Genomic DNA, 230,686 nt, shown 5'->3' on the forward strand with positions numbered 1-230,686 from the left:
GTCATTACTCAAAGTTGGTCCTGGTTACCGCAACTCGGGATCGATTTCAGTTTCCGTCTGGACTCACTGGGCCTGCTCTTTTCCCTGTTGATTAGCGGTATTGGTACGCTGATCTACATTTATGCCTACTACTATCTCAGCCCCAAAAATTCGCTCAGTAAACTGTACATCCTGCTCATGCTGTTTATGGCAGCCATGCTTGGTATTTCATTATCTAATAATCTGCTGATTCTGCTGGTGTTCTGGGAAATGACCAGTATTTCCTCCTTCCTGCTGGTGGGTTACTGGAGCAATTACGAGGCGGCACAGCGCGGTTCACGTATGGCGCTGACCATTACCGGTATGGGGGGTCTGGCCATGCTCGGTGGCTTTATCCTACTGGGTCAGATGACGGGAACTTATCAGATCGACCAGATTCTGACCATGACTGAGCAGATTCAGGCCCATCATTTATTCGTTCCCACCTTGTTGCTGATTCTGCTCGGCGCTTTTACCAAAAGTGCCCAGTTTCCATTTCATTTCTGGTTACCGAATGCTATGGCCGCGCCTACACCGGTGTCTGCCTATCTGCATTCAGCGACGATGGTCAAAGCCGGGCTCTTTTTAATAGCACGTTTGTTGCCAATTTTTGCCGGAGCCGCGTTATTTCATAATATCGTGACCTTCGTTGGCCTGTTCACTTTGTTGATAGCGGCCTTCTTTGCCATTTTTAAAGAGGACCTGAAAGGTCTGCTTGCCTATTCGACCATCAGTCATTTGGGCCTGATCATGTGTCTGCTCGGTATTGGCTCACCGCTGGCAGTGGCCGCCGCGATTTTCCATATTATCAACCATGCCACCTTTAAAGCAGCGCTGTTCATGATTGCCGGTATTATTGACCATGAGTCAGGCACGCGTGATTTGCGTAAACTATCCGGTTTATGGCAGCTGCTTCCCTTTAGCGCCACCCTGACAATGATCACGGCCGCTTCGATGGCAGGTATGCCTTTGACCAATGGTTTCCTGTCCAAGGAAATGTTCTTTACCGAACTGGTTTCGACCTTAAGTGGTCCGGTAATGGTGGTGTCAGCCATTGCTGCAACTCTGGCTGGTATTTTTGCAGTTGCTTATTCTATTCGTCTGGTACATGGCGTGTTCTTTGATGGGCCGCTCGGCCAGCAAGTACCGAATAAAACAGCGCATGAGCCACCTTTCGGTATGCGTGCACCAGCCACCTTACTGGCCATCTTATGTATTCTGGTCGGGTTGCTGCCTGCTTTACTGGTTGAAAACATCGTCAATAGTACAGCGCGGGCTGCCACCCAGAACTTTGCATTTGAAGGAACCCATCTGGCCTTATGGCATGGTATTAACCTGCCGCTGTTCATGAGTCTAGTTGCCCTGATTGGTGGGGTAATCTTTTATTTTGCGCTGGCCAAAGGCGGTACCATTCGTGAAATTGATCTGGACCCGAAACTCGGCAGATTACAGGGCCGCATTCTCTTTGACCTGTTTCTGAAAAGCCTGTTATTAAATTCGCGCCGTTTCCGTCGCGCCACTGAAAATGGCAAGCTGCAAAGCTATCTCTTATGGATTATGCTGTTTACCACAACTCTGGTTGCCCTGCCCCTGATCGGCAATGGCATCACTGCCGGTACGCGTGAACTGACGCATGCGCCTACCCTGGCGATTGTGTTGTGGCTATTACTCTTCTCGGCCTGCTGGATGATGCTGTGGTTTCATCATGAGCGGATCAAGGCGGTACTGATTAGTGGTGCGGTGGGTCTGGTTGTCACGATGGTCTTTATCGGCTTTTCGGCACCAGATTTAGCGCTCACCCAGATCACGGTCGATGTGGTCACTACGGTACTGCTACTCATGAGCCTGTCTTTATTACCTCAATTAACGCCGTATGAGTCCAGCATGTCTCGCCGCTGGCGCGATGCCATTATCGCCATTACAGGCGGTGTCGGCATTGCTGTCATTGCCTGGCTGATCTTAACCCGCGATCATAATTCATTGTCCTGGTTCTTCCTGCAACAATCCATTCCTCTGGGCGGCGGTACTAATGTGGTCAATGTGATTCTGGTCGATTTCCGTGGGTTTGATACTTTCGGCGAAATTACCGTACTGGGTATTGCCGCCATTGGAGTGCTCAGCTTGATGGATGGCATGCGCGCGCATGGCGCTACCATGACCCAAGGCCTGACCTATCGCTTTAATCCGTCGCCTCTCATGCTACGGATCACTGCATCCTGGATTTTACCGGTCGCACTGGTGATCAGCCTGTATATCTTCCTCAGAGGCCATAACCTGCCAGGGGGGGGATTTATTGCCGGTCTGGTAACCTCATTGGCCTTGATTATTCAGTATATTGCAATCGGTCAGGATCAGGCTGAAAAACTGCTGGGGGCTAAATCTGGACGTCTCTATGAAATCTGGATTGGTGTAGGCTTAACCATCGCCGGCCTCACCGGTGTGGCGGCCTGGTTCTGGTCACGCCCCTTCCTGACCAGTGCACATATTTATGTCTCGCCACCCATCTTGGGAGAAATGCATCTGGCTTCGGCGGCCCTGTTTGATGCCGGCGTATATATTACGGTGGTAGGTGCCACCATGCTGATGATCTCAGTTCTGGGCGACTCCCGCCACTCCAGCATGACCGGTCCGGTACCAAGAGGATAATAAAATGATTAGCTTAGAACTTTTATTAGCTTCTGCGATCGGTCTGCTCACCGCTACCGGTATTTACTTAATTCTGCGGGCACGTACTTTTCCGGTGGTACTGGGACTGGCCATGATCGGCTATGCCGTGAATATGTTCCTGTTTGCGATGGGACGGATCCAAATGAATTCTCCCGCCGTCCTAACCACTGCCACGGAAGTGACCGACCCTCTGCCTCAGGCACTGGTATTAACGGCCATTGTCATCGGTTTTGCCACGACCGCCTTTATTGTTCAGCTCGCCCTGCGTAGCCGCTACGAATCAGGAACAGACCACGTTGATTCAAAAGAAGAAAGCTTGCAAGTTGATCCACGTGAGGATGAGCCATAATGACTGAATTCCTCAATTTCTGGACTCAACATACCCCGATTTTCAGTATCCTTCTGCCGGCATTTACGGCATTTACTCTACTGCTTTTGGGCAACCCCGGTGCTGGTGCTCTGGCCACCGACTGGCGCCAGCCTTGGCGTCGCGGCATCAGCCATGTTTCCAGCCTGCTCGGCCTGGGGATTGCGATCAGCTATCTGATCAGTAGCAGTCAGGGGGAAATCAGTGTTTATGCCTTAAGTGAATGGTCCGCACCTTTCGGTATTGTTCTTGTGCTGGATCAACTGTCTGCATTGATGCTGGTCATGACCTATGCCCTGGCCGTACCCATAGTCTGGTATGCCAGTCGCGGCTGGGATGCACGCGGACGCTATTTCCATACCATGGTGCACTTTTTGTTAATGGGCCTGAGTGGTGCATTTCTGACAGGTGACCTGTTTAACCTGTTTGTATTCTTTGAAATTCTGCTTATGGCCTCTTATGTCCTGTTGTTACATGGACAAGGTAAGGCACGTTTCCAGCTGGGCGTACATTATGTCGTCATTAACTTGCTGGCTTCGGCCATGTTCCTGATTGGACTGGGCATGATTTATGGCAGTGTGGGCAGCCTGAATATGGCAGATGTTGCCCGCCTGATTCCCACCTTGGCAGAGGATGAGCATCAACTGGCTGTTGCCGGAGGATTGATGCTGTTCGTGGTCTTCGGCATCAAGGCAGCCATGCTTCCACTTGGCTTCTGGCTGCCCAAAACCTATGCGGTTGCCACCACGCCTGTGGCCGCTTTATTCACCATCATGACCAAAGTCGGGATTTATGCGATTTTGCGTATTAATGGCACCGTTTTTGATGATGAATATAGCCATCAGATTTTAATGAACTGCCTGCTGGTGATCGGTCTGATTACCTCAGTCTATGGGGTGATCTGCGCGATTGGCACAGAACGCTTACGCCGCTTTGTCGGCTTTATGGTGCTCTCTTCAATCGGCACGATTCTGGTGGCAATTGCCATCAACACCACCGATGCCTGGGCAGGTGCGCTGTATTATACAGTGCACAGCACCTTGATCGGCGCAGCCTTTTATCTGTTGAGTGGCTGGATTACCTCGCAACGGGGCGAATTTAAAGATCATTTTAACATTGCCCCCAAGATGAAACAGCACAAGACTGTCTCTTTGACGTATTTCATTATTGCTCTGATGATGGCAGGCTTACCGCCTTTTAGCGGCTTCTTTGGCAAAGTGTTTATCTTGCAGGCCTCTGCGGATTCACCTTATCAGATGATTATCCTCTTTACTATTTTACTGGTGAGCTTGCTGAGCATTCTGGCCTTTACCCGCGTAGGCTTTATTTTGTTCTGGCGTTCCATCCGCCCGGAAGATGATCCGGATTCGCTGGATTTCAGTAAGTATGAGGCCCTGCCAAGCAAGGCACCACCACGTAATGATACAGTTATTTATCTGCTTCTGGCTGGCCTGATGGCTTATGTGGTTTTTGCTGCTCCCGTCTATCAATACAACTATCAGACTGCCGTACAGATCAAAAACAATCCTCTGTATGAGACAGCGCTACTGAAACGTGATGCTGAAGGCCAGTTTATCAGTGTACAGCCATACCGTTCAGATAATCTGCCAGAAACCAAATATGGGGGAGAAACCGCAGATCCGAATGCGCATTTGATTCCGTATGTGATTTCAGAAGCGACTCTCGAAGGCGAACATATTTCCAAATTTAAGCAACAGCAGATTAATCAGCAGTATATTGAACAGTACAGCCATGATGATAATCAACTCAAACCGGCGGAGGGACCCTAGTGGCTAAATCATTTTCGCAACGCTGGTTCCCCCACCCACTGGTTTCAGTGATTGTCGGGGTCAGCTGGATATTACTGGCACATAATTTCGAAGCAGCAACCCTGCTGAGCGCACTGGTTCTGGGGATCTTTATTCCACGCCTGATTGAACCTTTTATTGACCGTACCCCGAATATTCAGTGGATGCCGGCCATACGCCTGTTTTGGGTGGTAGTCTGGGACATTATTGTGGCCAATATTACTGTCGCCAAACTGGTGCTTGGCCCCACCAAAAACCTGCATCCCAAATGGTTTCGTGTACCTTTGGATACTGAACATGAAGAAGTCAATGCCCTGCTGGCCATGATTATTACCACAACGCCAGGTACGGTAACGGCCGGGATTGATCAGGATCGTGGTGATATTCTGGTACATGCACTCAGTACCCAAGATGAGGCGGCCGAAATTGAAACAATCAAGCAGCGTTATGAACAGCCGCTGATTCAAATTTTTAGTGCGCGCACAGGAGATAAAGCATGACCATTTTGCCCTATGCACTTGCGATCTGCCTCGGTGCAATCACCATTTCGATGTTACTCTGCCTGTTCCGACTGATTATCGGACCTTCTATTGTCGATCGCCTGTTAGCACTGGATACGCTGTTCCTGAACGCGACCTGTCTGGTGGTGATCCTGGGCATTTATTGGAGCAGCACCTTCCTGTTTGAAGGTGCCCTGCTGGTTGCCATGTTGGGCTTTGTTTCCACCGCCGCTCTGGCCAGCTATTTCACCACAGGCCATGTGATCGACTAGGAGTTTGGTTATGAATCTGTTTCTCGAAATTCTGCTGTCAATTTTCTTGCTGATTGGTGCCTTCTTTATGCTGGTTGGCGGCATTGGTCTGGTCCGGCTGCCCGATTTGTTTATGCGCTTACATGCACCCACCAAATCCAGCACCTTGGGACTTGGCAGCTTTCTGATCGGCGCAATTATTTTTTCTGCCATTCATAGCCGTTTTGGTTTTGCAGAAGTTCTGATCACCCTGTTTGCGTTTATCACTGCGCCAGTGTCAGCCAACCTGATGGCTCAGGCCGCATTGCATTTACGTTTACGCTCTATGAGTGGTGAGGTTCCTGAAACACTGGAACGTCCCCTGCCTTGGCAGCGTAGCCGTCGGCGTAGCTTTTATCACAAGAATCAAAATAAGCAGGATGAGTTTTAAGCTGTGCTCTTCCTTCCACCATCATCATAATTTTGCAATAAAAAAGCCACCCGAAGGTGGCTTTTTTGATCTGCTCAATTGAGCTTATTCATCATCTTTCTTGTCTTCGGCTGGAGGAAGATCCTTCACAGCTTCAGCAATCAGACCAAACATATAGTTGCCATAAGCATTGGTTTTGTCATAGTGAAAACGCAAACGTGGCGTTATACGGGTCTTGATACGACGGCTCAGTTCATGACGCAGGAAACCTGATGCCTTGTTCAGCACATCCAGAGTTTCCTTATTTGCAGCTTCACTTTGCTCATCGCCTAGTTCACGACCCATCACGGTGACATAAACTTCAGCATATCCTAAGTCTGGGCTCACTTTCACAGCCGAGATGGTCACCAGACCACCTAGGCGTGGATCTTTCAGCTCCTGACGAATTAGCTCAGACAACTCGCGCTGTACTGTATCCGCCATACGCTTCAGACGTTGACTACCCGCCATTAAAGACTCCGTTTAATTAACTGGACATCATACACTTCGATCTTGTCGAGTGGTTTGATGTCTTTATAGCCTTTCACCGCAAGACCACATTCCATACCGGCACGAACTTCTTCAACCACCTCTTTATAACGGCGCAGAGATTCAAGCTCGCCCTGGAAGACCACCACGTCATCACGAAGAACACGAATTGGCTTATTACGGTGCAAGACACCCTCAAGCACCATACAACCTGCGGCTGCACCGAATTTGCTTGAGTGGAATACTTCACGTACTTCAGCCACACCCAGAATCGTTTCACGATGTTCAGGCGCAAGCTTACCGCTCATTGCAGCTTTGACATCATCAATCAACTGGTAGATCACGGAGTAGTAACGAATATCGATACTGTCTGCATCGGCCTTTTGGCGCGCACTTGCATCGGCACGCACATTAAAGCCGAGTAATACAGCTTCTGAAGACTCTGCCAGTGTAACGTCAGACTCAGTAATCGCACCCACACCCGAACCGATGATACGGACTTTCACTTCATCTGTTGCAAGTTCAGCCAGAGCCACATGCAACGCTTCTAAAGTACCGCGTACATCTGTTTTCAATACCACATTGACGATCGGCACATCTTTCTTGCCCATAGACGCCATGATATTTTCAAGACGCATAGCAGACTGACGCTCAAGACGTTTCTGACGTTCACGGTCCATACGCGCATCGGCCACTTCACGTGCTTTCTTCTCATCATTCACGACCAGAACTTCGTCACCTGCCATTGGCGCTTCAGGAAGACCCAGGATTTCGACTGGAATCGACGGACCTGCCGATTTAACACGCTGTCCGTTTTCATCAACCATGGCACGAACGCGACCATAAGATGAGCCTGCCAGAACCAGATCACCAACTTTTAAGGTACCGTTTTGAACCAGAATAGACGTTACTGCACCACGGCCCTTGTCTACACGTGCTTCAATTACTACCCCTTGCGCTGCACCTTCTTCAGATGCTTTCAACTCCAGGATTTCTGCCTGGATTGAAATCAGGTCAAGTAATTCATCGATTCCTGCACCGGTGTGCGCTGAAACCATCGCCACTGGTACGTCACCGCCCCACTGTTCAGGTACGATTTCTTTGGTGGTTAATTCGTTCAGTACGCGGTCCGGATCAGCCGAGTCTTTGTCCATCTTGTTGATGGCAACAATGATTGGCGTACCGGCAGCACGTGCATGATCAATCGCTTCTGCAGTTTGTGGCATAACACCATCATCTGCTGCAACGACCAAGACCACAATATCCGTTGCCTTGGCACCACGTGAACGCATTGCAGTAAATGCTGCGTGTCCAGGAGTATCCAGGAAGGTAATAATGCCTTTATCTGTGGTGACATGGTATGCACCGATATGCTGGGTAATCCCGCCAGCTTCACCCGAAGCTACTTTGGCACGACGAATACGGTCAAGCAGTGAAGTCTTACCATGGTCAACATGACCCATGATGGTAACCACTGGTGGACGCGTAGTTTGTGCACCACGTGCTTCTTCAGCTGCTTCAAGCAGATTATCTTCTGCTTGCGTATCAGATACCAGAACTGGGTGATGCCCCATTTCTTCCACAATCAGCGCGGCAATTTCTTGCTCAATGGCTTGGTTTTGAGTTACCAGCTCACCCATTTTCATGAGTGATTTAATCACTTCGCGTACTTTAACTGCCATTTTTGCAGCCAAGTCAGCAACCACAATCGTTTCGCCAATTTCAACATCATAAATCTGTTTTTTAACTGGTTTTTCAAAGCCATGCTTGTTGGCCTGACTGGTTTTTAAACCACGTTTATGCTGGTTATGGCTGAAAGACTGCTCTTCCTGACCACGACGACCACCTTTTTTCGGCGCACGTGTATTCGTCGTGTTACTACCACGTTTAATTTCACGGTCTTCTTTGGCAAAAGAATCCTCATAGGCCTGACCGACTAAACCGGCAGCAAGCGGAGTGTCATCAATCACCCGAATTGTGGCTGTCGTATCTTCAGCAGAATACTTAGAAGCCATTTGACGCATTTGTTCAAGCGTACGCTGTTGTGCTTCTTCAGCTGCTTTACGACGTGCTGCTTCTTCAGTTGCTTTTAGCTGTGCAGCTTGCGCTTCACGAGCTTTTTTCTGCTCTGCTGTTTCAGACGGTTTAACCACTGCCTTCACAATCGGCTTATTGGTCGATTTGCGTTTGACAACGACAGCTGCTTTAGGTGTTTCCTGTTTCTGATTTTCCTGTTTCTGAGCTGCACGCATTGCTTCCAATGCTTTGCTGGCATTGTTCACACCAGATTTTGCTGCTTCAACAGGTTTCTTCACTTGTGCTGTTTTCTGTTCAGCTTGCGCTTTGGCTTGCTGCTCAGCTTGAGCTTTGGCTAAAGCTTCTGCCTTGATTTGTTCCGGATCCGGCTTGACGAATGTATGCTTCTTGCGAACTTCTACATTAATGGTCTTCGCCTTACCTGAAGTACTTGCTACTTTAGCCGTACTGGTTGTTTTACGTTTCAACGTGATTTGTCCTGCATGGCCCTCTGAACCTTGTGTCTTTTTCACATGATTCATCAGGCTATCTTGTTGTTCGGCGGTAATAATATCGTCAGCTTTACGTTGTGGTAAACCTGCCTCACGAACCTGCTCTAGGAGCTTCTCAACTGGACGACCCACGCTGAGCGCTAACTCTTTAATCGACTTGTTCGTCATATACTACACCTCCTAGTTAAACCATGATTCGCGCGCTTTCATAATAAGTTGACCTGCTTTTTCGGCATCCAGACCGTCGATATCCGCGATATCATCGGTTGCCTGATCTGCAAGATCATCCACGGTTACCACACCACGAGCTGCGAGAGCCTGCGCGATCTCTGCTGTCATGCCTTCCATTGCAACAAGTTCTTCACTTGGCGCTTGTACGTTTTCTTGCTGTTGTAATGCATCAGCAAGTGCAAGTTCTTTCGCACGGCTTTGCAATAACTCAACCAGCTCAGCATCCAGTTCGATTTCATCAAACGTTTCAGCAGGCACGTAAGCAATTTCTTCAAGCGAGGTGAAGCCCATTTCTACCAGCGCCATCGCCAAATCTTCAGCAATATCCAGACGGGTAACAAACATGTCCAGGTATTTTTGTGCTTCGCTTTGTTGACGGGCGTAGTATTCTTCTTCCAGCATCATATCCAGCTTATAGCCAGTCAGTTCCGATGCCAGACGTACGTTTTGACCTTGTGAACCAATCGCACGGGCCAACTGGTCACTGGTTGCAAAAATAATATCGGCAGTATGGGCATCTTCATCGATGACAATACTCGATACATCTGCTGGTTCCAATGCACTTGCGATATATTGCGCAGGATCATCCGACCAAACGACCACATCAATACGCTCGCCATTGAGCTCTTGCTGTACCGCCTGGATACGTGTACCACGCATACCAATACAAGCTCCCACCGGATCAATACGATGGTCATTGGTTTTCACTGCAATTTTAGCACGGACACCCGGCTGGCGGGCTGCGGCCTTAATTTCAATAATTTCTTCCGTGATTTCCGGAATTTCTTTTTTCATCAGTGCGATCAGCATTTCTGGCTTAGCACGTGACAATAAAAGCTGTGCACCACGGCCTTCACGGTTCACATTATAAAGAATCGCATTTACGCGCTGCTTCGGACGCAGAATCTCCTTCGGAATCATTTCTTCACGCGCCAGATAAGCTTCTGCATTGTCACCGAGGTCAATGATAAAGCCATCTTTGGTTTGTTTTTTCACTTCACCATAGATAAGTTCACCGACTTTGGATTCATAGGCATCCGCCACCAATGCGCGTTCTGCTTCACGAATCTTCTGCACAATCACCTGCTTGGCAATCTGCGCGGCAATACGACCGAAATCAATCGATTCAACTTCCAGTTCACGGATGTCACCAATCGACCATTTTGCAGGATCGACATCAGAAATCGCATCCTGGCAAGCCGGCATTTCATGATCTTCATCTGCAACGACTTCCCATTGACGGAAAGTACGATAGTCACCGGTTTTACGGTCAATTTCCACACGAAGACGAGCTTCTTCCGAGTGAGTTCCCTCGTAGAATTTCTTCTTAGTCGCTGCAACCAAAGCTTGTTCTAGCGCTTCAAAAATTGCTTCACGACTTACACCTTTTTCGTTACTAACCGTTTCAACGACGGTAAGAATTTCACGTGCCATAAGTCACCTATTTGTTCAGATTCTTATTGATTTGATTAATCTTGATAAACCAAATTTGCTTTATCGATATTGTGACTGTCGATATCCAAAATCTGCTGTTTTTCTACTTCAACTTGAATCATTTCATTTTCAAGATTGACTGCAACCAGTTTGGCCTGGAATTTACGACGGTTATCGACTGCACTAATCAGACGAAGCGCTACCGTCTGACCGATATAGCCTGACATCTGCTGCAACTCGAAGAAGGGACGATCCCAGCCAGGTGAAGAAACTTCAAGTGAATATTCGCCCGAAATTGGATCATGTACATCCAGTATGGCTCCAACCTGCTGTGTCACACGTACACAATCCTGAACCCCAATACCGCGCCCCTGTTCAACTTCACCATCTTCATTGATCACAGGTTCAGCATTATCCTCAACCGGACGGTCAATATAGATGCGTAATAATGAACGTTTGCCCTGTGGCAGGAACTCAATCCCCCACAGATTTACCTCACAGGCTTCAACTGCGGGTGCAATCAAGTCCTGAAGTGCTTGAGTTTTATTTGATAGCTTCATTTACTCTCGTCATCTGGTGCGAATTTATGATCTATTTGACCACTACAAACCAATACAAACTATAGTAGTAGTGAAACATGGAGATTTGACCAAATAATGTCGACACTACACGATAGCCAATAAAAAAGGGCGTAAATCGCCCCAATTAATGCACAATCCAGATCTTTTTCAAATCCCACTGTGCAAAAAGGCCCACCTTGTTGTGAGCCTCTTTTAAGAAACTTGGTAGCGGGAGCTGGATTTGAACCAACGACCTTCGGGTTATGAGCCCGACGAGCTACCAGACTGCTCCATCCCGCATCAACGTGCAAAAATTATATACAAAAGATGAGAGCTTTTCAATCATAACTGCATCATTCTGCATATTTGTGATCTGTCGCTGAAAAATTGGTAGCGGGAGCTGGATTTGAACCAACGACCTTCGGGTTATGAGCCCGACGAGCTACCAGACTGCTCCATCCCGCATCAGCGTACAAATAACATTCAGCCTAATATAGACTGCTCTTAAAGTTTGCATCTTTAAAAGATTGGTAGCGGGAGCTGGATTTGAACCAACGACCTTCGGGTTATGAGCCCGACGAGCTACCAGACTGCTCCATCCCGCAACAACATGCAAATTATTTTCTCAACTTAAATCAGATTTAAGCTGCCTTTTAAAAGTTTGCCTCTTTCAAAAGGATTGATTGGTAGCGGGAGCTGGATTTGAACCAACGACCTTCGGGTTATGAGCCCGACGAGCTACCAGACTGCTCCATCCCGCATCAACAGAAGTTTTGCTGCACATCACCAACTTATATTCTGGATTCATAAGTTGGTGCGGAGGGGGGGACTTGAACCCCCACGCCCGAAAGCACTACCACCTCAAGGTAGCGTGTCTACCAATTCCACCACCACCGCAGCTGTGACGCATTCTAGTCGCATCACCGGAAAAAAGAAAGGTTTAATTCAGATTATTCGGTTTCTTGGGGTGCAGTTGGTGAAGTTTCAACCGGTTGTGCCGGAGCAGCTGAAACCGATTGCACCGAGGACAAACTGTAAGCATCGGTAGTTTGTTTCTTGGCGAAAATCGCCAAGGTGATGCTGGTAACAAAGAATAGCGCTGTAAAAACAGCAGTTAAACGAGTCAGAAAATTACCAGAACCTGAGGCACCGAAGATCGTCGCTGCACCACCGCCGCCAAACGAGGCACCAGCATCCGCACCTTTACCATGCTGAACCAAAATCAAGACAATCATCAAAATCGCTAAGATAATATGTACTACCAGCACAAAAGTTTGCATGCTGAACTCCTCATTATTGTGTATTTGCAAATGCTTGAGCAATTTGAAGGAATGACTCAGCATTGAGTGATGCACCACCCACCAATGCCCCGTTGATATCCGGGCAGGTTGCTAACTCTACTGCATTTTCCGGTTTTACACTACCACCATATAAGATCGCAATTGTTTCGCCATAACCGGTAATCTGGCTTAAGCCTTGACGGATTTGCGCATGCATGGCCTGTGCATCCTGTGGAGAAGCAGTTTTCCCGGTGCCAATCGCCCAGATCGGCTCATAGGCAATAACGATGCGTTTCCACTGCTCTGCTTCGACCACCGCTGCAATATCACAAATCTGCTGCAATACCACTGCTTCGGCCTGCCCTGCCTCACGTTGTTCCAGACTTTCACCGACACAGTAAATCACGGTAAGCCCAGCATTCAGGGCATTTTTTATTTTGGCCTTTAAAATCTCAACGGTATCTGCAAACAGCTCACGACGCTCAGAATGACCGACCAGTACATACCTGATGTTGCTGTCTGCCAGCAACTCAGCACTGACTTCACCGGTATAAGCCCCAGTACCTGGAATGCGTGATACATCTTGGGCAACTGTATACACTGCACGATTGGCTGTAGACAGTTGTGCCTGAATTTGAGTCAGCGCAATCGAAATCGGTGCTACTCCGAGATGACATTGCGCTTCAGCAATCGGCGCAATTTCCAGTAATTCCGTCATACTACGAACTAGAGCACATGCATCTGCCTGAACCGGGTTCATTTTCCAGTTCCCCACCACCCACGGGATAATCGCCGAAACCGACATAAACAACCTATTTTACTGACATATCTTGAGTTGGGCCCATTCTACACGGAATTGGAAAATTTAAAGAATAGTTTTATTGAGCAGATTTTTCACTTTTGGCGCTTCCAAATGGTTATTTTTTGTTATCAGGTAAAAAAACGCCGGCTTCTTCCGACCAGTTCAAAGTTTTAGTGAATAGTAAGAAGATGACAGCACTCTCAGCTATGGTATTTTTATACAACAAACGTATAATTTCAAAGATAGCAAATTAAAAAAATTGAACTAATAGGCATATTGAAGCATGACAGTATTACAGGGGACCCCGAGATTTACGGGGTTTATTCGTCGCTTAGTCGATGAAGGTGCATTATCGGCTGAAGAGATGCGGACTGCTTTGGACAAGGCCAAGCAGGAAAAAACGGATATCGTGGCGTATTTGATCGGCCACTATAATCTTTCTCCAACGACAATTGCCGAAACAATTTCAGTTGAATTTGCCGAGCCTTTATTTGATCTGGGGGCGTATGATTCTGGACAAATCTTACGTGAAGAAATAGATGAAAAATTAATTACCAAACACCGGGTTCTGCCAATTTTTAAGAGTGCCAATATCCTTTATATTGCCACCAGTAACCCGACCAATATTGAAGCCATTGATGCAATCCGCTTTGCCACCAAACTGAATATTGAAAGTATTATTGTTGAATACAATAAACTGGAAAAACTGATTGAACAGAATTTCACCGAAGAAAGCACGTTTGATTTTGATGACAGTTTTGATCTCGATCTTGATGTCGAAGGCAGTGAAATCTCGGATAAAGAAGACGAGGAAGACCAGGAAAAAGGCGAAGAAGCTCCTATTGTTAAATATATTAATAAATTGCTGATTGATGCAATCCGGATGGGTGCATCGGATCTGCATTTTGAGCCTTATGAAAAGATATACCGGGTTCGTTACCGAGTCGATGGGGTGCTGCGTCAAATTGCCACGCCACCTTTGCAATTAGCTAACCGTTTAGCCTCCCGCTTAAAAGTCATGTCACAAATGGATATTTCTGAAAAGCGTATTCCCCAAGATGGCCGTATCAAATTAAAGCTCTCCAAAAATAAAGCAATCGACTTCCGTGTGAACTCACTGCCTACCCTGTTTGGGGAAAAACTGGTACTGCGTATTCTGGATCCGTCCAGTGCAATGCTGGGAATTGATGCCTTGGGTTATGAGCCTGAACAGAAAGCCCTGTTTATGGCAGCCTTGGAGAAACCTCAAGGCATGCTATTGATTACCGGTCCTACCGGTTCGGGTAAAACCGTTTCCCTGTATACCGGCCTGAATATCTTAAACCGTGAAGATACCAATATTTCAACGGCCGAAGATCCGGTCGAGATTAACCTGCAAGGGATTAACCAGGTCAACGTCAACAACAAGGTCGGCCTGACCTTTTCCGCTGCACTTAAATCCTTCCTGCGTCAGGACCCGGATATTGTCATGGTCGGTGAGATTCGTGATCTGGAAACGGCTGAAATTGCCATCAAGGCGGCACAAACCGGACATATGGTCATGTCCACACTGCACACCAACAGTGCACCGGAAACCCTGACTCGTTTACGCAATATGGGAGTTCCTTCTTTTAATATTGCAACCTCAGTCAACCTAGTCATTGCCCAGCGTCTGGCCCGCCGTCTATGCGCACAATGTAAAAAACCAGCCGATATTCCGAAGCAGAGCCTCTTGGAGATGGGCTTTACCGAAGAAGATCTCCAACACCCGGAATTTCAGATTTATGAACCGGTTGGCTGCAATGAATGTCGAGAAGGCTATAAAGGTCGTGTCGGCATTTATGAAGTTATGAAAGTAACACCAGAAATTTCAAGAATTATTATGGAAGATGGCAATGCAATTGAAATTGCTCAGGCTTCTGCACATGCAGGTTTTAACAACTTACGTCGATCAGGTTTAATGAAGGTTATGCAGGGGGTGACGTCCTTACAGGAAGTCAATCGTGTAACCAGCGAATGATCAGATGCAAATATAAAATAAGGATAAACATATGGCGGCAGTAAAAAAAGGCCAGATGATGCCGGTCTTCAGTTATGAAGGCATTGATCGCAAAGGGGTGAAGATCAAGGGGGAATTACCGGCACGCAATATGGCGCTGGCAAAAGTCAACTTGAGAAAACAAGGCATCAGCATCAAGACTATTCGACAGAAGAGAAAGAATATTCTTGAAGGCTTGATGAAAAAACGGGTCAGCACCCTGGATATCACGATTTTTACCCGGCAGCTGGCGACCATGATGAAAGCGGGTGTACCGTTGGTTCAAGGCTTTGAAATCGTGGCAGAGGGACTAGAAAACCCCGCTATGCGTGAAGTCGTGCTTGGTATTAAAGGAGAGGTCGAAGGCGGTAATACCTTTGCAGGTGCCTTACGTAAATATCCACAGTATTTTGACAATCTGTTCTGTTCGCTGGTGGAATCCGGTGAGCAGTCGGGTGCTCTGGAAACCATGCTCGACCGTGTCGCCATCTATAAAGAAAAGAGCGAGCTGCTAAAGCAGAAGATTAAAAAGGCCATGAAATATCCCATTGCAGTCATCGTTGTTGCTGTAATCGTGACTATTATTCTGATGGTTAAGGTCGTACCGGTCTTCCAGGAGTTGTTCTCCTCCTTCGGCGCCGATTTGCCTGCCTTTACCCAGATGGTGGTGAATATGTCAGAGTGGATGCAGAAGTATTGGTTCCTGATGATTATTGCCATTGCAGTTGCTATTACCGCATTTCTGGAAGCCAAGAAACGCAGTAAAAAATTCCGGGACTTTCTGGATAAAGCTGCACTTAAGGCACCGATTTTTGGTGACCTGGTTTATAAAGCGATTATTGCCCGTTATAGCCGTACCTTGTCGACGACTTTTGCTGCCGGTGTCCCACTGATTGATGCATTAGAATCGACAGCTGGAGCGACTAATAATGTGGTCTATGAAGATGCAGTCATGAAAATTCGCGAAGATGTCGCAACCGGGCAGCAGCTGCAATTTGCCATGCGTGTGACTGACAAGTTTCCTTCTATGGCCGTACAAATGGTCGCAATTGGTGAAGAATCAGGCGCCCTAGATGCCATGCTGGATAAAGTGGCAACCCACTATGAAAATGAAGTCGATAATGCTGTCGATGGTCTTACTTCCATGATGGAGCCTCTGATTATGGCCATTCTGGGTGTGCTGGTCGGTGGTCTGGTGATTGCCATGTATCTTCCAATCTTCCAAATGGGCTCTGTGGTTTAATGCAAGACCTTATTTTTTATTTTTCTCACAATCCGACTGCGCTTTATCTCGCAGTTGGGCTTTTTAGTCTCTGTATCGGCAGTTTTTTAAATGTGGTGATCTATCGCACGCCAAAAATGATGGAACAGGAGTGGCGTACTGACTGTCAGCTGTTCCTGCATCCTGATCAGCCCATCATTGATGAAAGTAAAATCACCCTCAGCAAACCCGCCTCAACCTGTCCAAAATGTCAGACGCCAATTCGCTGGTATCAAAATATTCCAGTGATGAGCTGGATATTATTGCGTGGTAAATGTGGTAACTGCAAACATCCAATCAGTATTCGCTATCCTTTTATAGAACTGTTAACTGCGATTTGTGCACTGATCGTTGTGGCAGTATTTGGTCCTACCCTACAGATGCTCTTTGGCCTGGTATTAACCTATGTGCTGATTACCCTGACTTTTATTGATTTTGATACCCAACTCTTACCCGACCGTTACACCTTGCCACTGGCAGCGCTGGGCCTCGGGATTAATAGTTATGCCATCTATACCTCCGCAAGTTCGGCCATCTGGGGGTATATTCTGGGCTTTTTATGTTTGTGGGTGGTGTATTACCTGTTTAAAGTGGTGACGGGCAAGGAAGGCATGGGCTATGGAGACTTTAAGCTGCTGGCAGCTTTAGGTGCCTGGATGGGCCCCCTGCTTTTACCGCTGATTGTGTTATTGTCTTCTTTGGTCGGGGCAATTATCGGGATTATTCTGCTCAAGATCCGTAAAGAAAATCAGCCCTTTGCTTTTGGTCCTTATATTGCCATTGCTGGCTGGATCGCCTTTTTATGGGGCGAACAGATCATGCACATTTATTTAGGTCAGTAAATTGAAATTTGTACTCGGTTTAACCGGCGGTATAGGCAGCGGAAAATCTGCTGCCAGCCAGTGGTTTGATGTGCAAGGTATTGCTGTTGTGGATGCCGACATTGTGGCCCGTGAAGTTGTCGACATTGGCCAACCGGCACTGTTGCAAATTCAGCAGGCCTTTGGAGACTGGGCCTTGTTTGAAGATGGCTCACTCAATCGCCGTGCTTTACGCGAACACATTTTTCAATCGCCTGAAGCACGAAAAACCCTAGAAAACATTACGCACCCTGCAATTCGCAGCTCGATTATTCAACAGTTACAGGCAGCACAGAGCCCTTATGTGATTCTGGTCTCACCGCTGCTGTTTGAAACCAATCAGCATGAACTGACCCAGCGCAACTTATTGATTGATGCTTCAATTGAGCTGCAGATCGAGCGGGCATCGCAACGTGATGGACAGAATATAGAACAGATTCAAAAGATTATTGCAGCACAAATGTCTCGTGAACAGAAACGTGCCATGGCTGACGATATTGTATTGAATGATGGTGAGCTTGAACATCTGTATGCCCACCTGATGCCATTGCATGAAAAATATCTAAGCATGGCAGCTGAAAACCAGGAGCCTAATCTTTAGATCATACAACTGGCATACAACAGCAGCCTTCCCCGCAGCACACTGCCGCGCTCAGGAACTTAGACCTAAGCTGCTGAATCTCTATAACGTTATCATTCTGTCTTTCGTTATTTATGAAGGATTTAGCCGATATAGCTTAGCTATGGACTCAACCCTAGATTTTAAGTCCAGCTTTAATCTCTTTCATAGTGGAAAGCAGCTTAAGATAAAAACAGATCTCGTTAGGCCTGCTTTTTCTGTTCTGCCAGTTTTTGACTGAGGCTATCTTTGTGGGTGAACCAGCGCCAGGGTTGTAATGCACCTATCGCCATCCCGATCAGGCCACACACCATGGCCAGGCTGAGTGGTTCATTTAATAAGGGTACAGCCAAAATTGCAGCAATAAATGGCGCCAGATTGGTGATACTTCCTGCCTTAAATGCCCCAAGACGCTTAATGGCTTCTACATAGCTTAAGGTGGCAATCATCACCACAAATATCCCATGAAAGATGGTCTGGAACAGCAAATGCTGGGGTTCTGGCACATTTAAATGTTTGGGTAAAAAGAGCAGGTAAACCGGCACATACACCACCGCTGACCAGATCGCGACACCACTCATTGCCTGCCAGGCGGTAAGCTGATATTTACGCAATAACACGGTAAAAATTGCCCAGAGGATGGCGCTGATAAAAAACAGAAAATCCCCTAGCCCGAATGCCACTCCGGTCTCCTGATACATCAAGGTGCTCATCACACACAGCACGATAACCATAATGATCAGACTGGCCCAGGTATGCTTATCAAAAGCTTGCCCCATCAGGAAAAAGGCCATGATTGCCGTACAAATCGGAATACAGCCATTCAAAAAAATTGCCGCATGCGCAGTGGGCGCATAATGAAAGGCACTATAGGCAAACAGGCAGTAAACAACCCCACCGATCATTGCCAGTATAAAAGGCTCTTTTTTTAATAAAAAGCCCGCCTCTTTGCGGTACAACAAGATCGGCATCAGGATCAGAAAAGCCAGAGAAAAGCGCAGTGCAACTATATCCCAGGCACTGATCTGCCAAACTGCATTCAGACGGGCGGTCAAGGTAAAACCGCCCCAGATACACATGGTCGTAATTAAAAAGAAATAACCTTGTGTGCGAGTCGATAGAGCCATGAGTAATTAAGTATTACGCTGACGGCAGGCTTCATACAACGCCATCCCAGTTGCCACACTGACATTCAGACTTTGTAAATTGCCAGCCATCGGGATATAGACCATCTGATCACATTGGCTTTGGGTAATAGGACGCAGGCCGGTATCCTCCGCCCCCATGACGATACATACTGCGGTTCCGGTGAAATCAAAATTCTGGATTGGCAACGCTTTTTCATCCAGCATGGTGCCAACTACACGCACATTAAACTCATCTTTGATTTGACCCAAACTGCGCGCCAGATTGGTGACCTGAATAAATTTCACCTTTTCCGCCCCACCTGCAGCGACTTTACGTGCAGTTGGCGTCAGACTGGCTGAACGGTCACGTGGCACAATCACAGCCGCTACGCCCATTGCAGCCGCAGTACGGATACAGGCACCCAGATTGTGCGGATCTGTAACCTGATCGAGGGCCAGCAGCAAGGCTTGGTTATTTTCCTTGAGCAACTGCTCCAGATCTTTTTCATTCAAGGTCGGATGTGGACGTACCGCTGCCACCACCCCCTGGTGAAAAGGCAGACCTGCCAGTTTTTCCAGCTTGTCACGACTGGCCTGCTGGATACTTACTCCAAACGGCTCAGCCAGCTCCAGCACCCGCTTCAAGCGCTGGTCATCACGACCTTTCAGCGTAAAAAGCGTCAAGACACGTTCAGGCTCCAGCTCCAGCAATGACTCTACTGAATGTACGCCATAATAATACTCAGGTTTAGCCATGAACGACCTCGAAATCAGTGAAGAAAAAGACAAAAAAAGAAAAATCCTGCAAAGCCAACTTCACAGGATTTCCATATCACGCCTAGTTTAACTGATTCAAATGAAAATTTCTTGATCGGTTACAGCTCATCTTGCGGTGTATTTAGCCTTCAAAATGGCAAACATAGTCCAGCACATCATCTGTTTCAATCTTGAAGCGGCTGTTGCCGGCTACATAGAAAGACTGACCCGCGCGAAATAGCTCTTTTTCTTCACTGTCGCCGATCTGCACGCGGCATTCACCTGAAATGATTTCCATACGCTCAGGGACATGCGTTTCAAATGTTAATGCATTTTCTGAAGGTAAAATTACCCCTAACGTTTTTTTGGTGCCATCTTCAAACTGCACCACATGGCTGATGCATAGTCCGCCAAAATACACATTTGATTTTTTAAGTACAGATACATGATCAAACTGCGCTGACATGCGATTTCTCCAGATAAAGCATTTTGTAATATTTTGATTGTTGTAGTTTAAATGTGCCCCTACAACTAATCAATCAAAGTTTGTCGGACTTGAATGAAATTCTTCAGCCCTCGGAGGCTGCCTGTGCCATTGACAATTTTATTGCAGTAAATTCCCGCTCAACCGGTGATTTTTCCTATCATTAAGCAGCCTCTGCATTCACTTCAGGCCTTAAACTAAGTTTTCTTCATGTCAAATATATGAAAAAAATTAATAAGTTTCTGCAGTCAAATCTGAAGATGCAGAACAACACGATCAAATAAGCGTGTATTAATCACTAAAATTTAAGATAGAATGAAAGCGATCTATCCTGATTTATAATAACAGCCGTGTTGCTATAGTAGAGCAACCTACTTGCTATTTCATTCAAACTTTTCGCAGCCCGGATGCGTTTATGCTGACACATTTAACTCTGATCAATTTTGCTTTGGCCGAGCATCTTGCTATTGATATTAAACAAGGTTTTAACGTTCTTACTGGCGAGACCGGCGCAGGAAAATCCTTATTGCTGGATGCCTTGTCGGCTTGCCTGGGTGAGCGAACCGACACCAATTATGTGCGGTATGGCACAGAAAAAGCAGATGTAACCGCCACCTTTAGCTATCAGGAAAACAGCCCAGAGGCAATCTGGTTAAAAGAGCATGAACTAGATGATGAGTCAGGCGAAATCCATTTACGCCGGGTGATTTTTGCCACCGGTCGCAGTAAGGCCTGGATTAATGGCCGTCCCAGCAGCCTGTCTGAGCTCAAAGAAATTGGCCGTTTGCTGGTACAACTTTACAGCCAGCATAGCCAGCAGCAATTACTGGAACCACCTTATCCTAAACACTGGCTAGACCGTTACAGCAATTTCTATGCGCCTGCTCAGGAGGTACGGGATGCCTACAGCAGCTGGCAAAAAAATATCCGGCAACATCAGGCAGCTCTAGATGCCCAGGCAACGCGTAAGCAGCGCATGGAAACGCTGGAGTTACAACTCGAAGAGCTCGAAGAAGTCATCCAGACGGATTATCAGGAAATTGAACAGGAATTTGACCGTCTCTCACACCATGAAGCTATTATGCAGGATTGTGTCTACAGCCTGACTGGCCTGGATGAAGGCGAACAGAATATTTCTCAGGAACTGGCTTCAATTTTACGGCGGATGGAAACCCATGCTGGCCGCAGTGAACAGCTCTCTGACATATATACCTCTTTACTGAATGCGCAAAGTGAACTCGAAGATGCGACGGCGAATTTACGCCAGTTTATGGATCGGCAAAGTTTTGATCCAGCGCGGATGGAAGAATTAAACCTCCAGCTGGAAGTGTTTCACCGTTTAGCACGTAAATACCGCACCCAGCCTGAGCTGCTCAAAGAAGAGTATGAAACCTGGCAGGCCGAGCTGGAACAGTTGCATCAGCTGGAAGATCCGGAAACTCTGGCGGAGCAGGTCGAAGTCTCTTATCAGGAGTTCCTGAACAAAGCCCAGCATCTGGATCAGATTCGCCGTGAGGCGGCTGAACCTCTGGCAAAAAAACTGACCGAGCAGGTCAAGCTGCTGGCTTTGCCGGAGGCACATTTTGAATTTAAGTTTGAGCCTTTAGAGCACCCTTCCAGCGAAGGCCTGAGCTTTATCCAGCTCTTGTTTACTGCCAACAAAGGCATTCCGGCCCAACCTTTGGCACGGGTCGCTTCAGGTGGTGAACTGTCGCGTATTGCCTTGGTCATGCAGGTGATGAATGCCGAAAAAACTGAAGCCGAAGTACTGGTCTTTGATGAAATTGATGTCGGCATTAGCGGTGGAACCGCAGAAGTGGTGGGACGTTTACTGGCGGATCTGGCACAACATGTACAAATTCTGTGTATTACCCATCAGGCACAGGTAGCAGCACAATCTGACCAGCATCTGCTGGTGAAAAAGCGTCAGACCAATCCGGCCAGCAGCACAATCATCGACCTGAAAGAAGATGATATTATTCAAGAACTTGCTAGAATGACTGGCGGTGTAGAAATTAATGAAACCACCTTGCAGCATGCACGGCAGCTACGGCAGTTAAAGTTTCAGCAGGTTTAAGAAATGACGGTCATCACAAAAAACAGTTGGTGAATTGACAAAGCTCTAGTAACGTAATAATGAATATCATAGGATTTCTCTGCAAAGAAATTGATTTCAAGGAGAATTGCTCAGGTGACTAAACAATATCTGGCCCATCGTTGTCTGATTGCTCCCCCCCATGCAAATGACGATTTTTTTGCCCATACCGTAATTTATCTGGCCCGCCATGATGAAGATGGCGCACAGGGGATTATTATTAATCGACCGACGGGTATTCAGATTAAAGAATTGCTGAATGATCTGGATATAGAAGCAGATAACGTCAACCCACATGAAGTACTGCAAGGTGGACCTTTACGCCCTGAAGCCGGTTTTGTGCTGCATACCGGCCAGCCAACCTGGCACTCTTCAATTGCTGTGGGGGAAAATGTCTGCATTACCACCTCCAAAGATATTCTAGATGCCATTGCGCATAATGAAGGCGTAGGCCGTTACCAGATTGCACTCGGTTATGCCAGCTGGGGCAAGCATCAGCTGGAAGAAGAAATTGCGCGTGGTGACTGGCTAATTTGCGATTCCGATATGGATCTGATTTTTGATCTGCCCTATGACGACCGTTGGGATGCAGCTTATAAAAAGATCGGTGTAGATCGCAGCTGGTTTTCTTCCGAGATTGGCCATGCCTGATTTAGCATCTCAAACCATTATGGCCTTTGATTTTGGTACCCAAAAAATGGGCATGGCTGCGGGTCAGGCCCTGATTGAAAGTGCCTATCCCCTGCCTTTATTTCCGATGAAAGACGGCATTCCGGACTGGGCAGCCTTATTAAACATTGTAAAAACCCATCAACCGCATCTTTTTCTGGTGGGTCTACCTTTAAATATGGATGACAGCGAGTCCGAGCTGTCGACACGCGCACGCAAATTTGCCCGCCGTTTACGTCATCAGACCAATATTCAGACTCTGATGGTTGATGAGCGCCTCACCACTCGAGAAGCACGGGATGAACTGGATTATTACCAGGCGCAGGGTCGCGGCAAGAAACTGTCGGCAGACAGCATTGCAGCTGCCTTGCTGATTGAGAGCTGGTATCGTCATCCGGCTGGAATTCAGCCTTAAGTCCTCATCATGGTGTCCGGCAGATAGCTTTATACCGGGCACAGCGCCCAATTATCTACAATAAAATCCTGATCATCTTTAAAGGATTAATCACGTATAAAAATAACGAAACGTCAGGTTAATTCTCGGCTCTAGCACTTTGGTAGTTTTGCGGATGCAGTGCTTCCAGTAACGCTGGGTCATCCCGCGCATCACGATTAATTGACCACTTTGCAATAACAGATCGACTTTGGTCTCACGGGTTTTATGCTTGAAACTCATTTTTCGGGTGGCACCCAAACTCAAAGAAGCAATCACATTTTCCTGCTGATGGGTGCTGTATAAAGCAGCTTCATCATCACTATGCCAGCCCAGCCCCTGAGAACCATCTGCATAGAGATTCGCCAGACAGGAATTAAAGGCATGGCCAGCCAACTCCTCAATGTTTTGTTTTAGCTCCAACAACTGGGGCACCCATGTATATGCCCGTCTGGAAGTACCAGAATAATCATATTGATAGTGTTGATCGCCATACCAGGCCACTTTCCGCCCGGTGATATAATGCTGGCCAAATATAGTAACCTCATCCGCCTGCCAAGCCAGATGCGCTAAAAATTCCTGCAGATACTGCTGGCTCTGGCGCTCATCCAGAATCTGGCCATAGTTCTCCACCACACCATCAAAAGGCAATACATTTGCTTGGGGCACTGCAGAAAATAAATCCTTTGTCATTTCGATGCACCTCTGTCATTGCTTAAAATATTGATACTGCAACGAAAAATTTACAATCCAATGTCACAAATCACTACAACAAGGCCCCTTGTGAGCCTGCAAAATCCTGCCTAGACTAAACCCACTTCCACAATAAAAATAATTGCTTATGAATTTGTGGCAACTATTTCTCAAATTGCGGCCTTTTGTCGGGCCTTATCGTGTGCTAGTGATTGCCACCCTGATCCTGACCCTGATTGGTTCCTTTACGGCACAGGTCAATGCAATTACCTTGCAATATGCAGTCGATAGTATCAACCGCCTTCTGGAAACCGGCCAGGGGCTGGATGAAGGCTGGCACATTCTTATCACTATTTCCATCATTTTGCTTAGCAAGGAGATCATCAATGCCTTTGTTCAGTTTGGCCAGAAATTTTATGGAGAAAAATTAAGGATTTTTGTCTCTCAGGACTTGGCGCAGGGCATTATTGAAAAATTTCTGACCTATCGTCTGGCTTTTTTTAATCAGAACCATAATCAGGCCGGAAAATTACAGACCCGGATTGATCGCGGGATCGGCTCCCTGACCCGTTTGGTACAGATTTTTTTTATTGATATTTTGCCTTTATTTACCAGTGCAATTGTGGCTTTGGGACTGATGTACTATGCCAATTTTTATGTCGGGCTGGTGGCGACTGCGATCGTACCGGTGTATTTCTGGCTGACTTATCAACAGGCACAAAAGCTCGGTGGCTGGCGCCGCAACCTGCGGGATGGCCGGGAGAAAAAGAGCCAGGGGATTCTGAGCATTATCAATTCAATTACGGTCATTAAATCTTTTAACCGCGAAGCGATTGAATCAGACAAGCAGTTAAAATTGCAACGTGAACTGACTGATAACCAAATGAAAACCCGTCAGACCAGCTTTCTGTTTGATGGCTTAAAAACTTTTATCGAACAGATTGGCATTGTGCTGATTATTATTCTGACCTCCTATTTTGTTCTGGATGGGCAGATGAGTATCGGCATGATCATGTTTCATGTGCTGCTCTTTAATAATGTCTCGGCCCCCATTCGTTCCCTGCACCGGATTTATGATGAGGTCAACGATGCCATGATTTATTCAGAAAGTTTTTTTAATATTCTGGAAGCCGATCATGAAATTGAACAGAGTGGCCAGCAAAAACCGCCTATTCAGGGTCATTTTAAACTGCGCGGTGTAAATTTTTATTATCCGAATGGGCACCATGCCCTCAAAGAAATTGAAATGGAAATCCGGCCCAATACCATTACCGCCCTGGTCGGTTTGTCGGGCGCAGGAAAATCGACCTTGATCAGCCTGCTGGACAAATTCTATGAGCCGCAGCAAGGCCAGATCCTACTCGATGGAATTGATTTAAAAGACTATGACACCCAGTATCTGCGTGATCATATTGGGCTGGTTCTGCAAAAAAACCATATTTTTCAAGGCACGATTTTTGACAATATCCGGTATGGAAAAACCGATGCTCGAATGGAAGATGTCATTCAGGCGGCCCAGAAAGCTTCCATTCATGAGCAGATCCTACAATTACCACAAGCCTATGAATCAGATGCTTTACAGCTTTCTGGCGGACAGCAGCAGCGTATTGCACTGGCACGCATGTTCCTGAAAAACCCACCCATTATTTTTCTGGATGAACCCACGGCAAGTCTGGATGCAATTGCAACCGAACAGATCAAACACAGTCTGGATCAGATTAAACAGGGCCGGACGGTGATTATCATTTCACATAGCCTGTCGCAAATTATCGATGCGGACTATACCTATGTCATGAAAGAGGGGATGATTGCTGAACATGGCGAACATGATCAGCTTTATCATCAAAATGGGGTCTATAAAGAGATTTTTGATGCGATGGCAAAAAGCCTGAATATTGAAAAAATTGCCAGAACCTTTGAAGAGGATGCAGAAGAAGAGACGCATAGCTAGAGTGTATAAACTGAGGAACTGTATTCGTTGAAAAATATTTACAAGCTCTACAGCTGATTTAGCTTAAAGCATAATTTTTTATTAATAAGATCAAAATATTGGATTCACAATTTTTAACTCGGCATATCTAGCAAGAGAATCGGGAAGATTTGGACTATATCCAAGCATTCCCAATGTCCTTTAAATAAATAGATTTTTATTAGTTTTTTTCAGAACTGTACGACCCACTCGCCCCTGATATAACGATAATCATAATCTGGTCCATAGAATGAAGCACTGCGGTTGTATCCGGCATTCATACGTAGAAATTGTGCACCATGGACAGGACTTTGCAAATTCAGCTCGAATAACCGGGTGGATTGACTTAAATCCTGATTGATTTTTTCACGTCCAAAACCAGCGGTGAAACCTGCTGACCATCCGGAAAAACGCTGACGCCAACCTAAGGCTAACATCGATTCTTGATAATCCTGAGGGTTGAAATACTCTCTTCCTGCATCCTCTTCACTACTCTGGTAAGTACGGTACCGAGCTTGAAGCGTTAACCCCAAGTCTAGAGAGGGCTGATAGATCAGTCTGATACGACCATGATCACGACGGTTATCGTCTGAAAAAAATTGTGTCCCTGCGACACCTACGACGGTGACATGCTCACCTAAACCTTGATCCAGTGCAGCACCTACAAATGTAAAATTTGTCCCCTGACTCAAAGCTGCTTGCGTTTCAACCCAATCCCGATTGGCAAAAATTTCGAATGCCGTCTTTTCTGCCAGTGGCATACGATAACTGCCATCGAAAGTGAATAAGGCATGATCACCTTGATCAAATATACCTGCTTCCAAAGCCCAACCGTTCGCTGTAGCAGAATCAATACTACGTCCGATAAAAGAGATCTTTTGGCCATCTCGACTCCAGTTATCAGCTTTATACTGATAAGCACTGGCACGTACCCCTAGATAATGATCAGCATGCTCATATTGAGGCAAAAATTCCGCTGATAATTTTCGGGTTTGAAAACCTTCGCTATCATCACTTAAAAAGAACTCTGTACCAAGCGCACGTTCAATTGGAGCGGGATTCACCTTTACTTCATTGGCTAGGCTACTTGTACTCATACTAATGAATACAGGAACAATTACATAGATACCAATTTTTTTATTTTTCATTTTGTTCCCCATGTTTTTCGTGTTCTCAGTACCTCATCCAGATACCCTAAAATACTGGCAGGCTGTAGTAAGAAACTGTATGTAATGACATACAATAAGAAGCCAATGAAGTTTTTACGAACTTTAAGTTCTAGGTCGTTAAACATTCTGCGTTCTATCGAGTAATTTAATAGACCGAGCAGAAATGCCATAGGTAATAATACCAAAGTCATGATACCTACGATCCAATAGTGTCCAAAACACGCCAAAATGAGTCCCGGTATAAAGCCAAAAGTAAAAGCGATATCTAACCAGGGAAAAAATAGATTCCAGTAAATAAAAAATGTGGATAATCTCGGTTTAATTAAAATACTTGGATGTTGAATGAAAGCTTCAATCATGCCACGTGCCCAACGCTGACGCTGTTTAACAAACACCTTCAGTGTGGTCGGGGCATTGGTAAATAGACAGGCATCCTCACAATGTCCGACACGATAGCCTGCGTTTAATAATGCCCAAGTCAGTACAATGTCTTCGCCCACACATTCGGGCCATCCCCCCACTTCAACCAAGGCATTACGATCATAAATAGAGAAGGCACCTTGGGCCACTAAGGTGCCCTGATATAAGGATTGCATACGTTTAGTTGCTGCAATACCGAGAAAATAATCCCACTCCTGGGTTTTGGTTAACACGTTTTCACGAGAGTTGCGTACCAGAATTTTACCCGCAACCGCACGTGTGTTCGGTGGGTCGGCCATATAGCGTTCAACTAGATTGATTAAGGCAATGCGATGTAGATAAGAATCCGCATCAACTGTAATTACTAAATCATGCTGAGTCAGCTTTAGTCCTTCATTTAAAGCATGCGCCTTGCCCGCATTTTGCGGTAAATCCAGTAAAGTAAGCCAAGTAAATTTTAGCTGGGCATTTCTGACAATTTCTGCAGTTTCATCCTGTGAACCATCATTAATGACAATCACCTGCAATTCACCCGGGTAGTTCTGCAGGCCGATACTGACCAAGGTATCCTTGATTGAGGCGGCTTCATTATAGGCAGCAACCAGTATGGTAATACCAGGATAAGAAACCAAAGGTTGCCTCTTGGGTCTTTGATCCATCATTAGACTGAAAGCCGCAAATGAATTCATAAATCCAGGAATAATGGCAATACCATAGATCAGGAAAACAGCCGCAAAATAACCAATATATTCGCTAAGATCATACATCCAGTTCTGGGAAATCCAAATTGAAAAGGCTGTCCAGCAACAAGCGCCAATAAATGCTATGACAAACTTTAAGCGTACAGAAAAATAGATTCGAGAGTCTTCTATTTTGCTTTTATCAATACTCATGAAAATTCTCTTTAATGTGACATTTCATATAAATCGTGCAGGTTTATCTGAAATAAAGAACGCTTGCTGAAACACCTCATCAATTGTTAGATATCCATATCTGTCAATACATACAGTTCACCACTATTTTTAGAAAGGACTTCACTTAATGTAAAAAAACCTGCATTTTTTATAATTATATATTGGTTTTGTATATTTTTTGACAACTGTGTCGCAATTTTTTAAAAAATTCATAACTATTACTTTAAATTGTAATTTATTGTAAAAATATTCTTTATTATTCTTAAAACTATTCAATGGTTTAATTCAATAAAAAATCTTTCTCAAGCCAACAAAAAAGCCCGCAACTTGCAGGCTTTTTGTTTTAATTATTCCAGCAACTACTGCTGAACTCTTTGCTCAACTTCTTCGACACTGGCATGGCGTACGTCAAAGCCTTTGACCATATAAATGACCTGCTCTGAAATATTGCGCGCATGATCACCAATTCGTTCCAGTGAGCGTAATACCCATAAAACATTAATTACCCGACTAATATGTCGCGGATCTTCGATCATATAGGTCATCAGGGTACGCGTTGCGGACTGATATTCACGATCAATATCCCCATCCGCCAGCATCACTCGCAGGGCCTGATCGACATCCAGCCGTGCAAACGCATCTAATGCATCATGAATCATAACACGCACCTGATTACCAATGTGCCGGGTTTCCATATAACCACGTGGTGAGCCGCCTTCTTCACATAAGCTTTGGGCAATACGGGCAATCTTTGCAGCCTCATCTCCAATACGCTCAAGGTCGGTATTGGCCTTGGACATGGCAATCACCATACGCAGGTCAATTGCCGCAGGATGACGGCGTGCCAGAATCAGGGTCAGCGCTTCATCAATTTCACTTTCCAGACGATTGACCACATTGTCCTGAAACTGGACATCAATAGCCATCGCGGCATCTGTATCCAGCAAAGCATGAATCGCATTGGCCACCTGTTGCTCTACCATTCCGCCCATGGTCATGAATTTGGTATTCACATCCTGCAAATCCTCATTAAATTGCGAAGAAATGTGATGACTTAAAACAGGATTATTTGGACTCAAGGATATTTACTCCTGAACAGCACACAACAGTGATCGTTAATGGATCAATATTAAAGCATATCTTTGATGAAAGTTTGATGACAAATCAAAAAGCCAGGTATTTATGCCATATCAACAGAGCCTAAGGATACTCCACCAACCAAGCATTGATTTCTGCCAGTTGTTTTTCTGTCAGTTGCCCGACCGATGCCTGTAATTGCAGGACATGCAGCACATAGTCATATTTAGCATTCAGATAATCGGTTTTGGCCGAGAAAGCATTACGCTGGGCCAGTAAAATATCGACCATGGCTTTTAAGCCTTCCTCATATTGGGCACGGGATGCGCGTGAGACCATTTCCGAGGACTCCATCGCAGCCTGACGGGCCTTGAGTTTGGCCTGATCGGTTTCTACCTGTAAATAAGACTGCTTCACCTCGGTATGGGCCTTACGCATGGCAGCCTCCAGCTGGGAGGCATTTTTCTGTACATTGACACTGGCCTGGCGGATGCTTTTCTGGGTACGGCCACCGCTAAACAGATTCCAGTTTACTTCTATGCCGATCTGGTCAAAATCGCCATTGCTCGACAGCACAGTTTCAGGGGTTTGTTTTAAATAACCATAAGTTCCCACCGCCTCGACTTGCGGATAAAGGGCTGCCTGTTCTACCCGCTTGGCATCTTCAGAATAACGTTTTTGCAGACGCGCTTGCAGAATTCCCAGGTTCTGGTGCTGAGCCAGATCAATCCAGGCATCAATGCTCTCCGGAATGGGCTTCTGGAACTGGAAATCTTCCCGCAACACAGCCAGATTCTCGCGATAAGGCCCAATCAGTTGAGCCAGCTGTTCCTGAGCCAGCACCAGCTGTACCTGGGTTGAAATCCGGTTGGCCTGGGCACTCTGATATTGGGCATTGGCTTCACTGACATCACTGCGGGCCACCAGCCCCTCTTTGAGCTTGGCCGTCATGATGCCCAACTGTTCTAACAGAGCCTGTTCTTCCTGCAAATAGGCCATGGTCAGGGATTGTTGGCGCAGGACATTAAAATAGGCTTCAGCGACCTGTAAAATATGCTGCTGTTTTTGCAGGCGTAAATTGACTTCACTCAGCTCTACCGAGGTTTTGACCTGCTTATAACCCTGCCAGGCATCCCAGCGAAATAAAGGCTGCCGTGCAGTAACTGCAATCTGGCGGCTGGTGGTACTAGCCCCCTGTAACTCGCCAAAATTAGCGGGAAGCCCCTCAATCTGCGAGTGATTAACAGACTGGTTTTTACGGCTGAGATTGCCTGAAAGCGTGACAGTCGGCAGTAAATTCCCGCTAGCAATTCCGAGATTCAGCTGATCGGCCTGATACTGCAAGACATTGGCCTGCCAGTTGGGATCATTGTGCTGGGCGCGCTGATAGGCATCAAGTAAATCCAGTGCCCACAGCTCGAAACTTGCACAGCATAAACAGGCACTCACAATGAGTTTTAATTTCATTTTATTCGTCTTTACCCCTAACCGCCCTTAAAATTATCCAATTCCAGGCCTTTCTGTTCCCCAGAATACTAAAGATTTCTTTTGAATGATTACGTATAACTTTTATTAAGTTTTTAATATAGAACGACGATTTTATTCAAGATTCCTTCAACTTTCAGAATCCTTCACATCCGCTTAACAAAGCCGTTCACAATACTAAACATAGTATTTTAATTTGATCTATACAATAGAATTCCCGCTAAAGCAGTCATTTCTGATTTTCACCGCAAAGAGTACGTAAACATAGTGTTAACGCGATTCCAGTCAATATTCAAATATGGTTTAGTTTTGAGCAGTTTGCTGTTCGTAGGAGCATGTCAGCAGCCTTCAGAACCGCAGCTTGAAATTGAACAGGCGGAGCTTAAAGCCACGCTGAGTCCAGAACATGATTTTACGCTCATGTGCCAGAATATTGAAAAAAATATGGCCCAGATTAATGATCAGCGCACCACCTTTGCGCTGGAGCAGATTAATCAGGACCTGAAAGTGTGTCTGCCACTGATGGAACTGGCCGAGCAGAAACACCTGATGCAACATTCAACCGAGATGTATCAGCGCTTTTTAAATGTTGAACGTAGCGAATTCCAGCAACGGGCCTTTGAGCAATATTCCCTGGAAATGGCTCAACATCCAACCATTCAGCAGAGTCATTTTGAACAGCTGACCTCGCGTGACCAGTACCTGTTAAAACATAAAGGGCAAGCCTATGTAGAATTGCTGGATCTTGGAGATGGTCAGCTGCATTATCGCCGCAGTCCGGAATATCTGGCGCGTATTTTTGCCCCTTATTTACCGGCGCCTGAAAAAACCTTTATTGAGAATCTGGCAGAACAGAATGCCGAACCGGTCCTGATCAACAACCGGCTCCAGATTGAGGCAGCAGATATTGCCGCACGTGGCCTGTTCTGGGAAGACTATCTCCAGACCTACCCGCAGAGCAGCTATACACAGGACGCGAAATACCTCCTTAAACAATATACCTACTTCTTGTTCCGCGGCACTGAAGCCTCTCCAGTGTCTGCAGATTATCGGGACCGTTATAGCGTGGATACCAGTCATCTGGAAACCATTATCGGTTTGTCACGTGGTCAGAAATCGACGCTGTCTACGCAGGCACGATTATTTCTGGAGTTTTTAGACATGAGTCCTGAACAGCGTCAGCAGGCGCTGCCGGAAAACTTTCGTAACCGTTCCGAGGCCGAACAGATTTTATATTATGCCCAGATCAGCCCGCCCTCGCAGAATTATGAAAAAAACTGCTTTCGAGATGCTATTTGTCTTTAGGGTCGGTTGCACAAAAATAGCTTCTGTTGTTCAAAGTTGCAGCCATTGATTTAAAGCTACTTTTTAGACGCCAACTGCGCTAAGATTAAGCTTCGCTTGACGGAGCGCGAGTAGTCCCTCGCTGAGATCATGTAATGCCAATCCTTGACTGGCAGTGAACATGAGTACCGTTGAACCTGATCAGGTTAAAACCTGCGTAGGAATCAAGCCATCTAAAAACCCCAGCCTTTTTTATCCTGCACAGGATAATACCGCCCACGTTTTTGGTCGTGCTTGATTCGTTGATGTCATTCATAAGGATCATGACAATGAACCAGTTAACGAATCTTTCTTCTGAAACTCCCCTAAGCCAGCATGAACAGGAAGCTCGCGACCTGACCCGTATTCTGCCAGCATCACGTAAAGTCTATTTACAAGGTTCACGTCCCGATATTCAAGTTCCCATGCGGGAAATCTCTTTAAGTGAAACCCCAACCCGTACTGGCAATGAAAGTAATCCCCCTTTGATGGTGTATGACACCTCGGGTGTTTACACAGATCCCAATGTGGCGATTGATCTGAATAAAGGCTTGCCAAATGTACGTGAACCATGGATCAAGCAGCGTAATGATACAGAAGTGCTGGATCAGCTCAGTTCTGAATTTGGCCGCCAGCGTTTGCGTGACATCCGCACAGCCGAAATCCGTTTTGCCCATATTCAAAAACCGCGCCGTGCCAAAGCTGGCCAGAACGTGACCCAGATGCATTATGCCAAACAGGGCATCATTACGCCGGAAATGGAATATATCGCGATTCGGGAAAATCTGCGTCAGCTTGAAGGCGTGGATATGCGCCAGCATCCGGGACAAAACTTTGGAGCAAAAAATCTCACCGAAATTACTCCGGAGTTTGTCCGTCAAGAAGTGGCGGAAGGCCGTGCAATCATTCCAGCCAATATTAATCACCCGGAACTCGAGCCGATGATTATCGGACGCAATTTTTTGGTGAAAATCAATGCCAATATCGGTAACTCTGCACTCGGTTCGAGTATTGAAGAAGAAGTCTCGAAAATGACCTGGGCAACACGCTGGGGGGCAGATACGATTATGGACCTGTCCACCGGACAGAATATCCATGAAACCCGCGAGTGGATTATCCGTAACTCTCCGGTGCCGATCGGCACCGTACCAATCTATCAGGCACTGGAAAAAGTCAACGGCGTGGCTGAAGACCTGACTTGGGAGATCTTTAAAGATACCCTGATTGAACAAGCCGAACAGGGTGTGGACTATTTCACCATTCATGCTGGCGTGCTTTTGAGATATGTACCGCTGACGGCGAATCGCTTAACCGGTATCGTATCTCGTGGCGGTTCAATCATGGCGCGGTGGTGTCTGGCCCATCATCAGGAAAACTTCCTATATACCCATTTCGATGAGATCTGTGAAATCATGAAGGCCTATGATGTCTCCTTTAGTCTGGGAGATGGCCTGCGCCCTGGTTGTATTCAAGATGCCAATGACGAAGCTCAATTTGCCGAGCTGAGAACCTTGGGAGAGCTGACTCACCGTGCCTGGAAACATGATGTACAGGTCATGATTGAAGGCCCGGGTCATGTTCCTATGCATATGATCAAGGAGAATATGGACCTGCAGCTCGAAGTCTGTAAAGAAGCGCCTTTTTATACCTTAGGGCCTTTAACCACCGATATTGCGCCAGGCTATGACCATATTACCTCAGCAATTGGCGCGGCCATGATTGGCTGGTACGGTACGGCCATGCTGTGCTATGTGACCCCCAAAGAGCATTTGGGCCTGCCGAACAAGAAAGATGTCAAAGATGGCATTATTACCTACAAGATTGCAGCGCATGCAGCCGATCTGGCCAAAGGTCATCCAGGTGCTCAAGCCCGCGATAATGCCTTGTCCAAGGCACGTTTTGAATTCCGTTGGGAAGATCAGTTTAACCTGAGTCTGGATCCGGATACCGCGCGCAGTATGCATGATGAAACCATGCCCAAACAGGCGCATAAATCAGCGCATTTCTGCTCAATGTGTGGTCCAAAGTTCTGTTCAATGAAAATCACCCAGAATGTTCGTGACTATGCCAGTCAGCAAGCAGCTGGCCAAGCAGAGATTGAGTCTGGAATGACCCAGATGAAAAATGAGTTCCACAGCACTGGTCAAAAACTATACCACAAGCTATAAACTTCAAAAAAAACAGTTGTCTTCATAAAAATCTCAGATAGGATGAAAACGTAAGTATTTCATCTTTTCTGAGCTTATGAATATTATTAAACAGGCTTCTTACAATAAAAACGATTTTAGTATAGAAGCGCGGGAATTTTTATATCGGGGATTTATTCAGGTTGAAAAAGTCAGCCTGCGCCATCGCCTTTTTCATCAAGCAGCCCAGACACCAGTTTTGCAGCGTGAGCTGATTCATCGCCCAGAAGCCGCGGGTGTCCTGATTTATAACGACCAGCAACAAAAATTTGCCCTGATCGAACAGTTTCGTATTGGTGGGCTGGATGATGCCGATTCGCCTTGGCAACTGGAAATCATTGCCGGCGTACTCGATGGTGATGAAGCGCCAGAACAGTGTATTCGCCGTGAAGCACTGGAAGAATCAGGCTGTAGTATTGAGCATTTACAACATATTTTTAGCTTCTATCCTTCTGCCGGGGCCTGTTCTGAGCTGTTTCATTTGTATGTAGCTGAAAGTATGCTGCCTGAAAAGGGCGGTATTTTCGGTATGCCGGATGAAGGAGAAAATATCCAGCTGCACATTCTGGACTATACAGATCTTGCCGAATTGCTCAGCAATGGCCGCTTAAAAAATGCCCCAGTCATTATGGCCTTACAATGGCTGCAAATGCATATCCATACTGCCCAGATATATTTAAGGGGGCAGACATGAAAAATCTAGCCCAATTTGAGAGTGAAAGCGTACAAGACTGGACCCTGATCCAGATTACCGACACCCATTTAATGGACCAGCCAGACCTGAGCTTTGCCCAGATTAATCCGGAGTACAGCTTCCAGCAGGTCATGCAACATATCCAAACCCATTTTCCACAAATGGATGCCTTGATTCATACTGGTGACTTGGCTCAGGTGCCGGTCGCAGACACCTATGCCCGCTATCTTCAGTCGATTCAGGCCCTGAATGTGCCATATTACCAGATTCCAGGCAATCATGATGATGCCCGCTATTTTCCGTTTTACCGTAATACAGATGAGGCCCATGCCATCCGTCTGGGAACATGGTCCCTGATCCTATTAAACAGTGCCGTGGCAGATCAGGTGGATGGCTGGATTGAGCAGGCCCAGCTGGATCAGCTGGATCAACTTCTAACCGAGCATCGGAGGCAACATATTGTAATTGCCTGTCATCATCATCCTTTTGCCATGCAATCGCGCTGGATAGACCAGCACCGTCTGAAAAATGCAGATAGTCTGAAACAGGTGATTGCCCGCCATCAAAATGTCAAACTGGTACTGTTTGGCCATGTGCATCAGGACTCCTGTCATGCGTGGCAAGGCGTAGCTTTTTTATCGGCGCCCTCCACCAGTGTGCAGTTCAAACCCAGAAGTGAAAATTTTGCACTAGATCAGGCCGCACCGGGCTATCGGGTAGTACATTTGTACCAGAATGGCGGGTTTGAGACCCATGTGCAGCGGATTGCCTTCAGTGAGCAAAATATTAATACTGAAATTTCAGGTTATTAACTTTCCAATTTAATTTTTTTGCTTTACCTTAATGCAACCGAAGGAAGTGTGATAGTTATAATCCATACATCAAAGACTATTAAAGCGTATAAAAAGTCTATATGATGACGACCCCCATAGAAGGATAATCCTTCTTCAGGGTGGATAAAAAATTGCATATCACCATATTTTTTGCGTACGTATATACGCATATGATGAGGAATGCCCTAAATGGCGAATGACAACCAAAATCAAGTCTTAGACCAACAAACCGATCTTGTAGAAGGGAAAGCTACCAAGCGAGTACGTAAATCTAAGCCGAAAACGACTGAGGGTGGTTCTACTGCTAGCTTATTTGGTATTGAACCTTATCAACCTAAAAAAAATGAAGAATATATGTCTGAAGGCCAGCTTGGACACTTCCGTCAAATTTTGATGGCATGGAAAGCTGAGCTGATGTCAGAAGTTGACCGTACTTTAAATACCATGCAGGATGAAAATACGGCCCTTCCTGATGTGAATGACCGCGCAACGCAAGAAGAAGAGTTTGCAATCGAGCTGCGTACCCGTGACCGCGAACGTAAGCTGATCCGCAAAATCGAACAGTCGATTGAAGCGATCCAGAACGATGACTACGGTTTCTGCGAAACTTGCGGTATCGAAATCGGTTTACGCCGTCTGGAAGCCCGTCCAACTGCAACTTTATGTATTGACTGCAAAACTCTGGCAGAAATCAAAGAGAAGCAAAACAACGGTTAATGATGCTCTCCAATAATCCTCCCCTAACCCCTCCCTTAAGCAAGGAGGGGGATAACAGGATGGCTTATGTGGGCCGGTTCGCGCCATCGCCAACCGGCCCTTTGCATTTTGGTTCCCTTATTACAGCGGTGGCCAGCTATTGTGATGCCAAAGCCCATCAGGGCCGCTGGCTGGTGCGGATTGAAGATACCGACATTCCGCGTATTTATCCGGGCAGTGAAGCGCATATCCTGCGCGCGCTGGACGCTTTTGAATTTGAGCCAGATAGCGACATCATTTTTCAGAAAGATCGTCTCAAGCTTTATGAAAAAGTCATTCAGCAGCTCCGTCAGCAAGGACAGGTTTATGCCTGCCAATGCACCCGTAAAATGCTCGGCTCCAACCATATCTATCAGGATACCTGTCGTCATTTAAACCTGGCCTTTGAGCATCAGGCAATCCGCCTCAAGGTTGAAGATGTCACCATCTGCTTTGACGACCGTCTACAAGGCCGGCACTGTTCAGAACTAAAAAAGGACCTCGGGGACTTTGTCCTGAAACGCCGTGACGGGATTATCAACTATCAACTGGCTGTGGTGGTGGACGATTATCTGCAAGGCATGACCCATGTGGTGCGTGGTGCTGATCTGTTAGACAACACCGAACGCCAGATTTATCTGGGGCAGTTACTGGGCTATCCGCGCTTGAGCTATCTGCATCTGCCTTTAGCCATGAATGATCAGGGGCAGAAACTGTCCAAGCAAAATCTGGCACAAGCACTGAATCTCCAGCAGGCTCCCCTGCTCTTGAAACAGGCACTTCAAGCCTTGGGTCAGCTGCCGGTTGACATGGACCGCCCTGCACGTATGCTGGAGCAGGCCGTGGCCCAGTGGGATATTGCACAAATTCCTCATACAACACAGCTACAAGGTCACTATGTATAAAAATCAGGTTTGACTTAAGCTAACAACAAGAACAAAGCTCAAAGAGGAAGATCAGGATGTTTTTTATTTTTGGGATAGGACCGAAAACCAAGGTAATTGAGAAAAACCAGTTTCTCTGCCCGGTCTGCCGCACGCGCTCAGCCTATGAACTAAAGCAGCAGCGCAATTATTTTTCTCTGTTTTTTATTCCCCTAATTCCGCTGTCCAAAGCGAAAAGTGCTTTTGTACGCTGTTTGAATTGCGGTACGGTCATGCCGAGCACAGTACTTGACCATGCCCAGCCTGATCCACAGCGTCAGTCCAGTCTAGAAGCTTGATTCTTCGCGGCTTGGATTGACTTGCTGGGTAGTAGCGTCAATTTTCAAAATCAAGCTAATCATCACTGCACAGATAATCAAAGATGAACCACCATAACTGATAAATGGCAGGGTCAAGCCTTTGGTCGGTAACAGCCCCATATTCATCCCGGCATTGACCAGAATTTGCAGCAGGAAAATAATACTGATGCCATAGGCGAGATAACCGGCACGCAAATACTGATGCTGCAAGGCACGATGCCCGATCCGGATGCAACAGACCAGCATGGTAAAGGATAAAAGCAGAATGGTGGCAATGCCCAGAAAACCAAATTCCTCACCCAGAATTGCCAGCATAAAGTCGGTATGTGCTTCAGGCAGATACGACATTTTCTGGATACTATGACCCAGGCCGACGCCTGACCATTCGCCGCGACCAAATGCCATCAGGGCATTCGACAGCTGATAACCTGTGCCGAGCGGATCTTCCCAAGGGTTGGAGAAAGACAGCAAACGCTGTAAACGATACGGCTCCCATGCAATTGCAACGGCAAATACCCCCAACAAGGTCATCAATGCCACCCCAAACTGAATCCAGGGCGCACCCGCCAGAAAGAAGACACCCAGCATAGTCAGGGTAATCACCACCGTTGCCCCAAGATCGGGTTCCAGAATAATTAGACCAACCGTGGCCCCCATGATGGCACTCAAGCGAATCAGCCCTTTAATATTATTCCGAACTTCTTCTGCACGACGTACCACATAGTCGGCTGTAAAAATGGCCATCATGACCTTGGCAACTTCAGAGGCCTGCAAGGTAAAGCCGGCCAGCCTGATCCAGCGTTTGGAACCATTGACTTCAGTCCCGATAAAAAGTACCGCGACCAGCAGCACAATGGTGACTATCCACAAGAAGAAGGTATTGTTAAACCACATCTTTAGCGGGACTTTATAAGCCAGATAGGCAGCCACAAGCGCAGCAACAATCGAAATCCCGTGCCGGATCACATAATGAAAGGCATTTTCATGAATACGCTCGGCATACGGCATCGAGGCGGAAGCCACCATGATCGAGCCAATACATAGCAAGGCCAGCACCGAGAAAATCAGCACATTCCGTGCATTGACATCTACCGGCAGTTTTGGCACCCACTGATCATATAAGCGGTTTAATTTATTGATCGTAGTCTGAGCAAACTCAGCCATAGCACCAATCCTTATTATTCTTAATTGAGTTCATTCACATAGGTTACAAATTTGCGACCACGCTCCGGATAGCCCGAGAACATGTCAAAGCTTGCACATGCAGGAGACAATAACACGACATCATGAGCCTGAGTGTGCTTTTGACAGATTTCAACCGCCTGCTGCAAATTATCAGCATGTCGCAGCTCAGTGGTGCCGGCAATCGCATCTTCAATCAGAGGACGATCTTCTCCAATCAGCACCGCAACCTTGGCATATTGGGATAAAGAATCTCGCAGGGCTTTAAAGTCCTGTCCTTTGCCTTGCCCCCCTAAAATGATGGCTACTTTACCGCCCTGAACTTCAATCGCCGCCCCCAGTCCGTCTAGGGCAGCCTGCGTGGCGCCAATATTGGTGCCTTTAGAGTCATTATAATAACGTACCCCATGCACCTCTTTGACGAACTCACAGCGATGCTCTAAGCCTTTAAAGGTTTTAAGCGTTTCAAGCATGCTCTCCAGCGGCAGACCGATCGCTTCCCCCAAAACCAGACACGCCAAGGCATTGGCAATGTTATGTGTTCCCTGCAGATACATCTGGGAGCTTTTCAGCAAACGTTCACGGCCACGCGCCAGCCAGATGGTGCCATCTGTCTCTTTGAGAATACCGTACTGATTCATATCGGGTGCATTCAGGCCAAAACTTTGCATGGGGGTGGTATCCGGAACCAGCGGACGCGTCAAAGCATCATCGCGGTTAAACACCACTTTTTTTGCCCCTTGAAAAATACGGTGCTTGGCAGCGTGATAGCCCATCATGTCACCATGACGGTCCAGATGATCTTCACTCATATTTAAAACCACCGCCACTTCAGCATTTAAATTGGAGGTAGTTTCAAGCTGGAAGCTGGACAATTCAAGGATATACAGCTCAGGATCATCTTTGATCAGGTCCAATGCCGGACGGCCAAGATTGCCTCCTACGGCCACCTTTTTACCGGCATCGACCGCCATGAGGCCAATCAGCGTGGTAACGGTACTTTTTGCATTGGAGCCGGTAATTGCTACTATAGGCTTGTTAGTTGCACGGCGTAAAATCTGGATTTCACTCACCACCGGAATACCCTGTGCAATTGCAGCCTGGATTTCCGCAAGTTTTGGATCAAGTCCCGGACTGATAATGATTTCTTCAGCCGACAGTAAAAGTTCCTGGTCAAAATGACCAAAGCTGGTCTGTACCTCAGCCGGAATCTGGTCATGCCCAGGCGGAGTCGTTCTCGAATCTGTTACTGCAACGCGGTAGCCTTGGCCATGTAAGAAGTTGACGGCTGCAACACCTGAAATTCCGAGTCCTGCAACGACTTTAAGTCCACCACGTTGTATTAACATTTTTGCCCCATTTTCTGGTCTATTTTAAAACTGACGAAATGGTAGCACTTTGCTGTTTTGAATGCTTTTTCTGTTTTGACTTTCTACGGTATTTTTTGTGTCAGTGCGTAAAAAAACCGTCATGCGCATGACGGTTTTTTGAAATCTACAACAATAGCGGCTTTATTTCCATTTGACCGCCTGGGCATCAGGCTTGTTGTGCTTAGCTTGTTCAGATACCGGGCAGGCACAGTTGCCACAACCACTGGCCATTGCAGGTTGCAGCCACTTGGCCAGACGTTCCCAGCCTTTGGTTGCACAGGCATCCGACAGTTTCTGAAAAAACGAGCGCGACGTATTCGGAAATACTTTCTTAAACACCACCAGCGTGCTCCAGAGCACCAGTACCGCTACAATTAAAATCTCAATCATTTCAGTCTCCCCTTCCCATCATAAGCTCAAACATTTCGAGCATGTGCCCGATCCGGTTTAGCCAAAATAATGTGAAGCGATTTGGTAGGTCAGGAATGACATGAAATATGCCAGACCAAACAGGTAAATAGTCATGATACTGACCGTTTTCCATGAACCGGTTTCACGTTTAACCGTCGCCAAGGTAGCCAGACAGTGTGGTGCATAGATAAACCAGACCAGTAAGGATAAGCCGGTTGCCAATGACCAGCCCAAGTCTCCACCGCTACTGATCAGCGAGGCCAGTCCCTCAGACATCGCATCTTCATCCACTGCCGACAAGGCATAGACTGTCCCCAAGGCGGCAACGACAACTTCACGCGCTGCCATGGCCGGAATCAGGGCAATACAGATCTGCCAGTTAAAGCCCAGTGGCGCAAAAATCGGTTGCAGCACATGCCCCAGCATTCCGGCAAAGGAATAATCAATCGCAGGTAGGGTTGCATCTGCTGGGGGTTGCGGGAAAGTACACAGGAACCAGAGCACCACGGACAGCGCAAAGATGATGCCCCCTACACGTTTCAAGAAGATTTTGCCGCGGTCTACTAAACCGATCCAGACGTTTTTCAGGTCAGGAAAACGGTAGCTGGGCAGCTCCATCAACAGCATGTGCTGAGATTTATCTTTATAGAAAAATTTCAGTACAAAGGATACCGCCAGTGCGCTCACAATCCCCGCCATATACAGGGCAAATAACACCAGCCCTTGCAGGTTCATAAAGCCCCCTACCGTTTGCTCAGGAATAAAAGCCGCAATCAGCAGTGCATATACCGGCAAACGAGCCGAACAGGTCATCAATGGTGCAACAAAGATGGTGGTGAGACGGTCACGCGGATCACTAATGGTGCGTGAAGCCATAATCCCCGGGACGGCGCAGGCAAAGCTAGATAACAAGGGAATAAAAGCACGGCCCGAAAGACCGGCTTTAAACATGAGTTTATCCAGCAGAAAAGCTGCGCGTGGCAGATACCCGGATTCTTCTAGCACCAAAATAAAGAAAAACAGAATCAGAATCTGTGGCAGGAACACGATGACCCCGCCGGCACCCGCAATAATCCCATCCACCACCAGGCTATTCAGTAGCGGATGAGCAATATAGGCGCCCAGAAATTCGCCCAGCCAGCCGAAGAATGCTTCAATTCCATCCATGAAAGGTGCAGCCCAGGCAAAAACCGCCTGAAACACTACAAACATCATGAGGGCCAGGCTGAGCAGGCCCAGAACTGGATGCAGGAAAATCTTGTCCAGAAAGTCGGTGCGCTTATCTTCCTGATCCACATAGTTGACCACATCTTTCAAAATGGTCGCAACCTGTTGATGGCTCTCACCACTTAAACCACTTAGTTCCGTCTGGGGTGCGGAAAACTTGCCCTGCTCCAACGCATTTTTCAGGTTTTCAATTCCTGAATTACGTACGGCAACCGTTTCAACCACCGGCACCCCCAGACGTTCAGACAATTTCTGGGTATTGATCTGCATCCCACGACGGCGTGCTTCATCCATCATGTTCAGCACGACCAACATTGGCCGGCCAAGCGCGATCATTTCCAGAACCAGCCCCAGATGCAGTTTCAGGTTAGTCGCATCTACCACACATAAAAAGGCAGCCTGATGCGCTTCTTCAGCAATTTTTCCCTGTACCACGTTGCGGGTAATTTCTTCATCCGGACTGGTGGCATCCAGACTATAGGTACCAGGTAAATCTAAGACACGTACCGCCTGACCTGAAGCTAGCTGAAAATTTCCAACCTTACGCTCAACTGTTACCCCGGCATAGTTGCCGACTTTTTGACGTGATCCAGTTAAGTGATTGAATAATGAGGTTTTACCACAGTTTGGGTTTCCAACAAGCGCAACACGCAAAGTATCACTCATGCTGAAACTCCCTGCTCAATTTCAATTTTAGCTGCTTCCGATTTACGTAAAGCAAAACGTGTAAAGCCGACCTGAATCAGGATCGGGTCTCCTCCGAAAATACCTTTGGTAATCACTTGAACCTGTGTGCCCGGTATAAAGCCTAAAGTCTCCAAGCGGTTTGCAACCACATCATGAGAGGCTTGCTGACTGTCCATCGTTCGATTGACTTTTCGAATGATGGCAGTCTGTTTTGCTTTTAAATCTGACAAACGCACCGTGAAAATTCCTAAACCCTTTGGCACAGTATACAAACAAATGAGAATAATTAACAAATAAGATTCATTACTTTTCGATTTATTATGCGATGACATCGACACACCAGTAAAATTAAACTACAGTGCAGCATAAGCGTCAGAATTATCAAAGTTTAAACTACGACCCTCGCCATCATGCTGAATAAAAAACCCCGTATTCCTGCGCCTGTGCAGATTCCTGATCAATATAGCTTTTTACAAGGTTTCCGGGATTATCTGATTGCGCAGACCGTCAGTCCACATACGCGTAATGCCTACCTGTCCGATCTGCTACAGTGTGCCGACTGTCTCGCCAAACCTTTACCAGAATGGACACATGACGATATTTCCGAGGTTCTGGTGGCACTCACCAAACAGCAAAAAAGTCCGCGTTCGATTGCGCGCTGCTTATCTGCCTTGCGTTCTTTTTATAAATTTCTACGTGAACAGAAACTCAGAAATGATAATCCGGTTGCTGGCCATAAAACCCCTAAATTAGGTCGAGCCTTGCCCCAAGATCTATCCGAAGCCGATGTTGAAGCCTTAATTCATGCACCCGATATCAATACTGCTTTAGGTCTGCGCGATCGGGCCATGTTTGAGGTTTTGTATGCTTGCGGTTTACGGGTTACCGAACTGATTAACCTGCGTCTTGAGCTGATTAACCTGAAACAGGGCTATTTACGTATTGTCGGCAAAGGCAATAAAGAGCGTCTAGTGCCGATGGGACAAGTGGCCTGTGAATGGGTCGAAACCTATCTGCAAGATGCCCGTCCGCAACTCTATAAGACGGCTACCGATTACCTGTTTCTGACCCAGCATGGCGGGATCATGAGCCGGCAAAACTTCTGGTATGCAATTAAGCGCTATGCTTTGCAGGCCGGAATTCAGGCTGAGCTATCGCCGCATACGTTGCGCCATGCCTTTGCCACCCATTTACTCAATCATGGTGCAGACTTGCGGGTGGTGCAAATGCTGCTGGGGCATAGCGACTTGTCGACCACCCAGATTTATACTCATGTCGCGCAGATCCGTATGCAGCAATTACATGCCACTCACCATCCACGGGCCTAGACACAGCTGTAAACAGAAAAACCAAGAAGTTTGACGTGTTCTGGTCTTTTTTTGTTATGCTACTGCTCTGTTTTTAGACCAAGAAAAAAAAGGGTTATTTATGACATTTGCCCGTACCAAACTTTTTATCGCATGTGTACTTGCTAGCGGTTTAGGACTCAGTGCATGTTCTAATTCCGACAATGAACAAAAAAAGCAGGACAATCTGACCGCAAGTGCACCAGCGACGGGCGAAGCCTCTACCCTGAGTGAGCGTAATGCACAGCAGCGTCTGCTTTCAACGCTTGAAAAGCATTTTAAAACCGCAGGTATCAGTGCCAAGATCACAGATATTAAAGCCACTGAAGTTCCTAATCTGTCCTGGGTCAGTCTAGAAGGGATGGCGCCAGTATATGTAACAAATGACGGCAAATACCTGATTCAGGGCGATGTCATCCGTCTTGGAAGCAAGCAGCTCTACAATGTCAGTGAAAACCTGCAAGCCGGCGTCAATCAAAAAATCCTGGCCGAACTGGAAACCAAAGATCTGCTGGTCTATCCTGCCAAGACCAAAACCAAGCACGTGATTTATGTATTTACCGATGTCAGCTGCCCGTATTGTCATAAATTCCATGAGCAGATGGATGAAATGAACAGCAAAGGCATTGAGGTGCGTTATATTGCCTGGCCACGTGGAGAGCAGCATATGCCAGCCATGGAAGCCATCTGGTGTAGCAAAGACCGTCATGCTGCTTTTGATCAAGCCATTGCAGGCGGACAGATTCCATCGGCATCCTGTCAGAACCCTGTGAAAGACCAATATCAGATGGGTCTGAATATGGGCGTCAATGGCACACCGGGCGTATACAGTGCTGAAGGGGTTTATCTCGGGGGCTATATGAGTACATCCGAGTTATTAAAGCGGCTTAAATAACTAATTATCATGAGTTATTTTACTTTATTTTATAGATAAAGATATTCTGGAATGACCCTAGAGTCAGGCGTTTTTTTTAGCTATGATCTAGAGTCGTAAAAACTGTTTATATTTGGAGTGTGACGTGAAACCAGTTCGTCTGGCAATCCTCGGTCTTGGTACTGTGGGTGGTGGTGCCCTTAAACTATTAAAAGAAAATGCTGCTGAGATTAAACGTCGCACCGGTCGTGAAATTCAAATTACCCATGTCGGTACGCGTCGCCCACGTACTGACCTGGACTTGCCTGAATCAGTCAAGCAGAGTGCTGATTTGCTGGACATTGTCCGTCAAGCTGATGTCGATGTGGTGGTGGAAGTCATGGGCGGTATCCACCCTGCCTATGAAGTCATCATGGAAGCCATGAAACATGGCAAGCATATTGTCACAGCCAACAAAGCCCTCTTGGCTGAACATGGAAATGAACTCTTTAAAGCAGCTGAAGACAATGCCGTACAAATTGCTTATGAGGCTGCGGTTGCTGGTGGCATTCCGATTATCAAAGTGATTCGTGAAGGTCTGGCAGCCAATAAAATTGACTGGTTAGCAGGTATTATTAACGGTACAGGCAACTTCATTTTAAGTGAAATGCGGGAAAAAGGTCGTGCCTTTGCCGACGTACTTAAAGAAGCACAAGAACTCGGTTATGCTGAAGCTGATCCGACCTTTGACGTAGAAGGGATTGATGCGGCACATAAACTGACAATTCTTGCTTCATGTGCATTTGGTATTCCGCTCCAGTTTGACAAGGTTTTTACTGAAGGAATCAGCAAAATCACGGCGCAAGACGTCAAGTATGCTGAAGACCTGGGCTTTCGTATCAAACACCTCGGGATTGCACGTCGTACAGAAGCCGGGGTTGAGCTGCGTGTGCATCCAACCCTGATTCCAAAAGAAGAACTGCTGGCCAATGTCAATGGCGTGAAGAATGCGGTACTGGTACATGCCAATGCAGTAGGCCCAACGCTCTATTATGGTGCTGGTGCGGGCGCAGGCCCAACAGCCTCTGCGGTGATCGCAGACGTTGTTGATATTGTACGGGATATTTCCTATACCGAAGATGGTGCGGGTACCATTCCGCAACTGGCTTTTGAAAATCTGACCGATCTGCCGATTTTAAGCCGTGAAGAAATGACCACTGGCTATTACATCCGGATCAATGCCGAAGACCAGATGGGTGTACTGGCTGATGTCACCACGATTTTAAGTCGTGCTGGAATCAGTATTGATGCCATCTTGCAACAGTCACGCTTAAAAGACCTGATTCCAATCGTGATCCTGACTGATCCAGTCAAGGAAGCAAAAATGGATGACGCCTTAAAACAAATTCAAGCGCTTCCTGCTATTCATGGCGAAATCGTACGAATTCGTTTAGAATCGTTGGATAACTAATCGGGTTGGGAGGAGCCTCTCCTCTCGCCAAGCTCTACACACAATTGGAACATCATCATGTCGAATGCCAATCGTTATACTGGTTTAGTTGACCGCTATCGCGACCGCTTACCAGTGTCTGCAACTACTAAAGCCATTTCTTTGGGTGAAGGTAATACGCCACTGATTAAGCTTGAGAATATTCCACGCATTATTGGCAAAAATGTTGAAATTTATGTGAAGTACGAGGGCTTAAACCCGACTGGTTCATTTAAAGACCGTGGTATGACCATGGCAGTCACAAAAGCTGCTGAAGAAGGTTCAAAAGCCATTATTTGTGCTTCTACAGGGAATACCTCTGCTGCCGCTGCTGCTTATGCAGCCCGTGCTGGCATGAAAGCCTTTGTATTAATCCCGGAAGGCAAAATTGCCATGGGTAAAATGGCGCAAGCCATGATGTATGGTGCGATTACCATGCAAATCCGCGGTAACTTCGATGACGGTATGCGTCTGGTCAAAGAAATTGCCGATAAAGCCCCAGTAACCATCGTTAACTCGATTAACCCGTACCGTTTACAGGGCCAGAAAACGATTGCTTATGAAATTGTCGATGAACTGGGCCGTGCACCTGACTACCACTGCCTGCCAGTCGGTAATGCGGGTAATATTACCGCGCACTGGATGGGCTATACCGAAGCCGTTGCCAACCAGCCTGCAGATCAGTTTGAGCAAGTGATTTATGATGCTGAAACGGATCAGTTCACAGGTCCAAAACCGGCAGGCTTGCCGACTATGGTAGGCTACCAGGCTTCTGGGGCAGCTCCATTCCTGCGTGGTGCACCTGTTGCTGATCCTGAAACGGTTGCAACAGCAATCCGTATCGGTAATCCACAAAGCTGGAACCATGCCAAAGCAGTCGTACGTGATTCTCAGGGCTGGTTCGACGAACTGGAAGATGCAGAAATTCTTGAAGCACAGCGTTTACTTTCTATGTATGAAGGCGTATTTGTAGAGCCTGCTTCTGCTGCGTCTATTGGTGGTGCAATCCGTGACATCAAGGCAGGTAAAATTGCTGAAGGTTCTGTGATTGTCTGCACAGTGACTGGTAATGGCCTGAAAGACCCAGATACCGCAATCAAGCAGTGTGCTGATGCGGTGATGCTGTCGATTGATGCTACATTAGACCAGGTTCGTGATTCGATTCTGTCTAATATGTAATTAAATAAAATAAATAAAAAAACCCTGCACAGGCAGGGTTTTTTATTGCTGGACCGTTTAATCTGAGGTTTAACTTATCACAGGTTCGAGCTTCAGAAATAGCCAAGCTTTAGATCCGTTTTGGTAAACTGCTTACCCAGGTCATCAGACGGGTAGCATCATTGGTACGTGCCTGGGAGCTGTTTGCACCCAACAGGACCACTGCAACCGGACGGTTGTTCAAAGTGGTATGCATTACCACACAGCGTCCTGCTTCATTAATGAAGCCGGTTTTAGAAATATTGATATTCCAGCCACCATTACGCACCAGCGCATTGGTATTGTTTGACTTCAAAACGCGATAACCCAGATTGAAATCATAGCTTGGTGTAGTCGAGAACTGACGGATCAGTCCATATTGTGAAGCGGTATTCACCAGAATGCCGAGGTCACGCGCAGAGGCAATATTTCCAGGATGCAAGCCGGTGGATTCTAAAAAGCGGGTTGAGTACATGCCCAGCTCTTTGGCCTTGCTGTTCATTGCCGCAACAAATGCACTACGACCACCCGGATAGGTACGTGCCAAGGCTGCCGCAGCCGGATTCTCTGACTTCATCAAGGCAAATAGCAAAGCTTCGGCGCGGTTCATGCTGTCCCCCGCTCTTAAAGACGAGCTGGAGCTTTTACAGCCTGAACAGGAAAAGTCAGCTTGCTGCAAGGTAATTTGTTCAGACATATTCAAACGCGCATCTGAAATGACCACAGCAGTCATCAGCTTGGTAATCGAAGCAATTGGAAGAGCCGTATTGGTGTTTTTACTATAAAGCACCTCCCCGGTTTGAGCATCCATGACCAAGGCCGCACGCGCATTCACGCTAGGCTGGCTAATATTATGATTGGTATCCAGAATCCGAGGACTTTTTACAGCCGGCTGAACACTCCCACCCTGACGCAAGGTAGTGGTGATGGTCGCTGAGCCTGCCGGGCTAGGCTCTTCTGCAGCCACACTAAAGTCGTCATTCAGCAGCTGGTTTACTTCATCTGAAGACCAGCTGATACTACTGGCTCCGCCCTCTGCCGTACCGGAACGCATAATGATTTCAGCAAAGCTTATCGAACTTATGCTGAGCAACGTAGAAAGTCCCAATACCTGCATCAAAGACTTGTTTATTTTCTTCACTATTTCTTCACTCAACTAACCAGAGGTAAGATTGATTTGCGTATTACCTCTAATATGCCTTACATTTGAACACAATGCAGAACATTTTTTGTTCTGGACACTATGTGATAAGTTTCAGATTTAATCTTGCAAATAGGATTGCTAATTTTGTAGTTTCATTGCAAGCTTATTTTGCTTTATGTAACAAAAAAATGAGTTTTTTAACAGAGGGAGAGACTAGGTGATCACAGTGTTGGTTGTGGACGATCATGAATTAGTACGTACTGGGATTTGCAGAATGCTGGAAGACCATGCGGATGTCCAGGTCATTGGACAAGCTGAATCAGGTGAAGAAGCAATTACGCTGGTCCGTCAACATCATCCTAATGTCGTTCTGCTGGATGTGAATATGCCCGGGATTGGTGGGGTAGAAACCACACGTCGTTTGCTGCAAACTGCACCTGACACCAAAGTACTGGCAGTCAGTGGTCTGGCAGAAGAACCTTATCCTTCCCTGTTACTTAAAGCTGGGGCCAAAGGCTACATCACCAAAGGTGCTCCTGTACTGGAAATGGTTCGTGCCATCAACAAGGTAATGCAGGGCGGTAAATATTTTAGTGCCGATATTGCCGAGCAGCTGGCCAGCTCATATCTGTCAGATACTCAGCAATCGCCTTTTGATGCGCTCTCTGAACGGGAAATGCAGGTGGCGATGATGGTGGTCAATTGTATTAGCGCGCAGGAAATTGCCGATAAACTCTTTGTCAGCGTTAAAACTGTCAATACTTACCGTTACCGTATTTTTGAAAAGCTCAATATTGACAGTGATGTTAAACTGACCCACTTAGCCATGCGCTATGGCCTGATCAAGCCCTAGTTTTAAAAGTCGGTCCATATGGAACCTTCTCACTATTCACAGCTCAATCAATATCATCTGGGGATCTGGTATGGTGCTTATCGTCTGATTATCAGTACCGGTCTGCTGCTGATTTTTCTGCTGACCTATCCGAACCTGACAGCCGACTATCAGTATCCACAGCTCTATTATTATGCGCTGGGGATTTGGGTGGCGGTGAACGCGGTTCAGCTGTTCACGCTCAAATTTGTCCGGCGCTGGATTCAAGCCCAGTTTATTCTGATCTTTTTTACTGATGTTAGTGTACTCAGCCTGTTAACCCTGGCCACCAATGGTCCGAATCTGCATATCGGGCTATTGTTTGTCATTGCCATCTTTTCAGCTTCACTGCTACTGGATGCCCATAAGGCCTTATTTATCACACTTATTGCTGTAATTAGTGTGATTTATCAGCATTTTATTGGCAGCATTTTTGCCTTTTCTTCCTTAACCAATATCGGGAATAGTGCATTACTCGCTTTCCTGTTTTTTGTGGTCTATGGCAGTGGCCAGATTGCGGTCCGTCGCTTTCAAATTCTGGAGAATCTGAGCTTTTCCCAATCTCTTGAATTGTACCAGTTACAGAATATTAACCGCTATATTCTCGAGCAGATTGAAACCGGTTATCTAGTTCTGGATGAAAATTATCATGTGGTGCTGAGCAATCCAGCTGCCTGTCATCTGCTCGGCATAGAGCCTACCTATAGCCAAGAACGATTTTCACTCTATCATTCACAATATGACCTGTTTGAGTTGGTTCACTTTGAGAATCTGGAAAATGGGGAACAGTTCCAGTTCGAGTCCCAGCAAAGTCGCTATAACATTCATGTACAGGTACAAAAACTGATCGTTCCGCATCAGACCTTGATCCTGCTGGTTTTACAGGATGCGCAAAAGTTAAATCAAAAGGTGCAGCAATTAAAGCTTGCTGCGCTGGGGCAACTCTCGGCCAGCATCGCGCATGAAATCCGGAACCCTCTGGCTGCCATTGTACAGGCCAATGACCTCTATCAGGATTCAGAAAAAGAACAGCAGCATCTCCTGAACCAGATGATCAGCCGGCAGGCCAATCGGATTGACCGGATTATTCAGGACACCTTGAGCATGGTGAAAAACAGGGAAACGCATCCTGTCATGATTCATCTGAATGAATTCATTCCACTGTTTATTCAGGAAGATTTAGCCGATGTGGCTGATCAGATTCAGTTGAATAGCGATACGTCTCTTTATATTCAGTTTGATGAAGCCCAATTCCGTCAGATTCTGATTAACCTGATCCGTAATGCCATCCGGCACAATGCTGCCGATGCCGACCATATTCAATTGAATATTCATCCTTATCAGCATAAAGTATGGATTGATATCCGGGACTTTGGCACCGGTGTCGATGTACCGGATCAGGCGAAGTTATTCAAGCCTTTTTATAGCACCGCAATTAACGGTACCGGACTGGGACTGTATTTATCACATAGTTTTTGTGAAGCAAATCAGGCACAATTAAATTATATACAACAAGAACAAGGCGCATGCTTTCGCATTAGCTGCCAACGAATGATACCGTGAATATATTGAAAGGGGAAAATTGTGGAACAACAACCACTGGTCTTATTGGTGGATGACGAAGAGGATCTCTGTACCCTCATGCAGATGTCCTTGATGCGCATGGGAATACGTACACATATTGCTCACCGGCTGGAGGATGCTAAGCAGCGCCTTACTGATCACCAGTATGATGCCTGTCTGACTGACCTGAATCTACCGGATGGCAATGGCCTGGAATTATTGCACTGGATTCATCAGCGCTGCCCTGATCTGCCTGTGGCTGTACTAACCGCCTATGGCAATATGGAAATCGCCATTGCGGCCCTCAAAGCAGGCGCTTTTGACTTTGTCAGCAAGCCGATTAACCAGAAGCATCTGGAACAGTTACTACAAAAAGCACTTAATAAACCAGTGGAGTATGATCAATATAATGCCAATGATTCACTAGAACATAAGCTACTGATTGGCCAGTCTCTGCCCATTCAGCAGCTACGTGTCACTTTAAAGAAAATTGCTCGTTCTCAGGCGCCGGTTTTTATTACAGGAGAATCCGGTACCGGCAAGGAAGTAATTGCAAATCTGGTGCATCGCCTCAGTAATCGCAGTGAAGGGCCTTTTATCGCCATTAACTGTGGTGCGATTCCAACTGAACTGATGGAAAGTGAGCTGTTCGGACACAAAAAAGGCAGCTTTACCGGTGCCACCCAGGACAAGCAAGGACTGATCCAGTCTGCGCATGGTGGCAGTCTGTTTCTGGATGAAATTGCCGAATTACCTTTGAGCATGCAGGTCAAACTGCTACGCGCCGTTCAGGAAAAACGTATCCGCCCCTTAGGTTCAGATACTGAAATTGATGTCGATTTTCGGGTAATCAGCGCCAGCCATCAGGATCTGGATGCTCTGGTACAACAAGGCAAATTCCGTCAGGACCTGTATTTCCGGATTCATGTCATGGATCTAGTCTTGCCGCCACTACGTGAACGCGGTCAGGATATTCTGATTTTGGCTGAGCACTTTATCCAGAAAATTTGCCAGGAATGGGATATTCCGGTGAAACCACTTTCTGGGCGCAGCAAAGAGTTTTTACTGGGCCAGTATTATCCAGGGAATGTGCGTGAATTACGCAATATTATCGAACGGGCCATTACCTTAAGTGATGAGGACAGGATTGATCTGCAACACCTGCAAAGCGCTCCTCTGCGCCATACAGCGCCTGTCCTGCAAGAGTCGACAAGCCATGCTGAACTTGCTTCTTCAGATCAGATTATTATTCCCAGAAAGCTGCCTGAAGAAGGTCTGGAATTATATTTAGAAAAAATCGAAAAAGAAGTTCTGCTGAATGCACTGAATATGACCCACTGGAACCGCACCTTGGCTGCGAAAAAACTGGGCATGTCCTTCCGCTCTCTGCGTTACCGCCTGAAAAAATTCGGACTGGATATCGAGGAAGAGGAATAATTATTTTTGCAGGAGCAGCAGGTCTGCGACATGATCCAGATAGCTCTCCTCACGTACTTCTGGGCCAAGCGGATAAGTCAGATGCGGCTGGATACCCAGCCCTTCAATCATCCGGCCGCTCGGGCTGAAGTATTGGGAGACGGTCATTTGCAAGGCTGCGCCATTACTGAGTGGAAACAGCTTTTGTACCACCCCTTTGCCATAGCTTTTCTCACCCACCACCCAGGCACGGCCGTGTTCTTTTAGGGCTGCGGTAAAAACTTCTGCAGCAGAAGCAGAGCGGTTATTAATCAGAATACCAACTTTCAGATTCTGAAATTCAAAGCTTGGTAAGGCTTGAAACTGCTGATTTCCTTCCGAACGGCTTTTGGTCGAGACGATAATGCCTTGATTAAGAAACAGGTCTGCGGATTCTACTGCGGCTGAAAGCAGGCCACCCGGATTATTGCGCAGATCAAACAGGACGGCTTTTAGACGGCTTGCCGGATAGCTTTCAATAATCCGCTGGATTTCATTCGCAGTATCCTGCTGGAATACCTTCACTTGCAAGACCAGCACCTGATTATGATGCAGACTGGATTTGATTTCTGTATCTACCTTGATATTCCGGACCAGCCTGATGACCGGACTTTGTGCCGATAGCTGGATGCTTAAGGTAGACCCAATTGCACCACTCAGCAATTGCCGTACCTGTTCACGGTTCAGGCTGCTTAAGGCCTGATCATCAATCTTGTAGACGGTGACACCATTACGCAGGCCCTGTTTGGCAGAATCTGCATCTGGCCTAAGGCCTTGTACGACCCATTGCTTGAGCTGGGAATTAAATTCCAGATCAAAATCAATACTGGCTAAATCACCTTCGGTGTACTGGCGCAGCTGTTGATAATCTTCGGGAGATAAATAACGTGAATAGCGGTCCAGACCACTGACCAGACCCTGAATAGCTTGCTGGAACAGGGCATCATCATTTTTGTCTTCAATATAATTATCTTTGACAATGCCATAGATTTGTACAAATTCTTGAATGGAGGCTACCGGAATTTCCGCATAAGTCTGATGGCCCATTTCCATATCGTCAAAGGCCGGCTCTTGCGGGCCGGCACTCCAGACGGAATGACTCCAACACATTAAGAAGCATGCGAGAATTACAGACTTGCCCTGTGTTTTAATCATTCTTATCCCTGTATATAGACTAAAAATTATGCATGTAGCTCAATCAGGTTACGACCCTGCATTTCAGCCGGAACCGGAAGCTGCATCAGGTTGAGTAAGGTCGGCGCCACATCTGCCAGTACGCCGCCTTCAATAATCGTTGCAGAGGTCGGACCGACATAGATAAACGGAACCAGCTCAGTGGTATGCTGGGTATGTACCTGACCACTGTGATAATCCTGCATTTGCTCTACATTACCATGGTCTGCCGTGATGATCATATGGCCATTTTTTGCCATAACAGCGGCATACACACGCCCCAGACAAGTATCTACGGCTTCAACCGCTTTAACGGCTGCATCAAATACACCCGTATGGCCTACCATGTCACCATTTGCATAGTTCACCACCAGTAAATCATATTCACCGGAGTGAATGGCTGCGACCAGTTCATCAGTCACTTCATAAGCGCTCATTTCTGGTTTTAGGTCATAAGTCGCTACGTTGGGTGATGGAATCAGGATACGTTTTTCACCCGGATATTCATCCTCACGGCCACCGCTAAAGAAGAACGTCACATGGGCATATTTTTCAGTTTCAGCAATACGCAACTGGGTTTTTCCCAGATTTGATAAATACTCACCGATTGAGTTCACCAGCGCTTCCGGCATATAGGCAACCGGTGCATCAATGGTGGCCTGATAACGGGTCAGCATCACGAATTTTGACAGGCTTGGCAGCACTTGACGCTCAAAACCGGCAAAATCTTTTTCGACAAAGGCACGCGTTAATTCACGGGCACGGTCCGCACGGAAGTTCATAAACACCACGCTGTCACCATCTTGAATTTTCACGCTGTCACCAATACGTGTAGCCTTGACGAACTCATCCGACTCCTCTGCGGCATAGGCAAGTTCTAGACCTTCAACGGCAGTCGTAGCAGTACGTATTGCTTCACCTTCGGTCAGCAAACGATAAGCCTGCTCGACTCGATCCCAGCGATTATCACGATCCATGGCAAAATAACGACCAATCAGGCTGACGATACGGCCTTGGCCCGGATATTGAGCAAACAGTGCATCGAGTTTTTCCAAAGAAGGCTGTGCGCTCTTTGGTGGCGTATCACGGCCATCCAGAAAGGCATGCAAATAGACTTGGGCACCACGTTTCAGTGCCAGCTCAGCCATCGCGACGATATGATCTTCGTGAGAATGTACCCCACCTTCAGACAACAGGCCCAGAATATGCACCGCACCCTGGCTTGCTTTGGCCTTTTCCACAGCATCGACCAGTACTTCATGCTCAAAGAAAGCACCTGTCCGGATATCTTTGGTAATACGGGTAAAGTCCTGATACAGCACCCGGCCAGCACCCAGATTCATATGACCGACTTCAGAGTTGCCCATCTGGCCATCCGGCAGACCTACGTCTTCACCAGAACCGGAGATCAAACCATGCGGATGCTTGTCCTGTATAGCAGTTAAATTTGGTCGTTTAGCTGCTAAAAACGCATTGTCTTCGACCGCTTCGCGATGACCCACACCATCCATAATCACCAAAACGTGAGGGATTTTGCCAGCAGTTGCATCCGCCATAATGAAATACTCTTTTCGCCTACGAATTAATCGCCCTAGTTTACAGAATTTTGTAAAAAGAGGCCATGACCGGAGATGGTCCAAGCCGCTTGTTACAATTGATTCGTTCTATTTTCCTGCGTCTTAGCGTGCCCGATGCAGGAGATAGCCGCCGATTCCAAACATGATCAGAATGGGAATAAAGACAAACCATGCCGGAGATGGTGCATAGACCAGACTGGCATAACCCAGAAAGTCCTGCAGATAGAAAAAGCTGAGACCGGCAAACAAGGCAATCACCAGACGAAAGCCCATGGATTGCTGGCGTAGCGGCCCGAAGATAAAGGAACAGGCAATCACCACCAAGGCAATTAGGGCAAACGGTGAACCCAGTTTTTGCCAGAATGCCAGCTGATATGTCTTGGGCACCTGACTATATTCATGCATATAACTCATAAAGCTTACCAGCTGGCTGGGTGCCAGATCTTCAGGGTCAATTGTCACCATATGCACATATTTCGGCTGTAATGCCAAAGCCAATGACTGTTCAGCATTGTTAACCAGTGTCGCATTGCCATTCGCGAGAATGTCCATCTGCTCGGTATTTTTCAGCTCCCAGGCGCCATCTTGTATAAAACGGCCGGTGCTGGCATGCAGGGTTCCGCGCAAACGATAGTTTTCATCGAAATCCAGCATCTGCACATTACTGAGCTGGCCTTGCGAGTTGGCATAATTAATATAGATAAAACGCTGGCCTTCGCGGGTCCAGTAGCCGCGGACTTCCCCCAGCTGCGCTGCTTTCTGTGAATTTTTGACCATTTTGGCCTGTTCGTTGGTATACGGAATCACCCACTCACTTAAGGCAAAAGACAGAATCACCAGCAAAAGTGCCGAACGCATGACCCAGCCCACGATTCGCCACAGGCTGACACCGGCGGCGCGCATCACAATCAGTTCACTATTGGATGCTAATGTCCCCAGGCCCAGTACCGCTCCAATCAGGGCTGAAATTGGCAGAATTTCATAAAGATAATTCGGTGCACCCCATAAGACATAATACAGAGCCTCCTTGGCTCCATACCCTTCTTTTAAGGAACCCAGCTCACCCAGATAGGTAAACAGAACCTGTAGACCGGAAAGTACTGCGGTGGCTCCTAGCATGGCCATAGCGGTGGTATAGGTCACATGTTTGGCCACTATACGACGTGCGAACATTGTTAAGACCTCACTCGCTGAATCTGTTTCTTAATTTTGGGAGCCAGCTTCTGCTTACGCGAGAACAGTGCCCCGCCCACTGCATAGGCCAGTAGAATCAGAGGATAAGCCGCGATACCCATTTCATTTTTACTGATCCGGGTTTTGACCGCCATCAGGGCTACAATCAGACTGGCAAAAATCATCAGTGCCGGAAAGAGTTTGAGATAACGCCCCTGACGCGGACTGACCTCAGACAGGCCCACCGCCAGAATCAATGCAATCACCATCGCAAATGGAACAAAAATCCGCCAGCCGAGTTCGCTGACCACGACCGGATCATCACGCTTCTGCCACAACTGCGATGTTGGTAAAGCCTCGACTTCATCACTGGCCAGTTCTGCCTCTTTATCATTTTCAATCCGCAGACGATAGCTGGCAAATTCGGCATGTGTATATTGCGGAGTCCCCGGGTAGATTTCATAACGGCGCCCCTGCACCAGATCGACCACATTCGCAGAATCATTGGGTATTTCTATTCGGGTTGCTTCCTGGGCCAGAATCATGACATCCGGCTTGCCTTCTTTTTCCGCACGCTGATAGAAAAAAATATCTTTTAAGTTTTTCCGGTCTTCCGATAAATCCCCAGCATAGATGGTATAAGGCCCCGAAGAGATAAATTCTTTGGGTCGCACCAGATCAAAGCCGGTACGTACCGCCTGACTGGTGGTTAAGGCCTCAAACTGGCGAATTCCCCAAGGGGAAGCCCATAACATTAAAAAGCCCTGTGCCATCAGATAGACCAGTGTGAGCGGAATCAGTAAACGCGCCAGCTGATGCCGGCTGATGCCACTGCCATTCAATACTGCCATTTCATGATCGACGTAAAGACGCCCAAAGACCAGAATCAGGCCGATAAAGAACCCCAAGGGAAGAATCAGGGTTAAGAATTCTGGTAAGCGATAGCCAATGATGCTAAACAGGATGCCTGCATCCAGACGGCCCTGAGCAGCTACACCAAAATACTTGATCAGTCGTCCCCCCATCATGATGAGGGTCAATAAGGCAATTACCACCAAAGAGGTCGATACTACTTGCTTGACCAGATAACGCCGAATAATCAAATTAATTCTTCCAAATTGAAGTCCATAAAATGGGTGCTAGTTTACCCGAATAGCAAAAATATAAAACCTGAGCTGTCATTCCCATTGAAAATCTGTTGAGATAAATGGTTCAATGATTGAATGATTCGCAAACCTACACAGGCGTGAAAGCAGGATATGAAACTTACAATTAATACGTCATTCCCAGAGAATGGATCAAGTCAGTCTTTGTTGATTTTAGTCGACGCAGAACAAGTTCAGGAAATAACGTCACATTACCCGATCAGTCAATTCGACACATTAATTGAAGCCGCTCAATTCAAGGCAGGCCTTGCCGAGAGTCTGAGCCTGATCAATCAACTGAGCCAGTGTCACTCTGCTGCGCTAATTGGACTGGGCAAAACTGCTGAATTACAGCCTGCTAAACTGGCGAAGCTTGCACAAACCATTATTCAATCCACGCAGAAAAAATTCAAACAGATTTCTGTTGATTTGACACAACTTCCACAAGAATTGCACTATCTTTTTGCACTGGCCCTGACTCAGGCCAACTATGGCTATGACGAATACAAGTCGAAGAAAAATGAATTTATTCTGGAACAGATTGACCTGATCACCGCACAAAGTGCCTTAGATTCAGCACAGCTGCAGCTGATTCAGGCGGTACAGAGCGGCCAGAATCTGGCACGTGATCTGGGCAACCGCCCAGGAAATATCTGCTTCCCGGAATATCTGGCAGAACAGGCACAGGCCCTGGCAGCGGAATATCCAGACTTGTTGAAAGTCACCGTACTGGATGAGCAGCAAATGGCGGATCTCGGGATGGGTGCCTTTTTGGCAGTCAGTAAAGGTTCGGAACGTCCGGGCCGTATCATCAGTATGGAATATCAGGCCGAACGTAGCGAAGCGCCTGTTGTACTGGTCGGCAAAGGCATTACCTTTGATACTGGCGGCATTTCACTTAAACCGGGCGCAGGCATGGACGAGATGAAATACGACATGTGCGGTGCTGCTTCGGTACTGGGAACCATGCGTGCCCTGTGTGAAGCCCGTTTACCGATTCATGTGGTCGGCACAATTGCTGCGGCTGAAAATATGCCATCCGGCAAAGCGACCCGTCCTGGCGACATTGTCACCACCATGAGTGGCCAAACCGTTGAAATTTTAAATACCGATGCAGAAGGCCGTCTGGTTCTGTGCGATACCCTGACCTATGTCAAACAGTTTAATCCGGCACTGGTAATTGATATTGCAACTTTAACCGGTGCCTGTGTGGTGGCGCTGGGTTCCGTGCTTACAGGCATGTTCACTCCGGATAACGAGCTGGCTGTCGAGCTGGAAACTGCTGGCCAGAACACATTTGACCGCGTATGGCGCATGCCGGTGCTGGATGACTATCAGGAACAGCTCGATTCACCATTTGCCGATATTGCCAATATTGGCGGCCCTAAAGCCGGTTCAGTCACCGCTGCCTGCTTCCTGCAACGCTTTACCCGTGATTATCGCTGGGCGCATCTCGACATTGCCGGGACTGCCTGGAACTCTGGTCCCAATAAAGGCGCGACAGGCCGTCCAGTGCCACTATTAATGCAATTCCTGGCTAATCGTGTTCAAGTGAATGGCTAAGGTCAGCTTCTACTTATTTGAAAAAAGCCCTGAACGACAAGTGGACAGCACTTGTCGTTTATGCCGCAAGATTTTGCGTCAACCCGAACGCATCTGGCTGTATTGTGCCGATCCTGCCCTGCAGCAGGAACTTGATGAGCTGCTCTGGAGCTTTGATCCAGTCAGCTTTATTCCGCATGGTATTGAGCAGCCTGAGGCTGTGGTCTGTATATCGGCACAGCTCCCCAAACAGCCGGGCTGGATTATTTTTAATTTTAGTCCGGAAGCACTTGAACCGAATGCGAAATTTAGTCACATTATTGAGATTATTGAAAACAATGAGCCGGCCAAGCAGCTGGGGCGTGAAAAGTTCAAACAATATCGCCATTTTGGTATTCAACCTCAGACCTATAAACTTTAAACAAGACGATAAACAAGGAGATGCAAGTGGCATTAAATGTAGGTCCAGATTTTAAACAGCGCTGGTTAAATACGCCTGAGGCTGTGCGTCAGACCTTTATCGATGACCTCTCGCGGATCTGTGATGTACTCAAGCCTGAAACCGTTCTGGAAGAATGGCTGCTACATGATCAAAAATCACAACTAGAATCGGAGCGCCGGATTGAAGCGGCCTATGCACAGCGCAAGGCTGAACTGATTGAAGAGGCTCGTATTCGAAGACAGCAGGCACTGGAAAAAGCCCTAAACAAAAAACGTGCTGAAGCACAGGCCTATGCTGAACAGCTGCGCCGGGATGAAGAACTCAAATTTGCCGAACAAAACCGAAAATTAGTCGAAATGCGTCAGCAGCTTGATACTGAGATACAGCACTACACCGCGCGTTATCAGAAAAACCCTGAACAGGTGCTGGATTTTTCCGCAGGTCAATACCGTATCAAGGATTCCCAGATTCGGTCTGAACTCGACAGTGTACGTTTACGTCTGGAACTGGAGGCTGAAAGTGCCATTGAACAAACAGTGAATGCACTACGCGATAAGCTGCGTGCTGCCGCCAAAGAAGAAATTGACTATATTCTTCAAAATTCCAATCTGTCACAATAGGCTGAGCCATACTCACACTGGCCGCTATCTGATTTGATTTTTTTCTTATAGCGCTAGGATTGGTCTGAAAGAACCAAGCATTCAGGGTTCATCAATGAATTTAAGGTAAATCTAAAAGTTTTTATCTATGCGTGGTCGATCGAAGCCTTAAAAATTCAACAAGACAAGGGCTTTGGACGCCCGATCTGCTCCAAGCCGTACAGGCCGAATAAAAAATAATCAAGCTCAGTTCAGCTTTAAAACGTCAAAATTTAAAAAAGGTCAGCCAGCATAAAGGCGGTATTACCAAGAATATAGCCCACCCCCAACAGGCTGCTGATCCAGAGTACTCCGCCAACCACATTATACAAGCCAAAGGTCATCAGGTTCATATGCCCGGAACCGGCGGCAAAAGGCCCGAAGGAACGCACAAAGGGAATAAAACGTGCAATCAGGATAGTCTTGCCGCCATGCTTCATAAAATAATGATTGGTTTTGACTATATATTCCGGCTTGAAAAAGCGTGAATGCTCATTGAAATATTTCAGCCCTAGCGCTCTGCCCGTGTAGTAATTAACGGTATATCCTAGAGTGGAGGCAATGAACAGTAATAAACCGACAGAATGTAAAGTGATCAAGTCCGTCGTCGAGCACAGTGCCCCGATGGCAATTAGCAGGCTATCGCCAGGCAGGAAAAAGAAAAATACTGAGCCGGTTTCTGCGAAAATCACCAGGAACAGAATCGCATAGATCCATACCCCATACTGGTCCAGCAATAAGGGCAAGGATTGTTCAAGATGAAGTAAAAAATCGAGCATTCGATCTGTCCATTGGGGCTAAAATCGCAAGTTATACGCGGTATTATCTCCAAAAACAAAAAAACAGTCTAATTTTTCAACTAGACTGCCGGGAATTCTGGAGTTGGACTTATTTTAAAAAGCCATTTTCAGCCAGAAACTCCATACTGATTTTTGATTGCTGGGTGGTTTCTGCGGCCTTATCTCCCAGCAGCAAACGCTCAATATAACGGGCCAACACATCAACTTCCAGATTTACTTTTGTCCCGACTTTCCAGGTACCGATATTGGTCCGCTCAGCTGTATGCGGAATCAGGTTCAGGCTGATGACACTGCCACGTAAATGGTTAATGGTCAGACTGATGCCATCAACGGTGACTGAGCCCTTCTCTGCCAGATATTTGGCAATTTCAGCGGGTGCCGTCACTTCATAATATACCGAGCGGGCATCTTCACGAACGATGGTAATTTCACCCACAGCATCGACATGCCCAGACACAATATGCCCACCAAAACGGGTGGTTGGCAGCATGGCTTTTTCGACATTCACAGGCTGTCCGACTTTCCATTGTCCCAGTGTGGTCCGGTTCAGGCTTTCACGTGACACATCTGCTGCATACCAGTTCTCGCCCCAGTCAATCACGGTCAGGCAAATACCATTGGTGGCAATCGAGTCACCGAGATGTACATCCGACATATCCAGATCGGTCTGAATACGTAAACGCACATCACCTCCGACACTTTGCAGACTTTCAACTTTGCCCAGACTTTCAATAATACCTGTAAACATCTTTATTTCCTTTTTTATGCGCTTACCACAAGGCCAACTGGGTACTGACCCCGGTTGTATCTACACCGCCCAGCTCTGCATAATGATGCAACTGGCTCAGCAGCTGACGGATGGGTGGGCCTGATTTGGCATGCGTATCGGTAATCACAATAAATTCGAGTACGCGTGCACGTTCTGACTGGCGCTGCTTGCTGACCCGATAACGTGGTACATCTTGGGTTAGCAGAGTCACACGACCGCGTTTCAGGTTGGCCTGCAATAAATCAGTCGCACTGATATTCCCGTCGGTGGAATAACTGGTCAGAATAAAACGTGCATTAATCGTAGCCAGCAAGGTCTCATACGCCTCTTTGGCATACTTGGAAGAGTTGTACTGGCTCGGGCGTTCTTTACGCCAGGCGCGGTCAATACCACTCTTGAAGCCCTTGGTATCTGGTGTCGGCAGATCGACCTGATCCCATAAAGTCAGCGCATTCAGTACATGATAATTACTGCTATAGGCATGCTGGTTATACGGCGGATCCAGATACGCCACATCGACCTCAAAACTGCTCATCTGATTGGCCAGATGTTGGGCATCCACACACCACATTTCAGCGGTCGGCCCTTGATGTTTCTTGTCTTCACAGAAGCGGCTTGGCGTCAGCCAGAGTAAAGATTCAATCCGTTCCAGTGCGGTCTGGGTCTTGCCGCCCCAGCCATGATGGAAACTTTTAAATACGCCGGAAGTATTGCTGACAAAACTGGCTGAATATAATAGTGGTGCCAGCAAAGCACTCATTTCGACATCATCAATTGCACCTTGTGCCTGCCAGGTGGCAATCTGCTGGCGGATCGCATCAATCCGCATCCCGTTACGGCGTTTAAAAAACAAACGGTCACGCGACGGATCATAAATTTCATCATTACGTGGACACAGGTTATGCGTCACCCAGCCTTTGACTTCGGGCAGACGGTTTAGATAATCAATGGCTTTCTGGTAGCCACCCAATTCTTTAAACGCTGGTGCCTCAGTACAGGCCAGCACCGCATGATTCAGCGCATGACTGTAGGGCTCCCAGTCATTGGCAATCACCCGATAACCGTTTTGACGAGCCAAACGTGAGACTACACCAGAGCCGGCAAAGAAGTCGGCAAAAATAGGAGCACGGCCATCAGTACGGTTTAGGGTGCCTGTACTCTCAAGCGCTTCCAGAATTAAATGCAGCAGACGGCGTTTGTTGCCCAGATAAGGAACCAGCTGATGGAAAAGATACTCATCGGTGGTACGCGCCGCATGGCGACGTTTATGATAAACCGTAGACTCTGAACTCATAGTGTCTCTTGAAAAGGAATTAACCTGAAGCGCACATCCTCACCGAAGCGAGTTACATCGCGCAGCTTAAATCGGAGTTGTTCGGCCATACGGCTGAATTCTGCATTAAACATAGTACGTGCAGACCGGCCCAATAGGGTGGGTGCAACGTAACTGATCAATTCATCAACCAATTGTTCTTGTAAAAATGCCGTAGATAAGGTCGCCCCTGCTTCCACCAGCACATCATAAATCTGGTACTGCCCAGCCAGCTGAGCCAATAATTGTTTTAAAGGCTGTACTGCTAATTGTAACACACCCAGATCAGCCAGCTCTTGACGGAATGGCCCCATGACCATCACGCTGTCAGGCTGCGCTAGAATTTTCGCTGTCAATGGCAGACGGCCTTGGCGGTCTAAAATAATCCGTTTTGGCTGAACCACTGTGCTCATGTCATCAATACCATTGAGCTGACGGACATTTAACTGGCAGTCATCTGTAAGTACAGTCTCAATGCCGGTCAGGACCGCACCAGAAATGGCGCGCCAATGCTGCACATCCTGACGCGCCTCGGTTCCGGTAATCCATTTCGATTCACCGGAAGCCATAGCAGTACGGCCATCTAAACTCGAGGCAACTTTAAGGCGCACATAAGGCATACCGCTGGCCATGGCTTTCAGAAAACCTTCATTTAAGGCGTGGGCTTCTTTCTGAGCGATCCCCACTTCCACTTCAATGCCGGCATCTTGCAAGATCTGTACACCCTTACCTGCCACCAGGGGGTTCGGGTCAGGACAGGCCACCACCACCTTGGCCACACCGGCCTCAACCAGCCCTTTGGCACAGGGTGGCGTACGGCCATAATGTGCACAAGGCTCCAGAGTCACATAAGCGGTTGCCCCACGTGCCTGCTCTCCAGCCTCGCGCAGTGCAAAAACCTCTGCATGTGGCTGTCCGGCTTGGGGATGAAAACCCTGACCGACAATCACCCCATCTTTCACAATCACACAGCCAACATTCGGATTCGGTTTGGTGGAATACTGGCCCTGCCGCGCCAGTTCAATAGCACGATGCATCCAGCTCTGTTCCTGCTTGAATTCAGTCATGTCTGGTCTTGATTTTCACGTAGTTGCATCTGTTCAATCTGACGGCGAAAAGCTTCGACATCCTGAAAATCCTGATAAACCGAGGCAAAACGGACATAAGCGACATGATCCAGCGCAAATAACGACTGCATGACAATTTCACCAATCGTTCGCGACTTCACATCACGTTCTCCCAAGCGACGGATCTGCAACTGGATATCACTGAGTACGGTTTCAATCTGTTCCTGTGTCACCGGACGTTTCTGCAAGGCATGCATCAGAGAACGGCGCAATTTGGCTTCATCAAACGGTTCATTTTTACCATCCGATTTGATGACACGTGGCATCACCACTTCATAACTTTCAAAAGTCGTGAAACGTTCATTACAACTGATACATTCGCGGCGGCGGCGAATCTGACAGCCTTCAGCGGCCAAGCGTGAATCAATCACTTTACTGTCGGCAGTATTGCAAAATGGGCAATGCATAGCGGTTTAATTGAACAAATCCTGTTGAGTCCCGAGTGTAGCAAAATTTGCAAACTTTGTAGAGTCTTACGCAATATATAGAAAAAAAACAGCCCATATGAGCTGTTTTGCACTATATATTGATTATAGGGTATTGATTATTATTCGACACGTTCGCCGTGTTGGCTCAAATCCAGTCCTATGCGTTCATCTTCACAGCCGATACGAATACCCATGAGCAAATCGAGCAGTTTCAGGATCACAAAAGTCATAAGGGCAGAATAAGCGATGGTGGCCAGTACCCCTTCAATCTGAATCCAGAGCTGGCTTATTATATGATCAGGTGCCTGTTCCCCCATAATAAATTCACTGGCGAAGAAGGCGGTCAGGATCGCACCAACAATCCCCCCTACACCATGCAGGCCAAAAGCATCTAGAGAGTCATCGGCTTTCAGGGCACGTTTCAATCCGGTAATGCCCCAGAAGCACACCACTCCCCCTATTAGGCCCATAGCCAGTGCACCGCTGACCGTCACAAAACCTGCTGCTGGCGTAATCACCACCAGACCGGCAACTGCACCTGAAACTGCACCCAGTACAGACCCCTTACCACGCACTACTTTTTCTGTGATTAACCACGAGATGGCTGCAGCTGCCGCAGCGACCTGGGTGACCACCAGCGCATAGCCGGCAGCACCATTTGCTCCGAGCGCCGATCCGCCGTTGAAACCGAACCAGCCAACCCAGAGCAGGCTGGCCCCCATTACTGTCAGGGTCAAATTATGCGGTGCCATCGATTCACGGCCCAGTCCCATACGTTTACCCAACATATAAGCCGCCACCAGACCGGCAATACCGGCATTAATATGCACGACAGTACCACCCGCAAAATCCAGCGCCCCATCATTGCCTAGCCAGCCCCCACCCCATACCCAATGGGTAATCGGTGCATACACCACCACACTCCAGAGGGCAATAAAAGCAATGAAGGCACCAAACTTCATACGCTCTGCAATCGAGCCACTAATAATCGCCACCGTAATAATGGCAAAGGTCATTTGAAAAATCACAAACAGGATTTCAGGAAGTGTGCCGATAAGCGTGTCGGGGCGAATACCGGCCAGCATAAATTTATCCAGCCCCCCCATAAAGCCATTGCCTTCACTAAAAGCCAAGCTATAACCCAGAAAAACCCAGCTCAGGCTCACCACGGCGGCGGCAATAAAGCTATGCGCCATCGTAGAGAGCACGTTTTTCTTACGTACCATCCCACCATAAAAGAGGGCCAGACCGGGAATAGTCATGAACAGGACCAAAGCGGTAGACACCAGAATCCAGGCGGTATCACCTGTGTCTAATGTAGATTCTTTTTCTGTTTCTGTTGGAGCAGTGGCAGCAAGCGCGGTGGGCGCTTGTGTAGAGGTAGCAAGATGGGGGTCATGGCGCAATAAATTATCTGATGTGGAGACCGGTACTGTTGCAGGCTGCTCAGCCCAAGCAACAGAACCGCCCAAAAGTGCGCCCGACAAACTGAACGCAAGTAGCATATGTTTCATTTGTATCCCCGACCAAGTTTTTTGTGAGTTATTCGATACTCAGCAAACTTCGTGCCAAATTAGACAGCATCTGCACCTGTTTCACCGGTACGGATACGGATCACCTGCTCCAGATTAGTAACGAAAATTTTACCGTCACCGATCTTGCCTGTACTGGCTACACGCGTAATAGATTCAATTACTGCCTCCACCATTTCATCGCTGATCGCGATTTCAATTTTGACTTTTGGCAGGAAATCTACAACGTATTCAGCACCACGATACAGTTCAGTGTGGCCTTTTTGACGACCGAAGCCTTTAACTTCAGTGACAGTGATACCTTGCACACCAATTTCAGATAACGCTTCACGCACGTCATCCAGTTTGAAAGGTTTTACGATTGCAGTTACGAGTTTCATGTTTGTTTTCCTTCGGCTTATTTCACCAGTAAGGTTTTATGTTCAAATTTCATGCCAAGATTTCTAAGGTCGGGGGAAATTAGAAAAATTAACATGATGTTTCTTTATACCCCATTTTATACTTATAACCAGTTGGATTCTGCAAAAATGAAATATTTTTTATGTAGATTAGGAGGAGTTGCTGACACTTCATCTATATGGGGGAAGACATATATTTTTTAGTTGATATGAGGCCTACCCAGGCCGTTCAGTCATTTTCAATCGGTGACTCACAACGGTAGAATAACCGCTACTACAAGAGTGCTGATCGAATCTGCCTATATTTTATCTGAAATACTAGGGTCTCTATTCTGGCAGTGATACACTGTTGCCTCATTTCCATGAGGATGAATCGGACCATGATTGAAACCCTGTTACAAGCGATTTTGCAACAAGTCGAACAGCCTAAAAAAGACTTGGAACACAACCTGCGTGCCTTATTAAATGAAACCGTGACCAAGATGGATCTGGTCTCTAAAGAAGAGATCGAGCGCCAGCGCACTGCTTTGCAGCATGCCAATCAGCGTTTAAATGAGCTGTTAAAACAGGTTGATGCCCTGGAAGAGAAAATTTCCAACAAAAAATAAGCACCACATCAGTGCACAAAAGACGCCAAACTTATAAAAATAATGCACTCAATTGGAACAACAATATGTCTTTTGCCAAAATTTATACGCGGGGCTTATTCGGCCTACATGCCCCTTTAATTGAAGTCGAAGTTCATGTCAGTTCCGGCATGCCTTCTCTCACCATTGTAGGCCTACCTGAAGCCGCTGTCAGAGAAAGTAAGGATCGGGTACGTTCAGCCATTCTCAATAGTGGTTTTCAGTTCCCGACCAAACGCCTGACCATTAATCTTGCCCCTGCGGATCTGCCCAAGGATGGTTCACGTCTGGACCTGCCGATTGCACTAGGTATTTTAGTGGCTTCGGGCCAGCTTCCTGAAAACTGTACCGATCATCTGGAGTTTATTGGCGAACTGGCACTGGATGGACAATTACGTTCTGTCACGGGCATTTTAAGTATCGCGATTGCCTGTCAGCAGGCACAGCATCAACTGATTTTACCAAGCAGCAATGCTCAGGAAGCCTGTCAGCTGCCCGATATTCAGGTCTTTGCTGCTCATCATCTGAAAGACGTCTGTGAACATCTGGCACAAACCCACCTGCTTCCTCCATTTACCACTCCCCCTCCCGATCAGCATGCTGCTTATAAATTTGATCTGGCGGATGTGAAAGGCCAGTTAAGACCACGTCGGGCGCTGGAAATTGCTGCAGCGGGTGGCCATTCCCTTCTGTTCCGTGGGCCGCCCGGTACTGGTAAGACTTTGCTGGCATCACGGCTAGCCAGTATTTTGCCACCACTCAATAGCCAGGAAAATCTTGAAGTGGCCAGTATCTACTCGATTGCCAATACCAGCCATCCGTTTGGACAACGGCCATTTCGTGCTCCTCATCATACTGCTTCTGCGATTGCCTTGGTTGGCGGAGGTTCACATCCTAAACCGGGGGAAATTACCCTGGCACATTTAGGTATACTATTTCTGGATGAATTACCTGAATTTGACCGCAAAGTCTTAGAAGTATTACGCCAACCACTGGAATCCAAAGAAATCATAATTTCACGGGCTTCCCGGCAAATCACTTTTCCGGCCAATTTTCAGCTCATTGCAGCGATGAATCCGTGCCCATGTGGCTATGCTTTTCATCAGGACAGTCGCTGCCAATGTTCACCGGACAGTATCAAGCGTTATCAGAACCGGATTTCAGGCCCGCTGCTAGACCGTATTGATCTGCATATTGATGTGCCTCCTTTACAGGCACACGAATTACAAAATACGCAAGCCGCGGAAAATTCCGAATCGGTAAGACAGCGGGTGATTGCCGCCTATGAATTACAGATTCAGCGACAAAGTGCCCTGAATATGAGTTTAACTCCTCAGCAACTGGAGCAGTATGCGACTTTGGATCAAACTACCCAAAAGATGCTCGAACTGGCCCAGAAGAAATTAAATCTGTCAGCACGCGGCTATCATCGGGTCTTACGGGTTGCTCGCACTATTGCTGATTTAAATCAAAGTGAAACCATTCAAGGTCAGCACCTGTCAGAAGCGTTATCGTATCGCGGCCAGCATCAGCCCTGAATCAAAAAAGGCGACCGATTGTCGCCTTGATACACCTCTGGCTTTCTGTGCTTTAAAAACTGTAGCCCAGAGTAAATACTACTTTATTCTTCTGTTTTTCATCAAAGCGGTCATAACCGCCCAGTATATAATTCATACTGGCGCTCAGCCCTGTCTTGTCAAACTTTTTACTCAAACCGATGTCAAAATGACGAAAGCCAAAATGTTCAGCTGTACCTTCAAGATCACCTGATTTTTCGTAAGCATACAGCCCCAATGCGGTATCCAGATTAAAATCCTGCGCTAATGGATGGCGATAAGTCGCTTTAACATAGGTATCACCTGCATTGCCCCAGGTCAGGTCCTCAAGCAAGGTTTGCACAGTCAGACCGAAGTCTTGATAAGTCCAACCCAATAAACTTTCAAAACCATTGGCAGCGCTGGTATCAATATCATAGTAGTAATAATAGGTCAGACCAAGTGTATAGCCCCAGTCTTGATTCACTGCACGATTGATCCCAAGATAAAGATTATTTTCAAAAGCATTCGGCAAGTTATCGCCATAATCCAGCGTAGAACCCCACCAGCCTGCATACACACCTGAGGCATGCTGATAATTCAGCCCAGCCTGGAGAGTTGCATTTTTATTTTCAGGTGTATTGGTGATACCGCGCAGGTTGTAGCTGGAAAGTATACTGATATTACCGGAAACCCTATGTTCAGCTGACGGTTCTTCCGCCAGACTCCAGCCAGAAACAGCACTGCCTAATCCAACCACCAATGTTTTTAACATGAATTTCATTCTTACCCCCAAATGCCTCAAGACGTACTTATGCTGATGTAGTGGACTCCAGTTAGGCGATGCAAGAGCTATGCCAATCAGCAGGGTAAAAAGCACAGTCGAATCAAATCAGTTTTTATTTTTTTTAATAATAAATGCAGTTTCAAAACGGATAAGAAGCCAGTAAATCCACACATGCTCTTATTCTGCGAAGATTTTTAAATCGTTTTTTTAAAGTCTATTTGACTTTCACTAGTATTTTTACTGAAGAATAGGCGCACATGGTTGCAGAGTTAAATCTTTATCAATTGTTTACTATTCAAGCAAGCAAAACCTGACATGTAATGACTTTTCAGTCAAAACACGGCCTTATTAAATCATTCCTCTTATCAACAGCCAGCTAAATTAAAATTTAAATTAATGTTTTTATTGAGTTTTATCTAAAAATTCATGTCATTCTAGCGGATCTTATATAATTTTCACTAAAGCTTAAAGTTATAAACTTTAGTAGAAAATATTAAATAAAAATGACACTTTTTTAGCTAATCTTATACAATTCCTAAAATTTCCATTCACTTTGTATAAGGCTCTCTCCCCAAATGCAACAGAAAAAAAAATTAGCATTGGCAGTTTTAATTCAATCTGCCCTAGTCTCAACCGCATTTGCCAGTGAGCAAAGCGAATCTAAAGGTTTTGTTGAAGATGCAGAAGGTTCTGTCCTGTTCCGTACGGGTTATTTAACCCGCGATAAAAAAAATAGGGTGGCAGATACCAGTTCATTTGCGCAAACTGCAATTGTTAAACTGGACTCGGGCTTCACGCAAGGAACTGTCGGTTTCGGTGTGGGCATTATCGGAGATGCCTCTTTCAAACTGGGTGAAAACGGACATACTGGAAATGATATGATCCCTACCCACCCTCAAGCTAATCCGGATGGTACTCAAGATGCTTACGACCACTGGGCTCGTGGCGGCGCATATTTAAAAGCTCGCGTATCGAATACTACAGCAACTTATGGTACTCAAGTTCTGGACTTACCTGTACTTGCAAGCAATACTGCGCGTTTAGTGCCTGAGTACTACACGGGTGTATTGGTAGAAAGTAATGAAATTGAAAATTTAAGCTTAACTGCAGGTAAGTTTACAGAAAACCTGCTTTCAGACCAGATCAATTCTGATGGTGCAGAGCTGGATCGTGCTGTGGTATGGGGTGCGAAATACCAATTCAATAACAATTTAAATGCGTCTTACTACGGTACAGATATTAAAGATCGCCTGGACCGCCATTATATAAATGCCAATTACACCAAGGCCTTAGCGGATAAAAGCTCCTTAACTTATGAAGTCAGTGGCTATCATACGCAGTGGGATCGTGAAGCCAATGACAAGCTTTATTCATATATAGGCTCAGCAGAAGATAAATATAAAAACTCGATCTGGGCAGTTTCCACTACCTACAATACCGGTCCACATAATGTTATGGTGGCTTACCAACAGAACTTTGGTAACACTGGCTATGACTATGGTTTAGGGACAGGTGTAGGCGATGGCAAACAGAGTATTTACCTGCCTAACTCCTACCTGTCAGACTTCATTGGGAATGATGAAAAATCAGTTCAACTACAGTACACCTTTGATTTTGGTGCTGTAAATGTACCTGGCCTGTCTTGGACCTCTGCTTTTGTTTATGGCTGGGATATTAAAGCCAATAAAGCTGAGCATGCAATTCCAGATGATACAAACTCAGCAGTTATTGCACGCACTCTGACTAACAGTAATGCTCACGAGCGCGAATTCTTTAACCAGGTGAAATACACTGTTCAGTCTGGTTTTGCCAAAGATGCAAGCTTACGTCTTCGTCATTCTTACTATCGTGCAAGCGATGCCTATGAGACCACTTACATCGGTGATACCAACGAATGGCGTATCTGGTTAGACATTCCTGTGAAACTATTCTAAGTTGCTCGAATCTCAAGCCATAAAAAAACCTGCACATTGTGCAGGTTTTTTAATTTAAGCTTTAAGATTTAAAGACCTAAACTAACAAGAAAATCTATTATTTATTGGCTTCTGCATAAGCTGCAATTGAATCCAGTACTTCTTGTTTTGCAACATCCGCACCTTCCCAACCGCTCAGTTTTACCCATTTTCCTGGCTCTAAATCTTTATAGTGCTGGAAGAAATGCTCGATTTGGCTAATCAATAGCGGAGGAAGATCGGTATATTCTTGAACATCTTTATAAATTGGAGTCAGTTTGTCATGTGGAACTGCAACCAGTTTCGCATCAATACCGCCATCATCTTCCATATTCAATTTACCGACTGGACGGCAACGAATCACAGAGCCTGGCTCAACCGGATGTGGAGTAACAACCAGCACGTCTAATGGGTCACCATCCAGGGATAATGTATTCGGTACATAACCGTAGTTTGCTGGGTAGAACATTGCTGTACCCATAAAACGGTCAACAAATAACGCGTCAGAATCTTTATCGATTTCATATTTGATCGGTGCTGCATTGGCAGGAATTTCGATAATCACATAGATGTCGTTTGGCGCATCTTTACCTGCTGGGATATTGCTGTAGCTCATAGCGTCACTCTTTAACAAGTTATATCTTTGAAAAAATCGCCACAATTATAACGGTTTTTGCAGATTTTTTTTGGTTTTAGCCGAGGGAACTGCAAATATGTTGACCCATTCCGGATTTAGTTAGACGATCTTGATAATTAATAGCAATAAAGTAATCGGGCACAGGACCGACAGCAGCCAGACGATAGACCTTAAAGTCGCCCAGTTGGCCAAATAGCAGATTCCGTACAATACACGAAACACCAGATAGGCAATGCCGAAAGTCATCACCAGTTTTTGTGAGATGACCATATATTCAGCTAATAAAATTGCAGCAATAAATAAAGGTAAACTTTCAAAGCTGTTTTGCTGGGCAGCATGGGCCCGACTGGCCAGTCCTGTCGCTTTGTCTAAAAATGCTCTTGGATTCTGATTGTCTTTGGCACTAAAACCAGCAGATTTTTTGGCGATAAAGGTAAAAACATAAGGTAAAAGGCAGGCGGCCAAAATGAGATAGATAATCCCACTAATGCTGTACATCGTTTTTTCTCTTACAGGCTTTTATCGCTATCATAACATGGCATTTAGTGAATAAATTTTGTTAAATAGGGTGTTTTTATAAATATTGAAGGCTTCACGATGGTTGCACCTGATCAAAATGAAATGTTTGAGGTTCTCGAGAAACAGCGTCAACATCAACGTCAAGTGGATCGTGTCTTAAAGATTGTCCTGCCGATTGTGGCTTTTTTACTGACGGTCATTTGTGCCAATATGAATGTCTGGTCTACCCTGTTCACTTTTGTTGTGTTATGGGTCGGCTTTTATGCGGTCGGAATCAAGCGCTTACCGCTCTGGCACTGGATCATCGCCCTGCTGGTCTATTGTTTGCTGGATAATATTCTCAGCTATGGTGAATTTCACCAGAAAGGCTTTACCCGTCAGTTTGGGGCCATGTTTATTTTTCTGGGAATTGTCGGTGTAGGCCGGCCCTATTTTGATCGCTGGTTAATGAAATAACTCATCAAAAAAAAGCGCCCTGAGGCGCTTTTTTCTTGTATAACTTAACTTGGCTGAGTTAAGCAGTTTTACGTAGATCTTTGCGCAGGATTTTGCCGACGTTGGATTTCGGTAATTCATCCATAAACTCGACATAACGTGGACGCTTATAACCAGTCAGATTTTCTTTAGCATATGCCAAGATTTCTTCAGTCGTTAAAGACGGATCTTTTTTCACCACAAACAGTTTTGGCACTTCACCCGATTTTTCATCAGGCACACCAATAGCAGCCACTTCCAGAACTTTTGGATGCTTGGCAACCACCTCTTCAATTTCTGAAGGATAGACGTTAAAACCGGATACCAGAATCATGTCTTTCTTACGGTCGACAATCTTCACATAACCACGTGAATCCATCACACCTATATCACCAGTGCGGAAGTAGCCATTCACCATAACTTTGGCTGTTTCATCTGGACGGTTCCAGTAACCTTTCATCACCTGAGGACCACGGATCGAAATCTCACCCTGCTCGCCGATTGGCACTTCGTTGCCGGCATCATCCAGCATGGCTACGTCAGTTGATGGTAATGGAATACCAATCGTGCCGCTAAATTCTTCAGAGGCTGGCGGGTTTGCAGTCGCCACCGGAGACGTCTCCGACAGGCCATATCCTTCAATGATATTGGTACCGGTTACTTTTTTCCATGCTTCTGCCGTTGATGGCAGAACTGCCATACCACCGCCCATGGCCATCTTCAGACGGCTATGATCCAGCTGCTTGAATTCTTCATTATTCACCAGCGCATTAAACAGGGTATTAACTGCCGGGAAGAAAGTTGGCTGGTATTTACGCAATTCTTTCATCACTGCCGGCAGGTCACGCGGGTTTGGAATCAGGACATTCGCCTGACCTTTATACATACCATATAGCGCACAAACCATGAAGGCAAAGATATGATAGAGTGGCAACGCACAGAAAATACGGTCATCTGGCTGACCATCCTGCGCACCAAATTTACTCTGGAAAATTCCATCACACTGCAACATGTTGGCCACCAGGTTGCGATGGGTCAGTTCTGCCCCTTTAGACACCCCTGTGGTACCCCCGGTATATTGCAGCACTGCGGTATCATTGAGAGTCAATTCAGGACGTTTATAATTGTTCGGACTGACCTTGTTGATTGCTGTGTTGAACTTCACATGCCCAGGAATATTCCAGGCTGGAATCTGCTTACGCACCGAACGTAACACAAAGTTGACCAGCGTACCTTTTAAGGTACCCAGCATGTCACCCACAGAAGCAACAACCACATGCTTGACTGGAGTCTTACCAATAATGGCTTGATAAATAGATGCGAAGTTTTCAATAATTACCAGTACTTCAGAACCAGAGTCATTTAACTGATGTTCAAGTTCACGTGAAGTGTAAAGCGGATTCACATTCACCAGTACCAAACCAGCGCGGAATACCCCGAGTGCCACGACTGGATATTGCAGAACGTTTGGCATCATGACTGCCACACGTGTACCTTTTGCCAGCCCCAAGCTTTGTAGATAAGTTGCAAATTTACGGCTAGCTTCTTCCAGTTCATTGAAAGTCATCACTTTATCCATAAAGATAAAGGCATCACGTGAACCAAATTTCTGGAAGTTACGTTCAAAAATATCTATCAATGAAGTATTTTCTGCTGGTAATTCTACAGTTTCCGGAATCCCTGTTTTTTGGTATTCAGCGAACCAAATTTTTTCCATAATCCCAATCTCTCCAATCATAATCCTTAGAATTTCAACTGTTTTTTTCAATTCCGCCTGTCGTTTTTAGACTTGTATGTGTGCGGCCTTGCATCCATCTTGTCGAATCGTTGCTCATATATAACGTATTTTATAAGATGGATGCTAGTATTATCTTTGAATCAACAGTTTATTTGCTTTTTGATATCCACGCGGTAAAAGGTGTCCTTTTGCTCCCCGCTTGCCTATATACTTTTGCAAATCGTCCCCTTTTAATTTTAATTGCTGCTGTCCTGCAAAGACTTGAAGCATTTCATCCAGATTCAATATTGCCATGGATAAAACCTGATCCTTATCCTCGAGTTGTATCAGTTTATTACCTTTACCCTTGTTCAGTACAGGCAATTCTGACAACTCTACCAGCAGCAAACGGCCGGCAGAACTGAGCAGTGCAAGATAGGCTGCACTGTCAACTGACTGTAGGTTCATGATCTGCGCGCCTTCTGACAAATTCAGGAAAGCTTTGCCAGCTTTGGCATTGGTATCCAGCTGCTTGGCCTGGGTTTTAAAGCCATACCCCTTGCTGCTGATTGCCAGAATTTCAGTTTCATCTTCCGCCACCAAGACCTGCTTGAAACCTACTCCACTTGCCGGAGAAAGTTTTGAACTGAGAGGCTCACCCAGTCCGCGTGCTGAGGGCAGACTGTTGATTGGCAAGGCATAGCTGCGTCCCGTTTCATCCAGTACATAGACCCGCTGATTGGATTTGCCTTGTGCATGGCTAAGATACTGGTCTCCGGCGCGATAGTTCAGCTTCTCGGCATCGACTTCATGACCTTTGGCACAGCGAATCCAGCCAGCCTCTGACAACACCACCGTCACTGGATCGGCAGGCAACATCTCCGATTCATCAATGGCGGCAGCTTCAGCCCGCTGTACGATCGGCGAACGGCGATCGTCCCCGAATTTTTTGGCATCCTCTTTCAGTTCAGAAATGATCAGGGTCTTTAAAGACTCCGGATTGGCCAGCTGTTCACGAATAACCGCGGCTTTGGCTTCCAGTTCTTCCTGTTCACGGCGTAGCTCCATTTCTTCAAGTTTGGCCAGATGACGCAATTTAAGCTCAAGAATGGCTTCAGCCTGAATCTCATCTATCTGAAAACGCGCCATCAGTACCGGTTTAGGCTGATCCTCTTCACGAATAATCTGAATCACTTCATCAATATTCAAATAAGCAATGATCAAGCCACCCAGGATATGCAGACGTTTTTCAATCTTGTTCAGATGATATTGTAAACGGCGGGTGACTGTCGTTTTACGGATTTCAATCCATTCCAGTAAAATACGGCGAATCGATTTTACCTGTGGACGGCCATCGGCACCGATCATGTTCATATTGACGCGATAACTGGATTCCAGATCAGTGGTGGCAAATAAATGGCTCATCACCGATTCAGCATCAATACGATTGGAACGTAGCACAATCACCAGACGCGTCGGATTTTCATGATCCGATTCATCACGCACATCGGTCACCAGCGGCAGTTTTTTTGCCTGCATCTGGTCAGCAATCTGGGTAATGATTTTAGAGCCGGATACCTGATAAGGCAGCTCGGTAATTACGATTTCATTTTTATCAATTGTATACACGGCGCGCATCCGGTAACTGCCACGACCGGTGGTCTGGATTTTAAGCAGTTCTGCTGGCGGGGTGATAATTTCCGCTTTGGTCGGCAGGTCAGGAGCAGGAATATATTCTGCAATTTTGACATCGGTCAGATTCGGATTACGAATTAAAGCGATGGTACCTTTTACCACTTCACGCAGGTTATGCGGCGGAATATCGGTGGCCATCCCCACTGCAATCCCGGTGGTGCCGTTAAGCAAAATATTTGGTACACGTGCAGGCAGATTGACCGGCTCTTTCATTGAACCATCAAAGTTGTCCTGCCAGTCACAAGTGCCCTGCCCCAGCTCGGATAACAGCAGCTCACTGTATTGTGACAGCTTGGCTTCAGTATAACGCATCGCAGCGAAAGACTTCGGATCATCCGCTGAACCCCAATTGCCCTGTCCTTCAATGAACGGATAGCGATAACTAAAAGGCTGAGCCATCAATACCATGGCTTCATAACAGGCTAAATCACCATGCGGATGATATTTCCCCAATACATCGCCCACGGTACGTGCAGACTTTTTTGGCTTGCTGGTCCATTTCAGTCCCAGCTCGCTCATAGCATAGACAATACGGCGCTGAACCGGTTTTAAACCATCACTAATATGGGGTAATGCACGGTCCATGATTACGTACATGGCATAGTTAAGATATGCCTGTTCAGTAAACTCTGCTACGGAACGGTTTTCTGTCGCATGATGCGCAAGGCTTGTCATAACAACCTATAGTCCTAAAATTCGTTTTTGTATCAATTAATGTTTCTTATGCTAAATCGCGGCTGTGAGCTGCACAAGGGCATCAGCCTACACAGCGCGACAAATCGTGTCTTATGGGCTAAAAATATCCATTTTGCAGGGTCTGAGCAACCAGAAATTCGTGTTGCTACAATCCCATGGATTCCAGTGTGCGGCCTTTGGTTTCTTCGCCGAGGATTAAAATCACCAAAGCCACCAGAATCAATACCCCGGTAAACATGGTAAATACATAACTGAAACCGCTTGGCATGGTCATTAAATGGGTTACTGCAAAGGGCGCCACAATACCGCCAAGACGGCCAATTGCCCCGGCCCAGCCTGAACCGAAAGCACGGATATTGGTAGGATACTGCTCTGGTGTATAGGTATAGAGCACTCCCCAGGCCCCCAGGTTAAAGAAGGACATCAAACAGCCCCAGACCACAATTTCAGTGACACTGCCGGACTGGCCAAAGAAATAAGCTGAAAGTGCACACATGCCGATAAAGCCCGCCAGCGTCAGTTTGCGCCCCAGTTTCTCCACCAGCCAGGCCGCCACCAGATAGCCGGGTAATTGGGCCAGAATCATGATCAGCACATATTCAAAAGACTGCACGATACTATAGCCTTCTTTGACCAGCAGACTCGGTAACCAGGTAAAAATACCGTAATAGGAAAAAATAATCCCGAACCAGATCAGCCAGAGCATCAGGGTCCGGCGGGCAAATATCCCTGACCACAATTGGCTAAAGGAAATATTCTGTTTTTCTGCCACCGGTTTGACCTCAAAGATTTCAATAACCTCGACCCCACATTGCGCTTCAATCTTTCTCACCAGTGCATGCGCTTCATCCAGACGGCCCCGATTGATCAAAAACGGAATGGACTCTGGTACCATTTTCCAGATCACAATCGCATACAGGGCCGGTATTCCACCAACCAGAAATGCGGTATGCCAGTCAAAAGTTGGAATTACGAAATAGGCAATCAGTGCGGCACACAACCAGCCCAGACCCCAAAAACTTTCCAGCAAGACAATAAACCGGCCACGCACATGCGCCGGAATATATTCACTGACCAAGGTCACGGCCACTGGAAGCTGCCCGCCCAGGCCCAATCCCACCACAAAACGGCAGACCAGCAACCAGGTCAGATTGGGGGCAAAAGCACAGGCCGCAGTTGCCAGACTGTAAACCACCAGAGTCCCGGCAAACACGGTTTTACGGCCCCAGCGATCTGCCAGGCCTCCTGAGCAGATCGCCCCAATTGCCATTCCCACAAAACCGATAGAAACCACCCAGCTTTTTTCATCCGCGCTCATCTGCCAGTCTTCTGCCATTTTGGCCAGAATAAAGGAGATTAGTCCGGTGTCCATAGCATCAAACATCCACCCCAGTCCAATCACCACGAGTAAGGTATAGTGAAATTTACCGATTGGTAGGCGTTGCAAGCGGGAAACTAAGTCCATAATCAATCTCTGTGCAGGTGAACGGAAACCACTGTTTTCCCAATAAAAGTAGGAGCGAGTTTATTTTTATACTCTGCATTAAAGCAGAAGCGAGCCGATCCGGCTCGCTACATCAAGAAAAACCGACAAAATCAAGAAGCGTCTTTGGAAGAAGCAGATTGCTCATCATTATCTTTATAAATGAATTTTGGCATTTCCAGTCCAAAATAAATGGCAATCAGGCGCAGGCTAAAACCAAAAATCAGGGTTGAAATGACGGTAACTTCCAGCGACATGCCGATATGGGTACAAAGCCAGTAGAAAATGACCGATACAAAGGAAATACTGGCATACAGTTCGCGACGGAACACCAGCGGCACATCATTACATAAAATATCGCGTAAAATACCGCCTGAAACTCCGGTCAATACACCGGCCACGGCGCTGACCACAAAGCCATGTCCCATTTCCAAAGCAATTTGACAGCCAATAATGGTAAAGCCAATCAGTCCCAGAGCATCTAAGATCAGGAAAATATTACGCAGATGACGCATCCATTTGGCGATCAGGATGGTCACAAAGGCCGCACAACAGGTCAGCACCAGATATTCAGGATGTTTCACCCAGGTCAGGGGATAATGCCCCAACAGCACATCACGGACTGAACCACCGCCAAGTGCCGTGACACAGGCAATCAGCATCACCCCAAACCAATCCATACTGCGTTGACCAGCGGACAATGCCCCGGTCATCGCTTCTGCGGTAATGGCAATAATATAGATTATGAGCAACAACATCGCCCTGCTTCCACCTGAGGCTTTGAGATGGCAGATATTCTAAGCTAAATCACTCGAAAAGTTATAGAAATTGCTCACAACATTGTTTAAGTTTTTTCCCTGAACCACAAATACAGGGCTGCTTCATGGTCAGCGTCTGCTCTAACGTCGGATCTAGAAAATACCAGCGTCCCGCCTGTTTAACAAAATGTGAAACTTCATGATGAACCTGGACCTGTTTGCCATCATGGAAATGGGCCTTAAATTCGACCAGCGCATGGCTTTTATCCAGTTTTTCATTGGTCTGTACAATGTCCAGCTGTAGCCACTGATTCGAGACACTCCAGTCACGAATGGCGGGAATATCCAAAGCCTGCTGTTGCCCTAAAGCAGTCGTAGACTGAATATAGTCAATCTGCTGTCTGGCAAAAGCACTATAGCGGGAACGCATCAGCTGTTCTGCCGTGATAGCCGCTTGCTGTCCTTTATGCAGCGGCTCACAACAGCTTTCATATTCACCCAATCCGCAAGGACATCCTGACATGTTCATTTCTCATAAAAAATAGCCCATTGAAGCGAGCTATTTTATCAAAGTTTCAATTCCAGATTTGCTGCCGAAGCCATTTAATCTGAACTTGGTACCTGAGGAATAATATGCACCTTCTCGATTTTATGGCCATCCATGGTCACCACCTCAAAGATATGACCATCGGCTGTAAATTTCTCGCCATTTTCTGGTAAACGTCCCATATGGAACAGGATATAACCAGATAAAGTCGAATATTCTTCCAGCTCATTCACCAGGTCACGGTCCAGAAGCAGCGAAACATGACGAATATCAATTGAACCTTCAAGTAACAGGCTGCCATCTTCCAGACTTTCTGCCGAGGCTTCCAGTGCATCTTCATCCGGGAATTCACCAGCAATTGCTTCCAGCACATCAATTGGCGTGGCGATCCCTTCAATAGAACCATACTCATTCAGGACCAGTGCCATTTGTAAGGGTGCCTGACGCAGTTGATCCATTACCATTAAAACCTGCACATTTTCATGCACGATGACTGGCTCTCGCAGATGCTTTTTAAAGTCAAGCAGGCCAGTTTCAATATATTCATTCAAGACTTTATGGGTCAGCACCACACCGGCGATATTGTCCAGCTCGCCATGTGCCACGATCAGACGCGAATGGCTCATGTTCAGCAGCTGGTTCTTGATGCTGTCCTCGCTTTCATTCAGATCGATCCATTCCAGTTCAGGACGTGGAGTCATGACCGACTTGACCGGACGCTCGGATAATCCCAATACGCCCTGCACCATCACGCTGTGATAGACGCTGTTTTCGCTATCAAAAACCTCATCGGCAAATGCACGGGTCGCCAGCACATCTTCAGGCTCAGGATGATCTGTATCTTTGGCCGGTTTTCCGCCCAGCATCCGCATCACGGCTGAAGCCGTACGATAACGCAGGTCAGTCGTTGTCACCATTTTTTCCTGGTTACGTCGCATGGTCTGGTTGACAAATTCCACGATAACCGAGAAGCCAATCGCCGCATACAGATAGCCTTTTGGAATATGGAAACCAAAACCTTCGACCACCAGCGAAAAACCGATCATCATCAGGAAACCCAGACACAGAATGACCACGGTTGGATGTTTATTGACGAAATCCATCAGGGCTTTGGAAGCCCACAACATAATGCCCACCGCGATAACCACCGCAATCATCATAATAGACAGATGATCAACCATGCCGACTGCGGTAATGACACTGTCGAGCGAGAACACGGCATCCAGCACCACAATCTGTACGATGACCATCCAGAAGACTGCATGTACCGGATTTTCTTCTTTCACATGCGGTTTGGATTCAATCCGCTCATGTAACTCCATGGTGCCTTTAAACAGCAGGAACACCCCACCAAACAGTAAGATCAGGTCACGTCCTGAAAATGGATGTTCCAGAATATGGAACAGCGGTTCGGTTAAAGTCACCACCCAGGCAATTGAGGCCAGCAGCACCAGACGCATTAACAAGGCCAGCATCAAGCCGACGATACGGGCGGTATTCCGTTGCTCTGGCGGCAATTTTTCCGCCAGAATGGCAATAAAAACGAGGTTATCAATCCCGAGAACAATCTCAAGAACAACCAGGGTGAGCAAGCCTACCCACGCAGACGGGTCTGACATCCATTCAAAAATCATGGGTGAACCTCCTGAAGATCAGTGAGTCCCTGTGTGCTGATGCCAAACTGCGGTTCAGCTTGATTATTCTGTGTTGTGTTATGGCGATAAATCTGCTTAAAGCGCCAACTTCGACTACCCATGTAAGTTCTATTGTTGTGAAACAGATTTTCAGTATAGCAAGATCAATCTGAATTTCATCAGTTTTCATGCAAGCTACACAGATTCGGAGCGAATCACGCCCAGATCAACCAGCGACTGATGGAATTGTCATATTTTTTTATTAAGTTGCAGCCGCCAGAGAAAAAAATGATAAGGTGAAGAAAATAAATGCAAAGTGTAAAAGAAATGACCGATTATTTTAAAGATAACTCCCCCAAAACAACGCGTCCTCTGGTCGCCCTTTATTGTGGTTCTCGTGCCGGAAATAAACCTATTTATCAGGAAAAAGCCATTCAACTCACCCAAGGACTGGCCGAACACGGTTTTGGCCTGGTATATGGCGGTGCGAGTATTGGCCTAATGGGCCAAGTGGCTGACACCATGATTCAGCATGGCGGAGAGGCAGTGGGAGTCATTCCCGAATTCATGCTGGATTATGAGATTGCCCATCATCAGCTGACCGAACTGCATATTGTGACCAGCATGCACCAGCGCAAAGCCCTTATGGCAGAACGTGCTTGTGCTTTTGTGGCCTTACCCGGCGGTCTGGGCACGTTTGAAGAAATTCTGGAAATTGCCACCTGGGGCCAGCTCAACCAGCACCAGAAGCCGATGATGTTGTATAACGTGAATGGTTTTTATGATCCGCTGATTGCCCAGCTTGATCTTGCAGTACAGGAAGGCTTCTTGCCACCCCAACACCGTGCCAAACTGATTGTGTGTGAACACGCTGACCAGATTTATAACAGCTTGCTGAATCTGGATACGCCAAAACGCTTTGTTGGCTAAGTCTTCCCGCATCAAAAAGCGGGCCTGATGCCCGCTTTTTGATGCCTATATTTTTACAATTTTCAAACCGCTTAACCCGAAATCAGATTATAGAACCACGGCAAGGTCGTCGCCAGAAATATACTGATTGCCAGACCTAACATCAGTTTCATGGCATCTTTGCTGACATTGCGGGAAGTACGGTGCTTGTTGACTTCATTAATTAGCATCGACATGGCAAATTCACGACCGGCCAGCAGTCCCAGGAATACCCAGGTAGTACTCATCGGGATATTGCTCCACTCTTTAAACACCAGCAGAATAAGCGCATACATAAAGTCAATGATGGTGGCAGCACGCACATCGGTCACGCCAGTTTTGGTATCAACAATATTCTGGATGGCGCCACCACGCTGATACAGGATGACACCCAGCAGCAGAACAAAGACAGAAATGGCAAATAGCAGGAATTCAAACGGCACCTGACGCGGCACATACACAAAGATATTGGCCAGATCCTGAATCAGCCACTGGCTCCACAGGAATGCCGTTGACAGCCATTGTAAGGCCACCCACAAACGGGAATGCTGCTGATCACGGGTTTCACTAAAATAAACCGACAGCTTGTTCACCACAAAGCGGTAGATGATGATTGCGGCAAAAAAAGCCACCGCATAGCCCATCATGGACTTGGTCAGCATTGAACCCAGACTGCTTGGGGAGAAAATTGTCAGGACCAGGAATGTGGTACTGACCGGAATACCGTATTTGGTCAGGAGAATCAGGAGCAGAGGTGGCACGACGTAGAGCCAGGTAATACCACCCTCAGGGAAAGGAATCGTTTCCAGACGGCCATAAGAGGCATCCCCGACACCAGAGCTATACCAGCCGTAGATCAGTACCACGACCAAAATAGTGCTGATATAAATCCACAACAGCCACCAGGGACGGTGGGAGTTTGACGAAATAAAAGTACCCAAGGTTTGGGGTACGTCATTCCCGACAATTGAATAGGCAGCTAAACAAAAGCCAATTACCATTAAAATTTCAATAGTCATAAAAAAAGAAGCCTATATCATCTGTGGACATTCACGAACCTATCGCTAACCCACCATAAAATTGTGACAATACTATGGCATCTTTATGACAGTTTAGTGAAAGCATTTAATTCTTTCAGTAAAAAAGAACCGGTTGTTTTAGCGCCTATTTATACTGGAAATTTAATTCTTATTTTAAGGTGATTGAGATAGCTATGATGTTCAATAAGGACTCCTCTGTATAATAACTTCATCCGTTCCAGTTTTACAGGGCTTTTCCATAAACACCTGGCAATACCGCATACAGCCCACTGTCACTCGATTTTATACTTCAGCTTTATTGGAAACATCAACAATCTGCTCTCGGTCACTCCGCTGCACTCACTGTTTATTTACTGTTTTGTGACCACATCGTGTAAGAAATATTGTCTACTTTCCCACCGCCCTGCACTTTGCTTTACACTATAATTCAATTACATATTTAGACTTAATTGCCCAGAATCAATCGAATGAATGCCGCGCCGACTCATCAAGCCCTGCAACCCGAATTCAGACTTTTGGTCTTGCTGGTTTCTATCGGTTTTTTTATGCAGGGTCTGGACACCACCATTATCAATACTGCGTTGCCTGCCATTGCAGCCAACCTGCAGGAAGATCCGCTACGGATGCACAGTGTGGTGGTGGCCTATGTCCTGTCCGTTGCTGCCTGTATCCCGCTGAGTGGCTGGCTGGCTGACCGTTTTGGAGTCAGAAATACATATTTTATAGCGATTATTATCTTCTCTTTGGCCTCACTGGGCTGTGCCTGGTCAGATAACCTGAACGAGTTGCTGGTCTACCGAGTGTTTCAGGGCATCGGTGGTGCCCTACTACTTCCCGTCGGACGACTGGCGATGCTGAAGATTATTCCGCGAACCCAGTTTTTATCAGCCATGAGCCTGATGAGTCTGGCCGGGCTCATTGGCCCCTTGATTGGTCCCACCTTAGGCGGCTGGATGGTTGAATATCTCTCCTGGCACTGGATTTTTCTGATCAACCTCCCTATTGGTTTAATAGGGGTGCTGATTACCTTTAAAGCCATGCCCAATGTAACTGAAGCTGCGGTACAGCCTTTTGATTTTTTTGGTTTTCTCTTACTGCTCATCGCCATGATTGGCCTATGCCTGGGGATTGAGAATTTTGCTAGCCCGCAATATCCGCTCTGGTGGAGTTTGGGGCTGATCGGGGGCGGTTTACTGAGCAGCCTCATGTATGCCTATCATTCGCATACGCATCAAAATGCCCTGTTCCGCAGCAACCTGTTTAAAAACCGGATCTATTCAATTGGCATCTTGGGCAATTTCTTTGCCCGCTTAGGGGGTAATGCAATTCCTTTTTTACTGCCTTTAATGCTGCAGGTGGCTTTTGGCTTTGAACCCTTCATTACAGGCTTGCTGATGATTCCGGTGGTACTCGGATCTTTGGCCTCCAAACCGATTATCCGCAAAATCATCCAGCGCTTGGGGTATCGCCGGGTTCTGCTGGTCAATACCCTGATGGTGGGTCTGTGTATTGCCAGCTTTGCCCTGACGACGGCAGAGACCCCAATCTGGCTCAGAGCCATTCATTTCTTTATTTTTGGGATTCTGAACTCTCTGCAATTTGTCTCGATGAACACCCTGACCTTAAAGGATTTAAGCCAGCAAGATGCAAGTAGCGGCAACAGTTTCCTGTCAATGATCATGATGCTGTCGATGAGTATCGGGGTCGCACTGGCAGGGACACTGGTGAATATGCTAAGTGCCTATTTTGGCCCCGAGCAGCTAGACAGTGCTTTCCATGTGTCTCTCATCTGTCTGGGTGCCATCAATATTATTGCCGCGTATATTTTTTGGCATATCCCCAAAAACACCTTGGTCTAGGGCACAATATGAGTTCAATATTGGCAGCTCCAGACAGGGCATAATTCAGCATGAAAGCAGCTCTCCCTTCCGCGCTCTGGAAAAAACACACCGTGATAGCAACTGGGCTGCTGCTGACGTGCGTGCTAGGCACGGGACTCTATCTTTTCTTCCTTAAACAGCCCCCTGCCCATGCGGCGGACTATCCGGTTCATGGTTTTGATGTATCCCATCATCAAAAAGAAATTGACTGGAACCAGATTCCGAAACAGAAGTATCAGTTTGTCTATCTAAAATCGACCGAAGGCGGTGATTTTAAAGATAGTCGGTTTCAGCACAACTGGCTCACAGCACGTGAACAAGGCTTTTTGGTGGGGGCTTATCATTTTTACCGGCTCTGCCGGGATGGCGCAATTCAAGCACAGAATTTTATCGACACAGTGCCCTATAAAAGCGATGCACTACCACCTGCGATTGATCTGGAATATGACAGCACGTGTATTCAGCACTATTCCAAAGAGCAGCTGCTCAACGAAATCCAGATCATGCATGACAGGTTAAAAAACCATTATGGCAAGCAGCCGATCTTTTATGTGTCTAAGTCATTTTATAATATTGTGCTGGCAGGCTCTTTTGCAGAGGTTCCGCTCTGGGTACGAGAATATCAAGGTTTGCCCGACCTAAAGGATCAACCTCACTGGACTTTCTGGCAGCATAGTAGCCAAGGTAAAATTCCCGGTATTCATACCTCGGTGGACCTGAATGTCTTTTATGGTTCAAAACGAGAATGGAATCAATTTTTAGAACAAAATGGTATTCCTCCTCAGAAGCAGTCCGCACCTTTCATCCAGCAATAGCTTTACTCCGCCCGGTTTAGAGTTTAATCTTGCTCACGGTCCTACATCCGAAAATTATTCATCTGGCCTAAGATTCTGGAAAAGCTTGGATGGCCACAGAGCGCCCTATTGAGTAGAGCCGCACCTTATTTAGCCACACTTGTTCTTTCCAAGCTACACAAAGCCACTTAAGATCTTGGATATGCGCAAAATTATTCATATCGATATGGATGCTTTTTATGCCTCGGTCGAGCTGCGTGAACGTCCAGAATTACACCACTTGCCTGTAGTAATCGCTGCACATCATCCCCGGGCGGTGGTGGTGGCTGCCTCCTATCCTGCTCGGGAGTTTGGCCTGCGCTCTGCCATGTCCATGACTCAGGCCCGTAAGCTTTGTCCTCAGGCGATTGTGATTGAGCCAGATTTTGCCAAATATCGTCAGGTATCTGCAGAAATTCATCAGATTTTACAGTCCTACAGCAAAATTATTGAACCCCTCTCTCTAGATGAAGCCTATCTGGATGTGACCGAAAACCTGCAACAGATACCAAGTGCAACTGAAGTTGCCATGCGTATTCGGGCAGATATTTTTCAAAACACAGGACTGACTGCGTCTGCTGGTGTGGCGCCCAATAAGTTTCTAGCCAAAATTGCCTCTGACTGGCACAAACCCAATGGCATTTGTGTGATTAAACCCTCACAGGTACAGCGTTTTATTTGGGATCTTCCACTCAAGAAAATTCCGGGGGTCGGCAAGGTCACTCAGGAAAAGCTGAAAAACTTAAATCTGAATACTCTGGGCGATTTGCAGCAGGTTGAAGAGACGGTGCTAATTCAGCATTTTGGTAAATATGGACAACGCCTGTTTTTATATGCCCAAGGGATTGATGAGCGGCCGGTAGAAGCAGAACGGGAACGTCAACAAATTTCCAAAGAAATAACTTTTGATGAGGATCTGTATTTATCCGAATGCCAGCCCCATTGGCAGCCCTTAATTGCCCAGCTCTGGTATAGTCTGGACAAAAAGCGGCTCACTGCTCGTGGCGTCACGGTTAAATTAAAAATGAAGAACTTTCAGATCATGCAACACAGCAAGAGCTTCAGGCAGCTGCTGCGTAGTCCGCAAGAACTGGAGCAGGCCTTAACTTTATTGCTGCAAGAGATGCATCTTGATCCCCAGCTCCAGTTCCGGCTGATCGGACTCGGTGTCTATCAGCTTGCCGCCCATGAAATGGAGAGCCAACTCAGCCTGCTTTAAGCCGGTTTTGTACAAGTTTTAGACACTGGTTTAAAAATACCGCAACTTTATTTTCACATTTTGTTTTTTTAGAGTAATCTATCTGCGCAATGCATTATCCATGTATATGCCGAGATGCTGAAAATCACCTTTACTTTCAGCATAATGTCCTGTGATTGGCGTGACGACCAAATCCGAAGATTACAGGGCAACTCTGATATAGCGCATGGAATGCCCTCAATAAATCCTCCCCCTCTATTGTTCAAGAATAACCTGCGCGTAAAGCAGCACTCTCCAATTTCATTGGTCTGTAACCGGCTGCTAGGATTTTCTCGCCTACAGCACTGTTGACCCCCTACATGTTTCAAGACCCGTTTATACACAGTACTGGCGGCGGTTTTATCCCATTTATTGCGTATCCTTAGTGATTTGGGCAGACGGTTCATGGCATGATGTAGCGATCTATCTAACGGCAGGTTGTCTACTCACCCGTCTGGTAGCAGCCTTGATACCCAAAACACAGGATTCACTCATGTCTGTTCAACGTTTGCATGTCTCCCAACGCTTTTCTGAGATTGCCATTGCCGGCAATCTGGTTCATCTGGCTGGTCAATTGGCCACAGACCTGAGTTTAGATATTCGAGGTCAAACCCAGCAGACCCTAGATCTCATTGACCAGTTCCTGGCAGAGGCAGGTACTGATAAAAGCCAGATCATGTCCGTGACTATTTACCTTAAAGATATTGAACAAGATTATGCAGCCTTTAATGAAGTCTGGGATGCCTGGGTCGCAGATATTCAGGCCTTGCCTCGTACCTGTGTAGAAGCCAAACTGTATGATCCACAAGTGTTGGTGGAGCTAACGGTGGTAGCTGTTAAACCCTAAGATATAGAACAGTTAAATCTGGATGGCCTCAAAAAAGCATGCACCCTGCATGCTTTTTCTATTTCTGGCGCTATTCATGCTAACCCACGGCTTTTATCTTGCGTCGTTCCAAATCTGAATAGAGATGATATTTTTTTATATCATTGATGGCGGTATATTTCGGATTTTTTTCAGCCTGCTCCTGCTCTTTCAGGAAGTCATGCCGCAGCTGATAATATTCAGGTACATCTTCATAGCGAATCACCCGATAACCGGCCATATTCAACAAGGCATCCTGAAAATGCGAATTCTGCGGACGTTTGAGCAGCAATGGATCATCCAGAGCCACTACGGCCATCACCTGATATTGCTGATCCAGAATCACAAAATCTGCAATCAGATTACGGTACTTATGCCGTGTACGGTTAAATTTGGTGGTCAAAAGCGAATCATAAGATACATGAGCCAATATCGTATATTCCGGCAAAACTTCTTTGAGCCGGGTCAAGGTCAATTGCTCGTTTAAATTAAAGATAGCTCGCTGTTTGAGAGCACTATCTTGGGGTTGAGGTCTGTCCCTTACACTCTTCCATGCCGCGAGTACGACACACAAGAGCAAGAAACTCCCAATCATAAGGTAGGTAGTCATGACTCTGTCCCTGCATTTTTATAATCATTCTTGTTTTATTGTTGTTCAATATATACCCCAGATTTTATGTTGAGCAGTCTTAAACACATACGAATGCAATAAACATACAACTGTTATCAAATCTAAAGGGGAAATATAATCCAGTACACCACTGCTCAGACCTCCTGTCCGGACAGGTGTAAATCACTGATTGTTAACTTTAAAGCACTTATACCCGACTGTACAATACTCATTCATCACATTGTCAGACAATTCCGACAAAGTGTTATTTCTATAGCATTTTTTCTAGGGCCCGGACCAATATATAAAGGCGCTTTTCTTACAGAAAGTAATCAAAAACTCTATCATTGACCTATTGAATAAAAAAGACACCGAAGTGTCTTTTTTTATAGAGATGGTTTAAGTACGCGATTTTGACTTAGGTTTGGCTTTCGGTTTTGCAGTTCCGAAAGGTTTTTTGGAATCACCGGTTTCACGCGGTGGCAGGCCGGTATGCTGGGTCAATAGCTGGCCTTTCTTTGGACGCGCATTAGAACTCTGGTTGCGATGACCATTCGAATTGCTCCGTTTTTGTGAATCCCCTGCAACCGTCGAGTTTTTCTTGCGTGCTGACTGATATTGTCCTTCCGCATTTTGTGGCTGGTAGGCTGGAATCAGATGCTGTTTTGAATTCCCGATCAGGTCGGCCCGTCCCATTTCTTTCAGTGCATCACGCAGTAAAGGCCAGTTGTTTGGATCATGATAACGCAAGAAAGCTTTATGCAGGCGACGACGCTTTTCCCCTTTCACCACGTCGATATCTTCGGTATAACGAGCCACTTTTGCCAGTGGGTTTTTACCGGTGTAATACATTGTGGTGGCTGTAGCCATCGGTGATGGATAGAAGGTCTGTACCTGATCAGCACGGAAACCGTTCTTTTTCAACCAAATTGCCAGGTTCATCATGTCATAATCGGTTGTACCCGGATGCGCCGCGATGAAATAAGGAATCAGATACTGCTCCTTACCTGCTTCTTTACTGAAGCGCTCAAACATCTGTTTAAAACGGTCATAGGTGCCGATGCCCGGTTTCATCATCTTGGATAATGGACCTTTCTCGGTATGCTCTGGTGCAATCTTCAGATACCCACCGACATGATGCGTGACCAGCTCTCTGACATATTCCGGATTCAGTACCGCAAGGTCATAACGCAGACCAGAACCGATCAGAATCTTTTTAATGCCCGGTAAGGCACGTGCTTTACGGTATAGCTGCGTTAATGGTGCATGGTCAGTATGCAGGTTTTGACACACGCCCGGGAATACACATGACGGCTTACGACAATTCTTCTCAATCTCAGGATCTTTACAGGCCAAACGGTACATGTTGGCCGTCGGACCACCCAAGTCCGAAATAATGCCAGTAAAGCCCGGCGCCGTATCACGAATCTTCTCCACTTCACGCAAGATCGACTCTTCAGAACGGTTCTGAATAATACGGCCTTCATGCTCGGTAATTGAACAGAAAGTACAGCCACCAAAACAGCCACGCATGATATTGACCGAAAACTTGATCATATCAAAAGCCGGAAAGCGTGCCTCTCCATAACATGGATGTGGCAGACGTGCATAAGGCAGGTCAAACACATAATCCATTTCTTCAGTAGTCAGTGGAATCGGTGGTGGATTAATCCACACATCACGTTCACCATGTTTTTGTACCAGCGCACGCGCGTTCCCTGGATTGGTTTCCAAATGCAGAATACGGTTGGCATGTGCATACAGCACCGGGTCATTTGCCACTTCTTCAAAAGAAGGCAAACGAATCACTGCTAATTCGCGTGGCGGTAATTTATGTTTAATCGCTTTAGATGCTGGTTGTAGCTGCACAATTTGCGTATCTGGCTCAAGCTGATCCCCTTCACGCACAATCGGGTTGGCTACCACTTCTTTCTGGAAATTCTGATATTGAGTTAAGCTGTTGCCTTTTTCTTTTTCAACTTCACAGCCGTCAATATCCTCAGTCATTACATAAGGGTTAATAATCGGATCGACACGACCAATGGTATCGACATCATTCGATGAGATTTCTACAAATTGGGCTTTTGCTGCACGGTTATGTTTATTGATAATAAATGCAGTACCACGAACATCCGTAATCTGATGAATCTTTTCACCTTTGGCCAGACGGTGCATGATCTCAATAATCGAACGTTCACCGTTACCATACATCAGCAAGTCTGCTTTAGAGTCCATCAAAATTGAACGACGGACTTTATCTGACCAGTAATCATAATGCGCGATACGACGCAGCGAACCTTCAATCCCACCTAACAATACTGGCACATCCGGGAAGGCTTCACGACAACGCTGACAATAGACGGTTGCAGCACGGTCTGGGCGTTTATTCGGCTGATTATCAGGTGAATAGGCATCATCCGAACGGATTTTACGATCCGCCGTATAACGGTTGATCATCGAGTCCATATTACCGGCAGACACCCCCCAGGCAATATTTGGCTTGCCCAGTACACGGAAGGCTTCTACATTGGTCCAATCCGGCTGGGCAATAATCCCCACGCGGAAACCTTGTGCTTCCAGTACCCGTCCAATAATCCCGGTCACAAATGACGGATGATCAATATACGCATCACCGCAGACAAAAATAAAGTCACAACTGTCCCAACCGAGTTGGTCCATTTCCTCGCGTAACATCGGCAAAAAAGGCGCGGGTTCAAAACATGACGCCCAATATTTGTCGTAATCAAACAACGCTTTAGGCGCGGTCTGAGCGGTATAAGCAGTAGACATGGCTAGCAATTCTCGGCTGGCAGATGGAAGATCAGAAAATAGATCAAAGATGAAAGCCGACTATTTTAGCATGAATTCATTTCGGGTTGCTTGATTATAATTTATACAAAAGGTGATCCTATTATATTTGCAGGAATAGGTCATCGCGATGAGCTTAAATCAGCTACTTGGTTGAATATTCTTTTAAACGAAGAGTCAGTCCTAGCCCGAGCAACAAAAACAAACCAACAAAAATACTCAAACCATTCCAGCCAAACTGCTCCCACACCCATCCACTAGAGCTGCCCAAAAAACTTGAACCCAGATAATAACAAAACAGATATAAAGATGAGCCGACGGCACGATATTGCAGGGAGAGAACCGAGACCCAGCTACTGGCTGTTGAATGTGCAGCAAAAAATGCAAAAGTAAAAATCAGCAGACCCATAAATACTGCCATCACGCTATTCCATAGCATCAGCGCCAGGCCGAGCAACATCACTATTATCATTCCCAGCAAAACCTGTAAACGACCAAATTTCCGACTCCAAGCAGATGCCCGCGGTGAACTGTAAATACCAGTCAGATAAGTGATGGATATCAATCCAATCCAGGCTTGAGACAGGTGAAATGGGCTTTCTAGCAAACGATAGCTGAGATAATTAAAGATGGAAACAAAGCAGCCCATCAAAATAAAACCCTGTAAAAACAAGATACTGAGTTTCGGATCACGCCAGCTATGCTGAAAAGCCGTTTTAAACCGGTGCAACTGTATCGGATACGCTTTGAAGTGGCGGGAATTCGGCAACAGACCAAGGAAAACAAAAGCAATCAGCAGATTAAGCGCACCAATGAGCAGGGTGGCCGACTGCCATGAAATAAAATCTACCAGTACTCCGGCAATCAGGCGACCACTCATTCCGCCAATTGCAGTTCCAGAAATATAAAGGCCCATGGCAAAGCCAATATCTTTTTCAGCAATTTCTTCACCAATATAGGTCATTGCCACTGCTGCAACACCACTGACTGCCAGTCCAATCATGATACGTGTACTTAAAAATACCGGCCAGATCGGTAACACAGCACTAAGTAGCAGTAATAACGAAACAGAAAATAACGACCAGACCATTACTGGTTTACGGCCAAAATGGTCTGAGATGAAGCCAGTGAATAATAGACCGATGGCCAGTGCAATGGTCGAAAATGACAGGGGAAAACTGCTCTGCGCAGGAGAAACCTGAAAATAGTCTGCCAGTATCGGCATCATCGGCTGGATCGCATATAAGGATGAAAATATAGCAAAACCAGCCAGAAATAAAGAAAATAAGACAGCTTTAAAGGTAGTTGAGCCGTATTCGATATGGCTTGAAGATGAATTTAGGGACATATCCGCTCCGTCGATGAGTCCAGTATACGTCATCCTCGCTGTAATCATGACGATGAAGATTGTTGATATTCTACTTTTTATTTCTTTTCTTTTTATAAAAAAGAAATCCCCCTGCTTTTTAGCAGGGGGATTTTTGAATAATGAGCTGGCGATGACTTACTCTCACATGGGTAACCCCACACTACCATCAGCGCAAAGAGGTTTCACTTCTGAGTTCGGGAAGGGATCAGGTGGTTCACTCTTGCTATGGTCGCCAGCACAACTGTTTATGGACTTGTTCGGGTCTTATCTGACTGCTTTTGCAGTGTTTGCCTTACTTGGTACCAAATAGAATACATTAACAGGGATATCTGAGTTGAATATTGTCGTACTAACGAGCTTCTGAATCAAGCTGTTTTGCTGGATATCGAATCAATTGCGCTTTATACAACAACTGTTTGGGTGTTGTATAGTCAAGCCTCACGAGCAATTAGTACTGGTCAGCTTCATGTATCGCTACACTTCCACATCCAGCCTATCAACGTCGTAGTCTTCAACGGCTCTTTAGGAGACATAAAGTCTCGGGGAAATCTTATCTTGAGGTAGGCTTCCCGCTTAGATGCTTTCAGCGGTTATCCCTTCCGAACATAGCTACCCGGCGATGCCACTGGCGTGACAACCGGTACACCAGAGGTTCGTCCACTCTGGTCCTCTCGTACTAGGAGCAGATCCTCTCAAATTTCCAACGCCCACGGTAGATAGGGACCGAACTGTCTCACGACGTTCTAAACCCAGCTCGCGTACCTCTTTAAATGGCGAACAGCCATACCCTTGGGACCTGCTTCAGCCCCAGGATGAGATGAGCCGACATCGAGGTGCCAAACACCGCCGTCGATATGAACTCTTGGGCGGTATCAGCCTGTTATCCCCAGAGTACCTTTTATCCGTTGAGCGATGGCCCTTCCATACAGAACCACCGGATCACTAAGACCTACTTTCGTACCTGCTCGACTTGTTGGTCTCGCAGTTAAGCGCGCTTTTGCCTTTATACTCTACGCGTGATTTCCGACCACGCTGAGCGCACCTTCGTACTCCTCCGTTACTCTTTAGGAGGAGACCGCCCCAGTCAAACTACCCACCAGACATGGTCCTCGTCCCGGATCACGGGACAGAGTTAGAACCTCAATATTACCAGGGTGGTATTTCAAGGATGGCTCCATGGCAACTGGCGTCGCCACTTCAAAGCCTCCCACCTATCCTACACAGGTAAGATCAAAGTTCAATGTCAAGCTGCAGTAAAGGTTCACGGGGTCTTTCCGTCTAGCCGCGGGTACACCGCATCTTCACGGCGAATTCGATTTCACTGAGCCTCTGCTGGAGACAGCGCCGCCATCATTATGCCATTCGTGCAGGTCGGAACTTACCCGACAAGGAATTTCGCTACCTTAGGACCGTTATAGTTACGGCCGCCGTTTACTGGGGCTTCGATCAAGAGCTTCGCTTACGCTAACCCCATCAATTAACCTTCCAGCACCGGGCAGGCATCACACCCTATACGTCCACTTTCGTGTTTGCAGAGTGCTATGTTTTTAATAAACAGTTGCAGCGGCCTGGTTTCTGAGGCTGCCAGCAGCTCAAGGAGCAAGTCCTATCACCACCGGCAGCGTACCTTCTCCCGAAGTTACGGTACCATTTTGCCTAGTTCCTTCAGCAGAGTTCTCTCAAGCGCTTTGGTCTACTCGACCTGACCACCTGTGTCGGTTTCGGGTACGATTCCTGTGTAACTGAAGCTTAGAGACTTTTCCTGGAAGCATAGTATCAGCCACTTCACCAGTAAACTGGCTTGCTATCAGTTCTCAGCATAGAGCACCCCGGATTTGCCTAAGATGCATGCCTACAACCTTTCACCTGGACAACCAACGCCAGGCTGACTTAACTTACTCCGTCCTCTCATCGCATTACACAGAAGTATTGGAATATTAACCAATTTCCCATCGACTACGCCTCTCGGCCTCGCCTTAGGGGTCGACTCACCCAGCCCCGATTAACGTTGGACTGGAACCCTTGGTCTTTCAGCGAACGGGTTTTTCACCCGTTTTATCGTTACTCACGTCAGCATTCGCACTTCTGATACCTCCAGCAGACTTCTCAATCCACCTTCATCGGCTTACAGAACGCTCCCCTACCACTTACGCATAAGCGTAAATCCGCAGCTTCGGTACTATATTTTAGCCCCGTTACATCTTCCGCGCAGGCCGACTCGACTAGTGAGCTATTACGCTTTCTTTAAAGGGTGGCTGCTTCTAAGCCAACCTCCTAGCTGTCTATGCCTTCCCACATCGTTTCCCACTTAATATAGATTTAGGGACCTTAGCTGGCGGTCTGGATTGTTTTCCTCTTGACTACGGACGTTAGCACCCGCAGTCTGTCTCCCGGATAGTACTCATTGGTATTCGGAGTTTGCATCGGTTTGGTAAGTCGGGATGACCCCCTAGCCGAAACAGTGCTCTACCCCCAATGGTATTCGTCCGAGGCGCTACCTAAATAGCTTTCGGGGAGAACCAGCTATCACCGAGTTTGATTAGCCTTTCACCCCTATCCACAAGTCATCCCCCGGCTTTTCAACGACGGTGGGTTCGGTCCTCCAGTTAGTGTTACCCAACCTTCAACCTGCTCATGGATAGATCACCCGGTTTCGGGTCTATACCCAGCAACTAAAACGCCCTATTAAGACTCGATTTCTCTACGGCTCCCCTATTCGGTTAACCTCGCTACTGAATATAAGTCGCTGACCCATTATACAAAAGGTACGCAGTCACCGAACAAGTCGGCTCCCACTGCTTGTATGCATGCGGTTTCAGGATCTATTTCACTCCCCTCACAGGGGTTCTTTTCGCCTTTCCCTCACGGTACTGGTTCACTATCGGTCAGTCAGGAGTATTTAGCCTTGGAGGATGGTCCCCCCATATTCAGACAAGGTTTCACGTGCCTCGCCCTACTCGACATCATTATCTAAGCCCTTTCGTGTACAGGACTATCACCCACTATGGTTGCACTTCCCAGAGCATTCCACTAAAACTTAGATAACTTAATGGGCTCTTCCCCTTTCGCTCGCCGCTACTGAGGGAATCTCAATTGATTTCTTTTCCTACGGGTACTGAGATGTTTCACTTCCCCGCGTTCGCCTCAATAACCTATGTATTCAGTTATTGATACCTACCTTATGGTAAGTGGGTTTCCCCATTCAGACATCTCCGGATCACAGGATATTTGCCGCCTCCCCGGAGCTTTTCGCAGGCTATCACGTCTTTCATCGCCTCTGACTGCCAAGGCATCCACCACATGCACTTAATTACTTGACTATACAACCCCAAACAGTCGTTCATCCCTACAAGCAGGATGAGCAACATGATTAACCAATCTCTCAGTCAATCACACAGTTGGCGTTTGTGCACTTAAGCACTGTACAGCTTCAATTAGATTCATATACCAAAACGCTTGATTCAGTTAATTTCGCTAGTTCTCATTTCAAGTACAGTCATTAACAGGTAATAAATTACTGTTAACTTCCGTTCTATCTATGAGTATGAACAAATTATTTCAACTCAAATATATGCTGTTAATGATTTTTCTAGCCTTCGTCAGGTCTAGAAACTGTGATAAATCACAGAGGTTAACAAGTATAAACTTACTAAGCTCTATAATCTATGGTGGAGACTAGGAGAGTCGAACTCCTGACCTCCTGCGTGCAAAGCAGGCGCTCTACCAACTAAGCTAAGTCCCCAGCTTATCATTTAGATTTAATGTTTCTGATTCTCTGTTTCATGGCAGATGGTGGGTCTGACAAGACTTGAACTTGTGACCCCACGCTTATCAAGCGTGTGCTCTAACCAACTGAGCTACAGACCCTCAGATACATCAATGAAGAACAACTTGTTGTGGATTCTTACCAATCGTCAATCTTTCGTTAAGGAGGTGATCCAGCCGCAGGTTCCCCTACGGCTACCTTGTTACGACTTCACCCCAGTCATTGGCCACACCGTGGTGAACGTCCTCCCGAGGGTTAGACTATCCACTTCTGGTGCAACAAACTCCCATGGTGTGACGGGCGGTGTGTACAAGGCCCGGGAACGTATTCACCGCGGCATTCTGATCCGCGATTACTAGCGATTCCGACTTCATGGAGTCGAGTTGCAGACTCCAATCCGGACTACGATCGGCTTTTTGAGATTAGCATCACATCGCTGTGTAGCAACCCTTTGTACCGACCATTGTAGCACGTGTGTAGCCCTGGCCGTAAGGGCCATGATGACTTGACGTCGTCCCCGCCTTCCTCCAGTTTGTCACTGGCAGTATCCTTAAAGTTCCCACCCGAAGTGCTGGCAAATAAGGAAAAGGGTTGCGCTCGTTGCGGGACTTAACCCAACATCTCACGACACGAGCTGACGACAGCCATGCAGCACCTGTATCAGAGTTCCCGAAGGCACCAATCCATCTCTGGAAAGTTCTCTGTATGTCAAGGCCAGGTAAGGTTCTTCGCGTTGCATCGAATTAAACCACATGCTCCACCGCTTGTGCGGGCCCCCGTCAATTCATTTGAGTTTTAGTCTTGCGACCGTACTCCCCAGGCGGTCTACTTATCGCGTTAGCTGCGCCACTAAAGCCTCAAAGGCCCCAACGGCTAGTAGACATCGTTTACGGCATGGACTACCAGGGTATCTAATCCTGTTTGCTCCCCATGCTTTCGCACCTCAGCGTCAGTATTAGGCCAGATGGCTGCCTTCGCCATCGGTATTCCTCCAGATCTCTACGCATTTCACCGCTACACCTGGAATTCTACCATCCTCTCCTATACTCTAGCCCCCCAGTATCGAATGCAATTCCCAAGTTAAGCTCGGGGATTTCACATCCGACTTAAAGAGCCGCCTACGCGCGCTTTACGCCCAGTAAATCCGATTAACGCTCGCACCCTCTGTATTACCGCGGCTGCTGGCACAGAGTTAGCCGGTGCTTATTCTGCGAGTAACGTCCAGCACTCCTGGGTATTAACCAGGGTACTCTCCTCCTCGCTTAAAGTGCTTTACAACCAAAAGGCCTTCTTCACACACGCGGCATGGCTGGATCAGGGTTCCCCCCATTGTCCAATATTCCCCACTGCTGCCTCCCGTAGGAGTCTGGGCCGTGTCTCAGTCCCAGTGTGACGGATCATCCTCTCAGACCCGTTACAGATCGTCGCCTTGGTAGGCCTTTACCCCACCAACTAGCTAATCTGACTTAGGCTCATCTATTAGCGCAAGGTCACAAGTGATCCCCTGCTTTCCCCCGTAGGGCGTATGCGGTATTAGCGCTCCTTTCGGAACGTTGTCCCCCACTAATAGGCAGATTCCTAAGTATTACTCACCCGTCCGCCGCTAGGTTCCAGTAGCAAGCTACCTTCGCCCCGCTCGACTTGCATGTGTTAAGCCTGCCGCCAGCGTTCAATCTGAGCCATGATCAAACTCTTCAGTTTAAAATCAGTAGTGCCTAAAGGACACCAATCTTGGCTCATCAATTTTCTGAAAAATTCTCTCAAATAAACTTCGAGTAATTTAAACCAATCAATCAATGATAATATTTCGATCAATCAACCAGTAAAAATCCACACAAGTTGTTCTTCATAATCTCTTAATGATCTTCTTACTGCTTCGTCAGCAGCAAGCTAGGTCGGCTATGTTACGCTTTCTTTATAGAAAGTCAACCAGTAAATCCGATTATTTTTAAACTCATTCAAGACAATTAAATTTAACACCTTGTGCTAAACCCTTGTTTCTTAACAAGTTTTAATCTTTATCACTGCCGATGGATGTGCATTCTACAGCATTTCAGGGAGCTTGCAACACCTTTTTTAAAACATTTGAAACGTGTGTTTATTTTATAAACCAATAAATTTATAAGCTACTGTTTTAAATATAAAAAATATCTTAATAAAAATGTTCGTTATTTTCTCTCCAAATACCTATAAATAATAAACAATTGAAAAATATAAAATTTATATCTTTTAAAATAGAAAAAGCAGGATTTTCCTCCTGCTTTTTGTTGAATTTTAAATCAAGTTAGAACTTCATACTGATTCGTGCCCAGTAATTGCGGCCCATATTATTAAATTGCTGATCACTTGCAAATCCATCTCCAAAACCTGCATTACCCATTTTATTTAAATGCTCTGTATAGGTTTTATCTAATACGTTATCAATACCAACCGACAAATCTATATCCTTCGTTAAGTTGTATGAGCCGTTAATAGACAATGTCGTAAACCCAGCACTTTTTTTCAGGTCATAACCAACAATGTTACCTTCGTTTTGACTAATACGATTTTGCCCATCGACTAGGCGCCACAATAATCCAAAATTATATTTGTCTTGCACATAACGTAAATTCACACGCGCTTCTAAAGGTGAAATTTGTGGTAACGGCGTATTGTCTGTAGTGTTTTTACCCCAAGCATACATGGTACTCACATCTGCCTGAATTGCATTTGTAAATTGATAACCAACACCTGCTTCAGCTCCTGCAATAGTTGCATCCACATTTCGAGTATGAGCTTGCAACATTTTCATATGCCCTGTTGATGGCAAATATGTTGTAAGAACATAATCATTAATGAGGCCTGCATATGCAGAAACCCAAGAACTTAAAGCTCCATGTTGATGTTGATATCCCGTATCTAACTGTAAAGTCTTCTCGGTATCAATATTGTTAAAAGTATTTGGATTTCCATTACCAGATTTAGGACTAAATAACTCCCAATAATCTGGCATCCGTTCAACATATCCCAAACCGATATATGTTTTGCCATCCTCATGGTCTGGGTGTGTATTTTCCAAACGAATGAAACCACTTGGCAAGGTTTCTTTACGTTGTTGAGCCGTTTGTACTGCGTCTACTTCGACCTGATCAACACGTACACCTGTGACTAACTTATTTTGATCGTTGAGTTGATAGCTCAATTCACCAAAACCACCATAAGATTGAAATTCCATATCGGTCAGAACAGGCTTAGTCAGATAAGAGCCTTGTTTATCTGTTTTGCGAATACCATGTTCATTATTTTGGGTATCTATACCTGTAATAAACTGTAATTTATCCCACTCATGTGTCACAGCCATACGTGCATTTAAGGTTTTACGCGTTACATTGGTTGCCATTTCCATCATAGGTTTGGCGCGTAAACTATAATTATCCATGACATGATCATTAAAGTTATAGTTCACCTGTGCTTCAACTTTCTTCAAAGTCTCAGTGACATTGTTCTTTTCAACACGTAAGCCCACACTCTCACGTGCAAACTTTGAACCATCCATGCCACGACCTGCATACACGGCTTCACCATTGGCCTTACCACCTGTCAGTTCTACCCAGGTATCTTCATCCGGTATCCAACCGAGTGCGATATCGGTATTCCAGCGCTCCCAGTCTGAAGGGACTGTGTTGCCATCGCCATCTTGATAACTATCCGATACTGAACGGTTAGCATTCAAACGGATATATTTTTTCTCGTCTCCTGCAGCAGCTTCAATATTATGGTCTAGACGGCCAAATGAACCCATTAAGACACTGGCTTGACCACGGTAGTTTTGATCGTCATCAAACTGTTCAGGTGTACGCTCAAAAATCACGGTTGCCGCTGAACCGGTATTGGCATATTGCACCGTTTGCGGTCCTTTAATCACCGAAATACGGTCATAGCTTTCCGGAGAAATATAAGAGGTCGGTGAATCCATTCGACTCGGACAGGCGCCCAGGTTTTCGGTGCCATCGGTCAAGATTTTGATGCGTGAACCAAACATGCCACGGAAGGTCACATCGCCATTGGTCCCGGCTCCACTATTCACTGCACTAAAGCCGACAATGCTTTGCAGATAATCCGCACCATCGGTGGCTGGAATTGGTTGAATGGGCTGTTTAGGATCGGCACTGACTATCAGGCCATTGGCCTCATTACCCGCAGCGGAGGTCACCACAATAGGAGCCAGTGTGTGTAGCACTTTCGCCTCATCTGCAAATACCACACCTGAAGTACACGCAACAGCAATCGCAGCCGCAAGGGGCTGTAAATAAAATTTTGGCTGAGCCATTTTGTTTCTCACTTAAATCATAGATATAACTGTGCCTAAGTCAGTGAAGACCCGGCGTATCAAACAGGCTTTAAGTGAATGCTGGCGGAGCGCGGCCTTGAGGAATAAGAAAAAGTTGTTGAAGGACAAACCAGACATGTTTAAAGGCTTTTTCAAAAGCAATTAAACGGACCAGAATACGATCCAGAACTTCTTGCACTTCCAGCTCAGGCGGCAGGATCAGATTGCCGTAGACCGTACAGTACTGGCATTGATGACTCGGATCGTGGTGATCATGCCCAGCGCTCTGCTCTATCACAGAATGGGATTCAAGATGGGAAGAGTCGGCATGACTAGCAGACGAATGCTGAGTTACCGGCGATAAAAGTGCGCGCGTAATGGTTTCACAGACCGGTGCAACCTGATATTGCTCCGGCAGCAAAGGCTGTAAAAAAACAGCAATCTGTAAAAAAACAGCCACTAGAGAAAGCAGCAGTCCACCACGCAATACCATGATTGGCTAGCCCTACAAAACAGCAGATACTGAAAATTTGCCTGGCAGAGTATAACAAAGCCCAATCGAAATTGGGCTAAATTTATTCAAAAGAGCTGGAACTTTAACGTTTTACCGCAACTTTGGCTTTTTCACGCTGGCGGGCTGCTTTCTCAATTTTTTCACGTGCACGCTGACGTTTTAATGGCGACAAATAGTCCACAAACAGCTTGCCATTTAAGTGATCCATTTCATGTTGAATACACACAGCGAGAAGTCCATCAGCTTCTATCTCAAATGCTTGACCTTCAAGATTAATTGCCTCGATTTTTACACGTGACGGACGCTCAACTTTATCGTATATTTGAGGAACTGACAGACAGCCTTCTTCATAAGGCTGGGTTTCTTCAGTTAGTGGTGTAATTTTGGGGTTAATAAACACCATCGGTTGATCTTTATCTTCAGACAGGTCCATCACAATCAGCTGAATATGACGATCGACTTGAGTCGCAGCAAGTCCAATACCTGGCGCTTCGTACATGGTCTCAAACATATCTGCAGCGAGCTGACGAATCTCATCAGTGACTTCTTCGACTGGTTGTGCAATGGTGCGAAGACGGGGGTCCGGGAAACTTAAAATAGGTAATAAGGCCATACTGCGTCCTCAACTATGCCATTGATCAAAAAACCAAATGAAGGGAATGCTTCATCAAAAAAATGTGTGTAAGATCGTTATTATAACGCAACTACAGACATAATTTTAGGAATTATGATAATGAAAAAGGTTTTGAAGGGCATGCCATTTTTTAGGGCCCCGGGGTTTAAAAAACATGTGCTCGTACTCGCAGTTTGTATGGGCTTGGGGCTAGGAACAATTCACACCGCTGGGGCAGCGCCTACACGTAACGTCAATCCACCGAGCCTAAAAGCCAATGCACCACAAGTCTATGTAGTGAAAAAAGGCGATACGCTGTGGGATATTTCCAAACGATTCCTCAAAAATCCTGTACGTTGGCCGGAAATTTGGGCCAGTAATAAGCATGTGAAAAATCCACACTGGATTTTCCCGGGTGACCGCCTGCTGATGTGTGATTACCAAGGCCGTCCAATTATTGGTAAAGATGAAGGTGATGGCTGTGCAGGCATTATCAGCCGTTATATCGGTAGCACCGCGCTGCAACCACAGGTTCGGGTAGAATCTTTAAATAATACCATTCCGGTGATTCCGCTTGAACATATCAAGCAATGGCTGGAACGTAGCACGATTATTGCCCCGGAATCTCTGACCGGAACCCCTTATATTTTAGGAACAGCAGACCAGCGTGTACTGGCAGGCAAAGGCCAGAAAGTATATAGCCGCGGTAAAGGGATTGTGGCCGGTCAGCGTTATGGGGTGTATCGTGAAGCTGAACCTTATATGCTTACCGATGCCAAAGGGAATAAATACAATGCCGGCCAGGAGCTGATACAGGTCGCGTCAGCGATTGCGGTACGCAATGAAAATGACATCAGTACTCTGGAATTGACCGATACCTATACTGCTGAAGTGCGTCGCGGTGACCGTGTCCTGCCAGAATATGATCCGATGTTACCGACCCTGTTTTATCCAACCAATGCTGAAAATGTAACCTCTGGTGGCCAGATTGTGCGTGTACTGGGTTCAATCGGTACAGCTGCACGACATAGTGTGGTCACGATTGACCGTGGTACCACGCATGGGTTACAGGCCGGCCATGTGCTGAGTGTGAACCAGAAAGGTGAAGTCGTGACCGACCCGAAAACCAAGGAGCGTATTCAGTTACCGGGTGAGCGTATTGGCAATATCATGGTCTTCAAGGCATTTGATCAGCTGAGCTATGCTTATGTACTTGAAAGTGAGCTGCCAATCAAGGTTGGGGCAGCGGTTCAGCCTCCATTGCTGGATGAATAATTTATAGTACTTGAGAGATGCTGCTGAAAACAGCAGTATCTCCCTCCTCCACATTTCATAATAATAAGAAAACAGGTAAAGGTCTCGACATGTTGAAGTCCTTCTCGGCTGCGCAACTGGACATGATCAGTTTATGGTATCTGGTCCAGCATTCTCTGCCCAGTTTCTATAAAATCCGGCAGCACTATTCTCATCTGGGCGATGCCCTGCATCCTGATCAGGCACCCATCTGGCAAGCCTTAGGCATTCATGCCAATCATGTACAGCGGCTGAAAGAGTTTCAGCTCGAAGCTTCACAACAAAAGTTTCAGCAAAGTTTGCAGAGCATTCAACGTGATAGTGACTTCATTCTGTTAGACAGTGATCCTCATTATCCGCAGCAGTTAAGCCCCTATAATGATCGTCCGCCGATTCTATTTGGCCAGGGTCGGCCAGATTGTTTGTTACAGGCACAGATTGCTCTGGTGGGCAGTCGCAAGCCCAGTGCGCATGGCCGTCAGGTCGCTTATGATTTTGCCAGTTATCTGAGCGAACAGGGTTTTTATATTAATAGCGGACTTGCACAAGGGATTGATGAAGCCGCCCATCGCGCCGGACTGCAACAGCAAGGCACCATTGCAGTAATGGGAACCGGCCTGGACCAGACTTATCCGGCCCAGCATCAGCAGCTGCGCCAGCAAATTATTGCTGAGGGTGGAGCTGTCATTAGCGAATTTTTACCCAATACCCCGCCCTTACAACACCATTTCCCACGGCGCAACCGGATTGTCAGTGGGCTGAGTCTCGGCATTATCGTGGCAGAGGCCACCTTAAAAAGTGGCTCGCTCATTACGGCCAAACTGGCTGCGGAGCAAGGCAAAACAGTCTTTGCCATTCCGGGGCATATTTATAGTGAGCATCATCAGGGTTGTCATCAACTGATTCGTGAAGGAGCCATTTTAGTTGATCATCCCGAGCAGGTGATTGAAGATCTGGCCCTGCCGACCCAATGGCAAGCCCTGCAAAACTCCATCAAAAATGAAACAGCAGCACATGAGCCGTCTTACATTCCGCAACATCTGATCTCCCTGTATAACCAGCTGGACTGGGTTGGACAAGATCTGGATCATTTAAGCAGTCAGCTCAGGCAAGATGTCGCTACTCTTACCAGCCAGCTGATGGAACTTGAGCTTTTGGGCTTTAGTACCCAGCAAGCCGGCATGTATCTGCGTTGTCGTGTACTTAAATAAGGTTCACAATAGGCCTTTGTCGTTTTTAGTAAGGTACTCACATGATCACCACCTCTGTTTCCGAAGCAGCGACCTGTCTAAAAGCTGGACAAGTTCTGGCATATCCTACAGAGGCTGTTTGGGGGCTGGGTTGCGACCCTTATAATGAACAGGCATTTCACCAGATTTTAAAGCTGAAACAGCGCCCGGTTGAAAAAGGCGTTATTTTGTTGGCGGCGCATATTGCTCAGGTGGAACATCTGTTGGGGGAGTTGAGCGAGGAAATGCGTGAAAAGGTGATTGAATCCTGGAGTAATAACCGACCAGCAGAACGTGCAATTACCTGGTTATTACCCGCCCATGATGACATTCCTACCTGGATTAAAGGCCAGCATCCCAAAGTAGCAGTACGGGTCACCAGTCATTCACTATGTGTCGCCCTCTGTCAGGCTTTTGGCGGCTTTATTGTCTCCACCAGTGCCAACCCTGCGGGTCTGGAACCCGCGCGTTCCCTACAAGATGCGATTGGCTATTTTCAGCAGGATTTAAATTATTTAAATGGTGACTTGGGCTTGAGTCAGGAACCAAGCCGGATCATTGATGCCGTTACCGGAGAAATCATTCGAGACTAAAGTCATACCCAAGCTTTAAACTTCATCAAGACCGACTAAAGTTTTAAGACAAAAAAAAGCTCAACCATATAGGGATGGCTGAGCATAAAAAAGGATGTGTATAAATCACATCCAGAGGGTACAAAAAATCTCTGGGAGTCTGATAAAACAAGGATTTTTTTGCTTCATCATTCTCGATGGGCGTATTATGAGAGAAATGCTTCAGAACAACAAGTATATAAAAAATATCATCTAAGACATTTTAACTATTAATAAATAAAAAATTTTAACTTATATTAAAAATATCTTACTCTTTCTATTCTGTTTTTAAAATAAAGCTATATTTTTATTATTGATATAACCCTTCAAAATTACCCATTTAGCAACCAATTTCAATAAAAATCTACTTTTCGTTTGATTGAATTTCAACCAAACGATCTTTTGAGCCACACAAAACAGCTTAGGCCCACCTGATTTTAGGCTGATATTGCGCCAGTAAAATCCCCAGGAGAATAATAGCCCCGCCTATACTATGATAGATGGTCCAGCTTTCAGCCAGCCAGATACTGGCAATAATCGCGGTAAAAACGGGCATCAGGTTCATGAAAATACTGGTCCGGTTGGGACCAATCTGCTGTACAGCCAGCATCCAGACCAGAGGCGCAATCAGCGAAGGAAAAATACCCGCATACAGCACACTGCTCAAGTTGGCAGTATTCAAACTGTCCAGCCCCAACCAGGCAATAAAGGGTAAATGATAGATCAGCGCGAAACCGATCTGGATATACAGACTGATCAATAAAGGGATCTGTAATTGCCACTTCTTCAAAAACACCCCATAAAAGGCGTAGAAAAATACTGCAATCACCATTAGCAGGTCACCCCAATGGGCGCCATTTTGCCACAATGCAGTCAGGTCCCCCTGAGCCATCACATACATCAGACCACAAAACGATAAAATACTGCCGATAATGGCAAAATAATTCGGTATATCTTTTAGAATAAAAAAAGAGACCAGAATGGTAAATATCGGAATAAACGCATTAATTAGCCCCATATTGGTGGCTGTGGTGTAATGTGCCGCGGTATAGGCCAAACCCTGATAAAGCACCATTCCAAATGCGCTCAATACCGCCAACTGTAACCAGTGTTGTCTAACAAGCTGACGTTGCTGCCAGACCTTACTTAACATAAATGGAGTCAGAATGAGAAAGGCAATCAGCCAGCGATAAAAACTGATACTGGCCGGAGAAATCAGGTCAGCTGCATAGCGTGTCACCACAATATTTAATGACCAGATCATGACAGCCAGCACCGGCAAGGCAAATGCCCATGTCGGATTACGCAGATCGCTTGACATTTTTCTCACCTCAACTTATTCAAGCTCTTATTGTTATAGAAGTCTGAAATAATTGAAATACTGAATTTCAGACATCTATACTGTATAGAGGACATCTCGACGGATATTCAGAATAATGCAAAAACCGGACTCTCCTACGCTTGATAGGCTGATTGAGATCAATCAGTTTTTTTATAAAAAAGATGAAGAGGTGGAACCCCACTCTTCCCTGTGGGGGGATTTTAATTTTAGTCTGGATGGTATTTTGGAGCTTCGTACTGAAAAACAGACCTTTCTGGCTCCTCCCAATTATGCCCTGTGGCTACCTCCCCAGACGGAGCATTGTTCTGTTGCGCTGGACCACGGCATCACCCATTTTATCTGCATCAGGATTCATCCCAGCTTATGTGAGCATCTTCCTCAGGACGTTACAACCTTCAGTATCCGGCCTTTTCTGTCTGTCTTGGTCAGGGAAATTCTGGAACACCCTCCTGCTACCGATAAGATGTATGTGCATCTTTTGCAGGTGCTGTTCGACCAAATACTCCAAGCCGAAAGGTATGATGATTATTTACCGCAAAGCCAGCATCCGGTATTGCTTCCCGTCTTGCAGCAGCTTGCAGATCCTATGTTGTTTCAATATGGCTTACATAGCCTGCTCAAGCGATTCAGCCTGAGCGAACGGCAGATTTTACGTTTAAGCCAGCAGGAACTTGGCCTGCCTATTTCTGAATGGCGTAACCGTGCCAAAATTATTTATGCCATTGGACAAATTCGCCAAGGTACTTCCATCAAACGGCTTGCCTATGAGCTGGGTTATCAGCATAGCTCTAGCTTTATCGCCTTTTTCAAACGCTATACCAACCAGACTCCCTCACAAATGCGCTCCTTAAATTAAATATATATCAAATATTTATAATAAAATCTCAGTTCTGCTGTTTTTATCACGTATGATTTTTAAGTATAAAAAGTAAAGCGGTGTCTTGCTGTCTTTAAAGCGTGTTTAAATAAAAAATTGGTTTTTATAAAAACGCTCATCTGCGAAATTTAATCTTACTTTTATACAGGGTACGCTTTGCATGAAAAAATTACTTCTCACCACTGCCTGTATGGTAGGCCTGACACTTGCAGGCTGTAGTAAACCGACTGAGCCAGCTAAATCAGACCACACTCAAAGTACTACAGCGACTGCCTCTTCTACGCCTGCTCCCGCTACTTCAGGCAATATGACAACCAATCAGCATGAAGATATCCGCAATGACTTGAATCATCTGCAAACCCTGACCAACTCCAAGGCAGAAACTGCCATGAATTTTCAAGACCGGATGATGAAAGCCGTACAGGCCAATAACCGTGATCAGATTCAAACTGTCATGAAGGATATGCAGGGCTTCATGACAGAATTTAATCGTGACCTAAAAACACTGTCACTGAAAAGCCAGGAAGTGCATGAACTTCGCAACAAGTTTATTCATTCAAATCAACTAGGACTAGAACTGACACGCCTGAGCACCGAAGCCAAACCAGATGAAGTTAAAATTAAGCAGCTTCAACAACAGGTTATGAATGTACAAAACGATATTATGCGTGATGTACAAGCATTACAGGCCAAAATAAATCCACAACCAGCTCAACCAGCTCAACCAGCTCAACCAGCTCAACCAGCTCAATAATAAACCGGGCAGGTAGCTTCGGCCTGGCCTGCCCTAATCACAACCCCATCTAAAATCACTTGCTGCCTAGCGAGATTCCAGTTAAAAAGAACAGCCTAAAACTTTAATTTATATGCGATAAGGATGCATGCATGACCTCGATTTCCCATATTTCCATTAAAACCATTCAAGGTGAAGAGATAAAGTTAGATCAATTCGCCGGAAAAGTTTTACTGATCGTCAATACCGCTTCCAAGTGCGGCCTGACCCCGCAGTATGAAGGTTTAGAAAAACTCTACCGTGAGAAAAAAGATCAAGGCCTCGAAATATTAGGTTTTCCAGCCAATAATTTTTTAGAACAGGAACCGGGCTCGAATGAAGAAATCCAGCAGTTCTGTTCACTGAACTATGATGTTTCTTTTCCGTTATTTGCTAAAATTTCTGTGGCTGGTCCAGATAAACATCCACTGTATCAAACATTGACAACTGCACAGCCAGAACGTATCGGTGAAGGTCCATGGTGGAAAGACTTGGTGGATTATGGCCTGACCCCAAATGAACCGCCTGAAGTCCTCTGGAACTTTGAAAAGTTTCTGGTCAATAAACAGGGGCAAGTCGTCGCGCGTTTCGCTCCCGACATTACAGCGGATGATCCGCGTATCGTAGATGCGGTGAATGCTGAACTCGCCAAATAACTGCTTACTGATTTTATAAGTATCTATGAGCCTTATAGATACTTATTTTTGAAATCCTTCTCCCCCCTACTCTAGCTTGCCTGATCAAAGCGGCATGTAGCTGAAGATCTGCATAATTCATTCAGCAGGTAAAGCCCCCGTCATCTGTACACTGTATTGTACGACTTAGCTAAATCCTCCCCTGATTTCAGAGTGATCTCTGAGAGCACTTAAAAAAGATTTGTTATGACTTTGCAACAATCTTTTTTATCTCCATAGTTTGTCTCTATATTAACCCCAAGAAATATATCCAGATTGAGATCCTGATTTTATGGCCAAGATACTTGCCAATGCCTTGCTTCCTTTTGCTTTATTTAGTTCGGCTATGGTCTTGTTAGGCTGCGAGCAAGCGGTAGAGCCGCCTGTTCAACCCGATGAGATTACCGCTTCCAAACCAGAGTTAAATTCTGAGCAGCCAGTATCTTCGGAAACAGCAGCTGAACGGAAAAGCGGTAACATGTTTTATATCGTTCGTGATGTGGCAGATATGCAGCTTAAAGCCGGTGATTATGTTGAGCAACTTAAACAGACACAATCTGAGTTACAAACCGCCCTCAATGACCAAGATCAGCTCAAGCTTCAGGCCACTGCCAACGTATTGAAACAACAGCTAAATGGCTTGAATCAAACGCTCAACAGCCTGAATTTAAAGAGCCAAGAGATTGATTCTATTCGCCAAAATATGATACAGGCCAATCAGCAAGTATTGGCTACTCCTTTATTCAAGGGCGACATTGACCTCACCCAGGTCGACTTCAAGAAAATTGAACAGCAGCTAAATAGCGTCCAGCTTGAAATGATTAAACTGGCGGGCATGCTGATTCCGGACAATCAGAAGCAGTCCACTCAGGAAGGTTAATGTCCAGATCGCCTAGCTCCATTCACCTCTAGCAAATGGGGCTGGGCGATTGACTGGCTAAAGCCGCATATCCACCACAATACGACCATCAATTTTGCCATGTGCCATCCGGTCAAAAATATCATTGATATTTTCAAGAGGTTCCACATGAATATGGGCCTTGACCTTACCGTGTGCCGCAATGTCCAGGGCTTCTTTTAAATCCAACCGGGTTCCCACAATAGAACCGCGTACGGTAATACCTTCAAGCACCATATCAAAGATTGACAAGTCAAATGTTCCTGGCGGCAAACCATTTAATACCATGGTTCCACCACGACGAATGATGGCAATCGCCTGTGCAAATGCCTTTGGTGATACAGCAGTGACCAGTACACCATGACAACCTTCTCCGGTCGCTTTCATCACTTCTTCTTTCACATCCACTTTCAGGGCATTAATGGCAACATCTGCACCTAAACTTTTAGCCAGTTCCAGTTTGCTGTCATCTATATCAATGGCTACGATATTAAAACCCATGGCTTTGGCATATTGAACTGCGACATGACCCAAACCGCCAATACCGGAAATGGCCACCCAGTCCCCAGTTTTGGCTTCGGTCATTTTCAGGCCTTTATAAACCGTCACCCCCGCACATAGAATCGGGGCTATTTCCAGCAGGTCGACTCCTTCAGGAATCACTCCCACATAATTGCCATCGGCCAAACAGTATTCAGCAAAACTACCATTCACTGAATAGCCTGAGTTTTGCTGTTGCTTACATAAGGTTTCCCAGCCAGCATAGCAATGATCACAGTGCCCACAGGCAGAATACAGCCACGGAACACCCACAATATCACCCACCTTTAAGTGCTCAATACCTGCACCCACTTCAACCACTTCACCCACGCCTTCATGCCCGGGAATAAAGGGTAAAGTCGGTTTGACCGGCCAATCACCGTGTACCGCATGCAAATCGGTATGACAAACACCCGTGGCGATAATTTTCATTAATACCTTACCGGGCGCAATTTTCGGAATTTCCACCTCTTGGATTTGCAGCGGCTGATTAAATTCAGTGACTACCGCCGCTTTCATTGTCGTTTTCATATTTATTTTCTCCCAATTACTCATATCAAGGAGCCAACATTTTTAAGCGCTCTTTCTTCACTATATCGAATAATAAATAGCCAATAGTTAGAGATTTGTAGAAAATTTGCGCACTTCCAAATATGATTATCAGAAAGAAAAATACCGGGAGAGGACTGAAAAACTTAAAGCAGCGGGAGAACACGCCTCTACTGCAAAACACTGGATTGCCAAGATTAAGACTAAAAAATGTTGTGGTTTAATATTTTAAATGGATTCTAAAATTTAATACCAACTGAATTGTTAAGAGGACTATCAAGCCCAGCTTTCTACGCCAAGTATTCCCTCAGCTGTCAAAAATTACAGGTATCTAACCAGAATCAAGCTTTGGATCAAACTTTAAGGTCAATATTGTCAGAAATAGACAATGGCCTCGTGAGCTTATTGCTCGATAAAATTTTATTCTGCTTTTTGAGTGTTACGCCAGGCTTTAAATGCCGCCTGCATGGCATGCTGTTGATAAGGCTTGACCACACGACTTTCGAGAGTTGAAAAATCGCCTTTATAGACCAGATCCACCACCGATTTTGCCAGTTCCCGAATGCTGACACTACCTCGATGTTCATATTGCAAGATTTCTTGTGGTGTCAACGCCACATCCCAGCAAGACAGTGCGGAACCCAGATCTACCGCGATACTGAGGTAATAATGAGCATCATCCTGATAGAGTTCCCAAAAGTGGGGTTCATGAGCAATAAGGTTCATATCAATTCATTAAGCAAATGATGGACTTAATATATTACATGAGCTGAATGAGAAGCTATGCAACTTTAGAGAGTATTTCTAGCCTTGCTTTCTAGGGGGAAGGCATAAAAAAACCACCCTTTCGGGTGGTCTTTTCAATCTCAAACCGACAATTACATTGCGCGGTTTTTGATTTTGCGGATCGTTTCCAGCTGAGCAGCAGTTTCTGCAAGAGCAGCCAAAGCAGCAGCAGCATCCAAATCGCTCTTTTGATTGGCCAGCAATTGTTCAGCGTGTTTACGCGCTTCAATAATTGCCGCTTCATCCAAGTTTTCTGCACGGACTGCTGTATCAGCAAGAACCGTAACAACATGCGGTTGAACTTCTAGAATACCACCAGATACATAGATCAACTCTTCTGTACCATTTTCCAAAATAACGCGGATCGCGCCAGGTTGGAGCAAAGTTACTAGCGGTGCATGACCAGGCATAATACCCAGCTCACCACCAGCACCTTTTGCAATTAGCATCGTCACAGTGCCTGAGTACAAAGACTCCTGAACACTTACAACATCACATTGCATAGTCGCCATGAGAATCTCCTAAATTAGAGTAGCTAATTAAAGTTTCTCGGCTTTAGCAATCACTTCGTCAATACCACCAACCATATAGAACGCTTGTTCTGGAATGTGATCGTATTCACCAGCTAGAAGACCTTTAAAGCCACGAATCGTTTCTTTAAGCGGTACAAGTTTACCAGGCGCGCCAGTAAATACTTCAGCTACGTGGAACGGTTGCGAGAAGAAACGCTGGATCTTACGTGCACGGTATACAGTAAGTTTGTCTTCTTCTGACAATTCGTCCATACCAAGAATCGCGATGATGTCTTTCAATTCTTTATAACGTTGTAAAACGTTTTGAACTGAACGAGCAATCTCGTAGTGCTCTTGACCAACGACCAGTGGATCTAACTGACGTGAAGTTGAGTCTAGTGGATCGATCGCTGGATAAATACCAGAAGATGCGATGTCACGGCTCAATACAACAGTTGCGTCCAAGTGAGCAAACGTTGTCGCAGGCGACGGGTCAGTCAAGTCATCGGCAGGTACGTATACCGCTTGGATTGACGTAATCGAACCAGACTTAGTCGATGTAATACGTTCCTGAAGAACACCCATCTCTTCTGCAAGAGTAGGCTGATAACCTACTGCAGATGGCATACGGCCTAGAAGTGCTGATACTTCAGTACCCGCTAGTGTATAACGATAGATGTTATCTACGAACAAGAGTACGTCACGACCTTTACCGTTTTCGTCTTTCTCGTCACGGAAATATTCAGCCATGGTCAAACCAGTCAACGCTACGCGTAAACGGTTACCTGGTGGCTCGTTCATCTGACCGTAGACCATTGCTACTTTGTCTAGAACGTTAGAATCTTTCATTTCGTGATAGAAGTCGTTACCTTCACGAGTACGCTCACCAACACCAGCAAACACAGATAAACCTGAGTGTGCTTTCGCGATGTTGTTGATCAGTTCCATCATGTTTACAGTTTTACCAACACCGGCACCACCGAACAGACCAACTTTACCACCTTTCGCGAACGGGCATAGCAAGTCGATGACTTTAATACCAGTTTCTAAAAGGTCAGTAGAAGCTGCTTGTTCTGCATAAGAAGGCGCTTGACGGTGAATTGGTAAACGCTCTTCAGTCGCAACCGGACCAGCTTCGTCGATTGGGCGACCAAGAACGTCCATGATACGGCCTAGAGTTGCTGTACCTACTGGTACAGAAATCGGCGCGTTAGTATTCGTTACGTTCAAACCACGCTTAAGGCCTTCAGTAGAACCCATTGCAATAGTACGAACTACGCCATCACCAAGCTGTTGCTGAACTTCTAAAGTAGTTTCAGTACCATCTACTTGGAGAGCGTCATAGATCTTAGGAACGCTGTTGCGTTCAAACTCGACGTCGATAACCGCGCCGATGATCTGAATGATACGACCGCTATTCATTGCTGTCTCCTCAATTCAAAATAATGTTAAACGGCAGCGGCACCACCAACGATCTCAGAAATTTCCTGAGTAATCGCGGCTTGACGCAGCTTGTTATAAATAAGTTGCAGGCTCTTAATGATCTCGCCTGCGTTGTCTGTCGCTGCTTTCATAGCGACCATACGTGCAGACTGCTCACATGCGATGTTTTCAATCACACCTTGATACACCACAGACTCGATATAGCGAACCAACAAACCATTTAAAAGCTCTTCAGCTTCAGGTTCGTAGATATAGTCCCAACCGTATTGACGGTTAAGATTCTTGTCTTCTTCAGCAGCTGCCAAAGGAACAAGTTGTTCGATCTTTTGATTTTGAGTCATGGCATTGACAAAGCCGTTTGATACCAGATAAATACGATCTAACTCGCCTTTATCATAAGCATCCAACATCACCTGTACAGAACCAGATAACTGCTCAAGACTCGGTGTATCGCCTACGTTTGTAGTCGCACCCAGCACTTTACCGCCGTAGTTTTTAAAAAAAGAAACCGCTTTTTGACCAATTAAAGCAAATTGAACTTCAATTGACTGCTCTTGTTGCTGCTGGACGTGTTTAACCACTTTCTTGAACAGGTTAATGTTCAAACCACCAGCCAGGCCACGATCTGAAGACACAATGATATAGCCAACGCGCTTAACCGGGCGGTCTACCATATAACGGTGTTTGTATTCAGGATTCGCTTGAACCAAGTGAGCAATTACACGGTGCATATTTTCGGCATACGGACGGCCTTGAGCCATGCGCTCTTGCGCACGACGCATCTTAGAAGCTGCTACCATTTGCATCGCGCGAGTAATTTTCTGCGTGCTCTTGATACTAGCTACTTTGGCGCGAATTTCTTTTAAATTTGCCATACGCTTAACCTAGTATTCGAAAGCCCTTGCGAGCTTCCGAAGGTTGATTCCGTGAACCAAACCAATACTAAATTCAACAAGGTTGAAAATTAGTAAGTTTGAGTCGCTTTAAAGCTTTCAATACCTGCTTTGATTGCAGCTTCGATGTCTTTGTTATAATCACCAGTGTCATCGATTTTTTGCATTAACGCAGCATGCTCTGAACGGAAGTAAGAAATTAACGCAGCATCAAAGTCTACGATTTTCTTCACTTCAACATCAGCCATGTAGCCTTCGTTAGAGGCATAAATTGAAACAGCCTGGTCAGCAATTGAGTATGGAGCATATTGTTTTTGCTTCATTAACTCAGTTACACGTTGACCATGTTCAAGTTGCTTACGAGTTGCTTCGTCAAGGTCAGAAGCGAACTGAGCAAACGCTGCCAATTCACGGTATTGTGCTAAAGCGGTACGGATACCACCAGACAATTTCTTGATGATCTTAGTTTGCGCTGAACCACCTACACGAGATACAGAGATACCCGCGTTCACAGCAGGACGGATACCTGAGTTGAACAGAGATGTTTCAAGGAAGATCTGACCATCAGTAATCGAAATTACGTTTGTCGGTACGAATGCAGATACGTCACCTGCTTGAGTTTCAATAATTGGCAATGCAGTTAGAGAACCAGTCTGGCCTTTAACTTCACCATTAGTGAATTTCTCAACATAGTCAGCAGATACACGAGAAGCACGTTCAAGTAGACGCGAGTGTAGATAGAACACGTCACCTGGATATGCTTCACGACCTGGCGGACGACGAAGAAGCAATGAGATTTGACGGTAAGCCACTGCTTGCTTAGACAAGTCATCATAGATGATCAGTGCATCTTCACCGCGGTCACGGAAGTATTCACCCATTGTACAGCCAGAGTACGGAGCCAGATACAGCATTGCTGCTGGATCAGCTGCAGCAGCTGCTACAACAGTGGTATACGCCATCGCGCCAGTTTCTTCCAGCTTGCGTACTACGTTGGCAATCGTCGATTGTTTCTGACCGATTGCTACATAGATACATTTAATGCCAGAGTTTTTCTGAGCGATGATCGCATCGATCGCCATAGCTGTTTTACCAGTCTGACGGTCACCAATGATCAACTCACGCTGACCACGGCCGATTGGAATCATTGTATCTACTGATTTATAACCAGTTTGTACAGGCTGATCCACTGATTGACGCCAAATTACGCCTGGTGCAACTTTTTCTACTGCATCAGTTAATTTCGCATCGATCGGGCCTTTACCATCAATCGGGTTACCCAAAGCATCGACAACACGGCCTAGAAGTTCAGGACCAACCGGAACTTCTAATACGCGACCTGTACAACGCGCTTTTTGGCCTTCTTGAAGGCTTAAGTAGTTACCTAAAACAACGACGCCCACTGAATCCTGTTCTAGGTTCAGTGCCATACCGTATAAGCCGCCGTCGAATTCGATCATTTCACCGTACATTGCATCAGCAAGGCCGTGAATACGCACAATACCGTCGGAAACCATAACAATGGTTCCTTCGTTCTTAGCGGTCGCGCTGGTGTCCAGATCGCCGATACGCTGTTTAATGAGCGCACTGATCTCGGATGGATTCAGTTGTTGCATTGCGCTATACCTCAATCTTTTTAAAGTTCAGTCTTCTTATATGCAATTAAGCCAGAAGACGAGTACGCATTTTTTCAAGCTTGTTAAGCGCAGAATCATCTATCACTTGGTCGCCTGCACGAATAACTACACCAGCAATAAGCTCTGGTTTTACTTCTACAGAAACATTTACCGCAGCTTCGAATTTTTTCTCGAGCGCTTGCGCTAACGTTTGTTCTTGTACAGAAGTTAATGGGAATGCTGATTCAATTACAACATCCACAGTATTGTTATTCTGTGATTTGAGCTGTTCATATTCTGCAGCAATTTCAGGAAGCAGAGTCAGACGGTCATTTTCTGCAAGCAATGTCAAAAAGTTAGACACTGCTGCGGTCTGATCTTCACCTAAAATTTTAGCAAAAAGAGCCACCTGCTCGGCAGGTGTAAGCTCAGGGCGATTTAGATAAGCTGAAAATGCTTCGTCTTGCACCGCAGCACTGAGCACTTCAAGTACAGTTGACCATGAGTCAGTTGCACTCTGCTCAGAAGCATAAGCAAATGCTGCCTTAGCGTAAGGGCGTGCCAACGTCAAGAGTTCAGCCATAATCCGCCTCTCTTAAAGTTTAGCAGCCAGCTGAGTCAGCATGGCATTGTGAGCTTCTGCATCAACTTGTTGGCTCAGAATTTTCTCTGCACCCGTCACTGCAAGAGCAGCAACTTGTTGACGTAATTCTTCGCGAGCAGAATTGATTTCTGTATCAACAGCTTCTTTTGCTTGTTGACGAATACGCTCACCTTCCGCAGATGCTTGGGTACGAGCTTCTTCTACCAATTGCGCTGCACGACGGTTCGCTTGTTCGATCAATTGAGCCGCTTGTGCCTTTGCTGCATCTAACTCAGCTTTCACTTGTGCTTGCGCGTCTGCAAGGTCAGCTTTCGCTTTTTCAGCAGCATTTAAGCCATCAGCAATTTTACGCTGACGTTCACTAATCGCATTGATTAGTGGTGGCCAAACGAATTTCATGCAGAATGCGACAAAAATCGCAAACGCAATCGCTTGGCCAAACAATGTGAGGTTGATATTCATTGCAAATTCCTCAAATAGTGAATTTCGGAATTAAGCTGATTAACCTACAAATGGATTAGCGAAGATGAAGAACAAGCCAATACCAACACCGATCATAGGTACAGCATCAAGAAGACCCGCGATTAAGAACATACGAGTTTGAAGCTGTGGAGCCAATTCTGGTTGACGAGCTACTGCTTCAAGGAAGCGGCCGCCTAGAAGACCAAAACCAATCGCAGTACCTAAAGCACCGAAAGCGATCAAAATAGCAGATGCAATTGCAACTAGACCTAAAGTGAGTTCCATGATAATTCCTCAGAGGTTAGGTTTATACCCAATTAAATTAAAAATTGTACCTAACCATCTTATGACAGTTAGGCAATTAACATTAATGCTTTTCGCTTGCCATGCTTAGATAAACAATGGTTAGCATCATAAAGATAAATGCTTGCAGGGTGATAATCAGAATATGGAAAATCGCCCAAGGCACAGACAATGCCCACTGGATCCAGAACGGTAATAATGCGATCAAGATGAAGATCAACTCACCCGCATACATGTTACCGAACAGTCGTAGAGCCAATGAAACTGGTCTCGCCAAGAAAGTGGTTAATTCCAGCAACAAGTTGAATGGAATTAAAAGCACTTTAGCAACTGGATTCTTTGGATTGAACGGATTCAGTGCCAACTCACCAACAAAGCCTCCAATACCCTTTTCGCGGATACTGTAGAATAAGATCAGGAAGAATACAGAAATTGACATACCTAAGGTAACGTTTGGATCTGTAGTCGGAACAATCTTAAAGTAAACTTGATGAGGATCTACACCAAGCATCGAACCAATCAACTGCTGAGCTGTATAAGGAATAAAGTCAACAGGGATTAAGTCCATCAAGTTCATGAGGAAAATCCACACGAAAATAGTTAATGCCAATGGTGCAATCAGACGTGACTTACCGTGGAAGGTGTCACGTACACTTGAATCTACAAACTCGATAATCATTTCAATTGCAGACTGGAACTTGGTCGGAACACCAGAGTTTGCAGCTTTCGCCACGACCCAGAACAGCAAACAGAAAATCAGACCCAGCCCGATAGACCAACCCATTGAATCCAAGTGAATAGCAGTGAACCCCATCTGTTGAGCTTCAGCACCGCTCTCGGCCAACTTCCATGTACCGTCCGGCATTTTGCCGTAGGTCATATTGGTCAAGTGATGCTTGATATACTCGGTCGAAGTAAGGGCATGTTCTTCAGCAGCCATAAATCACACCTGGTCAATGTCAAAAAACTAATAGAACAAGCGAACATCGCGTGCTGCTTGATATCTCGCCTGCTCAAAAAAAACTTTTCAATTTTTTGTTGTGCTTAAACTCGTTTTTGTAGACGTGACACCCAAAACGGAGCGACCCACGACATGGCCTGAACGAGCATAAAACCACAAAACAACGCCACCGCTGACAACGGCTTAACATTGCCTAAAATTAAAATGAAGCCAACAATCACGATTGCAAACTTGCCCATCATACCTTTATACATGTTCGAAAGAACCTGTTTAGAGGCACGAGCTCCCGCTGTCCGAAACGATTGCCATGAAAAATAACAGGTCGCAAGCCAACAGACGAACGCCCCTAAAGCGGCACTCAAGGCTGCGGTTGAGTCTTTCACGACCCAGCCGATCAAGGCTGAAACAGGGATCATACACGCTTGTAAGAGGACTAAAGCTTTCGCTAATCGTCGGTCAATCAAGCGACTAGTTCGGCTCATTATTTATTCACTCACTGCAAGCATGCTTGACAAGTTTAGCTGATGATTATTTTTAATCGCAGGCATTATAGAGTTACACCCCTGAACATGCAATCTTTTCCCGACCTTAGTCGTGTTTTTTTCCACAGGCCAAATGCTGGCAAACTAATCAAAACTTGTCTATTTTTTAAATCATTAGCGCGCACTTAACACGCAGTTCTGGGTTTGTCCAGCCAATTTCTGCCAGCCCTGTATAAAGTCCCCTACCCCATTCATGCTTTCATCCACCGTCTGAAAGACAATTGGCTGGAGTTTACGGTACTGACTTTTTCCGGCATGTGCTTCGGCCAGCAGGCACATTTTGGGTTGTGGACGGTGATCATGCAGGAACTTGATCTGTGCCATGGTCGGTGCCACATGCGGATCATCGGTCATGGCGCCCATGAACTTGAGGTTCAGCGGACGTTCCAGATACTGATAGGCATCGTGATAGGCCCAATAAGGACGGGCTTTGCTGACAGAGTGGTAACGCTGGGCTGTGGCCAACATGTTTTGCGCAAAGTCACGTGCATTGTTCCAGTAAATTTCACGATATTGCGGTAATTGCTGGGAACGCAAGGCCGCAATAAAGAAACCGATACGGACTGCATTATTCGGATCCAGCCAGACATGGGTATCGACCGTCTCCTTTAAGGCAGCACCTTTAGGATTACGCATCGGCAAGATACTCAGGATCCCTGATTCCAAAAGAGCGATACTTTTTTTATTGTCCAGCACTTTGGACAGCGGCGCTTCATGGGCCTGTCCCAGCCAGATCACCAGTCCGGCATCTTGAATGGTTTTACGGTGTGCCGGAGTCAGACTGACATCATGACCACTTTGATTGGCCAGTAATAAGGTTGGCTGCTCCGCCCCCTGGGTAATTTTCTTGGCAATCAGATAAATGGGCTGCGTCGAAACCACCAGACTTTGTGACCAGCTGAATGTGCTGAATAAAGCCAGACTACACAGGGCAAGGAAACGGAACATGAGTAGAACTCACCTAAAAACGAGGAAATTGTTAAGTGTTATAATATAACAAAATAGCAAAAATACCTATGCCTGATCGAAACTCCAGGTACTTCATGCTAAGATTTGAAATCTTTTTAATTTTCAGTTTCGCACTTGAGGTGAACTATGGGTTCATGTTCGCACGAGCACCACAACGCATTGCATGGCGTGCACGATCATTCAAATGTCGAGCGCCGTCTTGCAGAAGCGGAAAGTATTTGTGCAGCAACTGGAGCACGACTGACGCCGCTGCGCAAAGAAGTGCTGGAACTCATCCTGAAGGCGAGCGGCCCTATGGGCGCCTATGATCTACTGGCACAAATGAAAAATGCCAGTGACCGTCCTGCTGCACCGCCTACCGTCTATCGTACCCTCGACTTTCTATTAGAAAAAGGCTTTATTCATCGCCTGACTTCTATTAATGCCTATATTCCCTGCTGTCATCCGCGTGAAGGTCACCAGGCTGCCTTTTTAATTTGTACGGCGTGTAAGGCCGTCAAAGAAGCTTCTGCACAGGATCTGCTGAATCAGCTAGATGCTCTGGCCGCCTCTGATGGTTTTAGCTCACACCACAGTATTATCGAGATTTCAGGAACCTGTCAGCAGTGCCAGAACAAAGCATGAGCTCCGATCCTCTGATCCAACTTTCGAATATTTGGGTCAATATTGATGAGCGCGACATTTTAAAAGCCGTAGACTTTTCTTTACAAGAGAGAGAAATTGTCACGCTGATTGGTCCGAATGGTGCAGGTAAATCTACCTTAATTAAAGTCATGCTCGGAATTGTAAAACCACAATCCGGTAAGGTACTGAGCAGCCGGAGCTTAAAATTTGCCTATGTACCACAAAAATTCAATCCATCGCACAGTCTGCCTTTACGTGTCAAAGATTTACTGGCTCTAGAAAAATGTCCAGCCAAAGTTAAAGCAGAAATTATTCGTGATACAGGCATCAGCAAGCTGGAAAATTCCAAGGTGCAGCAATTGTCAGGTGGGGAACGGCAACGTGTATTACTGGCACGCGCCCTGCTGCGCCAACCGGATATTCTGGTTTTAGATGAACCGATGCAAGGTTTGGACATTCAGTCTGAAGCAGAACTGTATGACTATGTACGCAGTCTGCCAGAAAAATATGGCTGTGCCATTTTGATGGTGTCGCATGACTTACAATGGGTGATGCAAGGGACCACGCGTGTCGTCTGTTTAAATAAACATATTTGCTGTAGCGGCTCTCCAGACACGGTACAGCAGCACCCTGAATACCAGGCCATTTTTGGTAGTAACCGGGTATTCTATCAACACCATCACGAGCACTGCGCGCATGGTGATTCGGCCATCCCCTGCCAACAGGACCCTCGTCCACATATTCACCCCGAGCCGGAAGCTTAAACCATGATGGACTGGCTAGACCTCCTTTTACCTGCCTGGATCATGGGAACGCTCCTCGTGTTCCTCACAGCCCCACTTGGCTGCCTGATGTTGTGGCGCCGTATGTCCTTTTTCGCTGATACCATGGCACATGGGACTTTGCTCGGTGTGGCGATCGCGGGGGCCTTAAGCTTACCGCTCTGGATCGGTGTAACCTTTCTGGCTTTACTGCTGGTGGCTATTCTCTGGATATTGCATGACCCACGCCTGCCGAATGATGCTTTGCTGGCCCTGTGTTCGGCGACTTTGCTCTGTTCAGGTCTGCTGTTTATCCAGCATTTACCCAGTTTAAGACCGGAACTACTCAGCTATTTATTTGGTGATCTACTTACCATTTCATGGGCTGATTTACCGACCTTTGCAGCGGTCATTATTCTGGCCCTGGCGGTGCTCTATAAAAACTGGCAGGCACAGATCCAGATCGCGATTGATCCGGATATGGCAGTCAGTGAAGGGGTGAATGCCAAATGGCAGCGCCTGATCTTTATGCTGCTCTTGGCTTTATTTACCGTACTCGCGCTGCGTGCAGTAGGCTCCTTACTGATGGGTGCATTGCTGGTCATTCCAGCCTTAACTGCCCGACTGTTAGCTCATTCTCCCAAACAGATGGTGATCTGGGCTTTTGTGATTGCACAGATTGGCGTGACGGTTGGGCTGTGGTCAAGTGCCGGCTTAAATACTTCGACCGGCTTAACCATTGTCCTGACCATGGCCATGTTATTTGCCCTTATATTTACCCTACAAAAAGTTAGAAAATCAAACTAGGCTGCCATGACGAAGCGTTACTTTATCAGTGCCTGTCTGCTTGGCCAGAAAGTTCGTTATGATGGACAAGACTGTCTAATCAAAGAAATCGTTGAGCAGCTCCTTGCTCAGCAATATGTCAGCTTATGCCCAGAAGTTCATGGCGGCTTGGCCATTCCACGCCCGCCCGCTGAAATTCAACAGGGTTCTGGACTGGATGTACTTCATCAGCAGGCATCGGTCTTGGATAGAGAGGGAGAAGATGTATCACAGGCCTTTATACAGGGTGCTTATGCGGCCTTAAAAGTTGCGCAGGATTTTCAGGTTACAGACGCGATTTTAAAAGCCAACAGCCCTTCATGTGGTAGCCATCTGATTTATGATGGTTCGTTTACGGGAAATAAAATTCAGGGAGATGGGGTTACCGCAGCCTTATTTAAGCAGCATGGTATAAAGGTCATCACAGAGGAAGAGTTTCTAGCAAATTTATCCAGTTTGAATTCTTGAATTTTTTGATCGCTGTCCGAGAAGCCCTATACTCAGCCATTCTAAAAACAACAGCTTATTGATGAATATCCAGACCATTGATCTTTTGACACGCTACCATATTTAGGCGACTCAACGTCTGACGGCAGCACTTGAACCTCTCTCTGATGAGGACTTCTGTAAGGACTGCGGTCTATTTTTTCAAAGCATTTCCGGTACTTTCAATCATTTATTGCTGGCTGACCACTTATGGTTTTCCCGTTTCTATCACGGGTTTTCACCGATACTACCTTTAAATCATATTCTTGAACCAGATCGTACGGCCTTGCTCAAACGACTCAATCAAAGCTGTCTGCAATGGCAAAGCTTAGGCACTGCTTTAAATCAAGACCTTTTAAATAGCTTAATCAGCTATCGAAGCTCGCGTGGCCAAGCTCTGCAACTTCCTTATGCTGCCACATTAATACACGTTTTTAATCATGCCACCCATCACCGTGGGCAAATCACTGCTGCCCTCATAATGCTAGACTACGCCTCGCCTGAACTGGACATGATATATATGCTTCTAGATAAGCAAAACTCCTCAACTCATTGATGTACCAGACTTAATAAAAATGCCGCGCCCGCAAATAAGACCGCAAAACTCCGATTCATCACCTTTTGCTGTTTCGCTGAACTAAGTAAGCGTAAAACTTTGGCAGCAAGTCCGGTATAACCGGCCATCACAATCAGATCAATGATAATCATGGTTGCGGCCATAATTACATACTGAATCCATTGCGGTTTGGACAGATCCAGAAACTGCGGCAATACAGCCAGCAAAAATACAATCGCTTTGGGATTACTCAGATTGACCAAGAAACCGTTTAACAGCAATTTTCCGGCTGATTTACGGGCCAGTTCATGCTGAATCTGGATAGATTGCACTGGTGCTTTCCATTGTAAAAAAGCCAGATAAAGTAAATAGATAACTCCAAACCATTTCACCAGCAAAAATGCCCAAGGTGTTGTGGCAAAAAGCACTCCTGCCCCGGCTGCTACAATTGCAATTTGTACCAGCAAGGCCAGCTGTAGGCCCAGCGCATTCCAGTATCCCTGACGAAAGCCATAATTCAAGCCACTCGACATGGACGCAATTGCACCCGCACCCGGTGAAATACTAATCACCCAGCAGGCCAACATATAGGCAAACCAAACTTGATAGGACATGACATAGCTCAGTAGCAGTTTTGCCGAGTATTATATGACTTTTCCAATATCTTCAGGTCAAAATCCTGGTGAAATTCAAGTCGAATACTATTCACTCTGTAGCGATTCAGGCACAATAGTTTGATTGAAAAACAGAAATTTATTACAGGATTCATGAATGTCTGCCCAATCTGTAATTTTGCCATTACCCTCAGATCATGCTCGTTTTATTGTGCTACGTCTGCAAGATTTAAGCCTTGAAGAACTTAAACAACAATTAGAACTGTTATTTAGTACCCGTGACCGTTTGATTACCCAGCATCCTCAAGCACAAATTAAAACCGCAGTCGCTTTTGGCCCTGAGCTTTGGTCACGACTTTATTCACAAAGCCCTGCCGGCTTTCAACAGCTTGAGCCGATTCAGGGTTCATTTGACATGCCAGTCGTACCTGCAGATGTTCTGATTCATATCGCCAGTGCACGCGCAGATATCTGTTTCGCTTTAAGCCAGGCTTTTTTTGAAGGCATCCGTGACAAAGTTCATGTTCTGGATGAGCGTGTCTGCTTCCGTTATTTTGATGGCCGTGATATTACCGGTTTTATTGATGGGACAGAGAACCCGCAATTTCCTGATGACCGTGCTGAGGTCGCTTTACTCGGTGAAGATGCAGGCATTTTCCAGGACGGTTCATTCATTTTCGCACAGCGTTATGCACATGATCTGGAAAAATGGAAAAAGTTAAAAGTTGATGCCCAAGAACAAGTGATGGGTCGTAGTAAACTGGAATCCATCGAACTGGAGGATGAGGTAAAACCTGAAAATGCGCACGTTGCACGTACTGTAGTGGAAGATGAGGAAGGTGAGGAAATGGAAATTCTGCGTCATTCTCTACCTTATGGTGATGGCCGTGGTGACCAAGGTCTATTCTTTATTGCCTATACCAAAGACTTAACCATTATTGATGCCATGTTAGAGCGCATGTTCGGTACCTCTGGCGATGGAATCCATGACCGCTTGCTACATTTTGTAACTCCAATGGATGGCGCCTATTACTTTGCACCGAGTGAGGAGTTGCTGGAAGAGGTGTTGGAAGGGTAAGAATAAAAAAGCCGGCGTAGGTCTGATTTTTATAAATATTTGAATTAATTAAATAACCTGAATCGCAGATAAGAAATTCACTTAAAAAAAAGGTGGCTGAAAACCATTAGGGAGTTACCACACCACCTACGCCTTCAGCCACCATGTTCCATTTCACATATTTCTTCTGCATCATTGATGATTTTTTCAGAAATTTGAAGCAACCTATTGGAATTTTTTAAAATACAGCAACAAACGTTTGAGAATGGGATCTTTTCTTAGCCTCGCTCTTTAGTGAGGCTTTGATGTTTCTAAAGCTTTCATTTTCCTGTACGCATGCCTTAAACTGCTTGTGCAGTCACTTGTACATACCGCACCACGCCGTCCTGATAAAGCTTAGCGCAAAGCTTCGCAGTCATCTGAATTTTAAAATCATCCAGCACTTGCGCTTTAATGTTTGGTTTGGATTTGTTTGAATTTAAAGTTGTTTCAACATAATTCGCAAAGCCTGAAAATACGGCTTCAGTCAGATCTTCAATCTGAATATTTTTAAATTCAAATTGGGTTAGACAGTCCTGTAGGACCTCTACACTCATTAAGTCGTTTAAATTCACATCAGCAGATTTAAGCAGCAGCTGATATTGACGTTGTTTAAATGGACTTAAATATTCCCAGTTTTTGGTCAGGACCAGATGATGAAAACCGATTCGTGCATTTGAATTCAAAACATTGCGAAGCTGCGCCAGGAATAACGGCACAGGGCTATGATAGGCCGCATCCAGACTAAGCACGACATCAAAACGCTGGGGCAATTGCATGTCTTTTAAATGCAGAAAAGATGTCTGATAAATAGCATTTAGCTCGGGAAGATGCTGTCGAATATTGCTGACATAAGCAGGCTGTAACTCGACACCTGCCAGATACTGGACCTGATACTGCTGTTGCCAATGCAGCAAACTGGCTCCCTGACCACAGCCCAAATCAAGTAATTTATCTTTTGAATTTAAATGGACGGCTTGCGCCAGATGGTCAGCCAGATGACGGCAGGCCGTGACATAATCCTGCTCACCTGCCTGCCAATATCCCAAATTGCTCCAGGGCAACTGTGCCTGATCTCCCAACAATGTTGCCTGAATGGCATATTTATGTTGAGGAATAGCTTGACGCAGTCGCTGGAGCCATTTCATTTTAGTAACCGAGTTGTGGAGCAACCTCTACTTTAGGTTTGAGTCCTTTAAATGGCAACGGCGCACCCAGAATTTCTGCAATTTTCATTGCCGAAGTTACGGCCGATTCCAAAATCGGCAAGCCGTCGCATGACCAGGAACCACAGAAGAAGACTTTACGGTTCAATTCCAGATGGCGTTGCTGTAATTCCTGATTTAGGGCGACCGTATTGGCATCTACCACCGCACGGGTCAGCTTCACCGAAGAAATGATTTTTTTCGGATCAATGTCAGTGACTGGACGCCAGGTCTGAAATACCGGAGACTTACCCACCAGGGTCGGTTCAATGGCATTCAGCCAGATGGTAAACTGCTGACGGGTGAACTTACGGTCCATCATATAGCTCAGTACAGCCCAGTCTTTACGCTTCGGCGGCATCACGCTGCTATCGCTATGAATTACCAGCTCACCCTGTTCAAACTTAAATTTCTTTAACAGCGCAATGTCATCTTTGAATTGTGACTGATCGAGAAATTCTTCAATATGCACGGTGGGTGTTGCCACCACCACCCGGTCAAAACTTTTTACCAGACTGGCTGAATTCTCTACCAGTACCTTGTCATCCTGCTGCTTGATAGACACAATCCGTGCGCCGCTTTCGATTTCAATGCCTTCAATCAGTTTATCGACCAGCGCTGGCGTGCCGCCCTGTAGACGCAGCAAGGCATCCCCATCGGTCAACTGACGCAGGAAGGTGAGTAAAGGTTTGGCTGGCCATTCTCCGATGGTTTTCGGATTACAGGTACAGATGGTATACAGTACCGGCATCACCGCACCATGCCAGAATACTTCCTCGATTTCGTTACGGTTAATAAATTCTGCCAGGCTGATGTCCTGATGATCGGATTTAAAAAATTTCGTCAGCGCTGTTTTGAGTTGCAACAGGCCTTTGACCAGTCGCCAGCCATATTGCTGGATCCCTTTACGGTTATTGATAATTGGAATATTGCCAATTCGGCTGCGTGAAGTGGTTAGCCAGGTTTCGGTCCGGTCTTCAAATAACCAGCTACAGGCCATGTAGGTACGTACCGGATAGGTTTTAATGCCCAGATGAGTGGCCAGGCTCAGCGTATTCTTCCACAGATAAGGATTCATCACACGTAAAGGGGCATCAATCAAGCCACCTTCAAACTCGAGGCTATGGCTGTCCATGCCGCGACCCTGAAGCGCTTCAAAGATGGTGATATGATGTCCTGCGTCCTGAAGAATTCTGGCTGTAGCCAGTCCGGCCATGCCACTACCAATTACTGCGATATCCAAGCTGATCATCCGTCATTGAAAAACTGAAAGAAATTATGAACCATGCACCCGGCAAACAGGTTATTAAAATCTTCCAGAATATTTTTTTTTCGTAAACCTCTATTAACAGAAATTTCCATGATTTTTTATCCCGCTCAGCACCTTGGAATAATTTTTAAAATACGACTGGTTATCTTTATTTTTAATTTAGTTATAAGAAAAAAATATTTAAAAACATATGTTTTTTTTAACCATTATTTTAACAACCGGTTTACAAAAAATCCGCTAAGTGTATAATGTAGCCATTATAAAACTATAAATTCATCCAGAAGTATCAAGATGGATTTATAAGAAAATCACTCAAAACAATAAAAACTACAGCGCATAAAAAGATCAAAGCCTCTGCAAAAGCAGAGGCTTCTTTGTTTTCTGGACTGAAATATCTTTAGCTCTTCACGGGAATTTTACCAAAGCGGCCCTGATTGAAATCTTCAAAGGCTTGAATAATTTCAGCTTTATTATTCATTACAAATGGACCATGCCCCTGGATTGGCTCATTGAGCGGTTCACCACTGAGCAGCACAAACTGGCTGTCCTGATAGGCCTGTAACTGAATCACAGAATCACTGTCACGGGCAAACATAACAATGGAACTGTCCAGCACTTTTTGCGCGCCATTCACCACCAACTCCCCCTTTAACAACACCAGTAGAGTGGTATGGTGTGCGGGTACATCGAGGAAGGTTTCATATTCTGCTTTTAGCTCTCCGTCCCATACATTGATCGGGCTGAAAGTTTGCGCAGGACCATGATGTCCTCCATATTCCCCTGCAATCACCCGGATATGCCCGGCCTCATGGTCCATTTCAATGCGTGGAATCTCTGCTTGGGTGATCGCCTGATAAGCCGGCGCAGTCATCTTGTCCTTGGCTGGCAAGTTCACCCAAAGCTGTACCATTTCAAACAGGCCACCCTGCCGGGCAAAGTCTGGAGAATGGAATTCCTCATGAATCACACCAGCACCTGCAGTCATCCATTGCACATCGCCTGCCTGAATCGTGCCGCCACCACCACTGGAGTCCTGATGTGTGACCTCACCCTGATAAGCGAGGGTCACCGTTTCAAAGCCACGATGTGGATGTGAACCTACACCGCGCTGTACCGTCGCGGGATCAAAATGGTAAGGCGCAGCATAGTCCAGCAATAAAAATGGGCTGATGGCCTGACCTAAGCGGTCATAAGAAAACAGGTTTTTGACTGGAAAGCCGTCACCTACCCAGTGCATGTGCTGGTTACGGTACACACCGATCACTTTTTTCATCTTTTCACTCCTATATAGACGATAGGATAAACATATGCTTATTTTAAGCATTCGCCTGCGCCCAAGATAGAGTGAGATTAATATTCAGTATTCCAAATATAGGACAGTGATATCTTTAAATAGCTAAAAAACTTTCTATAAGTCTTTAAAAACAATAGAAATTAGGCTTTGTCCTATTTTAAGATTAAGCTTCCTGTAACCTGGGCTTATTTTGTCTCATTTTCATGACTATTATGGAGTTCAGGGACGTCGGCAATACATAGCTCAAGCCGGTGTCTCCAATACTGAATAACGAGGAGTATAAAAATGGCTAAGCCCTATGTACGTTTAGACAAAGACAATGCAGCTGTTCTGTTAGTAGATCATCAAACCGGTCTGCTCTCTCTGGTGCGTGACATTGATCCGGACAAATTTAAAAACAACGTGCTGGCACTGGCTGCCGCTGCAAAATACTTTAATCTTCCTACTATTTTAACCACCAGTTTTGAACAAGGCCCGAATGGCCCTTTGGTCCCAGAACTGAAAGAAATGTTCCCCAGATGCCCCGTATATCGCCCGTCCTGGCCAAATCAATGCCTGGGATAATGAAGACTTCGTGAAAGCGGTTAAAGCAACCGGAAAAAAACAACTGATCATTGCAGGCGTAGTCACTGAAGTATGTGTGGCTTTTCCTACGCTTTCAGCACTCGCAGAAGACTTTGAGGTTTTTGTCGTCACAGATGCTTCGGGTACATTTAACCATCTCACCCGTGATTCTGCTTGGGATCGTATGTCTCAGGCAGGTGCACAGCTTATGACCTGGTTCGGTACTGCATGTGAATTGCACCGTGACTGGCGTAACGATATTGAAGGTCTGGGGGCTTTATTTGGCAATCATATTCCTGACTATCGCAACCTCATCAACAGCTATAACCAGAATACTGCAGCAAAATAATCCCATCGAGTACTTAAAAGCGGCCTTCGGGCTGCTTTTAAGCACACTGATCCTTGTTCCGATCAGAAGAGATGCTTTGGGAATTCGTCTGACTTATCCTATGCTATAACTTTGAGATGAATTCAATATGCCAGGCTAATACATGCATTCATTTGATGACTATTATTATTTTTATCTGGTCGTGAAACATGGCGGCTTTAGTGCAGCCAGTGAAGCCGCCAATATCACCAAGTCCAAACTCAGCCGGCGCATTCTGGACCTTGAAGCACAGTTCAATGTCACCCTAATCCAGCGTTCCACACGCCATTTTAAAGTTACGCCCTTAGGTCAGGAATTCTTTCAGGAATGTGAAAAGATCATTCATCAGGTCGAATGCGCGCACAGTGTCCTGCTGAAACAGAGGAGCGAACCGCAAGGCCTGATCAAGCTCAGCTGCCCGTCACTCATGATGCACTATCAGGTGCGCAGCTTATTAAATGATTTTTTACAGACCTATCCTCAGGTTCAGGTAGAAATGGAGCTGACCAGCCGGCGTGTCGATGTGCTGCATGATGATATTGATCTGGCAATTCGTACCAACTTTCAGGCGAATGAAGACTCCAGCATTGTGGTTCGTGATGTGATTAAAACCACGCACTGTTTAATCGCCAGCCCAAGTCTGCTAAAGAACCGCCAGATTGAGTCTCCGGCAGATCTACATCAATTTCCAACCATCGTTCTGGGCACACAAAAACCACACCACTCTTGGCTTTTACAGCATATCAGCGGTCATGAACAAATCGAAATCCCCTTACAGCCACGTATTAAAAGCAATGATTTAGCCGGAGTATATTATTCGGTGATGGATGGCTTGGGAATTGCCGACCTGCCTTATTTAACCGTTGAAAAAGATATACAGGCAGGCCGCCTGATACATATTTTGCCCGAATGGTGTTCCAATATGGGCACTGTACAACTGGTCTATGCCTCACGCAAAGGACAACGTCTGGTGATGGAAAAGCTAATCGAACATCTGATACAGGGTTTAAGAACTACCGCCACCCAGCATAACGGCTATATAAGCTGAGTCTTTTACAGCCTAAATAAAAAAATCCAGCCTGTATGGGCTGGATCTTGGCAGTTAGATCGAATTGATTAGATTTTACCGACCAGGTCAATTGAAGGAGCCAGTGTCTCTTCACCTTCTTTCCACTTCGCAGGACATACCTCTCCGGGATGGGCATACACATATTGTGCTGCTTTGATCTTACGCAGCAGTTCCTGGGCATCACGGCCAATACCACCGGCATTGATCTCAACGATCTGGATTTTACCATCCGGATCGATCACAAAAGTACCCCGATCTGCCAAGCCTTCAGCTTCAATCAGCACATCGAAATTTTTAGACAAGGTCCAGGTTGGATCGCCAATTAATGGATACTGGATTTTACCAATCACATCCGAAGTATCATGCCAGGCTTTATGAGTAAAATGAGTATCGGTAGATACGCCATAGATTTCCACAGCCAGCTTCTGGAATTCAGCATAGTTATCCGCCAGATCACCTAATTCGGTTGGACACACAAAGGTAAAGTCTGCAGGATAAAAAAAGACCACGGACCATTTTCCTTTCATGTCCTGCTCAGACACTTCAACAAACTGGCCGTTGTGATAAGCAGTGGCCTTGAATGCTTTGACTTCAGTATTGATTAAGCTCATTCGATTTTCCTATCTATTGCTAAAATTGTGTATTCATTCGATACAGCTAGAATACAGAAAACCAATCAATAGGAAAAACCGCAAATTTCCATAAAAACTATCGGATTTTTAGATTAAAATTTTCTATTGAATATTCAATTTTTATTTATTTCTTCAATAATAAAGAATCCCAGCTTTGTACGGGAAGCTATTTAAATTCCCGCCTTCTTTGGAAAGTTTTATTTTTAAGGCCAGGCCAGTGAGCGATTCTCCACCTAAATAAAAAAGCCCACCAGATTGGCAGGCTTTTGAGCGGATCATCTACCGGTTTTCAGTACTCAAAATGGATATACACACCAAAATAAGATTAATACATATATTTCATTAACTTATATCATTATGTGATGTATTTTGTAAAAATTCAATGAGAAATTGCTTAAAAATTTACACTTTCTTATTTCACTAAAAATTTGCTGATAACTAATAAGTTATGAAAACAAATATATTAAAGTGGAACGTAAGCCTGAGCTAATACACTTTACTATTGCTTCTGAACTAAGAACTCATTTAGCTCTTCGATTGTTGATCAATCCGAACTTTTTTTGCTCATTGGCTCATTCAATTTATCAATGCTGAGCCCATACTTATGGGCATTGTATTGCCACACCACAAACTGTTCCAACAACATAGCATTTTCTTTTTCCAATCTTGCATTCTTAGCCTCCAAAGCCTCAATTTTAGTTTGAGCAATTTTCAGACTAGCAGGTAGTTTATTCGTCTTATTAGTATTTACATTCAAAGCCTTAGATGGCTTTTTACTTTGGTCATAAGCATTCTTAATACGAGCGTATTTCTGCAATGTTTGACGAGTTGGTGCAGGTACAAGTTCTAACTGTAATTCAATAGCCTTACAGAGCCGCTCCCATGTTAATTTCTCATCTAAAGACCAATAATCAAGAAGCTCGACAATATTTTCAATGTCTTTGTCAGTTAAATGCTGTGCCATATCAAATCCATAAATCCATTTGCAATGCAGGACTGAGCAAATGTGGTTCATCCTCTATCTTTTTCCGTTGAGTATTCTCAATAACGGGGATACGTTTACGACCTGCTTTTTGATACGCTAAATCAAGATGTGTAACATCTTCCGAAGGCGGCAAACTTAAAGGCGTTCCATCAAGAATGTTTGAATCATCTAGTAGGGCAATTAACTGTTCACAACGTTTAATCGTAAGCTCTCTAGTCCCCAACCAGACCGTTGCACCAGTAACATTTTTACTAACAGCTTCCTTATCCTTTGCCCATAAGATTTTTTCTTTTCTAAGTCGATCTTGAAGCCGTTTTTTCTTTTCTTCATCCCCCTTAATACAGACATGTTCCGTACAATTAAGACAATTTCTATACTTTAGGCAGGGTTCATCAATATAAGAATGTGTACAAAGTCCAAACTCGGTAGTGTGCATAGACAATGTTGTTTTGGTATTTAGCTCTTGTAGAGTTCGAGGTGTAGCGATCTGAAATGTAAATGTACTATCAGTATTTACTGTACCAACCTCATTTTTCTGCATCTCAATTAAGCCAAAATTACGATCTTCAACCGAAGTGTGGTCATATACTCGATTTTGCTTCATATCAGCTCGCCCTGACCATTTAGCGAGTAACATGCTATCCATTCCATTGGTATTTGCTATCGTATTGAGAAGATGCCTAAATTGATGGGTAGACACACTGTAGTCACCATATCCCCATCGTTGGAAAATGGATTGAACATTTGTTAACTCATCACTTCCTTTTTTCTTTTTTTTGGTAGGAGATAAGTCTTCATTTATAGTATCAATATGAGGCATCCATAATTCTGACAAAATAGTTGGTTTAACCTTGTCAAATTGGTTTGCAAAACAACAAAATAAAGCTTCAGACCATTTAACCTGTACGCCATTACCTGTTTTAAAAGGTACGTAAGGAAAGCCATCTGGCAGTCTATTTCGCAATATGATATTTAAATCGTTCAGGCAGACTTCATAATCGCCAATAGGAATATCACGAGTTTTTAAAAACTGTTTTGCACTTTTATTTGCTTGACTGTCATCATATTGCGACACATCAAACCCCATTGCCAACAACACTTCACTACGTTTTAATAACTGATCATCAGGCACTTTGGGACAAAGCTCATGTCTCGGAAATTTATCACTTGTCTCAAGCAAATATGCTAAATGTCTAGACTTTTCTGACATCTTAATCAAACGTTTAATAGCCCGTTTGACCGTTGGAATCATGACACTCGGAATGAATTTAATGTCATACCCATAATTTTTCTGTGCATACCACCTGATACCTAATACTTTCTCAATATTAGAACCATCTGCCACAAGCCCTAAACTGCTCTTAGAAACCGTTTGGACTTCTTCCTCATGGATACAATTATGCTTTAAGAAAAATAGCTCTGATGCTCGTTCTGGAGCAGCTAGAAGCAAACTCACAGCACTGGTGACAAAAATATCTCTACCTGACAACTCTGAATCCTTTCGAGAGAAAATATCAGCTAGAGCAAAAATAGCATCCTCATCAGGAAGTTTAGAAGCTCGATGTTCCTCTGACTCTGCATCTAACACAATTGATTTTTCAGAAGGCTTTTTAATTGGACTTTTCCAATCTGGTAAAGCTAATATTTTTAATTGGCGAAGAAAGTCTAAAAGAATCTTTAGCTGTCTACCCACATGATAAGCAGAACTTGCTTTATAGTTTTCCTTTGCATTTTCAGCAGCTAAGTCAAAATCAGCAATAATCAATTTAGTTAAATCAACTTCACCATATCGGTCTAAGCATATTTGTTCTATGGCCCGAATTGAAAGAATCGTATCTTGAGTTTTTAACTTACTGTTAATTCTTTGATACTTAACATAGGCTTTGGCAAATTCTAGAATTGAATGATGCAAAAGATTTTCAGGTGATCTATCTTTGGATGAAATACCTGTTTTGACAAAGTTTACTTCGCCTTTCCAATAATTCTCATCAAATTTAATATCTTCATTTAATTCAGATAATTGTTTAACAAAATCAATAAACTGCTTAATTTCGGAGTAAGGAGATTGGATTTTGTCAGATGGAAAATATATTAAATTATCCATGGTTGAACTCCTTACAAGCATCCATAACTTGCTGAACGGCAATAATTGTACGGTCATTCACGGCAGCGACTTCAAGGCTACAACCCATCGCAATTAGATCATCTCGCTCTTTAATTAATTGCTCTAGAACCAAATAATGAGGTGCATTTGCCCAAGGCATAAACTTGCTACATAGATAACATGCGATTGGTGCATAATCATTGCAGTATTGATTTGTACCACATGAACCAACGTCACAATCTTGTTCTACAGAAGAAATTCTATTCGCGTCTTTAATTTGTGATTGGGCTTCAATCTCATCTCTTACAACTTTCCCCTGAAAAGCATCTGCATATTTGCGTAAACTATCGTCCATTATAGATGATAGTTGCTGTGCAATTTCGGGCACACTCTGCACATAACAGTGAGCATTTTGCGTATCATGATGATCTAACAACTTTGCAATCACATTCACACCCGCTTTCTGCCTAGCTGCATTTGTTCCAAGCGTATAGCGAAATCTATAAGCATTAACAAATATTGGATCACCTGTTTCCCTTGAACGAACACCAAGCTTTCTTACCGCATCTTTTAACTTTTGAGTTAATTGAACCGTAGGCAAATGAATAATTTCTTTTGGCAAAATTTCTGAAATTTCATGCCGATTTTCCCAATCCAAATTAACCAATTTCTCAAAATCATAAAATAGCGGTAGCTCTGCAAACTCTTGTTCAGATAGCTCTCGTTTTATTTCTTTACTTAATTTCTGCTTTAAAATTCGAGTATGCTCAAACAATATTTGTACGATACTTTCACGAATTCCTACTTCACGAAAAGCATAACGAAATCCACTAGCACCTCTTATTTTAGCTTTTGGAATATTGAGTACATGAACTTTTTTTTCATCCTTAAACTTATACTTATCGGTCTCGTATAAGTCTTTTACTTTTAACCCAGCAATTTGAATTGGTCGTCTACCAGTCGCACAAAAAACACGAATTAGAGCAGCCTCATAATAGGAAATCTTATTTTCTGCTAAATATTCATTGGTTCTAGTGATAATTGTTTGAAATTCAAATGGGCTAAATGGACCTTCATCTGGATCAAGGGAAAGGACTGCTGCTCCTTTTTCATTGCCACTCAATCTCCATGAATCCATTAGATCGTAAACTTCATCATCTACTGAGGAATAACCCAAATCATATAGTTTCTTCAAAAAGACTCGTAGCATAGCTACTTTGTATTCATCTTTTTTTGCCGAATAAAAATTTTTATAATTTAAAAGACCTTTAATTGAAAAATGATCCTCTCCTGTAATATCAAAATATTTACCAATATATTCGCACATGTTTGCTGTATGTGAACTTGAACTATACTTAGCAAAATGAACCAAAGTCATGACTACATCAGATTGGACAGAAAACTCAAAATTTCGTATACGAGAGATATCTATAGTTTTATTGATATCTAATACCCATTTCTGATCATCGATACTAAACTCATAACCTTTGAATGAGGTAAAAGTATTTTGCGACTTATCTAAACTATCGATTCGAATTGATTTATTCATTCTCATCCTCAAATTTTTCTTGGATACTTAAGCCAACCTCTACGGCACGCTTATTCTCTGCACGTCTTGAATATCTTCTTGCACTTTGTGAGTTAGGTATCCACCCCATCAGATACGCACGATCTCTCTCAGCCTGGTCTTCTGTTATTTTTCCAGATTTAATTAAAGTCTGAACTTTATCTGTATATTTATCATTCCATGTATGCCTAAATGCATGTGCATGCACATTGAATAAAACGACTTCAGAAATTTCTGAAAAGATTTTATCTAGAGCTTTTATTGATAAAGGTTTACCTTTATTTGATAAAATCAAAAAGTCTGTTAGCTCTGCATGCGGTATGGCTGATCTATAATTTAAAATGTAAGTTTCTAATTTTTTCTTTAAGTTTTGATTGACTGCAATTGATCGACTTCTAGTTTTAACCAACGGTTGATATAGCCTAGAATCACTTCCATCATGAGGATTACGCTTAATAGTAAGATACGACGTACCACCTTGAGAGGGTGTTATATCTGTAATTTTTAAATTTAATAATTCACCTTTACGACACCCAAGATATAAAAACAAATAGGTAATCAGCTCATTTCTATAAGTAATGTAATCTGAAGTCCAAATACGGTTCTGATTATCAGGATCAACTGCCTTTAAAATTTTATTTAGTTGATCAGTATCAAAAGATTTGTATTCAGCCTGAATATCCATGGACTTACGAGGTCTACGAGATTTTAAAAACTGCTTTGTACTTGTTATTGCAGATGAATGAAGATGCGTCTCAAACCACCCAATATATTCGGCAAAATTAGTTAACCGCCGATATATCAATTGTTTGGATACATAGTCCTGAGTAACAACCAATTTTGCTCTAGCTCGCTCTTTGTTATTACTTTTTGGAAAACTTATGATCTTTTTTTTTGAAGCTGTCCCGCTTAATCGGCTACGATTGAAACTGGTTAAATTTACTAAAGCTTCGATTTCATCTAATTTTAAAAAATCTTTATTTTTAATCCTTTGTTCCAAATCAATTCCTAACTTATCCAATAACTGAAACAGCAACTTAATATCTTCTAGAATAGCTGTAATAGTATTGATTGATTGACCACGATTTCTTAAATGAATGATCGTATATAAATTTGGATAAGTCATAGGAACACCATCACTATTCAAAAGAACAGCGAATCTCTCACCACCACTCATTACAAATCTTTTAACAAACATCATGGCTTTATTTAACAAAATATCTAAGTATTAAATATCATAAATCATAAGTAAAAAAATTTACAGAACCATTTCTAGTATCTGTAAATTTCTTTTGTAACTAACTACTAATAAAGAATAATTTTATAAACTTTACAAAACATGGTCTCTAGTAGGTGTCAGAACGGTAAATCATCATCTAGATCGGCCGCAGGTGCCGGAGTTGGCGCCGGCTGTGCTTTGGGTGCAAAGCCGCCCGGGTTATTGTTGCCATACCCCCCACCCTGGTTGTTATTGAAACCAGCTTGCTGTGGCGCTGAACCATAGCCACCTTGCGGGTTATTATTGCCATAGCCGCCCTGATTATTGTTAAAGCGCGGCTGGTTAAAACCATTGTCGCCCTGTTCACCTTGTTGGCGTGCCGAATCTAGCATCTGCATTTGTTCGCCACGGATTTCTGTTGTATAGCGTTCCTGACCATTCTGATCGGTCCATTGACGGGTACGCAATGAACCTTCGATATACACTTTAGAACCTTTGCGCAGGTATTGTTGTGCAATTTCACCTAAACGGTTGTGCAGCACAATACGGTGCCATTCTGTTTGCTCTTTACGCTCACCGGTATTTTTATCTGTCCACGAGTCGCTGGTTGCTATCGAAAACTGTGTAAGGGAGCCCCCATTGGGGAAAGTTTTTGTTTCAGGATCTCGACCTAAAGTACCAACCAAAATAACCTTATTTACACCACGCATGAGATCTGTATTCCTATTTGTATCTATTTTACTTTATAAGAGTTATGTTTAAATGGCTACCTCTTTACCTAACAAGTGCGTTAATTGTTGTCGCGAGACTTCATTAACCTGCTGTTTGTCGACCTTGACAAAGGCCACTTGCTGTTCAGACATCACCACAACCTCTTCAATACCACGAATTGCCAAAAGCTGAGAAGTCCATTCGTCTGTTTGTCGGGTCTCCGGTAAACGAAGTACCAGTGAGGAAAGATAACGAGGTTGTGCCAATCCAAAACTCATCAATAGCCAAATTATAGCAATTGCCGATAAGATACTCCAACCCAGCAACGTATTGTTCAAAAGCAATAATTGACCACCAATCACGCCACCAAAAAATGCACCCAAAAACTGGCTACTGGCATTGACGCCCATTGCGGTGGCTTTGGATTGAATCGGGGCTGCCTTGGACAACCAGGACGGCAACAAAGCTTCCATCACGTTAAAGGCAATAAAGAACAGGCCCAGTCCGGCCAGCAATATATATTTGGATTCAAAACCGAAAATCAGGATCAGCAGGCCCAAAATAATGCCGCCAATTGCCGTCAGGAAAATACCGCGCATCTGACGGTATTTCTCTGCGAGTACAATACTTGGAAACGCAAAAAACAGGCTGATCAAGAGTAAAGGCAGATAGACCCAACCATGACTCGACAACGGTAAACCGCCAAATTCGATCAGCTGTGAAGGTACATAGATAAACATCGCAGTGAGCAATAAATGCAGGGTGAAAACTGAAATATGCAGACGGTTCAGGTCGCCCATTTTCAGCACCTGTTTTAGCTGGGTCAGATACCCCTGCTGGAAGTTTTTATGATGACGGCTGACTTTAGGTACCATCAACAGCATGGCGATTGCAGCCAGTCCCATAATGGTCGTGACCCAAAACAGGCCAGAGATACCGACCAGTCCGGTCAGCCAAGGCCCCAAGCTAAACGCGACCACAAAAGACAGGCCGATACTCATGCCCATTACTGCCATTGCTTTCATACGGTTTTCTTCACGGGTCACATCGGCCAGCAAGGCCATGACCACAGCCGAGACTGCGCCGCCACCTGCAATTGCACGTCCAATGATGACTCCATAAATGGTGTCGGACATGGCGGCAACCGCACCGCCCAGGGCAAAAAGCAACAGGCCCAGAACCACCAGGGGTTTACGGCTATAACGGTCAGCGATCAGGCTAAACGGTATTTGCAGCAACGCCTGAGTCAGGCCATAAATACCAACCGCCAGACCGATAAGCGCAGGCGTAGCATATTCATATGACTGCCCTGCTACTGAAAATACAGGAATAATCATAAACAACCCCAGCATGCGCAGCGCAAAAATACTGCTCAGGGCAAAGGTCGAGCGACGTTCTAAAGCATTCATCATAAATTCAGGCGATTCAGCGAATTAATCTTGGTGCACAGATTATAGGACATTCCATCCCCAGTAAGGCATGATTTTTATTTGAAATAAAAATCAGCAGGGGCTGAAAAGCAAAAAGCGCAGCCAGAGCCACGCTTTTCAATATCAGAATTCCTTATTGATGCAGGGCACTTTCTTTTTTCTTATATTGAATAGAGGCAATGACAGCCCAGACAATAAAGGCCACCCCAATCAGGCCAGTCACAATTTCAGGAACATGCAAGCCGGTTCCGCTGGCAATCATGATAAAGGCCAGAGCACCAATTGCATAATGCGCGCCATGCTCCAGATAGATATAGGCATCCAGTGTGCCTTTTTCTACCAGATAAATGGTCATTGAACGGACGAAAATCGCACCAATCGCCAGCCCCAGCATAATAATGACCACATCAGAGGTGATGGCAAAGGCTCCGATCACCCCATCAAAACTGAAAGAGGCATCCAGCACTTCAAGATACAGGAAACCACCAATACCGGCTTTGACCACACCCGTCGGTACGCCATTTTCATCATGACGAATGGCATTGCCCTGTTCATCAATTTCCGGCTCACCGCCCAGTAAATGACTGAGGACCTGCACCCCAATATAAATCACGATGCCCCAGATTCCAGCCATGGTCACTGCCAAGCGTTTATCTTCTACCACATTGCCAGCCATAATTAACAGCACCACCAGGGCAATAAAGACCGACATGGCCGGAACACTAGCCAGGTTGGCAAGACGGCGTTCCAGCATTCTGAACCAGTGCGTGTCTTTCTCTTCATCCAGGAAGAAGTTCAAAAACACCATCAACAGGAAAGCGCCACCAAAAGCAGCAATCTCCGGATGATGGGCCATCAAACGCGCCGAGTATTCTGCAGGATTATTCAGGGCCAGCCGTACCACTTCCATAAAGCCCATTTCCGCAGTCACCGCGACAATGGCCACAGGGAAGATTAAACGCATACCAAATACGGCAATCAAAATCCCTATAGTCAGGAATAACATTTTCCAGAATGGATCCCATCCCCGTAGGACTGAGGCATTGACAACCGCGTTATCGAAAGATAACGACACTTCCATAATCGCTAAGATAGCGGTGATGGCAAGCGCTGTGAGCATGGTTTGCAAGCCCGCTTCCGGACCATGGGTATAACCCCAATAAGCAGACAAACCAAGACACACGATCGAGAATGCGATTGAGAAACCAAAATGTTTCAACATACATATCGACCTTGAATCAATTAAATAAGACGTATTTTTTCAGTAGAACTGCAATACGGACACAATAAACTGTGCCAATTATGAAACTTTTGTGGCCCAAACCAAAGCACTTCCTGTGGTCTTTTGTATTATTTTCTCAAGGCAGCCTCCCTGGTCTTTTAAACAGCCGGTTCTTTGCTATAGTGCTGCATGGCTTAACTTAAACTGCTAAGGATTTCAGCATGAGTTTTTCACAACAGGTTTGGCAACGTAATCTTGCGCTCTACCAAAAGACACTGGCTCTGCCGTTTAACCAGCAACTGGCACAGGGAACACTCAGCCGTGAGGCTTTTAGTCATTATGTGATTCAGGATGCGCATTATCTGCTGGCTTATGGCCGTGCCTTGGCTGTCTGTGCGGCGAAAGCGTTTGAAGCCGATGATGTTATCCAGTTTAGTGAGGCGGCTAAAATTGCCATTGTGGTCGAACGCAGCCTGCATGATGGCTTTATGCAGGATTTTGGTATTAGCAAGGCGCAGTTTGAAAATACCCCGCTGACACTGGCTTGCCATCATTACACTTCTTATTTACAGGCGGTGGCCTGGGCAGAAAGCTATCCGGTGGTGGTGGCTTCCCTGCTGCCGTGTTTCTGGATTTATGCAGAAGTGGGCAAGGACATTATTGATAATGCCGCCCCGAATAACCCTTACCAGGCTTGGATTGATACCTATGCCGGTGAAGAATTCCATACCGCAGTGCGTAATGTAATTAGCACTATTGACCGTATTGCCGAGCGGGTGGATGCCGATACACTGGAGAAAATGCATCAGGCTTATACCGATGCGGCCCGTTTGGAATGGCTGTTCTGGGAGAGTGCCTTTGAACAGCGCCAATGGCCAGGTCTGGATGACGTGAACTAAATTTTCGTTTCTAAAATCCATCCAAAATGCCAGTCAGTGAACCATTGACTGGCATTTTTATTCATCAAGCGATGAAATATGCACAATCGCCGTTCTCCCTCACTTACAGTTTTTCTTTATCTCCATATTTCCTCTGCTGTTAAGCCTCTCAATCACCGCAAAAAACTTCCTCTTCTGATACTCGCAGGTCTTGGTTTTGATAATTTTTTTTAGTTTCGTTCCACTTGCTGGGAAGCTTGCTGGGTCTTTGCTGCAATGGTCTGTTTGCTCTGGATTTTTTGAAGAAGACTATACTCAATTTTTGAAAAATCAACTCAACTTCTAGGGCCCACTGCTTCATGATATTCCGCATGATATATGCTTTGAAAAAATCAAATCCGCCTCACTACCCTACCTGCCAAGCGAGCAATGAGCAAAAATTAACCACAATCAAGCACTGGTCTTTATATAGTGGACGTGACCAATATCCGACATAACTTGACGTTTAAAATACTTTTATTTGCACTTGAACATTTTTCATTCGGTATCATATAAAGGTTTTTGATGAATATTCTAGGATCATTGCATGAGCCAAAGCCACATCCGTATTCGAGGTGCACGTACCCACAACCTGAAAAATGTGAGCCTTGATATCCCACGCGACAAGTTTGTGGTGATTACGGGACTGTCGGGTTCAGGCAAGTCCTCACTGGCTTTTGATACGCTCTATGCCGAAGGCCAGCGCCGTTATGTAGAATCCCTGTCTGCGTATGCGCGCCAGTTCCTCTCCCAAATGGAAAAGCCGGAAGTCGACTCAATTGAAGGCCTAAGTCCCGCCATTGCGATTGAACAGAAATCCACCAGCCACAACCCACGTTCAACGGTCGGAACAATTACCGAAATTTATGACTATTTACGTCTGCTCTATGCGCGTGTCGGTACACCCTATTGTCCTGAACATGATCTGCCGATGGTCGCGCAAACGGTCAGTGAAATGGTCGATGCGGTTAAGGAACTGGAAGAAGGTACTGCACTGTTATTATTAGCGCCTGTGGTGCGTGAACGTAAAGGCGAATACACTGCCCTGTTTGAACAGCTGCAAAGCCAGGGCTTTGTCCGGGCCCGTGTCGATGGCGAGATCATGGAAATTGATCCACCACCCGAGCTGGATAAAAAGAAAAAACATAGTATCGAAGTGGTAGTTGACCGCTTTAAGGTGCGTGATGACCTGGGCAACCGTATTGCCGAGAGCTTTGAAACAGCCTTACGTCTGGGTGGAGATATCGCGATTCTATCCTGGATGAAAGATGAGCATGAGGATCGGGTATTTTCTGCCAAGCACTCCTGTCCGGAATGTGAACGCGCAGTGGCCGAACTGGAACCGCGTCTATTCTCCTTTAACAACCCTTTTGGTGCTTGCCCGGTCTGTGACGGTCTGGGGACACGCAGCCATTTCAGTACGGAGAAACTGATTCCGAATGCAGAGGTCAGCATCAGCCAAGGCGCGATCCGCGGCTGGGACCGTCAGCGTCCTTATTATTATGGCATGCTGCAAAAAGTCGCCGAGCATTTTGGCTTTTCTCTGGATACTCCTTGGGAAGAGCTGGATGCCAACACCCGAAAGAAATTCCTGTATGGAAGCGGCAAGGAAAAAATTGACCTGAGCTATATTGATGAACGCGGCCGCCGTCATAACCGGGTCATGCCTTTTGAAGGCATCTTGCCCCACCTAGAACGCCGTTACCGTGAAACAGAAAGCAATTATGTACGCGATGATCTGGCACAGTACCTATCGAATGCCGCCTGTGATGCCTGTGATGGTTCACGTCTGAATGAAATCTCGCGTAATGTGAAGATTCTGGACAAAACCATCGCCGACATTACCCGCATGTCGATTGGTGATGCCGAAAGTTATTATCAGAGCCTGAATCTGGAAGGTGCCCGTGGTGAAATCGCGGACAAGATTTTCAAGGAAATTCGTGAACGTCTGCACTTTCTGGTGTCAGTCGGCCTGAATTATCTTAGTCTGTCACGTTCTGCCGAAACTCTGTCGGGTGGTGAAGCACAGCGTATCCGTCTGGCTTCCCAAATCGGTGCCGGCCTGATGGGTGTCATGTATGTTCTGGATGAACCTTCGATTGGCCTGCATCAGCGTGACAATGATCGCCTGTTACAAACCCTGATCCGTCTGCGCGATCTGGGCAATACCGTACTGGTGGTTGAACATGATGAAGATGCAATCCGCGCCGCTGACCATATTATTGATATTGGCCCGGGTGCCGGGGTACATGGCGGATATATCATTGCGGAAGGAACCTATCAGGAACTGGCAGAACACGAAGATTCCCTGACTGGAAAATATCTGTCTGGCAAACTGAAAATTGAGGTGCCAAAAAAACGCATCCAGCCCCCTAAACCGGAAGAACAGATCAAATTGATGGGCGCCGCCGGGCACAACCTAAAGAAAGTCGATCTGATCCTTCCGTTGGGCATCATGACCTGTATCACCGGGGTATCCGGTTCAGGTAAATCGACCCTGATCAATCGAACCCTTCTGCCCTTGGCAGCAACCCAGCTCAATGGTGCGACCACGCTGACCGCTGAAAAGTTTGATTCAATTGATGGCCTGCAGTATCTGGACAAAGTGGTCGATATTGACCAGAGTCCGATTGGCCGTACACCACGTTCAAACCCAGCAACCTATACCGGCCTGTTCACGCCGATTCGTGAACTGTTTTCACAAACACAGGAAGCCAAAGGTCGTGGTTATACGGCGGGTCGTTTCTCGTTTAACGTGAAAGGTGGACGCTGTGAAGCCTGTGAAGGAGACGGGATGATCAAGGTAGCAATGCACTTCCTGCCAGATATGTATGTGCCCTGTGATGCCTGTCAGGGCAAGCGTTATAACCGTGAAACGCTGGAAGTGAACTATAAGGGCAAAAACATCTCAGATGTGCTGGAAATGACCGTCGAAGATGCCATGCATTTCTTCGATGCCATTCCGGTGATTCACCGTCGTCTGGAAACCTTGCATCAGGTGGGATTGGGTTATATCCGTCTGGGTCAGTCTGCGACCACTCTTTCTGGTGGTGAAGCGCAACGGGTGAAACTGGCGCGGGAGCTGGCCAAACGCGATACCGGTAAAACCCTGTATATTCTGGATGAGCCTACTACGGGTCTGCATTTTCATGATATTGCCAAGCTGCTGGACATCCTGCATCAGCTACGCGACAAGGGCAATACCATCGTGGTAATTGAACATAATCTGGACGTGATTAAAACTGCCGACTGGGTCGTGGACTTAGGTCCTGAAGGCGGCTCGGGTGGTGGTATGATTGTCGCGGAAGGTACGCCTGAACAGGTCGTGAAAGTCAAAGCTTCACATACGGGTAAATTCTTGAAGCCGTTGTTAAAGTGATTTAGAAAGGGCTCATAAGAGCCCTTTTTTATTCTTTTAATCTTTTTATGACATATTCAATATTTTTTTGTCTTTCAGGGCTAGATACTTTTACCTCCTCATCAAGTACTTCAAATATTAAAGTATTAATTTGTGGCTGTAATTCAACACTGATTTGCTGACTAAGTATCTTTTTTAAAACGCCTAATGTATGAAATTTTTTAAATCTTTCATCTTTTAAATCTTATTAAGAATTAATTCTTTCCAAGCATTTTTAGTTGTAAGCGGCTTTGTTGTATACAGTTTTAAAAGATAAAGTTCTCCTAGCTCACTCAAACTTAAGTGACAACTTAGGTGTGAGGTTGACCTGATTCTATAAATTTATTTAAGGTGGCTATACGTGCATGAATCTCATTGACTGAGCTACTGAAGTGTCTTGCGCTCCGTTTATCTCCCTACCATTTTATGCAATACATTTTAGTGTCTACCGAACTATGTCGATGCTACCCCAACTACTTTTCCCCATCCTTTTTCCTAAGTGTTTGCAGATTTTTAATAATTCATTTCTATCTAAAAATTCCGATTTTTGTCTTTCTAGGGGTTTGTATTTTTTCTTGGTGGAATTATGACAGGTGCTTGATGATCTGAAATGAGCTATCGGCAGTATTTTATATCATAAGCGCTATTGGGATAGATAGAATCTATGCCTTCATCAGAGGATGATTTGATCAAGTCAACCACTGAGTACCTGTGAATCGCTGATATCGTTCGGGGTGAGTTGAACTGCATCTCTTTGCAGCGTTTTAGCATTTATACCAAGGTGAAGCTGAGGCCATAGGCAACGATATTCAGGCTGAGGTTTCTTCTGTTTCCATTCACTTTCACCTAAAAACTCTAGGCCAGTAGAATCTACAAGCCAATGAAGTCTATCACTACATTTTTGCTAGCTGATCGCAATATCAATTTTTGTCTTGTACGAAGTGTGGAATAATTTGGTGCTGTCCCACCGAAACCGTCAAAGAGAATCGAAATAGCAATTTGATCACTAAACAGCATTGAATGGCTGTATCGGTATAGCTTTGATTTCATCCGTGTTTACCTTATGACTGGGTATTCCCTTGGGTCTGAAGATTAAAATTTCTCTATCTCTCTATTTCAGGCCTTCGTAGTTTTTAATTTTTTACTGGGCCTTAAAAAAATAGCTCAAGCTACCACAAGAGGTTTGAGCAAAATTCAATTTAAAAAAATTAAATAAACTTGTTTTTAACCTATTTACACCTGCCACAATTAAGTGCATAATGCACCGCATTAGGGCGAGTTAAATTATTCCTCAGCAGATTTTTTGATTTACCCGGACATTTTGGCGAAAAAACCTCAATTTTCTTTGAAGATTGAGGTTTTTTTTTGTTGTTTATTGATATCTCGCTTTTTGATCTGGTAAAAATGAATCATTTTGGTGCGTTTTTTATTTTTTCATAAAGAAGCTTTGTAGGCTTATTTGCCTTCTATTCATAAATTTAAAATAAAAAAAAGCCCAACCTTGGGGAAAGCTGGGCCGATAAAACGAAAAAATTGTGGAGAATCAGTCAGAATCCTATATAAGTATGAACCATGACCTGATTTCTCTATTATGTGCGATTTCGCCTGCAAAGTAAAGCCTATTATTTTAGTCGGATTTAAGGTTGTCCACCTTCATTAATAGTGACATTTATCACAATAAATTAAAAAACAATGATCTAAATAAATAATTAACAGAAAAATTGTCTATTTAAAATACTTGGACTTTTTATCCTCTATCCTCTCTAAAGCAGAAATTTAAAATTGTTTATACCAATCAAAATTAAAATTTAATCGTTTTTAAGAATAATTAAATCTTCATGATTTAGCTTTTTTTATCATTTTATAAGCTGAACCCTAAGCATAGCTTGCTGTAATTAAAGGCAATTTTAACCTAGCTGAAACATGTTTAAATAAGCAGACTTTTACACAAAATTAATACAATTTTTTAATCGTAAAAAACAAGGACTTAGCAGCTGATTGACTTAATAAATTGTTACAATACAATAGCTCCCCTGTTGTATATCTTCTGTAACTAAACGGTAAATATCATGAAAAAACTCGGTTTAGCCACTGCTTTATTATTAGCCATGACCGGCGCTCAAGCATATCAATTTGAAGTTCAAGGTCAGTCAGAGTTCATCGACAATACTGTTAATGACAAAGATTTCACTGGTGCTGTTCAAGGTACTTACTACTTTAAAAATGTAGATGCATCTAAAGGTCCTTTAGCTGAAGCAGCTTTCTTAAACCAGGCATCAAATGTTTCTTTAGCATATACATATGGCGAATACGATGTAGACGCTGATTTTAAAGACCAAGTTTCTCATACTTTTGGTGCTAAAGCTGAAGCTTATGTTCCAACTAAATTTGTTCCTGCTTATGCAAGTGCATCTTATAGCCACACCATCACTGATGGTAAAGGCGGTCAAAAAGATGACCAAGGCGACCGTTATGCATTAGAATTGGGTGCTGTACTTGCACCTAACTTCTTGGTTGCTGTAGGTTATACTAGCGTCGCTGACCAAGTTTCTTATGACGCATTCAACATGTTCAACAATGGCGTTGTGAAAGCAGCTCTAGAATCTCAAACTATTAATGAAGACCAGGATGCGATCACTGCACGTACTAAATATGTAGGTGCAATTGATGGTACGAACATGTCAATTGGTTTTGAAACTGGTTTAGTATATGGCGAAGATACTGCTTATAACTTAGGCACGACTCTTTTCCTTAACCCTGCTTTAAGCGTGGGCGCATCTTATATGGAATCTAGCTATGCTGGTTCTCCAGACAAAGCTTGGGGCGCGAACGTAAACTACTTCATCACTCCAGCGGTTGCAGTTGGCGCATCTTATGTAAATGCGAATGCTGAAAGCGAAGCGCGCGATACACAAACTGTAGGCTTAAATGCTAAATTCCGTTTCTAATTTCTGATTAGACGTTGAATAGAAAAAAGGACGCTGATGCGTCCTTTTTTTATTGGGCGAAATATTTATTCTGGTGAACGAATCAGGCTCAGGAAATGCAGATGACGCTCATATTGATCAATGATGTCCTGTAGTAAATCTTCCTGTGTCCACTCCATTACATCATAACCCTGCCCACCTTCTTTTAAAAAGACTTCAGCCTGATAAGACTGGTCATCCTCAAGCTCGGACATAAAAGTGGGACTGATCATTTGTGTCATTACCACCTGATAGATAAAATTCATCTCATCCTGATGGTCGACACGCAATTCAATTCCCTCCTCCAGCGCATGAATCTTGACCTGTATTTGACGGCGTTTCAGCTCGGTCTGAAAACTACCAAAAGCCTTGCTTGCTGTAGTATCAATAAATGCCTGCACTTCGGCCTTGCTATGCGGATAATGCATAATCAGTCCCAGCCTTTGCTGCCAGCTGCGCGGATTTTGAATCGCACGCGGCGTAATGCGTGCAGCCTGCACAGCATGCATTTTAATTACATCCAACCTCAGTGCTTTAAGTAGTCCCCAGCAAATGAGCAGCATAATCAGGGTAAAAGGCAAGGCACTCATGATCGTGGCAGACTGTAAGGCCTCCAGACCGCCGACCAGCAGCAAGGTAATCGCCAGCAAGGCCATCACCAAAGTCCAGAACAGACGTTGCCAGACCGGTGATTTTTCAGTTTTTGCTGTCAGATAATCAGTGACTAGTGAACCAGAATCGGCTGAGGTCACAAAGAACAGCATCACCAGCAAGGTTGCCACAATACTGGTGACAGAACTAAAGGGTAAACTGCCCAGAAATTCAAACAGTGCGACCGATGAATCACGCTGCACCGCTTCAAGCAGACTGGTATTGGCTTCATGAATAATACTATGCAGGGCGGCATTGCCCATAAAGCCCATCCAGATCAGGGTAAAGCCTGTTGGGATCAATAGCACCCCAACAATAAATTCCCGGACTGTGCGTCCTTCTGATACACGCGCAATAAACATGCCCACAAATGGTGACCAGGAAATCCACCAAGCCCAATACATGATGGTCCAGCCTCCAATCCAGCCGCTAGGCTGATAGGCATACAGGTTAAAGGTCATGCTGAACAGATTGGAGACGTATTGGCCTGTAGCCTGAATTGTGGTCTGTAAAAGATAAATACTTGGACCAGCCAAAAATACAAAAATCAGCAACAGCAGGGCAAGCAACAAATTCAGCTCGGCCAGACGCTTCACACCTTTATCCAGACCAAAAAACACTGACAAGGCGGCCATGCTACTGACCACAATAATCAGGACAATCTGGGTACTCGGCTGCTGCTCAATACCAAACAGATAATTCAGGCCCGAGTTGATCTGGGTTACCCCGAATCCCAAGGTGGTGGCGACACCAAAAATTGTGCCGATGGTGGCAAAAGTATCGACTCCATCTCCAATTGGTCCATAAATTCTGTTGCCAATCAGTGGATATAAAGCGGAACGGATTTTTAAGGGCAAATTATGCCGGTAAGCAAAATAGGCCAGTGCCAGACCGACCAGGGTATAGACGGCCCAGGCATGCAGCCCCCAATGGAAGAAAGTAATTCGCATCGATTGCTGGGCAGCCGCCAGTGTTTGAGGCTCACCAATCGGTGGCGTGACATAATGCATGACCGGTTCTGCAACGCCAAAGAACATGAGTCCGATACCCATGCCGGCGGTAAACAGCATCGCGAACCAGGAACCACTATGATAGGCGGGCTGGCTATGATCAGGTCCAAGCTTGATTTTCCCCATATCGGACAGCGCAATATAAATCAACACAATCAGGAAAATAGCCACGGATAACACATAAAACCAGCTAAATGAAGAGGTAATCCACTGATTTAACTGTTGCGTGAGTCCTTGAAAAGTATCCGGCGCAAAGAGTACCAGTCCCAGAAAAATGGCAATAATGACCACGGTACTGACAAAGACATTCGGGTTGACATTAGCCAGCCAGGAAGATGGTTTGGAAGACATATATCCCTCTTTTTTTCAATCTATGGAAAGAGCGAGAGACTCAAATAATTATTTGCAAGTAAAAACTATGAGAGAAATAAATAGAGTGTATTGATAATTCCTGTAGCTCGGCAACAACGCATATTCTTTCTGCTTTTCGCGCCAAGCATTTATGAAATATCAATAGACCCTAATATAAAGGCAGATAAATAAAATCAATTTGAATCCGGCCTTATTTTAAAATAGGGTGAAAAATAAAGCCGTCAGCTTAATGTAACAAGAAAATCAAACCTGTCAGGCTTTACAGAGCGGTGTTTTTATCCTGTTTTTGCTATTTTTTCTTGGGGGGGATATAGGCAATATATTGTAAGGCAATCAATCGTGAAACGATCAGCGCCAGATACATCACCCCAAAAAACATCTGGATAATTGCCAGCATACGGGCAATCGGGCTAACCGGCATCAGGTCAGATAAACCGGTGGCGGACTGGACACTAAAACTCAGGAACAGTAAATCCAGCCAGGGTTGATAGGCATGTAAATCGGGATGTGCAAAACTGTAGGGCACCAGCAACTGGCAAATGCTATATAAAAAGGCAAAGCCCCAAGCCAGCAAGGTAAAGACTGCCCCTGCGGCAAACAGCTCATCTTTGGTCAGATAACGATCATGAAACATATAGCTCAACAGGCCATAAGCTGCACTAAAATAAGCACTGGCTTCAAACAGGTTGGCCGTGATATGAATCCAGTTATCCTGGATCCCCAAAGCAATTAAGGAAGAAAAGAAAATCGCACCTGCGACAAAGGTCAGCCCTAAAATCGTAAACATCGGGGTCTGTCGAATGACTTTGGCAATGACCAGCAGCACCAGAACTCCAAGCACCCAGGTAACAGCACGATAGGATACACTTTCATAGGCCAGCACCGATAGGATCAAAATCAGCAATTGCAAACAGAGCAGCCATGCAGATGGCAAGTGCTCAAATGTTGCCCAGAATCGTCTTAATGCCTGCTTCATACTGCCCTTCTTCTTGGAATTCATATTCGCAATTTAATTATTATCAGCCTCAACATAGCATGCAGCAGGTTTATGAGTGTTTAACAATTTGTATGAAAATTACTGAAAACCGCTCTACGCCATGCTTTTATTTTTTTGCCTATAAAGTCGTTGCGAAAAAAACTGACTGTATTGCAGGCCATAAAAAAAGCCCCGGATGGGGCTTTTTTAGGATGAACCGATCTTAGTGATCAGAAGCACCCGAGATACCGATACCGGTTTGTGAACGTACAAACTGGGCATCGAAAGCTTTGCGCTCTGCTTGTGCCTGAGCTGAGTTATCTGTGACTGAGAACAACCAGCAGCACAAGAAAGACAATGGCATTGCAAATAATGCAGGACCGTTAAATGGAACCACTGGAGTATCCGAGATGCCTAAAGTATCTACCCATACTGCTTTAGACAGCACAATCAAGGTTACTGCGGTTACCAGACCTGCAACACCACCAATCACCGCACCACGTGTCGTCAAGCCTTTCCAGAACATGGACAATACCAGTACCGGGAAGTTGGCACATGCCGCCACCGAGAATGCCAGACCGACCATGAAGGCGACGTTTTGTTTCTCGAACAGAATCCCGAGAATCATCGCGAAGATCGCCAGACCTAAAGTTGCAAGCTTAGACATACGTAGTTCAGACTCAGGCGTAGTTTGGCCTTTCTTCAACACGTTGGCATACAGGTCATGCGAAATTGCTGAAGCACCAGACAGGGTCAGGCCCGCAACAACCGCAAGAATGGTCGCAAATGCTACTGCAGAAATGAAGCCCATGAACAGGTCGCCACCCACTGCATCAGACAGATGAACCGCCGCCATGTTATTACCACCTACAAGCTCTAACTTGCCAGTGATCGCCATTTTCGCAACATCCAGGAATTGCGGGTTATTCGATACATACAGGATCGCACCGAAACCGATAATAAAGGTCAGCAGGTAGAAGTAACCGATAAAACCTGTTGCCACAACCACTGATTTACGTGCTTCTTTGGCATCTTTTACCGTGAAGAAACGCATCAGGATATGTGGAAGACCAGCAGTACCGAACATCAGCGCCAGACCTAAAGAAATCGCATCAATCGGGTTAGATGCCAGGCTTCCTGGACCCATGATTTTGGTTGCATCTGCCAGGCTCAGGTCATGTACTTTTGAATACACGCCAATCGCCTGTTCAAACATGTTGGTAAAGCTGAAGCCTACGCCTTTCATGACCATGAACGCCATGAAAGTAGCACCAGACAGCAGCATGACCGCTTTAATGATCTGTACCCAGGTCGTTGCCAGCATGCCACCGAACATTACATAGGCCATCATCAGCAAGCCGACAATCACCACAGCAAGGTTATAGTTCAAACCGAACAGCAGCTTGATCAGCTGACCTGCACCCACCATCTGGGCGATCAGGTAGAAGGCTACCACTACCAATGAACTCATGGCGGCTAAAGTACGCACCGGTTTTTCCTGTAAACGGAAAGACACTACGTCAGACAGGTTATATTTACCCAAGTTACGCAGACGCTCTGCCACCAGGAATAATACGATTGGCCAGCCCACCATAAAACCAAGTGAATATAACAAGCCATCAAAACCTGACAGGAATACCATCGCAGAAATCCCCAGGAAGGAGGCTGCTGACATATAGTCACCGGCTATCGCCAGACCGTTCTGGAAGCCGCTAATCCCACCACCGGCAGTATAGAAGTCCTTGGTATTTGTGGTTTGTTTTGCTGCCCATTTAGTAATGAACAGGGTAGCCCCCACGAAAATCACAAACATGATAATCGCGTGCCAGTTGGTTGCCTGCTGTTCTGCTGCGCCTAAATCCGGACCAGCCATTGCCATCCCTGAGCCGACTGCAGTTGCAGCCAGGGCAATTAAAGAATTCCATTTCATCTTAATGAGGTCCTTTTTCATGAGCAATTGCTTCTACTTCACGTATTGCTTCTTCAGTCAATTGATCGAGACGGTTATTCGCGATATAGGAATAGACGCCACATAAGATAAATGACAGCACAATGATGCCCAGACCCAGTGGAATCCCCCAAGTCGTCACTCCACCTGAAATAGAAGACAAAAGAAACTCTTTGTTATAGCCAACCAGCAACATGAAGCCCACATAGACAAACAGCATAATGCCCGTTAAAGTCCAGCTGAGTGTGCTCTTCTTGCTAACCATTTCTTTGAATTTTGGATTCTGTAGAATTCGATCTACCTGTACCTCATCCATCGTTGCACTCCTGTAGCCCAACCGTGGGCTGATTATTTTTAATTCGAATTATTACTGTTGCAAATTAACAAGAATTGTGGCGTCTTGTAATTAAGACTTTGGTCGTTAAAAAATAATCAATTTCAACTGTAGCGTTCACGATGCGCTATTATAGGGCCAGCTTCAGTACACATCAGGCTCTATGAACAGTTGGCTCATCATAGGGGTGCTCGCCCTCTATATCGCATTACTCTTTATCTGCGCATTTTACGGAGAAAAACATACCAGCCGGTTCAGCACCCGTGGGCGTATGTTGTTGTTCAGTTTGACCTTAGGGGTCTACTGTTCATCCTGGACCTTTTATGGTGCGACTGGAGCGGCGGTTCGTGAAGGCATCATCTTCCTGCCAATCTATCTTGGTCCGCTGCTGTTTGTCGCAATTGGCTACGATATCTGGCGCCGCCTAGGACGGGTACGCCAGCACCATGCCATCTCCTCGATTGCCGACTTTGTGGCCGCCCGTTATGGTAAAAGCGGCCCTCTCGCCTCACTGGTCACCATTCTGGCGGTGATTGCCATTATTCCTTATCTGGCCTTGCAGCTACGTGCTATTGCACTCAGTGCGACGGTTATTCTGGAACCTTCCTCAGGTATGAGTAATACTACCAATGGCGTGCTGTTCCTGACAGGTATTCTCGCCATTCTGGCCATGATTTTTGGTACCCGGCAGATTGCCAACACCGAACAGCACGGCGGCCTGATGCTGGCAGTGGCTTTTGAGTCGTTTGTCAAACTGTTTGCCTTGCTGGCGGTCGCCTGTTTCTTCATGTTTGAAGCACCGGAGAACCTGACCCAGATCAGTCATGATATCAGTAGCACTTTTCATGACGTCCAGGTGTTCGGCGTACCGGAAAGTTTCTGGACGCAAACCCTGCTGGCTGCATTGGCCATTATCTGCCTGCCACGCCAGTTTCATGTGGCCGTGGTAGAACTGCGCGATGAAAAACATATTCGCGGGGCACGGCGCTGGTTTGCAGTCTATTTAATTCTGACCACGGTGGCGATTATCCCGATTGCCAGTTGGGCACTACATGCCGCTCCCCAATATCTGGCCATTCCGGATGTCGCCGTTTTATCTTTACCGCTCAGCTATAATCAGGACTGGCTGACCTTGCTGGCTTTCCTCGGCGGCTTCTCGGCCTCGACCGGAATGCTGCTGGTGTCTTCCGTTGCCCTATCGATCATGCTCAGTAATGACCTGATCATGCCGGCGCTGTGGCGTTTTAAACTGCTGTCGCGGCATGACAAGCGCTTACCGCTGGTCCTTAAATTTACCCGCCGGGTCTGCATTCTCGCCGTCATGCTGATGGGCTTTTTGTTCTTCAACTTCTTTAATGATATTGATCAACTGTCGGTCTTCGGGCTGCTGGCTTTCAGTGCCGTTGCGCAGTTCGCGCCTGCCCTGATTGGTGGTCTGTACTGGCGTGGTGGCAGTAAGCAGGGCGTATATGCCGGCTTGCTGACCGGTTTTGCCCTGTGGTCCTATACGCTGTTGCTGCCAACGATTTTACGCAGCCTGCCAGATCGCTATCAGCAATTTAGTATAGATTTCCTGACCCAAGGACCTTTTGGCTGGAACTGGTTACGTCCCGAAGCCCTGATTGGATTTGAATCTTTTGATCCTCTGACCCATGGCGTGGTCTGGGCACTGGGTCTGAATACCGTGTTATACATCTGGATTTCACGCATGTTCCGCCCAAGTGTGGCAGAACAGATTCAGGCCGAAAGCTTTTTCTATTATGAAACCAAGCCCTTGCCGTCGCAAAGTCCGATGACTGAGGTAAGCTATTCGCATCAGGATGTTGCCCGCCTAAAAGTGGGTGATTTGCTGACCCTGGCAAAAAGGATTACCGGTGAAGTGCCGGCTGCGCAGGCATTCCAGCAGTTCTGTACACAAAATAATGTCGAACTCAATGAAAATAGCAGTGCCAATGGGATGTGGTGGCGTTTTACCGAACAGTATCTGGCCGGCACGATTGGCGCCGCATCAGCACGGACCTTATTGACCACCGCTATGGTCAATAATGGCCTGGCGCTCGGCCAGGTCGCAAATATTCTGGATCAGGCCTCCCAATGGCAGCGTTTTAACCAGAACCTGATTATGACCATGATTGACCATATGACCCAAGGGGTGAGTGTGGTCGACGAAAACATGTGTCTGGTGGCCTGGAATAACCAGTATCTGAAACTGTTCGATTATCCAAAAGATATTGTCTATGTCGGCTGTCCGATTGCTGACCTGATCCGCTATAACGCAGAACGCGGCGAATGTGGTCCAGGTTCGGTGGAAGAGCATGTGCGTAAACGGATTCACTGGATGCGCGTCGGCAGTGCACATGAATTTGAACGGATCCGTAAAGATGGCCGCGTGATTCAGATGCGTGGTAATCCGATTGAAGGCGGTGGTTTCGTAACAACCTTTGCCGATATTACCGCTTTCCGTGAAAATGAAGCTGTTCTGGAAGCCCGGGTCCGCGATCGCACCCAGCAGCTCGCCGATGCCCTGTCTGAACAGCAATTAGCGCGTGAGCAGGCAGACAAGGCCAATATGTCCAAGAGCCGCTTTATTGCAGCTGCCAGTCATGATCTGCTACAGCCCATGCATGCCGCACGCCTGTTTAGTACGGCGCTGGAACAGAGCATCCAGAATGATGAAGACCGTAAAACCTTACAGCAATTGGATCGTGCGCTGCATGGGGCGGAAAGTATGCTCTCTGCCCTGCTGGATATTGCCCGGCTGGAAGGCGGTACGATTCAGCCTAAACGTCAGGCCTATCCATTGCATGATCTGCTGAGTGATCTGGAACTCCAGTTCAAGTCAATTGCAGCACAGCGCGGGATCAAGCTCAGTGTGCATGATGCCCAGTTCTGGATTGATACCGATCCGCAGTGGATTCGTCGGATTATCCAGAACTTCGTCAGCAATGCGCTACGCTATACTGCCAAAGGTAAGGTGGTGGTCGGTGTGCTGCGTGCCAGTGAAAAACCCAATCATATCCGTATCGGGGTATGGGATAGCGGCCCGGGGATTGCCGAAGAACAGCGTATCAAGCTGTTTCAGGAATTCGAGCGCTGTGGACACGCTTCTCCATGGGGCGAACAAGGGCTGGGACTGGGGCTGGCGATTGTACAGCGCATGACCAGTATGCTGGGCTATCCGGTGCATGTCTATTCCACATATGGCAAAGGCTCCTGTTTCATGATTGAAGTCCCGGTAGTGGCTGCACCTCAAGTGGTGGCCACCCCCGTACAGGCAATACCATTAAAGTCCAAGGCCTTTAAAGTCCTGTGTCTGGATAATGATGAAGCTATTCTGGAAGGTATGTCGACCCTGCTCACCAAATGGGGCTATCAGGTCTTTAAGGCCACCGAACCGGAACAGGCCATCGAACTGATCCATCAGGAAAATATTCAGGTGTGGCTGGTAGATCAGCACTTGAACCAGGGCAAGATCGGTCTGGACTTTATTCTGGAACATCGTCAGCCTCAGGTTCCGGTGGCACTGATCACCGCAGATTCAGATCCGGAATTGCCACAGCGTCTGAAAGAGTTAAATATCGTACTGCTGAAAAAACCGTTAAAACCAGCCTCCTTACGCTCGTGGTTATCCGGCCTGAAGATTTCGGATCATTAACTCACTCGCTGGCTAAGTTTTCCTTCCCAGCCATTTCGCAGGATGCCCGTCTTCCAATCTGGAAGATGGGCATTTTTCATACACACCTTGCACATAACTTTACTCAATATGCAGAAAAAACAGGCAGATGTGCCAAAAGCACCAAAATTGCGAAAATTTGACCCGATCTATTGATCAAAAAGTTCATTTTAATTTTCACTATGGCAAAAGTTACCGAACCCCTTGATTCATAGTCGCACACTTGGTTACAAAAATATAAGCGACTGCTTTTTATAAACTTTTTTAGAAAAAACCATTGAATAAAACTTTGGTCTTATTTTTCACCTAGCCAGCTTGGGCCTAAAAATAGAGAATTGAGAAACGATCAGTTTCCATCCAGTCCATCCTTTTCCCCCTTCTTTGGCAGCTGATCCACTTGCACTGCATAGGAGCTCTTACAATGAAACTGGTAGATGAACATGTTGCTCATGACCTGAATCAAACCCAGCAATTTCACCTGCGTTATGGAGTCAATGCTTTATTGCCTCCGATTAACTGGTCACAAGTGTTTAAAGACAGCAAATTAGATGACAATCCATATCAGGCTCTGGAAACTCTCTATCAAAGTGCTGTTCCATTGGCATTACAGGTCTTTGATGAGCTACATTTTGATGTATTTGAACCCTATGCCTATAAACCCCAAGGTCTGGGTTTGTTTGAACGGCTTGCCGAACAGGAAAACAAGCTGATTCAGTCACTTGAAACCGAAGTACAAGATTTACCTGCAAAAACACGGCACCAGATCTGGAGCATGTTGCTGCGTGGCGGAGCAGTTTTGGTGTTTAAAGCCTGGCTGGGTAAAGTCAAAAATGATAGCGACTGTCTGGACACCCAGCAGTTTGATGAACTCTCTGATTTGTTATTTATCAAAACCTGTCCGCATGAACTTGCTGAACATTTACAGGTCAATCCGAATGCACAGGAGGATCATATCTTCTTGATGTATGACAATGAAGTGTATCTGGACCGTTTTAACAGTCTGGAGACCGCCGCACTCTTTGTAGATCTGGGCGTCTATGATGCGACCTTCCTGAGCCTGCGTGATGACCGGATTGCAGAATACCTGAAGTCTAAAGGCTATGTGACCCAAGATCAGATTGATGAATTACAGTGCGCCCTGAACCCGATGTTCTGTACTGACCTGACGCAAAAACAGGACTATATTGCTTAGTTTTTTTAACTAAAACTTCATGCAATAAACTGATCGAGCTTTAAAAAATTAAGGAGTTTATTGACTAAACTCCTTAATTGGATACAGGTGGTCTTTCCTGCGCTTAAACACCCAGTCAGGCAGATTTACATTTTCTTTTCGTCAATATTGAGGGCATTGATCGCCAATACGGCCTGGGTCCGGTTTTGTACCCCCAGTTTGCGGAAAATTGCGGTTACATGCGCTTTAATGGTCGCTTCAGAAACATCCAGTTCATAGGCAATCTGCTTGTTCAACAAGCCTTCCGCTACCATCATCAGAACACGGAACTGCTGAGGTGTCAGCGACTGAATACGTTCTGCCAGTGCAGTTTCATCCGCAGCACGCGGATCAAAATTGACATTGGCGGGCAGATTTGGCGGCAACCAGATTTCCCCTTCCAGCACTTCACGGATGGCTTCACCAATATGGCTTGGGTGTGCAGACTTCGGAATATATCCCATGGCACCATGTGCAATAGCCCGCTGGATAATACTGACTTCTTCATGTGCAGACACCACAATAATCGGCAAGGATGGATATTGGGCGCGTACATGAACCAGGGCTGAGAAACCCGATGCTCCTGGCAAGTTTAAATCTAGTAGGACAAGATCAGGTTCAGGACCGTTTTCCAGACGTTCATAAAACTCATTGACTGCCGCAGTTTCATGAATCTGCGCCTGTGGCAGACTATAACGAACCGCTTGAATTAAAGCATGACGAAACAGTGGATGATCATCAACGATTAAAATATTCATAGGACGTGAGAAAGATCTTGTACACGGTAGTTCCTATTCTAACCACACAAGCCGCCAGAAGGATATGCGAGAGGCTATAATTTTTAAAATAATGGTGGTTTTTCTTTAAAATTCTCACATTGTTGAGGGATTTTACTCAATCTTGCATTCTCAGCACTTTTGTATACCCGGTTTATTTTTGCTCTCTCAGACTGGACTGAGTTCAATATAAATAGAAATTTCAATATTTTATTGCGTTACTTTTCATCCAATCTCATTTCTATACCAATGTCTCAAAATCGGCTTACTTTGCAGTTTTTATTTATTTTATTTTTACTTTATCGTGATGAATCAAGTGATCCCGAACTTGACTCTTGCTTAGTATCGCAAGATGAATATTCATCAGTCCGAATCTTTGCCGATGAGGCGCATGTCTGGCAGTCTGCACTATTTTCTAAAACGAAAGCTGGAGTTCAGACCATTTGGCCTACTCTGCCCTCTCAAACTAATCTGTATTCGGCAGGGCTTAGGCTTGGCAAATTACATGCCTCGACCCGCTCCCAAAGCGGACAGAAACCATACTTGAAATAAAAATACCGGCAGATGATGCCGGTATTGCAACGATTCAATTTAGACCGTATTGCGCTGTACTTCAGTAATCAGCTGATCAACCACCTGCGGTTCGGCTAGGGTCGAGGTATCGCCCAGACTGTCCAGCTCATTGGCGGCAATCTTTCTCAAGATACGGCGCATGATTTTTCCTGAACGGGTTTTAGGCAAAGCAGGCGCCCAGTACAAGGCATCCGGTGTGGCTACCGGTCCGAGAATTTTACGTACCCAGCCCACCAGTTCATGTCGCAGTTCTTCTGTAGTTTCAGCATCAGCCTGTAAAGTCACAAAAGCACAAATTCCCTGGCCCTTAATCTCATGCGGCATTCCGACCACAGCAGCTTCGGCAACGGCTTCATGCGCGACCAATGCACTTTCAATTTCTGCGGTTCCCAGACGATGTCCTGAGACATTCAGTACATCATCAACGCGGCCGGTAATCCAGTAATAGCCATCTTCATCACGGCGTGCACCGTCACCAGTAAAATAGGTCCCGGGATAGGTCGAAAAATAGGTTTCAATAAAACGTTCATGGTCGCCCCAGATGGTCCGCATCTGTCCCGGCCAGGAGTCTTTAATCACCAGATTCCCCTCTGTGGCACCTTCCAGCTCATTGCCATCAGCATCCACAATAGCGGGTTGTACCCCGAAGAAAGGACGGGTGGCTGAACCTGGCTTCAGGTCAGTTGCGCCCGGCAATGGGGTAATCATAAACCCGCCTGTTTCGGTCTGCCACCAGGTATCAACCACCGGACAGCGGCTTTCGCCCACCACGGTATAATACCAGTTCCAGGCTTCCGGATTAATCGGTTCACCGACCGTTCCCAAAAGTCTTAAACTGCTTCGATCACTTTCCCGCACATAGGCATCTCCTTCACGCATCATGGCGCGGATAGCAGTCGGGGCCGTATAAAGCACGGTCACATTGTGCTTGTCGACAATATGTCCGGTACGCGCCCAGCTTGGATACTGAGGCACCCCTTCAAACATGACGGTTGTTGTACCGTTGGAAAGTGGGCCATAGAGCACATAGGAATGTCCGGTAATCCAGCCTACATCTGCCGTACACCAGAACACATCATCCTGTTTAATATCAAACACTTCACGGAAGCTGCAATCCACGTAGGTGAGATAGCCACCCGTGGTATGCATGACCCCTTTGGGCTTTCCGGTTGAACCGGAGGTATACAGAATAAAGAGTGGATCTTCTGCATTCATCGGCTCTGGCGGACAGATATCATTCACCGACATGATTTCCATGTGATACCAGAGATCACGCCCGGGCTGCAGCTCAATCGGGTTACCTGTACGATGCACCACAATCACATGCTGTACCGATTCAGTGCCACTCATTTCCAGGGCGGCATCCACATTGGCCTTCAGTAGAATTTGCTTACCCCCCCGCATGCCCGAATCAGCAGTAATCACGATCTTGGCCTGACAGTCTTCAATCCGGCTGGCCAGTGAATCCGGTGAAAAGCCTCCAAAGACTACACAATGCACCGCACCAATCCGGGCACAGGCCAGCATGGCAATCGCGGCTTCAGACACCATTGGCATATATAGCACCACACGGTCACCTTTTTGGATCCCATTTTTTTTCAGTACATTGGCAAAACGGCAGGTCTCATCATGCAGCTCGGCAAAGGAAATTATCTTGTGGCGAGATGGATGATCGCCTTCCCAAATAATCGCCGGTTTATAAGGATGTTCTTTCAGATGGCGATCCAGACAGTTGGCACTGACATTCAGCTGGCCATCCGCAAACCATTCAATTTTAAAATTATCTTGGTCAAAACTGGTGTTTTTTACCTGGCTAAACGGTTTGATCCACTCCAAGCGCTTTGCCTGTTCGGTCCAGAATTCTTCTGGATGTTCAATGGATTTTTGATAACGTTCGAAATACTGCGTATCTGTGGTACGCGCGGTTTTTTTAAATTCTTCTGGTACTGGATAGATTTCTTTCATTATTCACGTCCTTGATTTTGCTCTATCTCATCACGAGAGGTTAATAGTATTGTATTCTTGATTATTTTTTGCGCATAAAGTCAGTAATAGCTGCTTATTTCAAATCCGACAATCATGCTTTCGTCGTAGAATACTTATTTAAATTCAATCATCATCATGCCAATTACAGTGATGCAAGTCTGAGTGAAGAAACTGTTCTTCAAAATAAAGCACTATTTACATCCTACTGCTTAAAAAAGAAATAAAATAGCGCTTCATCTCCAGATTTATCTTATTCAGATCAGGATCTTACCCATGAAATCGTCAGCGTCTTCCCCTCCTCCTTTATCCGTAGCGGATCGTCCCTTATCTGTTCAGGGACGATTTGGACGTCTCAGCTTTATTGCCTGGTCCGCATTTCTTCATTTTATTTTTATCTTGAGCAGTCTTGCGCTAGGTTTAGGTATGGATATTGTGAACTTTATGTCTGTCTCGACAGATCCGTTCAACACATTTTCCCTGTACCGCCTCTCCAATCTGTTTGCGCTGCTGTTGCTGGGGCTATATATTTATTTTGCTGTGGTCATCACCATACGCCGTCTGCATGACCTGAATGGCAGTGGCTGGTGGACTTTATTATGTTTGCTACCTGGGGTGAATATATTGTTTGGGCTTTATCTGCTACTGGGTCCGGGCACTACAGGCAGTAACCAATATGGCCCGCAGCGCTTGAGTCTGGTCTGGGAAAAGATTTTAGCCTGGCTGATGATTATTTTTATGCTGCTTGGCCTGTTTGCTGTTATTGCCCTGTTTTTCTACCTCGGAAGTGGAGAGGCCAGCCAGATTCCTGCAGACGTCATGCAAAAAACCACAGAATATTTTTAAAGCAGATTCAGTGATATTTGTATATATTTCTGATTTTTTAACATGACAATAATTAATTTTCAGCTGAACATCAGGCAGAATACCCCAAAATGAATACATGGAATCTTTGTGGCTGAGCAACAACATACCTTAAATCAGGTGACGGAAGGCACCACAGAACTGTTACATCAGGCAACTGAAAAAACGGCCCAGACCGTGATTGAGCATACGGCCAAATATAATGATGCTTATGCGACCATCGACAAGATTATGGAGAGTTTCTGGGAGCGTGTGCCTTATTTTTGTATCGCGCTGGTGGTGATTGTCATTTTCTGGCTGTTGTCGAAAGTTTTCAAATTTTTCGTCCGCAAAACCTTGGAAAACCGCTCTTATACCCGACAAAATCTGGTTCTGGTCCTGAACCGGGTCGGCAGTACCTTTATTATTTTCTTTGGGATACTGATCGGGCTGGTAATTGCGGTTCCCGGCTTTACCCCCGGGCAGCTGCTGAGTGCACTCGGCGTCGGCTCGGTCGCCATCGGTTTTGCCTTCAAGGATATTTTCCAGAACCTGCTCTCGGGTGTACTGATTCTACTTGGTGAGCCATTCAAGATTGGCGATGATATTATCGTCAATGGGATGGAAGGGACGGTAGAAGATATTCAGATTCGCGCGACCTTTTTACGTTCGCCCGATGGCCGCCGTATCGTGATTCCCAATGCAACGGTGTATACCAGTGCTGTGACCGTCAATACCGCCTATACCCGGCGCCGCTGTGAATTTTCGGTCGGAATTGGTTATGAAGATGATGTTCAAAAGGCCAAAGATATTATTAACGCGATTCTGGATAAAGATCCGACCATCCTGAGCCAGCCTCGATTTAGCGTCAATGTCATTGCTCTGGCCGATTTCTCGATCACCCTGAAAGCGCTCTGGTGGGTCGATACGACCGAAACTGGAACCGGAACTTCAATCAGTACCGTACAGGAACGGGTCATTCAGGCCTTTGCCGAGCAGGATATTTCAATTCCTTATCCGGTACAGGAAGTCAAAATCTATCGCGGTGAAGGCAATGACGACGCCTCAGCTCGTGCCAAACAGCCGACCTAAGACATAGGGAATAGCCGTTTCAGTACGCAGAATCCGGTTGCCCAGGCTCACCGCCTGGCAGCCATTTTTAATCAGCAAATCCACCTCATACGGGATAAACCCCCCTTCCGGCCCAATGATAACCGTGCAGGGATGCTGAATGGCAAATGGCATCGGCTGATCTGCATAAGGATGCGCCACCAAAGCTGGGCGCTCCGTATCAATCAAGCCCGGCAAGACATCTTCCACAAAAGGCTTAAAGCGCTTATATAGCTCAATTTGCGGGGCAACCGTATCGCCGGCCTGCTCCAGCCCGAGTTCAATATAATGATCCAGCTGCTGTAAAAAAGGGCTTTGCCAATAGCTTTTATCAACGCGGTAACTGTGTAATAAAATAATTTTTTCCACCCCCATCGTCACAGCATCCATCACCAGACGGCGCAAAACCTTGGGGCGTGGCAAGGCCACAATCAGTGTCACTGGCAATTTTGCAGGAATCGCCTCTTCCTGAAGTGGCTTCAACAGGACCACTGTTTCAGAAATTTCGACAATTTCTGTTAAATAGCGTTTCCCTTCCCGGATTCCGACTTTGAGCGTATCGCCTCTCTGCACATCAAGATGTTGCCATAAATGCTCCAACTGCCGTTTTGAGCGAATTGACCATAGTTCAGTTTCGGTTTGACGCGGATCAAGCAGGACGATATTCATAAAAAATCTAATTCAAAATAAAAGCTGAGCTTTAAAAAGTAAAATCAAGGAAGGGATAAAAATCCTGCAAATCAGTATTAGATATCACAAGTAGGTGACAGGGGTCGCCTGTTTCACGGTACTGCAGGGAGGCAACATCAATACAATAAAGGATTTTTGTTACTTTTAGCCCGAACAAAGTAAGTAAGATAGTCACTTTAAAAAGTAAATATCCAGCCAAATCGAATCTGGCTTATTCTAGGACTGCCTGAAATAAAGCGCTATAGCGACTTATTGGCGTGTAGGCTTTTCCCATAGGTTGGACAGCAAAAGTAGGCAAAACACTTTTATTAGGCTGATGATACTTCACTGTATCCCTGCCATCTTGCTAAATCCAGTATCTGTTATTTATTAAGCTAAATTAAAGATACTGATCAATCACCTGAATATGTCTTTCAAGCGAACCCTGATTCTGCTGCAGTATTTTCTGTGCCTGGATATTCAAAGCCTTAGCTTTTTTCGAATCTTCAAGCAATTCAATCAACACATGAGCTGCCTGCTCGGCATCCTGCACCACTTTTACTGCATCCGCCTGTATAAACTCATCCACAATTGTCTGAAAATTAAAATAATTCCGACCTAAAATAGTGGCGACATTCAGTGCAACCGGTTCCAGAATATTATGCCCACCGCCGGGCTCATTCAGAGAACCTCCCACATAACAGGCCTGACTCAAGGCATACCAGAGCCACATTTCGCCCATCGAATCCGCCAGATAGACCTGCGTATCGAACTCGACCTGTTGCCCCAGGCTACGGCGCTGAGTGGTTAAACCCAGCGATTGCGCCGCCTCAAATACTTCATCAAAACGTTCCGGATGCCGTGGGACCACAATACATAACAGTTGAGGATTGGCCTCCAAGGCAGGCTTTAGGGCTGCCAGCAGCTGCTGCTCTTCCGGAGCATGGGTGCTGGCCAGTGTCATGATCTTCCGCCCTTGCAAAGTCCAATCCCGATTCATCTGCTGCGCCTGATCAAAAAAGACGGCGGGTGCAGAAATATCAAATTTGATATTCCCCAAAACCCGGGTTTTTTCGGCAGCCATACCCAAGCCGATATAACGCTGCTGGGTGGCGATGTCCTGAGCCAACAGACCGCTCAACTGCCTTAACATCCCCCGGGTCAATCCCCGGACTTTGGCATAGCCTTGAGCCGACTTTTCAGATAATCGGGCATTCAGCAATAAACAGGGCACTTTAAAGTTCGGTGCCTGATCAAGCAAATTGGGCCAGAGTTCCGTTTCCATCAATAACAGCAGTTTAGGCTGATAGAGCTGATAAAACTCGCGAATCAGGCGTTTCTGGTCGGCCGGTAAATACACCGCCTGGAATAATTCCAGATAAGGTACTTTTAAAAATAAGGATTTGGCTCGCGCCTGTCCGGTCTTGGTGGTATTGGTAACCAGAACCGGGTGGCCAAGCTTCAAATAATGCTCGATTAGGGGCTGGGCTGCATTGGTTTCCCCTACCGAGACCACATGAAACCAGATCGTCTGTAAATTTTTCGGTGGTTGAAAAGGACCGAAACGTTCCAGCAGTTCTTGTTGTAATTGCTCAGGACTGGTCGCACGTTTACGAATACGGGATCGATAAAGCGGTTTAACCAGAGATAAGGCTGCGTTATACCAAAAAGGAGTAGCCACACTGCCTCCCAATAGAGATTTAATCGGCAAAATATAACAGAGCCACATCGACATGTTAATCAGTGTGACTCATTTTCCAGATTATGCCGTGGTGCTGAATATTGCTGTTTCTGTCAAAGCAGGATAGTCAATATAACCTTCAGCGCTCTGGCTACCGATCATATTTTCAAAGTTCAGCTCATTGAGTGGTGCATTCTGAACCAGACGCTCATATAGATCAGGATTGGCAATATAAGCTTTCCCAAAAGAAACCGCATCTGCCTTGCCTGAAGCCAGCAGCTCCACCGCATCTTCCCGGTTTAGGCGCATATTGGCAATATAAGGTACCCCATTGGAGCGCTGTTTCATCTCCTGCGAAATACTGTCTTCAGCCAGATATTCACGGGTAAAGAAGAAAGCAATCTGACGCTGGCCCAGCTGCTCCATGACATAGCCAAATGTTTCACGTGGATCATCGTCACCCATATCATGTTCATCACCGCGTGGTGCCAGATGTACCCCTACCCGATCTGCGCCCCACACTTCAATCAGCGCATCCATCACTTCCAGCAGGAAGCGTGCCCGGTTTTCAACTGAGCCGCCGTATTCATCTTCACGCTGGTTGGTCTTGCTTTGCAGAAACTGGTCAATCAAATAACCATTCGCGGCATGTAATTCTACCCCATCAAAACCGGCTGCTTTGGCACGAATCGCTGCCTGCCGATATTGTTCAGTAATTGCATGAATTTCTGAAATTTCCAGTGGACGCGGCAGTACATAAGGACGTTTTGGGCGCAGCAAACTGACATGACCTGTCTGCTGGATAGCACTGGCAGAGACTGGTGTTGCCCCATTTAATAAGTCCGGATGTGACACACGCCCGACATGCCAAAGCTGGGCAACGATTAGACCGCCTTTGTCATGAACTGCCTGAGTAATCCGTTTCCAGCCTTCCACCTGAGCATCATTAAAGAGTCCGGGTGTATTTAAATAGCCATTGGCTTCTTCGGAAATCACCGTGGCTTCAGAAATGATCAGACCTGCGCTGGCGCGCTGTGCATAGTACTCTGCCATCATGGGCGTTGGAACACGATCATCACTTGCACGGCTCCGGGTCAGGGGCGCCATAATGACACGGTTCTTAAGTTTTAACGCACCCAGCGTTACCGGAGAATTTAATTCAGCCATCGTTACTCCCACCTGCTTGATTAGAGGTGTTGTTGTATATATTCGACAAACTGCTGAATTAAAGTTTCATTACGCGAAAAATACGACCATTGCCCATGCTTGGTTGCAGAAATCAGGCCTGCCTGTTGCAGCACGGACAAATGATTGGACATGGTGGACTGTGACACCTGGCCTAAACGCTCAATCTGGCCTGCGCAGACCCCACGTTGAAAATAATCACACTCTTCCGCAGGCAAATATTGCTCGGGTGACTTTAACCACTCCAGAATCTGCCGACGGGTCGGATTGGCCAGGGCTTTAAAAATGAGATCAAAATCCATAAGCACATCACTATCTGGAGCGCAACCAAACTTTATTCAACATCCACCCCATTATATCGCATTTTTTCGATTTATATATCGAAGAATATAGATATAAGAGTTATAGCCTGTAAAAGTCTGATTACACTCGCTTTTCAACCGTATCTTAGAGACCCTGTTTCAGACTCGCTTCGATAAACTTGTCCAGATCACCATCCAGTACAGCCCCCGTATTCGAGGTTTCTACACCGGTACGTAAATCCTTGATGCGCGAATCATCCAGTACATAAGAGCGGATCTGGCTGCCCCAGCCAATATCTGACTTGGAATCTTCCAGTGCCTGCGCAGCTTCATTACGCTTGCTCATTTCCAGCTCATAAAGTTTGGCACGGAGCTGTTTCCAGGCATGATCACGGTTGGCGTGTTGGGAACGCTGGTTCTGACACGCCACCACAATTCCGGTTGGCATATGGGTCAAACGTACCGCAGAGTCGGTCTTGTTAATATGCTGACCACCTGCGCCCGATGCACGATAGGTATCGGTACGTACATCTGAGGGATTAATATCAATTTCGATATTGTCATCGACTTCCGGAGAGACAAATACCGCAGAGAATGAAGTATGACGGCGATTACCGGAGTCAAATGGGGATTTACGTACCAGACGGTGCACACCCGACTCAGTACGTAACCAGCCATAGGCATACTCACCTTCCACACGAATGGTGGCAGATTTAATTCCCGCCACATCTCCGTCAGACTCTTCCATCAATTCTGCTTTAAAGCCATGACGCTCAATCCAGCGCAGGTACATACGCAGCAAAATCGACGCCCAGTCCTGAGCTTCTGTACCGCCTGAACCGGCCTGAATCTCGACATAGCACGGATTTGGATCCATCGGGTTATTGAACATCCGACGGAACTCAAGCTTGGCCAGCCCCTCTTCAGCAGCATCCAGCTCGGCCTGTACATCCTCAAGCATTGCTTCTTCATCGGCCTCAACAGCAAGATCCAGCATAGCCTGAGCATCTTCAAGCTGGATGGCCAGACCATCCAGTACATTTAAAACATTCTCAAGTTCGCCTTTTTCTTTGGCCATGGCCTGAGCGCGATTCTGGTCATTCCAGATCGCCGGGTCTTCTAATTCACGCAGGACCTCTTCTAAACGCTCTTTTTTCAGATCGTAGTCAAAGATACCCCCGTAGTGTTTGACCACGTTCGTTCAAGTTTTTTAATTGGTTTAGATACGGATTAATTTCCACGCGAATTACTCTCAGTCAAAATTAGGCATAAAATTTTTAGTTTATTATTATATCACACTCTTTTTAGGCAATTGAGCCAGCTCTTCGCCCAAGCTCTTGAAGATGGACAGGTTTTATTCTGAATTGATCTTGCTGTTAAATTTGGTTTATTTTTCACAAAAATAAAACTCACTATCTTGCAAAATATAGAGTCAAAAAGCTGCTTATCTGCCCCCTAAACCGATTCAATTTCAATATCAAAGCTCCATCCCAAACTGGATAAAAAATCAGCACTTTTAACACCTTCCACAATATCCACACAATTTTAATAAAACAAAACAATTAATTTTTATTTTTTATATTCAAATACTTATTAAAATATACTTACACAAGATTACATTAATCACATTATGGTAACTTTCATAAGATTGACGATTGTTCGAATTGCTCTAGACTGAAAGTTGTAACAAAAGATTATTAAATTAAGCCCTAATTCAGAGGGGAGTATCCGCATGAAAAAACTAGCAATCACTTCAGCACTACTTTCAGTATTCGCAATCACTGGTACAGCGGCTCATGCTTATCAGGCAGAAATTGGTGCATCAGCAGGACTTATCGATCCTGATCATGGTGGCTCAAGCGGCTCTTTCGGTGTTGATGGTACCTATTACTTTAATCCGGTCCAAACACGTAATGCACCCTTAGCCGAAGCGGCTTTCCTTGATCGTGCCAGTAACGTCAGCGCTCAATATCAATATGATGAAGTGGGTGATTCTGAAGCGCATCGTTATGGCGTAGGAGCAGAATATTTTGTACCGAATTCAGACTTCTACCTGAGCGGTAACATCAATGGGCATGATCTTCAAGACAACGATGATTTGGATAATGATTTAACCACTTATGCTGCAGAAGTCGGTTATCTACCAGCACCTGGCCTGTTAATTGCTGCCGGTGTAAAAGGCTGGGACAATGATGATGATGACGGCGTAGATCCAACATTACGTGCAAAATATGTTACTACGCTCAGCAATGGTAAAGATATTAATCTAGAAGCGGGTGCAGCTTTTGGTGATCTGGATGAATACAATCTGGCAGCAGATTACTTTATTGATAAAACCATGAGCGTGGGTGTTGATTATCAGAATAATGATCTAATGGATCAAAATGAATTTGGTATCAATGCGCGTAAGTTCATTAGCCAGCAAGTCAGCCTGGAAGGTCGAGTGGGCTTTGGTGAAGCAGGAAATAACGACTACAACAAATTTGGTGTAGCAGCAAAATACCGCTTCTAAGCTAAACCCTAATCCAGTTTTTATAAAAAACCCATCCTCGGATGGGTTTTTTGCGTTTCCAGACCGTATTTAGATCTTTTTGGTACATTGACTGAGCATCTATTATCTGTACAATTCGTTACAACTGTTCATCAAACAGTCATATTTTTATAACAAAGAGAGAAATCTAAATGCTTAAGAAACTTACTCTTGCTACAGCACTTATTGCTAGCCTAGGAACCGCTCACGCTTATCAAGCTGAAGTGGGAGGTACTATTGCTCTTGTTGATCCAGATAATGGAGATACTTCTACTGGTTTTGCAATTGATGGGACTTACTACTTCAATCCAGTTCAAGTTAAAAATTCGCCTCTTAATGAAGCAGCATTTTTAAATCGTGCAAGCAATATCAATGCAGCAGTTTCTTATATTGATTACGATTTATTTGATGTCACTACATTTAATGTAGGTGTTGAATATTTTGTTCCAAATTCAGATTTTTATGTAAGTGGTAACATTGGTCAATCATCTACTGATACGCCAATTGGTGATGATGATACAACTCTGTACTCAGCAGAACTAGGTTATTTACCTGTTCCTGGTCTATTGGTTGCGGTTGGCTTGGCAGGTTATGACAATGATGCAGGCGATGATGTCGATCCAACTTTACGTGCAAAATACGTAACACAAGTGGGTCAATACGATATGAACTTTGAAGGTGGCGCAAGCTTCGGTGATCTAGATGCGTATAACCTAGGCGCGGACTTATACCTCGACAAAACTTTCAGTGTTGGTCTAGGATTCTCCGATTCTGACCTAGAAAATAGTGATGTATTTACTATTCGTGCGAAGAAATTCTTTACTCAACAAGTTAGTCTAGAAGGTTCAATTGATTTTGCTGATGAAGGCAATATCTTTGGCGTACGTGGTGCCTACCGCTTCTAATCACTGCGATTAAAAGCAAAAAAACCGCTCATTGGAGCGGTTTTTTAATTTCTTGGATTCTCAAATGAAGTGCAACAGAGATTAAATTTTGGGAAGGAAGCAAGATGAGCTAGCATTTTGCTTCCGACCGACCAAAGTCAAAGTTGCATCATGAACTATACTCATCTTACTCAAGAAGAAAGATATCAGATTTCTACATTGTTACGTGAAGGTTTTTCTAAGCGTTATATTGCTTGGAGGCTAAATCGCTCACCTTCCACTATTTCCAGAGAAATAGCACGCAATCGAGCAAGGAATGGTTACTTCGCTCAACATGCCAATAAATTAGCTCGCAGACGGCATTGTCCTAATCCTAAAAGAATCTCTCGAGAGGTTTGGGCACAAGTTATGGCTTACCTTGAACTTCAGTGGAGCCCCGAACAGATTGCTTCTCATGTTTCAGTCAGCCTGCATTCCATATACAGGTTTATACAGCAGGATAAAAGCAGAGGTGGTGTGCTCTTCCGCAACTTACGTTTCAGAAATCAAAGAAAGAGGAAATATGGCTCCATTGAGACTCGTGGCCAACTGACAAACCGCAAAAGCATTCACGATCGACCTGCTGAGATTGAGCAGCGCTCTCGCTTTGGTGATTTGGAAATAGATACGATAGTTGGCAAGAACCACCAACAATCCCTGGTTTCAATTGTAGATCGGAAGACAGGTTATCTTTGGCTGAAAAAGTGCAGTACGCGCAAGGCTGAGGAAGTTTGCCAGGCTACGATCAGATTATTGGAACCGATCAAAGCGCACCTAAAAACAATTACCGCGGACAATGGTAAGGAGTTCAGCCTGCATGAGTATGCTGCTCAGGAATTAGATGTCGACTGGTATTTCGCTGATCCCTATAGCGCCTGGCAGCGAGGAACAAATGAAAATACGAATGGATTGATCAGACAATATATTAGAAAAGGCAGTGACTTGAATGACTATACGGATGCATACATTGCAGAAATTACTCAGCGCTTGAATCATCGCCCAAGAAAAAGACTCGGCTTTAAAAGTCCGAGTCAGGTATTATGGCAACAACATGGTGTTGCACTTCAAATGCTAATCTAAGTTTTATTGCTCTAAGTGCAGAATCCGCATTTGCAGACTGACATTACCATTAAAGATATTTTTATCCAGTTCGTACACCAAACGCACTTGATCTTGCATCGGATCAAAACAGTATTTATCAGCAGCATTAAAGGCAATCGCATCGACCACCTGACCATTGTTCAACGCCACACGCAGTTTTAAATGTATATCCTTGAGCCAGCGATAATCCAGGATCTTAAAGACCCCATCAAATACTGGTGGCGGAAATTTTTGTCCCCAAGGAGAAATCGTCTCCAGCAGTTCAACCGTTTGCAGGTGGAAGTCAGCCGACGCCAACTCACCATCTGTCCAGAGTATCGCCGTAAACAGGCTTTCATCCTGACTGGCAATCAACTGTTCAAAGACCTGTTTAAATTCAACAAAATGCTGCTTTTGAATCGTCAGACCTGCCGCAGCGGCATGACCACCGAAATGGCTGACCAGATGCGGATACTGTTCAGCCACCCGTTCAATCATGTCGCGGATATGAATGCCTTCAATCGAGCGTGCTGAACCCTTGATATGAATGCCGTCATCGTCGGCAGCAAACACGATACTTGGCCTGTGGAACTGTTCTTTTAAACGGCCTGCCACAATTCCAATCACGCCCTGATGCCAGTGTTCTTCAAACATGATTAAGGCTGCAGGCAGTTCGGTTGCATCTAGCTGGATTTTTTCCAGCTCAACCAGCGCTTCCTGCTTAATTTTGCCTTCTACCTGACGCCGTTCCAGATTGAGCTGATTCAACTGCTCCGCCAAAGGATAGGCCCTCGCGAAATCAGATGCGATAAGACATTCTATTCCGATGTCCATGGTTTCCATACGACCTGCGGCATTAATCCGCGGTCCCAGCACAAAGCCCAGATCCTGTGCTTTTAAAGTTGCTGCATCGCGGCCAGAGATTTCGAGCAAGGCACTGATTCCCGGGCGACACAGCTGCTGTTGAATACGCTTCAGGCCGGCATCGATTAAAATCCGATTGTTATAGTCTAAGTTTGCCACATCGGCATAGGTGCCCAGCGCAACCAGATCCAGATAATGGGTAATAACAGTAGAAGATTTACCTGACTTCTTACGCTGGGTAGAAAGATTGGCCAGCACATAAAATGCCACCCCCACCCCTGCCAGTGCCTTACTCGGAAAATTACAGCCCAACTGGTTGGGATTAACCACCGCTTCTGCAGGCGGTGTCGGCTTGGTCGTTAAATGGTGATCGGTAATGATGACCTGCATGCCATGCGCTTGGGCCTGCTTCACTCCCGCATGGCTAGAAATGCCGTTATCTACGGTAATCAGTAAATCCGGTGTGAATTTGGCAAAGGCCAGATCTGCGATCGCCGGAGTCAGACCATAGCCATACTTGAAACGATCCGGCACCAGATAATGCACATCCGCGCCCATATCACGTAGTGCCAGCACCATAAGAGCAGTACTGGTTGCGCCATCGGCATCATAATCACCAACAATTACAATCTTCCGCCCGGTATCAATGGCCCGGTCTATTATTTGGATCGCTTCAGGCAAGCCTTGCATGGTCGGAGCCAGCAGGTGCTTTAGTTTTAGTTCGAGCTCCTGTTCAGACGCTACACCCCGACGTGCCAGAATATTAGCCAGAAAAGACGGTACGCCCTGAAAATTTTCAGGACGTGCCAGAAATGGACGTTGTTTGATTTCAGGTTTTGACATGATCAAGGCATTAAACGCTGTAAAGTCCAGCCTTCCTCGGTTTGAGTATAACTGAGGCGGTCATGCAAACGGTTGGGCCGGCCCTGCCAGAACTCATAATAATCGGGTTGCACACGATATCCGCCCCAAAATGCCGGCTTATCCAGCTGTTCCTGATTTGCCAGCTGATCGTGCAGATCCCAGAAACGTTGCTGTAATGTTTCCCGGTTGGCAATCGCGCCACTTTGCGGCGTACTGACATGCGCAGCGATCTGACTATCACGCGGACGTTTATGATAATAATCCGTAGACTCTTCTTCGGCAATTTTCAACACACGGCCAGAAATCCGAATCTGACGCTCCTGCTCCTGCCAGTAAAACAATAATTCGGCATACGGATTTTCTGCCAGATCTAGGCCTTTTTGACTGTCATAATTGGTATAGAAGTCATAACCAGCCTCAGTTGCACCACGTAGCAACACCGTACGTACATGAGGGCGACCCTGTGCACTTGCCGTAGCAAGCGACATCGCATAGGGTTCATGCAAATGCGCTTCCAGAGCGTGGTTGAACCATTGCAAAAACTGCAGATGCGGATTTGGATTGACGAGGTCTTCGTACAATTCACCCTTTTGATAATTCAGACGCAGTTCACTGAGATCTTTGATTACATCAGTCATATCATCACCTTGTTAAGCTGCATGCTGACGTACAGCATCTGCCAGCGAATGAGCCAAAGTATTTACTTCTTCCAGGTTCTCGCCTTCGACCATCACCCGGATCACAGGTTCTGTACCGGATTTACGAATCAGCAAGCGTCCACGGCCTTTCAGCTGTTCTTCAGCTTTGGCAAATTCAGCGGCCAGTTCAGGGACCGCATAGGGGTCGAACATCGCCTGTAAACGCACATTGACCAGGACATTTGGCAACAGTTGAAAATCAGCCACCAGTTCATGCAAGGCTTTTTTCTGCTCGACCATGACGGTCAGAACTTGCAAGGCAGCAATAATGGCATCGCCTGTGGTGCTCTTGTCCAGAGTCAGAATATGGCCTGAAGGTTCGCCTCCAATAGACCAGCCATTTTCTTCCAGACCTTGCAGGACATAACGGTCCCCGACCTTGGCCCTCAAGAATGGAATATTGGCTTTTTCCAGAGCCAGTTCCAGCGCCATATTGCTCATGAGTGTACCCACGATCCCGGCCGGTTTTTTCGATGCCTGAGTCGCCAGGATATACAGAATATGGTCACCATCAATCAAGTTGCCTTGCTGATCCACCAGTATGACTCGGTCAGCGTCACCATCAAAGGCAATGCCCAGATCAGCCTGGTGCTCCACGACTGCTTGTTGCAGGCTTTCAGGATGGGTAGAACCACAATCTGCATTAATATTCAGACCAGTAGGCGTGTTGTGGATCGCAATCACGCTTGCACCCAGCTCACGGAACACTGCTGGTCCAACGTTGTAGGCCGCGCCATTGGCGCAATCTACCACTATCTTTAGTTCATTCAAATGCAGATGGTAAGGAAAAGTCGATTTACAGAATTCGATATAACGGCCATTGGCATCTTTGACCCGTACACTTTTACCCAAGTTGGCGTTATCTTCAATTGCCAGCTCTTTTTCAAGCTCCTGATTAATTTCATCCTGTAGGCAATCGGGCAGTTTTTTCCCCTCACCCGAGAAAAATTTAATACCGTTATCAAAATAGGGATTATGCGATGCGGAAATCACAATCCCCAAACTTGCGTGCAGGGCACGAGTCAGATGGGCAATGGCAGGGGTTGGCAAAGGTCCGAGCAAATGTACGTAGACCCCAGCAGCATTTAGACCGGCTTGTAGTGCTGACTCCAGAATATAACCAGACAAACGTGTATCTTTACCCAGGACCACCAATGGTTTGTTTTTTTGGCTGTAGCGCTTTAATACTTTCCCTGCCGCAAAGCCCAGTTTCAGGGCGAACTCAGGAGTAATGGGCAATTCACCAAATTTTCCGCGAATACCATCGGTACCAAAATAACTCATGTTTTGTCTCACTTCTTATCTTAGCGGGTGATTTACATCATCCTTTTTTCATTCTGCAACACTGTACACCAAAACAAAAAAGCCGTCATGAATATGACGGCTTTTTTAGCAACCACCCTGCAGGAAAATTAACCTACACGGTAGTTTGGTGCTTCTTTGGTAATTGTCACATCATGCACATGCGACTCAGACATGCCGGCAGACGTAATTTTCACAAACTTCGCATTTTGACGCAGGTCTTCAATCGTTTCTGAACCGGTATAACCCATTGAAGAACGCAGACCACCCATCATCTGATGTACGATATTGCCCATTGGACCTTTATAAGGTACACGGCCTTCAATGCCTTCTGGTACCAGTTTCTCGGCACCAGCTTTAGCGTCCTGGAAATAACGGTCAGCAGAACCTGTTGCACCCGCCATTGCACCCAGTGAGCCCATACCACGGTATGCCTTGTAATAACGGCCCTGGAAGAATTCAACTTCGCCAGGAGCTTCTTCAGTACCCGCCATCAATGAACCGACCATGATTGTACTTGCACCCGCACCAATCGCTTTGGCCATATCACCAGAGAAACGGATGCCGCCATCTGCAATCAATGGAATCTGATCTTTCAAGGCACTCGCCACAGAATCAATCGCAGAGATTTGTGGCATACCAATACCCGCAACGATACGTGTGGTGCAGATTGAACCTGGGCCAATACCGACCTTCACAGCATCCGCACCCGCATCCAGAAGGGCCAGTGCCGCATCACCTGTTGCGATGTTACCGCCAATGACCTGAACTTGTGGATAGTTGGCTTTCACCCAGCGTACACGCTCAATTACACCTGCAGAGTGACCATGTGCCGTATCTACTACAATCACATCAACGCCAGCTTCAATCAGGGCTTCCACACGGCTTGGTGTTTCGATCCCCGTACCCACTGCTGCACCGACACGTAAATGACCCAGATCATCTTTACAGCTATTCGGATAAAGCTCGGCTTTACGGAAATCTGTAACGGTAATCAGGCCTTTTAATTCCTGCTGTTCGTTTACCACCAGGACTTTTTCAATACGATGCTGTTGCAGTAAAGCCTGAATATTTTCTTTGGACTCACCTTCTCGAACCGTAACCAGACGATCCTGACCCGTCATAATATTGCTGACAGGCTGTTCAAGATTCGTCTCAAAGCGTGTATCACGACCTGTAACGATCCCGACCACTTTGCCATTTTTAACAACAGGCACACCACTGATATTATTCGCCTGAGTCAGGGCAATCAGCTCACGTACTGTCGTTTCAGGGGTAACTGTAATCGGGTCTTTCACCATGCCTGCTTCGAATTTCTTCACACGGCGTACTTCGGCTGCTTGTACAGCAATATCCATATTCTTGTGCAGAATACCGATACCACCATTCTGCGCCATAGCAATGGCCATACGTGACTCAGTCACCGTATCCATAGCTGCAGACACAAGAGGAATATTCAGGTTAATGCCGCGAGTCAGGCGTGTCTTTAGAGAGACATCTTTTGGGAGGACAGTAGAGTAGGCAGGGAGTAATAGGACATCATCGAAGGTTAACGCGTCTTGAACGATGGTCAACATAACAGTCTCACTGGTAATTTCCGTGCGCTATTATAAACAAATCTTGCCCTAAATTTCATTGTAATTGCGAAATTTATTCGTCTCAATCTGTACTTATTTTTAATTATCTGACAAAAATATTCAATTTTATTGTTTAATCAACGGGTTAATTATTATTCACCACCTCTAGACTGGCTTGAATTTTAAAACCAGCAGGACCTGAATCCTGCTTTTTCAGTTGGCCGCTGTATTAGCCAACGCGCTCGAAACTGTCGTCATTTTCTGCTTCATCTGCCCCAATCTGGATAAAGGGAATCATATTGTGTGCCAGACGGGCCTTATTGCACTGGGCATCAGCAACTTGTACCTCTTTGCAGGAAGAACTGCGCAGCTCATACATGCCACAGCTGACCTGCTCACCCACCGTGCCTTCAAGGGCAATGCAGCGCGGATTATTCTGATTGGTTCCAGCCATACAGGAATATACTGCAGTCACCGGTTCTGTGTAGTGCTCCGGCATCGGAATCCCCTCTGCCCAATAAAAAGAAACCCGGAAATAAGCGCAACATGCGCCGCAGCTCAGACATGCATCCTGTGTTGGAACTTGAGATAACATTTCGTATAAATTCTCGTCATCAATTTTTTTTGTGAAGAGAAAATATAAAAAATGTTGTTTTTCCACTCAAGAAAAATTTTGTATTTTCTTGCCCTATTCAGGACAGGTAAATACAGTCTCGTCCATCAGGTCCGTGCCGCATTCCAGAGTTTCAATCCAGTCCAAGAACTGCTTGATCTGCTCTTTTCCAACAAATGGTGTGCCATGCTGCGGTACGATCATTTCCACATCCATCTTGCGCACCATATTCACCCATAAACGGATGATCTTGTTATTACACATATAGCGCTGATGGAAAGCTTTCATCTTTGGAATATGTGCGGCAAAATTTTCCAGCGGCCGAGATGCATCCTCCACCATCGAGGCCCCCATATCTCCCGAGAATAAAATTTTTGCGATCGGATCATAGAACTGGAAGTTTCCAACCGAATGCAAGAAATGTGCAGGAATAGCCACAATCTTCGACTGGCCAAGCGTAATCACCTGACCATGATCTGGCAGTTCTACCAGACGATCCAGCCAGTTGCCTTTCATTCGCTCACTCATAAAGGCCGAGTTCAGATGCGGTAAAAAGCGCGCCCAAAGCTTAGAGGCCACCACTTTGGCATCGGTATATACCAGCCAGCGCGGCATGGAGGTAATAATATCCGGGTCCTGATGCGAGGCCATCACATAATCCAGATTGGTCAAACGGGTGTATTTGTTCAGCTCCATGGTCAGCGGAACATAAGTTAAATCACCGCCTGGATCCAGCACGGCAGCGCGCTCATTGTCCAAAATCAAAAATTGATTGGCCTGGACACCTTCGCCTTTAACAAGACTGGTAAAACTAATACATTTATGTATCCCATTATCAAACAAGACTTGCGATGTGGTGCGCTCGAAGGCCATTCATAATCCCCAATTTTTAAAATTTAAAATTACTTTTTCTTAACTCGTATAACATATAAGGAATAAGTTAAACTTACAATCAAAAAAACTCGACAGATCACTTTATTTATCAATATTTTGAGATAAATTTGGCAATAAAAAATCCTGAGTTTTCAGCTCAGGATTCATACAACTTTTGTTGGGCCTAGAAAAAATAATGCTGGACCAGTGTGCCCACCCCGATAACCAGAAAAATCGCCGCGCCAATTTTATGAATCAATTCAATTGGTAATTTATGTGCCAGCTTGTCTCCAATAAAAACAGCCGGTGCATTGGCCAGCATCATGCCTAAAGTAGTGCCCAGCATGACCCAGAAAACACTATCGAAACGTGCTGCCAATGCAACAGTCGCAATCTGGGTTTTATCTCCAATTTCTGCCAGAAAAAATAAAACAAAAGTTGCCCCAAAAACGCCAAATTTTTGCCATTTATTGATACTGTCGTTTTCATCTCCCAACTCATCGGGAATAAGCATCCAGACAGCCATCGCAATAAAGCCGATCGAAACAATCCATAACAGGATTTCAGGTCCGATGACTGTGGTGACCCATTGCCCCAGCACAGCAGACAGGCCGTGATTAATGAGGGTCGCCAATAAAATGGCAAGCAGGATGGGAGCGGGTTTTCGAAAACGTGCAGCAAGAAGTAGTGCAAGCAGCTGGGTCTTATCGCCCATTTCGGCCAAGGCAACAATAACAGTCGAAAGCAGGAATTCGTACATGTGATTTTTCTCTGGCTGGCATGTTTTACCGATGACTTACCGCTCCTGCCAGCCAAAATGTGCAGAGGGTAAATCAAAGGTCTTGCCAACAAAAGAAGCTTAGAAAAGCTGATTTGGTGTTTTGCTATGATGACCATGCCCGTTTTAGGACAAATATGTTGACCATCACCCTTTGAACTTGCGTCAAAGGCGGCTACTCCCCAATGAAGTGCTGTGATTATAAGCAAGAACTGGCTGTTTTACAAATTAAAAACCCTGCCGAAGCAGGGTTAGTGTTTTAAGCTATGCTCTAGAGTAACAGAGTACGAATATCTTTTAACAACTGGGTCAGCTTATGGGTAAAACGGGCGGCATCTGCACCATTAATCACACGGTGATCATAGGATAATGACAACGGTAACATCAGGCGTGGATCAAAACCTTCTCCGTTCCAGACCGGCTGCATGGTAGCTGGAGAAATCCCCAGAATAGCCACCTGCGGCCAGTTGACTAATGGTGTGAATGCCGTACCTCCAATTGAGCCCAGACTGGTAATGGTAAAGTTTGCCCCCTGCAAGTCTTTTGGAGACAGCTTCTTGTCACGGGCTTTCTGACTCAGCTCACCAAGCTCGACTGCAATCTGCTTAATGGATTTCTGCTCCGGATGACGCAACACAGGTACAGTCAAGCCCTCAGGGGTGGCGACCGCAATCCCCATATGAATTTCGTTACGCAGCAATATCGCTTTGCCCTCATCTGACAGGTGAGCGGCAAACTCACGCTCTTCTTGTAGCAGGTGTGCTACTGCCTTGATGATGAATGCCATAATAGTCAGGCTTAAACCTTCTTTCTTAAAGTTGCCTTTCAGTTCATTACGCCATGCTTCAAGTTCAGTAATGTCAGCTAAGTCGAACTGCGTCACTTGCGGAATATAATTGTTGAGTGACAGCTGTGGAATAGATACTTGCTGTAATCGCGTCAGCGCCTTCTCCTCTACCCCACCGAAAGCATCAAAGCTTGGCAGCTTTGGCAAGCCAGACGCCACGGCAGCAGCTGGCGCAACTGAAGCGGTTTGTGGTGTAGTCAAACGCATTTTCACATAAGCCACTAGGTCTTCTTTCATCAGACGTGCATGCGGACCGGATGCCTTGACATCGGCCAACACCACGCCCAATTCACGTGCCAACTTGCGTACAGCAGGACCTGCATAAACTTGAGCATTGGCAGCATTCTGTTCTTTGGTCAGCTTGTCTGCATTATCAGACGTCGCGACTGCTTGATTAGAAGATGCAGCTGGCGCTGGTGCTGCATTTGTAGCAGGCACTTTTGATTCTTCTGCTGCTTTTGCTACTTCTGCCTTGGCTGCAACAGGAGCAGCTTCTGCTTGCGCTTCAGCTTCAATCGTCAGCAGTGCAACGCCTTCAGAGACATTTTGTCCCAGCTCAACATGAATGGCCTTGATCGTGCCTGCGGCTGTGCTTGGCACTTCGACTGTGGCTTTGTCCGACTCAACCACGATGATGCTCTGGTCTTTTTCAACCGTATCACCGACCTGAACCAGAATTTCAGCCACAGCTGCTTTATCGACACCTAGATCAGGTACCATCACTTCCACATCACCAGCAGGTGCTACTGAAGTTTGCGGCGCTTCGACGGCTTTCTCCTGAGTTTCCGGTTGAGTGACTTCGGCTTGAGGTGCTTCTGTTTGTGCCTGCGCTGCCGAAGTCGCAGTTTTCACTTTAAGAATCACCACCCCTTCTTTAATCGTGTCGCCTTCTTTGATGTCGATGGACTCTACTGTGCCTGCAACCGTACTGGGTACTTCAACTGTTGCCTTGTCTGATTCCACCACCACGATGCTTTGATCGAGCTCAATTTGGTCGCCGACAGACACCAGAATCTCACCGACAGTGGCTTTTTCTACACCAATATCTGGAACCTGAACATCGACCACTTCCGAGCCTGCTTGAGCCTCAGGCGTAGCAGACGTTTTTGGCTGATGCGATGCCAGCTCCTGCATGAGCTCTTGATCCGGCAAAGAGGTTGGGGTATTTTCTGAAGTTTTTTGAGTAGCATCGACTTTTTGCGACTCAACCACATTTGAAGCATCATCTTCTGCGGTCAGTTCAATCAGGAGAGTACCTTCAGTAACTTCATCACCCTGATTCACCAGAATATTTTTAACTATTCCCGCTGAAGTACTGGGCACCTCAACCGAGGCTTTATCAGATTCCAGCAAAACAATACTTTCATCAATTGCAATGCTATCCCCTACTTTGACCAAAATCTCGGCAACCGTTGCCTTGTCCACCCCAATATCAGGAGTCGTAATTTGCATGCTTAGTTCTCCTCTTTATAATCAGCCACAGGATGTAACTCAGGCGTGATCTGTGGTGCCCAAGCGACCGGACGGTCGGTATCAAGTTCAAAGCTGGAAATCGCATCCTTCACTAAACGTGCATCGACTTCGCCTTCATCCGCCAGTTTTTTCAAGGTTGCGACCACAATATGAGCCGCATCGACACCGAAATAACTACGCAGATTGGCACGCGTATCGGAACGACCATAACCGTCGGTACCCAAAGCAACAAATGGACGGTTATCTGGAAGATAAGCCCGGATCTGTTCGCTATATGCGCGCATGTGGTCGGTTGCTGAAACGACAATACCGTCTGTACCACGCAACTGTTTGGAGATCCATGGCTCTTTGGTCTCTTCTGCCAGTGGATGCAGGCGATTGTATTCTTCACAGGCCATGCCATCACGGGCAAGCTCATTAAAGCTGGTCACGCTATAGACATTGGAATGAATCTGATATTCCTCACGCAGAATCTTCGCTGCCTTGATCACTTCACGCAGAATGACCCCAGAACCTAGCAGCTGTACAGTGGCTTTCTCATCTTCCTCAAGCAGGTACATACCGCGCTTGATTCCTTCTTCCACGCCTTGCGGCATTTCAGGATGCTCGTAGTTCTCATTCATCACGGTCAGATAATAGAACACGCGTTCCTGATTCACATACATACGCTTCAAACCGTCATGCACGATCACAGCCAGTTCATAACCGAAACATGGGTCATAAGCAACACAGTTTGGAATGGTGCTGGCCAGAATGTGTGAATGACCATCCTGATGCTGTAAGCCTTCACCGTTCAGTGTGGTACGGCCTGCGGTAGCACCCAGCAAGAACCCTTGTGCCTGTGCATCGCCTGCCGCCCAGGCAATATCACCGATACGCTGGAAACCAAACATCGAGTAGTACATGTACATCGGAATCATTGGCAGGTTATTGGTTGAATAACTGGTGCCCAAAGCTGCCCAGGCGCTCATGGCACCGGCTTCGTTAATCCCTTCTTGCAACATGTGACCATCTTTGGCTTCACGATAATGCATCAGCTGTTCTTGATCTTCCGGAGTATATTTCTGACCATGTGCCGCATAAATACCCAACTGACGGAACATACCCTCCAGACCAAAAGTACGTGCTTCATCCGGTACAATTGGTACCACGCGGTCTTTAATTGCTTTCTCTTTCAGAAGTGCAGAGATTAAACGCACCATGACCATCGTAGTGGACTGTTCTTTGCCATTTGAACCCGCCAGCACCGAATCAAATACGGAAAGCTCAGGGATCGCCAGTTGTTCACTATCCTTACGACGTGCAGGCAGATAACCACCCAGCGCCTCACGACGGGCTTTCATATATTTGATTTCAGGAGAATTTTCACTTGGACGATAGAATGGCACTTCTTCCAGCTGCTCATCGGTAAAAGGAAGATTGAAGCGGTCGCGCACATATTTTAAAGAATTGATTTGCATCTTCTTGATTTGATGTGTTTTATTAACCGCTTCGATTTCCTCTGACAAACCATAACCTTTTACGGTTTTCGCCAGGATCACGGTCGGCTGACCTTTGGCAGTACATGCTTCAGCATAAGCGGCAAAAACTTTGTACGGATCGTGACCGCCACGGTTCAGATTATCAATATCTTCATCGCTTAAATCTTTCACCAGCTCTTTAGCTTCTGGATATTTACCAAAGAACTTTTCGCGTGCATAAGCACCACCTTTCACCTGGTAACGCTGAAAATCGCCATCCACCGCTTCTTCCATCACGGCTTTCAGTGCGCCAGACTTGTCTTTGGCCAGTAACGGATCCCAGTGACGGCCCCACACGACTTTAATTACACGCCAGCCTGCACCGCGGAATAGCGACTCAAGCTCCTGAATAATCTTGCCATTCCCTCGCACCGGACCATCTAGGCGTTGCAGGTTACAGTTCACCACCCAGATCAGGTTGTCCAGTTTTTCACGACCAGCCAGAGAAATTGCGCCTAAGCTTTCCGGCTCATCCATTTCACCATCGCCTAGATAAGCCCACACTTTACGGTCTTCTTCTTTAATCAGCCCCCGGTTCATCAGGTATTTCTGAATATGTGCCTGATAAATGGACATGATTGGCCCCAGCCCCATCGAGACGGTCGGGAACTGCCAGTAATCTGGCATCAAATACGGATGAGGATAACTCGGTAAACCAATACCACCCACTTCGCGGCGGAAGTTATTCAGATGCTCTTCAGTCAACCGGCCTTCCAGGAAAGAACGCGCATAAATACCAGGCGCACAGTGGCCTTGGTAATAAATCATGTCGCCGCCAAAGTGGTCACTGCTGGCACGGAAAAAATGGTTAAAGCCCACATCATACAAAGTTGCTGAGGAAGCAAAACTGGCCAAGTGGCCACCCAGGTCATCACCACTCTTGTTGGCACGTAAAACCATCGCCAGCGCATTCCAGCGAATCAGGGCCCGAATACGACGCTCCATGTCCGCATCGCCCGGCATGGCAGGTTGTTCTTCCACCGAAATCGTATTTAAATAAGGAGTATTCAAGCGCTGGATAGGAACATGCTTTGCAATTGCACGCTGATAAAGTTTTTCTAATAAAAATGCTGCGCGCTCGGTGCCTACATGTTGTAAAACCGAATCAAAAGCCTCTTGCCATTCTTGGGTTTCTTGCGCGTCTGTATCGCCATAAAACGCCATAATTCTACCGTTCCTAAAAGCCTAACCTAATTACTTATATGTATCATAATTTAGACTTGGGCAGGTATGGCCCTAGCTGAATGCGCCCTAGAGCTACTATTTAGCAGCTAAATACCTATTGACGTTTTATTACACAATACAACAAAAAATGGTCAATAACGTGCATTTAATATACTGCACGTATCATCTCAGATGATAATATAAAACATAAAAGCGATGAGCCTAAAGTTTCCTCAATTCGATTTATATATTGAAGAACTTTGAGAGCTAACCGCTTTTTGGAGGCAGAACGAACTGTAAGTCAGATTAAGCTAAAACAATCGAGTCAAAGACTTAAGGTAACATTGCCAAATAAGTAGATGGATTTTTACGCTGACCGTCTTTAACCACTTCATAGTGTAAATGCGGACCCGTACAGCGACCTGTACAGCCAACGTTTGCAATATGTTCACCTGCTGTTACGCGATCTCCCACGCGTGCAATCAGACGCGATGCGTGTGCATAACGAGTGAGGTAACCATTGCCATGATTAATTTCCACATATTGACCATAGCCTGTACCCCAGCCTGATTTGGTCACAATACCCGGACCTGTGGCATAAATGGGTGTACCGCTTGGCGCTGCCAAATCTAAACCTGAGTGATTTTCAGCACGTCCTCCCATGGTACGACCGCCATAGTTTGAGCTTACACGTGCATTTGGAAGGGGATGGGCAATTAACCAGGAATACGGATTGCTGACAGAAGCTGCTCTGGATGGAGCCGAAGAGCGACCATATTTTTGTGCAATGGTTTGATTATTCAGCTCGACAGGCTTTTCACGCAGCTGAATATTTAATTTGGTCTGAGCAGGAACATCAATGTCATCTGGATGAGTATAAGCGCCCTGTGCAAGAGTACGCGTCAATTGCTCGATACGATCTGTTGAGCTATTTTCCTGACTTAAGTCCACCAAGTCTGCGAATGCTACCGAAGCAGCCGATGCCGCTAAAGAAAATGCCAACAAAATACGTCGCGTATGCATAAAAAACCTCTCTAAACTGCTTAATCGAGTTTCTTGAAGCTCTCTTCCTTGATATCCACTTTAAGAAGCGCATAAGATTAAGCCATAAACATGTAGGAATTATGTATATGTCAGAACCCGTCAACGTCTTTCAAAAAACAAGAAAACAGATCAAAACAGGAAACTTTACGTTTCTCTCAACCCAAGTAACTGCATGGCAGAAACTTACGAAACTCATACAACCCTTATTGCCTCAACCGGAACAATGGCAAGTTGCTTGCTATCAAAATGGTGTGTTAACAATTACTGGAGAGAACCAAGCCATGATCAGTCAACTGGCTTATCTTCAAAAACAGTATGTTTCACAACTCTCTCAAATAAATGAATTAAAAGATTTAACTAAAATTCAGGTCTGCCTGCGAAGTCCTGTGCAAGCGGAGCCGGTACTAGAGAAATCTAAAAAAACTTTAAATCCGGAAACACAAGAATTACTTCGTAATGCTGCCGACTTTATAAGCGACCCTAAGCTTAGCCAAGCTTTGTTACGTTTGGCAAGCAATAAAAAGTAACATCGCAATTAAATGTAATAATTTTGTCGCTGAAATTCATGTGACCGCCATCACAATAGCATTATTATTTTTTTACACACTAACATAAAGACAACGACTTATGTGACTTGGACATAGGGGATTGGACATTGAGTTGCGTCATCAAATGTTACAATTTCATAGCAACCTGAATCGCTTTTTACATTGCGTAAAAGCTGATTATTTAAGGCATGGCCAGATTTATAAGCATCGAATTTGGCAATAATCTGATGCCCCAGCAAGTATAAGTCTCCCACTGCATCCAGAATCTTGTGACGCACGAACTCATCCGAGAAACGCAAGCCTTCTTCATTAACCACCCCGGTATCATCTACACCAATGGCATTTTCCAGGCTGGCACCAAGTGCCAGATTATTGGCTTTCAAATAGTCCAGATCTTTCATAAAGCCGAAAGTACGCGCTTCACTAACTTCATAGACAAAGGTTTCTGTGGAGAAATCGATACTGGCAGACTGATGCTCTTTTTTAAAGGCAGGATGATCAAAATCAATGGTGAAATTCAGCTGAAAACCTTCGTGTGGACTAAAAACTGCCCGTTTATCATCCAGCAAAGCTTCTACTGGCTTGATAATTTTGATGAACTTCTTTGGCGCATCCAGTTCTTGCAGACCGCCCTGCATGAGCAGATAAATAAAAGGTCCTGCACTTCCGTCCATAATTGGCACTTCGAAAGCTGAAACTTCAATAATCAAGTTATCAATTCCCAGCCCCGCAATGGCACTCATCACATGTTCAATTGTGCCCACCTTGGCATTTTCCTGCACCAGGTTAGAACACATAAAGGCTTCTTGGATTAATAAAGCATCAGCAGGAATGTCGACCGGCGGATTCAGGTCAATACGACGAAACACAATTCCCCCATCGGCATGGTGCGGCACAAAGTTAATCATGACTTTCTGCCCACTATGAAGACCGATTCCGCTCGCTTTCACGATACGTTGCAGGGTACGCTGTTTCAACATGCTTCTTTCATCTGTTCATCAACAAAACCGCTATACGTTAGCATATTTGGCCATTGATAAAAAACAAAAGGTGGCCTAAAAGCCACCTTTTATGTGCAAACATCGTAAACACATACTGTTACATGTTATTTACGTTGTTGATTTTTAAGATAATCCTGAATACTCATTGGGGTAGGACGCGGACTGGAAACTGAAGAAGTATTCACCACTGCCGCTCCTTCTTGATGCTGGCGCTGAATCGCAGGAACATCATCATCTTCAACTACAGCCTGTGGCGCAGCATTTGGGCGTGTAGCCTGTGCCGTGCTACGTTTTACCGGTTCTACCGAGTCAGCAGAGTTACGTGTTAAACCCGTTGCTATCACAGTCACACTAATTTCATCACGCGCATCCGGATCAAATACCGTACCATAGAATACCTGACCTTCGTCCAGATCAACGATCTGGTTCACTACATCTGTGATTTCCTCAATTTCACCGAAGGTTACATCATCCCCACCAGTCACGTTAATCAGGATACCTTTAGCATTCATGATCGTCACGTTGTCAAGCAATGGGCTGCGGATCGCCTGCTCTGCTGCCTGACGCGCACGGTTTTCGCCACGGCCCAGACCGACACCCATCATGGCATAACCACGGGTGCTCATAGCGGTTTTCAAGTCGGCAAAGTCAAGGTTAATATGACCTGGACGCACCACTAAATCAAAAATACTGCGTACTGCATTGAGCAGGACATCATCGGCTTTTTTATATGCATCTTTCATTGAAATATCACGGAAGACTTTCAATAGACGCTGGTTGGGAATAATGATCAGGGAGTCTACATGCTGCTCTAGCGCCTCAATACCCTTTTCGGCAGATTGCAGACGGCGTTTACCTTCAAAGTTAAAGGGCGTGGTCACCACACCTACCGTCAGGATACCCATTTCTTTGGCAATCTCAGCCACCACCGGTGCTGCACCCGTACCTGTACCACCGCCCATCCCGGCTGTGACAAATACCATATCGGTACCTTCAAGCTGCTGACGGATCAGTTCACGGCTTTCTTCTGCTGCTGTCTGGCCGACTTGCGGATTTGCACCAGCACCAAGACCTCGGGTACTTTGCTCACCCAGCTGAATCTTGAATTCGGCTTCCATGCGGTCAAGCGCTTGCTTATCTGTATTTGCACAAACAAACTTTACGCCCTGGATATCTGATTGCAACATGTGCTGAACAGCATTACCACCCGCGCCACCTACACCAAATACAGTGAAACGGGCTTGACCATTGCTATCACTATGATCGTCTTCAAAAAATTCAAATGAGGCCATGACCTATAAAATTCCTAATTCATAATTGGCAGTCACTAAGCCCGTACACTGCCTTAATCTTAATAAAATTGTTTTTAAGAATGCTGCTCAAGCTTAAACTTGTCAAGTATCTGCCCGATTAGCTACAACTTCTCAACAATATTCACAAAAAAAGTCGACTTAAAAAATAGACTTCAAAGTATCGTTAAAACCAAACCAAGCTCTTTTGACACGTCGTGCCAGTGATAATTGTTCTGCTTCGTCCGGTTCAACAATGGTATCTTGCGTATCGCTCTGGCTAAACATCAGCAAACCTGCTGCCGAGGCATATTGCGAACGGCGTAGTGCAGCCTGATGCTGCTCATCGGCATAAACCTGGACTGGCGGATTACCCAGATGCGCTGAGACGCCCATACTGCGGCGGACGAAACTCACCATGCCTTCAATATGACTGGCATCTCCGGTTAGTACCACACCATGATACAGGCCTTGTAATGCACCGCTATTCATCAGCTCCTCGCGAACCATGCCTATAATTTCTTCATAACGTGCAATAATAATTTCTGCCAGTTCAATCCGACTAATGGTCTGCGGGCCATCAATCCCCTGGAACTGGATCATATGTTCCGGCTTCACCACTTTCAGATCCACGCAGCCATATAACAATTTAAGGCGTTCGGCTTCTTCCGTGGTAGTTTGCAATACGGCAGCAATGTCACGGGTAACATGTTCTCCGCCACGCTGGAAGGTATGCGTTAAAGCCAGACGCCCATCCAGATAGACGGCAATATTGGTGGTTCCTGCGCCAATATCTACCAGGCATACGCCATATTCCCTTTCATCCTTAAGCAGACTGGCTTCAGCTGTCGCCAAAGATGAAATCACCATTTTTTCTACCCCAATATTGGCCCCTTTTAACGCGCGATCAATATTCTGCATAGTACTGATTGGCAACATCATTAAATGGTAATGTCCGACCATTTTGTGTGCAGACATACGGATCGGATTCAGTACCCATTCCGGGGAATCATCCAGCTCAAAGCCGAGCGGCACCGCACTGACCAGATAATAGTCTGAGGTGACATGACTGGCTTTGGCCAGTTCTAGCGCCCGCACTACTTCGCTGGTGGTAATCGAGTGTTCGCTATTATCGATATTCGTACGGCCTGATGCATAAAAACTTTTTAATTCCGCACTCGGAATTGAGACCCAGGCAGAGTGGACACGACATTCGGCCATATCTTCTGCTTCTTGTACGGCGTTTTTAATGGCGGTAATGACTTTATCGAGACTAACAATTTTCCCTTTATTCATGCCTCGGTTACGAGCGGTCGCCATACCAATAACTTGGATATTGTCTGGCGCATGTACCTTACCAATCAAAACTGAAACTTTGTGTGTCCCAATGTCAATCGCCACAACCGAGGGAACAGCTTCATTCATTATTAACTACTACCATTACGTGTTTGTTAGATTTATGGCTTTAAGGCCTCTAATTTTTAAAGCCGATCATTATGGCTTTAGTGTGACCTAATTCTCAACGCCCGTGTCATTAATGGTTACAATAAAGTCACCATTTACAATTTTAGGAGGTGACGAATTTTTCCACTGAATAGCCAATCCATTACGATAGCGCAGGTCGATGGCAGAAATTCTGGACCACACCGGCTTTAAATCACTCTGAGCCAACTGGCTCAAACGTTGCAGCTTACTCATGGTCTGGTCTTTGTCAACAATGACGCGCAAGCCGGAATCAAATTGCATAAACCAGGTCATTCGTTCGGTTAAGTAGAGTTCTTTTAGACGAATACCCTGGGGTAAGAATAACTGATTAATTTCATTATAACGGCGCATCATGGTATTGGCATGTGTAGAGGGCCCATGCAGCAACGGTAACTCAGAATAATTTTTTGGCGTGACTTCCGAGAAAATGATACCACTGTCACTCAGCAGACGTCCGGTACCCCAGCGCGCAATCGCATGATGCGGCATGACCCGTACCCGAATGGCATCCGGCCAGGCACGTGAGACCACCACCCGATCGACCCAAGATAGTTCCAAGGCCTGATCACGGATTTTCTCCAGATCTGAACTAAAGTAGTTTTCGGTCATCAAGGGTGCAATATGCTGCATGACCTGGCGTTCCTCAGCCGCTGAACGGGTGCCGGCCACCTTTAGTTCAGCAGTTTCGGCATGGGTCATTACATTATACAGCCCAAAAATCCCGCAAGCCAAGACCACCAATGCCACCAACAAGAATACCCAGCCTCCGAAGTTGGTCAGCTTTTCTTTGGGCGTTGGTGGCTTATCGTGAATTGACGTAATCGCAGCACGTTTACGGCGCATGGATGCAGGAAGTTGAGCCATAGTCTAGTATGCCGTACCGGTTAAAGTCTGTTCCAGAATCGCGACACAGAGCTCATCAAAACTGTAGCCGATTGCTGCTGCTGCTTTAGGCACCAGAGAATGGCTGGTCATGCCCGGGACAGTATTCACCTCTAGCAACCAGAAATTGCCTTGTTCATCCTGCATCGCATCAATACGTCCCCACCCGCTTGCACCCACTGCCTGAAAAGCACGAAGTGCCAGCACCTGCAAGTTCTGCTCTTCTGCTGCTGTCAAGCCGCACGGAATGCCATACTCCACATCATTGCGATTATATTTGGTTTCATAGTCGTAAAAAGCCACATCCTTAGGAGGCTGCAGGCGAATGACTGGCAGAGACTGTCCATTGAGCAAAACAATGGTAAATTCACGTCCTGTAATCCACTTTTCTGCCATGACCACTGCATCGTGCTCAGTCGCTTTCACAATAGCTTCGCTAAAGTCTTCAATTTTTTCGACCTTACTCATGCCGATACTGGAGCCTTCATGCACCGGCTTGATAATCAGCGGCAGACCCAAAGCTGCCACAATTTCTTCAGGATTCGAGTCTTTGGTCACAATACGATAAGGTGCTGTCGGCAGCTCCGAACCCTGCCAGACCTGCTTGGTCTTGACCTTGTCCATACCGATGGCAGAACCCTGCACCCCTGTGCCGGTATAAGGCACATTTAACCATTCCAGCGCACCCTGAATCTGACCATCTTCACCACCGCGGCCATGCAGCACAATAAAAGCACGATCATAATTGACCAGCTCTGTGATGCTACGTTCCTGCGGATCAAAGCGCTCAGCATTAACACCTGAACGCACAAGTGCCTCAAATACAGCTGTACCACTATCTAGAGAAACCTCACGCTCTGCAGATTTACCACCCAGCAATACGGCTACTTTTCCAAATTTTGAAGCATTTGACACGTTTATATCCTTAAACTTTTTTCAATCTGATCTATTCAATCTCGCCACATCAGACGGATTATTTTACATATAAATGATTCTGGGCAAGTTCGAGCGAGATGGCTCCCACATTACCTGCGCCTTGGGTTAATAACAAGTCATTTGCTTGCAAGACCTTGTTCATCACCTGACTCAGATTCCCCTCAACCGTATCGATTAAAATTGGTTCAACTTCACCGCGTAAACGGATACTGCGCGCCAGGGCACGACTGTCAGCCCCCACAATCGGCTTTTCTCCGGCAGGATAGACATCCAGTAATAACAGCTGATCGACCTGTGACAATACATCGACAAAGTCATCAAAACAGTCACGGGTACGGCTAAAACGGTGCGGCTGGAACATCATGACCAGACGGCGGTCCGGGTGGCTTTGACGTGCAGCTTTAATGGTGGCTTCCACTTCTTTGGGATGGTGACCATAGTCATCGACCAGCTGGACATCACCACCGTCGATCTCAAATGCGCCTTGCACCTGGAAGCGCCGACCGACTCCACTAAACCCTTCCAAAGCACGGCAAATTGCAGCATCAGAGACCCCCTCGTCCGTTGCAATACCAATCGCGGCCAAGGCATTCAAGACATTATGCAGACCGGGCTGATTGACGGTAACGTCTAAAGGTTCACGGTCTTTACGCAATACGGTAAAATGCGTACGCATCCCGTCCTGATTGACATTGACTGCACGAATGTCGTTATCTTCATTAAAACCATAGGTCAGCACCGGACGCGCAATACGCGGCATGATTTCCCGGATATTGGCATCATCGCCACACACCACGGCCAGACCATAAAATGGCAGCTTATGCAGGAACTGAATAAAGGTATCTTTGAGCACATCGAAACTGCCCCCATACGTATCCATATGGTCGGCATCAATATTGGTCACAACGGCTGCCATGGGCTCAAGATGCAGGAAAGAGGCATCTGATTCATCTGCTTCTGCCACGATATAACGGCTCGCACCCAAAGCAGCATTGACCCCCGTCCGGTTCAGCAGACCGCCAATCACATAGGTCGGGTCCATGTTTTCTTCAGCCAGCATGCAGGTAATCAGACTGGTGGTGGTGGTTTTGCCATGGGTACCTGCGACTGCAATCCCATGACGGTAACGCATCAGTTCACCGAGCATTTCTGCACGGCGCACTACCGGAATACGATTCTCAATCGCCGCCTTAATTTCCGGGTTTTCCTGGTCAATCGCTGTAGACACCACGATGACATTGGCACCCTTGATATTGTCCGCTATATGGCCGATATAGACCTTGATGCCATTTTCTTCCAGCTGAGCGGTGGTTTTAGACGCTTTAATATCTGAACCAGAGACTTTATAACCCTGGTTTTTGAGTACTTCCGCGATCCCGCACATGCCTGCACCGCCAATCCCCACAAAATGTATGTGTTTGATACGGCGCATTTCCGGCACTTTAATTAATTTCTTTGCTTGTTCAGCTGGCGTGGTTGGAGACATAATTTACTCGGATTACAATTCTTGAATGAAACGGACCACCTGTTGGGTCGCATCGGGTTGAGCCTGACAACGTGCTTTGACCGCCATCTCCATCAATAACTGACGGTTCAGCATCGACTCTAATAAGGTTGTTAAACTTTCTGGCGTCATACTGGCCTGCGGACAGATTTTAGCTGCGTTCAGATTGGCCAGGAATTTTGCATTTGCAGTTTGATGGTCATCAACGGCACTTGGTAATGGCACAAAAATCGCCGCCACACCGGCAGTTGCAATTTCCGTCACCGTTAGGGCACCCGCACGGCAGATAATCAGGTCGGCATCACTATAGGCCTGGGCCATATCTTCAATAAAAGGCTGGACGTCAACCTGCAGATGAGCCGGTGCATCGGCATAACGTGCCCGGGTCGCCTCGGCCTGATTCTGGCCACACTGATGATAAATATTTAAAGGCATCTGCAACTGTTTCAGGGCCTCGGGTACCCGCTCATTTAAGGCCTGTGCCCCCAAAGAGCCGCCAACAATCAGAATCCGTAGCGGCTGACCGGCTTTTTCCCGCTCCTGATAACGCCAGGACGGATTTAAAATTTCGGTAATTTCCTTACGTACCGGATTGCCTGTGGTTACCACTTTGGGTTGTGCCGAGAAAGTCTCGGGAAAGGCCTGACATACAGTTTTCGCCATACGCGATAATTGAGTATTGGTAAAGCCAGCGACCGCATTCTGTTCATGAATGAGCACCGGAATCCCCAGAAGACGTGCCGCCAGTCCCCCCGGTCCGGCCACATAGCCGCCAAAGCCAGCGACTGCATCGACTTTCAGACGCTTCATATGCTGCATGGCACTTAAAGTGGCTTTTAAAATTTTAAAAGGTGCCAGGGCTTTACGAACAAAACCGTTACCACGTACCCCTTGAATATCAATTTGATAAATAGGAATGTGATGATTTTTTAATAGACGGTTTTCCATGCCTGCCGGAGTCGCCAACCAAGACACTTGAATGCCTTGTTGTTGTAAGTCTTTTGCAACGGCTAACGCTGGAAACACATGTCCACCCGTACCTGCGGCCATCATCATGACATGTTTAGGCTGTTTTTGTTGAGCGTCAGTCACGGTCTAATTCTTCAATACTAAAAATGGAACAGGAAATCTGATTTTAAGCAATCAATTGTAATCACAATCGTCAGGCCTTGAAAGGATATTTACTTTATTTCAACACGCCTTTAATTGTTTTTTTCATGCGAATTGAAAGTTTAAACTAGTTTTATTATCAGGTCTGCACTTTTTCCTAGACTTCAGTGAAGTATCATAATCATTTTAAACTATTTTCTGACGAAGAGAGTTATAGGTATAAAGAGATGATGACTTGGTTCTGCAAGGTTTTCTCTGGACAGTTGATCCTCTTTGTCGTCCTAGTGACTTGCTGCGGTAAGGCTTAAAAAAAATATAAATTTCGTTCACACTTCATGTTCTTCATACGTCATCAGTTTTTCTCAACTCACTCCTCGATTGCTTATTGTTGGCAGTTCATACATAGATTACGCGATAAGCTAAACCTGAGCAGATGGGGCATAAAATAAAGAGACTAAGATCAAGTTTCATAGCGAAATCTGAGAGAGTTTTAGTTACAAGAACAAAAACAAAGCATCGCTTGGTGCACCGCCCAAGAGAATGAGCATAAATGAATTGCCAACAGACCCTAAATGGATTAACGCATTAGCGATGTCAACACTATAAATTCGTGATGTATGGATTATTTTGGCCGGCTATTTGGCGGCCGTATATGTAGGCAACTTCTCTGCAGTCATTCCCATTCCTCAACAGGATTTAGGCCGGAGCTTTACTCAGGCCGGTTTCTCGCTGGCTCTGGCACAGGGCGGGCTATTGGCTCTGGGAGTGAGATATTTGCAGAGAAATTGCGCTTCAAACACGGTCTAGTGCTGGCTTTGATCATTTAGGCGGAACAGTATGACAGGAGGCCAGATTCAACCAAACGCAGCTTTATAATTTTTCTGCTTTATTGAAGGGGTCGGATTTCTTAGCCTTGCTGTATACGCACCCGCTATTTTAAAACGCATCCGCCCACCGGATACACTGAATTTTAACAGGGCCCATAATTACAGCTAGTCTTACCCCTGCTAGGCATATTAACAACGCTGCTGTTAGTGGGGTGAGTTAAGCGCTCTGCCCAATAAAAAAAGAGCCTGATTTCAAGCTCTTTTTAAGTTCCTAGATTCGCATTTAAATTTGACTGGCCCGACCGGCTTCAAGTACGGCAAACAGATCGTCCGCAATCGACGTGCCAAACTGGTCATCAATCTCACGAATACAGGTGGGACTGGTGACATTAATTTCTGTGACATAATTACCAATCACATCCAGTCCAACAAAAACCAGTCCTTTTTCACGTAAAAATGGACCAACTTTCGCTGCAATGGCCTTATCATGGTCCGTAAGTGGGCGGGCTTCTCCACGGCCGCCTGCAGCCAGATTACCGCGCACTTCCCCATTTTGTGGAATACGGGCCAGACAATACGGCACCGGTTCACCATCAATCATTAGAATACGCTTATCACCATCGACAATTTCCGGAATATAGCGCTGTGCCATAATCGGCTGGGTGCCATTATTGGTCAGCATTTCAATGGTTGAACCAATATTAATCCCATCCTGATAAAGACGGAAAATTCCGGTGCCTCCCATCCCGTCTAGCGGTTTTACAATCACATCCACATGCTGCTTCAGGAAATCACGGATCAGACTTTGCTGTGAAGTCACCAAGGTAGGAACCTGCAGTTCCGGAAATTGGGTCGCAAACAACTTTTCATTACAGTCACGTAAGCTTTGGGGCTTGTTGATAATCCACGCCCCTTCACGTTCTGCCTGCTCCAGAATATAGGTGGTATAAACAAAGTTCATATCGAATGGCGGGTCTTTACGCATTAACACCACGTCATAACTGGCCAGCGATTCTTTTTGTTTTTCGCCCAGCTCATAATAGTGCCCATAGTCTTCAAACACCTGTAGCGGTGCGATCAGGCCAAAGGCTTTTCCCTGATCGATATATAAATCTTGCTGTAATGCATACCCTAATTCATGCCCACGGCGTGCCGCAGCCCATAGCATCGCCATAGTGGAATCTTTTTTCAGGTTTACATTTTCGATGGGGTCCATCACAACAAGTACGCGCATGTGTCTATGCTCTTTTTAAAAATGACTTGGCGAGCAGTATAGCCTGTGTGAATTCTTTTGTTTATGGTGATTTTGCATGACTTGTTTTGTATAAATACAAAGAGTTCTTGGGATAAAAGGAAAGTAGCAATGCAGCAGGCAATTATCGGCTTTCACCTAGATGAAGATCATCACTGGGTGGCAGAACTGGCATGTGGGCATGGGCAGCATGTACGCCACAATCCTCCCTGGCAAAACCGGCCCTGGGTAATGACCGAGCAGGGCCGTCAGGAAAAACTGGGGCTGCTCTTAGACTGCAAAAAGTGTGAGGAAACCGGCTCAATGACTTAAGAGAAAAGCCTAAAATCTCTCTCCCCTGCCAAGGCTCACAAAAATCATGCAATTCCAGATTTGCTAATTTGCAGAACTATGCTTATGCTTTTATGGCTTCAGTATGCAGCAAGATAAGGTCAATGTTCGGCACACGGTTTGTAAAACAGCTCTGGTTGATGCTGCTGATGGTATTTGCCATCGGCTGGAGCGGCGTGTCTGTAGCATCGACCAAAACCATGCACCTGATCTTGCCTGCTGAAACCACCACTCATACAATGCCAATGGCAGCCAATCATGAGTTTCTGGATTCAGCTCATGAACCGCAGGCCTTTGCCTCGAGCCATTGTGACTCTGGAATCGCCACGCACCAGGACTGTCTGGATTGTGGCTATAGTGCCTGTCAAAGCCTGATCACGGGCTTAAATATGCATCCGCCTGAACTGCACAGCTTTAATATCCAGTTCGCAGAAAAAACCGCCCTCCCCATTTATAGCGCCCAGCATCTCGCCGGTTACTGGCAGGAAATTTTACGTCCACCCAAAGCTTGATCCTGATTTTTTAAATTTTTTATTAAATGAAGGATAAAGTTATGTTGATTAAATTTTCCCAATACCTGTGTCTGGGCATCTCGCTGATGTCGCCGTCTGCCATATTTGCAGCCGTGAAAGAATATCATCTGGTGATTGATGAAAGTCCGGTCAATCTCACGGGTAAAACCGTGCAGCGGATTAGTGTCAATGGCCAGTTTCCTGCGCCACTGCTTGAGTTTGAAGAAGGCGATGATGCGGTGATTCATGTCAAAAATAACCTGAAACATCAGGATAGCTCGATTCACTGGCATGGGCTGCTTTTGCCTGGCCTGATGGATGGTGTACCTGGATTTAACGGTTTTCAGGGCATCAAGCCCAAGCAGGAATTTACCTACCGCTTTAAGGTTCGCCAGCATGGTACTTACTGGTATCACGCCCATTCCAAAGGTCAGGAACAGGACGGCTTATATGGTGCTCTGGTGATTTACCCCCAAGCCCAAACAGCGCTTCCTGCACATGAAAAAAACGAACGCGAATATGTAGTCATGCTGTCAGACTTTCATGAACAGGGCAGCCAGCAAATTCAGAATAACCTGAAAAAATCGGCCGAGTATTATCAAAACCAGCGTGAAACCCTGAGCGATGTCTGGAAACAGGTCAAACGTGATGGCCTTAAAGCAACCTGGTCGGACCGCAAAATGTGGAACCAGATGCGCATGCTAAAAACCGATCTTTCAGATGTCACGGGTTATACATTTTTGGTGAATGGAAAAACCCCGCAACAAAACTGGACAGGACAATTCCAACCGAATGAAAAAGTCCGGCTACGTTTTATCAATGCCTCCGCCATGTCTTTCTTTGATGTGCGTATTCCGCATCTGAAAATGACTGTGATTAGTGCAGATGGCCAACCGGTACAGCCAGTAGAAGTCGATGAATTCCGTATCGGCACGGCAGAAACTTATGATGTGGTGGTCGAGCCTACAGCTGCCCATTACCAGATTGAGGCTGAATCTATTGACCGTTCTGGTTTTGCGATTGGTAGCCTGCATAATGCTGCATTTTCAGCCAATACAGCGATGCATCTGCCAGCTTCACGCCCACGCGCTTTACTCACAATGGAAGATATGGGGCATGGCCAGGAACACAGCAACATGCAAGGCAGTGAACACTCGTCTATGCAACATACTGTAGCTAACGCTGATCAGAACAGCCCAGCAGCACATGCACACAGCCAACACAGCCAACACAGCCAACACAGCCAACATCATGATGCTCCGGCTTCTGCCCCAGAATCACAACCGGTCTATGGCTGGGCCAATGCCTCCACACCTGTTGGGCATAAAGCCTTGCAATATAGTGACTTAAAATCCCTTACTCCCCAAGCGGATACCCGCCCCGCAGAGCGTGAACTGGTCATTCGTCTGGGTGGAACCATGGAGCGCTATATCTGGACCATCAATGGTAAAAAGTTCAATGAGGCAGAACCACTGCAGGTCAAGTTTGGTGAACGGATCCGCCTGAAATTTATCAATGACAGCATGATGGCGCATCCCATGCATTTACATGGCATGTTTATGCAGCTGGAAAATGGCCAGTCTTCCTCGATGATGCCCAACAAACATACGGTAGTCGTACCGCCAGGCAAAACGGTGACCACCTTATTAACTGCTGACGAACTGGGAGAATGGGCAATTCATTGCCATCTGCTCTATCACATGAGCGCCGGGATGATGAACAAGCTGATTGTGGCGCAGGTCGATGACACTATAGCATCAGCGCCCCCGGCTTCCCCGAAGTCCACAGTTAAACTGGCAGCCGAGCAAGGAGAGAACCATGCACACCACTAACCTCTTGTTAAGATCTATGTTAAGCACTGCCCTTAGCTTGGCCAGTTTCGCCACCATGGCAGCCAATGAACCTCATCATCACGGGCAGACAGCTCATGCTCCTCTGGTCACCTTACCACAGCAACCTGAAAGGCAGCCGGCGATCAACGCTTCGGATAGCACACATGATCACCGTCAAGAACACGGTGGGCAGATTTATAGCCGGCTTGTACTGGACCAGAAATGGCAACTGAACTCAGATGGGGATGGCGCATTAAAATCAGACAACGAACTGCGGATCGGGACTGATGAAAACAAGTTGGTACTCAAACTCCATGCAAACAAGGCCGAGTCTGCACAGGCTGAATATGATGTCAAGACTTTATATAGTCGCAACATTTCAGACTTCTGGGATGCTCAGGCCGGCGTACGCTATCGTCAGGAAAATCTGGCTGCTCCTTCTACAGGCCAGCAGGTAGAACGTCTGGATGCTGTCTTTGGCTTGCATGGCTTGGCGCCCTATTTTTTTGAAACCGATGCATATCTGTATATTGGCGAAGATGATTTTGTCGGTCTCAGTCTGGAAACAACGCGTGATCTGCTACTCAGCCAGAAGCTGATTATACAACCTTATGCCGAACTGGATGTGGTGCTGCAGGATCAGGCACGCAATGCCAAAAAGACTGGCCTAAGTCACGCGGTTCTTGGGCTGGAGACCCGATATGAAATCAATAAAAAAGTCATGCCCTATGTAGATATTGCCTATCAGTACGCTAAGGGAGATGACAAAACAGCCTGGCAGGATCGTACAAACTCGGAACAAGGCTGGTGGTATGGCGCAGGCCTGAGAATGATCTTCTAAAGCCATCAGATAAAGGATTTAATCTGAGTTAAGTAGCACAACGATTTCCGCAAAGTTCACAGCTTTCACTTGTTTTAATAAAGTTTTAAATTAGATTGCTGTGAACCTAGCGCTATTCGCTGTGCGCTTAGGAGGCTGTCAAAACTTTCGATCCTACTTAGGCCCATGATCATACTGCTGAAGTATGCAACAGCGCGTGATCAAGACATCGCTGAGTCAATTGGAATCCCTCACCCTAGATTTGAGAAACACGATCAAATCATAACCAGCGACTTTTTAGTAGATACACATAATTCAACAACACCTAAACTTACAGTCCAAGGCACATATTCAAATACTCTCAATGCCCTACGTGCAATAGAAAAGATAGAATGAAGCACTGTCTGATTAAATGGCTCGGCTCGCTTTTGCCTAGCTTTCAAATGTACTAGTCATATAGATATCAAAGAATGCTTAGTTTCTCTAAACTCCGAAGGTGAAATCCCCATCCATTTTTTAAAAGCACGTGTAAAATTGGTGGGTTGTTCATAACCTAAATATTCGGCAATTTGCTGAATGCTCATATCGCTTTTCGTCAGTAAGTCTTTTGCATCGTGTAATCTAATTTCATCCAAAAGACTGGAATAGGTTGTCCCTACATTGTGTAAGTTTCGTTTAAGTGTACGACTTGAAACCGCCATACTTTCTGCAATTTCCTCTAAACTTGGATAACCTTTTCTTGGCGTTAAAATGAGTTTAGACTTTACTTGTAAAGTTATATCACTGATTTTACTGACGAAATATTGCTGCTCGATTTTACATTGTTGCAATGCTTGCTGATAGGCAATTGGATCGGCCATGTAGATTGGTATATATAACATTTCCGTTTCAAAATGAATCATATTATTCGGCTGATTAAATTGAATAGTGGGGAGCATCTGCCGGTATTTAGCGTGATAGTGGGGTTCAGACCAGTCAAAGTCTATACCTACTTTTGAATAATCCTCATGTGTTAGAAACTTAGCAGCCTGTACAGCCCCGATCATTATGCATTCATAAAAAAAACGTCTTAATATAAAAATTTGCTCCGCCTGACTCGCCATGACAGGATGTAATTCTGTAATTTCTAAAGAAGACTGATTTGGGTTCTCATGAAAAGTAATTTGATAATGTCGCAAACGCATCGTAAAAAACTGTAAAACCAGCTCAATGGCCTGTTTTAAATTCGCACAACTCATCAGGGCAAATCCCATAGGACCATGAGCTGTCAACCGAAGTGCTACCCCATATTCATAACCCAGCCCATCATGATCAGTGAGTTGCAGACTTTCCCAAACCAATCGTGACCATTGTCTCGGGGTAATTCTATCCTGTAGTAAAGCTTGGTGTGGAATTCTACTTTTTCTGAGCAGGTCGGTACTGTCTATCCCTTTTTTCGCCATGATTTCAAGCAAAATAACAGCATAGGAAACTGGAATACTGGCACTATTTAGAAGAAAAGGATCTTTCATCTTTTTGCTTTTAATTTTTTTGTCCCAAATTGATCAGTAGTATGGCTCAAGTCCATCTCACGCTCAAGTTCTGTTCGATGAATACTCTATCTATTATTTTGAAGAGATATTCTTATGGCACTGCCAAAAGTAAATTCAGATTTTAGAGTGGTGATTACCGGTGCTTCATCAGGGATTGGTGAGGAGCTGGCCAAACAATTTGCAAAAATGGGTTATTCATTGCTTCTGGTGGCTCGTCGCGTTGACAAGCTTGAACAACTGGCCCACAGCCTGAAACAAAAACACGCCGTCGAAGTCGATTTATATCCATGTGACCTGGCTGATCGTCAGGCAAGAAGTAAATTGAAGGCGTTTTTAACTACCATTCAGGTTTCAGTTTTATGCAATAACGCAGGCTTTGCGACCTTTGGTGCCTTACAGGAACTCGATCCTGAACGTGAAGCAGAAGAAGTAGAAGTTAATGCCGTCACCGTCCATGATTTAACCATCGCTGTACTCCCCCAAATGATTGCACGTAAATCAGGTGCAATCTTAATTGTAGGATCAACCTCTGGACATCAACCCACACCGACCAACGCAACTTATGCAGCAACCAAAGCCTTTGCAAACTCATTTGCTGAATCATTACATAGTGAACTAAAAGGCACCGGTGTCAGTTGTACTTTACTTGCCCCGGGACCGACCCGTACAGAATTTACCGAAATAGCAGGCATCAGCAAAATTGAGGCGGTCGGTGGTCAACTGGTGTGGGTCAGTGCTGATCGCGTGGCAAAACAGGCCATTGAGGGCATGCGCTGTAATAAACGTATTGTGATTCCGGGCTTACTGGCTCAAGTCCAAACTGTTGGCGGGCGTTATACCCCCCGTGTGATCTTATTGCCGATTCTCAAACACGTTTTTTCGAGATTAAAATCATGAAGCAGTTTATTCAGGATATAAAAACGCCTTTGGCATTGGCCCGTTTAGGCAAGAAAATTTACCACAATGCCCAATATCTGACTGCGGTGGTTGAAGTCGATCCGAAGAAAATAGCGAAATGGTTACCCTCTGGCATGACTTTGGCAAAACCCTATCGTGCCGATCTATTCTGCGCTTATTTTCCTGACAATGTGTATACAGGTGCCTATCACGAGGCCGGTTTATTTGTGCATATCAAGGTCGGTAAAAAATACGGCATTTTCTGTCCGTGGATGATTTTGGACGACGACAGAGCGATGATTATTGGCCGTGAGCTGTTAGGCTATCCGAAAAAAATCGGTGAAATCGACTGGCACAATACGGGTACACATATCGTCACCAAAGCGACACGCCGAGGCTCTACTTTAATTGAAATGAAGGCGGAGTTGGGCGCTGTATTAGCTCATGCCCCGCCCATTTTAGGTTTACCACATCGCAATATTTCAGGCGGTTTAGGCTTAGGCATTCCCAAAGAAATCCGTTTTACTCCCATCGAACATCCTATTGAAGTCCGCCAAGTCAAAATGCAGCTCCAATTCAATGGTAATGAGAATGACCCATTGCATGATATGGGGTTGGGAAATGTGGTTGAGGCACGCTTACACCGGGTGGACTTATCGGGTGGTTTTATTCCACCGATCCAGCTGCCACGCTTAAGAACACCGCTGTTTTTACTACGACAATTTAACCCACGTATTCTTTGAAAAAAACGACTATAAACAGGTGAATTTTATGAATCAGCATGCAAAAGAAAATGTAGAAGTTAATGTTCTGGCCCAACCGTTAAAACTGGCATGTGGGATCAGCATTCCAAACCGTATTGCAAAAGCAGGCATGAGTGAGCAATTGGCTGATCGTTTTGGGGTACCGACTACCGATTTACAGCAACTCTATGCAGTATGGGCAAGAGGCGGTACAGGTCTGTTGGTCACCGGCAATGTCATGATTGACCATCGAGGTCTGGTTGAGCCACGTAATGTCATTCTTGAAAATGATCACCACTTACAGTCGTATCGTTTATGGGTAAAAGCGGTACATGCCAATGGTGGCAAAATCATTATGCAGATTAACCATCCCGGGCGTGTTGCGGTGTTACCTTTGCTGAAACGTCCTGTTGCACCATCAGCTGTAGGTTTAGACCTGCCTGCAATGAATATTATCCGTATTCCAAAAGCCATGAGCGAAGCTGAAATTTTGGAACAGATTCAACGCTTTGCTAAAACTGCAAAATTGGCAATACAAGCAGGCTTTGACGGTGTGCAAGTCCATGCAGCGCATGGTTATCTGATTTCGCAATTTTTATCCCCCTTGGCAAATAAACGGACCGATCAATGGGGCGGCACTGCTGAAAATCGTCGTCGTATCCTGATTGAAACTGTACGAGCCGTTCGTAAGGAAATTGGCGCTGACAGGATTTTAAGCGTCAAACTGAATTCCGCAGATTTTCAAAAAGGTGGATTAAGCCAACAGGAATCTTTAGAAATTTCGTTAGCTCTGGAAGCAGAAGGCATTGATCTTCTCGAAATTTCAGGCGGGAATTATGAATCACCGGCACAATTGGGTTATGCAGCGGACCGTCAGGCACAAAAAGATGCTTATTTTGTTGATTATGCAAAAGCGTTGAGGCAGCAAAGTCAGCTTGCCTTGATGCTTACGGGTGGAATCCGTCAAAACAGTACCATGCAGCAGCTGATTGCCGAAAATATCGTTGATTTGATCGGTATGGCACGCCCTTTTGCAATGCAACCGGATTTGGCAAAACAGGTGTTGGCAGGTAAATCGGTACAAGCTCAAACCAGTGTACCCTCCATTGGTTATAAACCTGTCGATGCTTATTTACAGCTGGCTTGGCATGCGATGCAATTTAAGCGGATCAGCCAGGGTTTAAACCCCAAAGGCAGTAAGGGTTTGATTCCAACATTCCTACGCTTTGGTCCTCAAATGGGACTGAATATCCTTACACAAAAATAATAAAAGGACTTCACCATGAAAAGTCTGATTAGCGAAACGCATAGCATTACCCCCAGACGTCCAGCTTTTGATTTTTCCAAAAGCTCTTTACACTGGATCAAGGATGACCCGATTGCATCCAATATATTGAATGTGATTCATCCCATCACACCTGCACCTGAGCGTTGGTTCTGTCAGACTTTTCGTGAGGCTTTGCCTTATATTCAAGATGAAAAACTCAAACAAGCAGCCATTGCCTTTATCAAACAAGAAGCCAGCCATAGCTACGGTCATACCTTGGTCAATCGCCAGTTGCACATCGTTGAACAGCATTTACAGGATTATCTGAAACTGCTCGACTGGATTTTTGATGACATGATCGGTTCTAATCCCTTGGGGATCAAACTTAAAAATGAAAAATTAAAAAAACACTGGTTAAAAACCCGTTTAGGGATGGTTGCAGCCGCTGAACATATAACGGGTGTGTTGGGTCACTGGGTATTAAATGCGGAAACCCTTGAAAAATCTGCGATAGAAATTGAACTGTTTAGGTTATTACAGTGGCATGGTGCAGAGGAAGTCGAACACCGCGAAGTTGCTGATGCCATGTTTAGATCTATGAGCAATAGCATTACATTGCGAACAGCTTCAGCCGTTTTTATATTTCCACTTTTTTCGATACTCGCCATCCTGGGTATTTATCAAATTATGGAGAAAGATACTGAATTTCCTCAACCATTTAAAATCCGCGATTATTTACGGGCTGCACGTCAAGACCGTGTACCGAAAGCCCAGATGTTATTGAAAGCAGGTATGCGCTATTTTAATCCCAAGCACTCCCCCTTGAACGAAGGGAATACACAGCAGGCTTTGAACTTTTTGAAAAAAATGGGAAGCTAGTCAGCCAGTGAGAGCCTTAAGAAGGCTCTTTTTCTTAAGGTTTATACGGATCAACTCAAGCTATTGTATGACTTGGATGAGTATTGATTCGGTGATCAATCAAGGCAATATCACTTCTTATTCTTTAAAATTAGCTCAGCATGGTGAACTTCCAGAAAAAATAGAGATAGAATGAACGCTCTTCGAAGAATTTAACTATTGATTTCTTGTCTGAGTATGAAACTTTATTTTTTCTTCTCTTATTATGGAACTATAAATATCAATGCGACCAAGATGGCCCAGTATGAAAATTTATTATTCTCGTACAAGAAACTGGCCTTTTTCTTTCCATGGAGAATATAGAAATGACTAAACTGACCTGTTTCAAAGCCTATGATATTCGCGGTAAATTAGGGACTGAACTGAATACCGAAATCGCCTATAAAATCGGCCGTGCCTATGGACAGATTTATCAACCTGAGACAGTGGTGGTAGGTTGCGATATCCGCTTAAGCAGCGAAGACTTAAAACAGGCGACCATCCGTGGCTTAAATGATGCAGGGGTCAATGTGCTGGATCTGGGGATGACCGGCACGGAAGAAGTCTACTTTGGCGCGTTCCATCTGGATGTACAGGGTGGGATTGAAATTACCGCCAGTCATAATCCGATGGACTATAACGGCATGAAACTGGTGCGTGAAAATGCTCGTCCAATCAGTGCAGATACCGGCCTAAAAGACATTCAAGCGCTGGCCGAGAGCAACCAGTTTATTGAAACTGCGACCAAGGGCACGGTTCAGACATACAATATTCTGCCTGAATTTATCGATCACCTGATGACTTATATTGATCCGGCCAGTCTCCGTCCGATGAAGCTGGTGGTCAATGCCGGCAATGGGGCTGCAGGCCATGTGATTGATGCCCTTGAAATCAAGTTTAAAGCGCTCAATATTCCTGTTGAATTTATCAAGATCCATCATGAAGCTGATGGCAACTTTCCCAATGGTATTCCTAATCCAATTCTGGTGGAAAATCGTGCCAGTACCCGTGATGCAGTCATAGCCCATGCGGCAGATATGGGAATTGCCTGGGATGGAGATTTTGACCGTTGCTTCCTCTTTGATGAAAAAGGCCAGTTTATTGAAGGCTATTATATTGTCGGTTTACTGGCACAGGCCTTTTTGCTCAAACAGGCGGGTGAAAAAATTGTGCATGACCCCCGTCTGGTCTGGAATACCTTTGATGTGGTCGACCAGTATCAAGGGACTGCAATCCAGTCTAAATCAGGCCATGCTTTTATTAAGGATGTGATGCGCGAATACAATGCAGTCTATGGCGGTGAGATGAGTGCCCATCACTATTTCCGTGATTTTGCCTACTGTGATAGTGGCATGATTCCCTGGTTGCTCGCCATCAGTGTTGTCTCGGAAACCGGAAAATCTCTCTCTTCCTTGGTGGAAGAGATGATTGCCAAATTCCCGTGTAGCGGAGAAATCAACTTTAAAGTCGAAGATACTCAGGCCACGATCCAAAAAATCTTTGAACATTATGCTGAGCAAAAACCTGAAATTGATCAAACCGACGGAGTCAGCCTAAATTTTGGTACCTGGCGTTTTAATGTCCGGGCATCCAATACTGAACCTTTATTGCGTTTAAATATTGAAAGTCGCCGTGATCAACAGCCACGCCCGATGCAAAGTTATATTGATGAACTGACCCAGCTGATTCAGGGTTAAAAAAATGGGAGCTTTATAGCTCCCATTTTTTATTCCAGCCAAGCTTTTACCGGTAGCCTTCTGGATTCTGCTTTTGCCAGTTCCAGCTATCTGCGAGCATATCTTGTAAAGATAATTCAGCCTTCCATCCCAGCTCTTGATAAGCGCGCTGGCTATCAGCATAGAAACTTGCCAAATCACCCATACGTCGTGGTGCAAACTCAAATGGAACTTGAACCTGGTTCACTGCTTCAAAAGTGTTTTTGATTGCCAATACTGAAATAGGCTGACCCGTACCAATATTCCAGGCACGGCAGCCTTGATGTTCCAAACGGTTCTGGATGGCCAGTACATGGGCTTTGGCCAAATCCACCACATGAATAAAATCACGTTCACAGGTTCCATCAGGGGTAGGATAATCTTGACCAAAAATAGCCAGTTTGTCCCGACGACCCACCGCCACCTGCGTCACATACGGCATCAGATTATTGGGGATTCCTTGAGGATCTTCACCGATCTTCCCGCTTTTATGGGCACCCACCGGGTTAAAATAACGCAGCAAGGCAATCGACCAACGCGTATCTGCAATTGCAGCTTTCTCTAGCATCTGCTCAACTACGAGCTTGGTATAGCCATAATTATTATTCGGCATACCTATTGGCATCTCCTCCTGATAAGGAGAAGGGTTATGCTCTCCGTAGACGGTGGCTGATGAACTAAACACCAGCTTAAATACACCGGCGCGCTGCATGGCCTGCACCAGGCTGATGGATCCGGCAATATTGTTATCGAAATAGGCCAGTGGAATTTGCTGGCTCTCGCCTACCGCCTTTAAACCGGCAAAATGAATTACAGCATCCACGGGATTGTCCTGAAACAGCCGATCGAGTAGCTGGCTGTCTCGAATATCGCCTTCAACAAATGTCAGATTTTTGTGCGTCAACTGCTGGACACGTCTTAAAGATTCAGCAGAACTATTGGATAAATTATCCAGCACAATCACTTCATGACCGGCAGTCAATAACTCTACGCAGGTATGTGAGCCGATATAACCCGCCCCACCCGTCACTAAAATATTAGCCATGCTGCTTTCCTAATAAAATCTGAATTAAACCTTGAGTCGAACCATCCAGACCCTTCAAATCCGTCTGCTCCCCATTCAGGATCGGCAGGAGCTGATTGGCAATCTCCTTGCCTTTTTCGACGCCCCACTGGTCAAATGGATTAATATTCCAGAGCACCGACTGCACAAAGACTTTATGTTCGTACAAGGCAATCAGCATCCCCAGACTATAAGGATTAAGTTCCTGTAATAAAAGCGTGCTGCTAGGCTGGTTGCCTTCATACTGCTTGTAGCTTGGCAGGTTTTGCAGCTCGGTCTGATCCAGAGCATCATTGCCAAATGCCAATAAGCGCGACTGGGCCAGACAGTTAGACAGCGCCAGATGATGCTGTTCAATTAAAGACTCTGCATTATCTGCATAAGTAAACTGCTGGCTGTTATAACGCTGAATGGGTGCAATAAAGTCACAGCTGACCGCTTGGGTTCCCTGATGCAATAACTGATAGAATGCGTGCTGGGCATTCGGTCCGACTTCGCCCCAAATAATCGGGCAGGTATCCAGTTGCACCTTGTCGCCGTTGCGTTGAATCGATTTCCCATTCGATTCCATTTCCAGCTGCTGTAAATAAGAGGCAAAATATTTTAAGCGTCCGTCATAAGGCAGAATCGCATGGGTCTGAATATTCAGAAAATTGGTATTCCAGGCCCCCAATAGTCCCATCAGCACCGGAATATTCTGTTCCAGGGGCTGATACTGAAAATGCTGGTCCACTGCATAAGCACCGGCAAGCAGCTGTTTAAAACCCTCGACCCCAATGCTTAAAGCAATAGGCAAACCGATACAGGACCAGAGAGAATAACGGCCACCGACCCAATCCCATAACAGTAGCTGGTTCTCTGCTGCAATCCCCCATGCGGTCATTTTTTCAGGCTTGGTGGATACCCCGATAAAATGATGCTTTAAAATATAAGGATGCTGTCCCAACGCCTTTTCCAGCCATAAACGCACCGTCTGGGCATTAGATAAGGTATCAATCGTTCCAAAAGACTTGGAAGAAATAATAAACAGGGTGGTTTCTGGACGCAGCTGATGCAGCAGATCTGATAACTGACTGCCATCCATGGTCGAAACGAAATGTACATTTAGCGGCCGGGCAGACGGATATTTAAAGTCGGACAGGGCATGCGTCACCATCAATGGTCCCAGGTCTGATCCACCGACGCCAATATTCACCACATCCTGAATGACTTCACCCGTGGCACCACGGCGCTGTCCTGCATGAATCTGCTCGACCAGCATATACATGCGGTCCAGTTGTTCATGCACTTCTGCGGCCTGCTCGGCATGTCGCGAATCGTTTTTGGGCAGGCGTAAAGCCCAATGCATGGCAGCACGCTGTTCAGTATAATTGATGCTCTGGGTTGAAAATAAGTCTCCAATCCAGGAGCGCAGATGGTTGGCTTCTGCCCATTGAATCAGGTGCTGCATTACCTGCTGATTGATCCGGTGTTTACTATAGTCAAAAATGACCTGTTCAAACTGCAGGGAATATTGCTTAAAGCGTGTCGGGTCCGCTTCAAACAGCTGTCTTAAATGTAGCGATTCAATTTCATTTTTAACCGCATAGAGTTTTTTATACAGATCTTCAGTTTGAGGATTTTTCAGCTGATCTAACATTAGCGTCCCACCCCGATATAGTTAAAACCACGTGCCTTGCTATAAGCAGGGTCATAGAGATTACGTCCATCCAGAATCAGGGGATGTTGCATCAGTTTACTTAAGTGCAGATAGTCCGGACTGCTGTATTGTTTCCAGGCAGTCAGCAAACACAGGGCATGTGCCCCTTCAGCGGCCTGATATTGATCCTCACATAAAATCAGGTCATCTCGTGTGCCATATCGAGACTGGATATTGGCCAGGGCTTGAGGGTCATGCAGTTGCACCGTCACCCCCTGTGCCCATAAGGCTTCCAGCATGGCATGCACCGGAGACTGCTGGATACTCGGGGTATTTTCCTTAAAGGCAGCCCCCCAGATCGCAATCACTTTGCCTTGTAAATCTCCCCGGAAATAATTCCACAGCTTGCGAAATAAAAATTCCTTCTGCTGCTCATTAATTTCCCAGACCTGCCCCAGCAACTGGCTCTTCACTCCCGAGTCTGCTACAGCATGGGTGAGCGTGCGGATATCATGAGAAAAGTTTTCACCGCCAAAGCCCACGCCCGGGAACAGGTAGGCAGCCCCAATCCGGCTATCTGCGGTCATGCCCTGACGGACCTGCTCAATATCAATGCCGAGTTTTTCGGCAACCCGGGCCAGATCATTCATATAACTGATGCGGGTCGCCAGCATGCCGGAAATACTGAGCTTGGTAAATTCTGCATCGAGAATCGGCATAAACAGGTATTGCTGGGCACGCGGAAATAGAGGTCTGAGCAGTTCTTTAATTTTGAGCTGCACTTCTTGACGGTCACAGCCTACAATCAGTTGGCTGGCCTGTACAAAACTCTGTACAGCATTACCTTCCTGAATAATATCAGGCAGATAAACCCAATCATCATTGGGAAGAGAGTGCTGAAAGCGCTGTGTGCCTTGTAAGCCCAAGGTAGATGCATTAATCATCAGTTTCGGATGTGCAAAGCAGGCATGGCTTAAGGTATCGACCACCTGGAGGGCCAGTGTTTCTTCAGTTGGATTAAAACTCAGAAAAAACACATCCTGATTAAAATCCAGATGCTGAAAGTCACAATAATTTAAAAACCGGGATTGCTCCTGCTTTTGGAGCAGAAAATTTAAGGACTCATCCTGAAAATTCGGCGGCGGTTCATCGGTTGTAAAGCTATTACACCACACCACCTGATGACCGCATTCAGACAAAAGAGCAGCAAATACCCCTGAAAACAGCGTTCTTCCTAATATTGCGACCTTCATAATTTTCCTTTGTTATTGTGCAAGTTCCTGAATCAGTGCCTTAAACTCAGCTCCAAGTTGAGGATGATCAATCCCATAGTGTAAAACCGCCTTGAGATAACCCAGCTTGCTGCCGCAGTCAAAAGTCTGGCCTTGCATACGATAAGCTTCAACCGGATCGGTTTGCTGTAACAGGGCAATCGCATCGGTCAGCTGGATTTCATTGCCTGCACCTTTGGGAGTTTGCTCCAGCAGCTGCATGATTTTTGCCGGCAGAATATAACGGCCAACCACTGACAGATTAGAAGGAGCCATTCCGATGGCCGGTTTTTCTACAATCCCCTGCATCACGATGCTTTCGCCTTCTGCTGGCGAATGCGCGACATCCACAATGCCGTACTGGTCGACCAGATGCTCAGGCACAGCCTCGACCATAATCTGGGCAGCCTGTGACTGCTCATAATGCTGGATCATACGGGACAGGTCATTTTGTTGCTGCTGATCTTTGACCAGTACATCAGGCAGCAATACCGCAAAATCATCCTCGCCAATCACGGCTTTGGCACACAGGACCGCATGGCCCAGACCTAAGGGCTGCGGCTGACGTACACTCATCACACTCACGCCCGCCGGCAAAATTTCAGTAATTTCCTTCAGCAAATCGGTTTTCTGTTTTTGCGCCAGGGTGGTTTCGAGTTCAAAATTACGGTCAAAATAATTTTCAATCGATGCTTTGGAACTGTGCGTGACTAAAATAATCTGTTCAATCCCGGCAGCAATTGCTTCTTTCACCACATATTCAATTGCAGGACGGTCAACCACCGTGACCATTTCTTTTGGAATCGATTTACTGGCCGGTAAAAAACGGGTACCCAAACCTGCAACAGGTAAAATCGCCTTCTTAATCATATGGAATAACCTGACCTCAATATTTTAATTCACTTTCACTTCTTTACCACGTTGATAACCATCAACATAGTGCTCCAGCTGGCTTAATGCCCAATCAATATCCGATTGCACGGCAGTTAACGCATTAAAACGCTCAAAAACCTGCAACAATTCATCCAGAGGATACATTTTTTCATAAGAACGTAAAATCCGGCTGTGTTGTGTCACTTCGGTATTATCAGCATCAATGAGTAATTCTTCGTAAAGTTTTTCGCCAGGACGTAAACCCGAGTACTGGATTTCAATATCGCCCGCCTGACTGCCAGCTTCTCGCACTTTCAGGCCACTGAGGGCAATCATCTGACGGGCCAGATCCTGAATCCGTACCGGCTCACCCATATCCAGCAGGAAGACATCTCCGCCCTGCCCCAGCGCACCGGCCTGAATCACCAGTTGAGAGGCTTCGGGAATGGTCATAAAGAAACGGGTGACATCGGGGTGAGTGACCGTAATCGGGCCACCTTTGGAAATCTGCTGTTTAAATAATGGCACCACTGAGCCCGAAGACCCCAGCACATTACCAAAACGGACAATACTGATCTGGGTCTGGTCCTGTGCTTCCGCCATGGCCTGACAATATAGCTCGGCCATCCGCTTGGTCGCCCCCATCACGTTGGTCGGACGTACGGCCTTATCGGTTGAAATTAACACAAAGGTTTCAACGCCTTTCTTCACCGCAGCATTCACACTAAAGGCAGTTCCAACGGCGTTATTTTTTAAGCCTGCCAGCGGATTACACTCAACCAGTGGCACATGTTTATAGGCAGCAGCATGATAAACCGTTTGTACCTGATACTGCTCGATGACGCGTTCCAGTTTGGCTTCTTCTAAAACTGAACCCAAAATTGGAATAATTTCACAGCTGGCGGTGAGGCGTAACTCTTTTTCAATACTATAGAGGGCGAATTCAGTCAGTTCGTAAATCACAATTTTAGCAGGCTGATTTTTGATAATCTGGCGGCAGAGTTCTGAACCGATCGATCCGCCAGCACCAGTGACCATCACGACTTTATGCTTAATATTTTTTTCCAGTAACTCGGCCACAGGAGGTACCGGATCACGGCCTAACAAATCAATAATATCGATTTCCTGAATATCAGAAACGCGAATTTCACCATTGACCAGCTTGGTTAGCCCGGGAATTTCTGTAATTTTTAAATGGGCCGGTTCTAGAAACTTGATAATTTCACTTTTACGGCTACGCCCAACCGAAGGCAGGGCAACCAGAATTTCATCAATCCCCAGTTTAGCCAGACATTTGAGCGCAACCTGGGGCGTATAGACGGGTATTCCGCCAATATTCTGCCCACTTAAAGAAAGATTATCATCTATAAAAAATACCGGTAAATGCTCATCGGAACGGTACAAGGTGGCTGCCACTTGCTGCCCGGCATCCCCTGCGCCATAAATCGCAATTCGTTTTTTGGGTATACCGGACTGTAAATAGGAGCGCACAATCAGGCGAATTACCCCACGACTCAACCAGACCCAGGCAAACATCATAAAGCCAAACATCAGGGGGATGGATGTTGGAATAAAAGCATGGGTGCTATAAGCCAGTAAATACAAGCCTGTTACGGTCAGAATGGTCGCCAGCCCGAGTTTAACAATAAAAAATTCATTAAACGTACGAACAATAAACTGGTAGCTTCCGCTCACCAAGAGGGCCACGACAGCAATTGCACTTACCCAAAGCGCACCAAAAGGAATATTGGGAACCACTTCTGCGCCCAGATCGAACTGGCGAATGGCATAACATAGCCAGATCAGCACAGGGAAAATACAAAAATCAAGTGCTACCAAGAAGATCTTTTTGGCAGTACGAGGAGATTCGACTAAAGGTAGGATGATTGATTTCACGTGAGATGTCTTCTCAAATTTATTTATAAGTTTTAAGCAACTCTTAGCTAAAAAGCAGGCTAAAAGCTAAACAAATATATAAAATGCACTGTTGATTGCACATTTTATATATTTAAGCTGTTAAAAAGTTATATACGACTAATCACCTGACGAATGCTGTACTCAGATGCCTGAATATTATTTTCTGTTAAGGTCGGATGAACTAAAAACATTAAGCTGGTTTCACCCAGTTGTTGGGCATTCTTGAGACGCTCTTGAGGACGCCATGCGGTGCCATCAAATGCACGCTCCAAATACACTTCTGAGCAAGACCCACTAAAACATGGTACATCTAGAGCATTAATTTCTGCCATAATCCGGTCACGTGACCAGTCTGCGGGTAAAGCCTCTGTATGGACTTGCACATAGCATTTATACCAAGCATGCGTATAGTCAGCATCCGGTGTATGTACTGTAAAATAAGGGCTATCTTCAAAACAAGCCAAGATTCTTTTAGCATTTTCAGTACGTTTGCGCGTCCATTCCGGCATCTTTTTCAACTGGATACGACCGATTACCGCCTGCATTTCCATCATGCGCCAGTTGGTACCAAAGGAATCATGCAGCCAGCGGAAACCCGGCGGATGTTGTTTATTATAAATACTGTCAAAGTTCTTGCCATGGTCTTTATAGGACCACATTTTTTTCCACAGCTCTTCATCATTGGTGGTGACCATACCGCCTTCACCCCCTGTGGTCATGATCTTGTCCTGACAGAAAGACCAGGCACCGATATGTCCGATTGAACCGGCAGATTTGCCTTTATATTTCGCGCCGTGCGCCTGTGCACAGTCTTCAATCACATACAGGCCTCTATCGGCAGCCAGTTGCATGATCGGGTCCATGTCACACATCCATCCGGCCAGATGGACACAAATGATAGCCTTGGTATTCGGCGTAATGACTGCTTCAATGGTACGGCGCGAGATATTCTGTGAATCCAGTTCAACATCTGCAAAAATTGGATTTGCTCCCGCGGTCACAATAGAACTGGCTGAAGCCAGAAAGGTACGTGAGGTGACAATGACATCATCCCCTGCCCCGATACCCAGTGCTTTTAAAGCCACATCGAGCGCCACGGTTCCATTGGCCAATGCCACTGCATACCGGGTGTCTGCAAACCGGGCAAATTCTTTTTCAAACTCACGGCATTCCTGTCCGGTCCAGTAGTTGACTTTATTCGACAATAAAACTTGAGAAACTGCATCCGCTTCTTCCTGAGTAAAACTTGGCCATGGTTCAAATACAGTATTTAACATGATGTGTCCTGAATTTTTAAAATTGAAAAGCTTATTTTTTCTCTAGAATTCGTGCCGGATTACCGATCACCGTGACGCCCGGTGGTACGCTTTTGGTGACTACTGCGCCCATACCGACTACGGCACCCTTGCCAATCACCAAAGGTTTGTCAGGTGTACCCTGTTTGATCACGACACCTGTACCAATATAGGCATGGTCCTCGATATGGATATTGCCATTGCATTTCACCCCGGGAGCAAAGGTGACATAATCACCAATGATACAGTCATGCTCTACATAACTATATAAATTAGCATGAAAACATTTGCCAATCTTGATATTAGAGGTGAGGGTTACAAATGGGCTTAGGGCAGCACCTGGGGCAATCTCTATGTCATCCATACGCACGACATTATCTGCCTGAACCGTCCATAGCTCAATTGCATCTTGTTCAAGTTGTATCGCAATTTTTTCACGGATCTGACTATTGGCAATCGCAATGAGAACTGACTTTCTATCCGCCTTTAGATTTTTAAATGCTGCATAATTTAATGCTGTATGACCGTTAATCGCTATTTCTTCAATCAAACTGTCATCAATAAAATAGATTTCGGCATTTATATTCTGACGCTGTAATTGTTGGCGGGCCACAGGCATCAAGCTTCGGCCACAACCGGAAGCACCATAGACGGCATAGATTTCAGTCATGGTTCTTGTCCGTTTTTGTACCAGTAAATTTGCTCATGGTCGCTTCACCCTCGGCACTGATATCATCTTTTGCTAAAACTTTATGTACCGTTTTAAACATGATTTTAAAGTCGAGCCAAATCGACTGATTTTCGACATACCAGGTATCAAGTTTAAATTTTTCTTCCCAGCCAATCGCATTGCGGCCATTGACCTGCGCGTGACCGGTCATGCCCGGTCTTACATCATGGCGTTTGGCCTGTTCAGGGCTGTAAAGCGGCAGATATTCCATCAGTAATGGGCGTGGGCCGACAATACTCATATCGCCTTTAATCACGTTCCACAGTTCTGGCATTTCATCCAGACTGGTAGAACGCAACATTTGACCAAATGGGGTTAAGCGTTCACTGTCGGGCAATGGATTACCCTGCTCGTCCACAGCATCTTTCATGGTTCGGAATTTGATCATCTCAAAGGGCTTGCCATGTAAGCCGGGACGCACCTGGCGAAATAATACTGGCGAACCAAGATTCTTTTTCACTTTATAAGCTACAAAGGCATAAAGTGGTGAAAGCAGGATTAGGGCAATGGAGGCGATGATAATATCGAGAAGGCGTTTTAGCATTTAGATCAAACCCATTTCTTGCATCATATGTGCGTTTACCTGATGTACATCGTATTTATGAAGTGCGATTTCTCGGGAGCGACTTCCCATTTTAGCGATAAGCTCTGGCTGAAGAGTCAGTTTTTCCATTGCTTTTACTAGACTTTCCACGGATTTTACTTCAACCAGAAAGCCGTTATCGCCATCGGTAACAGTTTCACGACAACCTGGTGCATCCGTGGTTATAATTGCCCGGCCCATTGCCATGGCCTCTAAAACGGTACGGGGTGTGCCCTCTCGATACGACGGTAAGACATACACCGAGCTTTCTGCAATTGCAGGGCGAACATCGGATAGTTTCCCCCAGTAGTTTAATGTGTTACTGGCCAGCCAGTGATCCAATTCTTGCTGACTAATGGCCGAAGGATTTTCATCAATCCAGCCCACCAGATTAAATTCCACATGCGGATATTTATATTTGATAATTTTTGCTGCTTCGGCATATTCACGGACACCTTTATCTCCCAGTAAACGTGCAATCAGCAAGAAGGATATTTTAATTTTTTGATCAGCAGTTAGAGGCAAAGGCAATACATTGAAGTCGGCAACATTAACCCCAGAACCGTTCACTACCACTGTAGGCGTTTGAACGGTTAAAAGCTTTAAGTCCTGAAAAAGTTTTAAGTCATCCGGATTTTGGAAAAATGCCTTATGACTGCGCGACAATGCCTGTTGATATAAACCATGAACCAGTTTCTGGAAAATACTACGCTTAGTCTGAGTTTCTACATTTTGAAATGCATAGCCTAAACCTGTAACTAAGGCATACCGATTCGGTACTTTTGCGAGCCACGCGGCGAGTGTTCCATAGATCACTGGCTTGATCGTATAAGATAGAACATAATCAGGTTTGATTTTTTTTATGAGCGTATACATGCTTCCTAAGGTTTTTAAGTCTGCTACCGGATTAGTGCCTGTGCGTTGCATGGAAACTTCATGTATGCAATAACCTAAACCTAGTAGCTTTTCATGCTCGGCAGCAAATGAATCCAAATCAGGTGCAATAATATGGATTTTATAGCCTTGCTGGTGGATCGCTTCGAGCAACTTTCCACGAAAGTTTAAGACTGATGGAAGAAAACTGGAGATTATTAAGAATTTTTTCATTTAAAATCCTTCTCTACAATAGTTTTAGCTTGACTCCAGAACTTCATTCTGCGTTCTCTTAAGATTTGAGAGTCGTACTCTTTCGCCTTTTCATAATTTGCTTTACCTTGCTCATAACGCAATTGCTGTGAATGAATTAACATTTTAATTTTTTCAGCTAATTCTAGTGAGTTATTTGAAGGTACAAGAAACTCATCTGGTAATAATTCAGGAATGCCTCCAACCTTAGTTGCGACCGCAGGCAGACCTACACTCATAGCCTCAATTAAAGCGCGCGGTAGACCCTCAGTGCGACTAGGTTGAATATATAAATCCAAATCTTTTAACCATTTTAGAACAGCTTCTCCACCTGCAAGAGATCCATCAAAATAAATTTGACCAGCTATTTTAAGTTCCTTTGCCATTTCTAAGTAGTAATCTTTAAGTTTTCCTGACCCCAATATATGGAGTTGAACTATACAATCTTTTTGTTTAAGTAAATGTATTGCTTTTAATGCAGTATCTATCCCTTTATACTCATTATTAAAAGACCCAATTAAGCCTACTTTGATATTTTTTTCATTTTTTAAAGTATATTCATCTAAACTTAGGTTTAATGGTTTAATATTAACCTCAACATTAGAAGCATAAGTTTGTAATTTTTTTGTAGGATATCTTTTTTGTAAATCATACTGAGTCACATAAATAACTCCATCTGCTTTTTTTACAAAAAATTTATTGAAAGCTGAGAATATGTAAATGAAATATTTAAATAAAAAACCTACCTTCTTTTTCGAAGTAATGAGAGCTTCTTGAGGATCTCCAACTAGCTCTATAAAATATTTTTTCTGAAAAAATAAATTTAGAATTAAAACAAAAATACCTAAAAAACTAGGTAGTCTTACAATTAAAGTTTGCGATTTATTAAATTGTTCAATGATTATTTTTAAATTGATAAAAAAGAATCGGCCAAACACTGAAGAAAAACCTATACCTTTTACAGGATAAAAATATACATTTGAATTCTGTATCTTATTTAATTTTATACTTTCTGAGTTTTCAGTTTTTCTAGAAATAACATAAATCTTTCTTTCAAAAACATCATAACGTGAAAAAACCGAACTAGTAAATTTGCCTTCAGAATAAAATATACCATCGATATTAATAAACTTATGGTCGTGTACGTATATTATTTCTTTCATTTAAAACTCATTTTGTTTGATATTTTTTAGACATTAAGAAAAAGTAAAATAGCATCCAAAAAATACTTATTGTCCAATTTTTCATTAAAAATGAATCAAATAAAAATGATGGAATTGTACTCAACAAACCACACAACAATACCCATTTGTAGCCTTCAAATTTAAAATATTTAAAAAATGGAGATATTAACAAATATAAAACAATTAAAAGACCTATTGCACCTAATTCAACAAAAGACCAAAGTAAAACAGAATGAGGGTGAAATAATGTTATACCTTCTGAATGAACCAAATATACCCCATATAAATCATTTGGAGAAAAACTAGTTTCATAAATATACCATGGCCAAACAGAACCATAACCTGTCCCAAAAATTATATTAGATGTTTTTGAAAAAAGTATTGCTAAAGATGTTTCTAGATTTGATGTTCTGGCGAAGTCCTCTAAAACAATTCTATCTTTTAAAAAGAAAAGGCTATATGCCACAAATCCTAAAAAACCTAAAAAAACAGTGACAATCATTTTTTTAAATGAAAAATTCCTCATCATTAATAACATTAAAAATAACACCAGACATAATAATGCTGCTTTTGAACCAGTTAATATAATAAGAAAAATATTTATAAAAAGACCAATTCCAGATAAAACTTTAACTCTATTACCATACATTATTTCGGAAACAAAAACTGATATTACTAATAAAATTGATACATGTATAGTAGCTGCATTTCCTAAAGGTCCTTTTAATCTATTATACCCAGAATCTCCAAAAGGGAAATAAATAGCATACAAAAGAAATATAAAAGTCAAAAACCAAGACAAATAATAAAAAAACTTCTCATAATCAGCAATATCACTATAAATATATGCTATCAAAATAATAACAACAGATACTAATAAAGGATATATAACAAATATTATATTATTATAATCATGAAAAAAGATGGTAAAAAATGCATAAAAATAAAGAAGAATAAATAAGAATAAATATTTATTGACTAAAAATATCTTATTAAAGTTAAAAAAAACTATCGAAAATATAAAAAATAAAATTAATGAAAACTCTTTAATATAAACAGGAAATCCAAATAAGATAATTTCAGAATTATATGGATTTAAACCTAAAAAAATAATAAATAGTATAAAAATATAATTTTTTAAGTCATTCTTTTTTATTAAAATCATATTAAAAATCCATACTATAAATTTTATTAAAAAATAAAACATTATCATAAATTGAGAAATCAACTTCAATATTAGGATTTTTTACTTTGCTAATATTTTCAACCCATTCTTCAATAGACAATTTAATATGTATACAGTTCCCACAATTAACTTCCACAGGTACATTTTCTGAAACTATGGATAATAGATTAGCTGCTTGTGCTTCTACAGCAACTAATCCTAGCCCTTCCCATAAAGATGGAAATACAAAAACATCAAATACACTAAGCATAATAACAGGTACATCTTTACGTAAGCCTGTAAATATCACATAAGGTGTCAAGTCCAAATCTTCTACTTTTTTTTCAATTTCAGCTTTTAATGTGCCATCACCCACAAGAACTAAATATGCTTTTTGATTTGTTTTTCGAAGCTCAAAAAACATATCAATTAAAAACCTATGGTTTTTCGGCTCTTCAAACCGTCCAACATGACCTATTACAAAGGCATTGTCAGGTAAGCCAAAATCTTTTCGCATATTAACATTTTTATATTTTGGATCATATTTACTGATATCTATTCCGCAAGGAATGACTACACAGTTTTTCTTAGTCTTCCATTTTATTCCGTATAAGTTTTCTGCTGCCAAGCTGCTGACAGCGATTCTAGTTGTCGCAAACATTGATATTAAAAATTTCATAAATGAAAAATAGCACTTACGGATAAAAGAGTTATTTTTCTCTTTAAGCCTAGTATCACTATGACAATGACTAATTCTATTTTTTATACCGCACAAATAAGCAACTAATAAAACTAAACCACTAAAGGCATGTACATGACTATGTACGATGTCTGGATTTATTTTTTTAAAAGCTCGAAACAAATTTAATGCATATACAAATGGATTGGCAGAATATTGGCAATAATGAATTTGACTGCCTAAACTATAAATTTCATCATCATAAAATGCCTTTTCTTTGTGATGAACAATGAATTCATGATTAATCAACCCTTTATCAGTATTACGCAGCAAAGTCATCAACCATGCCTCTACACCGCCAGCATTCATTGCACCTAAAACATGTACAACTTTCTTAGACATCTTGAGTTAATTCCTGAATTTTTTTATAAGTAATAAATGAGCTGATTAGAAATTGCGAAACTGCAGATAATATTGTGGTATAAACAGCCCCAGTCAATCCATATCCAGGGATCAACAAATAACTATATATAATTGTCAGACATACTAAAATTAAAAAAATAGGCATTTGTATTTTTAACAATTTCAGACTTGTAAGCAAATAGCCATTTACTACTGAAAGGTAGGTAAATATTCCAGCAATCATAATATAGGGCAATAAATAAGCATATGCTAGATAATCATTCCCATATATAATTTTTATAATAAAATTATTTAAGAACAGAGATATAACTAAACCAACCACACCAAGAGATAATGCTATAAAAAATGCATTTTTTATTATTCTCTTTAATTCATCTATTCTTAAATCTCTATAAAATTCTGAAAAATTTGGACTCAAATACTGACACACTGAATTTATCACTATTCCACCTATGACAATGAAATAATACAAAATTGTATAAACGCCTACCAACTCCACATTTGAATAATGCTCCAAAAAATATCTTGGAATATTTGTTTGCAATGACACTAACATTACAGAAATGCCTAATGGTAATCCAATTTGCACAATTTTTTTTAATTTTTTATCAAAAAAATTAATTTCTCTTAAATAGTTTATATTTTGCCTAATATCCAATAAAACTAAGACAAAAAGGTAACCTATAAGTGTCGCTATAAGTGAATAAACTATATTGTGAGTTAAATAGAGAACACAGAAAGAAAGTAGAATTACCAAAACTGACTTAAAGGTTAAGGATCTACTGATAAATTTTGTTTTTTTATTGGCATTATAATAAGCATATATAATATCTGATACAGATTCACTTGCTTTTATCAATACAACAACAAGTACAATACTCAGTGCAAGATTATTTTTCCAATCAATAAAAAATAAACTTACAATTATTGCAAATAATATAGTCAGCAATCTTAATGAAAAATATTCTGAATAGCTAAATTTTCTTTCTAAATTCAAATCTGCAACAACTAAAGGCCGCAATTGCAGATTTGATAACATAAAAATTGGAGCTGTTATTGCTAAAGCATATGAATAGTATCCCAACTGTATAGGATTACTAAAATGAGTAAACATGATTAGCATCAGCCATTGAGAAAAGGCAAATAAAATATTGCCACTCAATAACCATTTTGCTTTATTTAACAAGCTCCACATAATATTAAGTTAAACTTTTAACATACCATGACATAGCAAAATCGATGCCTTCATCAATATGGTAGTTAGCCTTATATCCTAATAATCTTTCAATTTTTCCTACACTTGCTTGTGAATGTCGTACATCCCCTGCACGGAAGTCCCGATATACAGGCTCTTTAGTATAAGTCACACCATTTTCATTTAGCGCAGCTTTAATGGCATTAAACAAATCATTGAGTGTAGTACGATCTCCGACTGCCACATTATAAACCTGATTTTTGGCTTCATCATTTTGCGTAGTGGCTGCCAGAATATTGGCCTGCACTGTATTTTCAATAAAACAGAAATCACGGCTGGTTTCACCATCACCATTAATGAATACATCATCACCAGCAATCATAGCTGCGGTCCATTTTGGAATGACTGCAGCATAAGCACCATTTGGGTCCTGACGCTTGCCGAAGACATTGAAGTAACGCAAACCGATGGTTTTAAAGCCATAGGTTCGGGCAAAGACTTCAGCATACAGCTCATTGACATATTTGGTGACCGCATAAGGCGAAAGTGGCTTGCCGATATTTTCTTCAACTTTAGGCAGTGCCGGATGGTCACCATAAGTTGAACTGCTGGCGGCATAGGTAAAACTTTTGACTTCTGCATCTCGTGCAGCTGTCAGCATATTTAAAAAGCCGGTAATATTGGCTGCATTGGTGGTAATCGGGTCAGCAATTGAACGCGGTACAGAACCTAAAGCGGCTTGGTGCAAGACATAGTCCACACCTGCACATGCTGTCTGGCAGTCTTCAAAATTACGGATATCACCTTCATAAAACTTGAAGTTTGCCCATTGTTCAGGTGTCACCAAGCTCTGCACTTCATCCAGATTATGCTGATGCCCTGTGGCAAAATTGTCCATACCCACTACATTTTGGTTCAACGTTAACAGGGTTTCCAGTAAATTCGAGCCAATAAAGCCTGCCACACCGGTAATTAGCCAGGTTTTTGGTGCTTGTTGTAATTGCTCGCATACAGTTTGATATTGGCTCATGTTTAGGGTCCCTATAAATTACAGACGAAGGTCAGATTCAGATTGATCCAGTACATATTTTAAGTCATATAAAATATGTGCCGACTTACCCAAGGCACGTAATGCATCTACACCCATAGCTTTAAACTGATCATGTGCAACCGCCAAAATCACCGCGTCATACTGACCCTGCTCCAGGTTTGCAACTGGAGTAATCCCGTATTCATGTTGGGCTTCGCGAGCATCCACCCATGGGTCATGCACATCGGCAGCAATATTGTATTCTGTCAGTTCATTGACAATATCAATAATTTTGGTATTACGAATATCCGGGCAGTTTTCTTTAAAGCTTAAACCTAAAACCAGAACCTTAGCGCCTTCGACCTGAATTTTTTTCTTGATCATGGCCTTGACCAGCTGGGTAACCACATAAGCCCCCATAGCATCATTCAGACGGCGGCCTGCCAGAATAATTTCAGGGTGATAACCGATAGACTGTGCCTTATGAGTCAAATAGTATGGATCGACACCAATACAGTGTCCACCGACCAGACCTGGACGGAATGGCAGGAAGTTCCATTTGGTACCAGCAGCCTGCAAAACTGCTTCGGTATCAATTCCCATTTTATTAAAGATCACCGCCAGTTCATTAATCAGAGCAATGTTGACATCACGCTGGGTGTTTTCAATCACTTTTGCCGCTTCAGCCACTTTAATACTGGTGGCTTTATGTGTACCTGCCTCAATCACCAGGTTATATACCTGATCGACAAACTCGGCGACTTCAGGGGTAGAACCTGAGGTAATTTTCAGAATATTGGTCACACGGTGCAGTTTATCGCCCGGGTTAATCCGCTCCGGACTATATCCAGCAAAGAAGTCCTGATTGAACTTCAGGCCTGACACTTTTTCCAGAACAGGAATACAGGTCTCTTCAGTCGCACCCGGATATACGGTGGACTCATAAACCACCACATCGCCTTTTTTAAGCACCTGACCAATGCTGGTCGAAGCCTTAACAAGAGGAGTTAAATCTGGCTGTTTAAAATCATCAATAGGTGTAGGCACAGTCACAATAAAAAAGTTACAGCTTTTTAAATCTTCTAAATTTGCTGAATAACTCAGCTGATTGGCCTGTTTGAGTTCTTCTGGAGAAACTTCTAAGGTATGGTCTTGGCCACTTTTAAGTTCATCAATTCGTTTTTGGTAGATATCAAAACCGATTACAGGTACTTTTTTCCCAAATTCAACCGCAAGTGGCAAGCCCACATAACCTAACCCAATCACCGCAATTTTTAAATCTGCAATAGATAGCATTTTAACGCCTTATTTATGTACTGTACTTATGAAGATTAAATCTTTCGGCAGGAATACTAGCAGAAAATCAAGGAATTTCTATGACGTTTTATATTCATCCTCTTGAAAAGCCAATTATGATGTAGGCTTTTTGTGAAAATTCACATAATTCAATTTCACTTAGCGCCATACTCACTTTTCTCATTATTATGCTCACCCGAAGGGTTTGATCAAACAGGAAAATTGATTACAAAATGCTATATACCTATTTGACAAGTTCGGTAAAATAGCCGCAATTTATTTAAAACTTTTTAAAAAATTTAATAATGGAATTTCGTGTGCAACACTTTCAACTGGCTATTTTATTGGCATGTGGCATTGCCACCACTGGCTGTGCGGTCACCTCTGGCCTACAAACTTCTGACCTGCCGAGTGAAGGTATCTATCAGACCGAGGCCGGCACTCGAGTGAATGTCATTCGACTGACCCAAGATAATTTATTTGCGCTTCAGCCTGCACAAGCCAGTCCAGCCCATTTGACTGCCTTATTTAGTACACCGCATAAAAACTACCGTTTAAGCTCTGGCGATATTCTTTCTATTTATTTATGGGCCTATCCTGAAATTACCCCTCCTACCAATACCATCAGCAGTGAAAAAGCAGTCGAGTCGAATGGTTATCAGATTGACTCACAGGGTTATATCCAGTTTCCGATTATTGGTCGCTACAAGGCCGCTGGCAAGTCACTTGCTCAGGTGAATTCAGAACTGCGCAGCCAGCTTGCACGCTATTTAAAAACCCCCGATGTCATTGTACGGGTCTTGTCTTATCAAGGTCAGCGTTTTTCAGTACAAGGCAATGTGATGCAGGGCGGTCAATTCTATCTCAGTGATCAGCCGGTCAGTGTCTATACTGCACTGGGTATGGCAGGTGGGGTAAACGCCCAGCAAGGCGATAACGCCTCAATCAGCCTGGTACGTCAGGGGCGTACCTATAACTTGAATACAGTGGAACTGGAAAAAGCAGGTCTGTCTCTGCACAATCTGCTGATTCAGCCCAATGACACCCTGTATGTGAACAGCCGTGAAAACCAGAAAGTCTATGTTATGGGTGAATCTGGTAAAAATCAGTCTCTCCCAATGCGGGATCAGGGCATGAGCCTGAGTGATGTGATTGGGGAAAGCCTGGGCTTAAATCCCCTTTCTGCAAGTCGCAGCAAAATTTATGTGGTGCGTAGTGCCTCAGACCATGCCATGACCGAAATCTATCATCTAGATTTGAGCAGTATTGGTGACTTTGGTCTGGCCAACCAGTTTAAAATGCGCAGCAATGATATTGTCTATGTCGATGCATCAGGTTTGGCACGCTGGCAACGTGTCGTGAACCAGATTATTCCATTCTCAAATGCGTTGTATAATCTTGATCGTCTGGGGCAATAATGCAGTTTCGTAATATTCTCGTCGTGTGTATTGGTAATATTTGCCGTAGTCCTATGGCGGAGTTTTTTTTAAAACAGGAATTTCCTGAGTTGACTATTCATTCAGCAGGAATCTCAGGCATGGTCGGCTATCCGGCTGATGCAAAGGCTCAACACTGCATGCAGGGTTTTGACATTGATATGCAGAGTCATGTTGCCCGAAAGCTGAATAGCGAGATGGTCAAACAGGCGGATCTGATTTTGGTCATGAGCAAAAACCAGCAACAGTATATTGAAAAAACCTGGCCTTTTGCCAAAGGCAAAACTTTCCGTTTGGGACATTGGCAGTCAAAAGATATCGCCGATCCTTATCAACATGATCAGGCATTTTTTGACAGCACCTGTCAGCAAATCCAGCAATGCGTTGCTGACTGGAAAAAACATATTTAATTTTTTGAATGACAATTATGAGCCAAAATACCAATACCGAAGACACTATTGATTTAAAAGAGTTATTTTTCTCTTTAATTGCTCAATGGAAACTGATCGCCCTCTGTGTACTGCTGAGCTTGATTGCAGCACTCTTCTATTTAAGAATTACCCCCAACACCTATGCGGTAGATGCGCTGGTACAGGTGGAAGATAGTAAAGGCGCTTCTGCTGCCCTACTGGGTGATTTATCTACTATGATTGAGCAGAAGTCCCCTGCTCAGGCAGAAATTGAAATTCTAAAATCCCGTCTGGTTTTAGGTTCAGTAATCAACGACCTCAATTTAGACGTGGTGATTGCAAGTGCAGAAGATAACACCTGGAATCGCTTATTAAAAAAACATGAATATGATGTGGAATATTCCAAAAAATCTGTTCTTTTCAAGGATAATCAGCAAAGCTTTGATGTACGCCAGTTTCAGGTCCCTGCCTACTTTAGGGACAAAAGCCTGCTGTTAACGTTCGGAAACAACCAGTATAGCCTGACTGATCCAAATACAGACGAGACTGTTTTTTCAGCTCCACTGAACCAGCTTAGCCAGTCCCAGTCAGCATATGGCCTATGGAAAGTTGCGATTTATAGTCAGGATCATCCAGCAGCGAGTTATTATATCCAAAAGCAGAGCTTGCCTGCTGCGGTACGAACGCTGTTGAATAATTATTCGGTGGCCGAAAAAGGTAAAATGACCGGTGTACTGGGACTGAGCTATCAGGGTCAAGACAAACAGCATATTACCCAAGTCCTGAATACTATTTTATCGGCTTATAGCCAGCAGAATATCGAACGCCGCTCTGCTGAATCAGCTCAAACCTTAAAATTTCTGGATGAGCAGCTTCCCGAGTTACGTCAAGAACTGGATGTTGCAGAACGTGAATTCAACCAGTTCCGTCAGCAATATAATACCGTCGATGTGACCAAAGAATCTGAATTATATTTAACTCAAAGCATTGCGTTAGAAACTCAAAAAGCGGAACTTGAACAGAAAGTCGCTGAAGCGTCTGCACGTTATACGGCAGAACATCCGGTCATGCAGCAAATGAATGCCCAGTTAGGCGCAATCAATAAAAAGATTGAACAACTCAGCAGCACCTTAAAGCAGCTCCCGGACTTGCAGCGTCGTTATTTACAGCTTTACCGTGAAGTAGAAGTCAAACAGCAGCTATATACCTCGCTGCTCAATTCCTATCAACAGCTGAATATCGCCAAAGCCGGTGAAATTGGGAATGTGCGGATTGTCGATACTGCAGTGGCGCCCATTGAACCCATTAAACCGAAAAAGCTTCAGATCCTGATTTTATCAATTTTCCTGGGCGGTTTTCTCGGAACCCTGCTTGCTTTGCTGCGCAATATGATGCGTTCAGGAATCAAAGATGCAGCCCAAATTGAAAACGAACTGGATCTGCCGGTTTATGCCACTGTTCCTCGCTCACTGATTCAAGAGAGTCGTATCAAACTTCTGAAGAAGAAAAAGCATATTCCAATTCTTGCGGTGAAGGATAGCGGTGATATTGCCATTGAAAGCCTACGTAGTATGCGTACTGCGATTCACTTTGCCCTCAGCAGTGCCCAGAATAATATTATTGCCCTGAGTGGCCCTGCGCCTGAAATCGGTAAGTCCTTTATTGCCGTGAACCTGGCCACGATTCTGGCACAAGGGGGGAAACGGGTATTAGTGATAGATGGTGATATGCGTCGTGGCTATTTACATAAGTACTTTAATGCCGAGGTACAGCCAGGTTTAGCTGAATTGTTGAATCATCAAAATAACTACGACGATGTCGTTCAAAGTGCAAGCGTGGAAAACCTGTTCTTTGTGACACGTGGTAAAAGTCCGGTCAATCCGTCTGAACTCTTAAGTACAGCACATTTTAAAGCTTTTCTGGATCAGGCCTCGGCCAGTTTTGATCATATCCTGATTGATACCCCACCTGTGCTTGCAGTGACTGACGGGATTATTATTGCGCAATATGCGGGTGTAAATTTATTGGTTGCCCGTCATGCCAAAACACAAATCAAAGAACTGGAGATCACGGTGAATCGCTTTGAACAGGCCAATGTCAAAGTCAATGGTGTCATTCTGAATGATGTACAAAAAGCCAATGGTGGTTATAGTTATGGTTATAACTATGCCTATGCTTATACCGCAAATAAAGACCAGGACTAATTCAGTCTAAACTTAGATTTCACATCCTGCTTGAAGCAAGGTGTGAAATCATCCTCTATTACATTTATTCCAAATGATCATTGTTGAAAAAATCAACTAAAAACCCTATCGTGGTTACAGTTTAAAACTCCTGAGAATATACAAGAATGTTTAAATCAAAAACACTGCTTGCCAGCTTGGCATTAAGCTCCTCACTGACCTTTGCCCAAGGCATCGTTTTAAATGACCAAGACCTGCGCACCGATTTAAACTGGTTAAATCAGCAAGGTGTGATTCAAATCAGCACGTCAACCTGGCCAATGAGTGGTGATGAAATTCAACGCGCCCTTTCTCAGGCAAAAATCAGCAATAATAATCAGCAAAAAGTCATTGATTCTGTCATGGCTCATTTGAATGCCAGTAACCAGTTACTCAAAGCATCCCTGTTTGCAGAGACAGATCAAAAACATCTTCCTCAAGCCTTTGGCGACCAGCAAAAAGCTCAATACCAAGCGGGTTTAGAATTAAATGCAGGCAATCAGAATTGGGATGCCAGACTTCGCGTGAATGCAGAAAAAGATCCGCAGATTGATCATGATCAAGATGTGAATGTTGAAGGGTCTTATATTGCAGGTAAATTATGGAATCAATGGCTGATTGCTGGACAGATTCCGACCTACTGGGGACCCGGTCATGATGGCAGCTTAATTCGGGGTGATGCCAGTCGTCCGGTATATGGTGTGACCATGCAGCGTGCCGAGCAGAATGCTTTTGCCAACCAATGGCTATCCTGGATTGGGCCTTGGCAATATCAAGCCTTTGCCGGACAACTGGATGACTACGATGCTGTACCTGATGCTAAATTAATTGGCTTACGTGTCACCGCACAACCTTTACCCTATTTAGAGCTGGGTGCATCGCGTGCTATTCAGTGGGGAGGTGAAGGACGACCTGAAAGCCTGAGCTCACTTTGGGATGCTTTTGTCGGTAATAAAGACAATGGCGGCACAGGTGAACCTGATCCATCCAATCAAATTGCCGGTTTTGATGCGCGCTTAAATCTACAACCGCTGGTGCACGTCCCAATGGGGATGTATGCACAATATATTGGTGAAGATGAAGCTGGTGGCTTACCAGCAAAAAAAATGTATTTGGCTGGGGTCGATTATTCTTCTAGCTATAAGAATATGCCCTTCCAGCTATATACCGAATGGGCGGATACCCGTACCAATGGCAAGGCCCGAGGTGTTTCCTATAATCACAGTGTATATACCGATGGGTTTTATCAGCATGGTTATCCCTTGGCACATGCGATGGGTGGGGATGGTCAAATGATTTCAGTAGGCGGTGATATTCGTTTCGATCGCCTCAATCGGGTTAATGCTCGGGTGCTGTTTGCCAAGTTGAATGAATCTAACCGAACTACCAATTTAGCTTTTCCAGTGCAGGATGAATTAAA

At 45.3% G+C, this 230,686-nt stretch carries 197 protein-coding genes, 7 tRNA genes, 3 rRNA genes, 3 pseudogenes and 2 riboswitches (2 of these 212 cut by a window edge); of the genes and pseudogenes, 80 read left to right on the plus strand and 130 right to left on the minus strand.

Annotation, left to right across the window (positions count from 1 at the left end):
• The 6 genes in view from E5Y90_RS12555 to E5Y90_RS12580 are tightly spaced (at most 10 nt apart) and all read left to right on the plus strand, a layout consistent with a single transcriptional unit that may run on beyond the window.
• Window positions 1-2,664, plus strand: the 3' portion of a protein-coding gene (locus E5Y90_RS12555) for a monovalent cation/H+ antiporter subunit A (protein ID WP_174660356.1). Its footprint begins 174 nt before the window's first position; 2,664 of the gene's 2,838 nt are visible here — the last part of the coding sequence; its start codon lies off the left edge, out of view; it ends in the stop codon at window positions 2,662-2,664.
• Window positions 2,665-2,668: 4 nt separating this feature from the next.
• Window positions 2,669-3,034, plus strand: a complete 366-nt coding sequence (locus E5Y90_RS12560) for a Na+/H+ antiporter subunit C (RefSeq protein WP_151205515.1) — start codon at window positions 2,669-2,671, stop codon at window positions 3,032-3,034.
• Window positions 3,034-4,842 carry a monovalent cation/H+ antiporter subunit D gene (locus tag E5Y90_RS12565; protein ID WP_174660357.1) on the plus strand — a complete coding sequence of 603 codons (1,809 nt, stop codon included), beginning with the start codon at window positions 3,034-3,036 and terminating at the stop codon, window positions 4,840-4,842. Before E5Y90_RS12560 ends, E5Y90_RS12565 begins: the two co-directional genes overlap by 1 nt.
• Window positions 4,842-5,360 carry a Na+/H+ antiporter subunit E gene (locus E5Y90_RS12570; RefSeq protein ID WP_151204964.1) on the plus strand — a complete coding sequence of 173 codons (519 nt, stop codon included), beginning with the start codon at window positions 4,842-4,844 and terminating at the stop codon, window positions 5,358-5,360. Before E5Y90_RS12565 ends, E5Y90_RS12570 begins: the two co-directional genes overlap by 1 nt.
• Window positions 5,357-5,632, plus strand: a complete 276-nt coding sequence (locus E5Y90_RS12575) for a monovalent cation/H+ antiporter subunit F (RefSeq protein WP_151204965.1) — start codon at window positions 5,357-5,359, stop codon at window positions 5,630-5,632. The genes E5Y90_RS12570 and E5Y90_RS12575 overlap by 4 nt, the downstream gene beginning before the upstream one ends.
• 10 nt (window positions 5,633-5,642) lie before the next feature.
• Complete coding sequence (locus E5Y90_RS12580) at window positions 5,643-6,041, plus strand: Na+/H+ antiporter subunit G (RefSeq protein WP_151204966.1); 399 nt, start codon at window positions 5,643-5,645, stop codon at window positions 6,039-6,041.
• A gap of 84 nt (window positions 6,042-6,125) precedes the next feature.
• On the opposite strand, the gene E5Y90_RS12585 is transcribed toward E5Y90_RS12580, so the two are convergent.
• From E5Y90_RS12585 to tpiA, 11 genes are all read right to left on the minus strand, one after another.
• Window positions 6,126-6,530 carry a ribosome-binding factor A gene (locus tag E5Y90_RS12585; protein ID WP_151204967.1) on the minus strand — a complete coding sequence of 135 codons (405 nt, stop codon included), beginning with the start codon at window positions 6,528-6,530 and terminating at the stop codon, window positions 6,126-6,128.
• Window positions 6,530-9,244, minus strand: coding sequence for a translation initiation factor IF-2 (gene infB, locus E5Y90_RS12590; protein ID WP_174660358.1), 2,715 nt, complete (start codon window positions 9,242-9,244; stop codon window positions 6,530-6,532). Before infB ends, E5Y90_RS12585 begins: the two co-directional genes overlap by 1 nt.
• A 12-nt stretch (window positions 9,245-9,256) precedes the next feature.
• Window positions 9,257-10,741, minus strand: coding sequence for a transcription termination factor NusA (nusA, locus tag E5Y90_RS12595; RefSeq protein WP_151204969.1), 1,485 nt, complete (start codon window positions 10,739-10,741; stop codon window positions 9,257-9,259).
• Between the two features lie 35 nt (window positions 10,742-10,776).
• Window positions 10,777-11,301 carry a ribosome maturation factor RimP gene (rimP, locus tag E5Y90_RS12600; protein WP_151204970.1) on the minus strand — a complete coding sequence of 175 codons (525 nt, stop codon included), beginning with the start codon at window positions 11,299-11,301 and terminating at the stop codon, window positions 10,777-10,779.
• 223 nt (window positions 11,302-11,524) lie between these two features.
• Window positions 11,525-11,601, minus strand: a tRNA-Met gene (locus E5Y90_RS12605).
• Window positions 11,602-11,689: 88 nt separating this feature from the next.
• Window positions 11,690-11,766: transfer RNA gene (locus tag E5Y90_RS12610), tRNA-Met, on the minus strand.
• Window positions 11,767-11,829: 63 nt separating this feature from the next.
• A tRNA-Met gene (locus E5Y90_RS12615) sits at window positions 11,830-11,906 on the minus strand.
• A gap of 79 nt (window positions 11,907-11,985) precedes the next feature.
• Window positions 11,986-12,062 (minus strand) — tRNA-Met (locus tag E5Y90_RS12620).
• A gap of 51 nt (window positions 12,063-12,113) precedes the next feature.
• A tRNA-Leu gene (locus E5Y90_RS12625) sits at window positions 12,114-12,198 on the minus strand.
• 53 nt (window positions 12,199-12,251) lie between these two features.
• Entirely contained in the window at window positions 12,252-12,581 is a 330-nt protein-coding gene (gene secG / locus E5Y90_RS12630; protein ID WP_174660359.1) for a preprotein translocase subunit SecG, read from the minus strand.
• Window positions 12,582-12,594: 13 nt separating this feature from the next.
• A complete protein-coding gene (gene tpiA / locus E5Y90_RS12635) occupies window positions 12,595-13,386 on the minus strand; it encodes a triose-phosphate isomerase (protein ID WP_174660360.1) in 792 nt (263 codons plus the stop codon).
• Between the two features lie 280 nt (window positions 13,387-13,666).
• Between tpiA and pilB the strand changes: the two genes are divergently transcribed.
• From pilB to coaE, 4 genes are read left to right on the plus strand one after another with little or no spacing between them, the layout of a single operon-like run.
• Window positions 13,667-15,382, plus strand: coding sequence for a type IV-A pilus assembly ATPase PilB (gene pilB, locus E5Y90_RS12640; RefSeq protein ID WP_174660361.1), 1,716 nt, complete (start codon window positions 13,667-13,669; stop codon window positions 15,380-15,382).
• Between the two features lie 31 nt (window positions 15,383-15,413).
• Complete coding sequence (locus E5Y90_RS12645) at window positions 15,414-16,643, plus strand: type II secretion system F family protein (RefSeq protein ID WP_174660362.1); 1,230 nt, start codon at window positions 15,414-15,416, stop codon at window positions 16,641-16,643.
• Window positions 16,643-17,503, plus strand: coding sequence for a prepilin peptidase (locus tag E5Y90_RS12650; RefSeq protein ID WP_151204975.1), 861 nt, complete (start codon window positions 16,643-16,645; stop codon window positions 17,501-17,503). The genes E5Y90_RS12645 and E5Y90_RS12650 overlap by 1 nt, the downstream gene beginning before the upstream one ends.
• Window position 17,504: 1 nt before the next feature.
• The gene (gene coaE, locus E5Y90_RS12655; protein ID WP_174660363.1) at window positions 17,505-18,122 is read left to right on the plus strand and encodes a dephospho-CoA kinase; all 618 of its coding nucleotides are present in this window, start codon (window positions 17,505-17,507) and stop codon (window positions 18,120-18,122) included.
• Between the two features lie 221 nt (window positions 18,123-18,343).
• Here the strand turns inward: coaE and E5Y90_RS12660 are convergent, their stop codons facing one another.
• From E5Y90_RS12660 to E5Y90_RS12670, 3 genes are all read right to left on the minus strand, one after another.
• Window positions 18,344-19,267, minus strand: coding sequence for a DMT family transporter (locus E5Y90_RS12660; RefSeq protein ID WP_174660364.1), 924 nt, complete (start codon window positions 19,265-19,267; stop codon window positions 18,344-18,346).
• Window positions 19,268-19,273: 6 nt separating this feature from the next.
• Entirely contained in the window at window positions 19,274-20,023 is a 750-nt protein-coding gene (rlmB, locus tag E5Y90_RS12665; RefSeq protein WP_174660365.1) for a 23S rRNA (guanosine(2251)-2'-O)-methyltransferase RlmB, read from the minus strand.
• 142 nt (window positions 20,024-20,165) lie between these two features.
• Window positions 20,166-20,489, minus strand: coding sequence for a pyrimidine/purine nucleoside phosphorylase (locus tag E5Y90_RS12670; protein ID WP_151205572.1), 324 nt, complete (start codon window positions 20,487-20,489; stop codon window positions 20,166-20,168).
• A gap of 433 nt (window positions 20,490-20,922) precedes the next feature.
• Between E5Y90_RS12670 and recN the strand changes: the two genes are divergently transcribed.
• The 3 genes from recN (at window position 20,923) to ruvX (ending at window position 23,686) form a co-directional block, all read left to right on the plus strand.
• Window positions 20,923-22,584, plus strand: a complete 1,662-nt coding sequence (gene recN / locus E5Y90_RS12675) for a DNA repair protein RecN (RefSeq protein WP_174660366.1) — start codon at window positions 20,923-20,925, stop codon at window positions 22,582-22,584.
• A gap of 114 nt (window positions 22,585-22,698) precedes the next feature.
• Window positions 22,699-23,253 carry a YqgE/AlgH family protein gene (locus tag E5Y90_RS12680; protein ID WP_151205574.1) on the plus strand — a complete coding sequence of 185 codons (555 nt, stop codon included), beginning with the start codon at window positions 22,699-22,701 and terminating at the stop codon, window positions 23,251-23,253.
• Window positions 23,246-23,686, plus strand: a complete 441-nt coding sequence (ruvX, locus tag E5Y90_RS12685) for a Holliday junction resolvase RuvX (RefSeq protein WP_174660367.1) — start codon at window positions 23,246-23,248, stop codon at window positions 23,684-23,686. The genes E5Y90_RS12680 and ruvX overlap by 8 nt, the downstream gene beginning before the upstream one ends.
• 90 nt (window positions 23,687-23,776) lie before the next feature.
• On the opposite strand, the gene E5Y90_RS12690 is transcribed toward ruvX, so the two are convergent.
• Window positions 23,777-24,397 carry an alpha-ketoglutarate-dependent dioxygenase AlkB family protein gene (locus E5Y90_RS12690; protein WP_174660368.1) on the minus strand — a complete coding sequence of 207 codons (621 nt, stop codon included), beginning with the start codon at window positions 24,395-24,397 and terminating at the stop codon, window positions 23,777-23,779.
• A 148-nt stretch (window positions 24,398-24,545) separates the two neighbouring features.
• On the opposite strand from E5Y90_RS12690, the gene E5Y90_RS12695 reads away from it, so the two are divergent.
• Window positions 24,546-26,348 carry an ABC transporter ATP-binding protein gene (locus E5Y90_RS12695; RefSeq protein ID WP_174660369.1) on the plus strand — a complete coding sequence of 601 codons (1,803 nt, stop codon included), beginning with the start codon at window positions 24,546-24,548 and terminating at the stop codon, window positions 26,346-26,348.
• A gap of 209 nt (window positions 26,349-26,557) precedes the next feature.
• On the opposite strand, the gene E5Y90_RS12700 is transcribed toward E5Y90_RS12695, so the two are convergent.
• From E5Y90_RS12700 to E5Y90_RS12715, 4 genes are all read right to left on the minus strand, one after another.
• A complete protein-coding gene (locus E5Y90_RS12700) occupies window positions 26,558-27,514 on the minus strand; it encodes a hypothetical protein (RefSeq protein WP_174660370.1) in 957 nt (318 codons plus the stop codon).
• Window positions 27,511-28,848 carry a glycosyltransferase gene (locus E5Y90_RS12705; RefSeq protein WP_228723961.1) on the minus strand — a complete coding sequence of 446 codons (1,338 nt, stop codon included), beginning with the start codon at window positions 28,846-28,848 and terminating at the stop codon, window positions 27,511-27,513. The genes E5Y90_RS12700 and E5Y90_RS12705 overlap by 4 nt, the downstream gene beginning before the upstream one ends.
• 380 nt (window positions 28,849-29,228) lie before the next feature.
• Window positions 29,229-29,948 carry a phosphate signaling complex protein PhoU gene (phoU, locus tag E5Y90_RS12710; RefSeq protein ID WP_174660371.1) on the minus strand — a complete coding sequence of 240 codons (720 nt, stop codon included), beginning with the start codon at window positions 29,946-29,948 and terminating at the stop codon, window positions 29,229-29,231.
• A 121-nt stretch (window positions 29,949-30,069) separates the two neighbouring features.
• Entirely contained in the window at window positions 30,070-31,413 is a 1,344-nt protein-coding gene (locus E5Y90_RS12715; RefSeq protein ID WP_174660372.1) for a TolC family outer membrane protein, read from the minus strand.
• A 285-nt stretch (window positions 31,414-31,698) separates the two neighbouring features.
• Between E5Y90_RS12715 and E5Y90_RS12720 the strand changes: the two genes are divergently transcribed.
• The 7 genes from E5Y90_RS12720 (at window position 31,699) to E5Y90_RS12750 (ending at window position 38,424) form a co-directional block, all read left to right on the plus strand.
• A complete protein-coding gene (locus E5Y90_RS12720) occupies window positions 31,699-32,736 on the plus strand; it encodes a hypothetical protein (protein ID WP_174660373.1) in 1,038 nt (345 codons plus the stop codon).
• A 90-nt stretch (window positions 32,737-32,826) separates the two neighbouring features.
• Window positions 32,827-32,956, plus strand: a riboswitch (TPP riboswitch).
• An 88-nt stretch (window positions 32,957-33,044) separates the two neighbouring features.
• Window positions 33,045-34,922: a phosphomethylpyrimidine synthase ThiC gene (gene thiC, locus E5Y90_RS12725; RefSeq protein WP_174660374.1), complete on the plus strand. Its 1,878-nt coding sequence runs from the start codon at window positions 33,045-33,047 to the stop codon at window positions 34,920-34,922.
• A gap of 76 nt (window positions 34,923-34,998) precedes the next feature.
• Entirely contained in the window at window positions 34,999-35,634 is a 636-nt protein-coding gene (locus E5Y90_RS12730) for an NUDIX domain-containing protein (protein WP_174660375.1), read from the plus strand.
• Complete coding sequence (cpdA, locus tag E5Y90_RS12735; protein ID WP_174660376.1) at window positions 35,631-36,446, plus strand: 3',5'-cyclic-AMP phosphodiesterase; 816 nt, start codon at window positions 35,631-35,633, stop codon at window positions 36,444-36,446. Before E5Y90_RS12730 ends, cpdA begins: the two co-directional genes overlap by 4 nt.
• 210 nt (window positions 36,447-36,656) lie before the next feature.
• Window positions 36,657-37,184: an RNA polymerase-binding protein DksA gene (gene dksA / locus E5Y90_RS12740; protein ID WP_151204039.1), complete on the plus strand. Its 528-nt coding sequence runs from the start codon at window positions 36,657-36,659 to the stop codon at window positions 37,182-37,184.
• 2 nt (window positions 37,185-37,186) lie between these two features.
• Complete coding sequence (gene gluQRS, locus E5Y90_RS12745) at window positions 37,187-38,107, plus strand: tRNA glutamyl-Q(34) synthetase GluQRS (RefSeq protein WP_174660608.1); 921 nt, start codon at window positions 37,187-37,189, stop codon at window positions 38,105-38,107.
• A gap of 56 nt (window positions 38,108-38,163) precedes the next feature.
• Window positions 38,164-38,424, plus strand: a complete 261-nt coding sequence (locus E5Y90_RS12750) for a zinc ribbon domain-containing protein (RefSeq protein ID WP_151206638.1) — start codon at window positions 38,164-38,166, stop codon at window positions 38,422-38,424.
• On the opposite strand, the gene ftsW is transcribed toward E5Y90_RS12750, so the two are convergent.
• The 5 genes from ftsW to E5Y90_RS12775 form a co-directional block, all read right to left on the minus strand.
• Complete coding sequence (ftsW, locus tag E5Y90_RS12755; RefSeq protein ID WP_151204042.1) at window positions 38,413-39,609, minus strand: putative lipid II flippase FtsW; 1,197 nt, start codon at window positions 39,607-39,609, stop codon at window positions 38,413-38,415. The genes E5Y90_RS12750 and ftsW overlap by 12 nt on opposite strands.
• A gap of 20 nt (window positions 39,610-39,629) precedes the next feature.
• Window positions 39,630-40,976, minus strand: coding sequence for a UDP-N-acetylmuramoyl-L-alanine--D-glutamate ligase (gene murD, locus E5Y90_RS12760; protein ID WP_174660377.1), 1,347 nt, complete (start codon window positions 40,974-40,976; stop codon window positions 39,630-39,632).
• Between the two features lie 162 nt (window positions 40,977-41,138).
• A complete protein-coding gene (locus tag E5Y90_RS12765; RefSeq protein ID WP_174660378.1) occupies window positions 41,139-41,387 on the minus strand; it encodes a DUF6587 family protein in 249 nt (82 codons plus the stop codon).
• A gap of 57 nt (window positions 41,388-41,444) precedes the next feature.
• On the minus strand, window positions 41,445-43,301 hold the full coding sequence (gene feoB, locus E5Y90_RS12770; protein WP_174660379.1) for a ferrous iron transporter B: 1,857 nt from the start codon (window positions 43,299-43,301) through the stop codon (window positions 41,445-41,447).
• A complete protein-coding gene (locus E5Y90_RS12775) occupies window positions 43,298-43,558 on the minus strand; it encodes a FeoA family protein (RefSeq protein WP_151204046.1) in 261 nt (86 codons plus the stop codon). Before E5Y90_RS12775 ends, feoB begins: the two co-directional genes overlap by 4 nt.
• Window positions 43,559-43,732: 174 nt before the next feature.
• Here E5Y90_RS12775 and xerD point away from each other — a divergent pair, with 174 nt between their 5' ends.
• The 4 genes from xerD to thrC all read left to right on the plus strand — a co-directional run bounded on the left by xerD (window position 43,733) and on the right by thrC (window position 48,189).
• Complete coding sequence (xerD, locus tag E5Y90_RS12780; protein WP_174660380.1) at window positions 43,733-44,650, plus strand: site-specific tyrosine recombinase XerD; 918 nt, start codon at window positions 43,733-43,735, stop codon at window positions 44,648-44,650.
• 100 nt (window positions 44,651-44,750) lie between these two features.
• The gene (locus E5Y90_RS12785; protein WP_174660381.1) at window positions 44,751-45,563 is read left to right on the plus strand and encodes a DsbC family protein; all 813 of its coding nucleotides are present in this window, start codon (window positions 44,751-44,753) and stop codon (window positions 45,561-45,563) included.
• Between the two features lie 124 nt (window positions 45,564-45,687).
• Window positions 45,688-46,992 (plus strand): homoserine dehydrogenase, encoded by a 1,305-nt coding sequence (locus tag E5Y90_RS12790; RefSeq protein WP_174660382.1) that lies wholly within the window; start codon window positions 45,688-45,690, stop codon window positions 46,990-46,992.
• A 57-nt stretch (window positions 46,993-47,049) separates the two neighbouring features.
• Window positions 47,050-48,189: a threonine synthase gene (gene thrC / locus E5Y90_RS12795; RefSeq protein WP_151204050.1), complete on the plus strand. Its 1,140-nt coding sequence runs from the start codon at window positions 47,050-47,052 to the stop codon at window positions 48,187-48,189.
• A gap of 109 nt (window positions 48,190-48,298) precedes the next feature.
• Here thrC and E5Y90_RS12800 read toward each other — a convergent pair whose 3' ends face one another.
• Window positions 48,299-49,348, minus strand: coding sequence for a serine hydrolase (locus tag E5Y90_RS12800; RefSeq protein WP_151204051.1), 1,050 nt, complete (start codon window positions 49,346-49,348; stop codon window positions 48,299-48,301).
• A 220-nt stretch (window positions 49,349-49,568) separates the two neighbouring features.
• Here E5Y90_RS12800 and E5Y90_RS12805 point away from each other — a divergent pair, with 220 nt between their 5' ends.
• From E5Y90_RS12805 to E5Y90_RS12815, 3 genes are read left to right on the plus strand one after another with little or no spacing between them, the layout of a single operon-like run.
• Entirely contained in the window at window positions 49,569-50,204 is a 636-nt protein-coding gene (locus E5Y90_RS12805) for a response regulator (RefSeq protein ID WP_151204052.1), read from the plus strand.
• Window positions 50,205-50,222: 18 nt separating this feature from the next.
• Window positions 50,223-51,785, plus strand: a complete 1,563-nt coding sequence (locus tag E5Y90_RS12810) for a sensor histidine kinase (RefSeq protein ID WP_174660383.1) — start codon at window positions 50,223-50,225, stop codon at window positions 51,783-51,785.
• An 18-nt stretch (window positions 51,786-51,803) separates the two neighbouring features.
• Complete coding sequence (locus tag E5Y90_RS12815) at window positions 51,804-53,222, plus strand: sigma-54-dependent transcriptional regulator (protein WP_373688374.1); 1,419 nt, start codon at window positions 51,804-51,806, stop codon at window positions 53,220-53,222.
• Here E5Y90_RS12815 and E5Y90_RS12820 read toward each other — a convergent pair whose 3' ends face one another.
• The 4 genes from E5Y90_RS12820 to lptF form a co-directional block, all read right to left on the minus strand.
• Entirely contained in the window at window positions 53,223-54,395 is a 1,173-nt protein-coding gene (locus E5Y90_RS12820) for a S41 family peptidase (protein WP_174660385.1), read from the minus strand.
• Window positions 54,396-54,421: 26 nt separating this feature from the next.
• On the minus strand, window positions 54,422-55,969 hold the full coding sequence (gene gpmI, locus E5Y90_RS12825; protein WP_174660386.1) for a 2,3-bisphosphoglycerate-independent phosphoglycerate mutase: 1,548 nt from the start codon (window positions 55,967-55,969) through the stop codon (window positions 54,422-54,424).
• A 123-nt stretch (window positions 55,970-56,092) separates the two neighbouring features.
• A complete protein-coding gene (lptG, locus tag E5Y90_RS12830; protein ID WP_174660387.1) occupies window positions 56,093-57,163 on the minus strand; it encodes an LPS export ABC transporter permease LptG in 1,071 nt (356 codons plus the stop codon).
• A gap of 2 nt (window positions 57,164-57,165) precedes the next feature.
• Window positions 57,166-58,266 (minus strand): LPS export ABC transporter permease LptF, encoded by a 1,101-nt coding sequence (gene lptF / locus E5Y90_RS12835; protein WP_174660388.1) that lies wholly within the window; start codon window positions 58,264-58,266, stop codon window positions 57,166-57,168.
• A gap of 156 nt (window positions 58,267-58,422) precedes the next feature.
• Between lptF and E5Y90_RS12840 the strand changes: the two genes are divergently transcribed.
• Genes E5Y90_RS12840 through E5Y90_RS12850 form a run of 3 tightly spaced genes read left to right on the plus strand, consistent with a single transcriptional unit; the run spans window position 58,423 to window position 60,912 of the window.
• Window positions 58,423-59,871 (plus strand): leucyl aminopeptidase, encoded by a 1,449-nt coding sequence (locus E5Y90_RS12840; protein WP_174660389.1) that lies wholly within the window; start codon window positions 58,423-58,425, stop codon window positions 59,869-59,871.
• The gene (locus E5Y90_RS12845) at window positions 59,864-60,271 is read left to right on the plus strand and encodes a DNA polymerase III subunit chi (RefSeq protein ID WP_174660390.1); all 408 of its coding nucleotides are present in this window, start codon (window positions 59,864-59,866) and stop codon (window positions 60,269-60,271) included. Before E5Y90_RS12840 ends, E5Y90_RS12845 begins: the two co-directional genes overlap by 8 nt.
• A gap of 26 nt (window positions 60,272-60,297) precedes the next feature.
• On the plus strand, window positions 60,298-60,912 hold the full coding sequence (locus E5Y90_RS12850; RefSeq protein WP_174660391.1) for a hypothetical protein: 615 nt from the start codon (window positions 60,298-60,300) through the stop codon (window positions 60,910-60,912).
• Window positions 60,913-61,163: 251 nt separating this feature from the next.
• Here E5Y90_RS12850 and E5Y90_RS12855 read toward each other — a convergent pair whose 3' ends face one another.
• The 7 genes from E5Y90_RS12855 to glnK form a co-directional block, all read right to left on the minus strand.
• Window positions 61,164-61,709: a VTT domain-containing protein gene (locus tag E5Y90_RS12855; RefSeq protein ID WP_174660392.1), complete on the minus strand. Its 546-nt coding sequence runs from the start codon at window positions 61,707-61,709 to the stop codon at window positions 61,164-61,166.
• A gap of 109 nt (window positions 61,710-61,818) precedes the next feature.
• Complete coding sequence (locus E5Y90_RS12860) at window positions 61,819-62,478, minus strand: riboflavin synthase (RefSeq protein WP_174660393.1); 660 nt, start codon at window positions 62,476-62,478, stop codon at window positions 61,819-61,821.
• 22 nt (window positions 62,479-62,500) lie between these two features.
• Window positions 62,501-63,793, minus strand: a complete 1,293-nt coding sequence (locus E5Y90_RS12865; RefSeq protein ID WP_151205585.1) for a DNA adenine methylase — start codon at window positions 63,791-63,793, stop codon at window positions 62,501-62,503.
• Window positions 63,790-64,878, minus strand: a complete 1,089-nt coding sequence (ribD, locus tag E5Y90_RS12870; RefSeq protein WP_174660394.1) for a bifunctional diaminohydroxyphosphoribosylaminopyrimidine deaminase/5-amino-6-(5-phosphoribosylamino)uracil reductase RibD — start codon at window positions 64,876-64,878, stop codon at window positions 63,790-63,792. The genes E5Y90_RS12865 and ribD overlap by 4 nt, the downstream gene beginning before the upstream one ends.
• Complete coding sequence (gene nrdR / locus E5Y90_RS12875; RefSeq protein WP_151206620.1) at window positions 64,875-65,345, minus strand: transcriptional regulator NrdR; 471 nt, start codon at window positions 65,343-65,345, stop codon at window positions 64,875-64,877. The genes ribD and nrdR overlap by 4 nt, the downstream gene beginning before the upstream one ends.
• A gap of 140 nt (window positions 65,346-65,485) precedes the next feature.
• A complete protein-coding gene (locus E5Y90_RS12880; protein ID WP_174660395.1) occupies window positions 65,486-66,880 on the minus strand; it encodes an ammonium transporter in 1,395 nt (464 codons plus the stop codon).
• A 59-nt stretch (window positions 66,881-66,939) separates the two neighbouring features.
• A complete protein-coding gene (gene glnK, locus E5Y90_RS12885; protein WP_151204174.1) occupies window positions 66,940-67,278 on the minus strand; it encodes a P-II family nitrogen regulator in 339 nt (112 codons plus the stop codon).
• A gap of 398 nt (window positions 67,279-67,676) precedes the next feature.
• Here glnK and E5Y90_RS12890 point away from each other — a divergent pair, with 398 nt between their 5' ends.
• The gene (locus tag E5Y90_RS12890; RefSeq protein WP_174660396.1) at window positions 67,677-67,904 is read left to right on the plus strand and encodes an accessory factor UbiK family protein; all 228 of its coding nucleotides are present in this window, start codon (window positions 67,677-67,679) and stop codon (window positions 67,902-67,904) included.
• 65 nt (window positions 67,905-67,969) lie between these two features.
• Window positions 67,970-69,460: a YifB family Mg chelatase-like AAA ATPase gene (locus E5Y90_RS12895; protein WP_174660397.1), complete on the plus strand. Its 1,491-nt coding sequence runs from the start codon at window positions 67,970-67,972 to the stop codon at window positions 69,458-69,460.
• 52 nt (window positions 69,461-69,512) lie between these two features.
• Here E5Y90_RS12895 and E5Y90_RS12900 read toward each other — a convergent pair whose 3' ends face one another.
• Entirely contained in the window at window positions 69,513-70,241 is a 729-nt protein-coding gene (locus tag E5Y90_RS12900) for a TorF family putative porin (protein WP_174660398.1), read from the minus strand.
• A 578-nt stretch (window positions 70,242-70,819) separates the two neighbouring features.
• On the opposite strand from E5Y90_RS12900, the gene E5Y90_RS12905 reads away from it, so the two are divergent.
• Entirely contained in the window at window positions 70,820-72,178 is a 1,359-nt protein-coding gene (locus tag E5Y90_RS12905) for an OprD family outer membrane porin (protein WP_174660399.1), read from the plus strand.
• Between the two features lie 97 nt (window positions 72,179-72,275).
• On the opposite strand, the gene ppa is transcribed toward E5Y90_RS12905, so the two are convergent.
• Both ppa and E5Y90_RS12915 read right to left on the minus strand, forming a co-directional pair.
• Window positions 72,276-72,812, minus strand: a complete 537-nt coding sequence (gene ppa / locus E5Y90_RS12910) for an inorganic diphosphatase (RefSeq protein ID WP_151204156.1) — start codon at window positions 72,810-72,812, stop codon at window positions 72,276-72,278.
• Window positions 72,813-72,932: 120 nt separating this feature from the next.
• Window positions 72,933-73,331 carry an MAPEG family protein gene (locus E5Y90_RS12915; RefSeq protein WP_174660400.1) on the minus strand — a complete coding sequence of 133 codons (399 nt, stop codon included), beginning with the start codon at window positions 73,329-73,331 and terminating at the stop codon, window positions 72,933-72,935.
• A gap of 99 nt (window positions 73,332-73,430) precedes the next feature.
• On the opposite strand from E5Y90_RS12915, the gene E5Y90_RS12920 reads away from it, so the two are divergent.
• Entirely contained in the window at window positions 73,431-73,808 is a 378-nt protein-coding gene (locus tag E5Y90_RS12920; protein ID WP_174660401.1) for a hypothetical protein, read from the plus strand.
• A gap of 58 nt (window positions 73,809-73,866) precedes the next feature.
• On the opposite strand, the gene E5Y90_RS12925 is transcribed toward E5Y90_RS12920, so the two are convergent.
• The 6 genes from E5Y90_RS12925 to E5Y90_RS12950 all read right to left on the minus strand — a co-directional run bounded on the left by E5Y90_RS12925 (window position 73,867) and on the right by E5Y90_RS12950 (window position 82,356).
• Window positions 73,867-75,543 carry an AMP-binding protein gene (locus tag E5Y90_RS12925; protein ID WP_151204153.1) on the minus strand — a complete coding sequence of 559 codons (1,677 nt, stop codon included), beginning with the start codon at window positions 75,541-75,543 and terminating at the stop codon, window positions 73,867-73,869.
• A 150-nt stretch (window positions 75,544-75,693) separates the two neighbouring features.
• Window positions 75,694-77,913, minus strand: a complete 2,220-nt coding sequence (gene parC, locus E5Y90_RS12930) for a DNA topoisomerase IV subunit A (RefSeq protein ID WP_174660402.1) — start codon at window positions 77,911-77,913, stop codon at window positions 75,694-75,696.
• 166 nt (window positions 77,914-78,079) lie between these two features.
• A complete protein-coding gene (locus E5Y90_RS12935; RefSeq protein ID WP_174660403.1) occupies window positions 78,080-79,399 on the minus strand; it encodes an MFS transporter in 1,320 nt (439 codons plus the stop codon).
• A gap of 131 nt (window positions 79,400-79,530) precedes the next feature.
• Entirely contained in the window at window positions 79,531-80,175 is a 645-nt protein-coding gene (locus E5Y90_RS12940; protein ID WP_151205032.1) for a trimeric intracellular cation channel family protein, read from the minus strand.
• Between the two features lie 61 nt (window positions 80,176-80,236).
• Window positions 80,237-80,704 (minus strand): YchJ family protein, encoded by a 468-nt coding sequence (locus tag E5Y90_RS12945; RefSeq protein WP_373688372.1) that lies wholly within the window; start codon window positions 80,702-80,704, stop codon window positions 80,237-80,239.
• Between the two features lie 74 nt (window positions 80,705-80,778).
• A complete protein-coding gene (locus E5Y90_RS12950) occupies window positions 80,779-82,356 on the minus strand; it encodes a TerC family protein (RefSeq protein WP_174660405.1) in 1,578 nt (525 codons plus the stop codon).
• 309 nt (window positions 82,357-82,665) lie between these two features.
• On the opposite strand from E5Y90_RS12950, the gene E5Y90_RS12955 reads away from it, so the two are divergent.
• Window positions 82,666-83,286 (plus strand): TIGR00730 family Rossman fold protein, encoded by a 621-nt coding sequence (locus E5Y90_RS12955; protein ID WP_151205035.1) that lies wholly within the window; start codon window positions 82,666-82,668, stop codon window positions 83,284-83,286.
• Between the two features lie 71 nt (window positions 83,287-83,357).
• Here E5Y90_RS12955 and E5Y90_RS12960 read toward each other — a convergent pair whose 3' ends face one another.
• On the minus strand, window positions 83,358-84,323 hold the full coding sequence (locus E5Y90_RS12960; protein WP_151205036.1) for a hypothetical protein: 966 nt from the start codon (window positions 84,321-84,323) through the stop codon (window positions 83,358-83,360).
• A 488-nt stretch (window positions 84,324-84,811) separates the two neighbouring features.
• Between E5Y90_RS12960 and mdtD the strand changes: the two genes are divergently transcribed.
• The 4 genes from mdtD to E5Y90_RS12980 all read left to right on the plus strand — a co-directional run bounded on the left by mdtD (window position 84,812) and on the right by E5Y90_RS12980 (window position 89,141).
• On the plus strand, window positions 84,812-86,203 hold the full coding sequence (gene mdtD / locus E5Y90_RS12965; RefSeq protein WP_174660406.1) for a multidrug transporter subunit MdtD: 1,392 nt from the start codon (window positions 84,812-84,814) through the stop codon (window positions 86,201-86,203).
• A gap of 50 nt (window positions 86,204-86,253) precedes the next feature.
• Window positions 86,254-87,039 carry a GH25 family lysozyme gene (locus tag E5Y90_RS12970; protein WP_174660407.1) on the plus strand — a complete coding sequence of 262 codons (786 nt, stop codon included), beginning with the start codon at window positions 86,254-86,256 and terminating at the stop codon, window positions 87,037-87,039.
• A gap of 181 nt (window positions 87,040-87,220) precedes the next feature.
• On the plus strand, window positions 87,221-88,276 hold the full coding sequence (gene dinB / locus E5Y90_RS12975) for a DNA polymerase IV (RefSeq protein ID WP_174660408.1): 1,056 nt from the start codon (window positions 87,221-87,223) through the stop codon (window positions 88,274-88,276).
• A 511-nt stretch (window positions 88,277-88,787) separates the two neighbouring features.
• Complete coding sequence (locus E5Y90_RS12980) at window positions 88,788-89,141, plus strand: RidA family protein (RefSeq protein ID WP_151205040.1); 354 nt, start codon at window positions 88,788-88,790, stop codon at window positions 89,139-89,141.
• 79 nt (window positions 89,142-89,220) lie between these two features.
• Here the strand turns inward: E5Y90_RS12980 and E5Y90_RS12985 are convergent, their stop codons facing one another.
• The 11 genes from E5Y90_RS12985 to def all read right to left on the minus strand — a co-directional run bounded on the left by E5Y90_RS12985 (window position 89,221) and on the right by def (window position 103,148).
• The gene (locus E5Y90_RS12985; RefSeq protein ID WP_151205042.1) at window positions 89,221-89,769 is read right to left on the minus strand and encodes a DUF2726 domain-containing protein; all 549 of its coding nucleotides are present in this window, start codon (window positions 89,767-89,769) and stop codon (window positions 89,221-89,223) included.
• A gap of 399 nt (window positions 89,770-90,168) precedes the next feature.
• On the minus strand, window positions 90,169-92,559 hold the full coding sequence (locus E5Y90_RS12990; protein WP_174660409.1) for a YgiQ family radical SAM protein: 2,391 nt from the start codon (window positions 92,557-92,559) through the stop codon (window positions 90,169-90,171).
• A gap of 163 nt (window positions 92,560-92,722) precedes the next feature.
• Window positions 92,723-93,925 (minus strand): MFS transporter, encoded by a 1,203-nt coding sequence (locus E5Y90_RS12995; RefSeq protein WP_174660410.1) that lies wholly within the window; start codon window positions 93,923-93,925, stop codon window positions 92,723-92,725.
• 143 nt (window positions 93,926-94,068) lie between these two features.
• A 5S ribosomal RNA gene (rrf, locus tag E5Y90_RS13000) occupies window positions 94,069-94,183 on the minus strand.
• 190 nt (window positions 94,184-94,373) lie between these two features.
• Window positions 94,374-97,266, minus strand: a 23S ribosomal RNA gene (locus E5Y90_RS13005).
• A 346-nt stretch (window positions 97,267-97,612) separates the two neighbouring features.
• Window positions 97,613-97,688, minus strand: a tRNA-Ala gene (locus E5Y90_RS13010).
• 48 nt (window positions 97,689-97,736) lie between these two features.
• Window positions 97,737-97,813: transfer RNA gene (locus E5Y90_RS13015), tRNA-Ile, on the minus strand.
• A 59-nt stretch (window positions 97,814-97,872) separates the two neighbouring features.
• A 16S ribosomal RNA gene (locus E5Y90_RS13020) occupies window positions 97,873-99,413 on the minus strand.
• Together the 16S, 23S and 5S rRNA genes with 2 tRNA genes alongside form the textbook arrangement of a ribosomal RNA operon.
• A 583-nt stretch (window positions 99,414-99,996) precedes the next feature.
• Window positions 99,997-102,021 carry a TonB-dependent copper receptor gene (locus E5Y90_RS13025; protein WP_174660411.1) on the minus strand — a complete coding sequence of 675 codons (2,025 nt, stop codon included), beginning with the start codon at window positions 102,019-102,021 and terminating at the stop codon, window positions 99,997-99,999.
• A gap of 70 nt (window positions 102,022-102,091) precedes the next feature.
• Window positions 102,092-102,514, minus strand: coding sequence for a DUF2946 family protein (locus E5Y90_RS13030; protein WP_151204695.1), 423 nt, complete (start codon window positions 102,512-102,514; stop codon window positions 102,092-102,094).
• Window positions 102,515-102,617: 103 nt separating this feature from the next.
• Window positions 102,618-103,148 carry a peptide deformylase gene (gene def, locus E5Y90_RS13035; RefSeq protein ID WP_151206858.1) on the minus strand — a complete coding sequence of 177 codons (531 nt, stop codon included), beginning with the start codon at window positions 103,146-103,148 and terminating at the stop codon, window positions 102,618-102,620.
• A 120-nt stretch (window positions 103,149-103,268) separates the two neighbouring features.
• Between def and E5Y90_RS13040 the strand changes: the two genes are divergently transcribed.
• The 3 genes from E5Y90_RS13040 (at window position 103,269) to E5Y90_RS13050 (ending at window position 106,263) form a co-directional block, all read left to right on the plus strand.
• Window positions 103,269-104,423, plus strand: coding sequence for a LysM peptidoglycan-binding domain-containing protein (locus E5Y90_RS13040; protein WP_174660412.1), 1,155 nt, complete (start codon window positions 103,269-103,271; stop codon window positions 104,421-104,423).
• Between the two features lie 89 nt (window positions 104,424-104,512).
• The gene (dprA, locus tag E5Y90_RS13045) at window positions 104,513-105,652 is read left to right on the plus strand and encodes a DNA-processing protein DprA (protein ID WP_174660413.1); all 1,140 of its coding nucleotides are present in this window, start codon (window positions 104,513-104,515) and stop codon (window positions 105,650-105,652) included.
• 41 nt (window positions 105,653-105,693) lie between these two features.
• A complete protein-coding gene (locus E5Y90_RS13050) occupies window positions 105,694-106,263 on the plus strand; it encodes a Sua5/YciO/YrdC/YwlC family protein (protein WP_151204699.1) in 570 nt (189 codons plus the stop codon).
• A 439-nt stretch (window positions 106,264-106,702) separates the two neighbouring features.
• Here E5Y90_RS13050 and E5Y90_RS13055 read toward each other — a convergent pair whose 3' ends face one another.
• Window positions 106,703-107,602 carry a DMT family transporter gene (locus E5Y90_RS13055; RefSeq protein ID WP_174660414.1) on the minus strand — a complete coding sequence of 300 codons (900 nt, stop codon included), beginning with the start codon at window positions 107,600-107,602 and terminating at the stop codon, window positions 106,703-106,705.
• A 115-nt stretch (window positions 107,603-107,717) separates the two neighbouring features.
• Here E5Y90_RS13055 and E5Y90_RS13060 point away from each other — a divergent pair, with 115 nt between their 5' ends.
• From E5Y90_RS13060 to E5Y90_RS13075, 4 genes are all read left to right on the plus strand, one after another.
• Entirely contained in the window at window positions 107,718-108,479 is a 762-nt protein-coding gene (locus E5Y90_RS13060) for an AraC family transcriptional regulator (protein ID WP_174660415.1), read from the plus strand.
• 181 nt (window positions 108,480-108,660) lie between these two features.
• Complete coding sequence (locus tag E5Y90_RS13065; RefSeq protein ID WP_174660416.1) at window positions 108,661-109,254, plus strand: viral A-type inclusion protein; 594 nt, start codon at window positions 108,661-108,663, stop codon at window positions 109,252-109,254.
• A 131-nt stretch (window positions 109,255-109,385) separates the two neighbouring features.
• Window positions 109,386-109,928: a glutathione peroxidase gene (locus tag E5Y90_RS13070; RefSeq protein ID WP_174660417.1), complete on the plus strand. Its 543-nt coding sequence runs from the start codon at window positions 109,386-109,388 to the stop codon at window positions 109,926-109,928.
• Window positions 109,929-110,238: 310 nt separating this feature from the next.
• Window positions 110,239-110,826, plus strand: coding sequence for a hypothetical protein (locus E5Y90_RS13075; protein ID WP_151206865.1), 588 nt, complete (start codon window positions 110,239-110,241; stop codon window positions 110,824-110,826).
• Window positions 110,827-110,883: 57 nt separating this feature from the next.
• Here E5Y90_RS13075 and adhP read toward each other — a convergent pair whose 3' ends face one another.
• The 12 genes from adhP to E5Y90_RS13135 form a co-directional block, all read right to left on the minus strand.
• Window positions 110,884-111,915, minus strand: coding sequence for an alcohol dehydrogenase AdhP (adhP, locus tag E5Y90_RS13080; protein ID WP_174660418.1), 1,032 nt, complete (start codon window positions 111,913-111,915; stop codon window positions 110,884-110,886).
• Between the two features lie 438 nt (window positions 111,916-112,353).
• Window positions 112,354-112,659: a hypothetical protein gene (locus E5Y90_RS13085; protein ID WP_174660419.1), complete on the minus strand. Its 306-nt coding sequence runs from the start codon at window positions 112,657-112,659 to the stop codon at window positions 112,354-112,356.
• A gap of 152 nt (window positions 112,660-112,811) precedes the next feature.
• Window positions 112,812-113,231: a F0F1 ATP synthase subunit epsilon gene (locus tag E5Y90_RS13090; RefSeq protein ID WP_151204707.1), complete on the minus strand. Its 420-nt coding sequence runs from the start codon at window positions 113,229-113,231 to the stop codon at window positions 112,812-112,814.
• Between the two features lie 27 nt (window positions 113,232-113,258).
• Entirely contained in the window at window positions 113,259-114,653 is a 1,395-nt protein-coding gene (gene atpD, locus E5Y90_RS13095; RefSeq protein WP_174660420.1) for a F0F1 ATP synthase subunit beta, read from the minus strand.
• A 26-nt stretch (window positions 114,654-114,679) separates the two neighbouring features.
• Window positions 114,680-115,549: a F0F1 ATP synthase subunit gamma gene (gene atpG / locus E5Y90_RS13100; protein WP_151204709.1), complete on the minus strand. Its 870-nt coding sequence runs from the start codon at window positions 115,547-115,549 to the stop codon at window positions 114,680-114,682.
• 89 nt (window positions 115,550-115,638) lie between these two features.
• Entirely contained in the window at window positions 115,639-117,183 is a 1,545-nt protein-coding gene (gene atpA, locus E5Y90_RS13105; protein ID WP_151204710.1) for a F0F1 ATP synthase subunit alpha, read from the minus strand.
• A 46-nt stretch (window positions 117,184-117,229) separates the two neighbouring features.
• Window positions 117,230-117,766, minus strand: coding sequence for a F0F1 ATP synthase subunit delta (locus E5Y90_RS13110; protein ID WP_151204711.1), 537 nt, complete (start codon window positions 117,764-117,766; stop codon window positions 117,230-117,232).
• Between the two features lie 12 nt (window positions 117,767-117,778).
• On the minus strand, window positions 117,779-118,249 hold the full coding sequence (locus E5Y90_RS13115) for a F0F1 ATP synthase subunit B (RefSeq protein WP_151204712.1): 471 nt from the start codon (window positions 118,247-118,249) through the stop codon (window positions 117,779-117,781).
• Window positions 118,250-118,288: 39 nt separating this feature from the next.
• A complete protein-coding gene (gene atpE / locus E5Y90_RS13120) occupies window positions 118,289-118,534 on the minus strand; it encodes a F0F1 ATP synthase subunit C (RefSeq protein ID WP_000424060.1) in 246 nt (81 codons plus the stop codon).
• Between the two features lie 82 nt (window positions 118,535-118,616).
• Window positions 118,617-119,492, minus strand: coding sequence for a F0F1 ATP synthase subunit A (atpB, locus tag E5Y90_RS13125; protein ID WP_151204713.1), 876 nt, complete (start codon window positions 119,490-119,492; stop codon window positions 118,617-118,619).
• A gap of 104 nt (window positions 119,493-119,596) precedes the next feature.
• Window positions 119,597-119,995, minus strand: a complete 399-nt coding sequence (locus E5Y90_RS13130) for an ATP synthase subunit I (protein ID WP_151204714.1) — start codon at window positions 119,993-119,995, stop codon at window positions 119,597-119,599.
• Window positions 119,996-120,169: 174 nt separating this feature from the next.
• Window positions 120,170-121,003 carry a metal ABC transporter solute-binding protein, Zn/Mn family gene (locus tag E5Y90_RS13135; RefSeq protein WP_174660421.1) on the minus strand — a complete coding sequence of 278 codons (834 nt, stop codon included), beginning with the start codon at window positions 121,001-121,003 and terminating at the stop codon, window positions 120,170-120,172.
• A 147-nt stretch (window positions 121,004-121,150) separates the two neighbouring features.
• On the opposite strand from E5Y90_RS13135, the gene E5Y90_RS13140 reads away from it, so the two are divergent.
• The 5 genes from E5Y90_RS13140 (at window position 121,151) to E5Y90_RS13160 (ending at window position 124,276) form a co-directional block, all read left to right on the plus strand.
• Window positions 121,151-121,648 (plus strand): transcriptional repressor, encoded by a 498-nt coding sequence (locus E5Y90_RS13140; RefSeq protein ID WP_151206868.1) that lies wholly within the window; start codon window positions 121,151-121,153, stop codon window positions 121,646-121,648.
• Window positions 121,645-122,412 carry a zinc ABC transporter ATP-binding protein ZnuC gene (gene znuC, locus E5Y90_RS13145; RefSeq protein ID WP_151205306.1) on the plus strand — a complete coding sequence of 256 codons (768 nt, stop codon included), beginning with the start codon at window positions 121,645-121,647 and terminating at the stop codon, window positions 122,410-122,412. The genes E5Y90_RS13140 and znuC overlap by 4 nt, the downstream gene beginning before the upstream one ends.
• A 3-nt stretch (window positions 122,413-122,415) precedes the next feature.
• Window positions 122,416-123,216 carry a zinc ABC transporter permease subunit ZnuB gene (gene znuB / locus E5Y90_RS13150; RefSeq protein WP_151205307.1) on the plus strand — a complete coding sequence of 267 codons (801 nt, stop codon included), beginning with the start codon at window positions 122,416-122,418 and terminating at the stop codon, window positions 123,214-123,216.
• 6 nt (window positions 123,217-123,222) lie between these two features.
• Window positions 123,223-123,702, plus strand: coding sequence for a DUF523 domain-containing protein (locus E5Y90_RS13155; RefSeq protein ID WP_151205308.1), 480 nt, complete (start codon window positions 123,223-123,225; stop codon window positions 123,700-123,702).
• A gap of 118 nt (window positions 123,703-123,820) precedes the next feature.
• Window positions 123,821-124,276: a DinB family protein gene (locus tag E5Y90_RS13160; protein ID WP_228723996.1), complete on the plus strand. Its 456-nt coding sequence runs from the start codon at window positions 123,821-123,823 to the stop codon at window positions 124,274-124,276.
• On the opposite strand, the gene E5Y90_RS13165 is transcribed toward E5Y90_RS13160, so the two are convergent.
• Window positions 124,270-124,890 carry a LysE family transporter gene (locus tag E5Y90_RS13165; protein WP_151205309.1) on the minus strand — a complete coding sequence of 207 codons (621 nt, stop codon included), beginning with the start codon at window positions 124,888-124,890 and terminating at the stop codon, window positions 124,270-124,272. The two genes, E5Y90_RS13160 and E5Y90_RS13165, sit on opposite strands and share 7 nt — an antisense overlap.
• Window positions 124,891-125,047: 157 nt before the next feature.
• Between E5Y90_RS13165 and E5Y90_RS13170 the strand changes: the two genes are divergently transcribed.
• Together E5Y90_RS13170 and E5Y90_RS17715 are read left to right on the plus strand one after the other, a co-directional pair.
• Window positions 125,048-125,968, plus strand: a complete 921-nt coding sequence (locus E5Y90_RS13170; protein WP_151205310.1) for a Dyp-type peroxidase — start codon at window positions 125,048-125,050, stop codon at window positions 125,966-125,968.
• A 143-nt stretch (window positions 125,969-126,111) separates the two neighbouring features.
• Window positions 126,112-126,215, plus strand: a pseudogene (locus E5Y90_RS17715) (IS982 family transposase); the annotation flags it as partial.
• A gap of 73 nt (window positions 126,216-126,288) precedes the next feature.
• Here E5Y90_RS17715 and E5Y90_RS13175 read toward each other — a convergent pair.
• The 3 genes from E5Y90_RS13175 to E5Y90_RS13185 form a co-directional block, all read right to left on the minus strand.
• Complete coding sequence (locus E5Y90_RS13175) at window positions 126,289-127,134, minus strand: SAM-dependent methyltransferase (RefSeq protein WP_151205311.1); 846 nt, start codon at window positions 127,132-127,134, stop codon at window positions 126,289-126,291.
• Window position 127,135: 1 nt separating this feature from the next.
• Window positions 127,136-128,443: an FAD-dependent oxidoreductase gene (locus E5Y90_RS13180; RefSeq protein WP_151205312.1), complete on the minus strand. Its 1,308-nt coding sequence runs from the start codon at window positions 128,441-128,443 to the stop codon at window positions 127,136-127,138.
• A 415-nt stretch (window positions 128,444-128,858) separates the two neighbouring features.
• Window positions 128,859-129,734: a pirin family protein gene (locus E5Y90_RS13185; protein WP_174660422.1), complete on the minus strand. Its 876-nt coding sequence runs from the start codon at window positions 129,732-129,734 to the stop codon at window positions 128,859-128,861.
• Between the two features lie 306 nt (window positions 129,735-130,040).
• On the opposite strand from E5Y90_RS13185, the pseudogene ycaC reads away from it, so the two are divergent.
• Together ycaC and E5Y90_RS13195 are read left to right on the plus strand one after the other, a co-directional pair.
• Window positions 130,041-130,668: pseudogene (gene ycaC / locus E5Y90_RS13190) on the plus strand (isochorismate family cysteine hydrolase YcaC).
• Window positions 130,669-130,810: 142 nt separating this feature from the next.
• On the plus strand, window positions 130,811-131,734 hold the full coding sequence (locus E5Y90_RS13195) for a LysR substrate-binding domain-containing protein (RefSeq protein WP_174660423.1): 924 nt from the start codon (window positions 130,811-130,813) through the stop codon (window positions 131,732-131,734).
• A gap of 68 nt (window positions 131,735-131,802) precedes the next feature.
• On the opposite strand, the gene ahpC is transcribed toward E5Y90_RS13195, so the two are convergent.
• From ahpC to E5Y90_RS13240, 9 genes are all read right to left on the minus strand, one after another.
• Complete coding sequence (ahpC, locus tag E5Y90_RS13200; protein WP_174660424.1) at window positions 131,803-132,366, minus strand: alkyl hydroperoxide reductase subunit C; 564 nt, start codon at window positions 132,364-132,366, stop codon at window positions 131,803-131,805.
• Between the two features lie 153 nt (window positions 132,367-132,519).
• Complete coding sequence (locus E5Y90_RS13205) at window positions 132,520-132,666, minus strand: hypothetical protein (protein WP_174660425.1); 147 nt, start codon at window positions 132,664-132,666, stop codon at window positions 132,520-132,522.
• Window positions 132,667-132,931: 265 nt separating this feature from the next.
• Entirely contained in the window at window positions 132,932-133,351 is a 420-nt protein-coding gene (locus E5Y90_RS13210; RefSeq protein ID WP_174660426.1) for a hypothetical protein, read from the minus strand.
• Between the two features lies 1 nt (window position 133,352).
• Window positions 133,353-135,476: an integrase gene (locus E5Y90_RS13215; protein WP_174660427.1), complete on the minus strand. Its 2,124-nt coding sequence runs from the start codon at window positions 135,474-135,476 to the stop codon at window positions 133,353-133,355.
• Entirely contained in the window at window positions 135,469-137,025 is a 1,557-nt protein-coding gene (locus E5Y90_RS13220; protein WP_174660428.1) for a site-specific integrase, read from the minus strand. Before E5Y90_RS13220 ends, E5Y90_RS13215 begins: the two co-directional genes overlap by 8 nt.
• Window positions 137,018-138,244 carry a site-specific integrase gene (locus E5Y90_RS13225; RefSeq protein ID WP_174660429.1) on the minus strand — a complete coding sequence of 409 codons (1,227 nt, stop codon included), beginning with the start codon at window positions 138,242-138,244 and terminating at the stop codon, window positions 137,018-137,020. The genes E5Y90_RS13220 and E5Y90_RS13225 overlap by 8 nt, the downstream gene beginning before the upstream one ends.
• A gap of 155 nt (window positions 138,245-138,399) precedes the next feature.
• Window positions 138,400-138,972 carry a single-stranded DNA-binding protein gene (gene ssb, locus E5Y90_RS13230; RefSeq protein WP_174660430.1) on the minus strand — a complete coding sequence of 191 codons (573 nt, stop codon included), beginning with the start codon at window positions 138,970-138,972 and terminating at the stop codon, window positions 138,400-138,402.
• 48 nt (window positions 138,973-139,020) lie between these two features.
• Complete coding sequence (locus E5Y90_RS13235; RefSeq protein ID WP_174660431.1) at window positions 139,021-140,385, minus strand: MFS transporter; 1,365 nt, start codon at window positions 140,383-140,385, stop codon at window positions 139,021-139,023.
• A gap of 151 nt (window positions 140,386-140,536) precedes the next feature.
• Window positions 140,537-141,625, minus strand: coding sequence for a DUF475 domain-containing protein (locus tag E5Y90_RS13240; RefSeq protein WP_151205081.1), 1,089 nt, complete (start codon window positions 141,623-141,625; stop codon window positions 140,537-140,539).
• Window positions 141,626-141,846: 221 nt separating this feature from the next.
• Between E5Y90_RS13240 and tenA the strand changes: the two genes are divergently transcribed.
• A complete protein-coding gene (gene tenA / locus E5Y90_RS13245) occupies window positions 141,847-142,524 on the plus strand; it encodes a thiaminase II (protein ID WP_151206879.1) in 678 nt (225 codons plus the stop codon).
• 148 nt (window positions 142,525-142,672) lie between these two features.
• Here the strand turns inward: tenA and E5Y90_RS13250 are convergent, their stop codons facing one another.
• Window positions 142,673-142,864, minus strand: coding sequence for a hypothetical protein (locus E5Y90_RS13250; RefSeq protein ID WP_174660432.1), 192 nt, complete (start codon window positions 142,862-142,864; stop codon window positions 142,673-142,675).
• Between the two features lie 225 nt (window positions 142,865-143,089).
• Here E5Y90_RS13250 and uvrA point away from each other — a divergent pair, with 225 nt between their 5' ends.
• A complete protein-coding gene (uvrA, locus tag E5Y90_RS13255) occupies window positions 143,090-145,921 on the plus strand; it encodes an excinuclease ABC subunit UvrA (protein ID WP_174660433.1) in 2,832 nt (943 codons plus the stop codon).
• Between the two features lie 329 nt (window positions 145,922-146,250).
• On the opposite strand, the pseudogene E5Y90_RS17520 reads toward uvrA, so the two are convergent.
• Window positions 146,251-147,000, minus strand: a pseudogene (locus tag E5Y90_RS17520) (IS5 family transposase); the annotation flags it as partial.
• A gap of 1,008 nt (window positions 147,001-148,008) precedes the next feature.
• On the opposite strand from E5Y90_RS17520, the gene omp33-36 reads away from it, so the two are divergent.
• On the plus strand, window positions 148,009-148,887 hold the full coding sequence (omp33-36, locus tag E5Y90_RS13265) for a porin Omp33-36 (protein WP_174660434.1): 879 nt from the start codon (window positions 148,009-148,011) through the stop codon (window positions 148,885-148,887).
• Window positions 148,888-148,952: 65 nt separating this feature from the next.
• Here omp33-36 and E5Y90_RS13270 read toward each other — a convergent pair whose 3' ends face one another.
• From E5Y90_RS13270 to E5Y90_RS13285, 4 genes are all read right to left on the minus strand, one after another.
• Window positions 148,953-150,917 (minus strand): BCCT family transporter, encoded by a 1,965-nt coding sequence (locus tag E5Y90_RS13270; RefSeq protein ID WP_174660435.1) that lies wholly within the window; start codon window positions 150,915-150,917, stop codon window positions 148,953-148,955.
• 310 nt (window positions 150,918-151,227) lie between these two features.
• The gene (locus tag E5Y90_RS13275) at window positions 151,228-151,914 is read right to left on the minus strand and encodes an ion channel (protein WP_174660436.1); all 687 of its coding nucleotides are present in this window, start codon (window positions 151,912-151,914) and stop codon (window positions 151,228-151,230) included.
• A 223-nt stretch (window positions 151,915-152,137) separates the two neighbouring features.
• Window positions 152,138-153,844, minus strand: coding sequence for a cation acetate symporter (locus E5Y90_RS13280; RefSeq protein WP_151206884.1), 1,707 nt, complete (start codon window positions 153,842-153,844; stop codon window positions 152,138-152,140).
• Between the two features lies 1 nt (window position 153,845).
• Window positions 153,846-154,178, minus strand: coding sequence for a DUF485 domain-containing protein (locus E5Y90_RS13285; protein ID WP_151205088.1), 333 nt, complete (start codon window positions 154,176-154,178; stop codon window positions 153,846-153,848).
• Between the two features lie 181 nt (window positions 154,179-154,359).
• Between E5Y90_RS13285 and E5Y90_RS13290 the strand changes: the two genes are divergently transcribed.
• Both E5Y90_RS13290 and E5Y90_RS13295 read left to right on the plus strand, forming a co-directional pair.
• Window positions 154,360-157,851 (plus strand): PAS domain-containing hybrid sensor histidine kinase/response regulator, encoded by a 3,492-nt coding sequence (locus tag E5Y90_RS13290; RefSeq protein ID WP_174660437.1) that lies wholly within the window; start codon window positions 154,360-154,362, stop codon window positions 157,849-157,851.
• Between the two features lie 439 nt (window positions 157,852-158,290).
• Window positions 158,291-159,061 (plus strand): hypothetical protein, encoded by a 771-nt coding sequence (locus tag E5Y90_RS13295; RefSeq protein ID WP_174660438.1) that lies wholly within the window; start codon window positions 158,291-158,293, stop codon window positions 159,059-159,061.
• A gap of 125 nt (window positions 159,062-159,186) precedes the next feature.
• Here the strand turns inward: E5Y90_RS13295 and E5Y90_RS13300 are convergent, their stop codons facing one another.
• Together E5Y90_RS13300 and acs are read right to left on the minus strand one after the other, a co-directional pair.
• On the minus strand, window positions 159,187-159,837 hold the full coding sequence (locus tag E5Y90_RS13300; protein WP_151205581.1) for a response regulator: 651 nt from the start codon (window positions 159,835-159,837) through the stop codon (window positions 159,187-159,189).
• 609 nt (window positions 159,838-160,446) lie between these two features.
• Complete coding sequence (gene acs / locus E5Y90_RS13305; protein ID WP_174660439.1) at window positions 160,447-162,393, minus strand: acetate--CoA ligase; 1,947 nt, start codon at window positions 162,391-162,393, stop codon at window positions 160,447-160,449.
• A gap of 294 nt (window positions 162,394-162,687) precedes the next feature.
• Between acs and E5Y90_RS13310 the strand changes: the two genes are divergently transcribed.
• Window positions 162,688-163,257: a DUF805 domain-containing protein gene (locus E5Y90_RS13310; protein ID WP_151204825.1), complete on the plus strand. Its 570-nt coding sequence runs from the start codon at window positions 162,688-162,690 to the stop codon at window positions 163,255-163,257.
• 108 nt (window positions 163,258-163,365) lie between these two features.
• Window positions 163,366-164,346, plus strand: coding sequence for a mechanosensitive ion channel family protein (locus E5Y90_RS13315; RefSeq protein WP_151204824.1), 981 nt, complete (start codon window positions 163,366-163,368; stop codon window positions 164,344-164,346).
• On the opposite strand, the gene E5Y90_RS13320 is transcribed toward E5Y90_RS13315, so the two are convergent.
• The 5 genes from E5Y90_RS13320 to prfB form a co-directional block, all read right to left on the minus strand.
• Window positions 164,320-165,033 carry a 16S rRNA (uracil(1498)-N(3))-methyltransferase gene (locus tag E5Y90_RS13320; protein WP_174660440.1) on the minus strand — a complete coding sequence of 238 codons (714 nt, stop codon included), beginning with the start codon at window positions 165,031-165,033 and terminating at the stop codon, window positions 164,320-164,322. The two genes, E5Y90_RS13315 and E5Y90_RS13320, sit on opposite strands and share 27 nt — an antisense overlap.
• 400 nt (window positions 165,034-165,433) lie before the next feature.
• Entirely contained in the window at window positions 165,434-166,714 is a 1,281-nt protein-coding gene (locus E5Y90_RS13325) for a 3-deoxy-D-manno-octulosonic acid transferase (RefSeq protein ID WP_174660441.1), read from the minus strand.
• An 81-nt stretch (window positions 166,715-166,795) separates the two neighbouring features.
• Window positions 166,796-167,881, minus strand: coding sequence for an alkene reductase (locus E5Y90_RS13330; protein WP_174660442.1), 1,086 nt, complete (start codon window positions 167,879-167,881; stop codon window positions 166,796-166,798).
• Between the two features lie 20 nt (window positions 167,882-167,901).
• Window positions 167,902-168,201 carry an ArsR/SmtB family transcription factor gene (locus E5Y90_RS13335; protein ID WP_174660443.1) on the minus strand — a complete coding sequence of 100 codons (300 nt, stop codon included), beginning with the start codon at window positions 168,199-168,201 and terminating at the stop codon, window positions 167,902-167,904.
• 145 nt (window positions 168,202-168,346) lie between these two features.
• Window positions 168,347-169,442, minus strand: a protein-coding gene (prfB, locus tag E5Y90_RS13340) for a peptide chain release factor 2 (RefSeq protein WP_174660444.1) whose coding sequence is annotated in 2 segments (ribosomal slippage) — window positions 168,347-169,369 and window positions 169,371-169,442 — 1,095 coding nt in all. Because the reading frame shifts where the segments join, the coding sequence is not laid out codon by codon here.
• 491 nt (window positions 169,443-169,933) lie between these two features.
• Between prfB and E5Y90_RS13345 the strand changes: the two genes are divergently transcribed.
• The 3 genes from E5Y90_RS13345 to E5Y90_RS13355 all read left to right on the plus strand — a co-directional run bounded on the left by E5Y90_RS13345 (window position 169,934) and on the right by E5Y90_RS13355 (window position 172,734).
• Window positions 169,934-170,713 (plus strand): putative porin, encoded by a 780-nt coding sequence (locus tag E5Y90_RS13345; RefSeq protein ID WP_151206893.1) that lies wholly within the window; start codon window positions 169,934-169,936, stop codon window positions 170,711-170,713.
• Between the two features lie 170 nt (window positions 170,714-170,883).
• Window positions 170,884-171,636 (plus strand): putative porin, encoded by a 753-nt coding sequence (locus E5Y90_RS13350; protein WP_151206894.1) that lies wholly within the window; start codon window positions 170,884-170,886, stop codon window positions 171,634-171,636.
• Window positions 171,637-171,786: 150 nt separating this feature from the next.
• A complete protein-coding gene (locus E5Y90_RS13355; RefSeq protein WP_174660445.1) occupies window positions 171,787-172,734 on the plus strand; it encodes an IS30 family transposase in 948 nt (315 codons plus the stop codon).
• A gap of 3 nt (window positions 172,735-172,737) precedes the next feature.
• On the opposite strand, the gene recJ is transcribed toward E5Y90_RS13355, so the two are convergent.
• From recJ to E5Y90_RS13405, 10 genes are all read right to left on the minus strand, one after another.
• Complete coding sequence (gene recJ / locus E5Y90_RS13360; RefSeq protein WP_174660446.1) at window positions 172,738-174,441, minus strand: single-stranded-DNA-specific exonuclease RecJ; 1,704 nt, start codon at window positions 174,439-174,441, stop codon at window positions 172,738-172,740.
• A 2-nt stretch (window positions 174,442-174,443) separates the two neighbouring features.
• Window positions 174,444-175,100 (minus strand): pyridoxamine 5'-phosphate oxidase, encoded by a 657-nt coding sequence (pdxH, locus tag E5Y90_RS13365; protein WP_174660447.1) that lies wholly within the window; start codon window positions 175,098-175,100, stop codon window positions 174,444-174,446.
• Between the two features lie 12 nt (window positions 175,101-175,112).
• Window positions 175,113-176,444 (minus strand): phosphoglucosamine mutase, encoded by a 1,332-nt coding sequence (gene glmM, locus E5Y90_RS13370; protein WP_174660448.1) that lies wholly within the window; start codon window positions 176,442-176,444, stop codon window positions 175,113-175,115.
• Window positions 176,445-176,572: 128 nt separating this feature from the next.
• Window positions 176,573-178,039: an IMP dehydrogenase gene (gene guaB / locus E5Y90_RS13375; protein WP_151204813.1), complete on the minus strand. Its 1,467-nt coding sequence runs from the start codon at window positions 178,037-178,039 to the stop codon at window positions 176,573-176,575.
• Window positions 178,040-178,268: 229 nt separating this feature from the next.
• Window positions 178,269-178,634, minus strand: coding sequence for a YkgJ family cysteine cluster protein (locus E5Y90_RS13380; RefSeq protein WP_151206899.1), 366 nt, complete (start codon window positions 178,632-178,634; stop codon window positions 178,269-178,271).
• Between the two features lie 93 nt (window positions 178,635-178,727).
• Entirely contained in the window at window positions 178,728-179,525 is a 798-nt protein-coding gene (locus tag E5Y90_RS13385; protein ID WP_151204811.1) for an MBL fold metallo-hydrolase, read from the minus strand.
• 184 nt (window positions 179,526-179,709) lie between these two features.
• Complete coding sequence (locus tag E5Y90_RS13390) at window positions 179,710-180,285, minus strand: TMEM165/GDT1 family protein (protein ID WP_151206900.1); 576 nt, start codon at window positions 180,283-180,285, stop codon at window positions 179,710-179,712.
• Window positions 180,286-180,372: 87 nt separating this feature from the next.
• Window positions 180,373-180,499: riboswitch (yybP-ykoY riboswitch) on the minus strand.
• Window positions 180,500-180,574: 75 nt separating this feature from the next.
• Window positions 180,575-182,602 (minus strand): 2-oxo acid dehydrogenase subunit E2, encoded by a 2,028-nt coding sequence (locus E5Y90_RS13395; RefSeq protein WP_174660449.1) that lies wholly within the window; start codon window positions 182,600-182,602, stop codon window positions 180,575-180,577.
• Window positions 182,603-182,604: 2 nt separating this feature from the next.
• Window positions 182,605-185,307 carry a pyruvate dehydrogenase (acetyl-transferring), homodimeric type gene (gene aceE, locus E5Y90_RS13400; RefSeq protein ID WP_151205305.1) on the minus strand — a complete coding sequence of 901 codons (2,703 nt, stop codon included), beginning with the start codon at window positions 185,305-185,307 and terminating at the stop codon, window positions 182,605-182,607.
• A gap of 333 nt (window positions 185,308-185,640) precedes the next feature.
• Window positions 185,641-186,330, minus strand: coding sequence for a M23 family metallopeptidase (locus E5Y90_RS13405; protein WP_151205304.1), 690 nt, complete (start codon window positions 186,328-186,330; stop codon window positions 185,641-185,643).
• A 107-nt stretch (window positions 186,331-186,437) separates the two neighbouring features.
• Between E5Y90_RS13405 and E5Y90_RS13410 the strand changes: the two genes are divergently transcribed.
• A complete protein-coding gene (locus E5Y90_RS13410) occupies window positions 186,438-186,878 on the plus strand; it encodes a DciA family protein (RefSeq protein WP_151206903.1) in 441 nt (146 codons plus the stop codon).
• 98 nt (window positions 186,879-186,976) lie between these two features.
• On the opposite strand, the gene lpxC is transcribed toward E5Y90_RS13410, so the two are convergent.
• The 8 genes from lpxC to gshB form a co-directional block, all read right to left on the minus strand.
• Complete coding sequence (lpxC, locus tag E5Y90_RS13415; protein ID WP_174660450.1) at window positions 186,977-187,879, minus strand: UDP-3-O-acyl-N-acetylglucosamine deacetylase; 903 nt, start codon at window positions 187,877-187,879, stop codon at window positions 186,977-186,979.
• Window positions 187,880-188,004: 125 nt separating this feature from the next.
• Window positions 188,005-189,192, minus strand: coding sequence for a cell division protein FtsZ (gene ftsZ / locus E5Y90_RS13420; RefSeq protein ID WP_151205301.1), 1,188 nt, complete (start codon window positions 189,190-189,192; stop codon window positions 188,005-188,007).
• A 159-nt stretch (window positions 189,193-189,351) separates the two neighbouring features.
• The gene (gene ftsA, locus E5Y90_RS13425; protein WP_174660451.1) at window positions 189,352-190,614 is read right to left on the minus strand and encodes a cell division protein FtsA; all 1,263 of its coding nucleotides are present in this window, start codon (window positions 190,612-190,614) and stop codon (window positions 189,352-189,354) included.
• 87 nt (window positions 190,615-190,701) lie between these two features.
• Window positions 190,702-191,538, minus strand: a complete 837-nt coding sequence (locus E5Y90_RS13430) for a cell division protein FtsQ/DivIB (protein WP_151206905.1) — start codon at window positions 191,536-191,538, stop codon at window positions 190,702-190,704.
• A gap of 3 nt (window positions 191,539-191,541) precedes the next feature.
• Window positions 191,542-192,471: a D-alanine--D-alanine ligase gene (locus E5Y90_RS13435; RefSeq protein ID WP_174660452.1), complete on the minus strand. Its 930-nt coding sequence runs from the start codon at window positions 192,469-192,471 to the stop codon at window positions 191,542-191,544.
• A 58-nt stretch (window positions 192,472-192,529) separates the two neighbouring features.
• The gene (gene murC / locus E5Y90_RS13440) at window positions 192,530-193,978 is read right to left on the minus strand and encodes a UDP-N-acetylmuramate--L-alanine ligase (protein WP_174660453.1); all 1,449 of its coding nucleotides are present in this window, start codon (window positions 193,976-193,978) and stop codon (window positions 192,530-192,532) included.
• 12 nt (window positions 193,979-193,990) lie between these two features.
• The gene (gene murG, locus E5Y90_RS13445) at window positions 193,991-195,088 is read right to left on the minus strand and encodes an undecaprenyldiphospho-muramoylpentapeptide beta-N-acetylglucosaminyltransferase (RefSeq protein ID WP_174660454.1); all 1,098 of its coding nucleotides are present in this window, start codon (window positions 195,086-195,088) and stop codon (window positions 193,991-193,993) included.
• Window positions 195,089-196,216: 1,128 nt separating this feature from the next.
• Window positions 196,217-197,167: a glutathione synthase gene (gene gshB, locus E5Y90_RS13450; RefSeq protein WP_174660455.1), complete on the minus strand. Its 951-nt coding sequence runs from the start codon at window positions 197,165-197,167 to the stop codon at window positions 196,217-196,219.
• A gap of 129 nt (window positions 197,168-197,296) precedes the next feature.
• Between gshB and E5Y90_RS13455 the strand changes: the two genes are divergently transcribed.
• The 4 genes from E5Y90_RS13455 to E5Y90_RS13470 all read left to right on the plus strand — a co-directional run bounded on the left by E5Y90_RS13455 (window position 197,297) and on the right by E5Y90_RS13470 (window position 200,700).
• Window positions 197,297-197,497, plus strand: a complete 201-nt coding sequence (locus E5Y90_RS13455) for a DUF3565 domain-containing protein (protein ID WP_174660456.1) — start codon at window positions 197,297-197,299, stop codon at window positions 197,495-197,497.
• Window positions 197,498-197,619: 122 nt separating this feature from the next.
• The gene (locus tag E5Y90_RS13460; RefSeq protein WP_174660457.1) at window positions 197,620-198,027 is read left to right on the plus strand and encodes a hypothetical protein; all 408 of its coding nucleotides are present in this window, start codon (window positions 197,620-197,622) and stop codon (window positions 198,025-198,027) included.
• 86 nt (window positions 198,028-198,113) lie between these two features.
• Window positions 198,114-199,859 carry a copper resistance system multicopper oxidase gene (locus tag E5Y90_RS13465; protein ID WP_373688375.1) on the plus strand — a complete coding sequence of 582 codons (1,746 nt, stop codon included), beginning with the start codon at window positions 198,114-198,116 and terminating at the stop codon, window positions 199,857-199,859.
• Window positions 199,846-200,700 (plus strand): copper resistance protein B, encoded by an 855-nt coding sequence (locus tag E5Y90_RS13470; RefSeq protein ID WP_174660459.1) that lies wholly within the window; start codon window positions 199,846-199,848, stop codon window positions 200,698-200,700. Before E5Y90_RS13465 ends, E5Y90_RS13470 begins: the two co-directional genes overlap by 14 nt.
• Before the next feature lie 431 nt (window positions 200,701-201,131).
• Here the strand turns inward: E5Y90_RS13470 and E5Y90_RS13480 are convergent, their stop codons facing one another.
• A complete protein-coding gene (locus tag E5Y90_RS13480; RefSeq protein WP_174660460.1) occupies window positions 201,132-202,190 on the minus strand; it encodes a helix-turn-helix transcriptional regulator in 1,059 nt (352 codons plus the stop codon).
• A gap of 114 nt (window positions 202,191-202,304) precedes the next feature.
• Between E5Y90_RS13480 and E5Y90_RS13485 the strand changes: the two genes are divergently transcribed.
• The 5 genes from E5Y90_RS13485 (at window position 202,305) to E5Y90_RS13505 (ending at window position 207,712) form a co-directional block, all read left to right on the plus strand.
• Window positions 202,305-203,108: an SDR family NAD(P)-dependent oxidoreductase gene (locus E5Y90_RS13485; RefSeq protein WP_174660461.1), complete on the plus strand. Its 804-nt coding sequence runs from the start codon at window positions 202,305-202,307 to the stop codon at window positions 203,106-203,108.
• The gene (locus E5Y90_RS13490) at window positions 203,105-203,851 is read left to right on the plus strand and encodes an acetoacetate decarboxylase family protein (RefSeq protein WP_174660462.1); all 747 of its coding nucleotides are present in this window, start codon (window positions 203,105-203,107) and stop codon (window positions 203,849-203,851) included. The genes E5Y90_RS13485 and E5Y90_RS13490 overlap by 4 nt, the downstream gene beginning before the upstream one ends.
• A 28-nt stretch (window positions 203,852-203,879) precedes the next feature.
• The gene (locus E5Y90_RS13495; RefSeq protein ID WP_174660463.1) at window positions 203,880-205,118 is read left to right on the plus strand and encodes an NADH:flavin oxidoreductase/NADH oxidase family protein; all 1,239 of its coding nucleotides are present in this window, start codon (window positions 203,880-203,882) and stop codon (window positions 205,116-205,118) included.
• Between the two features lie 15 nt (window positions 205,119-205,133).
• Window positions 205,134-205,997 carry a metal-dependent hydrolase gene (locus E5Y90_RS13500; RefSeq protein ID WP_151206916.1) on the plus strand — a complete coding sequence of 288 codons (864 nt, stop codon included), beginning with the start codon at window positions 205,134-205,136 and terminating at the stop codon, window positions 205,995-205,997.
• Between the two features lie 344 nt (window positions 205,998-206,341).
• Window positions 206,342-207,712, plus strand: a complete 1,371-nt coding sequence (locus tag E5Y90_RS13505) for a phosphomannomutase CpsG (protein WP_174660464.1) — start codon at window positions 206,342-206,344, stop codon at window positions 207,710-207,712.
• Window positions 207,713-207,758: 46 nt separating this feature from the next.
• On the opposite strand, the gene galE is transcribed toward E5Y90_RS13505, so the two are convergent.
• The 15 genes from galE to tviB form a co-directional block, all read right to left on the minus strand.
• Entirely contained in the window at window positions 207,759-208,775 is a 1,017-nt protein-coding gene (gene galE, locus E5Y90_RS13510) for a UDP-glucose 4-epimerase GalE (RefSeq protein ID WP_174660465.1), read from the minus strand.
• A complete protein-coding gene (pgi, locus tag E5Y90_RS13515) occupies window positions 208,768-210,432 on the minus strand; it encodes a glucose-6-phosphate isomerase (RefSeq protein WP_174660466.1) in 1,665 nt (554 codons plus the stop codon). Before pgi ends, galE begins: the two co-directional genes overlap by 8 nt.
• The gene (locus tag E5Y90_RS13520; protein WP_174660467.1) at window positions 210,432-211,685 is read right to left on the minus strand and encodes a nucleotide sugar dehydrogenase; all 1,254 of its coding nucleotides are present in this window, start codon (window positions 211,683-211,685) and stop codon (window positions 210,432-210,434) included. Before E5Y90_RS13520 ends, pgi begins: the two co-directional genes overlap by 1 nt.
• 12 nt (window positions 211,686-211,697) lie before the next feature.
• Window positions 211,698-212,573: a UTP--glucose-1-phosphate uridylyltransferase GalU gene (gene galU / locus E5Y90_RS13525; protein ID WP_174660468.1), complete on the minus strand. Its 876-nt coding sequence runs from the start codon at window positions 212,571-212,573 to the stop codon at window positions 211,698-211,700.
• A gap of 24 nt (window positions 212,574-212,597) precedes the next feature.
• Window positions 212,598-214,472 (minus strand): polysaccharide biosynthesis protein, encoded by a 1,875-nt coding sequence (locus E5Y90_RS13530; RefSeq protein WP_174660469.1) that lies wholly within the window; start codon window positions 214,470-214,472, stop codon window positions 212,598-212,600.
• A gap of 128 nt (window positions 214,473-214,600) precedes the next feature.
• Complete coding sequence (locus E5Y90_RS13535) at window positions 214,601-215,770, minus strand: DegT/DnrJ/EryC1/StrS family aminotransferase (RefSeq protein WP_174660470.1); 1,170 nt, start codon at window positions 215,768-215,770, stop codon at window positions 214,601-214,603.
• A gap of 31 nt (window positions 215,771-215,801) precedes the next feature.
• On the minus strand, window positions 215,802-216,458 hold the full coding sequence (locus E5Y90_RS13540; protein ID WP_174660471.1) for an acetyltransferase: 657 nt from the start codon (window positions 216,456-216,458) through the stop codon (window positions 215,802-215,804).
• Window positions 216,451-217,062: a sugar transferase gene (locus E5Y90_RS13545; protein WP_174660472.1), complete on the minus strand. Its 612-nt coding sequence runs from the start codon at window positions 217,060-217,062 to the stop codon at window positions 216,451-216,453. The genes E5Y90_RS13540 and E5Y90_RS13545 overlap by 8 nt, the downstream gene beginning before the upstream one ends.
• Window positions 217,063-218,208 (minus strand): glycosyltransferase family 4 protein, encoded by a 1,146-nt coding sequence (locus E5Y90_RS13550; protein ID WP_174660473.1) that lies wholly within the window; start codon window positions 218,206-218,208, stop codon window positions 217,063-217,065.
• On the minus strand, window positions 218,205-219,389 hold the full coding sequence (locus E5Y90_RS13555; RefSeq protein ID WP_174660474.1) for a glycosyltransferase family 4 protein: 1,185 nt from the start codon (window positions 219,387-219,389) through the stop codon (window positions 218,205-218,207). The genes E5Y90_RS13550 and E5Y90_RS13555 overlap by 4 nt, the downstream gene beginning before the upstream one ends.
• Before the next feature lie 7 nt (window positions 219,390-219,396).
• A complete protein-coding gene (locus E5Y90_RS13560) occupies window positions 219,397-220,575 on the minus strand; it encodes a hypothetical protein (protein ID WP_174660475.1) in 1,179 nt (392 codons plus the stop codon).
• A 1-nt stretch (window position 220,576) separates the two neighbouring features.
• A complete protein-coding gene (locus E5Y90_RS13565; RefSeq protein WP_174660476.1) occupies window positions 220,577-221,656 on the minus strand; it encodes a glycosyltransferase in 1,080 nt (359 codons plus the stop codon).
• The gene (locus E5Y90_RS13570; protein ID WP_174660477.1) at window positions 221,649-222,872 is read right to left on the minus strand and encodes an oligosaccharide flippase family protein; all 1,224 of its coding nucleotides are present in this window, start codon (window positions 222,870-222,872) and stop codon (window positions 221,649-221,651) included. The genes E5Y90_RS13565 and E5Y90_RS13570 overlap by 8 nt, the downstream gene beginning before the upstream one ends.
• Before the next feature lie 4 nt (window positions 222,873-222,876).
• On the minus strand, window positions 222,877-223,902 hold the full coding sequence (locus E5Y90_RS13575) for an NAD-dependent epimerase/dehydratase family protein (protein ID WP_174660478.1): 1,026 nt from the start codon (window positions 223,900-223,902) through the stop codon (window positions 222,877-222,879).
• Window positions 223,903-223,920: 18 nt separating this feature from the next.
• Window positions 223,921-225,198: a Vi polysaccharide biosynthesis UDP-N-acetylglucosamine C-6 dehydrogenase TviB gene (gene tviB, locus E5Y90_RS13580; protein ID WP_174660479.1), complete on the minus strand. Its 1,278-nt coding sequence runs from the start codon at window positions 225,196-225,198 to the stop codon at window positions 223,921-223,923.
• A 317-nt stretch (window positions 225,199-225,515) separates the two neighbouring features.
• Here tviB and E5Y90_RS13585 point away from each other — a divergent pair, with 317 nt between their 5' ends.
• The 4 genes from E5Y90_RS13585 to E5Y90_RS13600 form a co-directional block, all read left to right on the plus strand.
• A complete protein-coding gene (locus E5Y90_RS13585) occupies window positions 225,516-226,616 on the plus strand; it encodes a polysaccharide biosynthesis/export family protein (RefSeq protein WP_174660480.1) in 1,101 nt (366 codons plus the stop codon).
• Entirely contained in the window at window positions 226,616-227,044 is a 429-nt protein-coding gene (locus E5Y90_RS13590; protein ID WP_174660481.1) for a low molecular weight protein-tyrosine-phosphatase, read from the plus strand. Before E5Y90_RS13585 ends, E5Y90_RS13590 begins: the two co-directional genes overlap by 1 nt.
• Before the next feature lie 17 nt (window positions 227,045-227,061).
• The gene (locus E5Y90_RS13595; RefSeq protein ID WP_174660482.1) at window positions 227,062-229,248 is read left to right on the plus strand and encodes a polysaccharide biosynthesis tyrosine autokinase; all 2,187 of its coding nucleotides are present in this window, start codon (window positions 227,062-227,064) and stop codon (window positions 229,246-229,248) included.
• 146 nt (window positions 229,249-229,394) lie between these two features.
• A protein-coding gene (locus E5Y90_RS13600) for a capsule assembly Wzi family protein (protein WP_174660483.1) crosses the window boundary here: on the plus strand, window positions 229,395-230,686 show its 5' portion. It continues 151 nt past the right edge of the window; 1,292 of the gene's 1,443 nt are visible here — the first part of the coding sequence; its start codon is at window positions 229,395-229,397; its stop codon lies beyond the right edge, outside the window.

The organism is Acinetobacter sp. 10FS3-1 (assembly GCF_013343215.1).
Classification (GTDB): Bacteria; Pseudomonadota; Gammaproteobacteria; order Pseudomonadales; family Moraxellaceae; genus Acinetobacter; species Acinetobacter lwoffii_C.

Excerpts from the sequence above, each read along its gene's own strand:
- E5Y90_RS12730 (WP_174660375.1), top strand. The coding sequence starts at position 34,999 with ATGAATATTATTAAACAGGCTTCTTACAATAAAAACGATTTTAGTATA.
- guaB (WP_151204813.1), bottom strand. The coding sequence starts at position 178,039 with ATGTTGACCATCGTTCAAGACGCGTTAACCTTCGATGATGTCCTATTA.
- E5Y90_RS13465 (WP_373688375.1), top strand. The coding sequence starts at position 198,114 with ATGTCGCCGTCTGCCATATTTGCAGCCGTGAAAGAATATCATCTGGTG.
- E5Y90_RS13520 (WP_174660467.1), bottom strand. The coding sequence starts at position 211,685 with ATGAAGGTCGCAATATTAGGAAGAACGCTGTTTTCAGGGGTATTTGCT.
- E5Y90_RS13405 (WP_151205304.1), bottom strand. The coding sequence starts at position 186,330 with ATGCATACGCGACGTATTTTGTTGGCATTTTCTTTAGCGGCATCGGCT.
- E5Y90_RS12670 (WP_151205572.1), bottom strand. The coding sequence starts at position 20,489 with ATGTCAGCGCAGTTTGATCATGTATCTGTACTTAAAAAATCAAATGTG.
- E5Y90_RS13320 (WP_174660440.1), bottom strand. The coding sequence starts at position 165,033 with ATGAATATCGTCCTGCTTGATCCGCGTCAAACCGAAACTGAACTATGG.
- atpB (WP_151204713.1), bottom strand. The coding sequence starts at position 119,492 with ATGGCTGCTGAAGAACATGCCCTTACTTCGACCGAGTATATCAAGCAT.
- E5Y90_RS13295 (WP_174660438.1), top strand. The coding sequence starts at position 158,291 with ATGAAACTGGTAGATGAACATGTTGCTCATGACCTGAATCAAACCCAG.
- E5Y90_RS13220 (WP_174660428.1), bottom strand. The coding sequence starts at position 137,025 with ATGAATAAATCAATTCGAATCGATAGTTTAGATAAGTCGCAAAATACT.
- mdtD (WP_174660406.1), top strand. The coding sequence starts at position 84,812 with ATGAATGCCGCGCCGACTCATCAAGCCCTGCAACCCGAATTCAGACTT.
- E5Y90_RS12920 (WP_174660401.1), top strand. The coding sequence starts at position 73,431 with ATGGTTGCACCTGATCAAAATGAAATGTTTGAGGTTCTCGAGAAACAG.
- E5Y90_RS13345 (WP_151206893.1), top strand. The coding sequence starts at position 169,934 with ATGAAAAAACTAGCAATCACTTCAGCACTACTTTCAGTATTCGCAATC.
- E5Y90_RS13395 (WP_174660449.1), bottom strand. The coding sequence starts at position 182,602 with ATGCAAATTACGACTCCTGATATTGGGGTGGACAAGGCAACGGTTGCC.
- E5Y90_RS12845 (WP_174660390.1), top strand. The coding sequence starts at position 59,864 with ATGGCTAAGGTCAGCTTCTACTTATTTGAAAAAAGCCCTGAACGACAA.
- glmM (WP_174660448.1), bottom strand. The coding sequence starts at position 176,444 with ATGAGTTATTTTGGTACCGATGGTATTCGCGGAAAATTTGGTGAATTG.
- E5Y90_RS12970 (WP_174660407.1), top strand. The coding sequence starts at position 86,254 with ATGAAAGCAGCTCTCCCTTCCGCGCTCTGGAAAAAACACACCGTGATA.
- infB (WP_174660358.1), bottom strand. The coding sequence starts at position 9,244 with ATGACGAACAAGTCGATTAAAGAGTTAGCGCTCAGCGTGGGTCGTCCA.
- tpiA (WP_174660360.1), bottom strand. The coding sequence starts at position 13,386 with ATGTCGGTTTCGGCGATTATCCCGTGGGTGGTGGGGAACTGGAAAATG.
- E5Y90_RS13070 (WP_174660417.1), top strand. The coding sequence starts at position 109,386 with ATGACCTCGATTTCCCATATTTCCATTAAAACCATTCAAGGTGAAGAG.
- znuB (WP_151205307.1), top strand. The coding sequence starts at position 122,416 with ATGATGGACTGGCTAGACCTCCTTTTACCTGCCTGGATCATGGGAACG.
- E5Y90_RS13270 (WP_174660435.1), bottom strand. The coding sequence starts at position 150,917 with ATGTCTTCCAAACCATCTTCCTGGCTGGCTAATGTCAACCCGAATGTC.
- lpxC (WP_174660450.1), bottom strand. The coding sequence starts at position 187,879 with ATGTTGAAACAGCGTACCCTGCAACGTATCGTGAAAGCGAGCGGAATC.
- nrdR (WP_151206620.1), bottom strand. The coding sequence starts at position 65,345 with ATGCATTGCCCATTTTGCAATACTGCCGACAGTAAAGTGATTGATTCA.
- E5Y90_RS12890 (WP_174660396.1), top strand. The coding sequence starts at position 67,677 with ATGATTGAAACCCTGTTACAAGCGATTTTGCAACAAGTCGAACAGCCT.
- E5Y90_RS13155 (WP_151205308.1), top strand. The coding sequence starts at position 123,223 with ATGACGAAGCGTTACTTTATCAGTGCCTGTCTGCTTGGCCAGAAAGTT.
- E5Y90_RS13430 (WP_151206905.1), bottom strand. The coding sequence starts at position 191,538 with ATGGCTCAACTTCCTGCATCCATGCGCCGTAAACGTGCTGCGATTACG.
- thiC (WP_174660374.1), top strand. The coding sequence starts at position 33,045 with ATGAACCAGTTAACGAATCTTTCTTCTGAAACTCCCCTAAGCCAGCAT.
- E5Y90_RS13470 (WP_174660459.1), top strand. The coding sequence starts at position 199,846 with ATGCACACCACTAACCTCTTGTTAAGATCTATGTTAAGCACTGCCCTT.
- E5Y90_RS12905 (WP_174660399.1), top strand. The coding sequence starts at position 70,820 with ATGCAACAGAAAAAAAAATTAGCATTGGCAGTTTTAATTCAATCTGCC.
- E5Y90_RS12935 (WP_174660403.1), bottom strand. The coding sequence starts at position 79,399 with ATGGACTTAGTTTCCCGCTTGCAACGCCTACCAATCGGTAAATTTCAC.
- E5Y90_RS13065 (WP_174660416.1), top strand. The coding sequence starts at position 108,661 with ATGAAAAAATTACTTCTCACCACTGCCTGTATGGTAGGCCTGACACTT.
- thrC (WP_151204050.1), top strand. The coding sequence starts at position 47,050 with ATGTCGAATGCCAATCGTTATACTGGTTTAGTTGACCGCTATCGCGAC.
- E5Y90_RS12995 (WP_174660410.1), bottom strand. The coding sequence starts at position 93,925 with ATGTCCCTAAATTCATCTTCAAGCCATATCGAATACGGCTCAACTACC.
- E5Y90_RS12765 (WP_174660378.1), bottom strand. The coding sequence starts at position 41,387 with ATGATTGAGATTTTAATTGTAGCGGTACTGGTGCTCTGGAGCACGCTG.
- E5Y90_RS12645 (WP_174660362.1), top strand. The coding sequence starts at position 15,414 with ATGGCGGCAGTAAAAAAAGGCCAGATGATGCCGGTCTTCAGTTATGAA.
- E5Y90_RS13290 (WP_174660437.1), top strand. The coding sequence starts at position 154,360 with ATGAACAGTTGGCTCATCATAGGGGTGCTCGCCCTCTATATCGCATTA.
- E5Y90_RS12560 (WP_151205515.1), top strand. The coding sequence starts at position 2,669 with ATGATTAGCTTAGAACTTTTATTAGCTTCTGCGATCGGTCTGCTCACC.
- E5Y90_RS13485 (WP_174660461.1), top strand. The coding sequence starts at position 202,305 with ATGGCACTGCCAAAAGTAAATTCAGATTTTAGAGTGGTGATTACCGGT.
- dksA (WP_151204039.1), top strand. The coding sequence starts at position 36,657 with ATGGCGAATGACAACCAAAATCAAGTCTTAGACCAACAAACCGATCTT.
- E5Y90_RS12650 (WP_151204975.1), top strand. The coding sequence starts at position 16,643 with ATGCAAGACCTTATTTTTTATTTTTCTCACAATCCGACTGCGCTTTAT.
- E5Y90_RS13235 (WP_174660431.1), bottom strand. The coding sequence starts at position 140,385 with ATGATGAATGCTTTAGAACGTCGCTCGACCTTTGCCCTGAGCAGTATT.
- E5Y90_RS12865 (WP_151205585.1), bottom strand. The coding sequence starts at position 63,793 with ATGAGTTCAGAGTCTACGGTTTATCATAAACGTCGCCATGCGGCGCGT.
- xerD (WP_174660380.1), top strand. The coding sequence starts at position 43,733 with ATGCTGAATAAAAAACCCCGTATTCCTGCGCCTGTGCAGATTCCTGAT.
- E5Y90_RS13595 (WP_174660482.1), top strand. The coding sequence starts at position 227,062 with ATGAGCCAAAATACCAATACCGAAGACACTATTGATTTAAAAGAGTTA.
- pilB (WP_174660361.1), top strand. The coding sequence starts at position 13,667 with ATGACAGTATTACAGGGGACCCCGAGATTTACGGGGTTTATTCGTCGC.
- E5Y90_RS13385 (WP_151204811.1), bottom strand. The coding sequence starts at position 179,525 with ATGGCCTTCGAGCGCACCACATCGCAAGTCTTGTTTGATAATGGGATA.
- znuC (WP_151205306.1), top strand. The coding sequence starts at position 121,645 with ATGAGCTCCGATCCTCTGATCCAACTTTCGAATATTTGGGTCAATATT.
- cpdA (WP_174660376.1), top strand. The coding sequence starts at position 35,631 with ATGAAAAATCTAGCCCAATTTGAGAGTGAAAGCGTACAAGACTGGACC.
- E5Y90_RS13495 (WP_174660463.1), top strand. The coding sequence starts at position 203,880 with ATGAATCAGCATGCAAAAGAAAATGTAGAAGTTAATGTTCTGGCCCAA.
- E5Y90_RS12750 (WP_151206638.1), top strand. The coding sequence starts at position 38,164 with ATGTTTTTTATTTTTGGGATAGGACCGAAAACCAAGGTAATTGAGAAA.
- E5Y90_RS13280 (WP_151206884.1), bottom strand. The coding sequence starts at position 153,844 with ATGAAATGGAATTCTTTAATTGCCCTGGCTGCAACTGCAGTCGGCTCA.
- E5Y90_RS13040 (WP_174660412.1), top strand. The coding sequence starts at position 103,269 with ATGAAAAAGGTTTTGAAGGGCATGCCATTTTTTAGGGCCCCGGGGTTT.
- ftsZ (WP_151205301.1), bottom strand. The coding sequence starts at position 189,192 with ATGGCCTCATTTGAATTTTTTGAAGACGATCATAGTGATAGCAATGGT.
- E5Y90_RS13570 (WP_174660477.1), bottom strand. The coding sequence starts at position 222,872 with ATGTGGAGCTTGTTAAATAAAGCAAAATGGTTATTGAGTGGCAATATT.
- E5Y90_RS12895 (WP_174660397.1), top strand. The coding sequence starts at position 67,970 with ATGTCTTTTGCCAAAATTTATACGCGGGGCTTATTCGGCCTACATGCC.
- E5Y90_RS13205 (WP_174660425.1), bottom strand. The coding sequence starts at position 132,666 with ATGATCCGCTCAAAAGCCTGCCAATCTGGTGGGCTTTTTTATTTAGGT.
- rimP (WP_151204970.1), bottom strand. The coding sequence starts at position 11,301 with ATGAAGCTATCAAATAAAACTCAAGCACTTCAGGACTTGATTGCACCC.
- E5Y90_RS13185 (WP_174660422.1), bottom strand. The coding sequence starts at position 129,734 with ATGAAAAAAGTGATCGGTGTGTACCGTAACCAGCACATGCACTGGGTA.
- E5Y90_RS12695 (WP_174660369.1), top strand. The coding sequence starts at position 24,546 with ATGAATTTGTGGCAACTATTTCTCAAATTGCGGCCTTTTGTCGGGCCT.
- E5Y90_RS13130 (WP_151204714.1), bottom strand. The coding sequence starts at position 119,995 with ATGAGCCGAACTAGTCGCTTGATTGACCGACGATTAGCGAAAGCTTTA.
- gshB (WP_174660455.1), bottom strand. The coding sequence starts at position 197,167 with ATGCGCGTACTTGTTGTGATGGACCCCATCGAAAATGTAAACCTGAAA.
- E5Y90_RS13390 (WP_151206900.1), bottom strand. The coding sequence starts at position 180,285 with ATGTACGAATTCCTGCTTTCGACTGTTATTGTTGCCTTGGCCGAAATG.
- E5Y90_RS13335 (WP_174660443.1), bottom strand. The coding sequence starts at position 168,201 with ATGGATTTTGATCTCATTTTTAAAGCCCTGGCCAATCCGACCCGTCGG.
- E5Y90_RS12950 (WP_174660405.1), bottom strand. The coding sequence starts at position 82,356 with ATGATTTTTGAATGGATGTCAGACCCGTCTGCGTGGGTAGGCTTGCTC.
- E5Y90_RS13025 (WP_174660411.1), bottom strand. The coding sequence starts at position 102,021 with ATGGCTCAGCCAAAATTTTATTTACAGCCCCTTGCGGCTGCGATTGCT.
- uvrA (WP_174660433.1), top strand. The coding sequence starts at position 143,090 with ATGAGCCAAAGCCACATCCGTATTCGAGGTGCACGTACCCACAACCTG.
- glnK (WP_151204174.1), bottom strand. The coding sequence starts at position 67,278 with ATGAAACTCGTAACTGCAATCGTAAAACCTTTCAAACTGGATGACGTG.
- E5Y90_RS12705 (WP_228723961.1), bottom strand. The coding sequence starts at position 28,848 with ATGAGTATTGATAAAAGCAAAATAGAAGACTCTCGAATCTATTTTTCT.
- parC (WP_174660402.1), bottom strand. The coding sequence starts at position 77,913 with ATGACAAGCCTTGCGCATCATGCGACAGAAAACCGTTCCGTAGCAGAG.
- tviB (WP_174660479.1), bottom strand. The coding sequence starts at position 225,198 with ATGCTATCTATTGCAGATTTAAAAATTGCGGTGATTGGGTTAGGTTAT.
- E5Y90_RS13175 (WP_151205311.1), bottom strand. The coding sequence starts at position 127,134 with ATGAAATGGCTCCAGCGACTGCGTCAAGCTATTCCTCAACATAAATAT.
- galU (WP_174660468.1), bottom strand. The coding sequence starts at position 212,573 with ATGATTAAGAAGGCGATTTTACCTGTTGCAGGTTTGGGTACCCGTTTT.
- E5Y90_RS13090 (WP_151204707.1), bottom strand. The coding sequence starts at position 113,231 with ATGGCGACTATGCAATGTGATGTTGTAAGTGTTCAGGAGTCTTTGTAC.
- E5Y90_RS12925 (WP_151204153.1), bottom strand. The coding sequence starts at position 75,543 with ATGGAAAAAATTTGGTTCGCTGAATACCAAAAAACAGGGATTCCGGAA.
- E5Y90_RS13330 (WP_174660442.1), bottom strand. The coding sequence starts at position 167,881 with ATGGCTGAATTAAATTCTCCGGTAACGCTGGGTGCGTTAAAACTTAAG.
- E5Y90_RS12840 (WP_174660389.1), top strand. The coding sequence starts at position 58,423 with ATGAAACTTACAATTAATACGTCATTCCCAGAGAATGGATCAAGTCAG.
- E5Y90_RS12565 (WP_174660357.1), top strand. The coding sequence starts at position 3,034 with ATGACTGAATTCCTCAATTTCTGGACTCAACATACCCCGATTTTCAGT.
- rlmB (WP_174660365.1), bottom strand. The coding sequence starts at position 20,023 with ATGGCTAAACCTGAGTATTATTATGGCGTACATTCAGTAGAGTCATTG.
- E5Y90_RS13115 (WP_151204712.1), bottom strand. The coding sequence starts at position 118,249 with ATGAATATCAACCTCACATTGTTTGGCCAAGCGATTGCGTTTGCGATT.
- E5Y90_RS13480 (WP_174660460.1), bottom strand. The coding sequence starts at position 202,190 with ATGAAAGATCCTTTTCTTCTAAATAGTGCCAGTATTCCAGTTTCCTAT.
- E5Y90_RS13535 (WP_174660470.1), bottom strand. The coding sequence starts at position 215,770 with ATGTTAAATACTGTATTTGAACCATGGCCAAGTTTTACTCAGGAAGAA.
- adhP (WP_174660418.1), bottom strand. The coding sequence starts at position 111,915 with ATGAAAACGACAATGAAAGCGGCGGTAGTCACTGAATTTAATCAGCCG.
- E5Y90_RS13300 (WP_151205581.1), bottom strand. The coding sequence starts at position 159,837 with ATGAATATTTTAATCGTTGATGATCATCCACTGTTTCGTCATGCTTTA.
- E5Y90_RS13555 (WP_174660474.1), bottom strand. The coding sequence starts at position 219,389 with ATGAAAGAAATAATATACGTACACGACCATAAGTTTATTAATATCGAT.
- acs (WP_174660439.1), bottom strand. The coding sequence starts at position 162,393 with ATGAAAGAAATCTATCCAGTACCAGAAGAATTTAAAAAAACCGCGCGT.
- murD (WP_174660377.1), bottom strand. The coding sequence starts at position 40,976 with ATGTTAATACAACGTGGTGGACTTAAAGTCGTTGCAGGACTCGGAATT.
- ribD (WP_174660394.1), bottom strand. The coding sequence starts at position 64,878 with ATGACTGAATTCAAGCAGGAACAGAGCTGGATGCATCGTGCTATTGAA.
- E5Y90_RS13500 (WP_151206916.1), top strand. The coding sequence starts at position 205,134 with ATGAAAAGTCTGATTAGCGAAACGCATAGCATTACCCCCAGACGTCCA.
- E5Y90_RS13075 (WP_151206865.1), top strand. The coding sequence starts at position 110,239 with ATGGCCAAGATACTTGCCAATGCCTTGCTTCCTTTTGCTTTATTTAGT.
- E5Y90_RS12960 (WP_151205036.1), bottom strand. The coding sequence starts at position 84,323 with ATGACTATTGAAATTTTAATGGTAATTGGCTTTTGTTTAGCTGCCTAT.
- E5Y90_RS13410 (WP_151206903.1), top strand. The coding sequence starts at position 186,438 with ATGTCAGAACCCGTCAACGTCTTTCAAAAAACAAGAAAACAGATCAAA.
- E5Y90_RS13380 (WP_151206899.1), bottom strand. The coding sequence starts at position 178,634 with ATGTTATCTCAAGTTCCAACACAGGATGCATGTCTGAGCTGCGGCGCA.
- E5Y90_RS12715 (WP_174660372.1), bottom strand. The coding sequence starts at position 31,413 with ATGAAATTAAAACTCATTGTGAGTGCCTGTTTATGCTGTGCAAGTTTC.
- E5Y90_RS13135 (WP_174660421.1), bottom strand. The coding sequence starts at position 121,003 with ATGTTCCGTTTCCTTGCCCTGTGTAGTCTGGCTTTATTCAGCACATTC.
- E5Y90_RS12915 (WP_174660400.1), bottom strand. The coding sequence starts at position 73,331 with ATGTACAGCATTAGTGGGATTATCTATCTCATTTTGGCCGCCTGCCTT.
- E5Y90_RS13055 (WP_174660414.1), bottom strand. The coding sequence starts at position 107,602 with ATGTCAAGCGATCTGCGTAATCCGACATGGGCATTTGCCTTGCCGGTG.
- galE (WP_174660465.1), bottom strand. The coding sequence starts at position 208,775 with ATGGCTAATATTTTAGTGACGGGTGGGGCGGGTTATATCGGCTCACAT.
- atpD (WP_174660420.1), bottom strand. The coding sequence starts at position 114,653 with ATGAATAGCGGTCGTATCATTCAGATCATCGGCGCGGTTATCGACGTC.
- E5Y90_RS13540 (WP_174660471.1), bottom strand. The coding sequence starts at position 216,458 with ATGACTGAAATCTATGCCGTCTATGGTGCTTCCGGTTGTGGCCGAAGC.
- feoB (WP_174660379.1), bottom strand. The coding sequence starts at position 43,301 with ATGAGTGATACTTTGCGTGTTGCGCTTGTTGGAAACCCAAACTGTGGT.
- E5Y90_RS13490 (WP_174660462.1), top strand. The coding sequence starts at position 203,105 with ATGAAGCAGTTTATTCAGGATATAAAAACGCCTTTGGCATTGGCCCGT.
- ftsA (WP_174660451.1), bottom strand. The coding sequence starts at position 190,614 with ATGAATGAAGCTGTTCCCTCGGTTGTGGCGATTGACATTGGGACACAC.
- E5Y90_RS13110 (WP_151204711.1), bottom strand. The coding sequence starts at position 117,766 with ATGGCTGAACTCTTGACGTTGGCACGCCCTTACGCTAAGGCAGCATTT.
- recJ (WP_174660446.1), bottom strand. The coding sequence starts at position 174,441 with ATGTCAAAACCTGAAATCAAACAACGTCCATTTCTGGCACGTCCTGAA.
- dinB (WP_174660408.1), top strand. The coding sequence starts at position 87,221 with ATGCGCAAAATTATTCATATCGATATGGATGCTTTTTATGCCTCGGTC.
- E5Y90_RS12855 (WP_174660392.1), bottom strand. The coding sequence starts at position 61,709 with ATGCTCGATTTTTTACTTCATCTTGAACAATCCTTGCCCTTATTGCTG.
- nusA (WP_151204969.1), bottom strand. The coding sequence starts at position 10,741 with ATGGCACGTGAAATTCTTACCGTCGTTGAAACGGTTAGTAACGAAAAA.
- secG (WP_174660359.1), bottom strand. The coding sequence starts at position 12,581 with ATGCAAACTTTTGTGCTGGTAGTACATATTATCTTAGCGATTTTGATG.
- E5Y90_RS12580 (WP_151204966.1), top strand. The coding sequence starts at position 5,643 with ATGAATCTGTTTCTCGAAATTCTGCTGTCAATTTTCTTGCTGATTGGT.
- E5Y90_RS12575 (WP_151204965.1), top strand. The coding sequence starts at position 5,357 with ATGACCATTTTGCCCTATGCACTTGCGATCTGCCTCGGTGCAATCACC.
- E5Y90_RS13240 (WP_151205081.1), bottom strand. The coding sequence starts at position 141,625 with ATGTTGAAACATTTTGGTTTCTCAATCGCATTCTCGATCGTGTGTCTT.
- gpmI (WP_174660386.1), bottom strand. The coding sequence starts at position 55,969 with ATGGCGGATGCAACTGCTGGCAAAATCCCTCACGTTTTGGTGATTATG.
- E5Y90_RS12810 (WP_174660383.1), top strand. The coding sequence starts at position 50,223 with ATGGAACCTTCTCACTATTCACAGCTCAATCAATATCATCTGGGGATC.
- E5Y90_RS12880 (WP_174660395.1), bottom strand. The coding sequence starts at position 66,880 with ATGAAACATATGCTACTTGCGTTCAGTTTGTCGGGCGCACTTTTGGGC.
- E5Y90_RS12585 (WP_151204967.1), bottom strand. The coding sequence starts at position 6,530 with ATGGCGGGTAGTCAACGTCTGAAGCGTATGGCGGATACAGTACAGCGC.
- E5Y90_RS13545 (WP_174660472.1), bottom strand. The coding sequence starts at position 217,062 with ATGCTAAAACGCCTTCTCGATATTATCATCGCCTCCATTGCCCTAATC.
- atpE (WP_000424060.1), bottom strand. The coding sequence starts at position 118,534 with ATGGAACTCACTTTAGGTCTAGTTGCAATTGCATCTGCTATTTTGATC.
- E5Y90_RS12980 (WP_151205040.1), top strand. The coding sequence starts at position 88,788 with ATGTCTGTTCAACGTTTGCATGTCTCCCAACGCTTTTCTGAGATTGCC.
- pgi (WP_174660466.1), bottom strand. The coding sequence starts at position 210,432 with ATGTTAGATCAGCTGAAAAATCCTCAAACTGAAGATCTGTATAAAAAA.
- E5Y90_RS13275 (WP_174660436.1), bottom strand. The coding sequence starts at position 151,914 with ATGAAGCAGGCATTAAGACGATTCTGGGCAACATTTGAGCACTTGCCA.
- E5Y90_RS12690 (WP_174660368.1), bottom strand. The coding sequence starts at position 24,397 with ATGACAAAGGATTTATTTTCTGCAGTGCCCCAAGCAAATGTATTGCCT.
- E5Y90_RS13310 (WP_151204825.1), top strand. The coding sequence starts at position 162,688 with ATGAAATCGTCAGCGTCTTCCCCTCCTCCTTTATCCGTAGCGGATCGT.
- E5Y90_RS13455 (WP_174660456.1), top strand. The coding sequence starts at position 197,297 with ATGCAGCAGGCAATTATCGGCTTTCACCTAGATGAAGATCATCACTGG.
- E5Y90_RS12860 (WP_174660393.1), bottom strand. The coding sequence starts at position 62,478 with ATGTTTACAGGTATTATTGAAAGTCTGGGCAAAGTTGAAAGTCTGCAA.
- E5Y90_RS13210 (WP_174660426.1), bottom strand. The coding sequence starts at position 133,351 with ATGGCACAGCATTTAACTGACAAAGACATTGAAAATATTGTCGAGCTT.
- aceE (WP_151205305.1), bottom strand. The coding sequence starts at position 185,307 with ATGGCGTTTTATGGCGATACAGACGCGCAAGAAACCCAAGAATGGCAA.
- E5Y90_RS13565 (WP_174660476.1), bottom strand. The coding sequence starts at position 221,656 with ATGTCTAAGAAAGTTGTACATGTTTTAGGTGCAATGAATGCTGGCGGT.
- E5Y90_RS13460 (WP_174660457.1), top strand. The coding sequence starts at position 197,620 with ATGTTCGGCACACGGTTTGTAAAACAGCTCTGGTTGATGCTGCTGATG.
- ftsW (WP_151204042.1), bottom strand. The coding sequence starts at position 39,609 with ATGGCTGAGTTTGCTCAGACTACGATCAATAAATTAAACCGCTTATAT.
- omp33-36 (WP_174660434.1), top strand. The coding sequence starts at position 148,009 with ATGAAAAAACTCGGTTTAGCCACTGCTTTATTATTAGCCATGACCGGC.
- pdxH (WP_174660447.1), bottom strand. The coding sequence starts at position 175,100 with ATGACTGATGTAATCAAAGATCTCAGTGAACTGCGTCTGAATTATCAA.
- tenA (WP_151206879.1), top strand. The coding sequence starts at position 141,847 with ATGAGTTTTTCACAACAGGTTTGGCAACGTAATCTTGCGCTCTACCAA.
- E5Y90_RS13285 (WP_151205088.1), bottom strand. The coding sequence starts at position 154,178 with ATGGATGAGGTACAGGTAGATCGAATTCTACAGAATCCAAAATTCAAA.
- ppa (WP_151204156.1), bottom strand. The coding sequence starts at position 72,812 with ATGAGCTACAGCAATATCCCAGCAGGTAAAGATGCGCCAAACGACATC.
- E5Y90_RS13250 (WP_174660432.1), bottom strand. The coding sequence starts at position 142,864 with ATGAAGCAGTGGGCCCTAGAAGTTGAGTTGATTTTTCAAAAATTGAGT.
- E5Y90_RS13550 (WP_174660473.1), bottom strand. The coding sequence starts at position 218,208 with ATGAAAAAATTCTTAATAATCTCCAGTTTTCTTCCATCAGTCTTAAAC.
- E5Y90_RS13350 (WP_151206894.1), top strand. The coding sequence starts at position 170,884 with ATGCTTAAGAAACTTACTCTTGCTACAGCACTTATTGCTAGCCTAGGA.
- E5Y90_RS12985 (WP_151205042.1), bottom strand. The coding sequence starts at position 89,769 with ATGACTACCTACCTTATGATTGGGAGTTTCTTGCTCTTGTGTGTCGTA.
- E5Y90_RS12700 (WP_174660370.1), bottom strand. The coding sequence starts at position 27,514 with ATGAAAAATAAAAAAATTGGTATCTATGTAATTGTTCCTGTATTCATT.
- ahpC (WP_174660424.1), bottom strand. The coding sequence starts at position 132,366 with ATGAGCTTAATCAATACTGAAGTCAAAGCATTCAAGGCCACTGCTTAT.
- lptG (WP_174660387.1), bottom strand. The coding sequence starts at position 57,163 with ATGTTCGCACGTCGTATAGTGGCCAAACATGTGACCTATACCACCGCT.
- gluQRS (WP_174660608.1), top strand. The coding sequence starts at position 37,187 with ATGCTCTCCAATAATCCTCCCCTAACCCCTCCCTTAAGCAAGGAGGGG.
- E5Y90_RS12820 (WP_174660385.1), bottom strand. The coding sequence starts at position 54,395 with ATGATTAAAACACAGGGCAAGTCTGTAATTCTCGCATGCTTCTTAATG.
- ruvX (WP_174660367.1), top strand. The coding sequence starts at position 23,246 with ATGCCTGATTTAGCATCTCAAACCATTATGGCCTTTGATTTTGGTACC.
- E5Y90_RS13050 (WP_151204699.1), top strand. The coding sequence starts at position 105,694 with ATGATCACCACCTCTGTTTCCGAAGCAGCGACCTGTCTAAAAGCTGGA.
- E5Y90_RS13165 (WP_151205309.1), bottom strand. The coding sequence starts at position 124,890 with ATGTCCTATCAAGTTTGGTTTGCCTATATGTTGGCCTGCTGGGTGATT.
- E5Y90_RS12990 (WP_174660409.1), bottom strand. The coding sequence starts at position 92,559 with ATGTCTACTGCTTATACCGCTCAGACCGCGCCTAAAGCGTTGTTTGAT.
- E5Y90_RS13215 (WP_174660427.1), bottom strand. The coding sequence starts at position 135,476 with ATGGATAATTTAATATATTTTCCATCTGACAAAATCCAATCTCCTTAC.
- E5Y90_RS13170 (WP_151205310.1), top strand. The coding sequence starts at position 125,048 with ATGTCTGCCCAATCTGTAATTTTGCCATTACCCTCAGATCATGCTCGT.
- E5Y90_RS13505 (WP_174660464.1), top strand. The coding sequence starts at position 206,342 with ATGACTAAACTGACCTGTTTCAAAGCCTATGATATTCGCGGTAAATTA.
- E5Y90_RS13085 (WP_174660419.1), bottom strand. The coding sequence starts at position 112,659 with ATGAACCTTATTGCTCATGAACCCCACTTTTGGGAACTCTATCAGGAT.
- E5Y90_RS13225 (WP_174660429.1), bottom strand. The coding sequence starts at position 138,244 with ATGATGTTTGTTAAAAGATTTGTAATGAGTGGTGGTGAGAGATTCGCT.
- def (WP_151206858.1), bottom strand. The coding sequence starts at position 103,148 with ATGGCCTTATTACCTATTTTAAGTTTCCCGGACCCCCGTCTTCGCACC.
- E5Y90_RS12945 (WP_373688372.1), bottom strand. The coding sequence starts at position 80,704 with ATGAACATGTCAGGATGTCCTTGCGGATTGGGTGAATATGAAAGCTGT.
- E5Y90_RS13060 (WP_174660415.1), top strand. The coding sequence starts at position 107,718 with ATGCAAAAACCGGACTCTCCTACGCTTGATAGGCTGATTGAGATCAAT.
- E5Y90_RS13560 (WP_174660475.1), bottom strand. The coding sequence starts at position 220,575 with ATGATTTTAATAAAAAAGAATGACTTAAAAAATTATATTTTTATACTA.
- murC (WP_174660453.1), bottom strand. The coding sequence starts at position 193,978 with ATGTCTCCAACCACGCCAGCTGAACAAGCAAAGAAATTAATTAAAGTG.
- E5Y90_RS13195 (WP_174660423.1), top strand. The coding sequence starts at position 130,811 with ATGCATTCATTTGATGACTATTATTATTTTTATCTGGTCGTGAAACAT.
- E5Y90_RS13590 (WP_174660481.1), top strand. The coding sequence starts at position 226,616 with ATGCAGTTTCGTAATATTCTCGTCGTGTGTATTGGTAATATTTGCCGT.
- recN (WP_174660366.1), top strand. The coding sequence starts at position 20,923 with ATGCTGACACATTTAACTCTGATCAATTTTGCTTTGGCCGAGCATCTT.
- atpG (WP_151204709.1), bottom strand. The coding sequence starts at position 115,549 with ATGGCAAATTTAAAAGAAATTCGCGCCAAAGTAGCTAGTATCAAGAGC.
- E5Y90_RS13180 (WP_151205312.1), bottom strand. The coding sequence starts at position 128,443 with ATGATCAGCTTGGATATCGCAGTAATTGGTAGTGGCATGGCCGGACTG.
- dprA (WP_174660413.1), top strand. The coding sequence starts at position 104,513 with ATGTTGAAGTCCTTCTCGGCTGCGCAACTGGACATGATCAGTTTATGG.
- E5Y90_RS12785 (WP_174660381.1), top strand. The coding sequence starts at position 44,751 with ATGACATTTGCCCGTACCAAACTTTTTATCGCATGTGTACTTGCTAGC.
- E5Y90_RS13355 (WP_174660445.1), top strand. The coding sequence starts at position 171,787 with ATGAACTATACTCATCTTACTCAAGAAGAAAGATATCAGATTTCTACA.
- E5Y90_RS12940 (WP_151205032.1), bottom strand. The coding sequence starts at position 80,175 with ATGTTGTTGCTCATAATCTATATTATTGCCATTACCGCAGAAGCGATG.
- E5Y90_RS12900 (WP_174660398.1), bottom strand. The coding sequence starts at position 70,241 with ATGAAATTCATGTTAAAAACATTGGTGGTTGGATTAGGCAGTGCTGTT.
- E5Y90_RS12660 (WP_174660364.1), bottom strand. The coding sequence starts at position 19,267 with ATGGCTCTATCGACTCGCACACAAGGTTATTTCTTTTTAATTACGACC.
- E5Y90_RS13575 (WP_174660478.1), bottom strand. The coding sequence starts at position 223,902 with ATGAGCCAATATCAAACTGTATGCGAGCAATTACAACAAGCACCAAAA.
- E5Y90_RS13140 (WP_151206868.1), top strand. The coding sequence starts at position 121,151 with ATGGGTTCATGTTCGCACGAGCACCACAACGCATTGCATGGCGTGCAC.
- ssb (WP_174660430.1), bottom strand. The coding sequence starts at position 138,972 with ATGCGTGGTGTAAATAAGGTTATTTTGGTTGGTACTTTAGGTCGAGAT.
- atpA (WP_151204710.1), bottom strand. The coding sequence starts at position 117,183 with ATGCAACAACTGAATCCATCCGAGATCAGTGCGCTCATTAAACAGCGT.
- E5Y90_RS12955 (WP_151205035.1), top strand. The coding sequence starts at position 82,666 with ATGCAAAGTGTAAAAGAAATGACCGATTATTTTAAAGATAACTCCCCC.
- E5Y90_RS13030 (WP_151204695.1), bottom strand. The coding sequence starts at position 102,514 with ATGGTATTGCGTGGTGGACTGCTGCTTTCTCTAGTGGCTGTTTTTTTA.